The sequence below is a fragment of the Tenacibaculum sp. HL-MS23 genome, assembly GCF_032463465.1.
Lineage (GTDB): Bacteria > Bacteroidota > Bacteroidia > Flavobacteriales > Flavobacteriaceae > Polaribacter > Polaribacter bernardetii.
The window spans coordinates 1,800,073-2,030,758 of record NZ_CP135989.1 but is presented as its reverse complement, the minus strand read 5'-3'; the positions used below and the strand labels follow the sequence as shown (position 1 = coordinate 2,030,758).

200 protein-coding genes, 1 tRNA gene and 6 pseudogenes (2 of these 207 running past the window's edge) are annotated in these 230,686 nt (G+C 30.8%); 109 read left to right on the top strand and 98 right to left on the bottom strand.

Features of this window, described 5'->3' with window-relative positions; genetic code table 11:
• From RRF68_RS09460 to aspS, 4 genes are all read right to left on the bottom strand, one after another.
• Window positions 1-167, bottom strand: the 5' end (the start) of a protein-coding gene (locus RRF68_RS09460; RefSeq protein ID WP_315944195.1) for a DUF2339 domain-containing protein. The gene continues 2,308 nt to the left of window position 1, outside the view; the window shows 167 of its 2,475 coding nt (coding positions 1-167); it begins with the start codon at window positions 165-167; its stop codon lies off the left edge, out of view.
• Window positions 168-306: 139 nt separating this feature from the next.
• A complete protein-coding gene (locus RRF68_RS09455) occupies window positions 307-1,128 on the bottom strand; it encodes a tetratricopeptide repeat protein (RefSeq protein WP_315944194.1) in 822 nt (273 codons plus the stop codon).
• Window positions 1,100-1,654, bottom strand: coding sequence for a hypothetical protein (locus tag RRF68_RS09450; protein ID WP_218771881.1), 555 nt, complete (start codon window positions 1,652-1,654; stop codon window positions 1,100-1,102). The genes RRF68_RS09455 and RRF68_RS09450 overlap by 29 nt, the downstream gene beginning before the upstream one ends.
• A gap of 135 nt (window positions 1,655-1,789) precedes the next feature.
• Complete coding sequence (gene aspS, locus RRF68_RS09445; RefSeq protein WP_315944193.1) at window positions 1,790-3,544, bottom strand: aspartate--tRNA ligase; 1,755 nt, start codon at window positions 3,542-3,544, stop codon at window positions 1,790-1,792.
• 156 nt (window positions 3,545-3,700) lie between these two features.
• Between aspS and RRF68_RS09440 the strand changes: the two genes are divergently transcribed.
• The 3 genes from RRF68_RS09440 to RRF68_RS09430 all read left to right on the top strand — a co-directional run bounded on the left by RRF68_RS09440 (window position 3,701) and on the right by RRF68_RS09430 (window position 6,981).
• Window positions 3,701-5,452, top strand: a complete 1,752-nt coding sequence (locus RRF68_RS09440; protein WP_315944192.1) for a M28 family peptidase — start codon at window positions 3,701-3,703, stop codon at window positions 5,450-5,452.
• A gap of 4 nt (window positions 5,453-5,456) precedes the next feature.
• Window positions 5,457-5,804, top strand: coding sequence for a HopJ type III effector protein (locus RRF68_RS09435; protein WP_218771878.1), 348 nt, complete (start codon window positions 5,457-5,459; stop codon window positions 5,802-5,804).
• 244 nt (window positions 5,805-6,048) lie between these two features.
• Window positions 6,049-6,981, top strand: coding sequence for an ABC transporter ATP-binding protein (locus RRF68_RS09430; protein WP_315944191.1), 933 nt, complete (start codon window positions 6,049-6,051; stop codon window positions 6,979-6,981).
• A 185-nt stretch (window positions 6,982-7,166) separates the two neighbouring features.
• Here RRF68_RS09430 and RRF68_RS09425 read toward each other — a convergent pair whose 3' ends face one another.
• The 9 genes and pseudogenes from RRF68_RS09425 to RRF68_RS09385 form a co-directional block, all read right to left on the bottom strand.
• Complete coding sequence (locus RRF68_RS09425) at window positions 7,167-7,616, bottom strand: 3-oxoacyl-ACP synthase (protein ID WP_315944190.1); 450 nt, start codon at window positions 7,614-7,616, stop codon at window positions 7,167-7,169.
• Window positions 7,606-8,178 (bottom strand): 4'-phosphopantetheinyl transferase superfamily protein, encoded by a 573-nt coding sequence (locus RRF68_RS09420; protein WP_315944189.1) that lies wholly within the window; start codon window positions 8,176-8,178, stop codon window positions 7,606-7,608. Before RRF68_RS09420 ends, RRF68_RS09425 begins: the two co-directional genes overlap by 11 nt.
• Window positions 8,171-8,422, bottom strand: coding sequence for an acyl carrier protein (locus RRF68_RS09415; RefSeq protein ID WP_218771874.1), 252 nt, complete (start codon window positions 8,420-8,422; stop codon window positions 8,171-8,173). Before RRF68_RS09415 ends, RRF68_RS09420 begins: the two co-directional genes overlap by 8 nt.
• 1 nt (window position 8,423) lies before the next feature.
• Window positions 8,424-9,697, bottom strand: a pseudogene (locus RRF68_RS09410) (beta-ketoacyl-[acyl-carrier-protein] synthase family protein).
• Between the two features lies 1 nt (window position 9,698).
• The gene (locus RRF68_RS09405; protein WP_315944188.1) at window positions 9,699-10,142 is read right to left on the bottom strand and encodes a hydroxymyristoyl-ACP dehydratase; all 444 of its coding nucleotides are present in this window, start codon (window positions 10,140-10,142) and stop codon (window positions 9,699-9,701) included.
• A 10-nt stretch (window positions 10,143-10,152) separates the two neighbouring features.
• Window positions 10,153-11,204 (bottom strand): annotated as a pseudogene (locus RRF68_RS09400) (type III polyketide synthase).
• Window positions 11,205-11,915 carry a methyltransferase domain-containing protein gene (locus RRF68_RS09395; RefSeq protein WP_315944187.1) on the bottom strand — a complete coding sequence of 237 codons (711 nt, stop codon included), beginning with the start codon at window positions 11,913-11,915 and terminating at the stop codon, window positions 11,205-11,207.
• Window positions 11,912-13,078 (bottom strand): NAD(P)/FAD-dependent oxidoreductase, encoded by a 1,167-nt coding sequence (locus tag RRF68_RS09390; protein ID WP_315944186.1) that lies wholly within the window; start codon window positions 13,076-13,078, stop codon window positions 11,912-11,914. The genes RRF68_RS09395 and RRF68_RS09390 overlap by 4 nt, the downstream gene beginning before the upstream one ends.
• Window positions 13,079-14,188, bottom strand: a complete 1,110-nt coding sequence (locus RRF68_RS09385) for an NAD(P)/FAD-dependent oxidoreductase (RefSeq protein WP_218773519.1) — start codon at window positions 14,186-14,188, stop codon at window positions 13,079-13,081.
• 130 nt (window positions 14,189-14,318) lie between these two features.
• Between RRF68_RS09385 and RRF68_RS09380 the strand changes: the two genes are divergently transcribed.
• The 4 genes from RRF68_RS09380 (at window position 14,319) to RRF68_RS09365 (ending at window position 17,768) form a co-directional block, all read left to right on the top strand.
• A complete protein-coding gene (locus tag RRF68_RS09380) occupies window positions 14,319-14,750 on the top strand; it encodes a hypothetical protein (protein ID WP_315944185.1) in 432 nt (143 codons plus the stop codon).
• An 83-nt stretch (window positions 14,751-14,833) separates the two neighbouring features.
• Window positions 14,834-15,739 (top strand): hypothetical protein, encoded by a 906-nt coding sequence (locus tag RRF68_RS09375; protein ID WP_275315932.1) that lies wholly within the window; start codon window positions 14,834-14,836, stop codon window positions 15,737-15,739.
• A gap of 130 nt (window positions 15,740-15,869) precedes the next feature.
• On the top strand, window positions 15,870-16,625 hold the full coding sequence (locus RRF68_RS09370) for an SDR family NAD(P)-dependent oxidoreductase (RefSeq protein ID WP_218771866.1): 756 nt from the start codon (window positions 15,870-15,872) through the stop codon (window positions 16,623-16,625).
• 3 nt (window positions 16,626-16,628) lie between these two features.
• Entirely contained in the window at window positions 16,629-17,768 is a 1,140-nt protein-coding gene (locus RRF68_RS09365) for an ATP-binding protein (protein ID WP_218771865.1), read from the top strand.
• Here the strand turns inward: RRF68_RS09365 and RRF68_RS09360 are convergent.
• The 3 genes from RRF68_RS09360 to RRF68_RS09350 all read right to left on the bottom strand — a co-directional run bounded on the left by RRF68_RS09360 (window position 17,765) and on the right by RRF68_RS09350 (window position 21,784).
• Window positions 17,765-18,994, bottom strand: coding sequence for a type II toxin-antitoxin system HipA family toxin (locus RRF68_RS09360; protein WP_315944184.1), 1,230 nt, complete (start codon window positions 18,992-18,994; stop codon window positions 17,765-17,767). The genes RRF68_RS09365 and RRF68_RS09360 overlap by 4 nt on opposite strands.
• A gap of 2 nt (window positions 18,995-18,996) precedes the next feature.
• Window positions 18,997-19,272: a helix-turn-helix transcriptional regulator gene (locus RRF68_RS09355; protein WP_315944183.1), complete on the bottom strand. Its 276-nt coding sequence runs from the start codon at window positions 19,270-19,272 to the stop codon at window positions 18,997-18,999.
• Between the two features lie 193 nt (window positions 19,273-19,465).
• Window positions 19,466-21,784 carry a GH92 family glycosyl hydrolase gene (locus RRF68_RS09350; protein WP_315944182.1) on the bottom strand — a complete coding sequence of 773 codons (2,319 nt, stop codon included), beginning with the start codon at window positions 21,782-21,784 and terminating at the stop codon, window positions 19,466-19,468.
• 180 nt (window positions 21,785-21,964) lie between these two features.
• Here RRF68_RS09350 and RRF68_RS09345 point away from each other — a divergent pair, with 180 nt between their 5' ends.
• Window positions 21,965-23,824, top strand: coding sequence for a B12-binding domain-containing radical SAM protein (locus tag RRF68_RS09345; protein ID WP_315944181.1), 1,860 nt, complete (start codon window positions 21,965-21,967; stop codon window positions 23,822-23,824).
• Window positions 23,825-23,988: 164 nt separating this feature from the next.
• Window positions 23,989-24,372, top strand: a complete 384-nt coding sequence (locus tag RRF68_RS09340; protein ID WP_315944180.1) for an ankyrin repeat domain-containing protein — start codon at window positions 23,989-23,991, stop codon at window positions 24,370-24,372.
• A 77-nt stretch (window positions 24,373-24,449) separates the two neighbouring features.
• Here the strand turns inward: RRF68_RS09340 and RRF68_RS09335 are convergent, their stop codons facing one another.
• Window positions 24,450-25,991, bottom strand: coding sequence for an aldehyde dehydrogenase family protein (locus RRF68_RS09335; protein WP_218771860.1), 1,542 nt, complete (start codon window positions 25,989-25,991; stop codon window positions 24,450-24,452).
• A gap of 182 nt (window positions 25,992-26,173) precedes the next feature.
• Between RRF68_RS09335 and RRF68_RS09330 the strand changes: the two genes are divergently transcribed.
• The 4 genes from RRF68_RS09330 to RRF68_RS09315 all read left to right on the top strand — a co-directional run bounded on the left by RRF68_RS09330 (window position 26,174) and on the right by RRF68_RS09315 (window position 30,029).
• Window positions 26,174-27,148, top strand: a complete 975-nt coding sequence (locus RRF68_RS09330; RefSeq protein WP_315944179.1) for an acyl transferase — start codon at window positions 26,174-26,176, stop codon at window positions 27,146-27,148.
• 91 nt (window positions 27,149-27,239) lie between these two features.
• Window positions 27,240-27,686 (top strand): YHS domain-containing (seleno)protein, encoded by a 447-nt coding sequence (locus RRF68_RS09325; RefSeq protein WP_315944178.1) that lies wholly within the window; start codon window positions 27,240-27,242, stop codon window positions 27,684-27,686.
• A gap of 109 nt (window positions 27,687-27,795) precedes the next feature.
• Window positions 27,796-29,442: a glycerol-3-phosphate dehydrogenase/oxidase gene (locus RRF68_RS09320; RefSeq protein WP_315944177.1), complete on the top strand. Its 1,647-nt coding sequence runs from the start codon at window positions 27,796-27,798 to the stop codon at window positions 29,440-29,442.
• An 80-nt stretch (window positions 29,443-29,522) separates the two neighbouring features.
• Window positions 29,523-30,029 (top strand): hypothetical protein, encoded by a 507-nt coding sequence (locus RRF68_RS09315; RefSeq protein ID WP_315944176.1) that lies wholly within the window; start codon window positions 29,523-29,525, stop codon window positions 30,027-30,029.
• Here the strand turns inward: RRF68_RS09315 and RRF68_RS09310 are convergent, their stop codons facing one another.
• Complete coding sequence (locus RRF68_RS09310) at window positions 30,030-30,734, bottom strand: TIGR04283 family arsenosugar biosynthesis glycosyltransferase (RefSeq protein WP_315944175.1); 705 nt, start codon at window positions 30,732-30,734, stop codon at window positions 30,030-30,032.
• Between the two features lie 20 nt (window positions 30,735-30,754).
• On the opposite strand from RRF68_RS09310, the gene RRF68_RS09305 reads away from it, so the two are divergent.
• Window positions 30,755-31,525 carry a DUF547 domain-containing protein gene (locus RRF68_RS09305; protein WP_315944174.1) on the top strand — a complete coding sequence of 257 codons (771 nt, stop codon included), beginning with the start codon at window positions 30,755-30,757 and terminating at the stop codon, window positions 31,523-31,525.
• On the opposite strand, the gene RRF68_RS09300 is transcribed toward RRF68_RS09305, so the two are convergent.
• The 3 genes from RRF68_RS09300 to RRF68_RS09290 form a co-directional block, all read right to left on the bottom strand.
• A complete protein-coding gene (locus RRF68_RS09300; RefSeq protein ID WP_275315913.1) occupies window positions 31,522-32,790 on the bottom strand; it encodes an MFS transporter in 1,269 nt (422 codons plus the stop codon). The genes RRF68_RS09305 and RRF68_RS09300 overlap by 4 nt on opposite strands.
• Window positions 32,791-32,794: 4 nt before the next feature.
• Entirely contained in the window at window positions 32,795-33,454 is a 660-nt protein-coding gene (locus tag RRF68_RS09295) for a hypothetical protein (protein WP_218771852.1), read from the bottom strand.
• Window positions 33,455-33,664: 210 nt separating this feature from the next.
• On the bottom strand, window positions 33,665-34,660 hold the full coding sequence (locus RRF68_RS09290) for an NAD(P)H-dependent glycerol-3-phosphate dehydrogenase (RefSeq protein ID WP_315944173.1): 996 nt from the start codon (window positions 34,658-34,660) through the stop codon (window positions 33,665-33,667).
• A 93-nt stretch (window positions 34,661-34,753) separates the two neighbouring features.
• Here RRF68_RS09290 and dut point away from each other — a divergent pair, with 93 nt between their 5' ends.
• Complete coding sequence (dut, locus tag RRF68_RS09285; protein ID WP_315944172.1) at window positions 34,754-35,185, top strand: dUTP diphosphatase; 432 nt, start codon at window positions 34,754-34,756, stop codon at window positions 35,183-35,185.
• Here the strand turns inward: dut and RRF68_RS09280 are convergent.
• Both RRF68_RS09280 and recA read right to left on the bottom strand, forming a co-directional pair.
• Window positions 35,182-35,721 (bottom strand): GNAT family N-acetyltransferase, encoded by a 540-nt coding sequence (locus RRF68_RS09280; RefSeq protein ID WP_315944171.1) that lies wholly within the window; start codon window positions 35,719-35,721, stop codon window positions 35,182-35,184. The two genes, dut and RRF68_RS09280, sit on opposite strands and share 4 nt — an antisense overlap.
• Window positions 35,722-35,857: 136 nt before the next feature.
• Window positions 35,858-36,865: a recombinase RecA gene (gene recA / locus RRF68_RS09275; RefSeq protein ID WP_218771846.1), complete on the bottom strand. Its 1,008-nt coding sequence runs from the start codon at window positions 36,863-36,865 to the stop codon at window positions 35,858-35,860.
• 116 nt (window positions 36,866-36,981) lie between these two features.
• On the opposite strand from recA, the gene RRF68_RS09270 reads away from it, so the two are divergent.
• The 3 genes from RRF68_RS09270 to RRF68_RS09260 are packed head-to-tail and all read left to right on the top strand — an operon-like array spanning window position 36,982 to window position 38,344.
• Window positions 36,982-37,275, top strand: a complete 294-nt coding sequence (locus tag RRF68_RS09270) for a hypothetical protein (protein ID WP_315944170.1) — start codon at window positions 36,982-36,984, stop codon at window positions 37,273-37,275.
• 53 nt (window positions 37,276-37,328) lie between these two features.
• Complete coding sequence (locus RRF68_RS09265; RefSeq protein WP_315944169.1) at window positions 37,329-37,772, top strand: hypothetical protein; 444 nt, start codon at window positions 37,329-37,331, stop codon at window positions 37,770-37,772.
• Between the two features lie 2 nt (window positions 37,773-37,774).
• Window positions 37,775-38,344 carry a pseudouridine synthase gene (locus RRF68_RS09260; protein WP_218771844.1) on the top strand — a complete coding sequence of 190 codons (570 nt, stop codon included), beginning with the start codon at window positions 37,775-37,777 and terminating at the stop codon, window positions 38,342-38,344.
• 8 nt (window positions 38,345-38,352) lie between these two features.
• On the opposite strand, the gene RRF68_RS09255 is transcribed toward RRF68_RS09260, so the two are convergent.
• The 4 genes from RRF68_RS09255 to RRF68_RS09240 all read right to left on the bottom strand — a co-directional run bounded on the left by RRF68_RS09255 (window position 38,353) and on the right by RRF68_RS09240 (window position 41,042).
• A complete protein-coding gene (locus RRF68_RS09255) occupies window positions 38,353-38,793 on the bottom strand; it encodes a GNAT family N-acetyltransferase (protein WP_218771843.1) in 441 nt (146 codons plus the stop codon).
• Window positions 38,793-39,227 (bottom strand): ribose 5-phosphate isomerase B, encoded by a 435-nt coding sequence (gene rpiB, locus RRF68_RS09250; protein ID WP_275315141.1) that lies wholly within the window; start codon window positions 39,225-39,227, stop codon window positions 38,793-38,795. Before rpiB ends, RRF68_RS09255 begins: the two co-directional genes overlap by 1 nt.
• Window positions 39,228-39,888: 661 nt before the next feature.
• Window positions 39,889-40,056: a hypothetical protein gene (locus RRF68_RS09245; RefSeq protein WP_218771841.1), complete on the bottom strand. Its 168-nt coding sequence runs from the start codon at window positions 40,054-40,056 to the stop codon at window positions 39,889-39,891.
• 74 nt (window positions 40,057-40,130) lie between these two features.
• A complete protein-coding gene (locus RRF68_RS09240; RefSeq protein WP_218771840.1) occupies window positions 40,131-41,042 on the bottom strand; it encodes a diacylglycerol/lipid kinase family protein in 912 nt (303 codons plus the stop codon).
• A 112-nt stretch (window positions 41,043-41,154) separates the two neighbouring features.
• Between RRF68_RS09240 and rnr the strand changes: the two genes are divergently transcribed.
• The 4 genes from rnr to tatA all read left to right on the top strand — a co-directional run bounded on the left by rnr (window position 41,155) and on the right by tatA (window position 44,985).
• Window positions 41,155-43,371, top strand: a complete 2,217-nt coding sequence (gene rnr, locus RRF68_RS09235; protein WP_315944168.1) for a ribonuclease R — start codon at window positions 41,155-41,157, stop codon at window positions 43,369-43,371.
• An 8-nt stretch (window positions 43,372-43,379) separates the two neighbouring features.
• The gene (locus tag RRF68_RS09230; protein ID WP_315944167.1) at window positions 43,380-44,000 is read left to right on the top strand and encodes a hypothetical protein; all 621 of its coding nucleotides are present in this window, start codon (window positions 43,380-43,382) and stop codon (window positions 43,998-44,000) included.
• A gap of 81 nt (window positions 44,001-44,081) precedes the next feature.
• Window positions 44,082-44,759, top strand: coding sequence for a head GIN domain-containing protein (locus tag RRF68_RS09225; protein ID WP_218771838.1), 678 nt, complete (start codon window positions 44,082-44,084; stop codon window positions 44,757-44,759).
• Between the two features lie 34 nt (window positions 44,760-44,793).
• A complete protein-coding gene (gene tatA / locus RRF68_RS09220) occupies window positions 44,794-44,985 on the top strand; it encodes a twin-arginine translocase TatA/TatE family subunit (protein ID WP_275315136.1) in 192 nt (63 codons plus the stop codon).
• Window positions 44,986-45,051: 66 nt separating this feature from the next.
• Here the strand turns inward: tatA and RRF68_RS09215 are convergent, their stop codons facing one another.
• Complete coding sequence (locus RRF68_RS09215) at window positions 45,052-45,975, bottom strand: SPFH domain-containing protein (protein WP_275315135.1); 924 nt, start codon at window positions 45,973-45,975, stop codon at window positions 45,052-45,054.
• Between the two features lie 128 nt (window positions 45,976-46,103).
• Here RRF68_RS09215 and RRF68_RS09210 point away from each other — a divergent pair, with 128 nt between their 5' ends.
• Together RRF68_RS09210 and RRF68_RS09205 are read left to right on the top strand one after the other, a co-directional pair.
• Window positions 46,104-46,502: a DoxX family protein gene (locus RRF68_RS09210; protein WP_275315134.1), complete on the top strand. Its 399-nt coding sequence runs from the start codon at window positions 46,104-46,106 to the stop codon at window positions 46,500-46,502.
• Between the two features lie 99 nt (window positions 46,503-46,601).
• Window positions 46,602-47,192 (top strand): porin family protein, encoded by a 591-nt coding sequence (locus RRF68_RS09205; protein WP_275315133.1) that lies wholly within the window; start codon window positions 46,602-46,604, stop codon window positions 47,190-47,192.
• 148 nt (window positions 47,193-47,340) lie between these two features.
• Here RRF68_RS09205 and RRF68_RS09200 read toward each other — a convergent pair whose 3' ends face one another.
• The 4 genes from RRF68_RS09200 to RRF68_RS09185 form a co-directional block, all read right to left on the bottom strand.
• Entirely contained in the window at window positions 47,341-48,225 is an 885-nt protein-coding gene (locus tag RRF68_RS09200) for a class I SAM-dependent methyltransferase (RefSeq protein WP_315944166.1), read from the bottom strand.
• Between the two features lie 92 nt (window positions 48,226-48,317).
• Window positions 48,318-50,195 carry a tRNA uridine-5-carboxymethylaminomethyl(34) synthesis enzyme MnmG gene (gene mnmG / locus RRF68_RS09195; RefSeq protein WP_315944165.1) on the bottom strand — a complete coding sequence of 626 codons (1,878 nt, stop codon included), beginning with the start codon at window positions 50,193-50,195 and terminating at the stop codon, window positions 48,318-48,320.
• Window positions 50,196-50,223: 28 nt separating this feature from the next.
• Window positions 50,224-50,640, bottom strand: a complete 417-nt coding sequence (gene ybeY, locus RRF68_RS09190; RefSeq protein WP_315944164.1) for an rRNA maturation RNase YbeY — start codon at window positions 50,638-50,640, stop codon at window positions 50,224-50,226.
• Window positions 50,641-50,678: 38 nt separating this feature from the next.
• Window positions 50,679-53,981: a DUF4175 family protein gene (locus RRF68_RS09185; protein WP_315944163.1), complete on the bottom strand. Its 3,303-nt coding sequence runs from the start codon at window positions 53,979-53,981 to the stop codon at window positions 50,679-50,681.
• Window positions 53,982-54,106: 125 nt separating this feature from the next.
• Here RRF68_RS09185 and RRF68_RS09180 point away from each other — a divergent pair, with 125 nt between their 5' ends.
• Together RRF68_RS09180 and gltX are read left to right on the top strand one after the other, a co-directional pair.
• Entirely contained in the window at window positions 54,107-54,913 is an 807-nt protein-coding gene (locus tag RRF68_RS09180) for a hypothetical protein (protein WP_315944162.1), read from the top strand.
• A 121-nt stretch (window positions 54,914-55,034) separates the two neighbouring features.
• Window positions 55,035-56,552 carry a glutamate--tRNA ligase gene (gene gltX / locus RRF68_RS09175; protein WP_315944161.1) on the top strand — a complete coding sequence of 506 codons (1,518 nt, stop codon included), beginning with the start codon at window positions 55,035-55,037 and terminating at the stop codon, window positions 56,550-56,552.
• Window positions 56,553-56,606: 54 nt separating this feature from the next.
• Here the strand turns inward: gltX and RRF68_RS09170 are convergent, their stop codons facing one another.
• Together RRF68_RS09170 and RRF68_RS09165 are read right to left on the bottom strand one after the other, a co-directional pair.
• Window positions 56,607-57,197 (bottom strand): hypothetical protein, encoded by a 591-nt coding sequence (locus RRF68_RS09170; protein ID WP_315944160.1) that lies wholly within the window; start codon window positions 57,195-57,197, stop codon window positions 56,607-56,609.
• A 54-nt stretch (window positions 57,198-57,251) separates the two neighbouring features.
• Window positions 57,252-57,686 carry a TerB family tellurite resistance protein gene (locus RRF68_RS09165; protein ID WP_218771827.1) on the bottom strand — a complete coding sequence of 145 codons (435 nt, stop codon included), beginning with the start codon at window positions 57,684-57,686 and terminating at the stop codon, window positions 57,252-57,254.
• A 457-nt stretch (window positions 57,687-58,143) separates the two neighbouring features.
• On the opposite strand from RRF68_RS09165, the gene sbcD reads away from it, so the two are divergent.
• The 6 genes and pseudogenes from sbcD to RRF68_RS09135 all read left to right on the top strand — a co-directional run bounded on the left by sbcD (window position 58,144) and on the right by RRF68_RS09135 (window position 70,183).
• Complete coding sequence (sbcD, locus tag RRF68_RS09160; protein WP_315944159.1) at window positions 58,144-59,346, top strand: exonuclease subunit SbcD; 1,203 nt, start codon at window positions 58,144-58,146, stop codon at window positions 59,344-59,346.
• Between the two features lie 12 nt (window positions 59,347-59,358).
• Entirely contained in the window at window positions 59,359-63,012 is a 3,654-nt protein-coding gene (locus tag RRF68_RS09155; protein ID WP_315944158.1) for an AAA family ATPase, read from the top strand.
• 75 nt (window positions 63,013-63,087) lie between these two features.
• Window positions 63,088-66,469: pseudogene (gene mfd / locus RRF68_RS09150) on the top strand (transcription-repair coupling factor).
• Window positions 66,470-66,648: 179 nt separating this feature from the next.
• The gene (locus RRF68_RS09145) at window positions 66,649-67,185 is read left to right on the top strand and encodes a metal-dependent hydrolase (protein ID WP_315944157.1); all 537 of its coding nucleotides are present in this window, start codon (window positions 66,649-66,651) and stop codon (window positions 67,183-67,185) included.
• A 3-nt stretch (window positions 67,186-67,188) separates the two neighbouring features.
• On the top strand, window positions 67,189-68,046 hold the full coding sequence (locus tag RRF68_RS09140) for a DMT family transporter (RefSeq protein WP_315944156.1): 858 nt from the start codon (window positions 67,189-67,191) through the stop codon (window positions 68,044-68,046).
• A gap of 31 nt (window positions 68,047-68,077) precedes the next feature.
• Complete coding sequence (locus RRF68_RS09135; RefSeq protein WP_315944155.1) at window positions 68,078-70,183, top strand: penicillin acylase family protein; 2,106 nt, start codon at window positions 68,078-68,080, stop codon at window positions 70,181-70,183.
• A gap of 7 nt (window positions 70,184-70,190) precedes the next feature.
• Here RRF68_RS09135 and RRF68_RS09130 read toward each other — a convergent pair whose 3' ends face one another.
• Together RRF68_RS09130 and dprA are read right to left on the bottom strand one after the other, a co-directional pair.
• Window positions 70,191-71,276, bottom strand: coding sequence for a hypothetical protein (locus RRF68_RS09130; RefSeq protein ID WP_315944154.1), 1,086 nt, complete (start codon window positions 71,274-71,276; stop codon window positions 70,191-70,193).
• Window positions 71,277-71,288: 12 nt separating this feature from the next.
• Window positions 71,289-72,392 carry a DNA-processing protein DprA gene (gene dprA / locus RRF68_RS09125; RefSeq protein WP_315944153.1) on the bottom strand — a complete coding sequence of 368 codons (1,104 nt, stop codon included), beginning with the start codon at window positions 72,390-72,392 and terminating at the stop codon, window positions 71,289-71,291.
• A gap of 95 nt (window positions 72,393-72,487) precedes the next feature.
• Between dprA and RRF68_RS09120 the strand changes: the two genes are divergently transcribed.
• Together RRF68_RS09120 and RRF68_RS09115 are read left to right on the top strand one after the other, a co-directional pair.
• Window positions 72,488-73,384 carry an SPOR domain-containing protein gene (locus RRF68_RS09120; protein WP_315944152.1) on the top strand — a complete coding sequence of 299 codons (897 nt, stop codon included), beginning with the start codon at window positions 72,488-72,490 and terminating at the stop codon, window positions 73,382-73,384.
• 59 nt (window positions 73,385-73,443) lie between these two features.
• Window positions 73,444-73,956 carry an acyl-CoA thioesterase gene (locus RRF68_RS09115; RefSeq protein WP_218771817.1) on the top strand — a complete coding sequence of 171 codons (513 nt, stop codon included), beginning with the start codon at window positions 73,444-73,446 and terminating at the stop codon, window positions 73,954-73,956.
• Between the two features lie 7 nt (window positions 73,957-73,963).
• Here the strand turns inward: RRF68_RS09115 and RRF68_RS09110 are convergent, their stop codons facing one another.
• The 7 genes from RRF68_RS09110 to RRF68_RS09080 all read right to left on the bottom strand — a co-directional run bounded on the left by RRF68_RS09110 (window position 73,964) and on the right by RRF68_RS09080 (window position 80,698).
• Window positions 73,964-74,998: an AI-2E family transporter gene (locus RRF68_RS09110; protein ID WP_218771816.1), complete on the bottom strand. Its 1,035-nt coding sequence runs from the start codon at window positions 74,996-74,998 to the stop codon at window positions 73,964-73,966.
• Between the two features lie 9 nt (window positions 74,999-75,007).
• Complete coding sequence (locus tag RRF68_RS09105) at window positions 75,008-75,424, bottom strand: murein hydrolase activator EnvC family protein (RefSeq protein ID WP_315944151.1); 417 nt, start codon at window positions 75,422-75,424, stop codon at window positions 75,008-75,010.
• A gap of 128 nt (window positions 75,425-75,552) precedes the next feature.
• Window positions 75,553-76,221, bottom strand: coding sequence for a hypothetical protein (locus RRF68_RS09100; protein WP_315944150.1), 669 nt, complete (start codon window positions 76,219-76,221; stop codon window positions 75,553-75,555).
• A complete protein-coding gene (locus RRF68_RS09095; protein ID WP_315944149.1) occupies window positions 76,221-76,991 on the bottom strand; it encodes a DUF4292 domain-containing protein in 771 nt (256 codons plus the stop codon). The genes RRF68_RS09100 and RRF68_RS09095 overlap by 1 nt, the downstream gene beginning before the upstream one ends.
• 23 nt (window positions 76,992-77,014) lie before the next feature.
• Complete coding sequence (locus RRF68_RS09090) at window positions 77,015-77,914, bottom strand: hypothetical protein (protein WP_315944148.1); 900 nt, start codon at window positions 77,912-77,914, stop codon at window positions 77,015-77,017.
• Window positions 77,915-77,963: 49 nt separating this feature from the next.
• A complete protein-coding gene (locus RRF68_RS09085; RefSeq protein WP_315944147.1) occupies window positions 77,964-78,980 on the bottom strand; it encodes a sugar phosphate nucleotidyltransferase in 1,017 nt (338 codons plus the stop codon).
• A 56-nt stretch (window positions 78,981-79,036) separates the two neighbouring features.
• A complete protein-coding gene (locus RRF68_RS09080) occupies window positions 79,037-80,698 on the bottom strand; it encodes an ABC transporter ATP-binding protein (RefSeq protein ID WP_315944146.1) in 1,662 nt (553 codons plus the stop codon).
• A 294-nt stretch (window positions 80,699-80,992) separates the two neighbouring features.
• On the opposite strand from RRF68_RS09080, the gene RRF68_RS09075 reads away from it, so the two are divergent.
• The 4 genes from RRF68_RS09075 (at window position 80,993) to RRF68_RS09060 (ending at window position 93,341) form a co-directional block, all read left to right on the top strand.
• Complete coding sequence (locus tag RRF68_RS09075; protein WP_315944145.1) at window positions 80,993-83,419, top strand: GEVED domain-containing protein; 2,427 nt, start codon at window positions 80,993-80,995, stop codon at window positions 83,417-83,419.
• An 80-nt stretch (window positions 83,420-83,499) separates the two neighbouring features.
• Window positions 83,500-87,753, top strand: coding sequence for a GEVED domain-containing protein (locus tag RRF68_RS09070; RefSeq protein WP_315944144.1), 4,254 nt, complete (start codon window positions 83,500-83,502; stop codon window positions 87,751-87,753).
• Window positions 87,754-87,972: 219 nt separating this feature from the next.
• Window positions 87,973-91,356, top strand: coding sequence for a GEVED domain-containing protein (locus RRF68_RS09065; RefSeq protein ID WP_315944143.1), 3,384 nt, complete (start codon window positions 87,973-87,975; stop codon window positions 91,354-91,356).
• Between the two features lie 122 nt (window positions 91,357-91,478).
• The gene (locus RRF68_RS09060) at window positions 91,479-93,341 is read left to right on the top strand and encodes an ABC-F family ATP-binding cassette domain-containing protein (protein ID WP_315944142.1); all 1,863 of its coding nucleotides are present in this window, start codon (window positions 91,479-91,481) and stop codon (window positions 93,339-93,341) included.
• A 275-nt stretch (window positions 93,342-93,616) separates the two neighbouring features.
• On the opposite strand, the gene RRF68_RS09055 is transcribed toward RRF68_RS09060, so the two are convergent.
• Window positions 93,617-94,333 (bottom strand): 3'-5' exonuclease, encoded by a 717-nt coding sequence (locus RRF68_RS09055; protein ID WP_315944141.1) that lies wholly within the window; start codon window positions 94,331-94,333, stop codon window positions 93,617-93,619.
• A gap of 179 nt (window positions 94,334-94,512) precedes the next feature.
• Between RRF68_RS09055 and RRF68_RS09050 the strand changes: the two genes are divergently transcribed.
• Entirely contained in the window at window positions 94,513-95,208 is a 696-nt protein-coding gene (locus RRF68_RS09050) for a response regulator transcription factor (RefSeq protein ID WP_218771806.1), read from the top strand.
• A gap of 54 nt (window positions 95,209-95,262) precedes the next feature.
• Entirely contained in the window at window positions 95,263-96,306 is a 1,044-nt protein-coding gene (locus RRF68_RS09045; RefSeq protein WP_315944140.1) for a sensor histidine kinase, read from the top strand.
• A 235-nt stretch (window positions 96,307-96,541) separates the two neighbouring features.
• Here RRF68_RS09045 and purD read toward each other — a convergent pair whose 3' ends face one another.
• The 4 genes from purD to rnpA all read right to left on the bottom strand — a co-directional run bounded on the left by purD (window position 96,542) and on the right by rnpA (window position 101,688).
• Complete coding sequence (gene purD, locus RRF68_RS09040; protein WP_315944139.1) at window positions 96,542-97,816, bottom strand: phosphoribosylamine--glycine ligase; 1,275 nt, start codon at window positions 97,814-97,816, stop codon at window positions 96,542-96,544.
• Between the two features lie 151 nt (window positions 97,817-97,967).
• Window positions 97,968-99,647 (bottom strand): DUF6909 family protein, encoded by a 1,680-nt coding sequence (locus RRF68_RS09035; protein WP_315944138.1) that lies wholly within the window; start codon window positions 99,645-99,647, stop codon window positions 97,968-97,970.
• A 42-nt stretch (window positions 99,648-99,689) separates the two neighbouring features.
• Window positions 99,690-101,315: a S41 family peptidase gene (locus RRF68_RS09030; protein WP_315944137.1), complete on the bottom strand. Its 1,626-nt coding sequence runs from the start codon at window positions 101,313-101,315 to the stop codon at window positions 99,690-99,692.
• Window positions 101,305-101,688, bottom strand: a complete 384-nt coding sequence (rnpA, locus tag RRF68_RS09025; RefSeq protein ID WP_275315107.1) for a ribonuclease P protein component — start codon at window positions 101,686-101,688, stop codon at window positions 101,305-101,307. The genes RRF68_RS09030 and rnpA overlap by 11 nt, the downstream gene beginning before the upstream one ends.
• A 141-nt stretch (window positions 101,689-101,829) precedes the next feature.
• On the opposite strand from rnpA, the gene RRF68_RS09020 reads away from it, so the two are divergent.
• The gene (locus RRF68_RS09020; RefSeq protein ID WP_315944136.1) at window positions 101,830-103,008 is read left to right on the top strand and encodes an acyl-CoA dehydrogenase family protein; all 1,179 of its coding nucleotides are present in this window, start codon (window positions 101,830-101,832) and stop codon (window positions 103,006-103,008) included.
• Between the two features lie 471 nt (window positions 103,009-103,479).
• On the opposite strand, the gene RRF68_RS09015 is transcribed toward RRF68_RS09020, so the two are convergent.
• The 8 genes from RRF68_RS09015 to RRF68_RS08980 all read right to left on the bottom strand — a co-directional run bounded on the left by RRF68_RS09015 (window position 103,480) and on the right by RRF68_RS08980 (window position 112,554).
• Entirely contained in the window at window positions 103,480-104,490 is a 1,011-nt protein-coding gene (locus tag RRF68_RS09015) for an endonuclease/exonuclease/phosphatase family protein (RefSeq protein ID WP_315944135.1), read from the bottom strand.
• Between the two features lie 116 nt (window positions 104,491-104,606).
• Window positions 104,607-105,149 (bottom strand): pyridoxamine 5'-phosphate oxidase family protein, encoded by a 543-nt coding sequence (locus tag RRF68_RS09010; RefSeq protein WP_275315104.1) that lies wholly within the window; start codon window positions 105,147-105,149, stop codon window positions 104,607-104,609.
• 9 nt (window positions 105,150-105,158) lie between these two features.
• Window positions 105,159-106,640, bottom strand: a complete 1,482-nt coding sequence (glpK, locus tag RRF68_RS09005) for a glycerol kinase GlpK (protein ID WP_315944134.1) — start codon at window positions 106,638-106,640, stop codon at window positions 105,159-105,161.
• Between the two features lie 696 nt (window positions 106,641-107,336).
• On the bottom strand, window positions 107,337-108,014 hold the full coding sequence (locus RRF68_RS09000; protein WP_315944133.1) for a response regulator transcription factor: 678 nt from the start codon (window positions 108,012-108,014) through the stop codon (window positions 107,337-107,339).
• Complete coding sequence (locus RRF68_RS08995) at window positions 107,983-109,950, bottom strand: ATP-binding protein (protein WP_315944132.1); 1,968 nt, start codon at window positions 109,948-109,950, stop codon at window positions 107,983-107,985. Before RRF68_RS08995 ends, RRF68_RS09000 begins: the two co-directional genes overlap by 32 nt.
• A 51-nt stretch (window positions 109,951-110,001) precedes the next feature.
• Complete coding sequence (locus RRF68_RS08990) at window positions 110,002-110,160, bottom strand: hypothetical protein (protein WP_315944131.1); 159 nt, start codon at window positions 110,158-110,160, stop codon at window positions 110,002-110,004.
• A 1,252-nt stretch (window positions 110,161-111,412) separates the two neighbouring features.
• A complete protein-coding gene (locus RRF68_RS08985; RefSeq protein ID WP_315944130.1) occupies window positions 111,413-111,709 on the bottom strand; it encodes a GIY-YIG nuclease family protein in 297 nt (98 codons plus the stop codon).
• A gap of 314 nt (window positions 111,710-112,023) precedes the next feature.
• A complete protein-coding gene (locus RRF68_RS08980; protein ID WP_315944129.1) occupies window positions 112,024-112,554 on the bottom strand; it encodes an RNA methyltransferase in 531 nt (176 codons plus the stop codon).
• A gap of 64 nt (window positions 112,555-112,618) precedes the next feature.
• Between RRF68_RS08980 and mutS the strand changes: the two are divergent.
• Window positions 112,619-115,227, top strand: a pseudogene (gene mutS, locus RRF68_RS08975) (DNA mismatch repair protein MutS).
• Between the two features lie 134 nt (window positions 115,228-115,361).
• Here mutS and RRF68_RS08970 read toward each other — a convergent pair.
• Complete coding sequence (locus tag RRF68_RS08970; protein WP_315944128.1) at window positions 115,362-116,156, bottom strand: universal stress protein; 795 nt, start codon at window positions 116,154-116,156, stop codon at window positions 115,362-115,364.
• A 130-nt stretch (window positions 116,157-116,286) separates the two neighbouring features.
• Between RRF68_RS08970 and RRF68_RS08965 the strand changes: the two genes are divergently transcribed.
• From RRF68_RS08965 to RRF68_RS08950, 4 genes are all read left to right on the top strand, one after another.
• Complete coding sequence (locus RRF68_RS08965) at window positions 116,287-117,621, top strand: MATE family efflux transporter (protein WP_315944127.1); 1,335 nt, start codon at window positions 116,287-116,289, stop codon at window positions 117,619-117,621.
• A 23-nt stretch (window positions 117,622-117,644) separates the two neighbouring features.
• Window positions 117,645-118,412, top strand: a complete 768-nt coding sequence (locus RRF68_RS08960) for an enoyl-CoA hydratase/isomerase family protein (RefSeq protein ID WP_315944126.1) — start codon at window positions 117,645-117,647, stop codon at window positions 118,410-118,412.
• Between the two features lie 21 nt (window positions 118,413-118,433).
• Window positions 118,434-118,589, top strand: a complete 156-nt coding sequence (locus tag RRF68_RS08955) for a hypothetical protein (RefSeq protein ID WP_218771788.1) — start codon at window positions 118,434-118,436, stop codon at window positions 118,587-118,589.
• 107 nt (window positions 118,590-118,696) lie between these two features.
• Window positions 118,697-119,146 carry a 6-carboxytetrahydropterin synthase gene (locus RRF68_RS08950; protein ID WP_315944125.1) on the top strand — a complete coding sequence of 150 codons (450 nt, stop codon included), beginning with the start codon at window positions 118,697-118,699 and terminating at the stop codon, window positions 119,144-119,146.
• A 71-nt stretch (window positions 119,147-119,217) separates the two neighbouring features.
• On the opposite strand, the gene pth is transcribed toward RRF68_RS08950, so the two are convergent.
• From pth to RRF68_RS08935, 3 genes are all read right to left on the bottom strand, one after another.
• Window positions 119,218-119,784, bottom strand: coding sequence for an aminoacyl-tRNA hydrolase (gene pth / locus RRF68_RS08945; RefSeq protein ID WP_315944124.1), 567 nt, complete (start codon window positions 119,782-119,784; stop codon window positions 119,218-119,220).
• A 132-nt stretch (window positions 119,785-119,916) separates the two neighbouring features.
• Window positions 119,917-120,513 carry a 50S ribosomal protein L25/general stress protein Ctc gene (locus tag RRF68_RS08940; RefSeq protein ID WP_218771785.1) on the bottom strand — a complete coding sequence of 199 codons (597 nt, stop codon included), beginning with the start codon at window positions 120,511-120,513 and terminating at the stop codon, window positions 119,917-119,919.
• A gap of 24 nt (window positions 120,514-120,537) precedes the next feature.
• Entirely contained in the window at window positions 120,538-121,479 is a 942-nt protein-coding gene (locus tag RRF68_RS08935; protein WP_218771784.1) for a ribose-phosphate pyrophosphokinase, read from the bottom strand.
• A 122-nt stretch (window positions 121,480-121,601) separates the two neighbouring features.
• Between RRF68_RS08935 and RRF68_RS08930 the strand changes: the two genes are divergently transcribed.
• Window positions 121,602-121,683, top strand: a tRNA-Leu gene (locus tag RRF68_RS08930).
• Window positions 121,684-121,783: 100 nt separating this feature from the next.
• Here the strand turns inward: RRF68_RS08930 and RRF68_RS08925 are convergent.
• The 4 genes from RRF68_RS08925 to RRF68_RS08910 form a co-directional block, all read right to left on the bottom strand.
• Window positions 121,784-122,032, bottom strand: a complete 249-nt coding sequence (locus RRF68_RS08925) for a hypothetical protein (protein WP_315944123.1) — start codon at window positions 122,030-122,032, stop codon at window positions 121,784-121,786.
• The gene (locus RRF68_RS08920; RefSeq protein WP_315944122.1) at window positions 122,022-122,396 is read right to left on the bottom strand and encodes a hypothetical protein; all 375 of its coding nucleotides are present in this window, start codon (window positions 122,394-122,396) and stop codon (window positions 122,022-122,024) included. Before RRF68_RS08920 ends, RRF68_RS08925 begins: the two co-directional genes overlap by 11 nt.
• Window positions 122,397-122,414: 18 nt before the next feature.
• Entirely contained in the window at window positions 122,415-122,744 is a 330-nt protein-coding gene (locus RRF68_RS08915) for a hypothetical protein (RefSeq protein ID WP_218771781.1), read from the bottom strand.
• Between the two features lie 348 nt (window positions 122,745-123,092).
• On the bottom strand, window positions 123,093-123,923 hold the full coding sequence (locus RRF68_RS08910) for a universal stress protein (protein WP_218771780.1): 831 nt from the start codon (window positions 123,921-123,923) through the stop codon (window positions 123,093-123,095).
• A 265-nt stretch (window positions 123,924-124,188) separates the two neighbouring features.
• Between RRF68_RS08910 and RRF68_RS08905 the strand changes: the two genes are divergently transcribed.
• From RRF68_RS08905 to rimK, 3 genes are all read left to right on the top strand, one after another.
• Window positions 124,189-124,527, top strand: a complete 339-nt coding sequence (locus RRF68_RS08905) for a mechanosensitive ion channel domain-containing protein (RefSeq protein ID WP_255554368.1) — start codon at window positions 124,189-124,191, stop codon at window positions 124,525-124,527.
• 93 nt (window positions 124,528-124,620) lie between these two features.
• Complete coding sequence (locus tag RRF68_RS08900; RefSeq protein WP_218771778.1) at window positions 124,621-125,034, top strand: VOC family protein; 414 nt, start codon at window positions 124,621-124,623, stop codon at window positions 125,032-125,034.
• Between the two features lie 56 nt (window positions 125,035-125,090).
• Window positions 125,091-126,461 (top strand): 30S ribosomal protein S6--L-glutamate ligase, encoded by a 1,371-nt coding sequence (gene rimK, locus RRF68_RS08895; protein WP_218771777.1) that lies wholly within the window; start codon window positions 125,091-125,093, stop codon window positions 126,459-126,461.
• A gap of 49 nt (window positions 126,462-126,510) precedes the next feature.
• Here rimK and RRF68_RS08890 read toward each other — a convergent pair whose 3' ends face one another.
• From RRF68_RS08890 to RRF68_RS08870, 5 genes are all read right to left on the bottom strand, one after another.
• The gene (locus RRF68_RS08890) at window positions 126,511-126,987 is read right to left on the bottom strand and encodes a hypothetical protein (RefSeq protein ID WP_218771776.1); all 477 of its coding nucleotides are present in this window, start codon (window positions 126,985-126,987) and stop codon (window positions 126,511-126,513) included.
• Window positions 126,980-128,095 carry an NTP transferase domain-containing protein gene (locus RRF68_RS08885; protein ID WP_218771775.1) on the bottom strand — a complete coding sequence of 372 codons (1,116 nt, stop codon included), beginning with the start codon at window positions 128,093-128,095 and terminating at the stop codon, window positions 126,980-126,982. Before RRF68_RS08885 ends, RRF68_RS08890 begins: the two co-directional genes overlap by 8 nt.
• Complete coding sequence (gene moaC / locus RRF68_RS08880) at window positions 128,088-128,564, bottom strand: cyclic pyranopterin monophosphate synthase MoaC (RefSeq protein ID WP_218771774.1); 477 nt, start codon at window positions 128,562-128,564, stop codon at window positions 128,088-128,090. Before moaC ends, RRF68_RS08885 begins: the two co-directional genes overlap by 8 nt.
• A gap of 170 nt (window positions 128,565-128,734) precedes the next feature.
• On the bottom strand, window positions 128,735-129,025 hold the full coding sequence (locus RRF68_RS08875; RefSeq protein WP_218771773.1) for a GIY-YIG nuclease family protein: 291 nt from the start codon (window positions 129,023-129,025) through the stop codon (window positions 128,735-128,737).
• Between the two features lie 512 nt (window positions 129,026-129,537).
• Window positions 129,538-130,776, bottom strand: coding sequence for a molybdopterin molybdotransferase MoeA (locus RRF68_RS08870; RefSeq protein ID WP_218771772.1), 1,239 nt, complete (start codon window positions 130,774-130,776; stop codon window positions 129,538-129,540).
• Window positions 130,777-131,077: 301 nt separating this feature from the next.
• Between RRF68_RS08870 and RRF68_RS08865 the strand changes: the two genes are divergently transcribed.
• Window positions 131,078-131,557 carry a hypothetical protein gene (locus RRF68_RS08865; RefSeq protein WP_218771771.1) on the top strand — a complete coding sequence of 160 codons (480 nt, stop codon included), beginning with the start codon at window positions 131,078-131,080 and terminating at the stop codon, window positions 131,555-131,557.
• Between the two features lie 128 nt (window positions 131,558-131,685).
• Here RRF68_RS08865 and moaA read toward each other — a convergent pair whose 3' ends face one another.
• Window positions 131,686-132,678 carry a GTP 3',8-cyclase MoaA gene (gene moaA / locus RRF68_RS08860; RefSeq protein WP_315944121.1) on the bottom strand — a complete coding sequence of 331 codons (993 nt, stop codon included), beginning with the start codon at window positions 132,676-132,678 and terminating at the stop codon, window positions 131,686-131,688.
• A 12-nt stretch (window positions 132,679-132,690) separates the two neighbouring features.
• Window positions 132,691-134,460: a MutS-related protein gene (locus RRF68_RS08855; RefSeq protein WP_315944120.1), complete on the bottom strand. Its 1,770-nt coding sequence runs from the start codon at window positions 134,458-134,460 to the stop codon at window positions 132,691-132,693.
• 75 nt (window positions 134,461-134,535) lie between these two features.
• On the opposite strand from RRF68_RS08855, the gene uvrC reads away from it, so the two are divergent.
• Together uvrC and RRF68_RS08845 are read left to right on the top strand one after the other, a co-directional pair.
• Window positions 134,536-136,332, top strand: coding sequence for an excinuclease ABC subunit UvrC (uvrC, locus tag RRF68_RS08850; RefSeq protein WP_315944119.1), 1,797 nt, complete (start codon window positions 134,536-134,538; stop codon window positions 136,330-136,332).
• On the top strand, window positions 136,329-138,518 hold the full coding sequence (locus tag RRF68_RS08845) for a patatin-like phospholipase family protein (protein ID WP_315944118.1): 2,190 nt from the start codon (window positions 136,329-136,331) through the stop codon (window positions 138,516-138,518). The genes uvrC and RRF68_RS08845 overlap by 4 nt, the downstream gene beginning before the upstream one ends.
• A gap of 40 nt (window positions 138,519-138,558) precedes the next feature.
• Here RRF68_RS08845 and RRF68_RS08840 read toward each other — a convergent pair whose 3' ends face one another.
• Together RRF68_RS08840 and RRF68_RS08835 are read right to left on the bottom strand one after the other, a co-directional pair.
• Complete coding sequence (locus RRF68_RS08840; RefSeq protein ID WP_315944117.1) at window positions 138,559-140,115, bottom strand: ribonuclease E/G; 1,557 nt, start codon at window positions 140,113-140,115, stop codon at window positions 138,559-138,561.
• Between the two features lie 297 nt (window positions 140,116-140,412).
• Window positions 140,413-140,706: an HU family DNA-binding protein gene (locus RRF68_RS08835; RefSeq protein WP_218771765.1), complete on the bottom strand. Its 294-nt coding sequence runs from the start codon at window positions 140,704-140,706 to the stop codon at window positions 140,413-140,415.
• A 129-nt stretch (window positions 140,707-140,835) separates the two neighbouring features.
• Between RRF68_RS08835 and mutY the strand changes: the two genes are divergently transcribed.
• The 4 genes from mutY to gldD are packed head-to-tail and all read left to right on the top strand — an operon-like array spanning window position 140,836 to window position 144,209.
• On the top strand, window positions 140,836-141,879 hold the full coding sequence (mutY, locus tag RRF68_RS08830) for an A/G-specific adenine glycosylase (protein WP_315944116.1): 1,044 nt from the start codon (window positions 140,836-140,838) through the stop codon (window positions 141,877-141,879).
• A gap of 34 nt (window positions 141,880-141,913) precedes the next feature.
• Window positions 141,914-142,312, top strand: coding sequence for a single-stranded DNA-binding protein (locus RRF68_RS08825; RefSeq protein WP_315944115.1), 399 nt, complete (start codon window positions 141,914-141,916; stop codon window positions 142,310-142,312).
• Window positions 142,313-142,363: 51 nt separating this feature from the next.
• On the top strand, window positions 142,364-143,665 hold the full coding sequence (gldE, locus tag RRF68_RS08820; protein WP_315944114.1) for a gliding motility-associated protein GldE: 1,302 nt from the start codon (window positions 142,364-142,366) through the stop codon (window positions 143,663-143,665).
• Window positions 143,658-144,209: a gliding motility lipoprotein GldD gene (gene gldD, locus RRF68_RS08815; RefSeq protein WP_275315082.1), complete on the top strand. Its 552-nt coding sequence runs from the start codon at window positions 143,658-143,660 to the stop codon at window positions 144,207-144,209. Before gldE ends, gldD begins: the two co-directional genes overlap by 8 nt.
• A gap of 106 nt (window positions 144,210-144,315) precedes the next feature.
• Here gldD and RRF68_RS08810 read toward each other — a convergent pair whose 3' ends face one another.
• Both RRF68_RS08810 and RRF68_RS08805 read right to left on the bottom strand, forming a co-directional pair.
• Window positions 144,316-145,356, bottom strand: a complete 1,041-nt coding sequence (locus tag RRF68_RS08810) for a COX15/CtaA family protein (RefSeq protein WP_275315081.1) — start codon at window positions 145,354-145,356, stop codon at window positions 144,316-144,318.
• Between the two features lie 87 nt (window positions 145,357-145,443).
• Complete coding sequence (locus RRF68_RS08805) at window positions 145,444-145,920, bottom strand: cation transporter (RefSeq protein WP_315944113.1); 477 nt, start codon at window positions 145,918-145,920, stop codon at window positions 145,444-145,446.
• Window positions 145,921-146,009: 89 nt separating this feature from the next.
• Between RRF68_RS08805 and RRF68_RS08800 the strand changes: the two genes are divergently transcribed.
• Entirely contained in the window at window positions 146,010-146,882 is an 873-nt protein-coding gene (locus tag RRF68_RS08800; RefSeq protein WP_315944112.1) for a DMT family transporter, read from the top strand.
• A 54-nt stretch (window positions 146,883-146,936) separates the two neighbouring features.
• Here the strand turns inward: RRF68_RS08800 and RRF68_RS08795 are convergent, their stop codons facing one another.
• Both RRF68_RS08795 and RRF68_RS08790 read right to left on the bottom strand, forming a co-directional pair.
• Entirely contained in the window at window positions 146,937-148,988 is a 2,052-nt protein-coding gene (locus RRF68_RS08795; RefSeq protein WP_315944111.1) for a pitrilysin family protein, read from the bottom strand.
• 21 nt (window positions 148,989-149,009) lie between these two features.
• The gene (locus tag RRF68_RS08790; protein WP_218771757.1) at window positions 149,010-150,323 is read right to left on the bottom strand and encodes a M16 family metallopeptidase; all 1,314 of its coding nucleotides are present in this window, start codon (window positions 150,321-150,323) and stop codon (window positions 149,010-149,012) included.
• 205 nt (window positions 150,324-150,528) lie between these two features.
• Between RRF68_RS08790 and rplU the strand changes: the two genes are divergently transcribed.
• The 4 genes from rplU to RRF68_RS08770 all read left to right on the top strand — a co-directional run bounded on the left by rplU (window position 150,529) and on the right by RRF68_RS08770 (window position 154,307).
• The gene (gene rplU, locus RRF68_RS08785; RefSeq protein ID WP_218771756.1) at window positions 150,529-151,014 is read left to right on the top strand and encodes a 50S ribosomal protein L21; all 486 of its coding nucleotides are present in this window, start codon (window positions 150,529-150,531) and stop codon (window positions 151,012-151,014) included.
• A gap of 22 nt (window positions 151,015-151,036) precedes the next feature.
• On the top strand, window positions 151,037-151,297 hold the full coding sequence (rpmA, locus tag RRF68_RS08780; RefSeq protein ID WP_218771755.1) for a 50S ribosomal protein L27: 261 nt from the start codon (window positions 151,037-151,039) through the stop codon (window positions 151,295-151,297).
• Window positions 151,298-151,656: 359 nt separating this feature from the next.
• On the top strand, window positions 151,657-152,391 hold the full coding sequence (locus RRF68_RS08775) for a LytR/AlgR family response regulator transcription factor (protein ID WP_218771754.1): 735 nt from the start codon (window positions 151,657-151,659) through the stop codon (window positions 152,389-152,391).
• Between the two features lie 2 nt (window positions 152,392-152,393).
• Window positions 152,394-154,307 (top strand): tetratricopeptide repeat protein, encoded by a 1,914-nt coding sequence (locus RRF68_RS08770; protein WP_315944110.1) that lies wholly within the window; start codon window positions 152,394-152,396, stop codon window positions 154,305-154,307.
• On the opposite strand, the gene dinB is transcribed toward RRF68_RS08770, so the two are convergent.
• Window positions 154,304-155,386 carry a DNA polymerase IV gene (gene dinB / locus RRF68_RS08765; protein WP_218771752.1) on the bottom strand — a complete coding sequence of 361 codons (1,083 nt, stop codon included), beginning with the start codon at window positions 155,384-155,386 and terminating at the stop codon, window positions 154,304-154,306. The genes RRF68_RS08770 and dinB overlap by 4 nt on opposite strands.
• Before the next feature lie 77 nt (window positions 155,387-155,463).
• On the bottom strand, window positions 155,464-156,495 hold the full coding sequence (locus RRF68_RS08760; protein WP_315944109.1) for a rhodanese-related sulfurtransferase: 1,032 nt from the start codon (window positions 156,493-156,495) through the stop codon (window positions 155,464-155,466).
• A gap of 217 nt (window positions 156,496-156,712) precedes the next feature.
• On the opposite strand from RRF68_RS08760, the gene RRF68_RS08755 reads away from it, so the two are divergent.
• Both RRF68_RS08755 and RRF68_RS08750 read left to right on the top strand, forming a co-directional pair.
• The gene (locus RRF68_RS08755; RefSeq protein WP_315944108.1) at window positions 156,713-157,720 is read left to right on the top strand and encodes an aspartate-semialdehyde dehydrogenase; all 1,008 of its coding nucleotides are present in this window, start codon (window positions 156,713-156,715) and stop codon (window positions 157,718-157,720) included.
• A 61-nt stretch (window positions 157,721-157,781) separates the two neighbouring features.
• Entirely contained in the window at window positions 157,782-158,438 is a 657-nt protein-coding gene (locus RRF68_RS08750; protein ID WP_315944107.1) for an HD domain-containing protein, read from the top strand.
• Between the two features lie 338 nt (window positions 158,439-158,776).
• Here RRF68_RS08750 and RRF68_RS08745 read toward each other — a convergent pair whose 3' ends face one another.
• The 6 genes from RRF68_RS08745 to RRF68_RS08720 form a co-directional block, all read right to left on the bottom strand.
• Window positions 158,777-159,166 carry a hypothetical protein gene (locus RRF68_RS08745; protein WP_315944106.1) on the bottom strand — a complete coding sequence of 130 codons (390 nt, stop codon included), beginning with the start codon at window positions 159,164-159,166 and terminating at the stop codon, window positions 158,777-158,779.
• Window positions 159,167-159,393: 227 nt separating this feature from the next.
• Window positions 159,394-161,112: a helix-turn-helix domain-containing protein gene (locus tag RRF68_RS08740; RefSeq protein ID WP_315944105.1), complete on the bottom strand. Its 1,719-nt coding sequence runs from the start codon at window positions 161,110-161,112 to the stop codon at window positions 159,394-159,396.
• A gap of 6 nt (window positions 161,113-161,118) precedes the next feature.
• On the bottom strand, window positions 161,119-161,898 hold the full coding sequence (locus RRF68_RS08735; protein ID WP_218771746.1) for an enoyl-CoA hydratase/isomerase family protein: 780 nt from the start codon (window positions 161,896-161,898) through the stop codon (window positions 161,119-161,121).
• A gap of 48 nt (window positions 161,899-161,946) precedes the next feature.
• Window positions 161,947-163,359: a sensor histidine kinase gene (locus RRF68_RS08730; protein ID WP_315944104.1), complete on the bottom strand. Its 1,413-nt coding sequence runs from the start codon at window positions 163,357-163,359 to the stop codon at window positions 161,947-161,949.
• A gap of 53 nt (window positions 163,360-163,412) precedes the next feature.
• Complete coding sequence (locus RRF68_RS08725; RefSeq protein ID WP_315944103.1) at window positions 163,413-163,874, bottom strand: hypothetical protein; 462 nt, start codon at window positions 163,872-163,874, stop codon at window positions 163,413-163,415.
• Window positions 163,875-163,876: 2 nt separating this feature from the next.
• Window positions 163,877-165,028 carry a DNA polymerase III subunit delta' gene (locus tag RRF68_RS08720; RefSeq protein ID WP_315944102.1) on the bottom strand — a complete coding sequence of 384 codons (1,152 nt, stop codon included), beginning with the start codon at window positions 165,026-165,028 and terminating at the stop codon, window positions 163,877-163,879.
• 123 nt (window positions 165,029-165,151) lie between these two features.
• On the opposite strand from RRF68_RS08720, the gene RRF68_RS08715 reads away from it, so the two are divergent.
• The 3 genes from RRF68_RS08715 to RRF68_RS08700 all read left to right on the top strand — a co-directional run bounded on the left by RRF68_RS08715 (window position 165,152) and on the right by RRF68_RS08700 (window position 168,211).
• The gene (locus RRF68_RS08715; protein ID WP_218771742.1) at window positions 165,152-165,376 is read left to right on the top strand and encodes a ferrous iron transport protein A; all 225 of its coding nucleotides are present in this window, start codon (window positions 165,152-165,154) and stop codon (window positions 165,374-165,376) included.
• Between the two features lie 3 nt (window positions 165,377-165,379).
• Window positions 165,380-167,485, top strand: a complete 2,106-nt coding sequence (gene feoB / locus RRF68_RS08710) for a ferrous iron transport protein B (protein ID WP_275315069.1) — start codon at window positions 165,380-165,382, stop codon at window positions 167,483-167,485.
• 222 nt (window positions 167,486-167,707) lie between these two features.
• Window positions 167,708-168,211, top strand: a complete 504-nt coding sequence (locus tag RRF68_RS08700) for a DUF3575 domain-containing protein (protein ID WP_315944101.1) — start codon at window positions 167,708-167,710, stop codon at window positions 168,209-168,211.
• A gap of 35 nt (window positions 168,212-168,246) precedes the next feature.
• Here RRF68_RS08700 and brnQ read toward each other — a convergent pair whose 3' ends face one another.
• Entirely contained in the window at window positions 168,247-169,524 is a 1,278-nt protein-coding gene (gene brnQ, locus RRF68_RS08695; protein WP_218771739.1) for a branched-chain amino acid transport system II carrier protein, read from the bottom strand.
• Window positions 169,517-170,005, bottom strand: a complete 489-nt coding sequence (locus RRF68_RS08690) for a hypothetical protein (RefSeq protein WP_315944100.1) — start codon at window positions 170,003-170,005, stop codon at window positions 169,517-169,519. Before RRF68_RS08690 ends, brnQ begins: the two co-directional genes overlap by 8 nt.
• 111 nt (window positions 170,006-170,116) lie before the next feature.
• Between RRF68_RS08690 and RRF68_RS08685 the strand changes: the two genes are divergently transcribed.
• Complete coding sequence (locus tag RRF68_RS08685) at window positions 170,117-170,896, top strand: alpha/beta hydrolase (protein ID WP_315944099.1); 780 nt, start codon at window positions 170,117-170,119, stop codon at window positions 170,894-170,896.
• Between the two features lie 37 nt (window positions 170,897-170,933).
• The gene (gene upp, locus RRF68_RS08680) at window positions 170,934-171,587 is read left to right on the top strand and encodes a uracil phosphoribosyltransferase (RefSeq protein ID WP_315944098.1); all 654 of its coding nucleotides are present in this window, start codon (window positions 170,934-170,936) and stop codon (window positions 171,585-171,587) included.
• Window positions 171,588-171,589: 2 nt separating this feature from the next.
• Here the strand turns inward: upp and RRF68_RS08675 are convergent, their stop codons facing one another.
• Window positions 171,590-172,492 carry a hypothetical protein gene (locus RRF68_RS08675; protein WP_315944097.1) on the bottom strand — a complete coding sequence of 301 codons (903 nt, stop codon included), beginning with the start codon at window positions 172,490-172,492 and terminating at the stop codon, window positions 171,590-171,592.
• Between the two features lie 42 nt (window positions 172,493-172,534).
• On the opposite strand from RRF68_RS08675, the gene RRF68_RS08670 reads away from it, so the two are divergent.
• The 20 genes and pseudogenes from RRF68_RS08670 to RRF68_RS08575 all read left to right on the top strand — a co-directional run bounded on the left by RRF68_RS08670 (window position 172,535) and on the right by RRF68_RS08575 (window position 191,880).
• Window positions 172,535-172,753: a DUF6341 family protein gene (locus tag RRF68_RS08670; RefSeq protein WP_218771734.1), complete on the top strand. Its 219-nt coding sequence runs from the start codon at window positions 172,535-172,537 to the stop codon at window positions 172,751-172,753.
• A 12-nt stretch (window positions 172,754-172,765) separates the two neighbouring features.
• Window positions 172,766-173,437, top strand: coding sequence for a tRNA (guanosine(46)-N7)-methyltransferase TrmB (gene trmB / locus RRF68_RS08665; RefSeq protein ID WP_315944096.1), 672 nt, complete (start codon window positions 172,766-172,768; stop codon window positions 173,435-173,437).
• 9 nt (window positions 173,438-173,446) lie between these two features.
• Window positions 173,447-173,791, top strand: a complete 345-nt coding sequence (locus tag RRF68_RS08660) for an MGMT family protein (RefSeq protein ID WP_315944095.1) — start codon at window positions 173,447-173,449, stop codon at window positions 173,789-173,791.
• Between the two features lie 160 nt (window positions 173,792-173,951).
• The gene (locus RRF68_RS08655) at window positions 173,952-175,082 is read left to right on the top strand and encodes an Mrp/NBP35 family ATP-binding protein (protein WP_218771731.1); all 1,131 of its coding nucleotides are present in this window, start codon (window positions 173,952-173,954) and stop codon (window positions 175,080-175,082) included.
• A gap of 10 nt (window positions 175,083-175,092) precedes the next feature.
• Window positions 175,093-175,329, top strand: a complete 237-nt coding sequence (locus RRF68_RS08650) for a NifU family protein (protein WP_218771730.1) — start codon at window positions 175,093-175,095, stop codon at window positions 175,327-175,329.
• A gap of 202 nt (window positions 175,330-175,531) precedes the next feature.
• The gene (locus tag RRF68_RS08645) at window positions 175,532-176,587 is read left to right on the top strand and encodes an NAD(P)/FAD-dependent oxidoreductase (protein WP_315944094.1); all 1,056 of its coding nucleotides are present in this window, start codon (window positions 175,532-175,534) and stop codon (window positions 176,585-176,587) included.
• A gap of 40 nt (window positions 176,588-176,627) precedes the next feature.
• Entirely contained in the window at window positions 176,628-177,524 is an 897-nt protein-coding gene (locus tag RRF68_RS08640) for a sterol desaturase family protein (RefSeq protein WP_275315060.1), read from the top strand.
• A 1-nt stretch (window position 177,525) separates the two neighbouring features.
• Window positions 177,526-177,858 (top strand): 2Fe-2S iron-sulfur cluster-binding protein, encoded by a 333-nt coding sequence (locus RRF68_RS08635; RefSeq protein WP_218771728.1) that lies wholly within the window; start codon window positions 177,526-177,528, stop codon window positions 177,856-177,858.
• Window positions 177,859-178,056: 198 nt separating this feature from the next.
• The gene (locus RRF68_RS08630; RefSeq protein WP_315944093.1) at window positions 178,057-179,214 is read left to right on the top strand and encodes a homogentisate 1,2-dioxygenase; all 1,158 of its coding nucleotides are present in this window, start codon (window positions 178,057-178,059) and stop codon (window positions 179,212-179,214) included.
• Window positions 179,215-179,250: 36 nt separating this feature from the next.
• Window positions 179,251-179,610 (top strand): annotated as a pseudogene (locus RRF68_RS08625) (four helix bundle protein).
• A gap of 47 nt (window positions 179,611-179,657) precedes the next feature.
• A complete protein-coding gene (hppD, locus tag RRF68_RS08620; RefSeq protein ID WP_218771726.1) occupies window positions 179,658-180,821 on the top strand; it encodes a 4-hydroxyphenylpyruvate dioxygenase in 1,164 nt (387 codons plus the stop codon).
• An 87-nt stretch (window positions 180,822-180,908) separates the two neighbouring features.
• The gene (locus RRF68_RS08615; protein ID WP_315944092.1) at window positions 180,909-181,829 is read left to right on the top strand and encodes a tryptophan 2,3-dioxygenase family protein; all 921 of its coding nucleotides are present in this window, start codon (window positions 180,909-180,911) and stop codon (window positions 181,827-181,829) included.
• Window positions 181,830-181,931: 102 nt separating this feature from the next.
• Entirely contained in the window at window positions 181,932-182,708 is a 777-nt protein-coding gene (locus RRF68_RS08610) for a DUF3108 domain-containing protein (RefSeq protein WP_315944091.1), read from the top strand.
• A 95-nt stretch (window positions 182,709-182,803) separates the two neighbouring features.
• Window positions 182,804-184,087, top strand: a complete 1,284-nt coding sequence (locus RRF68_RS08605) for a M23 family metallopeptidase (RefSeq protein ID WP_315944090.1) — start codon at window positions 182,804-182,806, stop codon at window positions 184,085-184,087.
• 3 nt (window positions 184,088-184,090) lie between these two features.
• Window positions 184,091-185,659, top strand: a complete 1,569-nt coding sequence (gene pgi / locus RRF68_RS08600) for a glucose-6-phosphate isomerase (protein WP_315944089.1) — start codon at window positions 184,091-184,093, stop codon at window positions 185,657-185,659.
• A 134-nt stretch (window positions 185,660-185,793) separates the two neighbouring features.
• Window positions 185,794-188,358: a TonB-dependent receptor gene (locus RRF68_RS08595; RefSeq protein ID WP_218771721.1), complete on the top strand. Its 2,565-nt coding sequence runs from the start codon at window positions 185,794-185,796 to the stop codon at window positions 188,356-188,358.
• 18 nt (window positions 188,359-188,376) lie between these two features.
• Window positions 188,377-189,570: a hypothetical protein gene (locus RRF68_RS08590; RefSeq protein WP_315944088.1), complete on the top strand. Its 1,194-nt coding sequence runs from the start codon at window positions 188,377-188,379 to the stop codon at window positions 189,568-189,570.
• 107 nt (window positions 189,571-189,677) lie between these two features.
• Window positions 189,678-190,084 (top strand): annotated as a pseudogene (locus tag RRF68_RS08585) (hypothetical protein).
• 63 nt (window positions 190,085-190,147) lie between these two features.
• Window positions 190,148-190,876 (top strand): lysophospholipid acyltransferase family protein, encoded by a 729-nt coding sequence (locus RRF68_RS08580; protein WP_218771719.1) that lies wholly within the window; start codon window positions 190,148-190,150, stop codon window positions 190,874-190,876.
• 23 nt (window positions 190,877-190,899) lie between these two features.
• Window positions 190,900-191,880, top strand: a complete 981-nt coding sequence (locus RRF68_RS08575) for an acyl-ACP desaturase (RefSeq protein WP_218771718.1) — start codon at window positions 190,900-190,902, stop codon at window positions 191,878-191,880.
• 67 nt (window positions 191,881-191,947) lie between these two features.
• Here RRF68_RS08575 and RRF68_RS08570 read toward each other — a convergent pair whose 3' ends face one another.
• Window positions 191,948-192,751 carry a nitrilase family protein gene (locus RRF68_RS08570; protein WP_315944087.1) on the bottom strand — a complete coding sequence of 268 codons (804 nt, stop codon included), beginning with the start codon at window positions 192,749-192,751 and terminating at the stop codon, window positions 191,948-191,950.
• Between the two features lie 75 nt (window positions 192,752-192,826).
• On the opposite strand from RRF68_RS08570, the gene RRF68_RS08565 reads away from it, so the two are divergent.
• Window positions 192,827-195,583, top strand: coding sequence for a PD-(D/E)XK nuclease family protein (locus RRF68_RS08565; RefSeq protein ID WP_315944086.1), 2,757 nt, complete (start codon window positions 192,827-192,829; stop codon window positions 195,581-195,583).
• Window positions 195,584-195,747: 164 nt separating this feature from the next.
• On the opposite strand, the gene RRF68_RS08560 is transcribed toward RRF68_RS08565, so the two are convergent.
• The gene (locus tag RRF68_RS08560) at window positions 195,748-196,170 is read right to left on the bottom strand and encodes a molybdenum cofactor biosynthesis protein MoaE (RefSeq protein ID WP_218771715.1); all 423 of its coding nucleotides are present in this window, start codon (window positions 196,168-196,170) and stop codon (window positions 195,748-195,750) included.
• Between the two features lie 118 nt (window positions 196,171-196,288).
• On the opposite strand from RRF68_RS08560, the gene RRF68_RS08555 reads away from it, so the two are divergent.
• The gene (locus RRF68_RS08555; protein ID WP_275315049.1) at window positions 196,289-197,476 is read left to right on the top strand and encodes a phosphoglycerate kinase; all 1,188 of its coding nucleotides are present in this window, start codon (window positions 196,289-196,291) and stop codon (window positions 197,474-197,476) included.
• A 50-nt stretch (window positions 197,477-197,526) separates the two neighbouring features.
• The gene (locus RRF68_RS08550; protein ID WP_218771713.1) at window positions 197,527-198,567 is read left to right on the top strand and encodes an NADP(H)-dependent aldo-keto reductase; all 1,041 of its coding nucleotides are present in this window, start codon (window positions 197,527-197,529) and stop codon (window positions 198,565-198,567) included.
• A gap of 84 nt (window positions 198,568-198,651) precedes the next feature.
• Here the strand turns inward: RRF68_RS08550 and RRF68_RS08545 are convergent, their stop codons facing one another.
• Together RRF68_RS08545 and trpS are read right to left on the bottom strand one after the other, a co-directional pair.
• Window positions 198,652-198,954 carry a DUF6370 family protein gene (locus tag RRF68_RS08545; protein ID WP_218771712.1) on the bottom strand — a complete coding sequence of 101 codons (303 nt, stop codon included), beginning with the start codon at window positions 198,952-198,954 and terminating at the stop codon, window positions 198,652-198,654.
• Between the two features lie 20 nt (window positions 198,955-198,974).
• Entirely contained in the window at window positions 198,975-199,943 is a 969-nt protein-coding gene (trpS, locus tag RRF68_RS08540) for a tryptophan--tRNA ligase (protein WP_275315048.1), read from the bottom strand.
• 181 nt (window positions 199,944-200,124) lie between these two features.
• On the opposite strand from trpS, the gene RRF68_RS08535 reads away from it, so the two are divergent.
• Window positions 200,125-200,838, top strand: coding sequence for a lysophospholipid acyltransferase family protein (locus RRF68_RS08535; protein ID WP_218771710.1), 714 nt, complete (start codon window positions 200,125-200,127; stop codon window positions 200,836-200,838).
• Window positions 200,810-201,451 (top strand): PAQR family membrane homeostasis protein TrhA, encoded by a 642-nt coding sequence (gene trhA / locus RRF68_RS08530; RefSeq protein WP_315944085.1) that lies wholly within the window; start codon window positions 200,810-200,812, stop codon window positions 201,449-201,451. Before RRF68_RS08535 ends, trhA begins: the two co-directional genes overlap by 29 nt.
• 3 nt (window positions 201,452-201,454) lie before the next feature.
• Here the strand turns inward: trhA and RRF68_RS08525 are convergent, their stop codons facing one another.
• Window positions 201,455-201,925 carry a CYTH domain-containing protein gene (locus RRF68_RS08525; protein ID WP_315944084.1) on the bottom strand — a complete coding sequence of 157 codons (471 nt, stop codon included), beginning with the start codon at window positions 201,923-201,925 and terminating at the stop codon, window positions 201,455-201,457.
• A gap of 91 nt (window positions 201,926-202,016) precedes the next feature.
• Between RRF68_RS08525 and recO the strand changes: the two genes are divergently transcribed.
• The 7 genes from recO to RRF68_RS08490 all read left to right on the top strand — a co-directional run bounded on the left by recO (window position 202,017) and on the right by RRF68_RS08490 (window position 210,404).
• Window positions 202,017-202,739, top strand: coding sequence for a DNA repair protein RecO (gene recO / locus RRF68_RS08520; RefSeq protein WP_315944083.1), 723 nt, complete (start codon window positions 202,017-202,019; stop codon window positions 202,737-202,739).
• Between the two features lie 3 nt (window positions 202,740-202,742).
• Window positions 202,743-205,208, top strand: a complete 2,466-nt coding sequence (locus RRF68_RS08515) for a TonB-dependent receptor domain-containing protein (protein WP_275315046.1) — start codon at window positions 202,743-202,745, stop codon at window positions 205,206-205,208.
• Window positions 205,209-205,217: 9 nt separating this feature from the next.
• Window positions 205,218-205,496: a DUF3817 domain-containing protein gene (locus RRF68_RS08510; RefSeq protein ID WP_275315045.1), complete on the top strand. Its 279-nt coding sequence runs from the start codon at window positions 205,218-205,220 to the stop codon at window positions 205,494-205,496.
• A gap of 510 nt (window positions 205,497-206,006) precedes the next feature.
• Window positions 206,007-206,201 (top strand): hypothetical protein, encoded by a 195-nt coding sequence (locus RRF68_RS08505; protein WP_315944082.1) that lies wholly within the window; start codon window positions 206,007-206,009, stop codon window positions 206,199-206,201.
• 62 nt (window positions 206,202-206,263) lie between these two features.
• Window positions 206,264-206,974, top strand: a complete 711-nt coding sequence (locus RRF68_RS08500; RefSeq protein ID WP_275315043.1) for a GLPGLI family protein — start codon at window positions 206,264-206,266, stop codon at window positions 206,972-206,974.
• A 24-nt stretch (window positions 206,975-206,998) separates the two neighbouring features.
• Entirely contained in the window at window positions 206,999-207,724 is a 726-nt protein-coding gene (locus tag RRF68_RS08495; protein WP_275315042.1) for a GLPGLI family protein, read from the top strand.
• A gap of 10 nt (window positions 207,725-207,734) precedes the next feature.
• Window positions 207,735-210,404: a carboxypeptidase-like regulatory domain-containing protein gene (locus RRF68_RS08490; RefSeq protein WP_315944081.1), complete on the top strand. Its 2,670-nt coding sequence runs from the start codon at window positions 207,735-207,737 to the stop codon at window positions 210,402-210,404.
• 519 nt (window positions 210,405-210,923) lie between these two features.
• Here RRF68_RS08490 and moaD read toward each other — a convergent pair.
• The 4 genes from moaD to RRF68_RS08470 all read right to left on the bottom strand — a co-directional run bounded on the left by moaD (window position 210,924) and on the right by RRF68_RS08470 (window position 217,119).
• Entirely contained in the window at window positions 210,924-211,166 is a 243-nt protein-coding gene (moaD, locus tag RRF68_RS08485) for a molybdopterin converting factor subunit 1 (protein ID WP_315944080.1), read from the bottom strand.
• A gap of 9 nt (window positions 211,167-211,175) precedes the next feature.
• Window positions 211,176-213,641, bottom strand: a complete 2,466-nt coding sequence (locus RRF68_RS08480) for a DUF5686 and carboxypeptidase regulatory-like domain-containing protein (RefSeq protein ID WP_315944079.1) — start codon at window positions 213,639-213,641, stop codon at window positions 211,176-211,178.
• Between the two features lie 133 nt (window positions 213,642-213,774).
• Window positions 213,775-216,342, bottom strand: coding sequence for an AsmA-like C-terminal region-containing protein (locus tag RRF68_RS08475; RefSeq protein ID WP_315944078.1), 2,568 nt, complete (start codon window positions 216,340-216,342; stop codon window positions 213,775-213,777).
• A gap of 156 nt (window positions 216,343-216,498) precedes the next feature.
• A complete protein-coding gene (locus tag RRF68_RS08470; protein WP_275315037.1) occupies window positions 216,499-217,119 on the bottom strand; it encodes a PAS domain-containing protein in 621 nt (206 codons plus the stop codon).
• A 135-nt stretch (window positions 217,120-217,254) separates the two neighbouring features.
• Between RRF68_RS08470 and RRF68_RS08465 the strand changes: the two genes are divergently transcribed.
• The 8 genes from RRF68_RS08465 (at window position 217,255) to RRF68_RS08430 (ending at window position 230,305) form a co-directional block, all read left to right on the top strand.
• On the top strand, window positions 217,255-219,537 hold the full coding sequence (locus RRF68_RS08465) for an NADP-dependent malic enzyme (protein WP_315944077.1): 2,283 nt from the start codon (window positions 217,255-217,257) through the stop codon (window positions 219,535-219,537).
• Window positions 219,538-219,590: 53 nt separating this feature from the next.
• Complete coding sequence (gene ruvA / locus RRF68_RS08460) at window positions 219,591-220,172, top strand: Holliday junction branch migration protein RuvA (RefSeq protein ID WP_275315036.1); 582 nt, start codon at window positions 219,591-219,593, stop codon at window positions 220,170-220,172.
• Between the two features lie 6 nt (window positions 220,173-220,178).
• Window positions 220,179-227,294, top strand: coding sequence for a cell surface protein SprA (gene sprA, locus RRF68_RS08455; protein WP_315944076.1), 7,116 nt, complete (start codon window positions 220,179-220,181; stop codon window positions 227,292-227,294).
• A gap of 24 nt (window positions 227,295-227,318) precedes the next feature.
• Window positions 227,319-227,699 carry a glycine cleavage system protein GcvH gene (gene gcvH, locus RRF68_RS08450; RefSeq protein ID WP_315944075.1) on the top strand — a complete coding sequence of 127 codons (381 nt, stop codon included), beginning with the start codon at window positions 227,319-227,321 and terminating at the stop codon, window positions 227,697-227,699.
• The gene (locus RRF68_RS08445; protein ID WP_315944074.1) at window positions 227,665-228,033 is read left to right on the top strand and encodes a VanZ family protein; all 369 of its coding nucleotides are present in this window, start codon (window positions 227,665-227,667) and stop codon (window positions 228,031-228,033) included. Before gcvH ends, RRF68_RS08445 begins: the two co-directional genes overlap by 35 nt.
• Before the next feature lie 72 nt (window positions 228,034-228,105).
• Window positions 228,106-228,828, top strand: coding sequence for an energy transducer TonB (locus RRF68_RS08440; RefSeq protein ID WP_218771691.1), 723 nt, complete (start codon window positions 228,106-228,108; stop codon window positions 228,826-228,828).
• A 105-nt stretch (window positions 228,829-228,933) separates the two neighbouring features.
• Window positions 228,934-229,677 (top strand): energy transducer TonB, encoded by a 744-nt coding sequence (locus RRF68_RS08435; protein ID WP_315944073.1) that lies wholly within the window; start codon window positions 228,934-228,936, stop codon window positions 229,675-229,677.
• A 46-nt stretch (window positions 229,678-229,723) separates the two neighbouring features.
• The gene (locus RRF68_RS08430; protein WP_275315032.1) at window positions 229,724-230,305 is read left to right on the top strand and encodes an acyltransferase; all 582 of its coding nucleotides are present in this window, start codon (window positions 229,724-229,726) and stop codon (window positions 230,303-230,305) included.
• Window positions 230,306-230,433: 128 nt separating this feature from the next.
• Here the strand turns inward: RRF68_RS08430 and RRF68_RS08425 are convergent, their stop codons facing one another.
• On the bottom strand, window positions 230,434-230,686 hold the end of the coding sequence (locus RRF68_RS08425; protein ID WP_315944072.1) for a mannosyltransferase. 1,133 nt of this gene lie beyond the right edge of the window; the window shows 253 of its 1,386 coding nt (coding positions 1,134-1,386); the start codon falls outside the window, past its right edge; it ends in the stop codon at window positions 230,434-230,436.

Below are 230,686 nucleotides of genomic sequence, written 5' to 3'. Positions count from 1 at the left end.
TCTTTTGTTTCGGAAGCTGTTCTTTTTGAAAGAATTTCATTTTGAAGAAAACGAAGTCGGTTTTTTAAATCTTCAATAGTTAGGTTTTGTTCTTTAAACTTGTTGTTTATATTTCTGTTAAGAAAATAGAAACATAAAATGAGTGTTATAAATAAAAAACCTTCCATAGAATCTCTTTTTGAATTTCAATATCAAATGTAAACTTTTAAAATGATAACGATTGTTGTAATAATTAAAATGAAAAAGTAACTTTAATATATAGAGCTTCTATTGGAAACTAATCACTAAAAATATTCAGTTTATAGTTTATTTGTTAGGTAGTAATTTTTGCAACTCTTCATAATCGCCTAAATATAATTGACGTAAAGTTTCTACATAGGGTCTTTGATTATAGTAGCCGTCATTAAAATCTTTTATAGCAGCATCTAGCAGCTTAGTCGCTTTTTCAATTTCACCTTGTTCTTTAAATATAAAGGCTTTGTAGTATTTTGCATCAGCGCTAAAACCGTACGAGTTTTTAATAACACGATCAAAGCAAAGTTGTGCTTCTGCATAGTTTTCTAACTCGAGATATGCGATACCTTTGTATAAAAAGGCAGTAACATCTACAGAGCTTTCACTAAAATCTTCAATTTCTTTATCGATATATTTATCAAAATAAAAAATAGCTTTTTTATAATCGTTTAGGCCTAAATAAGCAATTCCTCGCCAACAATCTACACTTAAACCTTGCGGAGCATCAATAAAATTAGGTGTTAAAATATCGCTCTTATCAAAATCTGCAATTGCTTTTTTGTAGTCTCTATAAAACCATAAATACAAGTATCCACGCCAAGGAATTCGGTTTACAGAATCTAGTTTTAAAGCCTTGTCGTATTGCGGTTTCCATTTATTTGGCATTCCTCTTTTTAAATGCGCAACTGATAACTCATAGATACCTTGTTCGTATGTAGGATCTATTTTTAAGGCTTCTACAATTCCGTTTTGAAAAGGTGTTGAACCTTGTGTAAAAAACACGGCTTTTTTATATCTTTTTTCGGCTAAAGTTCTTTTACTTTCTTCATTTTTACAAGACAGAAAACTAATAATAAATATAAGGCTAAGGGATAATTTGAGTAACTTTTCCATTTTCTATTCTATAAGATATATACATGTAATAATTTTGCGGTGTGTTATCATAAGAAATAACATTCCAATTTGCTGGTTTTGAGGTAAAGGTCAATAACTCATCTACCATTTTAGGATTTAGAGATTTTTCTTTTAAATCTAAATCCATTTCAATAATTTCAAACCAACCAGCATTTCCTTCACAGTTTACTAAAAACCGATAATTCAAATAACCAGATTCTGTATAGTTATTTGTGTTAAACTGCGTGTTTACTGCATCTCTAAATTGCTTTTTAGAGCCTTTGTAAGCTTTTAAACTTGCACTACTATAGGTGTGATAAATACCACCATCATTACATAGTTGGTGTTTATCGTTTAAAAGTGCTTTACTTTGGTCGATATAGCCAACATAATGTTTAAAAGGTTTGTTTTCGGTATCGTATGCTTGGTTAATATAAAAGTAGCCGAAGAGAAGTAGCGAACCAATAAGAACTAAAATAGTAGTAATAACTATTAAAACAATTTTTAGAATTTTCTTTTTTTTCATGATTTAAAAGTAATAAAAAAATCCCGTTCTAAATTTAGAACGGGATTTTATATGTTTTCTGTTATTTCGAATGATAATGAAGCAATCTCTTAATTTATAAACAGATTACTCCGCCAGTTTTCCTCGTAATAACGTTTATTCTTTTAAATCTAATTTTATACTTAATTCTGATAATTGCGCATCGTTTAAAGCAGCCGGAGCATCAATCATTACATCACGACCAGAGTTGTTTTTAGGGAATGCAATAAAGTCACGAATTGTTTCTTGTCCGCCTAAAATAGCAACCAATCTATCTAATCCGAAAGCTAAACCACCGTGTGGTGGCGCACCATATTCAAAAGCATCCATTAAGAAACCAAATTGTTCTTTAGCTTCAGCTTCTGTAAAACCTAAATGCTTAAACATAATAGCTTGTGTTTCTTTATCATGAATTCTGATAGAACCTCCACCGATTTCATTTCCGTTCAACACTAAATCGTAAGCATTTGCTTTTACATCGCCAGGATTGGTATCTAATAATTCTAACTGACCTGGTTTTGGTGACGTAAACGGGTGGTGCATTGCGTGGTAATTGCCAGTTTCTTCGTCTAATTCTAATAAAGGGAAATCAATTACCCATAACGGAGCAAATACCTTCGGATCTCTTAAACCTAAACGTTCTGCCATTTCCATACGTAAAGCAGATAATTGTGCACGTACTTTTGTAGTGTTTCCTGATAAAATACAGATTAAATCACCAACTTTTGCGCCAGTTTTTTCTGCCCATTTTGCTAAATCTTCTTGGCCGTAAAATTTATCTACAGATGATTTAAAAGTACCATCTTCGTTACATTTAACATACACCATTCCTAAAGCACCAACTTGTGGACGACGTACCCAATCTATTAATTTATCTATTTCTTTTCTTGTATATTTTGCTCCCCCAGGAACTGCAATTCCTACAACTAGCTCAGCATCGTTAAATACTTTAAATTCTTTTTGTTGTGCAACATCGTTTAATTCTCCAAACTCCATTCCGAAACGGATATCTGGTTTGTCATTTCCATATAAACGCATGGCGTCATCAAACAACATTCTAGGGAACTTATCTACTTCAACATTGTTAATTTCCTTCAGTAAGTGACGTGTTAGGCCTTCAAAAATATTTAAAATATCTTCTTGATCTACAAAAGCCATTTCACAATCAATTTGTGTGAATTCTGGCTGACGATCGGCACGTAAATCTTCATCTCTAAAACACTTTACAATCTGAAAGTATTTATCCATTCCACCAACCATTAATAGTTGTTTGAATGTTTGAGGCGATTGTGGTAATGCGTAAAACTGACCTGCATTCATTCTTGAAGGCACTAAGAAATCACGTGCTCCTTCTGGAGTTGACTTGATTAAATAAGGCGTTTCTACTTCTATAAACTCTTGGTCAGATAAATATTTACGTACTTCCATTGATACTTTCGATCTAAAGATCAAACTATCTTTTACAGGATTACGACGAATATCTAAATAACGATATTTCATTCTGATATCTTCACCACCATCCGTTTTATCTTCAATAGTAAAAGGCGGAGTCTTAGCTTCGTTTAATATTTCTAAACTAGTTACTAATAATTCAACCTCACCAGTAGGAATATTTTTATTTTTCGATTCTCGTTCGATAACAGTACCGGTAACTTGAACAACAAATTCACGTCCTAAAGTTTTGGCTTTTTCCATTAAATCTTTAGAGGTACGCGCTTCGTCAAAAATTAACTGTGTAATTCCGTAACGATCACGTAAATCTACCCAAATCATAAAACCTTTATCACGAGATTTTTGTACCCAACCAGATAAGGTAACTTCAGTATTTATGTGTGAGGCTCTTAATTCGCCACAAGTTTGCGTTCTGTACATTTCTTGAATTTTAAAAGTGCAAAATTACGTAAATAAAAAGGAGGATTAAAAGTAGTTAGAATAAAAATAAACACTAAATGACTAGCTTTATAACTTTATAGTTAAATATGTTTCTCAACATAAAAAAATAGTACTTTTAAACTTCAAATAATCGCCATGTTTAAAAATATACTTTTAGTAACAGTACTTGTTGTAACTTTTGTTAGTTGTAAGAAGGAAAATGAGATTCAAGTTTTAAATTCTTCAAATTATTTTGATGTTCTTAATAAAGAATTTACAGGAGATTTAGCTTTCGAAACAACTTCGTTTGTTGAAAAATATTGGAGAGTTGTGGGTAATACAGGTTTTAATAAAAGCGTGTACAGAATTGCAGATGAGCTTGAGAAATCAGGGTTTGTAAAAGAAGATGTTGCTACGAGTACGGATTTTTTAACTTACAGAATTGAAAAAAGACCGCTTGAAAAACCAACATGGGAATCTGTTAATGCTGAGGTGAAAATAGTTGGTGAAGAAACTCCTTTGTTACAACATAGTACCAATAGAAACATGATTGCTTTAAATTCGTACAGTACGCCCAAGGAAGGTGTTACTACCGAAGTAGTTTATGTGAAAGATATACAGAAACTGAAAACTTTAAATATTAAAGGTAAAATTGTTTTTGCAGAAACAAGCCCTAGCAGAATATTTAAGCAAGCTATTGTAGAAGGCGGAGCGGCAGGATTGATTACTTATAGCAATCCGAAATATTTACAGCCTAAAAAAAATAAAACATCAATTCAGTTTAGAGCTATTCCTTTAAATGAAGATATAAAAGCATGGGCAATTGCAATGTCTTATGAAGCTAAAGAGAAATTGAAAGCGAAGTTATTAAAAGGGAAAGTTGTTTTAAATGTGAATATAGAAACGAACATTTATCCGTCAGAAGAATTAACAATTATTGCGGATGTAAAAGGAGCTAAATTACCTAAAGAGCGTTTGGTTTTTAGTGCTCACATACAAGAACCTGGTGCAAATGATAATGCAACAGGAGTAGGAGTGGCTTTAGAAATGGCAACTCTTACTGCGAAATTTATAAAAGAGAAGCGATTTTCACCAAACAGAACATTAACTTTTTTATGGGGAGATGAAATTATTTCTACAAACCGATATGTTAAAGAAGATAGCATTAGAGCTAAAGATATAAAGTGGGGAATTTCATTAGACATGGTTGGTGAAGACACCGAAAAAACGGGAGGTACTTTTTTAATTGAAAAAATGCCAGATCCAAGTGCTATTTGGACACGCGGAAAAGACAAGCATACAGAATGGGGAGGTAGAAAAATGAAATTAAGTGAAATGAAACCTCATTATTTAAATGATTTTTTAATTGATAAATTTAAAGAGCAAGGTAAACGCGCAAATTGGGTAGTTAGTACAAATCCTTTTGAAGGAGGAAGTGATCATGTTCCGTTTTTAAAGGCAGATATTCCGAGTGTTTTATTTTGGCATTTTACAGATCAGTTTTACCATACTGATAATGATAGAATAGATAAAGTATCTAAAACTACTTTAAAAAATGTAGGTGTTACTTCGTTAACATCCGCTTTTACATTATTAAATGCTGATAAAAAAACCGCTAAATCAATTTTAATGAATATAGAAAAAGCGGCACTCTCTAGACTTAAAGAAGAACAACATCAAAGTGAAATGTCTTTAGCAAAAGGAGATTCTTTAAAAACTCAAATAGCAATAATTTCTGCATGGAATAATTGGTATGCTAAAACGGCATTAACGACAATAGATATTGTAAAAGATAGTACAACTTTTAAAAAGGAAATTAAAAAATCTCAAAAATTAATTGATTCAATGTCTTTAAAGGTTATAAAAGAGCTAGGTAAAAAGGACTCACTTAAAACGTTAGAAAATTAGAACAATGACTATAAATAATTTTAAAAATAAATTAAGAAATACTCCAAAAGATATTAATTTTTCAGAAACTATTAGCGTTATTGAAGAGAACTATGTTTTTACCCCATCTGCATTTAAAAATGGAGATTTACAAAACAGTAGCGCAGAAAATTTAGGTTCGTGTAAAGTGTTTTCTTTTGCTTTAAAACAACAGTTAACCAAAGAAGAAACACTAGCTTCTTTTGCACAATATTACTTTATTGATGTTCTAGAGAATCCGAATGGTAGTGATCATCAAAATATTAGAAACTTTATGAATACTGGTTTTGAGGGATTGATTTTTGATAATGAAACCTTAGTGGAGAAAATTTAATTCATTAAATAAGCATAGCTCTAATTGTAATATTTGCTTGAGCTCTCTGGCTTTTTTATGAGAGAAGCGAGTGTTAAAACCTTGGCTATTCTGATTTCCTTACATAAAATTATAACAAGAAGTTGGGCGTTACCATAAATGGTCGCGCTTTTACTACTCGCTTTTTTTTCATTCTTCAAAAAAGAGCTCAAACAAACCGTTCAATCGCTAACGCAACAAATCATAAAAACATATTTTTGCAAGTATGCTACAAGTAAACAATATTTCGTTTTCTTATACTAAAGAAAAAACAACCCTTACAAACATTAATTTCTCTTTGCAAAAAGGAGAACATGTATGTATAATGGGAAAAAGTGGTTGCGGAAAATCAACTTTATTAAAAGTCATTTACGGCTTGTTAGATCTTGACAAAGGAGACATCTATTGGAATGATTTTCAAATCTTAGGACCTGCACATTATTTAGTTCCCGGTATCGATATTTTTAAATACGTTGCGCAAGATTTCGATTTAATGCCATATACTTCCGTAAGTGAAAACATTAAAAAATTTCTATCTCGTTTTTATCCCGAAGAAGCAAAGCAAAGAACAAATGAGTTATTAGAGGTAATAGAAATGACAGAGTTTGCCAATATAAAGATTAAAAACTTAAGCGGAGGGCAACAACAACGCGTGGCAATTGCTCGTGCCTTAGCTAAAGAACCTGAATTATTGTTACTAGATGAGCCTTTCGGACAAATAGATAATTTTAAAAAGAATTCGCTTAGTAGAAACTTATTTACCTACCTAAAGGACAAAAATATTGCTTGTATTATAGCCACTCACGATGGCAATGACGCGCTTTCGTTTGCTGATAAAATGATTGTTATTAAAGACCATCAAATAATTGCGAATGATATACCAGTGAACTTATATAAAAACCCTAAGTTAAAATATGTAGCCACTTTATTTGATGATGTAAATGAAGTTCTCGTCAATAATAAAAAAGTATTATTATATCCACATCAAATAAAAATTGTTGAAAAATCGGAATTTAAAGCTATAGTTCTGAAGACTTATTTTAAAGGTTATTGTTGGCTTATTGAAGCTGAATATAACCTGCAAACTATTTTTTTAAACCATTCAAAATCTATTGAAATAAAAAAAGCAGTTTCATTAGAATTTAATGAAACTGCTTAAACCAATAATAACTATCTCTTAATTAATTATTACTCAACTATTTTAATATGTTTTTAATTTGGCTAAAAAATACACTCTTATCTAAAAAAAGATAAAAGTGTATTGTAATACTTCTTTTTCTATGAAGGGATAGCAACCTTTCCTATATTAAAAACAAGTAAGTTTTATTTTACCCTACTTTATTTCTAAAAAATTTCTTTTATTTTTTGTTCAACCTTGTTAAATATAAAAATATCTCCTACTTTTTTACCTAGTAACATGGATCCTATTGGTGAAGAAACCGAAATAGCAAAATAAGTTTTACCCTTAATTATAAGTTGTCCAGCGCTAATACTTATAAAAAAAAATGCTTTATTTGTTTTAACTACACTACCTAAATGTGCAGTTTCAGAAATTTTTCCAATATTAATTTTAGAAAGAATTTCTCTCATTTTTATGATTCCGCTAAGCTGTTGGCCCGCTTTTTCCATCTCTAACTGCAACATTGCTCTACCTGTTTCATGTTTATCTCCTGCCGAACTTTTGGTTTCTGATTGTAATGCGTTTTGGTTCGACGAAATTATTTCTTCTACCGTTTGTAAGCGTTTGTTTACAAACGCTTCACATTGTATAAAAAGTTGGTGTTTAATATTCATTTTTTAAGGTAAATGCATATGCTTCGTAATTTCCATGATGAGAAATTGAACATGAATTAGTAAGTAATTTTTCTTTGTAAAAATACAAAGGAGCACCAACAACTGTTTTTCTTTTTTCTATCTCTTTAAATAAATATGATGTTTTCTTTTCAAGTGTTTTTCTGATCACTTTATTTACTGTGTTTGGTAAACAAATAGCTGATGTAATTTTACCTCCATTCTTTACTTCATCAGCAATTGTATGAATATAAAAAGTGTTTAAAAAAATAGTTATATAATATTTTATGCCTTCAAAAACAACAACACCTTCTTCTTTTGAAGTTAGTGTACATTGAAATTTTTTGGGAGCAAAAAAACGTTTTTTAACCTTTTGTGTATAACATTTATAGGCGGCTTCTTTCATGCTCCAAAACACCCAAACTTTTAAAAACGGATTTTCAGAGGCTAAAATTTCACCTTGCTCTTTTTGGGTAAATTGCTTCTCTAAAAAACCTTTTCGTTGCCAGTTACTTTGAATTTTAGCTAAGCCTAAATCAACAATATCATTGCCAATATTATGCATTCATTTTTGTTTGAATAATTACAACGGTTTCTTTTACAGAAAGCATTTTTTCCATAGAATCGTTATCTATTTCAATATTAAACTCATCTTCTACATCTAAAATAATATCTACCAAATTTGCCGAATTTATTTCTAAATCCTTAATAAAATCGGTGTTTTCATTAATATTCTTAAAGCCTTTTTCATTTTGAACATAAGGCTTTACAATCGTTGTTAACTTTACTATAATTTCTTCTTTTTTCATTTTATTTTGAATATTTTTTAAAGATAGCACAAGCGTTTACATCACCAAAACCAAAACTTGCTTTTGCGAGTATATTTATATCTTTATATATAATTTTTGTTGGTATTTTTTCTTTAGAAATAAGTGTTGAAATTTCTGGATGTACATCTTCGCAATTAATATTAGGAAACACAAATTGTTCCTTAATTTGCAAAACAGCTGCTACAATTTCTATTGCACCAGAAGCTGCCAAACAATGACCAACCATCGACTTTAAAGAATTTATGTAAGGAAACTCAGTTCCTTTTCTTTGTAAAGCTTTGCTCCAGTTTTCTATTTCTAAACTATCTTTTGATGTTGCTGTTAAATGGCCGTTTATAACATCAATTTTATCAGATGCTATATTCGATTCTAACAAAGCATCCGTAATACATTTCTGAACGGCTTCGGCATTTGGGGCTGTTAAAGTTCCTCCATTTCGTTGTCCGCCAGAATTTATATTTCCGCCTAAAACTTCTGCATAAATGGTTGCATTTCTCGCTAAAGCACTTTCTAAAGATTCTAAAACTAAGGCTCCTGCTCCACTTCCTGGCACAAAACCTGCTGCAGTTTCACTCATTGGTCTCGAACCTTTTTCTGGCGTTTCATTATGCTTGTAAGACATTACTCGCATTGCATCAAATCCGCCCCAAGTATACAAACTACTATCACTTGAACTACCAACCAACATTCGTTTTGCTTTTCCGTTTTTAATGCGCTCAAAACCCAATAACAAAGCCTCTGTGCCTGTTGTACACGCAGACGAATTTGTAGTAACCTGATTTCCTAAACCAAGAATTCCGCCTAAATATGCAGAAATTCCACTTGCCATTGTTTGTACCACAGAAGTACTTCCTAATCGTCTTACTTTCTGATCATCAATTTTATTGATTGCTTCTCTAAATTTTTCAATTCCCGATGTTCCTGTTCCGAAAATTAAACCCGAATCATAATCTAAATTTGAGTTTTCATCCACAGAAAAACCCGCATCTTTCCAAGCATCAATTCCTGCCATACATCCATATAAAATAGAAGTACTATTAAAGCCGCGTAATTGCAAAGCTGTTAAATATGTTGCTTTTTTTCTTCAGAAACTGTAGGAATTCCACCAATACAACAAGAAAAACCTTTGTCTTTTAAATGTTGATGAAATGTAATTCCAGATTTTCCCTTTTTTATTGCGCTCGAGAATTCTTGCAAACCAACTCCATTGGGTGCAACAACTCCTAAACCTGTAATTACAACTCTGTTTTTCATGTTATTCTGCGATTATCATTCCCGAAATAGTTCCTCTACAAACCAATTCATTTTTCTCATTTATCATTTTTACAGCACATTTTAGTTTGTTGAATCTAAAATATTGTTTCTCGGAAATTACGGTTACTTTTTCGTTTGGTAACACTGGTAAATAAAAATCGACTTGATTAGAAGTTAATGCTATTTGTGGGTTTTTATCTGTTGTTAAAATTTCATTTTTCAATAAATAAATACCCAAACAAACAACACCAATTTGAGCCATTGTTTCTGTTAAAATAACACCTGGTGTTATTGGGTTACCCTTAAAATGACCTTCGTAAAAAAACGCATCTTCTTTAAACCTATAATTTCCAGTAACTCCGTTTTCTGAAACCTCTGTAAGTAAATCAACAAACAAAAAGGGTTCTTGGTATGGTAGGTTTTTTATGATTTCTGTTTGATTCATTTTATACGTTTTACCATTCTAACAATATTCTTTGTGCAGAAAAACCCGGACCAAAACTTAGCATTAAGCCTCTTTCTCCTTTTGCTGGGTTTCTATCCATAAAACGCTCCAAAACATACAAAACTGTTGCGCTCGACATGTTACCATACAAACGTAAAACCTCTTTAGTATCGTCTATATTTTTACCTAAAACACCAAATAAATCTTCTACTGTTTGTACGATTTTTTTCCTCCAGGATGAAAAATCAAATGATTTACATCTTCAATTGTTAAATTATTTCTTTCTAAAAACGGATGAATTATTGCAGGAAAATGATCTGAAATTTTCTTTGGAACCTCCTTGTCTAAAATCATTTGTAAGCCTGTATTTACCAAATTAAAACCCATCATTTGGGTAGCGTCATAAAAATGATACATCGCTTCGTCTACAATTTTTGGACCTTTATCTTCATCATAAGAAGACAAAATAACTGCCGAAGCTCCATCACCAAAAATAGCCGCACTTACAATATTCGTCATCGAATAATCGTCTAACTGAAAAGTTGCTGTAGGTGCTTCAACAGCAATTACAACAGCTCTTTTATTAGGGTTTGCCTTTAAAAAATTCTTAGCATATATAATTCCAGATACTCCTGCTGCACAACCCATTTCTGTAACTGGCAAACGCACAATATCTTGTTTCATTTGCAAAGAATTAATCAAATATGCATCCATAGACGGAATCATAATTCCTGTACAACTTACCGTAATTATGTAATCGATATCTGTTGGTTTTAAATTTGCTTTTTGCAATGATTTTGTAAGTGATTGCTCGGCTAGTTTTACTACTTCTCTTGCGTAAATAGCATTTTTTTCTTCGAAAGAAGTTGCTATAAAAACCTCTTCGGGGTTCATGATTGAATACCGTTTATCTACTGCTGCTCCTTCGAAAAGTTTAATTACTTTTCGCTGAAAACGTGTATCCTGATCTTGCATCCACGTTTTTACAAACGGAATAATATCTTTTGTTTCTCTATAATATTGTGGCAATTGTTTTGCTACAGATGTTATTTTTACTGCCATTTATTTTTGTATTATCCATTGAAAACGGAATGCCCATTTCCAAGAAATTTGTGGTTTTACATTTATTTTTTCTGAGATTCTAATCAAATCTTTTCGTTTGAACCCCCTTAAAACAGAAATTAATCCATCGTTGATTATCATTTTATTTTTGATAAAAATTGATAATAATAAAAACAAATAATACGCCAATTTATGACGATGTAAATCGTTTACAATTATTGCTTTTTTAGTATGTTTTAAAGTGTCTGATAAGAAAGAAATCAATTGCGGTTCTTTAAAATGATGCAAAAACAACGTTGCCAAAACAATATCGAATTCTCTGTTTTTAAAATCATCAGAAAAAATATCTTCAGTTTTAAAAACCAACTCTGGATATTCTGTTGACAATTCATTCGCATATGCTATTGCGGTAGCATTTGCATCTACACCAATCAGTTTCATTTTATAGCCATTTTTTCTTCCGAATTTGGCTACATCACGTAAAATATCTCCATGTCCACAACCAATATCGGCGATAACGATTTCTATATTTTTAGGATGCTTTTTTAATACTTTTTTTAATGCATTAACCGTTACCAAGTTTCCGCCTAGCCAACGATTTATATTTTCTAATTTATCTAAAACATCACGCAATAAATCGCCACCAATAGAAAAATCATCCATCATCTCTTCTTGATCTGTTCTGTATTTTGTACTGATAAAAAAACTCATTCTATTTTTATTGGTTTACCATGTGTTTGCTTAATTATAATAGGTAATAAAAAAGGTAATTTCTTTAACGTTTTAAGTAAAATTTCTGCAATCTTATCTTTTCTAAATAACCATGCAATAAAATGACCCGTTTTTAAGCGCATTTTAAAGTTTTTATTCCATTCTCTAATGTATTGTTTTTCAAGATCATTTCTTGACGAAAGTTTACCATTTAAGTAATTTAGAGTGAGTTTAGATGCAATTTGTGCACTCTGAATTGCCATACTCATACCATTACCGCATAAAGGGTGAATCATTCCCGCAGAATCGCCACACATAATAAGGTGATTTTCTATTGGTTTTTTGGTTTCAAATGAAACCTGACTAATCGTTAATGGTTTTTCAAAAATTGATGTTGTTGCTTTAAAGATCTCTTTTAAATATTGATTTTTAAAAACAACTTGTTCTTGAAAATCTTCTATACTTTTATATTTTTTAAAAGATGAAAAACTAGTGATATAACACAAATTAATTATATCATTTTCTACTTTAGAAACGCCACAGTAACCACCTTTAAAATTATGAAGCGCTACTAAATTTTCTTCACAGTTTCCTTTTACGTGAATTTTAACGCCTAAATAAGGTGATTTTTTCTGAATAAAATCACGTTCCATTTTTACATCTAATAAAGAACGTTTTCCGAAAGCACCAATAGCAATTTTTGAGGTAAGCGTTTTATTTTCTTTTGTTGCTACATGAAAAATATCTTCAGAAAAATTGACATTTAATACTTGATCTTGTAAAATTATAACACCGTTTTCTTTGGTTTTTTCTGATAAAATAAAATCGAATTGATAACGTGAAATTCCGAATCCTCCTAAAGGTAATTTCGCCGAAATAACTTTATTATTTGTAGTTGATAGCTTAAAATCTGTAATATTAACAGCACCAAAATCAAACGGATTTATACCTAAAAACTCTAAATACGGCAAAACTTCGTTAGATATATATTCGCCACAAACTTTATGTTTTGGATACTTATTTTTTTCAATCAATAAAACTTTTTTACCAAATTTAGATAAATGTATTGCGTTGCATAAACCCGCTAAACCTCCGCCAATAATAATTACATCTGCAGTTATATTACTTTTTTTGTGATTAAAATGGTTGTTGGTTTTTTTCATTTATTCTATTAATTCTGCTAATTCTTTTCCTACCAAACTACCAATAGCAATTCCCATACCGCCTAAACGAACTCCGCAAAAAACATTATTTGATAGCTGTTTTACAATTGCTTTTTTCTGATTTCCAACGCCCATAATTCCGCTCCATCGATGTTCAATTTCGAAATTAGTATTAGGTAAGATGGTTGTTTTTAAAATTTCTTCTAATTTATTCTGAATAAGAGCTGTTTCTCCAAATTCAGCAGTTTCTTCCGTTTTAAAATCGAGATTTCTTCCACCACCAAACAAAATTCTATCATCAATATTTCTGAAATAGTAATACCCTTTATCTAAATGAAAAGTTCCTTTAATATGTAGGTTTTTTATAGGTTTTGTAATTAAAACTTGTGCTCTTGCAGGTTGTACATTTTCATTGAATAATTGATTTGCAAATCCGTTTGTGGCAATCAATAACTTATTGGTGGAAAAGCTAATTTGATTGGTTTGTATAGCTACTTTATTCCCATTTTCCTCAAAACTTTTAACGGTAATATTATTTAAAATTTTTATATCACTTTGCTGAATTACTTGAAGTAACTGCGCTACCATTTTACCGGTATCAATTTGCCCTTCAAACTGATTGGTTATATAATTTTCATGAACATTCTTAAACTCAAAAAAATTGTTATCAACCTTAAAAACATCCGAAGAAAAAAGTGGTTTTAATAATTGGTTAATTTTATTTTTTTCAGCCAAGCACTCTTCATAAAAATCGGAATCATTAAATAACTCATAACCTTTATTTTGCTGAAAATCGATCGCGGCATCACCCAAAGTTTTTCGTAATAATTGTAAACCTTTCCATCGTTTTTTTACCAAATTAAAAACCTCTTCTTCACTGTGTGTTTTTAAATCATCAATCAATTCCGATAAACTACCAAAACACGCAAAACCGGCATTTTTAGTACTTGCTCCTTGTGGCAACATGCCTTTTTCTAAAATTATTATTTTAGCATTCGGATGTGCTTTTTTTAATGTCAATGCACAATTTAAACCTACAATTCCGCTACCAACAATGGTAAAATCTACATTTGTAAACCATTCTTTTAACTCCCAATAACTGTAATTCAACATCTTAATATCTATATATATTTGTACCTTGGCACACTACTTGAATATTTAAATTTAAACAATAAAAAGTAATATTATGAAGTTATTCGGAATCTTAATTTTGGCACTAAGCTTTACACAGTGTGCAAGCATGAAACTAGAATCAAATCCTCCTTTTATGGTTAACACCGCATCTTACGCTCATATTACTGGTGGTTTACCAGGCAACAACACGCTTAATTTAATGATTGAGTTTACAGCAAGTAAAACTATCGATTTTCAAAAAGTATACTTTCAAGATAGAATTGTAAGTGCTGTAATTGAACAAAAACAAGATAAAAATTACATTGCTGCTCGTTATAAAACCTCAACAGGTGAAGATAAAAAAGACTTAGTTTTAAATGTTGATCCTGAAAAAGAATATGGAAACACTGCAAAAACAAAAGAGGAATTTCCTTTTAAACTAAAAGAAAATGAAGCCGTAGTTAGCTACAAAATCGGTGATAAAATTCATTATTATAAAATCGAAAATATTAAAAAAGAGAAAAGGGTTTTTATGCCCTCTGCAAAACCTCAAAACTAACAAAAAACACCTCAAATGAGGTGTTTTTTATTTTTGGCACGTAATTTGAAAACTACATAAGTATAACATTAAAACATACGCTTATGAAACGTCTAAAATTACTCTTCCTATTTATTGCCACAGGTGTAACGTTAACATCTTGTACAGTACAGGATACTGATTTTTCGTTAAACGAATATGTATCTAGTTACGATTTATGGTATATCGATTATCATAGAACAACTGGTACAGGCGATGTTCCTTTTTTATCAAAAGCCTTTACAGTTTCTTTTTTAAACGGAACTATGTATGCAAATAATAATATTGCTGACATTGGTAAAACCGGAAATGGGCTTGGAATTGCTGTTGGAAATTATGGCACTTACAGAACCATTTTAGAAACCGATCACGATCTTGATGGACGTTATAATTTTGATGTCGTTCAACTTTCAGAAGATGAAATTAGAATTGATGATTTATCGCAAAACGTAAGTTATTATTTAATTGGTTATCAAAGAAATAATTTTAATTACGATAAGTTGTTTTATGAAAACATAGAATACTTTTTGCAAGAATATGTAGCATGGGAAAGAACTGCTTCTTCTGGTGGTGTATCAAATACATTTGATGATGAACATTTCTTACAATTTACGCCAGAAAACGACGTAACTTTCTACGCATCTCACGATTCATTTGGCACGAATATTGATTATATAAAATGGGACTATGTAGGTGGTTATAAAGTAGCCAATATAGCAGGTTATAGCGACTTAAAACTTTTAACACTTAATTATGATGGTGGCGATACTGAAAGGTTTGAATTAAGCGTTATAAATGATGAAAGGATACAATTATTTCACCTAAGTTCTAAAACAACGTACACTTTTTCTGGTAGAGGATTTGTACAGTATTTAAAAAATGAAAAAACAATAAAACCAACTGTAAGGAATAGCGGTAGAAAACGTACTAAAGTACAACGTGAAACAGTTGATAGAAAATATTTAAAATAAAGTTTGGTTAGTTGATTTTTGGTTGGGGTAGTAGCCAACTAAAAGAAACCGCTCTAGAGGTAGAGCGGTTTTTCTTTGTTTAAAATATTCGTTTTACCTAAAATATTTTACCTTTATAAAAAACAAAAACATGCAACAAACCGCTTTAATTACAGGAGCAACTTCTGGTATTGGTAAAGCAACCGCTATACTATTTGCTAAAAACAACATAAACCTTATTATTTGTGGAAGACGCGCTGAGAAACTTAAAGAACTTCAACACCAATTATCAACCTTCACAAAAGTACATACGCTACAATTTGATGTTCGTTATAAAGACGAAGTACAAAAAGCCATTGGTAGTTTACCTGATGAATTTAAACATATTGATGTTTTAATTAACAATGCAGGTAATGCACACGGGTTAAGTAGTATTCAGGAAGGAAGTATTGATGATTGGGATGCCATGATTGATGGAAACGTAAAAGGTTTATTATATGTTTCGAAAGCTATAATTCCGCAAATGGTGGATAGAAATAATGGTTTTATTCTTAATATCGGTTCTATTGCTAGTAAAGAAGTATATCCGAACGGAAATGTGTATTGTGCCTCAAAGTTTGCCGTAGATGCTTTAAATAAAGGAATGCGTATTGATTTAAACAAGCACAATATTCGTGTTTCGGCAATTCATCCTGGTTTGGTAGAAACTGAATTTTCAGACGTGCGTTTTAAAGGAGATCTCGATAGAGCAAAAACGGTATATCAAGGCTATAAAGCTTTACAGCCCGAAGATATTGCCGATATTATTTACTTTGTTATTAGTAGACCTTACCATGTAAATATTGAAGATTTAGTGGTATATCCTACCGCACAAGCAACCGCATCAATTATAAATAAAAATGTATAAGCTGTGATTAACAAACGTCTTTTAATTAAAAACTTACTTTCTCATAACGACGAGAATAGTTTTTTTGATAAAAAGCAAAAATTATCGCTACATCATAAAGAAGGTAAAGCTAAGTTTATAAAACATATTTGTGCGCTTTCAAACTCTAACCCTAATAATAATTCTTATATAGTTATTGGGGTTGAAGATGAAGAAAATAAAATTTTGGGAGTCGATTTTTACGATGATAGTAAAATTCAGAATTTAATAAACGCTTACTTAAACAATCCTCCAAAAATAGAATATGAAAATGTTCCTTTTCCACGTTTGCCACGTCATAAAGTAATAGGTTTAGTAACTATTTATCCTAATAATAAAATTACATCACTTTTAAAAAATATCTGGAAATACCGTAGAAACACTATTTTTTTTCGCAGAGGAAGTAACTCAATGCCTTCTGAAGGTAATTTTACCTTAAATGATGCAAATGCTACTATTGTTGCAGCTATCGAAAAAAATGCAAGCAATAATATAAAACTAACGCTCGATGGAGTTTTCGATTTTATTAACAATCATAAACCTACATACAATCCGCAATACAAAGTATTTAACGAACAATTTGTGGTGTGTTGGGCTGGTAAAAAAAAGGTGATTAATAATGAAGAATTTTATACTCGGGTTGATATTGAATTAATAAACGAGCAGGTTCGTTTATTTTTTTCTGCCCTAGATGATGTTCAAATTAGCCATAACGAAAAATCGTTTATTATTACCGAATATATTGTTTTAGGTATTGATAAAAGGAAAAAACATTATCCGTTAGAAAAAACAATTATTCATTTTAAAGAGAACGGAAAGCATGATATTGCCACCCAATTTTTATTTGAAGCTCCTCAATACGATAAAACTATTTTACATGATATTTATAACAATAACAATGCTATTGTTACCAAAATTGAGAGTAATAAACAACTTTCGATAACTGAATCTGAAAACGTTTACAAACTACCTACCTCCTATTTAATATGCTATTTAAACGGATTTTTAGACGCACCTCAACAGCTAAAAAAAATAAAAAATTATATAAAAAACTTAGAAGATAAAACTACTTATATAAAATACAAAGAAGCAATGCGGGTATTACGAAAAGTACGCTATAATTAAAACCTTGTACGAATAGTTTTTAAACTAGTTTCAATGGTTTTTGTTGAAACTTCTGAAACTCCATACATCGTAGCATATCGTTTCCATTGATTGGTAATCTCTTTAATTTCATCTATAATTGTCTTTGCTTTTTTTATTGACAATGCACTTGCCAACTCTAATAATTCTTTCTTTCCTGGGTCTACATAATTTCTAGCACATGAGGTACTATGATATCCTTGTGATGAAGATGAAAAAGTTAAATCGTAAGCTGGCGCTAATGACCATTCTCCTTCAGGATTCATTAAAAAAGCAAAATTTTTAGAATGATCGTCTCGGTTATGTACTAAAATATTAAAAACAGCCCTACGGAACATTTGTTCAGCAACTTGTGCGTTATTTGTTAGCTTCTTTGCTTGGTAAATTAAATTTCCATAATCAAGGGTACTGTGCTCGTAATCATCATGAAAAAGTCCTGCAGCTGATAACATATGCAGCTTATCATTCCCTACACGGTCAAATCGTTTGGTTCCGAAATAACTATTTCCTGTATCACTATTAAACACTCTACATTCAGACATTTCAATTCCTGAAGCTAAAGCCATCTTATAATAAGCTAGCTCTATATTGGCAATATCTTTCGAATCTACATCCGCAGCAAATTTAATAATCCAATGCTCATATTCTTCCGGAAGATTGGCGACACCACTAATTAGTGAATCTGTCTTCGGATTATATCCTGCATAAATTTTTGGTCGTGCTCCACCAGGGCTACCTCCTCTTCCGAACATATCATCAATTACAGTGCTACTCTCTCCACTGAGGACTTCAGAAATATTATTATTTAGTTTATCTAGATTAATTTCTATAGCCTCGTGCTCTAATGCTACACTCGGTCTATATTGTAGTGCACCCATACTGTTCTTCCCTGCAAATGTTAAATGATCTAACATATTAAGAGATTCAATAGCAATTCGATCAGTGCTAAGGCGTTTCTTTATTAACAAATATCCCCAAGCGTCTGGTAAAGAATCAGCAAACACGCCAAAAAGACCATTAAATGGTTTTTCTTTGGTTGTTTGAGGAATATCATCAAACGTTAATTGATTTGGAGACAGGTTTGTTCCTGTTTCTAAATAAGTATCGCTATATTTAAATAATATATCTCTACCATCTAAAACAAGCTGACCTATAAGTTCTTCTTCTTTAGAAAACTGTATATATACATCGAGTTTAGTTGTTGCCATAATTAATAATTAAACAACTCTTTTTTCCGTTTCATATCACTTGACAGTAATATTGATTCAAAATCTGTTAAACGTTTAAGAGCTTCACAAATTTTTAAAAGTGATTCTAGAGAAATGACACCTGTTGATTCAAATTTTCGAACACTAGCGTAAGATACTCCTGATCTTTCTGATAATTCCTTCTGAGACATTTTTTCTTGTTTCCTTAAAACTCTGGTTCTTTTTGATAAAAGAATCATTATTTCCTTAGGCGATTTTTCATCTCCATATCCCCACATATCGTACTCTTAGTTTAGAATACGAATATAATAATTATATTTTAAAAATTGCTACTATAATACCTTTTTTTTATGGTAAATGGCTAAAATTGCTACCATAATAGCAAATTAATTTAATTTTTGATGTAAAAAAAAACACCTTTTGAGTGTTGTTTTTTTATAACCGTTTGTGCAAAATAATTTCGCTTTATTACTATTTACTCATTTCAAAAATTAGTTCTCCTCCGTTTATAATATCAGCATGAGAAAGTACATTGTCTGTTATTTTCTTACCGTTTATTGTTATACTTTTTACAAATATGTTTTCTTTACTTTGATTTTGAGCCGTAATTTTTAAGGTTTTTCCATTTTCTAAATAAATAGTAGCTGCTTTAATATTCGGACTTCCTAGTGCATAATTTGGCGATCCTGGCGTTACAGGATAAAACCCTAAACTACTAAATATATACCAAGCACTCATTTGACCTGCATCGTCATTACCACACAAACCATCAACAGTATCTCCGTACATGGTATCCATAATCATACGGACTCTTTGTTGTGTTTTTTTAGGGTGTCCGGTCCAATTATATAAATACGGAATGTGATGTCCAGGCTCGTTACCATGCACATAATTTCCTATAATTCCGTCGCGAGTAATATCTTCATGGTTTGCTATGTATTTATCAGCTATTTCTGTGGTAAATAATTCATCTAGTTGCTTACTAAATTTTTCTTTACCTCCCATCATTTCAATCATTTCATCAATGTTCTGAGGAACATATAATCCATAATTCCATGCATTTCCTTCAATAAAACCTTGCCCGTGCGTATCCATTGGGTCAAAGTTTTTTCTAAAAGTACCATCAGATAATTTAGGACGCATAAATCCAATTGTTGGATCATAAACGTTTTTATAATAGGTTGATCTTGTTAAATACTCTTTTTCTACATCAGCTTTTCCAACTTTTTTTGCAATTTGGGCAATACACCAATCGTTGTAAGCATATTCTAATGTTTTTGATACTGATGAATGGCTTTTATCTTCTGGAACATATTTATAATCAATATAATCTCCAATACCATCAAAATAACGAACAGTGGCTGTGTTTGTTGATGCTTTAAGTGCGTGATTCACATCAAAATCTCCCACATTTTTTGCTAACGCATCTGCAATAACTGAAGTAGCGTGATACCCAATCATACACCAATTTTCATTAGCATAATGACTCCAAATTGGTAACATATTATGTACACTTTGATCGTGATGTGCTAACATCGATTTTATCATGTCGTTGTTTCGCTTTGGTTGTGTTATGTTGTATAATGGGTGTAATGCACGATAAGTATCCCAAAGAGAAAATATGGTGTAATTGGTAAAACCATCAGAAGTATGTATATTTTGATCTAGTCCTCGGTATTTCCCATCAACATCTTCATACAAAATAGGTGATAAATTAGTGTGATATAAAGCGGTATAAAAAGTAGTTTTCTCTTTTTCAGAAATTGTTTCTACATCAATTTTTCCCAATTCTTTATTCCATTTATCTTTAGTTTCTTGTTTTGTTTTATCAAAATTCCAATGCGGAATTTCTTGTTTTAAATTATTTAAAGCTCCGTTAGTACTTACTGGTGATAAGGCAAATTTTACATTTATTTTTTCACCTTCTTCTGTATCAAAATTAAAATAAGCTCTTATATCTTTTCCTGCCATTTCAGGAAAATTTTCATTTTGTTTAAAACGTCTGTAAAATCCATCATACGTTTCTTTATTGTATTTTTTATGACCATAACTTTTAAATGTTTTAGAAAATTTCATCGCAAAAAACACTTTTTTTGTTCTTGCCCACCCTTTTGTTTGTCTATAACCTGTTATTAAACTATCATTTTCAACACGAATAAATGTCCATACATTTTTATTATCATGATGATAGATATTGTACACTAAATCTAAAATAATATGTGCATCGTTAGATTTTGGAAATGTGTATTGATGAAAACCTACACGCTCACTAGCTGTTAATTCGGCTTTTATATTGTAACTATCTAAGTTTACTTTGTAATAACCAGGAGACGCTTTTTCGGTATCATGTGAAAACGTTGAATAAAATCCTTTAGTACCTTCTTTTGTTTTTAACGGATCTAATGTTAGTTTTCCTGTAGTTGGCATTACTAAAAAATCCCCTAAATCAGCATGCCCTGTTCCGCTAAAATTAGTGTGAGCAAAACCTATAATTGTTGAATCTTTATGTTGATAACCCGCACAATATTCATATGTTGTACTGTTGTAGCTACCATTTTCATTAAACATAACCTCAAAATTAGTTTGAGGACTTAACTGTACCATTCCAAAAGGAGCAGTTGCTCCAGGAAAAACATGTCCCATTTTACTAGTTCCAATTAAAGGATTTACATTTTTTGTAAAATCTTTTTTATGCCTTTGATCTACGACACTTTCTTTTAACTCTTGTTTACAGTTTACCACAAATAAACACAAACTAAAGATCACTAAAAATGATAAATATTTTTTCATATTATTAACTAAAACAGGTTTAAAGTGCTAATAAAGCAAAATGAAAACAATTTAACTAAAAGTGTTTAAATTTAAACACGTTGTTTAAAAAGATCCTTTTATAAACGTTAAAACTGTTTTAATAAATCAGCTAAAAAGTACTGTCTTAAAAAGTATATTTGTACTTTATTTATATTTTTTATGGCTATAAGCACGCTTTTAATAACACCACCTTTTACACAATTAAATACTGCGTATCCTGCAACCGCATACATTAAAGGTTTTTTAGAATCTAAAGATGTAAAAGCAACGCAAATGGATTTAAGTATCGAGCTATTTACTGCGGTGTTTACCAAAGAGTTTATAGATGCTATTTTTAAGCAAGCAGAAATGCTTGGTAATAGTGATTTTCCTTTAGTTGATAAACAAAAAGAAGAATATATAAATAAAGTAGATTCTGTTATGGATTATTTGCGCGTACAAGAAGTTACAGCAGCGTATCAGATGGTACATAAAGATTTTTTGCCACACGGACATAGGCGTGTTAAACTAAATAAAGATTTAACTACCGAATTCGGAAAACTAGGAATTTTAGACAAAGCCAAACACATTGCAACACTCTTTGTAGAAGAATTAGGCGATTATATAAACGCCAATGTCGATGAGTTTTTCTCTTTTACACGCTATGCAGAACAACTAGGAAGATCTGCCTCTAGTTTCGATACTATTAACGAGTTTTTACAATATGAAACTACCTTAATAGAAGATGAAATGTTGTATTTATTAGAAGAAAAACTACAACAAGACAACTATGATTTAGTTTGTTTTACGGTGCCTTTTCCTGGTAATTTATTTTCTGCTTTACGTTGTGCACAATTTATAAAACAAAAATATCCTACCATTAAAATAGGTATGGGTGGCGGTTATTGTAACACTGAGTTAAGACGCTTATCTGACCCAAGAATTTTTGATTTTATAGATTTTATTACTTTGGATGATGGTGAAGGTCCGTTATTAAAAATTACAGAGTTTTTAGATGGTAAAATAAAAGAAGATGGTTTAGAAAGAACTTTTATCTGTAAAAATAACGAAGTTATTTACGCTGATAAAATACCAAACACCATATTTCATCATAAAAATTTACCTGCGCCTAGTTATCTAGGCCTTCCAACAAATAAGTATTTATCGTTTTTAGATGTTATGAATCCGATGCACAGAATGTGGTCTGATGGTAAGTGGAATAAACTAACCATTTCTCACGGATGTTATTGGAAACAGTGTTCTTTTTGTGATGTTACGTTAGATTATATAGGAAATTATCAAAATACAACCGCTGATGATTTAGTGAATAAAATTGAAAAAATAATCTCTGAAACAGGTATTACAGGTTTTCATTTTGTTGATGAAGCTGCGCCGCCAAAAATGCTAAGAGCATTGGCAAATAAACTGCTAGAAAAAAAAGTTTATATTACTTGGTGGACCAACATTCGATTCGAAAAAACATTTACGCCAGAATTGTGTGCTTTACTTTCTAAATCGGGATGTATTGCCGTTACCGGTGGTTTAGAAGTTGCTTCGGATAGGTTATTAGCTAAAATGAAAAAAGGGGTAGATATTGGACAAGTTGCTAGAGTAACCAAAGCTTTTTCTGATGAAAATATTATGGTGCATGCTTATTTAATGTTCGGTTTTCCTACAGAAACAGCACAAGAAACCATTGATTCTTTAGAAGTTGTGCGTCAGTTATTTCAAAACAATTGTATTCAATCTGCTTTTTGGCACATGTTTGCTTGTACAAGTCATAGCCCCGTTGGTAAAAATCCGGATGAATTTGAAATTAACATTACTGGGCCAGAATTTAAAGGTTTTGCTGAAAATGATTTGTATCACGAAGATCCAACAGGAGCAGAACATCACTTATATAGCCAAGGCTTAAATACTGCGCTAAATAATTACTTAAACTACAAGGGTTTTGATATTCCTTTACATAAATACTTCGATTTTAAAATACCTAAAACAACCCAAGAAACTAATTTAATAGCAGGTTTTTTAACTACCTAAATTTAATACTAACTACTTTACACATCCTTAAACAACTGATTATTAATTTAATAAAACTTTAAGAAGTAATCATAAATATTTGTTAAGTCTTTCTTTTTACTGAAACGTTTTTTTTTGATCGTCGTCTTTTTAGATATAAACCGAATCTTAAAAAACATAATATCATGAAAAAATTTGTATTTACAGTATTAGCAATCGCATTATCTTTTGGAACTGTTTCAGCTTCAGAAATAAACAAAACAACCGTAAAAACTACTACCGAATATTATAAAGTTAATACTTTTTGTAAGTTAATTACAGCTGGTAATTACGAGGCTGTTAAAGCAATGATTGAAAATGGAACAAATATTAACAGAAAATCTACTGGGTTAACTCCGTTAATGTTTGCTGCTAGATATAACAAAGTAGCAATCGTTAAATTATTAATTAAAAAAGGCGCTAAACTAAAATCAAAATCGGATAAAGGAAATTTTACAGCCTTAGATTATGCAAAAATGTCTAAAGCACATGCAGCTTATAAAGTAATTGCTACTGCCTTAGAAAAATAAAGTACCCCGAATTTTAAATAAAAAAGGCTTCACAATTTGTGAAGCCTTTTCAATATAATTAAATGTCGATTATCGACTTATAAATCAAACTTAATTCCTTGCGCTAAAGGCAATTCATCAGAATAATTTACAGTATTTGTTTGTCTTCTCATGTATACTTTCCAAGCATCAGATCCAGACTCACGTCCACCACCAGTTTCTTTTTCACCACCAAAAGCACCACCAATTTCAGCACCAGATGTTCCGATGTTTACATTTGCAATACCACAATCAGACCCTGCATATGATAAGAACTTTTCAGCTTCTTTCATTTCATTCGTCATAATTGCTGATGATAATCCTTGCGCAACACCGTTTTGTTTTGCAATCGCATTTTCTACTTCTCCTGAGTATTTCATTAAATATAAAATCGGAGCAAAAGTTTCGTGCTGAACAATTTCGAAATGATTTTCTGCTTCAATAATAGCTGGTTTTACGTAGCATCCGCTTTCGTAACCTTCACCTTCTAAAACTCCTCCTTCAACTAATACGTTACCACCTTCAGCTTTTGCCTTTTCAATTGCAGCTAAATATGTGTTTACAGAATCGTGGTCGATTAACGGCCCAATATGATTTTTTTCATCTAAAGGATTTCCAATAGTTAACTGCCCGTAAGCACCAACAATTGCATCTCTTACTTTATCGTAAACCGATTCGTGAATAATTAATCTTCTTGTTGAAGTACAACGTTGACCACAAGTTCCAACTGCACCAAATACTGCACCAGGAACTACCACTTTTAAATCGGCAGTAGGTGTAATAATAATTGCGTTGTTTCCTCCTAACTCTAATAAAGATTTTCCGAAACGCTGCGCAACAGTTGCACCAACGATTCTTCCCATTCTTGTAGATCCTGTAGCAGAAACTAAAGGAATACGAGTATCGGTAGTCATCATTTCACCAACTTTGTAATCTCCGTTAATGATAGAAGAAATACCTTCTGGTAAGTTATTTTGTTTTAAAACATCTGCAATAATGTTTTGACATGCGATAGAACATAAAGGTGCTTTTTCAGAACCTTTCCATACACATACATCACCACAAATCCATGCTAAAGCTGTATTCCAAGCCCAAACTGCAACAGGAAAGTTAAATGCAGAGATAATACCAACAACACCAATTGGGTGCCATTGTTCTCTCATTACGTGTCCTGGACGTTCAGACGGAATTGTTTGTCCGTTTAACTGACGTGATAAACCAACAGCAAAATCACAGATATCAATCATTTCCTGAACTTCACCGTAACCCTCTTGTAAAGATTTACCCATTTCGTAAGAAACTAACTTACCTAATGGCTCTTTTAATTCTCTTAATTTATTACCAAACTGACGAACAATTTCTCCCCTTTGTGGAGCAGGCATATTTCTAAAAGACAAAAATGCCTCTGTAGCCGTTTCCATTACTTTATCATAATCTTCTCTTGTCGTAGATTTTACTTTACCGATTAGTTTCCCATCAACTGGTGAGTAACTTTCAATAATTTCTCCGTTAGAAAAGTTATTAGAACCTGTAGAGGTTCCTTCATTAATATCTTTTACTCCTAATTGAGCTAAAGCTTCTTTGATACCAAAATCTGCCATTATATATTGTAATTTTAGTTATTGTTTTATAAAAAACAAAACTACAAATAATTTCACACTTTTATAAATTAAACAATTTTATGTGTTTTGTTTAAAATCAAACAAAACATGTTGTTTTAAAAATATATTATAGGTAAATTTAAAAAGTAATACCATTTATAATACTATTTTTGTAGCCCTTTATGAAAGAACAAGTTTTTAACATACAATCTGAAGAAGAGTTTATTAAAGTAGCTTTACAAGTTTTTAAACATCAGTTTACAAACAATAAAGTTTACCGTTCTTTTTGTGATTTATTATATGTTCATCCAAGTGATGTTACTTCTATAGAACAGATTCCTTTTTTACCAATTGAGTTTTTTAAAACTAAAAAAATACTTTCATCTACTGATAAAGTTCAAGAAACGTTTTCAAGTTCTGGTACCACAGGTAGTATAACAAGTAAGCATTTAGTTACAGATTTATCGTGGTATGAAGAAAGTTACTTAAATGGTTTTAAGCATTTTTACGGCAATATAGAAGAGTACGTAGTTTTAGCTTTATTACCTAATTATTTAGAACGTAAAGGATCTTCATTAGTATATATGGCTAATGATTTGATAAAAAAATCAAAACAAGCAGAAAGTGGATTTTATCTTGATAATTTAGATGAATTAACCAAAAAACTGATAGATTTAGATAGAAAAGGTCAAAAAATATTACTTATTGGCGTTTCTTTTGCATTGTTAGATTTAATTGAAAAGCATACTTTTAATCTTAAAAACACCATTATTATGGAAACTGGTGGCATGAAAGGACGAAGAAAAGAACTCGTTCGTCACGAGCTACATGCTATACTCTCTAAGGGATTTGGTGTAAAAAAAATACATTCTGAATATGGTATGACTGAGTTGTTAAGTCAAGGATATTCTAAAGGAAATGGTATTTTTAATTGTCCGCCTTGGATGCGTTTTTTAACTCGAGATACTGAAGATTCATTAACAATTTTACCAAAAGAAAAATCGGGCGGAATTAACGTTATCGATTTAGCAAATTATAATTCTTGTTCCTTTATTGCTACACAAGATTTAGGTAAAATACATACCGATAATAGTTTTGAAATTATTGGTAGGTTTGATAATTCTGATATTCGTGGATGTAACCTAATGGTTCTATAAATTATTAAAAATAACTAAGCACTATTTATATTTTTATTAAAAATTGTAAGTTAAATAAATACTTGTCGACTGTAACTTTAAATTAAATTTTTTGAAACATTTTATAGCTCTTATTTTTCTGATGACAACTACTATTTTAGTAGGTCAAAAAACAGATTATAATACATCTAAAGGATATGTTGCTGAAGGTTATGATGTTGTTTCTTACTTAACAAATAAATACCCCTTAGAAGGTAAAAATAAACTTACTACGACCTTTAATGGTGTTAAATTTAAATTTTCATCAGAAAAAAATTTCAACTTATTTAAAGAAAACCCTAAAAAATACATTCCTCAATATGGTGGTTATTGTGCCTATGCAATGGGAAAAAAGGGTGAAAAAGTAGCTATTGATCCTGAAAATTTTGAAATACGAGGCGGTAAACTCTACTTATTTTACAATTCGTGGATAAACAACACCTTAAAATCTTGGCAACAAGAAGGCGCAGAAAAATTAAAAAAACAAGCAGATATAAATTGGTTAAGAGTAAATCAGTAATTGATTTATTCGTTGCGGGGGCAACTATAAAGGGCTGAATTTATTCAGCCTTTTTTTTTGTATTTTTTACTTTATTTTATTCTTACTTTTGTTAAATAAAAAGCTAGCTATGAACCACTTTTCTTTTTTCAATCGAAAAAACATTCAACAAGAATTACAAGAAACCGAATTTGATATTTTAATTATTGGTGGAGGAATTACCGGCGCAGGGATAGCTTTAGATGCTGCATCTAGAGGAATGAAAGTTGCTTTAATTGAAAAAAATGATTTTGCTTCTGGTACTTCAAGTAAATCAACAAAACTAATTCACGGTGGTTTGCGTTACTTAAAACAATTCGATTTTTGGCTAGTAAAAGAAGTGGGGACCGAACGAGCAATTGTTCATAAAATAGCACCTCATTTAGTAATTCCCGAAAAAATGATTCTTCCTTTAATAGACGGAGGAACTTATGGATCTTGGTTAACCTCTATCGGATTAAAAGTGTACGATGTTTTGGCCTCTGTAGAAGGTGATGATAAACGTAAAATGCTCGATAAAAAGGAAGCTCTTGATAAAGAACCTCTTTTACCTAAAAATATATTAAGAGGTGCTGGTTATTATGCAGAGTATCGTACAGATGATGCACGTTTAACAATAGAAGTACTAAAAACAGCTAGCCAATACAACGCACAAATACTTAATTATACCAAAGCCAATGAGTTTATTTATGAAAATAAACGTGTAGTTGGCGCAAAGGTTTCTGATATTTTTTCTAACCAAGAATACGAAATTAAAGCAAAATATGTAGTTAATGCTGCAGGACCATGGGTAGATGAATTACGACAAATTAACAACTCTAAAATTGGCAAAAGACTTCATTTAACAAAAGGAGTTCATTTAGTTGTTGCTCATGAAAAATTACCCGTAAAACAATCGGTATATTTTGATGTTCCAGATGGTAGAATGATGTTTGCAATACCGCGTGGTAAAGTAACTTATTTCGGTACCACAGATACTAATTTTCAAGAAGATAAAAACACCGTAGAAACCAATATTATTGATGCTACCTATTTAATTGAAGCCGTGAATAATATGTTTACTGGTATCGAATTAACTTTAGATGATATTCAATCTTCATGGGCAGGTTTACGACCATTAATTCATGAGGAAGGTAAATCTGCATCAGAATTATCTCGTAAAGATGAAATTTTTGTTTCTGATACTAAGCTAATTTCTATTGCCGGGGGTAAATTAACCGGTTATCGTAAAATGGCTGAGCGTATTGTTGATTTAGTTGCTAAGAAAATGGTTAGACGTTTTAATGCTGAATTTGATGCCATACAAACTGAAGATATTGTTTTAGCGGGTGGTCCTTTTCAAAACTACAAATCGGTAGACTTATACATAAATCAAGTATATAAAAATTTAAAAATTAAAGGTTTTATAAAAACTGACGCTGCTTATTTGGTACACAATTACGGAAAACAAACAGACATAATTATAGATAAATTTGATGAAATCAAAGAAGAAAATATAGAACTTCGTTTATTAAAAGCTGAAATTTGGTTTACCATTCAACATGAAATGACTTGTACTCCCACCGATTTTTTTATGCGTAGAACTGGCCGCTTATTTTTTGATAAACCTAGTGTAGATAGTTATAAAAATGATGTTTTAAATGAATTTACTACATATTTTAATTGGTCTGAATTAGAAAAAAGTAAACATCAAGAAGAATTAGAAAGTAAAATAAAATTAGCCGTAAATTTTAACTAGTCATTTTACACACTGTAATTGCTCACAACAAAAAGTGTTATATCTTTGGCGTGCTTAAAATTTTTATATTCCCCTAAAAAATGAAAAAAAAATTATTTGTATTTATATTTCTAATCAGTAGTTTTATTGCTAAAAGTCAAACAACTAATATTGTAAAATCTTCAGAATTTGAAGGTATTAAAATAAACAATACCACATTAAACGACCTTAAAAAAACTAAAGGAAAACAAGCTGCTGTAGAAAACTTATTAGGTGCAGTAACTTCTTATAATGTTGATGAAAATGAAAACTATTATTATTTTGTTTTTAAAGGACTTAAAGTAGATTTCTCTACTTTAGGAAGAAGTAAACCTTATATAGAATCTTTTGAAATTAATAGCAGTGAATCGTCTTTAAATATAAAAAATATTACGGTTACTGTTGGAGATAATATTAGTAAACTAGGTACTGTTGTTTTTAGTGTCGGACGAAATGGTTCTAAGAGTATTTTATATTCAGTTTGTGAAGATTGTGATAGTTTTGTATATATAGAATTCGATCAAGCAACTAATATTATTACTAAGATTAGTTATATGGATATGGGGTAACTACACCGTTTCCCTTAATAAATTCTGATATTTTTTTCTTAGTATTAATGGTTTCACGCCAAATTTATATAACATAAAAACATATCCATTTATTAAATTTACCTTTAACCACGAATTATTATCGTACTTTCTAGCGCTTACCGTTGCTTTAGATTGAATAACGGTATATTTAATATTCTTATCTCTTATTCTATCTATCATTTCAAAATCTTCCATAATACAGTAATCTTCATTAAATCCATTTAGCTCGTTAAAAGTTGTTTTTAAAAAGAACTGACATTGATCGCCACCGCCAGCAAGTAGACTATCTTTTTTTGTGAAATAACTATTTATATTTAACAAAAAAGACGATCTATCAAAATTATAAGAAAAAAATCCGGCCTTATAATTATTATTAATTGCTTGTGTTATTTCTTCATAAAAATTAGTTGGTAACTGAACATCAGCATGTAAAAAAACAACAATTTCACCCGTTGCTTTAGCTGCACCATAATTCATTTGTGCAGCCCTACCCTTTTTAGGACTGTTATAAAATAATACATTCTCGAATTTTTTGCATATATTAATCGTACAATCTGTAGTTTCGGGCGAATTTGAAATAATGATTTCAATAGGTTTCTGGTAAGCTATTTCACTTAAAAACGACAATCTTTTTAACAAATTTATTTCTTCATTATAAACAGGAATAATAATGCTTATTAGCATAAATACATTAATTTAAAATTATGAAAAACTATTTCTTTAGTATTTTTTTGTTTCTTACTTATGCACTTACAGCTCAGAATAACGTAGACTATATAAAAACATCACAAGACTTGTTAACTCGCATCGTAAATGGTGAATCGTATGAGGAAGAAATTTCTATACTCGAAAAAAGTACGTTAACCAATTTGCTAACTCAACTGCCTAAAGATAAGCATAAAAAAGCTTTTTGGATTAACATATATAACGCTTTTATTCAAATACATTTAAATAAAAACCCTAGTTTATTTGATGATAAAGGATCTTTTTTTAAAACTAAAAGAATTAAAATTGCTGGTGAAATATTATCTTTTGATGATGTAGAGCACGGTATTCTTAGAAAATCGAGATGTAAAATTAGTTTAGGTTATTTAAGAAAACCTTTTAGAGCTAAATGGGAAAGAAAATTAAGGGTTGATGATATTGATTGGAGGATTCACTTTGTATTAAACTGTGGTGCCAAAAGTTGTCCGCCAGTTGCTATTTTTTCTTTAGATAACTTAAATAATGAACTAGATTATATGGTTACCAATTATTTAAAACAACATACTACTTTTAATAAAGAAAATGAAACCGCTAGTTCTTCGGCATTAATTTCTTGGTTTAGAGGTGATTTTGGTGGTAAATCTGGCGCTCGTGAAATTTTAAAAAACTACGGAATAACGCCAACCAAACCAAAAAAACTTAAGTTTAATGATTATGATTGGACGTTGTATTTAAATAATTTTAAAGAACTACCTAAAAATCTTAATTAATTAGATTTTTCGTGCGCTTCTAAATCTTTCGTTAAATCTAACTTTCGCAATGTTGGGTTTATAATACCTGTGGTTACAACCGTAATTAATGTCATTGTTCCACCAAAAACAACAGCAGTTACAGTTCCCATTAATTTTGCCGTTACGCCGCTTTCAAAAGCTCCTAATTCATTTGATGAACCTACGAACATAGAATTTACAGATGCTACTCTACCTCGCATATGATCGGGAGTTTTTAATTGTAAAATTGTTTGACGAATAACCATTGAAACTCCGTCGGTAACACCACTAAAAAATAACGCTACCATTGATATCCAAAAAACGGAAGATAATCCGAATACTATAATACAAACTCCAAAGCCAAAAATAGCCGCTAACAACTTCATTCCGGCATTTTTACTAATAGGTATGTAAGCTGTTATTAACATTGTTAAAAAAGCACCTATTGCCGGTGCAGCACGTAAAGCACCAAACCCTTCTGGCCCTACTTTTAAAATATCTTGTGCATAAATAGGTAATAAAGCAATAGCACCACCAAAAAGTACTGAAATCATATCTAAAGTAATGGCTCCTAAAATAGCCTTGGTTTTAAATACAAAATTGATTCCTTCTTTTAAACTCTTTAATACTGGCTCCCCAATTTTCGGATTCATAATTGGTTTTTTCTTTACAAAAAACACCATCAAAAATGAAAATAGTACCAAGCCAAAAACAATACAAAGTGACCAATGAACTCCTAACCAAGAAATAGTAAACCCTGCAAAGGCAGGACCTAATACTGAAGCCATTTGCCAAGTAGAGCTACTCCAAGTTGCTGCATTGGGATATAATTTTTTAGGCACTATTAAAGCTATCAAAGAAAATATTGTGGGTCCGAAGAACGAACGTAAAAGTCCGCCAAAAAATACCAATCCATAAATTGCATATAATACCGTGTTTGTTTCCCAACCTTTAATAAAACTTGGTAAGGTTAAAAAAAACAAGCCTAAACTTATTAATGAAAAAGCACCTATACAAAGTGCTAATAAATTTCTTTTTTCTTTTTGATCAACAATATGTCCTGCAAATAAAGCCATAGATACTGCCGGAATTACTTCCATCAAACCAATAATACCGAGTGATAACGGATTTTTTGTAATACTGTATACTTGCCATTCTATAATAATAAATTGCATAGACCAAGCAAATACTAAGGCAAAACGCACTAAAAGAAATAAATTAAATTCTTTAATTCTTAAAGAAGCATACGGATCTTTCTTTTCCATTTTATTAATTCAATTTTAAATCCATTAAAAGAGCAAAAGTTTCATTTACATCTTCTTCTTTTACAACAATTGTCATTTCATTTGTTGTAGATATTACTTCTTGTACAGCAATATTTGCCCAAGCAAATTGCTTTAAAATAAAATAATATATTCCCGATTGCTCTAAATTACCCTTTGGAAGTTTAATTGTTATTGAAGCCAAATCGTTTACATTATTTATTAATGTTTCGAGTTTAAAAATTTCTTCAACATAAGGTCTCAAATTTTTACTCGTAACAATATTAGTTTCAAAAATTCCTTGAGAAACTGTTAAAAAGTAATCATTACTATCGGCAGATTTACTTAAAACTTTAGCAATTTCTTTTAATAAAGAAGTAGTGTTTTTAAAGGTAAAGTCACATAAATCAGATCGTACAATTACATCTCCTAAGTTAAGTGCTAATTTTTTAATGTTTTTACGTACTCTAATTTCATTTGCTGGTGAAAGTCTATTAATAGCCATCATAACTGCACCTACTTTTACTTCTTTTTTAAGTAACTTACTTACTTCTGGTAAGATAACTCTAGCTAAAGATGATACATTAATTAACTTTTCATTTAAAGCCTCTTCAATAAAAGGTGTTTTTCTTATTGTAATTTCTACAGCTTCCTGAATTGTTTTCATTTTGTTTAATTTTAAACAAAAATACTTAAAACTAAACTATATGTAAGATAATTTATACTATTAATTAGTACTTTTTTTATGAAAAAGTTTGTGAATCAGATTTTTAAATTAAATTTGTTTCGATTTCATTTTTATTGAATGTAATCTTAGAAGCGATTGGTGGGTTGACTTCTTTTTATTAAGAAGGATTATTTGTGCAAATGCAAACAACTAATCTAATCTATTTGTTAACTTTAAAAACTCATCTTTCGCTTCTTTTTTATCGTATAACACATTATAAACAGCATCGATAATAGGCGTTTTTGCACCATTTTTTTGATTAATTTCATAAGCACTTTTTGCAGCATAATATCCTTCAGCAACCATACTCATTTCCATTTGTGCAGATTTTACAGTATAACCTTTACCAATCATGTTACCAAACATTCTATTTCTACTAAAAACAGAGTATCCTGTAACTAATAAATCACCTAAATAAGCCGAATTATTAATATTACGTTTCATTTTATGCACCTTTTTAATGAAGCGTTTCATTTCACGAATACCGTTACTCATTAACACTGCCTGAAAATTATCTCCATATCCTAATCCGTGAGAAATTCCAGCTGCAATCGCATAAATATTTTTTAACATCGCTGCATATTCTGTACCAATAATATCATCAGATATTTTTGTTTTTATATAACGACCAGCAATATATTTACTTAAATCTTTGGCTTTTTCAGCATCCTGACAAGCTAATGTTAAATATGATAAACGTTCCATCGCTACTTCTTCAGCATGACATGGACCAGTAAGTACACCAATATTTTCCATCGGAATATTAAATTTCTGATGAAAGTGTTCCCCAATAATTAAACCTGTTTCTGGTACAATTCCTTTAATTGCCGAAAAAATGATTTTACCTTCTAATGAAGTTGTTAACTTTTCTAATTCCGTATTTATAAAAGCTGAAGGAATAGCAAAAATAAGCACATCATAATTATCAACAATATAATTCATATCGTCAGACAAATCTAACTGCTTTGGGTGTAACTCTGCAGAACTTAAATAACTAGGATTATGTTTGTTACGTTTTATATGTTCGATAGCATATACACTTCGCATATACCAACCAATGTTTTCAAGATTTTCAGATAACATTTTTACAATGGCAGTAGCCCAACTTCCTCCACCTAAAACCGCTATTTTAGTTTGCTTACTCATATCGTTGTTTGTTTAGTATGCTAAATTAATAAATCTATAGGCTTCTTCTAAAAGTTAAGGGTATTATATTTGAATTTTGAAAAACCAAACATCATGAACGTACAAATAATAAACAAATCGAAACACCAAACTCCTGCATATGAAACCGAAGGTTCTGCCGGAATGGATTTACGTGCTAATTTAAATGAACCTGTAGTTTTAAAACCTTTAGAAAGAGCAATTATAAAAACTGGATTATTTATTGCTTTACCTAATGGTTTTGAAGCACAAGTTCGTCCGCGAAGCGGATTGGCAGCTAAAAAAGGAATTACTGTATTAAATTCTCCTGGAACTGTTGATGCTGATTATCGTGGTGAAATTGGGGTTATTTTAGTAAACCTGTCTAACGAAGATTTTATTGTAAATGATGGTGAGCGTATTGCACAATTAGTAATTGCAAAACACGAACGTGTAAACTGGCAAGAAGTTACTATTTTAAATGAAACGGAACGTGGTGCTGGTGGTTTTGGTAGTACTGGAGTTTAAGTTATTTTTTTATAAAGTTGACTCATTTTACGAACCTCGTCGTACAATAATTCAAAGTCTAAAAAACAATGTGAATGATATTTGTATTCGAGTTTTTTATAAAATTCGAAAGCTTGTGGTTGCGCATCCATAGCATCTAACCAAATAAGATCATATTGTTTTTTAATGACTTGAGTTTCTAACCAATTCAATAATTTTTTACCTATTCCGTTTCCCTGTGTTTTTGGATGTAAATAAATGCGGTGTAATTTTACACTTTTTTGATCAACAAAACCTGCTAATTGTTCATTCCAAACAATTCTGAAATTACCTATTATTTCATTTTTAAATAATACCAAGTAATTCTGAGAATTTATGTTTAAAAGTTCAGTACTTAATTTTTCTTTAGAATATTGCGTATTCACATACCAATCTCCACCATCTTTCCAAAAATGACTATAAGCCGGCGGATAAATTTCTTTCATTAATGTAAAAAGAGCTTCTAAATCAGTATTTAAAATTTCTTTTAGCTGTATGTTTTCAGAGATGTTTATCATTTTTATTATAAAAATACTTACGAGTATACCTTCTTTTTAATTAGTGAAATATTTAGATTTAAACGTATTATAATCTCAAAAAAAAGCTGTTGATTTCTCAACAGCTTTTAATTATATAAACCTTTTAATTTAAAACTTATTCTTGATTTTCAATAGCATCTTTTATTTTACCTTCAAGTTCGTCCATTAATTCAGGATTATCTTTAATTAGGCCTTTAACAGCATCTCTACCCTGGCCTAATTTTGTATCTCCATAGCTAAACCATGAACCACTTTTCTTTATAATTCCGTATTCTACACCAATATCTAAAACCTCACCAACTTTAGAGATTCCTTTACCATACATAATATCAAATTCTGCAATTTGAAATGGTGGTGCTACTTTATTCTTTACTACTTTTACTTTGGTACTGTTACCAATAACTCTATCGCCATCTTTAATTTGTGTTCTACGACGAATATCTAAACGAACAGATGCATAAAATTTTAATGCATTACCACCCGTTGTAGTTTCTGGGTTACCGAACATTACACCAATTTTTTCACGTAACTGGTTAATAAATATAACAGTACATTTTGTTTTACTAATAGTACCTGTTAATTTACGCAATGCTTGCGACATTAAACGGGCATGTAATCCCATTTTAGAATCTCCCATTTCACCTTCAATCTCAGATTTTGGTGTTAATGCTGCAACTGAATCAATTACTACAATATCAATAGCTCCTGAGCGAATTAAATTATCGGCAATTTCTAATGCTTGCTCACCATGATCTGGTTGAGAAATAATTAAATTATCTGTATCTATTCCTAAGCTTTCTGCATAAAAACGATCAAAAGCGTGTTCTGCATCAATAAAAGCTGCAATACCACCTGCTTTTTGCGCTTCTGCAATTGCATGTAATGTTAAGGTTGTTTTACCTGACGATTCTGGTCCGTAAATTTCTATAACTCTTCCACGAGGATATCCACCTACACCTAAAGCTAAATCTAATCCTAAAGATCCTGATGAAATTGCCTCAATATCTTCAACTTGGCTATCTCCTAATTTCATTACAGACCCTTTTCCGTATGTTTTATCTAACTTATCAAGGGTAAGTTGCAATGCTTTTAATTTCGCTTCTTTTTCTTTATCTGCTGCCATAAATCGTTCTAATTATATTAAAAATAAGAGTGGCTAAGTTATGAAAAACTCCCTTTATTTTACCATCTTTTTTAGGCTACATTTTGTAATATTGTTTTTTATTAATTTTTACCCAAATGAGTACAACTATTCTTTTAAAAAATGCAAATTGTAACGTTACTATAAGTAAAGGTGAAGTTATTAGTTTTATTGTTGATAAAGAAGAAATTATGCATTGTAAAGATGCACCTGGTTGGAATGCTACGGACATTGAAATGTTTCCTGTAATTGGACCTACAAAAATTAATAATTATAGTATTGAAACACCAAAAGGTATTGCTAAGCAAGATCAACATGGGTTATTAAGAGAACTTGATTATCATCTTATTTCTTCGGATGCTACTACAGCTATTTTTGAAAAAAATATGTAAAAAATACACTGATAAATAATTCAAAATATCCAAATAAATCTACGCAAGAAAAGTTGTTTTGGCCTTATGATTTTACTTTTAGAAAAATAATTTCAGTATCAAAAAACGCTTTAAAAATAAATTTTGAAATTACTTCAGAAAAAGGAATGCCTTATATGTTAGGGTATCATCCTAGTTTTAAACTAACTGGTTTTGATACTGAAATTATAAAAACGGCAGACAAAGAAATTACTTTAAAAGATATTTTAAATGTAGGATCAGCTGCTTATAAGGTTTTAAATACTGATGAAATCATTTTGATAAAAAATGAATTACCTAACGTAAAAATAACTACCAAAAACTTTAATAATTTTATGTTGTGGACAGAAGTTAACAACATGGTTTGTATAGAACCTATAACTCAATATCCGTTGCTTGAAACTCAAGAATATTCAGAAAAAAATATGAGAATTAGTAATGGTAAAGAGTATTTTTATGTAACTATTAGTACTTTATAAATATGGAACACCGACATTTTATAATTCATAAACCGTATGGTTTTCTTTCGCAGTTTATTAACAATCAAACAAGAAGAAAGAAAAAATTATTAGGAGCGTTAAATTTTAGTTTTCCTGAAGAAACAATGGCAATTGGTCGTTTAGATGTTGCCTCTGAAGGCTTGTTATTTTTAACTACCAATGGTAAAGTAAGTGCACAAGTACGCAGTAAAAAAGTAGAAAAAGAATATTATGTTCAAGTAGATGGTCTTATTACGCAAGAAGCTATAGATAAATTAAAAGAAGGTGTAGAAATTGGTTTTGATGGTAAAAAATATATGACTTTACCCGGAAAAGCTTTTTTAATAGATACTCCTAATTTTGATAATAGATCACAAAAAATTCGTGATGAACGTCATGGACCAACAAGTTGGGTATCAATTATAATAACAGAAGGTAAATTTAGGCAAGTTCGTAAAATGACAGCTGCCGTTGGTTTTCCTACATTACGTTTAGTTAGAGTGCGTATTGGTGATATTTTATTAAATAATATGAAACCTGGTGCTGTAATTGAAGTTACTGAATTGCTATAACTACGCTATTAAGCTCTCACCATTTTAATATGCGGAATTCCGTCTTCTAAATACCCTTCACCTATTTGTTTAAAACCGTGAGATTCGTAAAATTTCTGTAAATAAGTTTGTGCCGAAATCGTAATTATTCTTTCTTCGTAGTTATTAACAATAGCTTGTATTGATGCTTTTATTAAATCGTGTCCATAGCCAAATTTACGTTCGGTATCTTTTACAATTACTCTACCAATACTAGGAGTATCAAAATATTGCTTACTATCAAACAAACGAGTGTACGCTATTATTTTATCATCTTTTAAACCTAAAACATGCAATGCTTTTTGATCTTTAAAATCAATATCTTGATATACACAATCTTGTTCTACCACAAAAACTTCAGAACGTAATTGAAGTATTTCATACAGTTCTGAAGTTGTTAATTCTTTAAAATTTTTTACTTTAAAATCCATTAACAATTATTAGCTATTTTATTAACTCTATCTGCATGACGTCCTCCTTCAAATTCTGTACTTAAAAATAACTTTACAAAACCCAATGCTTGTTGTAATGATATAAAACGAGCCGGAATTGTTAAAATATTAGCATTGTTGTGTTGACGTGTTAATATTACCAATTCATTATTCCAACATAAAGCAGCACGAACACCTTGGTGTTTATTAGCTGTCATTTGAGCACCATTACCACTACCACATAAAATAATACCCATTTCAGCTTGTTCAGTTTCTACAGCTTCTGCTGTTGGATGAATAGCATCAGGATAATCCATACTATTAGTATCATTAGTCCCAAAATTAATAACCTTATGTCCTAATTCTTCTAAAAGAGTAATAATTTCGAATTTATACTCGGTACCTGCATGGTCATTTCCGATGGCAATTGTCATAATTTGTTGATTTTAATTTAGTTGTGTGTTACAAAAATACAGATATTCAGGGTTATCAACAGTAATTAACAATGCTTTTTTAAATATTCTTAATAAGTGATTAGTTTTTAAGTACTTGAGTAATGTTAGTTAATTGTTAAGAAGTAGTGGTAGATTTTAAAAAGTTTATTTGATTTATTACATTTTTTTTACAATACAAGAACTACTATTACATACACAACTTTTTTTATGAGTTTCTAATAAACATTTATCAACATAAAATTAACCTGTTGTTTACAATGTAAATAAAATTAAGTATTCATAATTAACAGTTAATAGTTGTTTATAAGTTTTGTTAATAACTATGTTTTCTAATTGATTTTAAACATTTTATTAAGCTAATAACATGTTTATTTTATTTAATAACTGATACTCACAAAAATTTAATCATTTATTTATGCCACATATTAACACACTATAATAACAATCATTTCTTTTTTTAAATTTTAAAAATTCTTTATATATAATATTATATATGTTAATAACCTTAAATTTAAAAAAATGGAAGTTTTGAAATTCTTTAAAATTAAGGATGTGTTTATTTAAAAGAATAAATTTCTTTTAAAATAATATATAAAACTAGTGATGTTGATAAATAAGAATAAAATAGAAAAAGTACTTATTATACTGTTCTACTCCCTTTTTTAATAAGGTAGATAGTGTCTTTAGCTTTAACTAAATTTGTAGTAGGTTTTTCATTTAAAGTAGTATTAATACTTATTACGGTAACTATAATACCTGTAACAAATATGAATATAAATAAACCTATTATTTTACGTAAGTTTTTCATTATTAGTAACTTCTTATTATAAAGACGTAATAATTTGTGAAATGTTACAATTTTATTAAGATTTTTTTAACTTTTTAAGAAATTATAAATTGTATAGCTTTTGGTAATATAGTTGCAGTTACTTTTCCGGTACCTATTAATTCCCCATCAGCCTGAATAAACATAGGGTTTTTAAGAGAAGACGGAGTTATTAACAATGTATTAGATAAGTGTGTTTCTACCTTCTTATGATTTACAATTAAGCCGTTATATAATTTTTTAATATTTACAATTAAATCTAAAAGAGATAAATTTTTAGCAATGGTTATATCAAATAGCCCATCTGTAATATCCTTATATTTAGTTAATTGCATTCCTCCTGCTGAATATTTACAAATTCCGAATAAAGTCATTAAGCATTTTGTTTCAATTACTTTATTATTAACTTCAATAGTAAAAGAAGTTTTTTTGTAGAATAATAAACCAGCAATACCACTTAAAAGATAGGCTAAAGGACCGAATCTTTTAAGTGTATTCAACTTATTAACAACATAACCATCATAACCAATTCCTGCAACATTATTAAAGAAAGCAGTAGTATTTGTTAGTTCTAAATAGCCAATATCTTGTAAAATTGTTTTTTGTTGGTAAATTAAATCTATGGCTAATTTTATGTTATTTGGTATGCTATAAGTCTTAATCCAATCGTTTCCTGTACCTAAAGGAATCACTGCCACTGTAATATCGGAAGTTTTTACATATCTTTGCGTCATAATTCCGTTTACTACATGATGTAGTGTACCATCTCCACCAACGGAAATTATATTTCTATAACCTTGTTGAATAGCAGTGTGTACCAATTCAATTTCGTGTTTAGAATACGCTGTAAAAGCATAAGAAAAATCGATATTTCTTTCGTTTAACAATTGCTCAATCTCTTTCCAATTTTTAGAAAGTTTTTTATTTCCTGAAAAAGGATTTGCAATAACAAACCAAGAATTTATCATAAATAATAAAATATAATTAAGCCAAAATACAAAATAGATTGGTAACACTTTTTTAATAAACAAAACCTAAATTTATTTGTACTTTGGTAACAATAAAACAAGCAGAAGATTAATGACTAGAAAGAAAAAAATATACAAGAAAAAAGGTAGAGTAATAAAAGACTTGACCAGAAATATATTTAAAATTTTAAACGAAGACAATTCAAAAACATATAACCATAAGCAGATATCTGCTAAAATGGGAATTTCTGATACCGATGGTAAATCGCAAGTACTTAAAAAATTAGCAGAACTTACCGGAAATAAGAAAATTAAAGAAATAGATAGAGGTAAATATAAAATTAATGAAGATCGTAAATACCATATTGGTACGTTAGATTTAACATCTAATGGAAATGGATATTTTATGTCGGATGATTTTGAGAATGATATATTTATTCCATCAATAAATTTAGGAAAAGGATTACATCAAGATACGGTTAAAGCCTATGTTTATCAAAAACGTAGATCTAATAAATACGAAGCTGAAGTAGTAGAAATTATCGAACGTAAAAAAACTGAGTTTGTTGGTGTTTTACAGATGAATAAAAATTTTGGATTTGTAATACCAGATAGCCAAAAAATGTCTGCGGATTTATTTATTGCTCAAAACAAAATAAATGGCGCAAAAGATGGCGATAAAGTGGTTGTGCAAATGATCGATTGGCCAGAAAATTCTAAAAATCCGTTTGGTAAAATAACGCAAGTTTTAGGAAAACCTGGTGAGCATGAAACCGAAATACATTCTATTTTACTAGAATATGGTTTACCATACGAATTTGATGAAGCAGTAGAAAAAGAAGCAGAGAATTTACCAATAGAAATCACGGAGCAAGAAATTGCCAAACGTCGTGATATGCGTAAAGATTTAACCTTTACAATAGATCCGAAGGATGCAAAAGATTTTGATGATGCATTGTCATTTACAAAATTAGAAAATGGGAATTACGAAATAGGAATTCACATTGCCGATGTTTCTCATTATTTACAACCAAAAACTATTTTAGATGATGAAGCATATGATCGCGCAACATCTGTTTATTTAGTAGACAGAGTAGTACCAATGTTACCTGAAATGTTAAGTAACGGAGTTTGTTCTTTACGACCAAATGAAGAGAAATTAACTTTTTCTGCTGTTTTTGAAATCAACGAAAAAACGCAAATTGTAAATCAATGGTTTGGTAGAACTGTTACCTATTCAGATCAACGTTTTGCCTATGAAGAAGCACAATCAATCATAGAAAATTGTACACTTTCTGATACTGTTGAGCCGTATACAATGCCACTTGATATTTCTATTATAGATAAAGAATATGAAGTAACACCAGAAATTGTAGAAGCTACTTTAAAACTAGATCAATTGGCTAAAAAATTGCGTAAAAAGCGTATGAAAGCTGGTGCAATATCTTTTGATAGAGTTGAAGTGAAGTTTGATTTAGATGAAAAGGCAAATCCTGTAGGAGTTTTCTTTAAAGAATCTAAAGATGCTAATAAACTTATTGAAGAGTTTATGTTACTAGCAAACCGAAAAGTAGCTGAATTTATTGGTTTTTCTAAAGGAAAAGAAACAAAAAATACATTTATTTACCGTACACACGATGAACCAAATATTGATAAATTAGCTTCTTTACAGAACATTATTAATAAATTTGGTTATAAAATTGATACAGAAACTAAAGAAAAAACATCGCAATCTTTAAATAAGTTATTAGCTGATGTTCAAGGAAAAGGAGAAGCCAATATGGTAGAAACTTTAGCAATCCGTTCTATGAGTAAAGCAGCTTATACCACTCAAAATATTGGGCATTATGGTTTAGCTTTCGATTATTATTCTCACTTTACTTCACCAATTCGTCGTTATCCAGATGTAATGACACACCGTTTATTACAGCATTATTTAGATGGCGGAAAGTCTCCAAAAGCAGAAGAATATGAAGTAAAATGTAAACATTCTTCACAAATGGAAGAAATGGCTGCAAAAGCAGAGCGATCTAGCATAAAATATATGCAGATTAAATATATGAAAGACCATCAAGACGAAGAATTTGAAGGTGTAATTTCTGGTGTAACCGAATGGGGAATTTACGTAGAAATTTCTGCCAACAAATGTGAAGGAATGGTTAGAATTAGAGATATAAAAGATGATTACTATATTTTTGATGAAAAGCAATATGCTATTGTTGGTCAATCTTCAAAAAATATAATTCAATTAGGAGATAAAGTTGTTGTTAAAGTTAAAAACACCGATTTAGAACGTAAACATTTAGATTTTCATTTAATTTCGCATTAAAAAAAAATATGAAAACTTGGATTATTAGCGAAAACGAAACTGATAATTATTATTTAATAGCTAAAGAGAATTCTATTTGGTTAACAGAACAACCGAAAATAGCTGATTTAAGTGAACTAGTTGATCAAAAAAAACTATCGAATGTTTCAATACATAGATATTCTAATATTAAAGAATTTATATTCAACGATTCAGATTTTACATTAGAAGTTGAATTTATAGATGATGATACTGAAGATTTAGAACTAAAATTTAAAGCATCGCTAGTTTATGAAAATGTGAAATCTTTTTTAATTGAAAATTTAAAAGAAATTGTAGTTAAAAATTATTCACTTATCAAACAATTAAAACCAACATCTATAGCTATTTTAGTAATAAGTTCTTTAACCTTTTTTTTGTATAAAATTGCTATTAGTTTACAGAGCGGAGAGGAAATTAGAGCTACTGGAAGAAAAGGATTTATCAAAAAAATACTTGTTGCTATTGCCGATTTTTTAGGACCAATAGGTACTTTAACAACTGGAGGAATATTATTATCTCTTTTATTGTTTGGTTTTATCAATACTATACGCAAGCCAAAGCAAGGAAAAGTTATTAAAATAAATAAGAATACAGAATTAATATTTTAATTTGTCACAATAAATTTTGATATTCGTCTTTATAGTATTGGTATTATTTTTGATTATACCTTTTAATTAATAAAATTAAAAATGAAAAAATTAGTGTTTATATGTTTGTTTTTGATGCCTATTGTAGCATCTGCTCAAACAACCTTAACAAAACAATTAGGAGAATTCTCTACAGTTAAAGTATACAATGGTATCGATTTAGAATTGGTTAAATCAGACGAAAATAAAATTATTGTTACTGGCGAAAAAACAGATAAAGTAAGCATTAAAAATAAAAACAATACTTTAAAAATAGCTTTAAATTTCCCTGAAACTACAGCAGATGGTAAAGTGAAAATTACGCTTTATTATGCATCGTTATTAGAAACTATTGATGCTAATGAAGGTGCTACTATAACTGGTAAAAAAATTGAACAATCACAAATTGAAATTAAAGCCCAAGAAGGCGCCTTTATCAATATAGTTGTAGATGTTAAGCATCTTATGGTAAAAAGTGTATCAGGTGCTGTTATTAAGCTTTCAGGTACAACAAAGAATCAAACTGTAGAAGCCAATTTAGGAGGAATTTATCACGGGTACAATTTAATTGTAAGTGATTTAAATTATGTACGTGCAGGCTCAGGATCTAAAGTAGAAGTACAAGCTGGTGAAACATTAGATGCTAAAGTTTCTTTTGGTGGTTCTATTTTTTACAAAGGAACTCCAGAAGTTTTTAAAGATAAAAAAGTAATTGGTGGAGTAATTGAACAGAGAAGTTAATTTAGTATCTTTGTAGCATTAAAAATTAGAACAAATGAATTCATTAAATATTTTTTTAGCAATACCAGGTGGTGCTTCTATAGCATTGATTGTTGTAGTTGTATTATTATTATTTGGAGGTCGTAAAATACCTGAATTAATGAGAGGTTTAGGAACAGGTATTAAAGAGTTTAAATCTGCTACTAAAGAAGATGAAGAAGAAAATAAAGTAGAAGAAAAGAAATAATCTATTACTTTTTATAATATAAAAATAAAAGCTCGATTTGTATAAAACAAATCGAGCTTTTATTATCTAATTAAGTTTTTTGGGCTTCGGATTCTTCATTGCTTCACCTATTTGGTTACTTGCTGTAAAACTAGCTACCATATCGTTTAACATTTGACTTCCTGCTTGTGGCGAATTTGGTAATAAAATTAAATTACTGTTTGTTTCCTGTCCAATTGATTGTAATGTATCGTAATGCTGAGTTACGACGATTAAAGCAGATGCCTCTTGGCTATTTATACCTACTTTATTTAGTACTTCTACAGATTCTTCTAAACCACGGGCAATCTCTCTACGTTGATCTGCAATTCCTTGTCCTTGTAAACGTTTACTTTCAGCTTCTGCCTTTGCTCGTTCTACAATTAAAATACGTTGTGCATCCCCTTCATACTGTGCAGCAGTTTTTTCTCTATCGGCAGCATTAATTCTATTCATTGCTTCTTTTACTTGCGCATCCGGATCAATATCGGTAACTAAGGTTTTAATAATATCATAACCATACGTCATCATTGCTTCATTTAATTCAGATTTTACAGCAATAGCAATATCATCTTTCTTTAAAAACACATCATCTAATATCATCTTAGGCACTTCTGCACGAACAACATCAAATACATAAGAGGTAATCTGATCATGCGGGTAATCTAATTTATAAAAAGCATCTTCTACTTTTTCTTTTATAACTTTATATTGAACAGAAACTTTTAGTTTAACAAATACATTATCTAATGTTTTTGTTTCAATAATTACATCTAATTGCTGAATTTTTAAACTTAATTTTCCAGCAATTCTGTCTACTAAAGGAATCTTTAGATGTAAGCCAGACTGACGAATACTGTGAAATTTACCAAAACGCTCAATAATTGCAGCAGTTTGTTGCTTTACCGTAAAAAATGAAGCAAATAATAATATAAGACCAAAAAAGATAATTGGATAATAATAAATAGGCATAGTTTTTTAATTTTTATAGTTAGTTTGTTGTTAAAGATACAATAATATCTACTTTGTTTATTTGACTCTATTTTTATAAAATGTTACAATTTTTGTTTTTAAAGTTATATTTGCTAAAAATCAATTATATGGAACTTATTCAACAAAATGCAACAGAAATTTTAATTCTACTTTTCTTAATAGTTACTTTCTTACAATCGGGTATTGATAAAGTAACAGATTGGAATGGTAATGTAAATTTTATTAAAGATCATTTTAAAAACTCTCCTTTAAAAAATCTAGTACCACTTTTATTAGTTATTATTTTAGTGATGGAGTTAATTGCAGGTGCTTTTATGTTTATCGGAGTATTTAATTTAATAACTACTGGGGATACAGCATTATCTTTATTAGGAGTTCAAATTGCAGCATTATCATTAATCTTTTTACTAATAGGTCAACGCTTAGCGAAAGATTATGCAGGTGCTATGACATTAGCTGTTTACTTTCTGATTACCATTGCTGGTATGTACCTTTTAAACAGCTAGTAATTCTTACAAATTATATGAGCTAAGATTCAGATGGTATCAGTTAAATGTATTTTATCAATCAATATATATTTGTATTGAATTTAAAAATAAACTTATATGAAGATTAAAATAATGTTACTAGTATTAGTGATTACAGCTACTACACAGGCTCAAAATTTTGGAATTAAAGGTGGTTTAAACTTATCTAACCTAACAAATTTTGATAAATCATTTGAAGATGAAGTAGAATCAGAAAGTATTAGAACATCTTTTCATATTGGTATTTATAATGAAATTAAGGTTACAGATCGTTTTAGCATACAACCAGAGGTTGTGTATTCATCACAAGGTGTAAACAATGAAGCTAACGGAATTGATGGTAAAGTTCAGTTAGATTATATTAATATACCAGTGATGCTAAAATTTTATTTAGCAGATTCATTCTATCTAGAAGCTGGTCCACAAATTGGATTTTTAGTAAATGATGAAATAGAAGTTGGTGCTATAAATTTTTCTGATAATGAAGATGTTTTTAATAAAGTAGATTATTCTTTAGATCTAGGTTTAGGTTTTAAAATATCAGAAAATGTTTCTTTAAATGCTAGATATGGTTTTGGACTTAACGGTGTTTTTGATAGCTCAGATAACTACGAAGATAACAATCCTAAAAATAGTGTATTTGCTGCTTCAATAGCATTTGGACTTTAATAAATTTTAATTATTGTATTATATTTTAATATAATTTTTATTGATAAAAAACCTCTTAAAATATTCATTTTAAGAGGTTTTTTTTATTTTGTAATGTAATCGTGTGTTTTTTAGTTTTAAATCTATTAAAATGATGTTAAAAATCGTTTTAGTTCTTTTTTATGATATAAATCAAGGAAGAATATTCACCATTTCCTTTTGCTTTTAAATTTGATCTTAAACCAGTAAGAAAAGCATGAATTGGTCTTGAATTTTTTGATTTGTATTTTTCTGATAAAAGCGAAACATAAAAAGCATCAAACTTCATTGGAAGTATTTTTTCTACGTTCATTTCAATATCAGAAAATAATTTTTTTATAGACGTTTTAGAAAAATGCCACAAGTGTCTTGGTACATCATAAGCTGCCCAAAATTCTTTATAACGGTTTGCATCGTAACTTTTAAAATTTGGAACTGCAATTATTAAAACACCATTTGGTTTTAGTAATTTTTTTAATTGATGCGTATATTCTATTAAATTGGGTACATGTTCTAGAACATGCCAAAGTGTAATTACATCAAATTGTTTTCCTTCATAGTCAGAAATATCATTTTTAAGATTGATGTTTTTTTCTTCAGCAAATTTTCTTGCTTTATCAGAAGGTTCTATTCCATTAACTTGCCAATTATTATTTTTACATACTTTTAAAAAATCACCTGTCCCCGCTCCTACATCCAAAATGGTTTTATCTTTTATATTAAAAGAATTTATCAATTTCAGTTTTTGATTTAAGGTATGGTTTTTTACTAATTGATATACGCGGTCAAAAAGTGTTTTCTTACTATCGGTATGAGATATGTATGAATCGCTCGCATAATAACTTTCTAAATTAACCGGCACAGGTGAAGTAACAAGCATATCATATTCCTTATTATGCATTACTTCATAACTCTCATCAGAAACAGTATAATCTATACAGTTTAATAACGGAGTTAGATTTTTGTAAAGTGCTTTTTCTGTATTCAATTTCTTTTTCTTTTTATGATGTTCCATGTGGAACATGCTATAATGTTATTGCAAAATTACGTAAAAAAGAAAAACGTTCCACATGGAACGTTTTTCTTTTTATTATTAAGTTGATATTGTTATCTACCCATATAAACTAAAAGCACAGAAATATCACTAGGTGAAACTCCACTTATTCTACTTGCTTGAGATATTGAAGTAGGTTGAATACTTACTAATTTTTCTCTTGCTTCAATCGATAATGAATGTACTTTATCATAATCGAAATTTGCAGGTATTACAACTTTCTCTAATCTATTTAGTTTATCAGCATTGTTCTTTTCTTTATCTATATATCCCGAATATTTTAAATGAATTTCTGTCTGTTCTATTACATCAGCATTCATTTCGTTTTCTTTAATATAGTTATGTAATTTTTCAATGCTATTAAAATCATTTAAACTTAATTGAGGACGAGTAGCTATTTTTATTAATTTCATTGTTTGATTAACAACCGATAATCCTTTAGCTTCTAAAATCGGATTTATATCTTCTTTCTTTACACTTAAGTTTGTAATAAAGTGAATCAATTTATCTGTCTTCTCTTTCTTCTCTATTACTCTCTCTAATCTTTCATCAGAAGCTAATCCTAATTTATGACCGATTGGGGTTAATCTTAAATCGGCATTATCTTGTCTTAATAAAGTTCTGTATTCAGCACGAGAAGTAAACATTCTATATGGTTCTTCTGTTCCTTTGGTAATTAAGTCATCAATTAAAACACCAATATAAGCTTCACTCCTTTTTAATATAAAAGGTTCTTTATTCTGCGTTTTTAACGCTGCATTTACACCAGCCATTAAACCTTGTGCAGCTGCTTCTTCATAACCTGTTGTTCCGTTAATTTGACCAGCGAAGAATAAATTCTCGATTAACTTAGTTTCTAAACTATGTTTTAATTGTGTTGGCTGAAAGAAATCATATTCAATTGCATATCCAAAACGTAAGAATTTTACATTTTCAAATCCAGGAATATGACGAATTGCTTCGTCTTGTATATCTTCTGGCATAGAAGTAGAAAATCCGTTTACATAAATTTCAACGGTATTCCATCCTTCTGGTTCAACAAAAACTTGATGACGATCTTTGTCTGCAAAACGATCAATCTTATCTTCTACTGACGGACAATAACGTGGTCCGGTAGATTTAATTCTACCATTAAACATTGGTGAACGATCAAAACCGGCACGTAGAACATCGTGTACTTTTTGATTTGTATGAGTTAAATAACAAGAACGTTGTTCTACAAGTTTTTCGGTAATAGGTAAATAAGAAAACTTTTCTGGGTTTTCATCACCAGGTTGTTCAGTCATCTTTGAAAAATCTAAAGAACGAGCATCAACTCTTGGAGGAGTTCCTGTTTTCATTCTTCCAGATTCAAATCCTTTAGCAACTAAATCTTCTGTTATTCCTGTTGAAGCTCCTTCACCTGCTCTACCACCACCAAATGTTTTTTCACCTATGTGAATCAATCCATTTAAAAAAGTACCTGCTGTAATAATAACAGTCTTAGCTTTTATTTCTAATCCTAAAGCTGTTTTTACACCAACGATTTTATTGTCATCAAAAATTAATCCGTTAACAGAGTCCTGATAAAAATCTAAATTATCAGTTTTCTCTAACATATTTCTCCAGCACTCTGCAAACTGCATTCTGTCTGACTGTGCTCTCGGACTCCACATTGCAGGTCCTTTAGATTTATTAAGCATCTTAAACTGAATAGCAGTCTTGTCGGTTACAATAGCACTGTAACCACCTAATGCATCAATTTCACGAACTATTTGTCCCTTAGCAATACCACCCATTGCCGGATTACAACTCATTTGAGCTATATTCTGAAGGTTCATTGTTATTAATAATGTATGTGCACCCATGTTGGCACTTGCTGCTGCAGCTTCACTACCAGCGTGTCCACCACCTACTACAATTACATCGTATGTTGTATTAAATAAACTCATTTTTTATGCTGTTCCACGTGGAACGATTTTAGTTTTCGTTTAAAATTTTTAAAGAATCGTTTTCTTTAGTACGCATTATTTGTTTCTCTTCATCAGTTTTATCCTTGTATTTCATGTAATGTAAAACACCATGAATAATAACTCGATGCAGTTCGTTTTCAAATAAAACATTAAACTCTTTTGCATTTTCTTTTACTCGTTCGATAGAAATAAAGATGTCTCCTCCTACTAACTTACCTAACGTATAATCAAAACTAATGATGTCTGTTAAGGTGTCGTGTTGTAAAAATTCAACATTCATTTTATGTAAATAAGTGTCATCACAAAATACATAGTTGATTTCTCCTAATTCAAATTCTTCTTTCTCTATACAGTTCTGAATCCACTTAGAAGTTTTATCTTCATTTTCTAATTGAAATTCGGTTTCGTAATTAAATACAATCATTCTTTAATTTATGTTGTAATAAAAATAATTTAAATCTATTACTTGTTGTTTTTAGGAAGGTTAAAATACTCTTGAACCTTCTTTTTATAATCAGGGCGCAAAGGTAATGATTGTCTGTTTAATATCTCTGTTTGGTTATAGAACAACTTCTTAAACTTTAATTCCTTAGCCCTTTTTTTATTATACTCTTGTAAATTGGTATTTGATTTACGTTTTTTATCACGATTTTGTTCGAATGTAGCCTTCTCTAATTTTAGTAATTGATAGTTTAATTGTTGCATGCGGTTAATGCTTTGCTGAGTAAAACCTTTTTCTAGAATATCATTCTCTAACTGTTCCATTTCCTTAAGCGCTTTTTTGGCTTTACCATTACCACTTTTGCCTTGACCAATGGCATCTTCTAATTGCTGTCTTAATTCCGATTGTTGTTTATATATTTCATACAACTCACCATTTAAACCTTCTCCTTGCTCACCGCTCTCACCTTCTTTTTTTCCTTTCTCCCCACCTTTTTTACCGTCTTTTCCATCTTTAGGTTTACCGCCTTCTTTCTTCTGTATACCCTCTTGCATCTTCTTCATTAAATCACTTTGCTTTTTAATAATGTCTGGCAAGCTAAAAGATTTCCCTTTTCCTTTCCCTTTTCCGCTACCAGGTTTTGGGTTTTGCATAGCATCTAGCGTATTGCTTAACATATCTGCTAAAGTGTTTGCAGATGTCATTATATAACGCTGATTTGTTATTCCGTTTTGAAATTTATTATCGGCAAAATTCTCTAAAGATTCACTTAAATTGTAATGTGCTAACGAAAGTAGATCTTGTACTTTAGATGATATTTTAGGGTTTTTCATTGATAAAACAAATAAGCTATCGTCTATATGTTCAAAATAACTCTTAAGTAAATATTGCTTTTGTAGGTTTTTACCAAAGTTTGGATGTGAAGAATTGGTTGATGAAAACACATTCATTAATGCTTCTTGATCAAAAGAAAATGTAATTAAGTTTTCTAAAACCTGGCGCAAACCTTCCATGTTTTCTTCCTCCATATCAGCATTCATTTCTTGCATGGAGTCTTGCATCTTCTGACTCATCTCTTGCATTTTTTTCGCTGCTTTTTTTTGATTTTCTTTTGATTCAGATTGCTTTTTGTTTGCTATATTTTCTTCTGCTTTGTTAAGTTCTTTTTGAGTTTCATCAGATAACTTTTCCATAGAAGGCATTTCCATCGGAGATTTTAATTTTTTATTATCTTTTTTTAACTCATTAAGTTCTTCTTTTGCTTTCTTAAATTCTTTATTTATTGCCTTTTGTTCGTCGTTTGTTGCCTCTTTTTTTGATAATTCATCTTGTTTTTTTGACAACTCATTTAAATCATCCGCTACTTTTTGCATTTTCTGCTCAACATAAAAACGCTTAGTCATTTCTAATATACGTTCTAAACTTCTTTCTTGTTGTTTGTTTTGTTCAGCTAGTTCTTTTGTCTTTTTTATTAAATCTTCCCTGTTAAGCTTTTCAGCTAATTTTTTTAGTTCATCTAATATTTTCTGTTGCTTATCTAGCTTTTTAAGTTCTTCTATTCGTTGCTTTAATGCTTCTTTTTTCTCTTGCAAGCTTTCGTTTTTTTCTTTCTTCTCAGTAAAATTGTTTTGCAAATTTTCGGTTTGACGTTGCATCATTTGCTTATACTGATCTTGTCTTTTAATTAAATTCTTAATTTTTTTCTGATCATTCCAATTAACATTTTTCTTGTTTTGTAGCTCAAATTGAATTTTCTCCAATTCTTTTTTACTTCGTTCTTGTTTATGTAATGAGTTTTCTAAGTTATCAATATAGTTACGTTGTTCTTGTAAAAGCTCCTGCTCTATCTCATTGGTTGTTTTCTGTCGATAAGAAAATTTCTGACTCTTTGTTTTTTTATTTCCGTTTACCGCATCGTTATCAAATACCTGAAAATATAGTTCATAATCAACTCCTTTTTTAAGATCTAAATCCCCAGGAAACTCAAAGAAAAAAGTTTGAATATTATTCTTATTTATAGCAATCTTTTTTGAATCTAAAGCAGCACCAGTATTTTTATCGTAGTAAACTAACTCTAATTTATTAAAACCATAATCATCCGAAATCTGTCCAACAAACTGTGCATTTCCTCTTGCAATACTATCTATATTAGAATTTACATTTATTAAAGGATGTTCATCCGTAATAACGTCTATAGAAAATTGTAGCTGTTCGTAATCTTTTAAACTATTGTTAGAAGTGGTAATTTGATAATTAATAGTTTTTTTAACCTGCTTTTTAAATTGAAACTCATCAGTTTTAGTATTGATAAAATTGTAACGTTTTTCATTTAATACTAAGTTAACATTATCTGTTTCAGTTGTTTTAACTTGCCATTCTACAATTGTTCCTTGTGGAACATTTAGGTTTCCTGTATTATTTATAGTCTCGTTTTTCTTTTTAGTATAACTAGGATACTTTAAATTCAATGAAATATTTTGAATAGAAGGTGTTTTTATAACAGCTAAATTAAAGGCTATAGATTCTATACCGTTTGCACTAGCGTAAAAATTAATAGGTTCTTGTACTTCAATAAATGTATATGAAAACAAACCATTGCCTTCATTTTTTAAAAAATATTGTTGTTTATTAAAATGAATTTTTGCACTTTCGGGAATAATTTCTCCCGTTGTTTGCATATAAATTGTAATATCTTTTCCTTTAATAACGGTTAAATCGGTGGTTGTTAAATTAAAATAAAACGGTGCAGGAGCTTTATAAGCAACCGTATGATTTACTACACGATTAAAACTATCGGATAGCTTTTGTGTTGTTCCTGTTACAAATGATAATAACCAAATAAAAACCGGAATCACAGCGTATTTTAAGTATTTAATATTGCTGTTAAAATTAACTGCTTTGTTAAATGAGATTGGCTGAATCTCATTCGATTTTTGTTCTATACTAGCTAATAATAAATCAGATTGATTACTATTTTGCTTTAATTGTAATATGTTTAAAAGCTTATCCTTTACCTCTGGAAAATGATTTCCAATAATTTTAGAAGACTCTTCAAAAGAAATTCCTCGTTGTAAGCCTATAATTTTAAAAACAGGAAAGCATATAAAACGGAAAAATAAAAACAATTCAACAACCAAAAACAACCAAAATAATAAAGTTCGGGCAGTAGGTTTAAGCCATAAAAAATATTCTATAAATAAGGTAAAAAACAAGTATAAAACACCTAATGAAATAAATAAAATAACACCTTTTATCAATTCATTTGTGTAGTATTTTTTACTAAACAGTTGTAACTTTTTTTCTATTTTGCTAAAATTCTCCATATCAGTCTATAAAAATACTATATTTAAAAGTAAGTTTAAGTTAAAGGTTTCTGTAAGATTTATTTATTTTTAACTACTAAACAGTTAAAATTTCATTTTAAACTTTACTAATAACTATTTATCGGATGAAAAAACTAACTACTTTACTACTATTATTTATTTCTATTAACCTTTTTTCTCAAAGTCCGTGGACTAAAAAGAAGAACGAAACCTATGTACAATTATCATATACATCTATTTCTAATTATGATAAACTATTTGGAAGTCCAGAAATAAATTTAAGTCAAAAAATTTCAGATAACACACTACAATTATATACCGAATACGGTATATCAGACAAAACAACTTTAGTTTTAAATTTTCCGTTTAAACTAACATCATCAAATGCAACATCAGCACCAAGTAATAATTCATTAGGTAACGTTCAATTCGGAATAAAACATAACTTTAGTAATAAAAAATGGTTGTTAACAGGGCAATTAAATGTTGAGGCCAATACAGGTAATTATGATGCGGTAACAGGTTTACGAACAGGTTATGATGCTTGGAGTTTTACACCATTATTTATTGCTGGTAGAGGTTTTAATAATTGGTACGTACAAGCTTTTACAGGTTTTGATATTCGCACAAACGATTATAGTAGCAATTATAAATTAGGTGGTGAGATTGGTTACAAAACATTAAACTGGCTTTGGATTGCTGGTTTTTTAGATGGTGTAGCATCTTTAGATAATGGAGATATTGTATTACCATCAGAAAATTTAAACACAGGTTTGTATGTTAATAACCAAAGTTATGCAGCCTTCGGATTAAAATTAATAGGAGAAGTTAATGCTAATTTTGGAGCAAACGTTGCTTTTGGTGGAGCTTTTGCAGGTAGAAATGTTGCACAAGCACCAGCAATTAGTTTTGGTTTATATCACAGGTTTTAAACTATCATATACTATATTCAATTACAAAGAGAAGCTTTTATAAAAGCTTCTCTTTTTTCTTTTATCTAATTTCTATTCTCTTTTTATTAAAACTATCTTTGCGCTTTCAAATTAATAAAAAATGACTGACAACGTAAGAGTACGCTTTGCTCCTAGCCCAACAGGACCTTTACATATTGGTGGTGTAAGAACTGCTTTATTCAATTACTTATTTGCTAAAAAATATAACGGAACTTTTGTGTTACGTATAGAAGATACCGACCAAACTCGTTATGTAGCAAATGCTGAAAAATATATAATTGATGCTTTAAAATGGTGTAATATTCCTTTTGATGAAGGACCAGGAAATAATGAGAAGTTCGGACCATACCGTCAGTCAGAACGTAAAGAATTGTATAAAAAATATGCAATTGAATTAATTGAAAAAGGCTGGGCTTATTATGCTTTTGATACAGCAGATGCATTAGATGCACAAAGAAAGAATGATGAAGAAAACGGAAAAACGTTTATTTATAATTGGCACAATCGTGCTACGTTAGATAATTCATTGAATCTTTCTGATGACGAAATAAAAAATAAATTAGCATCAGGTACAAAATATGTTGTACGTTTTAAAACCCCGCAAGATGAAACCTTGTTATTACAAGACGAAATCCGTGGAACGATTAAAATTGATACTAATACGTTAGATGATAAAGTATTATTTAAGTCAGACGGAATGCCAACGTATCATTTAGCAAATATTGTTGATGATCATTTAATGGAAATAAGCCATGTTATTCGTGGTGAAGAATGGTTACCTTCTCTCCCACTTCACACTTTATTATATCGTGCATTTGATTGGGAAGCTCCAAAATTTGCGCACTTACCATTAATTTTAAAACCAGTAGGTAAAGGAAAATTAAGTAAACGTGATGGCGATAAATTAGGATTTCCTGTATTTCCTTTAGAATATACAAACGAGCAAACAGGTGATGTTTCTCGAGGTTATAAAGAAGATGGTTATTTTAACGATGCATTTATAAACATGTTAGCTTTATTAGGATGGAATCCTGGTACGGAACAAGAAATATTCTCTTTAGAAGGTTTGGTTGAAGCTTTCGATTTAAGTAGAGTTAGTAAATCTGGCGCTAAGTTTAGTCCAGATAAAACAAACTGGTTTAATCAACAATACTTACAACAGAAATCAAATAAAGAATTAACGGAATTATATACTGTTATTCTAAATGAAAAAGGAATCAATACAGATGCAGTTTTTACTGAAAAAGTAGTTTCATTAATAAAAGAGAGAGCTACGTTTGTTGCTGATTTTTGGGATTTATCAAGTTTTTTCTTTGTGAATCCTTCAGAATATGACGAAAAAGCATCAAAAAAGCAATGGAAAGATACTACTGGCGAGTTAATGCAAGAATTAACCACAGTTATCGATAAGATTGAAGATTTTACGATAGAAAATGCTCAAACTGATATTAAAGGTTGGATAACGGCTAAAGAAATTGGTTTTGGTAAAGTAATGCAACCATTACGTTTAAGTCTTGTAGGTAAATTAGCAGGACCTGATTTGTTTGATATTATGACAATGATTGGTAAAGAGAATACACTACAACGAATTAACAACGCGATTGCGAAATTATCATAAAAACAAAAATCCCGCTTTATTAAAGCGGGATTTTTGTTTTATATACTATTATTTTTAAAACTGATTATAATAACAAGAAGAAGAGTTTCCTCCACGATTAACACTTCCGGCATTATTCCAATTTAATTTAAAAACCAACCCTAAAGTTCCTTGAATATGTGAACGCATACTTTCGTAACTTTCAAGAGAATGTTTATAATATATTTGTGGGTTTATCCCTATTTTATCAGTTAACCAATAAATACCCCCAGCACCTATATTAGCAGTAGGCGTCATTTTGCGTTCAGAATCAACAATACTAGCACCTACAAATACATACGGACTAAATTTATTTAACACTGCATTAAAGTTATAACGCAACGAACCATCCATAGAAAAATAGTTAACAGAATTACTAATCACACCAATGTCATTAATTGTACTAAAAGACATTGCTCCGTCAATAGATAAACGTTCACCAATTGGCATTGTTATACTAATAACAGGTGTTTGAAAAAGATACTGATCTCCAATAAACGCAACATCACTCTCATTAAACTTAGTAACTCCCATTCCAATTCCTATTTGCCAAGAATCATTTAAATTTTGTGAAAATAAATTTATCGAGCAAAAAAGGATTGTAATTAGTAAAATTTTATTTTTCATAAGTGGGAGCGTTTATAATAATAACTTGATTAACTGCAATTTAGTATAAATGTTTTAAATAGCATTTACTTTTTTAATTGCAATTGTAAATGTATCCAAATCATTGTCGTTCATAACTAGGTGAACAGCTTCATCACAAACTTTCTCTACATTATCTGAAGAAAAATTTAAGGCAATGGCAGTTTTTTGCATTAATTTTATTTGTGCCATATCTATATGTTCATCAGCAAAAACCATTTTAGTTAAACGGTATAAACGCTCAATACGTTCGTCGTAACTTGCAGGTGGATTAACTGGAAACTTTTCTGGATTTTTTAAAATGATTGCATATTCCGTTTCATCAATATGTAATCTTTTTGCAGCCCTATCTAATAACTTTTGTTCACCTTCAGCAATAATACCATCTGACTTAGCAATTTTTACAACGCTGGCAAATTGCCCAATTTCTTGTTTGTGTTTTCCACTTGAATATAAATCTGATATTGACATTTTTTATGTTTTAATAATTAAAAATAACCTTTACTCTTTTATAGGGCAAAGATGAAAAAAAAGTTACGATAAACCTTTTACGAAAGTTAAGAAATAAAGATAAAACTTACTATTATTTTTTTTTATAATTTTAAGTGTTTATATAATTAATATCAATTAAAAACAGCGTCAGATAAACGATTTTAATACATTAAAAAAAACAACCTTACGGATTGCTTGGATGAGGTATGAAGAGCTATTAAAACATGATTTAAACATGTAATTTTAACATGAAGTTAATAAATATGGAAATTCATAAAACAATAAAATTATTTTTTAATTTATGTGTAGTTTTAGAAATGAAAAACTGAAAAAGTAATGGTTTACTATTCCTAGTCTTTATTTTTACAAATTATAAATGATAATTTTTTTACCTTCTTAATTTATAAGTTGCTTTTAAGTTTTAAAAACATATTAAATGAAAATACTTCATACTGCCGATTGGCATTTAGGTCATAGATTACATGAACAATCACAATTAGAAGAACAAACCTTATTTTTAAATTGGATTGAAAACTATATTATCGATCAAAAAATTGATGTATTATTAATTTCAGGAGATATATTTGATACCGGTTCACCATCTAACCAAAGTTTAGAGATGTATTACAGCTTTTTGGTAAAATTAAAAGTAACCAGTTGTAAATCTATTATTATTACTGGCGGTAATCACGATTCGCCAGGAACTTTAAATGCACCAAAACATATATTAGATGCATTGTCTATAAAAGTTGTTGGTAAAGCAACAGAAAATATTGAAGATGAAGTTTTTGAAATTCAAATAAACGACGAAAAAATTATTGTTGGTGCAGTTCCTTATTTGCGTGATGGAGATATTAGAAGAGCCGTAGCAGGAGAATCTTTTAATGAGCTTACAGATAAGTATAAAACAGCTTTAATTAACCATTATCAGTTAGTTGCAGCACAATGCGAATTAATAAATACAAGCAATGCACCCGTTATTGCAATGGGACATTTATTTGCAACAGGTGGTTCGGTTTCTGATAGTGAACAAAATATTTATGTTGGTACTTTAGGGCATATTGGTGCAGCAGATTTCCCTACATATTTTAATTACATCGCTTTGGGGCATTTACATAGACCACAAATAATTGGTGGAAATGACAAAGTAAGATACTCTGGTTCTCCAAATATTTTAAGTTTTAGTGAAATTAACTACGATAAAAAAGTACTGGTTTTAACTACCAAAAACAATGAAATAAATGCTATTGAAGATGTTGGGGTTCCACGTTTTAGAGAGTTTTATAAATTAACAGGAACCATGACCGAATGTATTGATGAGTTTTTGAATATTACTTCTAATTCATACAAATTAACACCTTGGGTAGAAATTGTTTTAAATGAAAATAACACCATAAATACAGAAGAGCTAAAAACAGCTGCTGAAAAACATTCCTTCGAAATATTAAAAACCTCTTTAAAAAAACAACGAAAAACACAAGGAATTGAAGAATTGCTAGAAAACACAAAATCGATTAAAGAATTATTACCAACCGAAGTTTTTAGGTTAAAATGCGAAGAAATGGATTTTGATTTAAAGGAAAATCCGGAAGTTTGGGATGCCTTTAATGAAGTATTACAAGTTGTTAAAAATCAATAATTATATATTGATATGAAAATATTAAAAATAGAATTACAAAATATAAATTCTTTAAAATCGGATACCCCTATTGTAATCGATTTTGAAAATGAGCAATTTAAAGATGTTGGTTTATTTGCCATTACGGGTTCTACTGGTGCAGGAAAAACGACTATTTTAGACGCTATAACGATTGCATTATATCATAATGTTCCACGTTTTAGTGGCACAAAAGGTTCGTTGATAGATGTGGTAAGTCACAGTGCAAATGATGCTTTTTCTAGAGTTACTTTCGAAAACAATAATTTTATTTATGAAGCTTTTTGGGGAATTAGAATTGCTGATAAATCAGGAAAAAAATATAAGAATGCCAAAGAAGAAGTAAGTTTAAAAAACTTAACGAACGATGTTATTATTGCCACTCAAAAACGAGCTTTAATTATAGAAGTTAATAAGGTAACTCAGTTAGATTATAATCAGTTTTTACGATCTGTAATGCTTGCTCAAGGTGATTTCGCTTCGTTTTTATCGGCCAAAGGGCCAGATAAAGGTAAGTTATTAGAGCAAATTACGGGTGAAGAAATTTATAAAAAAATTGGCCAAGGTGTTTTAGATAGAAAATCGAAAGAAGAAAAAAAATTAAAAGATATTCAAGCTAAAATTAATGCCGATGATGTTTTATCAACAGAAGAAAAAACAGCGCTAAAACAAAAAGATACGGCACTTACTTCGGATATTAATACGATCGAAAAAGAGTTAAAAGCTACGCAAGTTATAGCAGATTGGTATGTTCAGTTTGATAAATTAACTAAAGAGGCCAAAGAGTATGAAGAAGCTGTTAAAAGCATTGATCTTTATATAAAAAAGCATCAAACAGACTTAGATGCTTTGGCTTTAAATAAAAAAGCATCACCGTTTAAAGAACTTATTCAGGATTTAAATAGAACAGAAAAAGAACAACTTAAAAAAATAGCAACATTAAAAAATATTGATAACCAATTAGCACAACTAAAACCAACAATTGATGGTTTAGAAAAATTGGTTTTCACAGAAAAATTGCTGTTTGAAAAAGCAAATAAAGAATTTTCGGAATGGCTGCCAAAGTTCGAATTCATAACAAAACTAGACGGACAATTAAAAAATGAAGTAGCTCAAAAAGAAAAAAATACGCAACAACTTAAAGGATTAACCGAACAAGTAGAGCGTTTAAAAGAAGAAGAAAAAAGCATACTAAAAGAAATTACAGTAACGACGGTTAAAGTAGAAGAAATAGCTTTGTTTTTAAATGAAAACAAGTTTTTAAAAGAGGTTGCTGATAAAATTTCTAATTGGACACAAGAATTAACAACCTTAAAAGCTAGTAAACAATCTTTAAAGGAAGATGTAGACTTTGTAACGTTTAAAAAGAAAGAAGTTCTAAAAAACACGCATCTTTTAACTAGTCATGTTGAATTATTGGCTAAAAAATCAGCAGAAATTGCAACGGTAGAAAAAGAATATGTTCGCATTTCAGATGAATTAGCGAAAAAAGATTTTCAGCAACTTTTAAAGAATAAAGAAGAGTTACTGATACAAAAAGACAATTGGGAACAGTTTAAAAATATTTCTGAACAAACCCTTAAAACCAAAGCTGCACAAACGGAAATAGAAGCCGAGCAACACAAATTAGTAAACGCTTCGAAATTAATAGAAGAAGAGTTGAAGTTGGTGAAAATAGCTTTTGAAAATCAAGAAAAAGCAGTTAGTGATGCTTCAAAAATTTTAGATTTAGAAAAAAGCATTGCAAATTACGAAAGTGATCGCTTGCGATTAAAAGCAGGAGAACCTTGTGGTTTATGCGGATCTAAAGAACATCCGTTTGTAGATAATTCCAAAATAAATGAGGTTTCTAAAGCCGAATTAGAATTTAATTCAAGAACAACAAAACTACAGGAACTTTCAAGCTCTAAGAGTAGTTTAGAGGTGAAAAAAGCACAAACAATAACTGCAATTGACGGATTAAGTAAACAAAGAAAAGCGATTGTTTTATCGCTTGAAGATTTTAAATTATCAGCAAGTAAAATTAATATTCAGGGTGAATTAACCGATGTTGATAAAATAAAATCAACGTTAAAATCAACTTCAGAAGCGTTGATAGTTTTAAACAAAAACATAGAAATTGCTCAAAAATTACAAACAGCAAAAAATGAAGCTTCAGAGAAAATAAATATTTTAAAAGAAGGTTTAGGTACGTTAACAACATCGGTTGCTACCCAAAAAGAGCATATTAAAAACAGCACTACCGAGATTGAAACTAAAGAGCAAGCAATAGCGCGTTTAAATACAACTTGTAGTAATATAGAAAATGATTTAAGAATAAAACTGGCAAAATATAAGTATGTATTACCATCTGTTGAAACGATAGATGTTTTTATTCAAAATATAGAAGCATCTATTAGTAATTACAATAAAGAAGTTCAAGTTTTAAATACACTAACATCAGCACTTACTGTTTTAAATAATAATTTAAAAAACAATAAAAACCTGCAAGTAAAAGATGGTAAAACTTACCAAGAATACTATAAAAATAAAGAGGGAAATGATGTTAAAATAAAAGATTTTACTACAAAAAGAATCGCTATTTTACCATTAAATGTTACGGTTACTGATAAAAGAGAGCATTTGCAGTTGGTTGTTAATCAACTTACAGAAAAATTAGAAAATCATAAAAAAGATTTACAAAAGCATCTGGACATAAAAACTGAAACGGTAGCTTTAAAAACAAATACAGTTAAAGAACAAACGGAGCTAATTAAAGTTTTAACCAGCTTAACATCAAATTTAACGAGTGATTTAAAACTAAGTGATTTCACTACTAAAGAGGAAATTGAAAAAGCACTATTACCTAAAGAAGATATAGAAAAATACACGCAAAATAAAGAGCGTATTAAAGAAAATAAGATTACTCTTAAAACCAAAAAAGAAAGTAATTTGAAAGCTTTTGAAAACTTAAATAAACAACGAGATTTTGAAATTTCAGTAATAGAAAACAACGCTGTTTTAGAAGATTTATCAATAAAAAATAAAGGATTTTTAACCGAAAAAGGTAAAATAGTTGAAGCTTTTAGAAAAGATCAAGAAATAAGAAATCGAAATAAAGAAGTATCTAAAAAGATAGATGCACAAGCAAAAATTTGCGGTGTTTGGGCTGCATTATTTAAAGTTATAGGAAACTCTAAAGATGCGTTTAATGTGTACGTACAGCGTTTAACCTTAAAACATTTGTTAGATCTTGCCAATGTGCATTTGTATAAGTTGAATAAGCGCTATTCATTAAAAATGGAAGAAGCGTACAAACCTAAAGAAGAACTTAATTTTAATTTAATTGATCATTACCAAACAGATCAAGCAAGGTTGGTAGATACCTCTAGTGGTGGCGAAAAGTTTATTATCAGTTTAGCGCTGGCCTTAGGATTATCTGACTTGGCAAGTAAAAATGTAAAAATAGACTCCTTATTTATTGATGAAGGTTTTGGTACTTTAGATAGCAATACCTTAGAAACGGTAATTTCTACCTTAGAAACTTTACAAGCGCAAGGCAAAATGATCGGAATTATATCGCATGTAGAAAATTTAAAAGAACGTATTCCTACTCAAATTAAAATCACCAAAAAAAGCAACGGAATAAGTGTTGTTGATATCGTATAATAGCATTCAGATAAAGAATAAAACGCACTAAATACAAAGAAATAATACTCGTATATTTGCGTAAATTTTTTAAGGTTGAGCAAGCAAACTATTGTAAATCATTACCAACAATCAGGCAACGTAAAGCAGGTTGTAAATGCACTTCAACAAGAACAACACCATTTTCAAATAGCGAATTTGGTTGGTTCTTCGTTGTCTTTTGTTATTTCTGAAAGTTTTAAAAAAGCTGATAAACCCTATTTGTTAATTTTTAACGATAAGGAAGAAGCGGCCTATTATTTAAACGATTTAGAACAATTATTAGGCGATAAAAACGTGTTATTTTATCCGGGATCTTACCGAAGACCATATCAGATAGAAGAAACCGATAATGCCAATGTATTGTTGCGTTCTGAGGTTTTAAATCGAATTAATTCGCGCAAAAAACCTGCAATAATTGTAACCTACCCTGCCGCTTTATTCGAAAAAGTAGTTACTAAAAAAGACCTCGAAAAAAACACCTTAAAAATTACGGTTGGCGAAAATGTATCTCCCGATTTTGTAAACGAAGTATTGTTCGAATACAATTTTAATCGTGTAGATTTTGTTACCGAACCTGGTGAATTTTCCGTGCGTGGGGGAATAATCGATGTGTTTTCATTTTCTAATGATGAGCCTTATCGAATGGAGTTTTTTGGTGATGAGGTAGATAGTATTCGAACTTTTGATGTAGAAACTCAACTTTCTAAAGAAAAACTCAAGAAAGTTTCTATAATGCCGAATGTAGAAAACAAAACACTACAAGAAAGTAGAGAGAGCTTCTTAAAATACATCGCTTCTAAAACAGCGATTTTTGTAAAAAACAGCGATATTCTTACCGAAAATTTAGATAAGTTCTATAAAAAAGCAGAGTTATCGTTTAATGAACTATCTACAGATATAAAACACTCAAAACCATCAGAATTATTTTGTGATGGTGTATTAATTAGTAATCAGTTACAAGAATTTACAACCGTAAATTTTGGAAAGGTACGTCACGCTGAACTTGATTCAGCGTCGCATAAAGATGAGGTTCCGAAACAAGTTCGGAATGACGAAACGATTCGATTTAACACCCATCCTCAGCCATCTTTTAATAAAAAATTCGATTTGTTAATTCAGAATTTCAATGAATTTTCAGCAAAAGGATTTACCAATTACATATTCTGTTCTAACGATAAACAAGCACAACGATTCCACGATATTTTTGATGATAATGAAGCTGAGGTTTCTTATGAAACTATTGTGTTTCCGTTATATCAAGGATTTGTTGATTTAGAAAACAAAATTGTTTGTTATACCGATCATCAAATATTTGAGCGTTATTATAAATTCCGCTTAAAAAACGGTTACGAGAAAAAACAATCTATCACTTTACAAGAACTTACTAAGTTAGAAATTGGCGATTATGTAACGCATATCGATCATGGAATAGGAAAGTTTGCAGGATTACAAAAAATTGATGTTGAAGATAGAAAACAAGAAGCCATTAAACTTATTTATGGCGATCGTGACATTTTATATGTTAGCATTCATTCACTTCATAAAATATCGAAGTTTAATGGTAAAGACGGAAAACCACCTAAAATATATAAATTAGGTTCAGATGCTTGGAAAAAAGTTAAACAAAAAACCAAGGCAAGAGTAAAACACATTGCCTTTAATTTAATTCAGTTATACGCAAAGCGTAAATTACAAAAAAGGCTATGCTTTTGGTCCGGATACGCATATGCAACACGAGTTAGAAGCAAGTTTTATTTATGAAGATACGCCTGATCAGTTTACATCAACACAAGATGTAAAAGCAGATATGGAAAAAGCACAACCGATGGATCGTTTGGTGTGTGGTGATGTTGGTTTTGGTAAAACAGAAGTTGCTATTAGAGCTGCTTTTAAAGCAGTAGATAACGGAAAGCAAGTGGCTGTTTTAGTTCCAACTACTATCTTGGCTTTTCAGCACTTTAAAACCTTCACAGAGCGCTTAAAAGACTTTCCGGTTACCATAGATTATCTAAACCGTTTTAGAACCACAAAACAGCGTAATACAGTTTTAGAAGGTGTTACTAACGGAAGTGTAGATATTGTGATAGGAACACATCAATTAACTAACAAAAAAGTCAATTTTAAAGACTTAGGATTGTTAATTATTGATGAAGAGCAAAAATTTGGTGTTGCTGTAAAAGATAAGTTAAAAACGATTAAAGAAAATGTAGATACGTTAACCTTAACTGCTACCCCTATTCCACGTACGTTACAGTTTAGTTTAATGGCAGCACGTGATTTATCGGTAATAAAAACGCCACCTCCAAATCGTCATCCTATCGAAACTAGTGTAATCCGCTTTAGCGAAGAAACAATTCGTGATGCCATTTCTTATGAAATTTCTCGAGGTGGACAGGTATTTTTTATCCACAATAGAATCGAAAATATTAAAGAAGTTGCAGGTTTATTACAACGTTTGGTACCGAATGCTAAAATCGGCATTGGGCACGGACAAATGGAAGGTAAAAAACTAGAGGAATTAATGCTTGGTTTTATGAACAACGAGTTTGATGTATTGGTGTCTACTACTATTATCGAAAGCGGATTAGATGTACCAAATGCCAACACTATTTTTATAAATAATGCCAACAACTTCGGATTATCAGACCTGCATCAAATGCGAGGTCGTGTTGGGCGATCGAACAAAAAAGCATTCTGTAATTTTATTACGCCACCATTTCATATGATGACGGATGATGCACGTAAACGTATTGAAGCATTGGTGTTATTTTCTGATTTAGGAAGCGGATTAAATATTGCCATGAAGGATTTAGAAATTCGTGGTGCTGGTGATTTATTAGGTGGTGAACAAAGCGGATTTATAAATGATATTGGTTTTGATACGTATCAGAAAATATTACAAGAAGCTATTGTTGAGTTGAAAGAAAATGAATTTAAAGATTTATATCCGGTAGACGAAAATGTACCGAAAGAATATGTAAAAGAAGTTCAGATTGATACCGATTTTGAAATTCTTTTTCCTGATGATTATGTAAATTCTGTAACCGAAAGATTAAGTTTATACAACAAATTAGGAACCTTAACCGAAGAAAAAGAATTGGTAGAATTTGAAAGTCAAATTACCGATCGTTTTGGAGAATATCCAACACAAGTACAAGATTTATTAGACAGTGTTCGTATAAAATGGTTGGCCAAAGAACTTGGTTTAGAGAAAGTTATTTTAAAACAAAAACGTATGATTGGTTATTTTGTTTCTGATCAACAAAGCGGATTTTATCAAACACCAGCATTTACTAAAATGTTACAGTATGTTCAAAAGAACTCGAAAAGTTGTGTTATGAAAGAGAAGAAAACCAAAAACGGATTGCGATTATTAATCACTTTTATTAGAATTGATTCGGTAAATACAGCTTTAAAAATATTACAAAAAGTATAAAACGAACGTCATTGCGAGGCACGAAGCAATCTCTATAAGAAATACACAGATTACTTCACTTTGTTCGTAATGACGTGAACTAGAATATAAAAAGTGTCATTGTGAGGAACTAAGCAACCTATATCTAAATAAAAGATTATTTCATCATTTTACTATTCGTAATAAAGAAAAAATATAAAATGGCTTCAATATTTGGTCACGCATTAGCATCGTTTGCTATCGGAAAAGGATTTTCGAAATCGATTGTAAATTGGAAATTCCTTTTATTAGGCATTTGTTGTGCAATAGTACCAGATGCTGATGTAATAGGCTTTAGTTTCGGAGTTAAATACAGCAGTTTTTGGGGACACCGCGGCTTTTCGCATTCACTTTTATTTGCGTTCATTTTAGGGATTTTAATCACCTTAATATTTTACAGAAAAGAAATATTCACCAAAAAAGGTGCAGTTCTCATTTTATTTTTTACAATATGTACCGCTTCACATGCTATTTTAGATGCTTTAACAACTGGTGGTTTAGGAGTTGCATTTTTTTCTCCTTTCGATACGAGTCGGTATTTTTTTCCGTGGCGACCAATTAAAGTATCGCCTATTGGAATTGAACGTTTCTTTAGTGAAAGAGGTGTTAAAGTGCTTATGAGTGAGTTTATTTGGATTGGAATTTCGAGTATAATTTATATGTTAATTACAAGCTATTTTAAAAGAAGCAAAAAATAACCAATGCAAAATAATCATCTAAAAAATATATCAGGTTTACTTTTAGCAACACTTTTTATAAGTACATCGGGTGTTTTAGGTAAATATATAGCCATGCCATCAGAAGTAATTGTATGGTTTCGCTCTGCTTTTGCCATGGTATTTTTATATGGTTTTTGTCGATTTAAAAAAATAGATACTCAGCTAAAATCAACCAAACATGTGGTTCCGTTTATTATTAGCGGAATTTTCATGGCACTTCATTGGATTACCTATTTCTATGCCCTAAAACGATCGAATGTAGCTATCGGAATGTTGTCTTTATATACTTTTCCGGTAATGATTGCTTTTTTAGAACCCTTGTTTTTAAAAATAAAATTCAACCCTATATATCTTCTTTTAGGTTGCATGGTTTTATTAGGGATTTACACATTAGCGCCAGATTTTAATTTAGGAAGTAAGAATGTTCAAGGAATATTATTCGGACTCCTCTCTGCCCTATGCTACTCGATTAGAATCTTAATTTTAAAACAATATGTATTGCAATACAACGGTGTATTATTAATGTTTTATCAAACCTTAATAATTACAATATGTTTAGTACCTGTGTTGTTTTTTATGGATGTTTCTGGGTTTGAAAGCCAATATCCGTATGTATTATTGTTAGCATTGTTAACCACAGCAATTGGCCATAGTTTAATGGTACATTCACTACAGTTTTTTTCAGTATCCACTGCAAGTATTATCAGTAGTGTACAACCTATATTCGGAATCATTTTAGCTTTTATCTTTTTAAATGAAATTCCTACGTGGAACACTTTTATGGGCGGAAGCTTAATTTTAGCAACGGTTATTGTAGAAAGTATCCGAAGTAAAAAATAACATTGTTTATATTTACAAAAAAACAACTAACATGCGTACTCTTTTCTATTTCTTCTTTTTAACACTTTTAATTAGCTGCTCTTCAACACCCGAAGGAAAAGAATTATCAAACATTAAAATAGCGAGAGATGTATACGGAGTGCCACATATTATGGCAAAAACTGATGTTGAGGTTGCCTACGGATTAGCGTGGACACAATGTGAAGATGATTTTGTAACGCTACAAGAATTAATGGCAGCTTGTAAAGGAATGTTGGGGGAAATAAAAGGAAAAGATGGCTTGGTGGCAGATTTCGGAATTAAATTCATGGGATTAAAAGAAATTGCCGAAAAAAAATACGATACTGATGTTACTGGCGATTTTAAAAAATATTTAGAAAGTTTTGTTGATGGTGTAAACGCGTATGCAACGTTGCATCCAGAAAAAGTATTATTAGACGATTTATTTCCGCTTACAGGCGCTGATATTATTACTGGCTACCTATTGGGTAATTTAGAAGTTTCGCACGCAGGAGACGATCTAAAAAAGATTTTAGGTGGTACTATTATTAAAGATTTAAAAAGTGATGTTCCTAAAGGATCTAATGCTTTTGCCTTTTCTAAAAATAAAACTACGGACGGTAAAACGTATTTAGCCGTAAACTCTCATCAACCATTAGAGGGTTGGTATTCTTGGTACGAAGCGCACTTAATTTCTGAAGAGGGAATGAATATTTTAGGTGGAACATTTGCTGGCGGGATTTGTATTTTTCATGGAGCAAATGAGAATTTAGGTTGGGCACATACCGTAAATCATGCCGATTTTTCTGATGTTTATCAACTAGAAATGCATCCAGAAAAAGATGATTTTTATAAGTTTGATGAGGAGTGGATTGGGTTAAAAGAAAAAACATATTGGTCTTGGTTAAAATTTGGTCCTATAAAAGTGCCAATTTCAAAAACTATTTACGAAAGTAAATACGGCCCAACTTTTAAAACAGATGATGGTGTTTTTGCATGGAGATTTGTAGTTGGGAAATCGATAAAAATGGCAGAGCAATGGTTTAAAATGAACAAAGCTAGCAACTTTAAAGAGTTTAAAGAGGCTTTAGAAATGCGTGGAATTGCTGCCTTAAATATTGTGTATGCAGATAAAGAAGACAATATTTATTATGTAAGTAACGGTAGTTTTCCGGTAAGAGACCCTGCCTATGATTGGAGTAAAGTATTGCCAGGAAACACATCAAAAACATTGTGGGATAATACGTTGGTTCCGTTTGATAGTTTGCCGCAAGTTTTAAATCCTTCGAGTGGTTGGGTTTTTAATACCAATAACACGCCTTTTTCAGCAACCGATTCTATTAATAATTTTAAAGAAACCCCGTTGAATAAACAAATGGGCTATCAAATTACGGGAATGGAAAATAATAGAAGTTCTCGTTTTTTAGAGCTGATGCAAGAATACGATTCCATTTCATATGATGATTTTAAAACTATTAAGTATGATAATCAATATCCTAACAAAATGATGACCAGAACTGCGTTAAATTTAGAGGATTTAATGAATTTAAATCCGTCTGACTATCCAGATATAGCTGATGCAATTTTATTATTAAATACTTGGGATAGAAAAACGGATAAAACCAATAAAACAGCAGCTTTGTATATTTTAACTTGGATGCACTTAAATGAAAAAAGAAAACAAGAAGGGCGTGATGTTAGAAGAGGTTCTGTTACGTTAGAAGATTGTGTTTTCGGAATTACAAAAGCAAAAGAAGAGTTGTTAAAAAACTACGGTTCTTTACAAATAGAATTAGGCGAATTGCAAAGACATACAAGAGGAGATGTAAATTTACCAATAGGTGGAGCGCCAGATATTTTAGCAGCAATCTATTCTAAAAAAGTAAATGAAACCGACAAAACATATAGAGCTTTTGCAGGTGAATCTCATATAGAGTTAATTCGTTTTAGTGATAAAGGTACAGAAATAGAAACCATAAATTCATATGGGTCTAACGCAAATATTGGCGATAAACATGCAACTTCTCAAATGGAAGATTTTACCAATTATAAGCTAAAGAAAATGACATTAAATAAAGCTGAGGTTTTAAAAAATGCGGTAAAAATTTACTCTCCAATGCAAGTTTTTGAAGAGTAAATTTATATTAATATAATTTTTGCTGTTGCTGTATAATACTTTTCATAGTTACATCTTCGTAATTTCTACGAATAAAGGTTAAGGCATTGTCTAGTAATTCACCCATACCGTCACTATCTCTAAAATTTATATCGCCAGTAAGTTCAAAAATTTCAGATTTTAATTTTTCGATATTTTTAGGAATCGAAATGTTATCTGATTTCATTGCGGCAAGTAATCTATTTAAGCGAGAACGAGTAGCTAAAATTCTTTTTGCAACAATAGATCTTTCTTCTAATTGATATTGCTCTACCGATTCAGAATCTAATTTTTTAGTAACCAATTGCACCATCTTTAAGTTCTCTTTAAAAAACTGCGGATAATATACTTTAAACTTGCCTTCATAACATTGCTGATCAAAATCTATTGGACGTATTTTGTACACCACATTTTCAAAATCGTGCGTTGGCACTACTACATAATTATATGAACGCATATCGCCTAATAAACGAATCATACAACGTTCGTTAAACTTTACAAACTCTTTAGCTATTTGAGTTTTTTCTATTTCTAAACAATCATCAAGATAATCTTTTATAAAAACATCGCCAGGAATACCAGAAATATGCTCTTCAATTAAAGTGTCTTTATATACTAAGAAGTTTAAGTTGTATGGCGATAAAATATCTTCAATTTCTAAACCGTACACACGAGAAGCATCGGTTTTTTTAACGTAAAAATAGGTGTAGTTATCGTTTAAAATATTACGAACTTTTACTCTAAATGGCTGAGAGTTACCAAAGGTGCAAAAATCAACAGCATCAATATTTAAGTGTTTAATACCTGCATCTGAACCGTTAGAGTGTAAGATATTATATATTTTTTTTAAACTTAAATCTATTTCTTCTCGTTCAAATTCATTGTAATACACACGAACCCACAAAGTGTCATTATCATCTTTATCGTATACAGATATTGCTCCTTGAAAACGCAACAAATCATCATAAAAAATAGGAATTTGAATTGTTCTATTATGCCTTTTTAAATAAAGAGCAAGCTTTTTATTAATAGGATATGCAGGTTTTCTTTGGGATATTAATTTTTCTTCAGACATGCGTCAAAGGTACTAAATGGCAAACAATTTACCGGGCAAAGGTTTAATAATACCTTTAAGTTCCATTTCAAGTAACAAAGAAGATAATTTATAAACAGGAATATCACACTCTAAAGCAATTACATCTAACAGTTGTTTTCCTCTTAGTTGTAAAAAATCATATACTTTTTGCTCTTGCTCATTTAAATTAACAAATAATTGCTGTTGCACAGGATTGGTTGTTTTTGATTGCTGAATATCCCAGTTTAACATTTTTACAACATCATTTGCTGAGGTTAATAAATGCGCTTGGTTATTTTTAATAAGATTGTTACAGCCTTTGCTGTACAAATCGGTTGTTCTGCCAGGCAATGAAAAAACATCACGATTATAAGAATTTGCGATGTCTGAAGTTACTAAAGAACCTCCTTTTTCTGCAGATTCTAATATAATTGTAGCTTTAGAAATACCCGCAACAATACGATTTCGTTTTAGAAAATTTTCACGTAGTGGTTGTTCTTCATGCCAAAACTCAGTTATAAATCCGCCGTTTTTATGAACCTCGCTCATATATTTTTTATGTGTTTTCGGATAAATTTGTTCAAATCCGTGCGCTAGAACACCAATAGTTTGGAGGTTGTTTTTAATAGCTGCCTTATGGGCACAAATATCTACACCGTATGCAAATCCGCTAACAATTATCGGATTGTATGCTGATAAATCATCTATCAATTGCTTGCAGAAATCACGACCATAAGAAGTTATTTTTCGTGTACCTACAATCGAAATAATTTTTTTACTATTAAGATTTATATTCCCATCATGAAAAAATAAAATAGGTCCGTCGATACATTGTTTTAGGTTCTGAGGATAATCATCATCTAAAAAATAAGAATATTTAATGTTGTTTTTTTGAATATACTGCAGCTCCTCCTCTGCCCTTTTTAAGTTAGTAATATCAAATAATTGATTGGTAACATGAGATCCTATTCCGTTTATTTTTTGCAAAGAAGTTGCGGTTTCTTTAAACACCTGTTCTACATTACCAGTTGCAGAAATTAACTTTTTAGCTAAAATATCACCCACGTTTTTAGTGGCTTGTAATCTAAGAATAGCTAAGATTTTAGTTGATTTCATGAAGCAATAATTTGATTATCAATATACAAAAAAACTGTTGATAAAAATTATGTATAAATTACAAACTACTCAGCAAAAAAACTATATTTGTTATTATGACATTAGCCAACTACATAAACGATTTATTATACAGATACGATTGCGTAATTGTTCCTGAATTTGGAGGTTTTGTAACCAACAAAATAGGTGCTAAAATGAACGATGCTACGCACACATTTTATCCGCCTAAAAAGCAAATTACCTTTAATGCGTACTTGCAACATAATGATGGTTTATTGGCAAATCATATTGCTTCTAGTAAAAATATTTCTTTTGAAGAAGCGACAACTTTCATTGCAAATGCAGTTGTTGAGTGGAAAAAAGAAATAGCAACTAGTACAATTACAGTTGCTTCTGTAGGAACATTATCTTTAAACGAAGCAAAACAGGTTGTTTTTGAACCAAATGCTACACATAACTTTTTAGTAGCATCTTTTGGGTTATCAGAAGTTGAAGGTAATTCAGTAACAAGGTTTAAACAAGAAGTTAAACCATTGCCTATTGTTGAAGAAAAGGAAAATAAAATTCCAGTATTTTTAAAATATGCAGCAACAGCCGTAATTTTATTAGGAGTTAGTTATGCTGGTTGGAATGGTATTCAGTATCAATCTGAAAATGAATTATTAGCAGATCAGCAAAAATTAGCGACCAAGAAAATACAGTCGGCAACTTTTGTAATCGACAACCCATTACCGGCTATTAATTTAAATGTATCAAAATCTAAAGAAAATAATTTTCATATTATTGCTGGTGCTTTTCAGGAAGTTAAAAATGCCGAAAATAAATTAGCAGAATTACAACAACTTGGTTATGATGCTAAAATAATAGGGCTAAATAAATTTGGATTAACTCAGGTTACATTTACAAGTTTTAACTCTAAAGAGGAAGCTCGTAAAGAGTTAGCGTTGATTCAGCAAACTGTAAGCGCCGATGCTTGGTTATTGATTAAATAATCGGCTTTTAAATAACTTGTTTTTAGCTTTATTTATATCTTTGCATCAAAATTTAACTGATGACAGCTAAAACACCACAACAATCACTAACAGTACTTACCGACCTTGTTTTACCAGGAGAAACTAATTATTTAGACAATCTTTTTGGTGGAGAATTATTAGCTCGTATGGATAGAGCTTGTAGTATTGCTGCACGTCGTCATTCTAGAAGAATTGTGGTTACCGCTTCTGTAAATCATGTTGCTTTTACCAAATCGGTTCCTGTAGGAAGTGTTGTTACGGTTGAAGCAAAGGTTTCGAGAGCTTTTAAATCATCAATGGAGATATATGTTGATGTTTGGATTGAAGATCGTCAATCTGGTGAAAAAACCAAGGTAAATGAAGGGATTTACACGTTTGTTGCTGTAGATGAAACAGGTAAGCCTGTACCGGTTGCTCAAATTAATCCAGAAACTGAATTAGAGCAAAAACGTTACGATGGCGCTTTACGTAGAAAGCAATTAAGTTTGGTCTTAGCGGGTAAATTAGACCCTAAAGATGCTACTGAGCTTAAGGCGTTGTTTTTAGGATAAAAACAGCTTAAATCTCATCTATTTCGCCGTTTTCGGATAAGAAAATGGCGACTGCTTTTGTTTTTTCGAATTGAGAAAAGATAATAATCATAATTACGGTAATTGGTACACTTAAAATCATACCTGTAACGCCCCATATTTTTCCCCAAACAGCTAAAGATAATATTGTTACTAGCGGACTTAAGTTTAGTGATTTTCCAAATAATTTTGGTTCTATAATATTACCAACCACTACTTGTACAGAACCTACAGCAATTAATACAATTAAGAATGGTGTAAATTCACCAAACTGAATTAAACTAAAAGTTGCCGGAAAAATAGTAGCTACCAACGAGCCTATTGTTGGTATATAATTTAGTAAAAAGATTAAAAATGCCCAAAACGGCGCACTATCTACACCAACAATTAGCAAAACAGTATAACTTAAAAAACCAGTAAGTAAGCTTACATATGTTTTTAAGCGAAGGTAATTAGAAATAGAAAACTCAATTTTATCTAGCATAAATTTCATGTTAGTGTACTTATCGTCTTTATCTTTAAAAACTTTTACAAGCTTCTTTTTAAAACTACTTTCTTCTAAAAAGATAAATAAAGCGTAAATTATTATCATAAAAGTATCTCCTAATAAACTACTAATTCCGTTTGCAATATCCCCTAAAAAAGAGCCGTAATTAAAATCACCTATTACAGATTTTACCGATTTAATAATATCAATATGAAAATAGGCATCTAAACTATTAATAATAGCATCAATATTGGGCTCGTATTTAGAGTAAGATGTTGTTAAATCAGATATACTATTTGTAATAATTCCCGATACAAAACCAAAGCTTAAAACAATAAAAGTAAATACTAATATATTACTTAACCAAATAGGTATATACTTTTTAGCAAGTGGTATTTTGTATATAGTTTTACGTATTTCACGTGTTAAAAACCAAAAAAGTAAAGCAAAAACAAATGGAATTAAAATTCCTTTACCAATAACCAATGCGGCTATAATTACAACAATAACTATGATGAAATTTGCAGGGTTTTTCATTGATTTATATTAGTTAGTACGTATCCATTTTGCAGGATTTAAACGATTAATATTTTTTGATAAAATAAAAAGTAATGTAGTTTTACCAGAAATCTTATCAGTAAAAACTTTACCTACTTTATCTCCGGTTTTTATAATATCTCCTTTTTTTACATAAACACTTTCGAGGTTATTATAAGATGATATATAACTACCGTGTTGAATTAAGACTGATTTCTTCCCTCCAGAATGAGATTGAAGTGCTAATATCTTGCCATTAAATATGCTTTTAGCGTCTGTTTTTGCTTTCGTTACTATATGTAATCCTGGGCTATTTATTTTTATTCCTGAAAAAGTTGGATGCGGTTGTATACCATATTTTCTGGTAATAATTCCGCTTACAGGCCAAGGTAAACTTCCTTTGTTTTGTTCGAAATTTGCTAACAATTTCTTTTCAGCAGCATCTAAAACAAATCCTGAACCTCCTTTTTTAGATGTTTTTTTACCTTTATTTGCTTTTGCAATAGCAGCCTTAATTAATTTATCAATACGAGCTGTTATACGTTGTTCTTCTTTTAATTTTTGTTGTAAATCTCGTTTGTATTTTTTTCTTCCTTTTTAACTTTAGAAATTAATTTTTCTTGATTTTTTTTATCAGATTCTATTTCTTCTTTTTGAGATTTTTCATCAAAAATTAATTTTTCTTTAGCTTTTCTTTTCTCGATTAAAGAGTTATTAAATGCTTTAATTTCTGTTGTTTTTACAACGATATCTTCTCCTTGCTTTTTTCGATACTCATTGTATTGCTGCATGTATTTTAATCGCTTATAAGCTTGATAAAAGCTTTCAGAAGACAACAAAAACATTGTTTTACTTTGTTGAGATTTACTTTTGTGGGTTTTTACAACCATATCAGAATACTCTTCTTTTAATTTTTTTAACTGATCGTTATAGGTTGCTAGTTGTTTTTCATTTAAAGCTATTTCATCAGATAGCTTTTTAGATTCTAATTCAATCACTTCAATTAAACGCTCTCTTGCACCAATTTTTTGACTCAAATCTTTTAAGTCGTCTAAAGCATTTCCTCTGTCTTTTTTAGCTTTAAACAACAAACTATTAATCTGCTTAATTTCATTTTTAATTGCCTTGTGTTTTTTTTCCAGCGTTTTTCGCTCTTGACTAAACGAAGAAAAGCTTATTAAAAAAAGACATAAAAATGAGAGATAAAGAACAGTTTTTTTCATTATAATTTAATTTCTTTATAACCGTTAGGCATTCTAAAATCAATATTCAATTTTGTATCAAACTCTACCGAGCGTGTTGTAATATCAATAACAGTAAACTTATTGTTTTGTTTTGCATTAATATTAATTTTTTCAGGAAATAAAACTCCTTTTTTATTCAAATATGTAGGATATGATATATCTAAACGCTGATTTTTTGTTGAGTTTACAACCGATTGTTTGTTTAGTTTATAATGAAGCGGATTTATATTAAAAAACAAATCAAATAAAATAGCTTGCTTTTTAGGTGATAGTTGATATGATTTTTCAATAATTTCTACCTCGTGACGTTCAGATTTTACGTTAAATAAAGACTGACCCAACAACATATTTTGTAATTGCTGAAAGTTAATATCTGTTCCTAATAAATCCTTTAACATCGAAAAATCTCCATCGAAATAATTTTTATAAAAAGAAGAATAAAATTGCACCTTTGTAGGAGTAATCTTAGCTTTAAAAACAGTAATAATCTTGGTTCCTTTTAGCCAAATAACTTCATCTTTTTTGATTTTCATTCGTACAGAAAAACCTACATCATCTTTAGCGTTTTTATAATTAACCTTTAAACGGGCATCAATTGTTTTTTTATCAAAATTAGCCGAAATATGTTTTTTTGCCACTTTTCTGGCAGACATTTCTTTAATTTCAACCAAATTATTAGTAGCTATTCTAGTTGATTTACACGACGTAAATCCTAAAAATAAGACAATAAGTACTGTAAAGTATTTCATATAATTTATAAGTGGAAAGACAATTATTTTAGAATTTGCTTGGCTTTGCTTTTAAATAAATTCGCCTTTTTAGGGTTATTTAATTTTTGATAAGCTCTTGCCATTTCTGTATAAAATTTTGCCTCAATTTCGTTATTATCAATTACAAAATCAATGCCGTTTTGCAAACTTTGTAATGCTTTTTTATATTTTTTAGTATTGTTAAGCGCTTTACCGTTCATTAAATAAACAAATGGTTGGGCTGGAAACAACGTTAAACCTTGCTCACTGTATTTTAATAAATCAACATGATTGCTTGTTGTTAGCTCGTTTAATAAAAGCTGTAAGCTACGATATGTTTTTTCTTTTTCGAAAGTTGCACGTAAATCCGTACTTACGGTTTTCTTTTTTACTTCTTTAACTTCAGTATCGTTAAGTTTTTCTTCAATTCTTCGAAGTCTTGCGTTTAATAGCTTATCCTCTTTTAATTCTGATAAAACTATTTTTGCAGCAGGAACATCTCTATTCTGTAAATGTAAAAAAACTAATAATTGTTTTTTTTTCGGATGTTTTTCTGCAATTTTTTCTTGCGTAACTATCGCATCATCAAAATTAGCAACCCTTCTTAAAATAGTTACTTTATGCTCTAGCATCCATAAATTATTAGGCTCTTTAAGTAAGGCTAAATGTATATATTCTAAAGACTCATTACTTCTACCAAGTTTTAGGTAGTTTTTAGAAAGCTCAAATAATACGGCTTTATTATTTGGCACTAGTTCATTACAGTTTTCTAAATACTCAATGGCTTTTTTGTAGTTATAAACTGCTTTTTGAGAGAGTGCTTTAAAAAAGTTATCTTGAAACTGGATGTCATTTTTTTCAATAACACCTACGGCAGCAGGAATGCTGTCTTGAGAGTAGATAAAGAGAGAATAAAGAATCAAGAAAAAAGATAAAAACACCTTAATTCTTGATTCTTGATTGCTTCTTTTATTATGTAAGATCTGTATAATCACCTATACTTACTGATGTATAATTAGCATTATATTTGGCATGATTACCAATCATTGCATTGTCTAATTTTGCATTAGAAATATGAACATTTGTTTGAATTAATGAATTTACGATTGTTGAATTTTCAACAACACTATTTTCACCGATAGAAACAAAAGGTCCGATTTTAGTGTTTTTTAAAACCACATTCTTACCCACAAAACAAGGTTGAATAATTTCTGAATTTTCTAACACAACATCGTTAGCAACTAAATTGTTGCCATCAGCTTGTTCGAAACCTAGAACCTGTTTGTTAGTATCAACAGTTGGATCTTTTTTACCACAATCCATCCAAGCATCTACTTTACCAGGAATAAATTTAGCACCTTGTTGCTTTAAAGATTCTAACACTTCTGTTAGTTGAAACTCTCCGGAAGGACGAATATCATTATCAATTAAATGCTTTATTTCTTCACGAACTTTATCACCATCTTTAAAATAGTAAATTCCAATAATTGCTAAATCAGAAACAAATTCTTTTGGCTTTTCAACAAAATCAGTAATAATTCCGTCTTTTAATTTTACAACACCAAAAGCACTTGGGTCAGCTACTTGTTTTACCCAAATAGCACCATCAGCATTTGCATCTAATGTAAAATCAGCTTTAAATAAAGTATCAGCAAAAGCAACAACACAAGAACCAGTTAATGATTCTTTTGCACAATAAATTGCATGAGCAGTTCCTAACGCTTCTTCTTGAACATATACAGAACCTTTGGCACCTAAACTCTCTGCAATTGCAATTAACTTATCTTTAGTATCTGCGGGAAACCCCTTTGCGGCAGTACCAATTATAAATGCTATTTCTTCTATTGGTTGGTTTACAACCGAAGTAATATCCTCAACTAAACGTTGTACAATTGGCTTACCAGCTATAACTGTTAATGGCTTTGGAGTTGTTAATGTATGAGGTCTTAAACGAGACCCAATCCCTGCCATTGGAACTATAATTTTCATATTTTTCTTTTCGTTTTTAACGCTGCAATATACTATTAATAAAGCATCAAAAAAAGTTAGAGTCCTATAGGTACAGCTGCTATTAATGTTTTGGTATAATTGGTTTTCGGATTGTTGTAAATTTCATCAGCATCAGCAACTTCCTCTATCCTACCATTATTCATAACCACCAATTGATCGGCCATATATTTTACAACAGATAAATCGTGGGAAATAAAAATATAAGTAAAATTAAATTCAGCTTTTAATTGATTTAGTAAGTTTAAAACTTGCGCTTGTACCGATACATCTAAAGCCGAAACAGATTCATCGCAAATAATTAATTTTGGTTGTAAAGCAATAGTACGCGCAATACCAATTCGTTGGCGTTGTCCGCCAGAAAACTCATGTGGATACCTGTAAAAATGAGCCTTTTTTAGGCCAACTTTCTCCAATAAATTATACACATATTCTTTTCTTTCTTTTGATGAGCTTAAAATATTGTGAACTTTCATGGGTTCGAGAATCGCATTACCAACAGTAATTCTCGGGTTTAAAGATGAAAAAGGATCCTGAAATATAATTTGAATTTCTTTACGTAATTTTTTGAATGCTGATTTTGATAGCTTCGTAATATCTACTCCGTTATAAATAATTTCTCCTGAAGAAGCATTTTCTAATTGTAAAATAGTTCTACTTAATGTGGTTTTTCCACAACCGCTCTCTCCTACCAAACCTAAAGTTTCACCTTCATAAATTTTAAAAGACACATTATTTACCGCTTTTACAACAGTAGGTTTGGAAAACCAAGAAGCATTAGAAATAAAATTTTTATGAAGATTTTTAATTTCTAATAATGGCGGTTGGTTATATATTTTTTGATGAAACTCATCACGTTCTTCATTACTATATAAAGAAGTATTTACAGTGTCGTTAATAAAATCAGTAACAGTTGGTAATATTTTAAAACGTTTTTTAGTATTCGGTTTAGAGTTTATAAGCGCTTTGGTATAATTTTCTTTTGGATGGATAAATAAATCAACAGCTTTACCTTGCTCGATAATTTTACCTTTATGCATAACAATAACATTATCTGCAATTTCAGAAACCAAGGCTAAGTCATGAGAAATAAAAATAATTCCCATTTTATATTCTTCTTGCAATTCTTTTAAAAGTAAAATTATTTCTTTCTGAACCGTAACATCTAAAGCAGTTGTTGGTTCGTCAGCAATTAAAATTTTTGGTTTACAAGCAATTGCCATTGCAATAACTACACGTTGTTTTTGACCACCACTAATTTGATGTGGATAGGAATTAAAAATACTTTCAGGCCTTGGTAGTTTTACTTTTTTAAATAAAGAAATTACCTCTTCTTTTATTTCATCTTTTGATAAACTTGTGTGTTGTTGTAAAGCTTCAGAAACTTGAAAACCACAAGATAAAGTCGGATTTAAAGAACTCATCGGTTCTTGAAAAATCATTCCTATTTTACTACCTCTAATTTTTTGAAATTCTTTATTGGTGTAAGTCAATAAATTTTGATCATTAAATAACACCTCACCTTTAATAGCAGCAAAATTAGGTAATAAACCTAAAATAGCTAACGAAGTTACCGATTTCCCACTTCCACTTTCTCCTACAATACTTAGTATTTCAGTTTGTTGTAAACTAAAAGTAATATTTTGAATAACAGGAGGTGCGTTTTTAAAACTTATTTCTAAATTTTTAACTTGAAGCATTTTTGTAAATTTTTAATAAAAATACAATTAATTTTTGCTAAATATAATAATTATGAGCTATTAAGTGTTTTTGAATATTAAATATATAAAACATTAAAAACCTACAGCATCACTGGGTTTATGTGATTTTTATATTTGTTTAATTTATATAATATATACAAAAACCACTATAAAAGTAGGATTATTTGTGTTTTTTTATATATTTGCCTTTCATTTATTTAAAAAAATGGATTTTTATTGTGAATGTATCATTTCTATTTAAATCTATTTTAACTAACTTAATAACCCTTCAATATGAAAAAAATTACTTTGGCACTTATGTGCGTATTTTTTGTAACAGCATCTTTTGCACAGGAAAAAAGAACCTGTCATGCGATGGAAGACTTAGAGGAAAGGATGGCTCAAGATCCAGGTCTTGAAAAAAGAATGGCACAGATAGAAGAATTTACTCAAAAAAGAGTAAAAGAAATGGAAAGCCGTCACAGCAAAGTGTCAGGTAACATTATAACCCTTCCTGTAGTTGTTCATATTTTATACACAAACTCATCTAACAATATTAGTACAGCTCAAATTCAATCTCAATTAGATGTATTAAATAAAGATTTCAGAAGAACTAATTCTGATAGAAATAACAAATGGTCTCAAGCTGCCGATTCACAAATTGAATTCAAATTAGCAACTGTTGATCCAAATGGAAATGCAACATCTGGTATTACCAGAACGCAGGTTGGAACTTCTACTTGGCTTACAGGAGAAAATAAAATGAAAAGAGCATCTCAAGGAGGTGTTAACCCATGGAATACTGCAGAGTATTTAAATATGTGGATTGTTGATAACATTACAAGACCAACAGGAGGTACTATTTTAGGATATGCACAATTTCCTGGAGGAGCTGCTTCTACAGACGGAGTTGTAATGGCAGATCAATATTTTGGTACAACAGGTACAGCTCAAGCTCCGTTTGATGGTGGTAGAACAACTACTCATGAGGTAGGTCACTATTTAAACTTACGTCACATTTGGGGTGACGGTGGTTGTGGAGTTGATGATTTCGTATCTGATACACCAGAATCGGACGCAGCAAACTACGGTTGTGCATCAACACATTCTTCTTGTGGTTCTTTGGATATGGTAGAGAACTATATGGATTACTCAGATGATTCATGTATGAATTTATTTACAACAGGACAAAAAAATAGAATGCGTGCAGTATTATTGGCAGGTGGTTCTAGAAGAGCTTTAGCTTTATCAGATAAATTTGGAGGAGGAACAACGCCACCAACAGGAACAAACTATTGTACATCGAAAGGAGCAAGTGTAAATGATGAATATATTCAGAAAGTTGCTTTAGGAACAATAAGTAATACTTCAACAGGAGGAAACGGATATTCAGACTTCACATCAATCTCAACTACTTTAGCAAAAGGATCGTCTAATACGATTACTATTACTCCAAGGTGGACAGGAACTACATACGATGAAGGATATGGAGTGTTTATAGATTATAACCAAGATGGCGATTTTTCTGATGCAGGAGAAACAGTGTATACAAAAGCCCCTTCAAAAACTACACCAGTAGTTGGATCTTTTACCGTACCAACATCAGCAACAACAGGAGAAACAAGAATGCGTGTAGTATTAAAGTACAATGCAACACCAACAGCATGTGAGGCTTCTTTTGAATATGGAGAAGTAGAAGATTACACGGTTGTAATTGGAGGGGCACAAGCAGATACTACTGCACCAAGTGCACCGGCGAGTTTGTCAGCATCAAGTATAGCTCAAACAAGTTTAACATTAAACTGGTCAGCATCTACAGATAACGTAGCGCTAACAGGTTATGATGTATACCAAGGAGCAGCTAAATTAGGTTCTTCTACAGGAACATCTACAAATATTACGGGCTTAACAGCAGCAACAGCATATACTTTTTCTGTAAGAGCAAAAGATGCTGCAGGAAATGTATCATCGTCTAGTAATGTTGTAAATGTAACAACTTTATCAAATCAAGTTTCTTATTGTGCATCAAAAGGAAACAGATCTACTTATGAGTGGATTGATAATGTAGAATTAGGAGGAATGACTAACGCAACTGCAGGAAATGGAGGTTACGGAGATTTTACCTCTAAAGTAGCAACATTAGGTCAAGGAAGTTCAAACTCAATGATTGTAAGTGCAGGTTTTTCAGGAACAGCATATACAGAGCACTGGGCAGTATGGATTGACTTTAACCAAGACGGAACATTTGCAGATAGCGAGAAAGTGGTTTCAGGATCATCATCAAGCGCAAATAACTTAACAGCAACAGTTGCTGTACCATCTAATGCAACCTTAGGTCAAACAAGAATGCGTGTTTCAATGAAGTATAATGCAGCACAAACGGCTTGTGAAACTTTTGCAGACGGTGAAGTAGAAGACTATACTGTAAATATTGTATCTAGTGCTAGAGAAGAAAACCCAGTAAGTGGTGAAAGATTAGGAAACGATGATAACATCAACCTAATGGTATACCCTAATCCTGCAGTAAATAGTGTACAAGTTAAGTTAGCATCTAAAGCTGATAACATTACTTATAAAATTGTAAATGTAATTGGTAGAGTTGTGCAAAAAGGTCGTTTAGATTCTTCTAACATAAACGTATCTAACTTAAACACAGGAATGTATATTTTAGAAGTAAATGATGGTCAGAAATCATTAACAACTAAATTAATGAAAAAATAATTTTAAAAATTTACATAATAAAAACCTGAGCAAATCCTGCTCAGGTTTTTTCTATTTTAATTCAAATAAAACCTTTCAGAATGAACAAAAAGCTAAAATTATTAGTTGGAAGTTTGTCTGTAGCCCTTGTTGCGACAATAGGTTACAAGCAATTTTCTACAGAAAACAATGCTTTATCTCTTGAAAAAGAGAGAAAAACGTATTCAGAATTTTTAAAGAATAGTCCTTATCAGGAAACTTTAAAATGGGATAAAAAAAAGAGAAAACATTTTGGTTTACCTCCAAATAGGTATTTCGAGCAAATGTGGGAATTAACGATAAATCCATCAACAGGTAAATTAGAACAAGATGGATTAAATAAATTAAGAAACGAATTAGTACAAAAAAGACAGGCTCAAAGATCTCCAGGAGATAGCGGAAACTCATGGGTAGAAAGAGGCCCAAATAATGTAGGAGGTAGAACTAGAGTTATTATGTTTGATCCTAATGATACTTCAAACAACAAAGTATATGCCGGTGGTGTAAGTGGAGGGTTATGGGTTAATAATAATATTAGTAGCGCAAATTCACAATGGCAAAGAGTAGAAAATGTGCCAGGTAATTTATCAGTAACTTCTATAACAGTAGACCCTAGAAACTCTAATATTTGGTATGTAGGTACAGGAGAACAATATACAGGAGGTGATGTTGTTGGTAATGGTGTATATAGAACTATTAACGGAGGTACTACATGGACAGCATTAAATATTCCTGCAGCAGGAGGAGGAGATATTAATTTTAATGCTTCAAATTTATTTGTATCAGGAATTCATTATGTAAATGATGTTTTAGCTTGGGATAATGGAAGTTCTACAGAATTATTTGTAGCAGTAGGTGCTTTTCGTTACGGAGCAGCTGCTAGTCCATCAAATTGGTTAGGACTGCAATCAGCAGGTTTATATCGTTCTACTGATAATGGAGGAACATGGAATAGAATTGAATCTGCCAACATGCGTTCAGAAAGAGACGGTGTTTCATATTATCATATACCAAATGATTTAGAAGTAGGAGCAGATAATAGATTATGGATGGGTACTATAAATTCTGCCTTAGGTGAAGGTGGTGGTAAAGTTTATGGTTCTACTAATGGTGCTACTTGGACAGAAACTGCAGCTTCTCCTTTAGCAAATGCAAACAGAGTTGAAATAGAGCCATCTGCAACAAACGGGAACAAAATTTATGTCTTAGCACAAGGTTCAACGGCAGCAGCACCAGTTCTTATATATAAAACAACAAACGGGTTTAATTCTGTTGTAGCAACATCTTTACCAAACGATGCCGATACTGGTATTGCTGCTAATGATTTTACAAGAGGACAAGCTTTTTATGATTTAGTAATTGAAGCAGACCCTAATAATGATAACATTGTTTATGTTGGTGGAATTGATTTGTTTAAGACAAGTAATGGAGGTAATTCTTGGTCTCAATTATCTCACTGGTATGGTGGCTTTGGTCAACCAAACAATGTACATGCGGATCAACATTCAATTGCTTTTGGAAACAATTCTTCATCTAGAATGTTATTTGGTAACGATGGAGGAGTTTATTATTCAGGAAATGCAGGAGGAACAATTGGTGCACGTAATAAAGGTTACAATGTAACTCAGTTTGTGAAAGCAGGAATTGGACCTGATGGACCTGGAAGTTCTAACTTAATATTAACAGCAGGAGCACAAGATAACGGTACACAAGCATTTAAAAATGCATCTCCAGGAGTAAATAGCTCTACAGAGTTAAGTGATGGTGATGGTTTTTACACATTTGTTGATAAAGATGGTCAGTATATGATCGCAACTTATGTTAATAATGTGATATATAAGTTTAATTTACCATGGAATGGTTTAGGAAGAAGACAAGGAGGTTCTTCAGGAACGTTAGCAAGTGATCAAGCAACAGGAGATTTTGTAAATCAAATGGGGTATGATAGTAATGCTAATAGATTATTATCAAATAAATCTACAGCTTCTGCAAATGCTATTATGAGTATTAATGTAGCGGCAAATAATAATGGTACTTTAACAAATGCTTTATTAGATGCAAAACCAACAGCATTTTTACCGTCATCTTTTACGAATAACAGATGGTTTGTAGGTTTAGCAAATGGTAAATTAGTAAAATTATCTAATGTTAATAATTCAAGTGCAACTTGGGCGGCTATAAATACACCTTTTGTCGGTGCTATTTCATCAGTTAGATTAGGAGCAACAGAAAACGATATTTTCGTTACAATTCATAATTACGGTGTAACAAGTGTTTGGGCAACCTCAAACGGAGGTAATGACTGGATAAGTAAAGAAGGGAATTTGCCAAATATACCAGTTAGAGACATTTTACAAAATCCATTAGACAGAAACGAAGCTATTTTAGCAACACAATTGGGGGTATGGTCTACATCTAATTTTAACGATGCGAATCCTGTTTGGTCTCAGGCATATAATGGTATGAGTGATGTAAGTGTTACTTCATTCGATTACTATAATGTTAGTGGAGATAATACAGAGAACAAAATTATAGCTTCAACTTATGGTAGAGGAGTTTTTACAGGTTCATTTACTGCAAATGCAGTTGCTGATACTGAAGCTCCAACAATACCATCGAACTTAGCAGCATCAAACGTAACTGATGCTAGTTTAACTTTAAACTGGACAGTTTCAACAGATAATGTTGGTGTTGTAGGATATGATGTTTATAGAGGGACTACCAAAATAGGAACAGCAACCAGTAATACATATAATGTTACAGGGTTAAATGCAACAACTGCATATTCTTTTACTGTTAAAGCTATAGATGCGGCAGGAAATGAATCAGCTGCAAGTCCAGTCTTAAACATTACAACTCCAGAAGTTACAATTTCTTATTGTACATCGAAAGGAGCAAGTGTAAATGATGAATATATTCAGAAAGTTGCTTTAGGAACAATAAGTAATACTTCAACAGGAGGAAACGGATATTCAGACTTCACATCAATCTCAACTACTTTAGCAAAAGGATCGTCTAATACGATTACTATTACTCCAAGGTGGACAGGAACTACATACAATGAAGGATATGGAGTGTTTATAGATTATAACCAAGATGGCGATTTTTCTGATGCAGGAGAAACAGTGTATACAAAAGCACCTTCAAAAACTACACCAGTAGTTGGATCTTTTACCGTACCAACATCAGCAACAACAGGAGAAACAAGAATGCGTGTGGTATTAAAGTATAACGCAATACCAACAGCATGTGAAGCTTCTTTTGAATATGGAGAAGTAGAAGATTACACGGTTGTAATTGGAGGGGCACAAGCAGATACTACTGCACCAAGTGCACCAGCTAGTTTAGCAGCATCAAGTGTAACACAAACTACTTTAACATTAAACTGGTCGGCATCTACAGATAATGTAGCGGTAACAGGTTATGATGTTTACCAAGGAGCAACTTTATTAACTTCTACAGCAGGAACATCTACAAATATTACAGGCTTAACAGCTGCAACAGCATATACTTTCTCTGTAAGAGCAAAAGATGCTGCAGATAATGTATCAGCATCAAGTAATGTTGTAAGCGTAACAACTTTATCAAACCAAGTTTCTTATTGTGCATCAAAAGGAAACAGATCTTCTTATGAGTGGATTGATAATGTAGAATTAGGAGGAATGACTAACGCAACTGCAGGAAATGGTGGTTACGGAGATTTTACCTCTAAAGTAGCAACATTAGGTCAAGGAAGTTCAAACTCAATGATTGTAAGTGCAGGTTTTTCAGGAACAGCATATACAGAGCACTGGGCAGTATGGATTGACTTTAACCAAGACGGAACATTTGCAGATAGCGAGAAAGTGGTTTCAGGATCATCATCAAGCGCAAATAACTTAACAGCAACAGTTGCTGTACCATCTAATGCAACATTAGGTCAAACAAGAATGCGTGTTTCAATGAAATACAATGCAGCACAAACGGCTTGTGAAACATTCGCAGACGGTGAAGTAGAAGACTATACTGTAAATATTGTGGGTTCAACTCCTAACTCAGGAGCAATTGATTCAGGTATAAGTGGTGAAGCATTAGGAAATGAAAAATCATTAAACTTAATGGCGTATCCTAATCCAGCAATAAACAATATTCAAGTTAAGTTAGCATCTAAGAGTGATAACATTACTTACAAGATTGTAAATGTAATTGGTAGAGTTGTACAAAGAGGTCGTTTAGATTCTTCTAATATAAACGTATCTACTTTAAATACAGGAATGTATATTTTAGAAGTAAATGATGGTCAGAAATCATTAACAACTAAATTAATGAAAAAATAGAAGTATAAAACACTAATTATTTTTTTAAAACCATTAAAGCCAGTAATATACTGGGTTTAATGGTTTTTTCATTCCCTTTGTTTGTTAATATCTTTATTTTTTTATCATTTAATTACGAATATTTCATTTTTTTACTATATTTGAGGTGTTAATGATTAAATATTAAGAATTTTTTAATAATAAAGTCATTTACGAATAACTAACTTAAACCCTTCAAAAATGAATCACAAGTACCTTAAAGGCCTTGTATTGGCTGGTGTTGTCTTTGGATTAAATTTTCAGGCACAAGCTCAAGACAAAAGTGAAGTAGAACAAATTCGTAGTAAATACAATTTGACAAAACTTCAAACAATGAAAGGAAACTTTCAAAAGATTGCAAAAACAGAAAAAGAACAAGCAAAACAAATTGCAAAACAAAAAGGTTGGAAAACTAAATTTACTACTAAAGATGGTAGTTTAGTTGAATTACAAAGAGTTGTAAATGGTAAACCAATATATTACACCACTTCTAATGCAGCTGCAGCAAAATCTACAAGAGCAAACCATTTAAATGCTGGAGGATCCCTAGGACTTAACTTAATGGGGCAGGGAATGACTGCTTATGTATGGGATGGAGGTCTTGCAAGAGCATCTCACCAAGAGTATGATGGTGCAGGAGGGACAAATCGTTTTTCTATTTTTGATGGTAGTTCTACATTAAACTTTCACGCTGCTCACGTAACAGGAACTATTATGGCATCTGGTGTAAGAGCAGAAGCTAAAGGAATGGCACCACATTCAAAAGTAAGAGGAAGTGACTGGAACAATGATAAGTCAGAAGCAATTTCTGCAGCATCTAACGGAATGTTAATTTCTAATCACTCATACGGTTACGCAACTAGAAACCAACAAGGACAAGTTCAATTACCACAAAATTACTTTGGAGGATATATTGACGAATCTAGAGGATGGGATGAAATTATGTTTAACGCACCTAACTACTTAATGGTTGTAGCTGCGGGTAACGACGGTAACGACAATACAGCAAACACGAATCCAACAGGAGGTTCTGGTTTCGATAAATTAACCGGGCACTCAACATCTAAAAATAACTTAGTTGTAGCAAATGCACAAGATGCAAATATTGATTCAAACGGAAATTTAGTTTCTGTTTCTATCAATAGCTCTAGTAGTGAAGGACCAACTGATGATTTTAGAATTAAGCCAGATATTACTGGAAACGGAACAAATGTTTACTCAACTTATGAGAGTAGTAACACCGCTTATAATTCTATTACAGGTACGTCTATGGCTTCGCCTAACGTAACAGGTTCATTGTTATTATTACAACAGCACCACAAAAACTTAAATAATGGAACTTTTATGAGAGCAGCTACCTTAAAAGGTTTAGCGCTACATACTGCAGATGATGCAGGAGTTTCTGGACCAGATGCAGTTTTTGGATGGGGATTATTACATACTAAAAAAGCAGCAGAGGCAATTTCAAATAAAGGGAATACATCTAAGATTGAAGAATTAACATTAACATCAGGCCAAACATATACAATTACTGTAAATGCTGATGGAGTTAATCCATTATTAGCATCTATTTCTTGGACGGATAGACCAGGGGTTGCAACTTCAAGTGTAAATTCAACTACACCTGTATTAGTAAACGATTTAGATTTAAGAGTTACTAAAGGAGGAACATCATATTTACCATATGAATTAACAGGAGCAACAAGCAGTGCAAAAAGAGACAACAATGTTGATCCTTTTGAAAGAGTAGATGTTTCTGGAGCTTCAGGAACATATACAATTACTGTTACAAATAAAGGTTCTTTAACCGGAGGTAGCCAAGATTATACATTAATAGTAACAGGTATTACTGGTACACCAGTTGTATGTAATGCAACTGTACCAACAGGAGTTTCTATAAGCGGAGTTTCTTCAGCAGATGCAACAGTAAACTGGGCAGCTGTAACAGGTGCAACATATGATGTAAGATATAAAGCAACAACATCTTCTACTTGGTCAACAAGTGCAGTTTCTACAGCTACAAAAGCATTAAGTGGTTTAGCAGCTTCTACACAATACCAAGTACAAGTACGCAGTAAGTGTTCTTCAGGGAATTCAGCTTACAGTGCGTCTGTAAACTTTACAACTCCAGCAATTACAATTTCTTATTGTACATCGAAAGGAGCAAGTGTAAATGATGAATATATTCAGAAAGTTGCTTTAGGAACAATAAGTAATACTTCAACAGGAGGAAACGGATATTCAGACTTCACATCAATCTCAACTACTTTAGCAAAAGGATCGTCTAATACGATTACTATTACTCCAAGGTGGACAGGAACTACATACAATGAAGGATATGGAGTGTTTATAGATTATAACCAAGATGGCGATTTTTCTGATGCAGGAGAAACAGTGTATACAAAAGCACCTTCAAAAACTACACCAGTAGTTGGATCTTTTACCGTACCAACATCAGCAACAACAGGAGAAACAAGAATGCGTGTGGTATTAAAGTATAACGCAATACCAACAGCATGTGAAGCTTCTTTTGAATATGGAGAAGTAGAAGATTACACGGTTGTAATTGGAGGGGCACAAGCAGATACTACTGCACCAAGTGCACCAGCTAGTTTAGCAGCATCAAGTGTAACACAAACTACTTTAACATTAAACTGGTCGGCATCTACAGATAATGTAGCGGTAACAGGTTATGATGTTTACCAAGGAGCAACTTTATTAACTTCTACAGCAGGAACATCTACAAATATTACAGGCTTAACAGCTGCAACAGCATATACTTTCTCTGTAAGAGCAAAAGATGCTGCAGATAATGTATCAGCATCAAGTAATGTTGTAAGCGTAACAACTTTATCAAACCAAGTTTCTTATTGTGCATCAAAAGGAAACAGATCTTCTTATGAGTGGATTGATAATGTAGAATTAGGAGGAATGACTAACGCAACTGCAGGAAATGGTGGTTACGGAGATTTTACCTCTAAAGTAGCAACATTAGGTCAAGGAAGTTCAAACTCAATGATTGTAAGTGCAGGTTTTTCAGGAACAGCATATACAGAGCACTGGGCAGTATGGATTGACTTTAACCAAGACGGAACATTTGCAGATAGCGAGAAAGTGGTTTCAGGATCATCATCAAGCGCAAATAACTTAACAGCAACAGTTGCTGTACCATCTAATGCAACATTAGGTCAAACAAGAATGCGTGTTTCAATGAAATACAATGCAGCACAAACGGCTTGTGAAACATTCGCAGACGGTGAAGTAGAAGACTATACTGTAAATATTACGGCATCAGCATCTAACTTTAACACCACCTTTACAGATGTAAAAGGAGATGCTTTAGGAAACGAGGCAAGCTTAAGTTTAATGGCATATCCTAATCCAGCTACAAATTTTGTACAAGTTAAATTAGCTTCTAAAGCTGATAATATGACATACAAAATTGTAAATGTAATTGGTAGAGTTGTACAGAAAGGTCGTTTAGATTCTTCTAATATAAACGTATCTACTTTAAATACAGGAATGTATATTTTAGAAGTAAATGATGGTCAGAAATCATTAACAACTAAATTAATGAAGAAATAATAAACACTTTTATTTCGAGGAAATTTTTAAGGAATATAAACCTTAGCTATCGCCTTGCGATTAAATAAATAAAACCCGAGCATTTGCTCGGGTTTTTTGTTTCTTTGCATAAAATATAGAATATGAATTACCTATCGGTTGAAGGCATTGCAAAAGCTTACGGAGAAAAAGTATTATTTGAAGATATTTCTTTCGGAATCAATAAAGATCAAAAAATAGCTTTTGTTGCTAAAAACGGTAGTGGTAAAACCTCTATTTTAAATATTATAGCAGGAGTTGATGAATCTGATTCGGGGCAAGTGGTTAGTCGAAAAGACATTGATATAGCTTATTTATCGCAAGCGGATAACTTAAATCCAAACTTAACGATAGAAGAAACTATTTTTTCTACGGATAACAAAGTTTTATCAGTAATAAAGCAATACGAAAAAGCAGTAGAAAACCCTGATAATGCAGATGCATTTCAAGAAGCTTTCGAGTTAATGGAGCAATATAATGCGTGGGATTTTGAAACGCAATACACACAAATATTATCGAAGTTAAAGTTAGATAACTTACAGTTAAAAGTAGGGAAACTTTCTGGTGGGCAAAAAAAGCGTTTAGCCTTAGCTATCGTACTAATTAAAAAACCAGATCTATTAATTTTAGATGAACCTACTAACCATTTAGATTTAGAAATGATTGAATGGTTAGAAGTCTTTTTTGCCAAAGAAAAAATAACCTTATTTATGGTTACGCACGACCGTTATTTCTTAGAACGTGTGTGTAATGAGATTATCGAATTAGATGAAGGTAAATTATATAAATACAAAGGTAATTACTCATATTACCTTCAAAATAAAGAAGAACGTTTAGCACTGGAAGCTACCAATTTAGGAAAAGCTAAAAGTTTATTTAAAAAAGAATTAGATTGGATGCGTCGCCAACCAAAGGCACGTACAACAAAATCTAAATCTCGTATTGAAGATTTTAATCAAATTAAAGATAAAGCACACCAGCGACGTAACGAGCATGAAGTACAGTTAGAAATTAACATGGAGCGTTTAGGGAGCAAAATTTTGGAGCTTCATAAAATGAAAAAATCGTTTGATGATAAAGTAATTTTAGATGGCTTTGATTATGTTTTTAAACGTGGCGAACGTATTGGTATTATAGGTAAAAACGGTACAGGTAAATCTTCTTTTTTAAATATGTTAACTGGAGCTATCGAATTAGATGGCGGAAAAGTAACTGTAGGAGAAACTGTAAAGTTTGGATATTACACCCAAAACGGAATTGAAATAAAACCAGGGCAAAAAGTAATTGAAGTAGTTAAAGAATTCGGAGAATACATTCCGTTATCAAAAGGACGAAAAATATCTGCAAGTCAATTATTAGAGCGCTTTCTTTTTGATAAAAAAAAGCAATACGATTTTGTAGAAAAATTAAGTGGAGGAGAACAAAAACGTTTGTACTTATGTGCGGTTTTAATTCAGAATCCGAACTTTTTAATTTTAGATGAGCCTACCAACGATTTAGATGTTGTAACGCTAAATGTATTAGAGAATTTCTTATTAGATTATCCTGGTAACTTAATGGTGGTTTCTCACGACCGTTATTTTATGGATAAAATTGTAGATAACTTATTTGTATTTAGAGGAGAAGGAAAAATTGAAAATTTCCCTGGCAATTACTCTGATTTTAGAGCTTATGAAGACTCTAAGGTAACAGAAGCAAGAGAAGTAAAAAAAGAAGTTGTAAAGCCTGTTAAAACAGCTAAGAAAGTAGCTTTAAGTTTTGATGAGAAACGCGAATGGGGTTTACTCGAAAAAGATATCGAAAGGTTGCAAAAGAAGAAAGAAGTTATTGAAGGTAAATTTAATAACGCTGAATTTTTACCCGAGGAAATTAATGATAAATCAATAGAGCTTCAGCAAATATCAGATGATTTAGAAACTAAAGAAGAACGTTGGTTAGAGCTTTCTATGAAAATAGAAGGGGAATAGTATTGTTTTTTATAAGGTTGATTATAAAAACTAGATGTAATTTTAAACCTTAATAACAGCTGTTTCAGGGAGCATTGGTTTATTTTAATAGCACAATAAAAATTGTACATAACAATCTAGGTTTTTAGAATGTCAGTTCGAGTGATTTTTTGGCAAAAAATCGTATCGAGAATTCGTTATGTAGCTAAAGTCCTATTCTCGATACAAACTTTACTCATTTCAATCTTAAAATTCACTCGAATTGACAGCGTTTTATCAAAATAGATAATAAGAACTTAAACCTTAACAACAGCTTTTTCTGTGAGCATTGGTTTATTTAAAAATCGTAAAACTAATTGCGCTACAGCAACGGTATCACGTTCACAATACTGAATAATACGCGGTAAGTTTTTTTCTTTGTAATACACATTGGCTACTTCGCTACCATCAATATCTTGTTTTGGTGAAGGAATTCCTAAAATAGAGGTTAATAATTTTAAAGAAGTGTAGTGTTTGTAATCACCAAATTTCCATAATTCTAAAGTGTCTAAATGCGGAACCTCCCAAGGTTTTTTACCAAATAAATTTAGTTTTTTAGGCAAGTTAATTCGGTTGATAATCATTCGGCGTGCGATGTACGGAAAATCGAATTCCTTACCATTATGTGCGCATAATAAATGTTTATTTTGATTAAAATGTTTATCAAGCAATTCTTTAAAATCATTTAAAATAACGCCTTCATCATCCGAAGAAAAAGAAGTAATCCTAAATTGTTCTGTTCCATTATTTTCAACGAAATAACCGACAGAAATACAAATTATTTTTCCAAATTCAGCCCATATACCCGCACGATAATAAAAATCTTCAACATTAATTTCATCCTTCCGTTGATATTGTGTTTTTAAAGCATATAATTTTTGTTTTTCATCCGATAAATCAGAGAATAATTCTACTTCAGGAACCGTTTCAATATCTAAAAACAAGATATCCTGTAAGTTAATTTTATCTAGCATTTTTTATTTCTTTTTTTAAAGATACAAAACCTCCTTATAAAAGAAAAACTTGTAGTTGTTAGTTACATTAGTATTTAAGCAAAGGTTTATGAATGATTAAATGAATGTTAAGTTAAGTAGTAGTGTACAAGATTTATAATATTATAGTTACTTTTGGGTAACACAATATAAAATGACCTATGAATACGAATGATGTTAAAATTTTACTTGTTGATGATGAGCCTGATATTTTAGAAATAGTAGGATATAACTTAAAATCAGAAGGGTATCAAGTTTTTACAGCCAACAACGGTGCAGAAGGAGTTAAATTGGCAAAAAAAGTAAGTCCGCATTTAATTTTATTAGATATAATGATGCCTCAGATGGATGGTATTGAAGCGTGTCAAAAAATAAGAAGTATTAAATCTTTAGAGAATGTAATTATTTCTTTTTTAACAGCTCGTGGAGAAGATTACTCACAAATGGCAGGTTTTGATGCTGGCGCTGACGATTATATTACAAAACCTGTAAAACCAAAAATATTAGTAAGTAAAGTAAAATCTCTTTTAAGACGTTTAAAAACAGCAGATGAAAAAGATGCTACAACGAAAGTTGGCAACATTGTTATAAACAGAGATGAATATGTAGTTTTTCAAGGTGATAAAAAGATAGCTTTACCACGAAAAGAATTCGAATTATTATCATTATTAACATCAAAGCCAGGCAAAGTATTTAAAAGAGAAGTAATTTTAGATAGTGTTTGGGGAAATGAAGTTGTGGTAGGAGGAAGAACTATAGATGTTCACATTCGTAAACTTCGAGAAAAAATAGGAGATGATTTCTTTAAAACTGTTAAAGGAGTTGGGTATAAGTTTGTTTTAGAGGAAGAAAAATAATTAATAAACCAAAAAATTATATAGATTGCTTATCAAGCAATCTATTTTTTTATAATGAAGAAAATTAAAAAAACATACCGATATGCGCTCTGGTCAGCACTATATTCTACTTCAATTTCAGTAGTAATAGCATTATTATCTTACTTTCTTCTAATTAATTTATTAGGTATTGGAGCCGTTATTGTATTCGGAATTGTAATGTTTGTTATTTCATTTTTTATAATTCAGTACAGAGCCGAATATTTTATATATCAAAGAGTAAAAAAATTATATGAAAATATATCTATTCTTGATGTTAACGATTTAGAAAGAAAAAATGTAACAACAGATGTTGAAGCACTAACTAACAGTGTACAAAAATACGTTGAGGAAAGAAGTGAAGAAATAGCTGTATTAACCCAAAGAGATAGTTTTAGAAGAGATTTTTTAGGAAATGTAGCTCACGAGTTAAAAACACCACTTTTTACAGTACAAGGTTATATTTTAACGTTGATTGAGGGCGCAGCTGAAGATGAAGAAATACGTACAAAATATTTAAATAGAGCTAATAAAGGAGTAGAGCGATTAACCTCAATTATTAAAGATTTAGATATGATTGCTAAGTTAGAAACAGAGGGGATGAAAATGAATATAGAAGCCTTTAATATTTTAGAGCTTATTCAGAATGTTTTTGATCTTTTTGAAATGAAGGCAAAGAAGAGAAATATTACTTTAATGTTTGATAAACTATATGATTTTCCTCATTTTGTTAAAGGAGATGTAGAGCGTATAGAGCAGGTTTTAATTAATTTAGTAGTAAACTCTATAAAATATGGTAAAGTAGGTGGTGTTACAAAAATAAGTATTGAAAGCTATAACCCTAATAAATTTATCATTAAAATAATTGATGATGGAGAGGGAATTAAACAAGAGCATATTTCTCGTTTATTCGAACGTTTTTATAGAGTAGATCAAAGTCGTTCTCGTGAACAAGGTGGTTCAGGATTAGGTTTATCTATCGTAAAACATATTATCGAAGCACATCACGAAACTATTTTGCTAAAAAGTGATTACGGTAGAGGTTCTGAGTTTTCTTTTACTTTAGAAAAAGCAATATAAAAGAATTTTCACCTAATTATTAGTAGCTCTTTTAACCAAACAAATAGTAGTTTCTGTCAGGGACACAATATTTTAAGCAATCTGTACAAATGTTATGTATATAACTAGTTTTTCTGCTGATATTTGCAGTGTAACACACAAAGAAATTCATATTGATAATTGGGGGATTAATCAATAAATATAAAAAAAGCGTCACTTTTAAAGTGACGCTTTTTTAGATATATATGTTTTATTTTTACATTAAATCGAACCCGATATCTTTTCGGTAATTCATACCTTCAAAAGAAATTTTATCAATACTCTTATAAGACTTTTCTAACGCTTCTTTAATAGAATCTCCAAAAGAAGTAATTGCCATAACTCTTCCTCCGTTAGAAACTACTTTTCCAACTTTTTGGGTAGTTCCGGCATGAAAAACGATAGAATCATTTACCGATTCGAAACCAGTAATTTCTTTCCCTTTTTCATAAGCCTCAGGATAACCGCCAGCAACTAACATTACCGTTGTAGCTGTTTGAGAAGTAACTTCGTATGATTTTTCATGCAAAGTTTGATTTGCAACACCTTCAAATAAATCTAGCAAGTCAGATTTAATTCTAGGTAAAACAACCTCTGTTTCAGGATCTCCCATACGCACATTGTATTCTACTACAGATGGATTTCCGTTGTCGTTCATCAATCCTATAAAAATAAATCCGCGATAATCAATTCCGTCTTTTTGTAAGCCGTTTATAGTTGGTTTTACAACGAGTTCTTCTACTTTTTGTAAGAAATCATCTGTAGCAAATGGAACGGGAGAAATAGCGCCCATTCCGCCTGTATTTAAGCCAGTATCACCTTCACCAATACGTTTGTAGTCTTTTGCAGAGGGTAAAATTTTATAATTTTTTCCGTCAGTTAAAACAAAAACAGAGAGTTCTATTCCGTTTAAAAACTCCTCGATAACTACTGTAGACGAAGCTTCTCCAAATTTTTGATTCGAAAGCATTTCTTCTAATTCAGATTTTGCTTCTGCTAAATCAGTTAAAATTAAAACTCCCTTCCCTGCTGCCAATCCATCAGCTTTTAAAACGTATGGAGGTGCTAAAGTTTCTAAGAATTTTTTTCCTTGAGCTAAAGTTTCGGCTGTAAACGATTCGTACTTTGCAGTAGGAATGTTGTGTTTTATCATAAACTGCTTCGAAAAATCTTTACTTCCTTCTAATAAAGCCCCGTCTTTTTTAGGGCCAATTACAGGAATGTTTTTCAAGTCGTTATCTGCTAAGAAAAAATCGTGAATACCCGCAACTAAAGGAGCTTCAGGGCCTACAACTACCATCGTAATATTGTGTTTTAAAACAACTTCTTTTACTTTGTTAAAATCAGTAGGATTAATAGTAATATTTGTAGCTACTTTACTTGTACCTGCATTACCAGGTGCTACAAAAAGTTTTTTTGTTTTGTTACTTTCTGAAAGGCTTTTAGCAAATGCATGCTCTCTACCTCCAGATCCTAAAATTAAGATATTCATTGTTGTTGTGTTGTTGTGTTGTAATTGCAAATATAAAGTAAGAAAAAAGGCTATAGGCAAAACAACTCTCAAAAATCAGCTAAAAAACAAAAAAAGCCTTCTTTTTACTTAAAAGAAGGCTTTTTTTGTTTTTTAGCTGATTGTACTGTTACTAAAATATTTGCTCTAATATTTTTTGAGTAATCGCATAGGTTGGTGTTACTCCGCTCATTCCTAACCCTCCAGAAGCAAGTGTTGCACCTGTTTCTAAGGGGTTATCTGAAGCATAATATGCGTATCTTACTTTAATATCTTCTCGTACGTTTCCTCTAATTTTAGAAGCAGATTGAATTGCTTTTTGATAATGTGCGCCTTCCATTTCTAAACCAATAACATTCCAGGTAGAATCGTGGAAGAATTTAAGTAGGTCTTTATTTTGTAAAGAAGTTCCTAGTACACTCACCATTGCTCCGTCAAAAACCTGTACACCAAAGTCTTCTAAATCTTCTTTTGCTAATTCGTTTTTAAACGGATAATTATCAGCAGTACCTTCAAAAATATGTGAAGAAGGAATCATAATATCTCCTTTACCACCTTCTAAAATACCAGCTTTACCCATAATAGAAACCGAAAGAACATCTAAGTGAGTAGATGTGTTTCCTGATTTATATGGCTTCAATAATTCATCCATTGTTTCAAATGCTTGTTCTCCGAAAGCATAATCCATTACAATAATTACTGGTTTTTCGCCGACAGAATTTACTTTGTCGTATGAAGTTGTATCGAAATCGATTTTATCAGTATCAATAATCTGAACGTTGATATTGGTTCCTGAAGTATCTTTTAAATAGATTAATCCGTTTTCTGATGCGTAATTTTTAACAGCCTTTTGTAAAGGTTGGCTATTCGCATTACTTAATACTTCAAAAAGCTCAAAGCCTTTATGCTTTTTCGTTTCTTTTGGTAAGGCGTTTTGTGCGTAAATACTATTCATAACACTGTGCATATTGGCACTAATAATATGAATAGGACGTTCTAGTAAATTATTATCTAAAAGATTCTTTTTAATGTTGTTTGCCCAGATTTCACCATAAAAATGATGTCCGATTTCTTCAATTAAAACAGAACTAAATTTTACAGAGCGTTTTTGTTCTAAAAGCGCTTCGTTAATAGCTAGTTTACCTAACCAATAAATAAGGTGGAAAAAACGATTCGGATTTTCTTCAGTAGCAAACGTATTATAAGCATCGTAAACCTCGTCGTACGTTCTTCCTAAGATATTACCAAGGTGCACAACAATTACATCTTTTTCTTCGTCAGTAAGTGTTTTATTATACAAAACAACCTCTTCTAAATGCACCCATTCTCTAATAAAACCTTCGCCATTATCAATAACAACGCGATCTTTAATTTTATGAGATTCTATAAATAAGAAAGTAAGGTGTGTAAGAATATCGTAAATTTCAGAACGACCACGTGTAATTTCAATATTCATTTGATCTTTATCGATACGGTAACAATTTCTTCTTCTTTTAGGAGGAACAATTGTTTTAAATTTAGAGTTTCTATAACCTTCATCAGCTGTAAGGTAAATGAACTGGCACTCTTCAATTCCTTCTGGTAATCGCTCTATAATATACACTAAACCGTTTAATTCGGTTTTGTCTTCAGCAATCGATCCGTAAATTTCAGGTCTTAATTGTAATAATGATTTACGTAATGTTTCTCCAGAAATACCCATTGGTTTATAAAAACCACGACTAAATAAATGACGCATAGAAATATATAATTTTTCTATGGCATTGGTAGATTCTTGGGCTCTGGTACGTTCTTTATGATTGGGTTTTGACATATTTGTTTTTAAAGCACAAATATACAAAATATGTTGTGGATACTATTTGGTTAAAATAGTATTATATTTTTTTTGATTTTTAAGTAAATCTAATGCTTTACTTATCGTTTCATCATTTTTAAGTTGATGTTTAAAAACGCCTTCTTTGTAAGTATATCGCTCTATAATTTCGTTTTGTATCTCTTTTGATAAAACATCTTCGTTTAACGCTATTTTACTAACTTTTTCTTCTTTTAATTTTTGAGAAATAGCATTATATTCTGGTAAAATAGTAACGTTATTTTTTACTGAAAGATATGCTGTTTTAAATAATTGCTCTTCTTTAGTAACGAAAACGGTGTCTTTGTTTAATAAATACTCTTTAAAGTTATTGAAATCGGTAGTTTTAAAAAGATAATTTTCAGTATTTAAATTGGGATTTTCATTTGTAAAATCGGTAGCAAAATTAAAAATAGCTCTCGATTTTAATAATTTTTTTGTTGCTGTATTTTTTTTAGAAAAGTCCATTTTAATATCGGGAGTAACACCGCCACCTTCATAAACAGTTCTCCCATTTCTTGTGGTAAATAAATTTACTGCTCCGTCAGAAAACTTCGGTACTTTACCTGTTTTAGCATCGCGATTAGCATAATCTAATTCCTGAATGCAACGACCACTTGGTGTATAATATTTAGAAATAGTAGCCTTCATTTGCGTTCCGTAATTTAGCTTAAAATAACGTTGTACTAAGCCTTTACCAAAAGAACGTTCACCCATAATTACAGCGCGATCGTAATCTTGTAAAGCGCCAGAAACAATTTCTGAAGCAGATGCAGAACGCCCATTTATTAAAACAACGATAGGAATTTCAGTATCTAAAGGTTCTTGATTTGTTTTATAAGTTCTACTATTTTTTTTAATTTTTCCTCGAGTATCAACTACTTTTAATCCTTTTGGGATAAATAAATTAGTAATATTTACAGCATCGAATAAAGAGCCACCTGGGTTACTACGTAAATCGAAAACTAATTTTTTCATTCCCTTTTCTTTTAATTCGCTAAAAGCTTTAGAAACCTGTTGTGTTGCTTTCTGGCTTGTAAATCGTGTTAAAATAATGTATCCGGTTTCGGCATCAATCATATCGTAAAAAGGCACCGGATTTACAATAACTTTATCTAGCTTTAAGCTGATTTTTTTAACAATATTGTTTCTAAGAATAATTAAAGAAAGTTCTTTATTAGGGGTTCCTTTTATCATTTGAGAATATTGACTTTTCTCTAACTCAACCAATTTTTGATCATTTACAGTGGTAATAATATCACCGGCTTTTAAACCTGCTTTATCCGCAGAAAAACCTTTGTAAACCTCGGCAATAACAATTCCTTTTTTTGTATAAAAAGTAGTAATTCCGATGCCACCATATTCCCCTTCACGGCGAATTCGTGCATCTTCCACTTCTTGTTCGTCGTAAAAATTAGTGTAAGGATCTAAACTTTTTAAAGTATTTTTTATGGCTTTATTAGTCAACTCACCAGGGTTAATTTCATCAATATAATTAATGTTTAACTCCTTAAATAAGTTGTTGTAAATCTCTATTTGCTTCGCTATTTCAAAAAAACGAGATTGAAATGAGAATAACAATGAAATGATAATAAGAGCGCTAAAAAAAAGTACTTTTCTATTTTTCATCCTTGGTAGTTTCTGCAACAAAAAGTGTTAATAATTTCTGCATTTTACGTTCTATATCAGCATACGTCCATTCATCTCTTGCAATATAAGAAATCATAAATACATGAGGTTGATTTACAGCGTCATAAATAGTATGTTTTTCTTTTCGGTAGGTTTCTCGCAATAATCGTTTTATGCGGTTTCGATCCACAGCACTTTTAAAATTTCTTTTAGGAACAGAAACCCCTACCTGAACAGGAAATTTAGAAGTATGTTCAGTTTGTATATATACCATTCGTAGTGGAAAAACCTTTATAGACTTCCCTTCTTCATATAGCTTTTCTATTAGCTTTTTGCTCTTTAATCGTTCTTGTTGTCCTAGCGTAAATCTCATCTATTACAAACATACATAAATCGATACTAAAAACCATTTTTTTGAGTATTTTTGAATCAATACTTTTAAATAAAACTACTGTAATTAATTTTCGATCCATCGATATTTACTCGCATTAGTAATTAACTTTAACACAAACCTATGAAAGCCGATTTATTTCAAGCACCAGATTATTATCAAACTGATGATTTGTTAACCGATGAACACAAACTTGTTAGAGATACTGCTCGTGAATGGGTAAAGAAAAATTTATCTCCAATAATAGAGGATGCAGCGCAAGAAGCAAAGTTTCCAATACAATTATTAGAAGGTTTAGCTGAAGTTGGTGCTTTTGGGTCTTACATTCCAACGGAATATGGTGGCGCAGGATTAGATCAAATTTCTTACGGATTAATAATGCAAGAGTTAGAGCGCGGCGATAGTGGTATTCGTTCAACAGCGTCGGTACAATCGTCGTTAGTAATGGGTCCAATTTATAATTACGGAAACGAAGCACAGCGAAAAAAATATCTACCAAAATTAGCTTCTGGTGAATGGATGGGTAGTTTTGGTTTAACAGAGCCAAACCATGGAAGTAATCCGGCAGCAATGGAAACTAAGTTTAAAGACATGGGAGATCATTATTTACTTAATGGTGCAAAAATGTGGATTTCTAACGCGCCAATTTGTGATGTTGCCGTGGTTTGGGCAAAGAATGAAGAAGGACGCATTCATGGTTTACTTGTTGAAAGAGGTATGGAAGGTTTTTCTACACCCGAAACACACAATAAATGGTCATTAAGAGCTTCAATTACAGGAGAACTTATTTTTGATAATGTAAAAATTCCTAAAGAAAACCTACTACCTAATAAATCTGGATTAGGAGCACCTTTGTTGTGTTTAGATGCTGCTCGTTATGGAATTGCTTGGGGAGCAATAGGTGCCGCAATGGATTGTTATGATACTGCTTTGCGTTATGCAAAAGAACGCACACAATTTGGTAAGCCTATTGGGCAATTTCAGTTGCAACAGAAGAAATTAGCAGAAATGATTACCGAAATTACAAAGGCACAACTTTTAACTTGGCGATTAGGTGTTTTAAAAAATGAAGGACGCGCAACGTCGGCTCAAATATCTATGGCAAAACGTAATAATGTTGATATGGCTATAAAGATAGCAAGAGAAGCAAGACAAATTTTAGGAGCTATGGGAATATCAGGAGAGTATTCTATTATGAGGCATTCTATGAATTTAGAAAGCGTAATTACCTATGAAGGAACACATGATGTTCATTTATTAATTACTGGCTTAGATATTACAGGTTTAAATGCGTTTAAATAAAAAAAGAAATGTTCTAATTACTAATTCTCCCCAGAATATAACCAGAACACCTCTCTTTAAATTAACTATTATAAAATAAGAAGAAGTACCCTAAAAGTTTAACCACCAACATATAAATAGAGCACTCCTTCTAATAATTAACTATTATAATTATTGCTACAAAAAATTATTCTTTTTTCTTACCACTGCTTATAAGTATTAAAAGAGTTATAACTAAACCTAGGCAAACAAGACCAAAAATGGCAATCATAAAGGTGCCGTTTGTCCAAGAAACTAAAGGGGTATTAACTAATTGTATCATAGTTATTTATATTTATTTCAAAAATAAAGATAAGATTAACTGTAAAATATGATTTTTATCAGGTTTTAGAAATAGTTGATTAGAAAATAGTTTTATTTCTAATGATGATTTATGAAGTTTTAAAGAAAAAAATGTAATTATATTGTTTCTAATTTAATCAGTCAAAAATATTATTTAGATCGGTTGTTGCTATTTTCTTTTTTACCATTATAAATTAGCTCAGCAGTTTCTTTATCTTCTTCTTTTGTAGTTGTTTCAATTATATTGTTAATGACAGAAGAACTGATGTTAAAAACACAACAAATAGGAAAGTGATCAGAACCTATATACCCTAAAAGGCGTAATTCTTTTATAATAATAGAAGTGCTGTGAAAAACTAAATCTAAAGGAGCTCTAAAAAACCAATATTTAGCATGATAAGAAGCAAGAATACCTCTACCATTTCTACCATCAATTAAGCCACTATTTTTACGAAACAAATCGGCAATTCTAGACCAAGAAACAGTATTAAAATCACCAACAACAAGCGTTGGTTTTTTAATTTCTTTAACTCGTTTTGCAATACACATTAAATCGCCATCACGTTCTTTAGAAGTTTCTTCTTCGGTTGGACTCGGCGGCGGTGGATGCACACAAAAAACAACAAAACCTTCTCCATTTTTTGTTTTAAAATGAGCCTCAATACTCGGAATGTCATTTGCAATAAAATAGTGTGTCTTTATTTCTTGAAAAGGAATTTTTGCATAAAAATGCATTCCGTAGGTGTTTTCTAGCGTTATTTTTTCGGTATAAGGATAATCGCTTTCTAGGCTACGCATTTCAAGTTCCCAATCTTTATTACTTTCGATGGTAACAAAAAAATCAGGTTTTTCAATTCGGATAAATTCTTTAAACTTTTTAAACTGAGTATTAAACTGATAAATATTAGCAGAAATTACTTTAAAGCTTTGTGAATCAGTCATGATTTTCTTTTCGCGTTTATAAAACTTAGTAAAACGAGCTAAAAGATAGATGTTGTAAATAATTAAAATAATTTGAAATATTAAAATTAACCAAAACCAATTGTTTCTATCAGAAAAAATAAAAAGACCAATACTTACAATTATTTGAAGAATTAATAGTTGTATTTTAATAAATTCAGTAACACGAAAAACCCAATGCTGATTTTTTACAAACGGCAATAGGTTTAAAAAAATAAGAACTAGTGATAAGATTAGAAAAAACACATCCATTTCTAAAAATTTATGCAAAGTTACCATAAACATGGGCCAATACAATAGTTAAATCATAATTAGGATTATTCTTTAAATTTAGTATCTAATCCGTCAATACTAGTTTGGTTTTTATCTTCCCAGTATTGCTCAATACCACTTTCTCCTATGTCATCTGCCCAATCTAACAGTTCGTTGCGTTCTTCTTTGTATTCGTAAAAAGGGATTGACATGCCGCATGAATTTTGTGCACTTTCAATAGTTACATCAAATATTTGTCGAGTTCCTGATAGTTTAGGAAATTGACTAATTAATTCATTCCAGTCACTATCATTTGGCAATACTTCTTTTGCTTTTCCATACAAACGTAAAATGTTTGGAGCGCCTTCAAAAGCACAAAACATAATAGTAATTCTTCCGTTCTCTAATAAATGAGCTGAGGTTTCATTTCCGCTTCCCGTAACACTTAGCCAAGCAACGCGATTTTCGTTTAATACCCGAAAAGAATCCATTCCTTTAGGAGAGAGGTTTATGCGTCCGTCTTTAGCAGCAGTTGCTACAAAAAAAACTTTTTGTGCTTCAATAAATTTTTGAATTCTAGAAGTAATTTTATTGTAAAATTTAGCCATAATTTTTTATTATTCTTCCCAGTCTTTAGTACGTTCAACAGCTTTTTGCCATTTTGCATATAATTTTTCTCTTTTTTCTGAAGGAAAAGTAGGAGCGAAGGTGTTGTTAATTTTTCGCCTATTTAAAATATCCTCTTGTTTCCATAAACCAACAGAAATACCAGCTAAATAAGCGGCTCCCATAATGGTGGTTTCAATAATTGCTGGTCGTTCAACTTTTGTGTTTAAAATATCTGCTTGAAACTGCATTAAGTAATCATTAGCGCAAGCACCGCCATCAACTTTTAAAGAAGTTAATTCAACTTCACTATCTTTTTGCATTACCTCTAAAATATCTTTAGTTTGGTAGGCAAGAGATTCTAAAGTAGCTTTTACTAAATGGTTTTTACCTGTGTCTCTGGTTAATCCGAAGATAGCACCACGTGCATACATATCCCAATATGGGGCACCTAAACCAGCAAAAGCAGGAACGACATATACAGGGTTTTCTCCTTTAATCTCTTTGGCTAAAGCTTCACTTTCTTCGGCATTGCTAATAATTTGTAATCCGTCACGTAACCACTGAATTGCTGAGCCTGCAACAAACACACTTCCTTCAAGAGCATAGTATATTTTATTATCAATTCCCCAAGCAATGGTTGTTAACAATCCGTTTTTAGAATATTCAAGGTTTTCACCAGTATTCATCAACATAAAACAGCCGGTACCGTAAGTGTTTTTAGCTTCACCTTTACTAAAACATGCTTGTCCGAAAAGTGCAGCTTGTTGGTCACCAGCAATTCCTGCAATCGGAATTTGATATCCATCTAATTCATAGTTTCCAAAATGATGTGAAGAGGGTTTTACTTCAGGTAACATTTTGATAGGAATATTGAGTTTTTTTAATAATTTTTCATCCCAACATAAATTTTTAATATCATACAGCATGGTGCGAGAAGCATTACTGTAATCTGTAGCATGAACTTTACCGTTGGTTAAATTCCAAAGTAACCAAGTATCAATAGTTCCGAATAATAAATTTCCTTTATCGCCTTCTAATTTAGCATCTTTAACGTTATTTAAAATCCAATTTATTTTAGTGGCAGAAAAATAACTATCTATTACTAAGCCCGTAGTTTTACGTACATAGTTTTCTAAGTCTTTTTTCTTTAATTGCTCGCAAATATTAGCAGTTCGTTTGTCTTGCCAAACAATAGCATTGTATATAGGTTTACCTGTTTTTTTGTTCCAAACAACAGTCGTTTCTCTTTGGTTGGTTATACCAATACCTACAATTTCAGAAGGAAGAATTTTAGCTTGTTTAATCGCTTTTTTAAATGTTGATAATTGAGTTTCTAAAATCTCTTCAGCATTGTGTTCTACCCAGCCAGAATGTGGGAAAATTTGTTTAAATTCTTGCTGATTCATTGCAATTATTTCTCCAGACTCGTTAATAATTACCGAACGAGAGCTCGTTGTACCTTGATCTAACGCAACAATGTATTTTGCCATTTAAATTGTAATGAGTAGTTAAAGGAAGCAATTTACAATTTAAAATTTGGCAAATAAAAAACCTTCTTGATAATTTTATCAAGAAGGTTTTTATCCCATTTTTAATTGCTACTAATGTTTTAAAGCATACCCAGCACCTTTACCTAGTTCAGATAAAGTTGATAAAAAGTCGTTTAAAATCACTGTAGTTTTTTTAAGTAAAAAAATCCCCATTTTTTTAAGTTATTAATTAATACCCCTTAAGTTTTGTTCAAAAGAACATTACAAATGTATAGTGGCTATTTTATTTTAGAAAGGGATTACCGTAAGAAAAAATGTGGTTTTCCGAATAAGTAGTTGTTTTTTAGTTGTTTATGAAAAAAACCTTCTAGAGTTTTCTAGAAGGTTTAGTTTATCCCTTAAATACCATCTTTCGTTATATCCCCATATTCACGAAATCTGATATGACAAATATATAGTGCTTTTTTTATTCTATAAAAGGGATTACCGCAATAAAAAATGTGTATTACCGCAATGCTATTTTTGTTACTTATTAAAAATAAAAACACCTATCAATAGCAGTGATAGGTGTTTTTTACAAATTGTTTCTTTTTCAGAATCTTCCCATAGAATATTAAATTCTACAGCAAATATATATTGCTTATTTTGCTTTGTGTAGGGGATTACCGCAGTAAAAAGTGTAAATTACCGCAAAAATTAATCTACAATACCTAATTCCTTAGCTTTTAGTACTAAGTCGGTATTGTTATGTGCTTGTAAATCGGTTCGAAGTTTTGCTAGTTTACTTTCTATAGAGCGAACTTTAACTAAAGAACCGTCAATTTTTTTTACAACACCCTCTAAATTTGCAATTTTAGCATGGTTTGGCAGTTCTTTTAAAATTTGAATAGCAACATCATCCATTTGAATTTCAACTAATGCTCTTTTTAAAAGTTTTTGATGTATTTCATGTGTATAATATATTTCATCCTTTAACATTTTTTGAATAGCAAAGGTTAATTCATCTGTACTGCAATTTCCTTTTAAAATATAAGCAGACGGATTTAAATTATGAATAACATTAAAAACACGATTGGTTTCTGAATGACCAGTAATTACTCCAGTTTTTATATTGATTCCTTCGTTTTTAATAGCTTTTATTAAAGCCTCACCTCCATCTAAAATAACATTTCCGTTATTGTTATCGAAACTTAAATCAGTAAAAACAATATGAAATGGATTGCTATGAAGTGTTGTTTTTATTCTAGAAAAGGCTTCATCACAAGAATTTGCGGTTTCTATTTCTAAATTATCGATATCTTTTAGATAAGAAATAATTCCTTCGATAATTAATTGATGGTCATCAACTAAAAGTATTTTTGTTTGTCCAGACATTTATGGGGATTTGTATGCTAGTTTTGGTTCCGTTACCTTTTTCGCTTTCAATGTTTAGAGTTCCATTTAACTCTTCAACACGTTCTTGTAAATTTTGTAAACCAATTCCTTTTTTACTAATAGCGGTATCAAAACCAATACCATTATCAGTAATAGTCAAATGTACATATTTTTTATGTACTGTAAAATCGATACTTATTTTACTTGCTTGTGCGTATTTTTTACTGTTTTGAATACTTTCTCGAGTGCTTAAATATAGTAAGCGTTTAATAGCATCGTTTATGGTATGCCATTGGTTTTCCTGTAAACCTGCAACAGTTATTCTAAAATCTAGTTCGAAATAATCGCTTACTAAGTTAATTATTTGGTCTTTAAAAGAAACTTTACCAAAACTAATACTACTTAATTGGTGCGATAAATTACGTACGTTTTCTTTAACAGTATCAAGTTTTTTTGCTTCTTCTAATAAATTAGATTTTTCTAATTTTTGATGTAATAAACGCAAATCTCCAGCCACCTCATCGTGCAATGATTTTGCAATTTGCTGTCGCTCGTGTTCCCTAGCTCGTACTCTTTCTAACTGCGCCAAGTATAATAGTTTTCTTTTTCTAAAGAAGAAAAATAAGATGCTCACACCAAATAATAACAAGCCACTTGCAGCCGCCAACCAGCCAATAGTTTTTTGTTGTTTGTGGTACACAATTTCTACTTCCTTCTTCTCATTATCAGATTTTAAAACAGTGTTTTCTTTTTCTTTTTTATCAGTTTCGTACCTAATTTTAGCAAACTGATTTTTTAGTTGACGCTCTTTAGTAAACAAGCTATCATTAAGTTTAATGTATTGTTGTAAGTAGTTTATTGATTGCTTACCTGTTGTTAAGTTTGAAAGATTCTTTAAAGCTTCTAGCCATTTTTCATTGTTATGGGTAAGTTCGGCATATTTTAATGCTTTATTTGAATGAAAGAGTGCCTTTTTATTTTGATTAATATCTTTGTAATAGTTAGATATATTTATAAGTGTAATACTAGCATTACTAAGATTATTATTGTTTTCTCTAATATTTAATACTTCTTTGTATTGATTTAAAGTATTTTTTTTATTTCCTAATTGATAACTACTATAGGCTAAATTCTCTAATAGTAAAGCGTATTGTATTGGGTGTTTTTCTTTAATACTATCAAAGGCTAATCCTTTTTTAAAATAGGGTATAGCTTTTTGGTGGTTGTTTTGATTTTGATAAAGAAGACCTAAGTTATTTATAATATATAAAAACCCAATATTGTTATTGTTTATTTTATTATAAATTAATGCTTTATTATAATAAAATAAAGCTTCTTTTTTTTGATTTAGTTTTTCAGAAACAATACCTAAGTAATTGTAAATTCTTTCTAAATATTTATTCGATTTTATAGGTTCTATATATTGTAAGGCTTCTATAGCACTTATTTCACCACCTAAATAATCTCTTGCTTGGCTTTGCAAATAAGAAAGGCTTAGTAAACGACTTCCTACAGCTAAAGAGTCTTTTAAATTTTTTGAGATATTTTTAGATTGCTGATAATAAAAAAAAGCACTATCAATGTTTAATAAAATTTTTTGTTCTAAAGCTTTAAAATGTAGGTGTTTTGCTAGTAAAGTAGAATCTTTGGTTTTTAAAAAAAGTTTATTAATGTTTTTATTAGCAAAAAGAAGATCTTCAGTTGATTTACTAAAATAAGAATTAATACCTAATAGAAAATTAGTTTTTTTTATTAAAGAATCAATACCAGATCCACTAGCAAAAAAAATTGCTTTTTTAAGCAAAGGAATGTTTTTTGGGCCATAAACATTATTTACCTTTTTTAAATAGAAATTAACAGAATCTACCTCTCTATTTTGTGAAAAAGAAAATTGAATAAAGAAAACAAAAGAAAACAAAAGAAAATATTTAGTCATAAAATAAAATAAAATAACACCTTGTTTTAAACAAGGTGTTATAATATAAGTTTATTTACCATCACCACCTTGACCACCAGTACCACCACCACCGGTGCCTCCTGTTCCTCCACTGCCAATGCCACCAGTATCGTTTCCTCCACCTGTTTTTGGGTTATCTGTATCTGGGCTTAAAGTCATTGCCACTTCTTCTAAATTTTTGTTTTCCATAGTAATAGTTTTTAATTTAAAATTTTAGTGGGGGACTAATTAAGGCAACTAAATTAAGATGTTTAAAATAAAAACACAAAGAATTAACTGCTTTTTATGATGTTGTCTTCTGTGTGTCATTGCGTTTTTAACCTTTCGTCATTGCGAGGCACGAAGCAATCTATAACTTTTGAGTTCTGAATGAAGAGATTACTTCATTCGTTCCTCTCTCGTAATGACGTGCTGTTTTGTGTTTTCGTCATTGCGATTTAAACCTTTTGTCATTGCGAGGCACGAAGCAATCTATAACTTTTGAGTTCTGAATGAAGAGATTACTTCATTCGTTCCTCTCTCGTAATGACGTGCTGTTTTGTGTTTTCGTCATTGCGATTTAAACCTTTTGTCATTGCGAGGCACGAAGCAATCTGTAACTTTTGCGTTCTGAATGAAGAGATTACTTCGTCATTCTTCCTGGTAGTGACGTGCTGTGTTTTGTGTTTTTGTCATTGTTTTTTAACCTTTTACGTCATTGCGAAGCACGAAGCAATTTGTAGCTTTTGCGTTCTGAATGTTGAGATTACTTCGTTCGTACCTCTCTCGTAATGACGTGCTTTTTTGTATTTTCGTCATTGCGATTTAAACCTTTTACGTCATTGCGAGGCACGAAGCAATCTGTAGCTTTTGCGTTCTGAATGAAGAGATTACTTCGTTCCTCCTCGTAATGACGTGCTGTGTTTTGTGTTTTCGTCATTGTTTTTTAACCTTTCGTCATTCTTCCTCGTAATGACGTGTTATTTTGTATTTCCGTCATTTCGAATTTAATTTTCCTCGTCATTGCGAGGCACGAAGCAATCTGTAACTTTTGCGTTCTGAATGTTGAGATTACTTCGTCATTCTTCCTCGTAATGACGTGTTATTTTGTATTTCCGTCATTTCGAATTTAATTTTCCTCGTCATTGCGAGGCACGAAGCAATCTGTAACTTTTGCGTTCTGAATGTTGAGATTACTTCGTCATTCTTCCTCGTAATGACGTGTTATTTTGTATTTCCGTCATTTCGAATTTAATTTTCCTCGTCATTGCGACACACGAAGCAATTTGTTAGTTATGTTTTCTGAATGAAGAGATTACTTCGTTCCTCCTCGTAATGACGTGCTGTGTTTTGTGTTTTCGTCATTGCTTTTTAACCTTTCGTCATTGCGAGGCACGGAGCAATCTTTAACTTTTGAGTTCTAAACGGAGAGATTACTTCGTCGTTCCTCTTCGTAATGACGTTAGAAATTAAACAGCCAATCCTCGGATAAATCTAACCAATTAGGGTTTTCCTCATTAATTAGATCTTCTTTGCTTTTCCTGTTCCCTGATTTTAATTGTTTTTCTCTAGTAATAGCATCGTTTATAGAAGTAAATTCTTCGAAATAGACTAATTTGTTACAGTTATATTTGAATGAAAACCCTTTATGCTTTCCTGTTTTATGCTCTTGAATTCTTTTTATTAAGTTTGATGTTACTCCGATATAAATAACGGTATTGTTTTTATTGGTTAGAAAATAAACATACGGGTTTTTCATGCTTTACAATTTACATTATTGTAAAGTATAAAGCAATTTTTAGTTTGTGTATTCTAAATTGTGAGATTACTTCGTCATTCCTCCTCGTAATAACGTGCTATGATTTTGTATTACCGTCATTGTGAGGCACGAAGTAATCTTAGGCTTTTGAGTTCTGAATGTTGAGATTACTTCGTTCATACCTCTTTCGTAATGACGTGCTGTATTTTTGTCATTGCGATTTAAACCTTTTACGTCATTGCGAGGCACGAAGTAATCTTTAACTTTTGAGTTCTAGTTACAGAGTTTACTTCGTTCCTCTTCGTAATGACATACTATGAAGTCATCTTATTAAATAAATCCCAAAGTACAACGCCGCAACTAACAGAGATGTTTAAAGAATGTTTAGTACCTAATTGCGGAATTTCAATACAAAAATCAGCAGCAGAAACAACTTCTTGTTGTACTCCTTTTACTTCATTACCCATTACTACAGCGTATTTCTGGTTAGCATCGGGAGTGAATCTATTTAGCTTCGTACTATTCTCAGCTTGCTCGATGGCTAATACTTTAACGTTATCTTGTTTAAGTTTTTTAACCAACTCAATCGTGTTTTCAACATATTCCCAAGCAACAGATTCAGTAGCTCCTAACGCTGTTTTATGAATTTCTTTATTCGGCGGAGTTGCGGTAATTCCACAGAGATATATTTTTTCAATCAAAAAAGCATCCGAAGTTCTAAAAACCGATCCTACATTATTTAAACTACGGATGTTATCTAACACGACAATGATGGGTGTTTTTTCGGTTTGTTTAAACTCATCAACCGTAATTCTACCTAACTCACTATTTTTTAGTTTTCTCATAAATAATGTTAACTTTAAAATCGAATATTTATCTTCGCAAAACTAATTGAAAAAATCTAAAAAGTTGGCAAAAACAAAGGCAAAAAAGGTGACTCCACTAATGCAACAATACAACGGAATTAAAGTTAAATATCCGGATGCAATGTTACTGTTTAGAGTGGGAGATTTCTACGAAACCTTTGGTGAAGACGCTGTAAAAGCATCTAATATTTTAGGAATTATTTTAACAAAAAGAGGTGCTGGTAGTGAAAGCGAAACTGCTTTGGCTGGTTTTCCGCATCATTCGTTAAATACCTATTTGCCTAAATTAGTAAAATCGGGTTTACGTGTTGCTATTTGCGATCAGCTAGAAGATCCTAAAATGACAAAAACGATTGTAAAACGTGGTGTTACCGAATTGGTTACTCCTGGTGTTGCTTTAAATGATGAGGTATTACAATCGAAGTCAAATAATTTTTTAGCTGCAATACATTTTGGTAAAAAGAAATTAGGTGTTTCATTTTTAGATGTTTCTACAGGAGAGTTTTTAATTGCGCAAGGAAGCGAAGAGTATATCGATAAACTGCTGCAAAACTTTACGCCAAGTGAAGTTTTGGTTGAGAAAAAAATAAACAGCGATTTTTAGAATTGTTCACCAATCGTTTTCATACTTTTTATTTAGAAGATTGGGTTTTTCAAAAGGAATACGGAAACGAATTATTAAGCAATCATTTTAAGGTTAAAAACTTAAAAGGATTTGGAGTTGAAGAATTAGAACAAGGTATTGTTGCGGGTGGGGCGGCGATGCATTATTTATCAGAAACACAACACAATAAAATAGAGCATATTCAATCGATAAGCAGAATTGCTGAAGATAATTATGTGTGGATGGACCGTTTTACCGTTAAAAACTTAGAGTTGTACGGCGGAAACGATGTAAATGCTGTTTCGTTATTAAACGTAATTGATAAAACAATTTCTCCTATGGGAGGGCGTTTGTTAAAACGTTGGTTAGCATTACCGTTAAAAGATTTAGAGCAGATTAAAAAACGCCATGAGTTGGTAAAGTTTTTAATAGATAATGATGCTTTTTTCGAAACCGTTGCGTATCAATTAAATCAGGTTTCAGATATCGAAAGGTTGATTTCGAAAGTAGCCACGGGTAAGGTTTCTCCGAGAGAGGTTATCTTATTAAAAAACTCGTTAAAAGCTATTCTACCGATAAAAACATCCGCAGAAAAAACGAATAACAAAACAGTACAAGAAATAGGAAAGCAATTACACGATTGTAAACTATTAATTGATAAAATAACAACTTCAGTTTTAGAGGAAGCGCCTGTAAATATTAGTAAAGGAAACGCTATTGCAAACGGTGTTTCTGCCGAGTTAGATGAACTACGAAGTATTTCTAATTCAGGTAAAGAATATTTAGATGAAATGTTGGCTCGTGAAATAGAACGAACGGGTATTACGAGTTTAAAAATAGCTTTTAACAACGTTTTTGGTTATTATATTGAGGTTCGAAATAGGTATAAAGATCAAGTTCCTGAAGAGTGGATTCGTAAGCAAACTTTGGTAAATGCTGAGCGTTATATTACCGAAGAGTTAAAGGAATACGAAACAAAAATATTAGGAGCCGAAGAAAAAATTCAGCAATTAGAAGCAGATATTTTTACGAAACTAGTGCAGTTTATTATTGGTTTTGTAAAGCCAGTACAGCAAAATGCTCAAAATATTGCAAAGATAGACGTGTTATTGTCGTTTGCTAAATTGGCGATAGATAACAACTATGTGCGTCCGATGATGGATGACAGCACAGATATCGAAATTAAAAATGGACGACACCCAGTAATAGAAAAACAATTGCCAATTGGCGAAGAATATATTGCAAACGATGTGGTGTTAAATCGTAATCACCAACAAATAATCATGATTACGGGTCCCAATATGTCGGGTAAATCGGCAATATTACGCCAAACAGCTTTGATTGTTTTATTAGCACAAATGGGAAGTTATATTCCGGCTCAGAATGCCCGAATTGGTATTGTTGATAAAATTTTTACCAGAGTAGGAGCGAGTGATAATATTTCGATGGGAGAATCTACCTTTATGGTTGAAATGAACGAAACAGCATCAATCTTAAATAATATCTCTGAACGTAGTTTAGTATTGTTAGATGAAATTGGTAGAGGAACTTCTACTTACGACGGAATTTCAATTGCTTGGGCTATTGCCGAATATTTACACGAGCATCCATCAAAAGGGAAAACGTTATTTGCTACGCATTATCACGAGTTAAATGAAATGACAAGTACATTTAAGCGAATTAAAAACTTTAATGTATCAGTAAAAGAATTAAAAGATAGTATTATTTTCTTACGTAAATTGGTTGCGGGTGGTAGTAATCATAGTTTTGGTATTCATGTTGCGAAGCTTGCAGGAATGCCTAATTTGGTAATTAGTAGAGCGCAAAAAATTCTTAAAAAATTAGAAGAAAATAACGCTCATAAAGAAGTGAAAGAGGTTTTAAAAGATAGCCAACACGAAGATATGCAAATGAGTTTCTTTCAGTTAGATGATCCTTTGTTAGAAGATATTCGTGACGAAATCTTAGCGACAAATATTGATACTCTTACGCCAATAGAAGCTTTAATGAAGCTGAATGAAATTAAGCGAATGTTGGTGAAAAAATAAAACTGTTTAGAAAGATAAATTTCCGTCAACCTGAATTTATTTCAGGTTCTCACACAAATTGGTTATCGGTATGATTTAATTCTGAAACAAGTTCAGAATGACGTTTTAGAAACTCTCTAAACAGTTTGTTAATATTATAACTTCCCCCTTAAAACTAAAACAGGAACATTACAGTTAAACTCCTTTTTTTGAATCGAGTTTTTTTCCCATAATTTTTGAAAAAACCCTCGTTTTCTTCTAAAAACACATAATAAATCAGGATTATGAGATTGAAAATGCTCTAAAACTCCTAGAAAAGTAGTTGCGTTTTCTGTAACTGTTAAATTATTTTGGCCTCTTTTTAATTCGCTATCTAAAACTAAATCTTCTTCGGTATAATCAGGTGTTTTTACCAACAATAAATTAGATGAAGCAACAAAAGTTTCTAAAATTTTATGCAACGGATCTAATACATTTTTTTTATTCATAACCCCCGATTTAAAAGCTGTTAAAACAGATTTTATAGGAGAGAATTTATATCCTTCAGGAATAACTAACATAGGAATGTCAGTTTGTTTTAAAATACTACCAGAGGTACTTCCTAAAAACATTTCTTCTTTAATAGAATTACTTTTAGGTCCCATAATAATTAAATCGATATTTAATTCTCTGTTTATAGAAGTAATACTTTCTAACACATTTCCTTTAGCAGAAATCATTTTTATAGTTACATTTTTTCTATCAACAGCATTAATCATTGTGCGTAAATATAAATTGGTTTCTCGCTGCATGGTGTCATCCGCATTTACAAACGTACCCGCTTTAGATAATACTTTATAAGCGCGCATTACAAATACTTTTGCATTCACAGCTTCAGCAAAATCTATGGCATATTGCAAGGTGTTTATTGAGTTGTCTGTTGAGCCAATAGGAACTAATAGATGTTTCATAAAATGTTTTTAGTAGTTTTAAAGTGTTGATATGGTTAGTAATATACAAAGATATTTAAAATACGTTAATTTAAGTAATTTGCTTCTTTATGTACTATAATAGCTGTTCTTTTGCTGATAATAAAAAAGTATGAGTTACGATATAGGTTTTAAAAGAATAAATAAACTAGCTTTTCCGGCTTTAATAGCAGGAGTTGCTGAGCCTTTATTATCTACGACAGATTTGGCAATTGTAGGAAATATTGATTTCAATGCTACAGAAAGTATTGCTGCAATCGGAATTGTAGGTGCTTTTTTATCGATGCTTATTTGGGTTTTCGGGCAAGCTCGTAGCGGAATTTCGTCTATCATTTCACAATATGTTGGGGCAAATAAATTAGAGGAGGTTAAAAATTTACCAGCACAAGCTATTGTTATAATATTAATTACTAGTTTAATTATTTTAGGAATCAGTTATCCGTTTACGAAAGAAATATTCCAGTTTTACAATGCTTCAGGTACTATTTTAGAATATGCGATTGAATATTACAAAATACGTGTTTTTGGTTTTCCGTTTACGCTATTTGTAATTGCTGTTTTTGGTACTTTTAGAGGTTTACAAAACACCTATTACCCGATGTTAATTGCCATTATTGGTACTGGTGTAAATATAATATTTGATGTTGTTTTGGTATACGGTATTGATGGTTATATCCCCGCAATGAATATTACAGGAGCTGCCTATGCAAGTGTAATTGCACAAGTTGTTATGGCACTTATTTCTGGATATTTATTATTAACAAAAACCGAAATTTCACTAAAACTAAAATTGCCTTTTAACAAAGAAATTCCGAGGTTTATAAACATGATTTTAAACCTATTTGTGCGTACGATCGCTTTAAATACAGCATTGTATTTTGCGACTTCTTATGCTGCTTCTTACGGAAAAGAATATATCGCCGCTTATACAATCGGACTTAATTTATGGTTAATGGGCGCCTTTATGATTGATGGTTATTCATCCGCAGGAAATATATTATCAGGAAAATTATTAGGCGCAAAGGATTTTACGAATTTGGTTAAACTAGGTAATAAGCTTATTATTTATGGTTTTGCATTTGGTAGTTTTTTGGCACTTGTAGGATTCGGTTTTTATAATTTTATAGGAAATATTTTTACGCAAGAACAAGAGGTGTTAACAGAGTTTTATAATACGTTTTGGATTATTTTAGTAATGCAGCCAATTTGTTCGATAGCCTTTATTTACGACGGAATGTTTAAGGGAATGGGAGAAATGAAATATTTAAGAAATGTATTATTACTTTCAACAGGATTAGTTTTTATTCCGGTTTTATTATTTTTTGATTCGGTAGACTATAAATTGCATGCTATTTGGATAGCTTTTTTTGCTTGGATAATTGCTCGTGGAGTACCCTTAATTTTTAAATTTAGAAATACGTTTTTATCACGATCACAAAAATTGTAATTTTGAAATTAAAATAATTAAGTATGACCACAACAAGAGAAAACGGAAGTTTGTATACTCATATAGAAAATAAAATAGCGACTATTGAATTCGGGCATCCGGCAAGTAATTCGTTTCCGAGTGAGTTATTAGCACGTTTAGCAAACGAGTTCGATAAATTATCAGTTAATGAAGCCGTGGCGATTGTGGTGTTAAAATCTGAAGGAGATCGTGCTTTTTGTGCGGGTGCTTCTTTTGATGAGCTAGTTGCAATTGACAATTTGGAAGATGGAAAACAGTTCTTTTCAGGTTTTGCAAACGTGCTAAATGCAATGCGCCGTTGTTCTAAATTAATTGTAGGGCGTGTGCAAGGAAAAACTGTTGGCGGCGGAGTTGGTTTAGCAGCAGCTTGTGATTACGTATTGGCAACAGAGCATGCTTCTATTAAACTATCTGAGTTTACAATAGGTATTGGTCCGTTTGTAATTGCGCCTGCCGTAGAGCGTAAAATTAGCGTGAGTGGTTTGGCGGAATTAACATTAGATGCTTCTAATTGGAAAAATGCTTATTGGGCAAAAGAGAAAGGCTTATATGCTCGTGTTTTTGATTCAATTAACGATTTAGATAATGAGTTAGTAATTTTCACTGAAAAATTGGCTTCTTATAATCCAGATGCATTATCAGAAATGAAAAGTGCATTGTGGAAAGGAACTGAACACTGGCAAGAATTATTAATAGAAAGAGCCGAAACGTCGGGTAAGTTAGTATTATCTGACTTCACTAAAAAAGCATTGGCAAAGTTCAAAAAATAAAAATCTTTTTTAAGTAAACAGATGGAAGAAACAGAAAGTTATAAAATAGGATATGAATTAGGTGGATGGATTTATCATAATCCGATATTATCAATAGCCGTAGGAGTAGTTATTTCTATAGGTTTCGTATGGTTATTAACAAAAATTGCAAAACAAATTCGTACTTTTGGCGAATAAAAAACGTAAATTATGGGTGGAGATTATTTATTTGCCATTTTAGCAGCAGGAGTAGCAATTGTATATTTTTACAATAAATACAGAGGTAATAAAAAACACAAAAGATAGTGAGTAATATTAGAATCACAAAGCAATTTAGTTTCGAAACAGGCCATGCTTTATATGGTTATGATGGTAAATGTAAAAATGTTCACGGTCATAGTTATAAGCTTTCTGTAACTGTAATGGGGCAACCTATTACTGATAACTCGAATGTGAAATACGGAATGGTAATTGATTTTACAGATTTAAAGAAAATTGTAAAAGAAGAGATTGTTGATGTTTTTGATCATGCTACCGTATTTAATAAAAACACACCTCATATTGAGTTGGCTAAAGAATTAAAGGATAGAGATCATCATGTTATTTTGGTAGATTATCAACCAACAAGTGAAATGATGGTGATTGATTTTGCTGCAAAAATTAAAAACAGACTTCCAGAAAACATTAAGCTCCATGCTATAAAACTACAAGAAACTGATACAAGTTTTGCAGAGTGGTTTGCAAGTGATAATTAGTATTTGAAAAGAATAAAATAAAAAAACTCAGCGTTAAATTAATGCTGAGCCTTTTATGTTTTTATAAAGAATTACTTTCCGTTAAACTCATTCATTGTATTTGCCATTCCGGCTGTAATAAAAGAAGTAATAGCGTTAACAGAAGTTGGTATGCGTTCAATCATTTCGCTTTCTTCATCTTTGTTCCATTCGCCTAATACATAATCTACTTGACGACCTCTGCCATAATCAGCACCAACACCAAAACGAAAACGAGGATACGCACCGGTGTTAAATTTATCTTGAATATCTTTTAATCCGTTATGTCCGCCAGAACTACCTTTTGGTTTTATACGTAGTTTTCCGAAATCAATATTTAAATCATCGGTAATTACCAATAAGTTTTCAACCTGAATATTTTCTTGTTGCATCCAATACATTACCGCTTTACCACTTAAATTCATATAAGTATTAGGTTTTAAAACGATTACTGTTTTTCCTTTGATCTTTAACTTGGCAATATCACCTAGTTTTTCAGTTTCAAAACTAGCATCATGCTCTTTTACAAAGGCATCCACTATTTTAAAACCTATATTATGACGTGTATTATCATATTTATCACCAATATTACCTAAACCTACAATTAAAAATTTTTTCATTGAATGTTGCGCTGTGTCTGTTGAGTGTATTTTAATTATTTTTAAAAAAAAAGGTATTAAAACCTAATATTACAAAAATAAAAAAAAGCGTTACACAAAGGTAACGCTTTTATAAAAATGCAGTATAATTTCTTATGCTTCTGCAGTAGCTTCAGCATCGTCTCCTTCTGCTGCTGCTTTCGCTGCGTTACGAGACATACGTACTTGAGCAACTACTGTGTTGTCTGGGTGTAATAAAGCGTAGTTATCATTTCTTAACTCAGTAACATATAATTTATTACCAATTTCTAATCTAGTAATATTAGCTTCAATAAAGTCAGGTAAGTTAGCTGGTAAAGCTTTTACTCTTAACTTACGTAAGTTGTGACGTAAAGCCCCACCTAACATAATACCTTTTGCAGTACCTACTAAATGTACAGGGATTTCCATAGTAACCTCTTTGTCTTCAAAGATTTGGTAGAAATCTACATGTAAAATTCTGTCTGTTACCGGGTGAAATTGGATGTCTTGTAAAACAGCACTGTATTTTGTTCCGTTTAATTCAATCGTAGCAGTAAATACATCTGGAGTAAATACTAAAGGCTTGAATGATTTTTCTTCTGCTGAGAAGTGTACTGCCTCTTTTCCTCCGTATAATACGCAAGGAACCTTTCCAGCATTACGTAAGGCTTTAGTTGCTTTTTTACCTACGCTTTCTCTTTGTGATCCGTTGATTGTAATTGATTTCATTACTTCTTTATTTATTAAATTTATTTACATTAAAAATTGTCCGCTAATAGATGTATTGTCATGAACTTTATGCATCACATCAGCGAATAAAGTGGCGCAAGTTACCACTTTTATTTTAGATACACTCTTTTTTAAAGGAATTGTATCTGAAACGATTAACTCTGTTAATTGAGAATTCTGAATTCTCTCATAGGCATCTCCAGAAAGGATGGGGTGTGTACAAATTGCACGAACGCTTAACGCGCCTCTTTCTATCATTAAGTTAGCAGCTTTAGTAAGTGTTCCTCCTGTATCAATCATGTCATCAACAAGAATTACGTTTTTACCTTCTACATCACCAATTAACTCCATATGAGAAATTAGATTGGCCTTTTCACGTTGCTTATAACAAATTACTACATCGCTTTCTAAATATTTAGAGTATGCGTATGCTCTTTTAGAGCCTCCCATGTCAGGAGAAGCAATTGTTATGTTTTCTAGGTTTAAGCTTTTTATGTATGGCAGAAAAATAGTAGAAGCAAATAAATGATCTACAGGTTTTTCAAAGAAACCTTGTATTTGATCAGCATGTAAATCCATGGTCATAATTCTTGTGGCACCTGCGGTTTCTAATAACTTAGCTACTAATTTAGCACCAATAGCCACACGAGGTTTGTCTTTTCTGTCTTGCCGAGCCCATCCAAAATAAGGCATAACAGCTGTAATATGTCTTGCTGAAGCACGCTTAGCAGCGTCGCACATTAATAACATTTCCATTAAATTATCTGCTGAAGGAAATGTTGATCCGATAAGAAAAACTCTTCGACCTCTTACTGATTCTTCAAAAGCTGGCTGAAACTCACCATCACTAAAATGTGTTGTTTCTATATTACCAAGTGCTACTCCGTATTCTTTGGCAATTTTTTCAGCAAGGTCAGTACTTTGAGAACAAGCAAAAATTTTTGGTATTAATTGATTTTCAGGCATTTAAAAAAATGTATTTATAGTTAGTGTTGTTGTTACAGCAAAAGTAAAACTATTTTAAGAGTTTAAAACTTATTTTTAAACGAATTAATTAAAATATTTTATAGATTTGCACACTACTTAATGCTCGAGTGGCGGAATTGGTAGACGCGCTGGATTCAAAATCCAGTTCTTTCGAGAGTGCGGGTTCGATTCCCGCCTCGAGTACACAAAGGAAAACCTCAACTTTATAGTTGAGGTTTTTTAATAACTTAAAAACTGGATTTATAAATTTGAATAAAAAAAGCGAGAATTTTTTCTTGCTTTTTTAGCCATCTACAGTTTTTTTATTTCCAAATCTTATAACATCTAAAACGTTGTCATATTTTGGAGAAAAAAAGAAATCTTCAAGTATTGCTTTAATATCTCTTTTCTCTGAAGTATTATTTTGCACTTCTAGGGGGGCAGGTGCATTTTGTAGAACTTTGGTTTTATAAGTTTCTTGATAAGAGTTTATAAAATCAATAAATGTGTTCTCAAAATTATAATTAGTTAAACTAATTTCATTATAGTTCATTATTTAAATCTTGTTTATACTTATTTAAAAGTGTTCTAGTAAGCGCTAAATTCGCTTTTTTAGAATCAACAGCTAAATAAACAAAATAGTCACCGCTAGGAGAGATATTAATGATATGTATTTGAGTTTCTAAATTGAAGTGAATGTCAGTTAATTCTTCGTTTAAACCAAGGGCTTTCATTGCCTTACGTTTTGCATTAATGATTTCTACATTATATGCACATGCTAAAGCAGGATCAAAACCGCTTAAAGCAGAATCTGATATAAGTGATTCACCAGATGCCATTTCAGCAACGCTGATTCCTATATATCCTGAGATATTTTCTTTTACATTAGTTACCAATTTGTCTAAAATTTCTTGCATTTTTTGTTTGTTTTATAGTTAGTAGTTAAATTCTTTTTTCAAAATAAGTTCAAGCAATCCTATGTTTATGTTTTTATCAGATAAGAAACATAATATATATTCATTATGTTTAATAATTAGAATGTTTTCATTGTCAGATTTAAGTATAATCTCTTTCAGGTTCGTTTTAAAATAATTACTAAAAAAGTGATTACTCATATTAAATATAGTGGCTTTAAACACTGTTATTTTGTCTTGTAAATCACCCAAATTATTTTCTTTAGGGTAAAAATCAATAGTTTCTCCGTTATCTTTTAAAAGGAAAATTGCTTTTGACTTTGTTTCTTCTAATAGTTTTTCTAGCTCCAATTTTTTTCTCTATTTATTGAGAGAAATCAAAGTTATGGCATAGTTAATAATGATATATTGAACAATAATATTAAATCATAGCACAATATTGTTTTATACCTATTTTTCTTTAAGGAAAATGCAATTGCATAATTGTTATTGAAGATGAGTATTTTAGCTTTTTTTAGGGTTTTAGCCGTTTAAAGCCATTTTTTGTAAAAAATATTAACATATGATTATATATGCTTTTTTTTTAAATTTTAATTAAGATGCAATAAAAATAAAAAAACGCTACAAGTTTTTTTTTACTCATTAATATTGTTGATTAGTGGAGGAAAAAGCAGGAAGTTTTTTTAATGATTAAGTCATTTATAGCTCTGGCAAAATTAATAAAGGAATTTTACTGTGAAAAGCAGATTTTTTAATCACATTTTCTTCTAATAGGCGATTAAAAAAATTATGTTTATGATTTATTAAAACTAATAATTCGCTATCAGTTTCTTTTATATAATTTTCTAAAGTTGTAGTTTCAGAATCATCCCAATCTATTTTTTTATATTCTACGCCTAAGTCTTTAAAAATTTCTCTTAACTGTACTTTGTGTGCTTTTTGTTTACTATTTAAGGTGTATTCTTCAGAAAGGTTTATAACTTCAATCGGGCAATCTTTTAAAATACTTAATTGAAGTAACGATTTTAATTCTTTATTATTAAAAGGTCTTTTATAATTTGTTGAAAATACTATTTGATGTAATAATTTGTATTTGTAGTCGGTTGGGACCATTAATATTGGGCAGTTATTAATAGTGTTAATAATTTTCATAGTATTTGTGCCAATAAAAGTTTCTTTTAAACTTTTGGCTCCTTTTGTACCAGAGATTATCAAATCTATTTTTTTTTCAGAAACAACCTCTTTAATTGCTTTTATTAACGAAGTTGAGTTAATTATAAATTGATATTCGAAATTTTCCGTTTCTTTATTAAGAATGTCAATTAAGTACTTTGATTCTTCTTCAATCTCATTGTCCATTTCATTAAACCATTCTTCACTTTTTTCAGAACTTAATAAATGCGGCTTTTCAGCGATATAAACATCTAATAAGTAAATACAAATATCTAAGCCTTTAAAAAGTTTTTTAGTATAGTTTAAAGCATTAATAGCTTCTTCAGAAAAATTATATGGAATTAATATATTCTTCATAACAAGTTGATTAGAGTTGGTTTATCAAATGTAATTTTTTTAAAATAAAATCAATTATAAAAAAAAATAAAAACATAATTTTGCAATTAAAACAATAATGAGTAATTTTTTATTGAACAAATACATTCTGCTATTAATATTACTAATAATGCTTTCTGTGTTAGTTATTTTTACTAAAAAAATAACTAAAAGTTATGTAATTAAAAATGCTATAGAGCCGCATAGAAGAAAAATAATACTTAACCTTTTTTACTTAATTTATTATGTGTTTGCATTTTTTTTAGTTCTTATAATTTTAGGAATAGAATTTAAGCAAATAGGTGTTTTTGCATCTTCTATTTTAGCAGTGTTAGGTGTTGGTTTTTTTGCACAATGGTCTATCTTATCTAACTTAACAGCTAGTGTAATTTTGTTTTTTTACCATCCAATGCGTATCGGTGATACTATAAAAATTATAGACAAAGAATATGATTTAACAGGTGAAGTAAAAAACATTACTGGTTTTTATGTGATGTTATATATCCCTGAGGGAAATAGAAAAATAACAATACCAAATACAGTAATACTTTATAAAAGTATTGAGTTAATACAAAATCAAAAATAATTTGTATTTTTCGAAATAAGTCTACTTCTTAGTAAATAGCTAAAATAGTATATTTATAAAACAGAAAGAGTATCCAAAAAAAAGCTTAAAATTATGGCATCTATATTCCACTTATCGCTTCCTTGTTTAAACATTAAGGAAACTAAAAAATTTTATACCGAAGATTTAGGTTTAAACTGTGGTAGGGAAACCAGTGATTGGTTAGATATAAATTTATTTAACAACCAATTGACATATGTTTTAGTAGAAAAATTTAATTTCGAATCACCTAATTATACTTTTGATAAAGATGTTTTACCATCTTTTCACTTCGGGGTTGTTTTAGATGCTGAGGAATGGGAAAAAATGCATGACAGAATTAACCATTGGTCGTCAGAAACTATTATCACAAAAACATTCTTAAAAGATAAAAACGGTGAACATGTTTCTTTTTTTGTGAAAGACCCTAACGGTTATACAATAGAGTTTAAAAGTTTTATTGAAGAGAATGAAATGTTTATGCTATAAATCGGTTAGCTTGCAGAAGAATAAATTTAACCTTTACATTAAATAAAAATATAATATTGAATAATTTAAAAATAATAGGAAGTGAAGAATGGTGTTCGTTTAAATCTTTCAGTATACCAGCCATAAAAGCTAGAGTAGATTCTGGTGCAAAAACATCATCAATACAAGCTAATAATATCACTAGGTTTTTAAAAGATACTGAAGAGTGGGTGCGTTTTGATGTTAATCCATTGCAAGAAAATAGAAGTATTAGTATAACATGCGAATCTAAAATTCATTCAAAACGTTCAATAAAAAGTTCAACAGGTATTTCAGAACCACGTATTGTAATAAAAACACCTATAACTATAGGTGCAGAAACTTTTGAGATTGAATTAACGCTTGCTAACAGAGATTCTATGGAGTTTAGAATGTTGTTGGGGCGTGAAGCACTGTCAAACGGTTACTTAGTAAATGCTTCAGAAACGTATTTATCAGGAACTTTTAGTGAAGAAGATTTAGATGAAAAATATGCGACTTTTAAGAAAGAAAAAACAGGTTTAAAAATAGCTTTATTAGCAAGTAATCCAAATCTTTTTAGCAATAAGCGTATCATGGAAGCTGGTCGTTTAAGAGGTCATGAAATGGTATTTCTTAATGTGCAACAAGCATACATGAAATTTGATGCTAAAGAGCCTCAAATACGTTACCGTGGTGGAAATATTATAGATGAGTTTGATGCTATTATACCTCGTATTAAGCCTTCTGTTACTTTTTATGCCTGTGCTTTAATAAGGCAGTTTGATGCTATGGGAACTTATTGTTTAAATTCTGCAGATGCAATTAATCAATCAAGAGATAAACTGTTGGCTACACAGCTGTTTGCTAAAAACGATATACAAGTTCCTATTACAGGTTTTGCGAACTCTCCTTTAGATACAAAAGATCTTATTAAAATGGTAAACGGAGCGCCATTAATAATTAAGTTATTAGAAAGTACCCAAGGTAAAGGTGTAGTTTTAGCAGAAACAACTAAGGCAGCAGAAAGTGTAATTAATGCTTTTAAAAGTGTTAAAACAAACATTCTTGTTCAAGAATTTATTAAGGAAGCTAACGGACAAGATATACGTTGTTTTGTGGTAAATGGTAAAGTAGTGGCGTCAATGCAAAGGCAAGCTGAAAAAGGTGAGTTTAGGGCAAACATACACCAAGGAGGTTCTGCATCTAAAATAAAAATAACTTCTGATGAACGAAAGTTAGCAATTAAAGCGGCTAAAATTTTAGACCTGCCAGTTGCTGGTGTAGATATTATTCGCTCTAATAAAGGCCCGTTATTATTAGAGGTAAATTCTTCTCCTGGCTTAGAAGGTATTGAAGGAGCAACAGGTTTAGATATTGCAAATATTATGATTGAAGCCATCGAAAAGAAGCTTAAAGCTAAAAAATAATTACTTCATGTAAATCGCTCATTTTACATAAAATGAGCGATTTATAATATTATGCATTCCTAGTATAATAGTCGATACTTAACTTATCTGCTACATATTTTGCAGTTTCAATGGCATTATTCTCTTCGTTATGAAATGAAATTTTAAAACGGTCATTACTTTCATCCCAAATAATTACCTCGTAAACATCATTATTATTTAAATAAATTGATGTGTAAGTGAGTTTACTTATAGTTTGCCATTTTCCATAACCAAAAGGACCAACAGAGTAATATTTACGATATATACTTTCTTTAAGATTAAAGTGATGATTATTAACAACAGAAGCTAATAGTGCAAGTGTTATAATATAAATTTCCATTTCTAGAATATGTAAAAAGGAAATGGTATAATTTTCGACAGTTGATACTGAGGTGTTGATAAAAAACTTCACTATGATAAAAACAGCAAAAGCATAAAGAATAGCAGCCATAAACCTAAAGATAAAATGTTTTTGGCCACCTTTTATTATTATGAGTTTATTCATACTTACTAATCTCCTTTTTAGCAGTTTCAAACTCTTCTGGTGTATTGATGTTTCTAATCAAATGGTCATCTATTTCAATAATTTCAACATCAGAATTAATTAGCACTTTACGAGGACATGAATATCCTTGTGCTAAATATTGTAGTAATTTAGTATACGCCTTTGGTTCGTAAATGGTAATTAAAGGCTCAGGAAATTCTTTGCTTTTCCCTTTAATTGCTGTTGCTATTTTACTCGGATTTCGTTTTTGTAATAATAACTGAATTAACTCATCATTTACAAAAGGAAGATCTGTAGCGACTACCAGCCAAGCTGAATTAGGATCTTTTTGAAAGGCAGAACAAATTCCGCCAAAAGGACCAAGATTTAAAAAAGTGTCGTGAATTTCAGCTGGTTTTTTAGAAGGTAATTGTACAGAATAAAATGTTTCTAAAGCATTGTTTTCTAGGAGTTCTTTTGTGTATTCTTTTTGAGGTTTTCCATAATAATCTAATTCAGATTTATCTGTTCCCATTCGGGTACTTTTTCCACCAGTTAATACCAACCCTTTAACAGGAGCAATATTTTCTTTGATTAAATTATGAATGTGATTTGTAATTTTATCAACATCATGAATCGTGTAACAAGTTGTATTTTCTATCAGTGGAAATTTTTCGATTAAACAATCAAAAATCTTAGTATCCGAATTTAGTTTTACAATAAATTGGATGTTTGTAATTTGATCTAATCTCTTTTCTATAGAAGCTTCTTTTTCATCATCTAGAATCAGAATTTGTTTAGCACCTTCGTAATGATTCCCGTTTATAAGCACAAAATCATGATTAATAAACTGTAAACGTTGCTCAAACTTATTAACGCTTGAGGTTGTGTTTACTTGTAAATTACCTTCATGGTGAAAGGTATATTCGGTTACGATGTTTTTATCAAGGTCTTTTGCGTGAGAAGCATCGAAATACCCTAAGTTATAGTTTGATAATTTAGTTGAAACCTTTGTAACTAAATCAGCAATAACTCCACATTTAGTTCCCAAAATAGCAACTTCATTGGTAGCAAAATTATCGTTGAATTTTTTAGTGATATTTGCGTGTTTTTGATGTTTTTTACCCATTTTTAATATCTGATTTACCGCCAGTTTTTTCTACTAATTTTACTTCTTTAATCACCATTTTTTGATTGATGGCTTTGCACATATCATAAATAGTTAAACAAGTTGCAGAAGCGCCCGTTAAAGCTTCCATTTCAACACCTGTTTTTCCTTCGATAGTTACTTTACAAAAAACCTCTAATTGTTCATCGTCAACAATATTTATATCAATATCTACACCGTTAATTAATAACGGATGACACATAGGAATAATATCAGATGTTTTTTTTACAGCTTGAATGCCAGCAATAATTGCGGTTTGAAAAACGGGTCCTTTTTTAGTAATTAAGTCCTCATTTTTAAAATGAGAAATAATTTCAGCTCCTAAAAACATCGTAGCTTTTGCAACCGCAGTTCGCTTGGTAATTTTCTTATCAGAAACATTCACCATTTTAGGTTGATTCTGCTCGTTTATGTGCGTGAATTTGTTCATTTTTTATATTTAATTACAGGAAAAGTACTTCCTGATTTAAATTCAATTTGTGTTGTTTTCGGAACTTCAATAAAACCAATCGAACTGACATGTTGAATTGTTATTTCATTTTAATATGATAGTGTCACTTCGAGTAATTTTCGATTTTATGAGAAAATTGTATCGAGAAGTTATTTAAACTTCTTCTTTGCTAAATTAGGAAGATTTTCAAAAGCACCATTTATTAAAGCCTCTTTTTTAATTTTTGACCAATTTTTTAGTTGTTTTTCTTTTGCAATCGCTAATGCTACATTTGTAAACTCACAATAAAAAACTAATTTTAAAGGTCTTCTTTTAAACGTATAACTACCTATGTGTTTTCCTTCTTTATGTTCCATTAATCTTTCTTCAAGGTTAGAAGTAAAACCAGTATAATATGATTTGTCAGAACATTTTAAGATGTAAACATAATAGATTTTCATATTGATTGTATAATAGTTCTCGATACACTTTTATTTCCATTGTCATTTCAATAAAACTACTCGAACAGACAATTTATATTGTCACATCGAGTGAATTTGATGTCCGATAGGAAAAACAAATTTGTATCGAAATGTTGATTATATAATAGTTCTCGATACACTTTTATTTCCATTATCATTTCAATAAAACTACTCGAACTGACAATTTATATTGTCACATCGAGTGAATTTGATGTCCGATAGGAAAAACAAATTTGTATCGAGATGTTGATTGTATAATAGTTCTCGATACACTTTTATTTCCATTATCACTTCAATAAAACCACTCGAACTGACAATTTCCATTATTATTTATGTTGATTGTATAATAGTTCTCGATACACTTTTATTTCCATTGTCACTTTAATAAAACCACTCGAAAAGACAGGTTGAATTTAATAAAATAAACGAATAGTATTGTCATATCGAGTGAGTTTGATGTCCGATAGTAAAAACAAATTAGTATCGAGATTTTATTTTTTATATCTAATTACAGGAAAAGTACTTCCTGATTTAAATTCAATTTGTGTTGTTTTCGGAATTTCAATAAAACCATCAGCAGCAACTAAACTTGCTAAATCTCCAGAACCATTTCCTTTTATAGGAGTTGCAATTAAATGCCCAAAACGATAACTTAATTTTACTTGTAAAAAATAAGTTAAATTAGGTTTAAATTCAATATCATGAGCTAAGATAGCTGTTTTTTCATTTGCTTTTATACCTGCTGATTTATAATACCAAGGATAAAAATAAACTAAACAGTTTACAAAAGTAGAAACCGGATTTCCAGGAAAAGCAAAGACAACTGTTTTGTTTTTTTCATTCACGGAAACATGTTGCTCATTAATACCTAAAGCATCTGTGAGGCCGAACCAGAAAGGTTTCCCTGGGCGTTGAGTTACTTTATGAAACAACTTGTTTACTCCTAATTCAGTTAACACCTCGGGTAAAAAATCGAATTTACCTTTACTCACCGCTCCGCTAAATAAAAGCACGTCATATTCTTGCAGGTAGCCAGCAATCTTTTCTTTTAAGATAGTTTTATTATCAGTAATATGTGCTGTTTTAGAAGGAATGTTCAGTTCATTTAATAACGAAACCAACGTATATACATTAGATTTTCTTATTTGATAATTTAAAGGAGTTTCATGCACATCAACTAATTCATCACCAGTAGAAATAATCATTACTTTCGGTTGTTTGGCTACTTTAATAGTCGATTTACCTACAGTAGCAATCACACCGATTTCAGCAGGAGAAATAATAGTGTTTTTGTTAATTAAAACAATTCCTTGTGCTTTGTCTTTTCCCTTTGGATGGATGTTTTGATGTTTGTTTATAACATCAACAGTAATTCTTGCAATTCCGTTTTCTATTTCAATATCTTCATAACGAATTACGGTATCACAGTTATTAGGTAATACGGCGCCAGTCATTACTTCTATACAATTCTCTGAATTTTGCATAGATAATTGCTTGCTGCCGGCTGGCTGAATTGCTTCTGCTTTAAAACTTCGTTGCCCGTTTTTAAAATAAGAATGATTTATTGCAATTCCGTCCATAGCAACGCGATTAAAAGGCGGGAAATCTCTATCGGCAATAATATCTTCTTTTAAAATTCTACCTACAGATTCTATAAACGGAATTTCTTCTGTACCGAAATCTTGAGTGCTTTGTGAAATTAGATGTTTAGCTTCTTTTACAGAAATCATATTTTAAGTTATCAGAGGTCTAATAATGATGTCTCTTTTGTTAAAAATCAAAGTTATGAATTTATTTAGTCAGAAAATATGAGGTTTACATTTTTGTATATTTTATATGTGTTTAGTCGTTGTTTTATTAAATATAATGATGTTTAATTATCAGTAGGTTTTAATAATACTTTTTTAAATGAGTTAATTTTATTCTTATTTGAGCAATACTTATGCTTTTTATCTGTTTAGTTTTGTACCAGCATAAGGATTAAAGCCGAACATCCTTAAAATAGTAGGCATCAACTTTAAAAACAAAAAAATGAAATTAATTAAATTAACAGCTATAACATTAGTTTTATCATTAGTATTAGTGTCTTGTGATAACAATAAAACCAAAAAAGAGCAAATAACTGAAGATACTAAAGAATTAGTAGAAGATGTTAAAGAAAGCATGGAAAATGTTGCAGATGAGATTGAAGAGGGTTTTGATAATTTAGGTGATTATACATACGCTAAGAAATCTGATTTAGAAACAGAGGTTAATAAAAGTATGAAAAAACTAGATGCTGAAATTGAAAGTTTAGAGAATAACTTTAACGAAGCTAAAGCTGAAACTAAAGAGAAAAATAATGAGATGTTGGCTGAATTAAAAGCTAAAAGAGCTGCATTAGGAGAAAGTTTTGATAAGTTAGGTAACAGTACAGAGGATAACTGGCAAGATGTAAAAGATGGCTTTGAAAAAGCATATAAAGATGTAGAGAATAGCTTTGAGAAGTTAGCTGATGATTTAGAGAAATAATATTCTTTATTTTATGAATAAAAATTAAGAGTAGTTTTTTAACTTGCTTTTAATAAAAAAGAGATTGGTAGTTTTAAACTATCAATCTCTTTTTATTTTTGTGAATATATCAGCTTTTTAATATATTATTACCCACCAATTGTGCTCATACTTTCAGTAACAATTCCTTTTTTACGATTTGCTTCTGCTATAAATCCGTTTTCGGGCTTTTCTTTTATCAGAGATAAAAAAAGTTCTTTTAAATCGTCGTTACTTGCACCGTTACGAATAAAATCACGCAAGTTAAAAACACCATCATCAAATAAACAGTTTTTAAAAGTACCGGTTGAGGTAATTCTTATTCGATTACAATCGTTACAAATAGTACGTGTAAATGCAGGAATAATCCCTACTGTTCCTTGATGATTTTCGATAGAGAAATTACGTGATGTAGATGATTTTTCTGAAACAATAGGCGCAACAGTATACTCAGATTTTATTTCTTCTATAATTTTATTATAATTCCAGCTTTCTTTCATTTCTCGTTGCCCTTTTCCGTTAAACGGCATTTCTTCAATAAAACGAACTGCAATATTTTTATCTTTTGTTAAGGCTACAAAATCGTTTATTTCATCAGTGTTAAAACCAGATTGCACCACTACATTCAACTTTAAGTTTAACGAGCTATTTTCTAATAATTCGAAAGTTTTATACACTTCAGGAAACACATCGCGACGTGTAATTTTCGCAAATTTATGAGTGTCTAAACTATCAATACTTAAATTGATGTTTTTTATTTTCTCTAACTTTTCTAAAGTTTGTATGTGGTTAGCAACTAATGCTCCGTTTGTAGTAATATTAATTTCATCTAACAAATCGTTATAAGATAACATATCTAAAAACGACATAAAATCTTTACGAGCAAAAGGCTCACCACCTGTTAAACGAACTTTGTTAACACCTAATTCGGTAAGTACACGAATAAGGCGATACATTTCTTTATAAGTTAATAGCTCTTTTCGAGGCACAATATCAATACCATGAGCAGGCATACAATATTGGCAACGAAGGTTGCAACGATCGGTTACTGCCAATCGAACATAGCTAATTTGTCTGCCGAAATTATCAATAAGTTTGCTCATATTGTAAAGGTATTAAACAATTTCCATCTTCTTTAATAAAAAGGAAGCGTTCATGTTTTTACACACGCCGTTTTTCATTTTATAATCAAAATGCAACTCGTTATTTATAATCTCAGCATCAAAATAATAGTTTTTAATGGTCGTATATTCTGATGATAATTCACATAAACTAACATCGTGTGTGGCGATTATTCCGGTAGAGTTTGATTTGTTTAGTTTTTCAATGAATTTTTTAGAACCAATTGCTTTATCCATGCTATTTGTTCCTTTTAAAATTTCATCTAAAATGATAAAATAATTTTCTGTTTTAATTTCGTTTACGATAAATTTTAAACGTTTTAGTTCGGCATAAAAGTAAGATTCATCATCGCTTAAAGAATCTGAAGTACGCATACTTGTAATTAATTTAACCGGATTGTATTTTACCTTTTCAGCACATATTGGTAAACCAGTATTAGACATTACAATTGCTAAAGAAACAGCTCTTAAAAAAGTACTTTTTCCTGCCATATTTGCGCCAGTAACAATAAAAAATGCTTCATTATCTATTACAAAATCATTGTCTATCCTTTTTGTCGTATTCAATAAAGGATGTCCTAAATTTACTGCGTTTAAAACTGATTTTTCGTTATTTATAGTAGGAAATATATACTGGGGTTTATTAAAAACAAAATTTGCTAACGAATTTTGTGCATCAAAAAAAGAAACAACATTAAACCATTCTTCAACAGTGCTTTTGTAGGTAGTAATCCATTTTTCTATTTTAATAGTGTTGCGAATATCCCAAAGAAAAAGTCCGTTACCAACAACAGCAATAATAATATTATTACGTTGATCGAAAGCATCCAATTTTCTAGAAAACTCTTTAAATATGGTAGATGCCTTTTTGTTTTCTTGTTGAATTTTAGCTTGTTGTTTTTTTAATGTTGAATTGGTGAATTTCTCATTTTCTATTTGTGCTAATAACTGATGGTATTGATTAAACGTTTCTTTTGCTTTGGTGGTTTCAGTCGCTAATTCTTGAATATTTTTAAAAAAGAAAGCAGTCGTTACTAAACCAATAACAAACCATATTAAAAGTATAGAAAACGGAATAATAGCAAAACTTAATAAGCCAATTAAAACAATTGAAATAGCAGAAAAAACATACGAAAAAAGTGCTAAGAAAGATGGTAGCTTCTGCTCATAAGAATGCACCCATTTTACAATAACAGGTATTGCCGTTTTTGTGCTTATTAAACTAGCAACAGCCGTAAAGTGTTGACGCCATTTTACTTTTGACGCAAGTTCTTGTGTTATTTTTTGTTTTTCTTCAATACTGTTAATATCGTTGCTTGTTAAAATAGTAGCTAATAGTTTTTTTCCTTCATTGGTTGCTGTTCTGTTTATGTATTGAAAGAAAGAACCAACACCAAATAAATCGATATCATTGCTAAAATAATGCTCGGGATTTGTAAATTCTTTTCCACTCTCTAAATCAGAAAATGTACCATTTAAAACAGCTATTTCTGTTTTATTAATAGTCAGTTTTGCTTCCAAAAGATTTTTTGTTTGTTTTAAACGTAAGTGTTTTGTTACTAAATAAACAAAAGCAATTAAAGCGATAACACTTGCAATAAAAAATAAGTTGTTTTTTGTAATAGCTATATAGGCTGAAAAAGAAATGGTTAAGAAAGCCAAAAGACGTAAAACACGAGTTATTAGTAATCGTTTTTTTAACGCAATTAAAAGGGTATTTAAACTATTGATTTCTTCTTTATAAAAAGGAATTGGTTGTTGCATTGTGTAGTAAATAAATATTAGTGTAAATGTACATATAGCAACTTACATATCTTTATAAAATTGTATTTTCGTTGTATGCCAACTTCATTAGAACTTCAGCTAAAAACACTACCTTCTTCACCAGGAGTTTATCAATATTTTGATAAAGATGAGGTGATTATATATGTAGGAAAGGCTAAAAACTTAAAAAAACGTGTTTCTTCTTATTTTACGAAGACTCATGAGAATGGTAAAACGCGAATTTTAGTCAAAAAAATTGTTCGGATAGAGCATGTTGTTGTCGACACAGAAACGGATGCATTATTGCTAGAAAATAACTTAATTAAAAAGTATAAACCGCGTTACAATGTTTTATTAAAAGATGATAAATCTTATCCGTGGCTTTGTATAAAAAAAGAACGTTTTCCGAGAGTTTTTTCTACTCGAAGAGTTGTTAAAGATGGTTCTGAATATTTTGGACCTTACACCAACATGAAAATGGTGCAATCACTCTTAAGTTTAATTAAAGAGTTGTATCCGCTGCGAACTTGTACATACGATTTAAGTCAAGAAAAAATAGATTCTTACAGGTATAAAGTTTGTTTAGAATACCATTTAGGTAATTGTAAAGGGCCTTGTGAAGGGCATCAGCATGAAGATAATTATTTAGAAGAAATTAAGGCAATTAGAAATATTCTTAAAGGAAATTTTAAAGAAATTTTAGAGCGATTACAACAAATAATGCTCGATTTTGCTTCGGATATGAAATTTGAAGAAGCTCAAAAAATTAAAGATAAATTAGATTCTTTAAAAAATTATCAAGCGAAATCTACTATTGTAAATCCGTCTATTAATAATGTAGATGTTTTTTCTATTATTTCTGATGAAACTCACGGTTACGCAAATTTTTTTAAAGTGATGAATGGCGCAATCGTGCAATCATACACCACAGAAATAAAAAAGAAACTAGAAGAAACTGATAAGCAATTATTAGAGTTGTTTATCATAGAAACTCGCAACCGATTTAACTCGTTGTCAAGAGAAGTTTATGTGCCTTTTAAAGTCAATTTAGGAGAGCAAATAAAAGTGACCGTACCTAAATTAGGAGACAAAAAACGGATTGTAGATTTATCAGAAAGAAATGCGAAGTATTATCGCATGGAGCAGTTTAAGCAAATAAAAATTGTAGATCCAGATCGTCATGTAAAACGAATCATGAGTCAAATGCAAAAAGATTTACGTTTGCATGTAGAGCCACGCCATATAGAGTGTTTTGATAATTCGAATATTCAAGGAACACACCCTGTTGCTGCTTGTGTGGTTTTTAAAGACGGTAAACCAAGTAAAAAAGAATATCGTCATTATAACATTAAAACAGTTGAAGGGCCTGATGATTTTGCATCGATGGAAGAAGTAGTTTTTCGTCGTTATAGGCGCTTATTAGAAGAAAAGCAACCGTTACCTCAGTTAATTGTTATTGATGGAGGAAAAGGACAATTATCATCAGCCTTAAAAAGTTTAGACGCTTTAGGTTTAAGAGGAAAAATAGCTATTATCGGAATTGCAAAACGATTAGAAGAAATTTATTATCCAGGAGATTCTGTGCCTTTATATTTAGATAAAAAATCAGAAAGTTTAAAAATAATTCAGTTTTTAAGAAACGAAGCCCATCGATTCGGAATTACGTTGCACAGAAATAAGCGAAGTAAAAGTGCTATCCAATCAGAATTAGAACAAATTCCTGATATTGGTAAACAAACCATTACTAATTTATTACGTAAATTTAAATCAGCAAAAAGAGTAAAAGAAGCTACGTTAGAAGAATTAAAAGAAATTGTTGGGTTCTCAAGAGCTCAAAAAGTATATCAATTTTATCAAAAAGAAAAAGAATGAAAAAACTATTAATTATATTGTTTTTACCTGCAATTATGCTGGCACAAAACCAACCTAAAGTAGGATTAGTTTTAAGTGGAGGTGGGGCTAAAGGTTTTGCTCATATTGGCGTTTTAAAAGAATTAGAAAAGGCAGGAGTGCAAATAGGTTATATTGGCGGTACAAGTATGGGAGCCATTGTTGGTGGTTTATATGCTGCTGGATATTCTGCAGATAAAATTGAAGAGATTATTTTAAACACCGATTTCGAAACAATTATAAGAGATAAAATTTCTCGTAGAGAAAAACCTCTTTTTAATAAAGAATATGGCGAAAAATACGCAATTAGTTTGCCAATAAAAGAAGGAAAAATAGGACTTCCTTTGGGTTTATCGAGAGGACAAAACATCTTAAACTTCTTAACAGAATTATTAGCTCCTGTAGATGATATTCGTGATTTTTCTCAACTACCAATACCATTTTATTGCATTGCAACAAATGTTGAAACAGGCGCAGAGGTTATTTTAGATGAAGGTTCCTTGCCTTTAGCATTAAGAGCAAGTGGTTCTTTTCCGTCTTTATTAAATCCTGTTGAAATTGATGGAAAATTATTAATTGATGGTGGCGTTGTAAATAACTTTCCGGTTGATATTATGAAGAAAAAAAATATGGACATAATAATCGGAGTTAGTGTTCAGGGCGAGTTATTAAAAAGAGATGAATTATCATCTGTGGCTTCTTTGTTAATGCAAATTGTAAATTTTAAAATGTATGAAAAATCAGATAATCAAGTTCAGTTGTTAAACTTTTATATTAAACCAAATGTTGAAGAGTATAATGTGATTTCTTTTGATAAAAAAGAAGAAATTATTGAGGAAGGAAAAAAAACAGCAAAAACTTTTAAAATTGTTTTTGATAGTATAGCTAAACTTCAATATAATAAAAAGCTGCCCAAAAAATTAAAAGTTAAAAAAGAAAAGTTTTTAGTAGATAGAATCATTATCAAGGGAAATAAAAATTACACGAATAATTATATTTTAGGTAAACTGCAGTTAAATCAAGGAGATAGTATTTCGTACAGCGATATTTCACACAAAATAAATACGCTAACAGCTTCCAAAAATTTTAAAAGAATTGATTATCATTTTAAAAAATCCTTTAAAGGAAAAAAACTAGAATTAGTAGTGCAAGAAGATGATGTTAACTCTTACTTAAGGTTTGGTTTGCATTATGATTTGTTATATAAATCAGCTGTGTTATTAAATTATAACCATAAAAAATTACTAACTCAAAATGATGAATTATCTTTAGATGTAGGAATTGGAGATAAAATTAGATACGATTTTCAGTACTTTGTAGATAATGGCTTATTACCAAGCTATGGTGTAAAATCTAGATACAATACATTTAACAACGATTTTTTGTATGATGCTGATTTAATAAATGTGAGGTATGCCGATTTTACAAACTCGTTTTTTTTGCAAACAACAATGGATAAAAAGTTTGCAATAGGCGTAGGTGTTGAACAAAAGAAGATAGAAATAAAATCTAGTAATGTATTAAGTAACGGTCAGGAAACATTTTTTGATGATAGTAATTATATAAATACATATGCCTTTTTAAAGTTAGATACTTATAATAAAGAGATGTTTCCTACAAAAGGTTTTTATGCAGACGTTGGTTTAAAGTGGTTTGTTTGGTCAGATAGAAATGATAAATTATCAAGATTAGTACCAGATAGCGAACCTTTTCAGCAATTTTCTCAAGCTGGTGGAACATTAGGTTTCGCAACCACTTTTTACAATAAACTTACATTTCAATATACATCACAAGCAGGTTATACTTTGGGAGATAAAACATCTTTAATGTTTAATTATCGTTTGGGAGGTTATAACCAAAACTATATTAATAATTTTAAACCCTTTTATGGATACGAAACGGGTGTTTTAAGTGATCAGTCTTTTTTAAAATCAGAGTTTAATTTCAGGTATCAGCTTATAGAGAAGCATTATGCTTCTTTTATTGCCAATTACGCTAGAGTAGATGAAGATGTTTTTTCTGACCCAAATCTGTTTAAAAACACCAAATCGGGCTATGCTTTAGGGTATAGTGTTGAAACTTTTTTAGGTCCAGTAGAATTAAAATACACATGGTCGCCAGATCATAAAGAAAAATACTGGTTATTTAATTTAGGTTTTTGGTTTTAGCGCATAAAAAAACCCGTTTCGAAAGAAACGGGTTTTTATTTCATAATAAGATTGCCTTACTTACTTCCTTTTTTTTCAAAAAGAATTTATATTGTAAGTATTGGTATGCATCTCTAGGTAATATTTTAATCCACTTTTTGTGTTGAACATACCATTTAAAACGAATAGAGTTTACGCCTTTTGTTAAATAAGCAGCTATAAAAGGGTGCGTATTTAAGGTAATTTCCTTGTAGTCTTTACCGCTATTTAATATGCGTTCTAATTCAACTTCTATTTTGTCTATTAAAACAATAGGAGCTTCAACTTCTCCGTTTTTATTCGGGTTTGGTTCACGTGTTTTTATTTCTAATTCAGGTCGTACACGTTGTCTTGTAATCTGTACTAAACCAAATTTACTCGGAGGTAAAATTTTGTGTTTTGTACGATCTAATGACATTGCATCTTTTAAATGCTGATATAATTTCTGTCTGTTTTCAGTACTCTTCATATCAATAAAGTCAACCACTATAATTCCACCCATATCACGCAGTTGTAACTGTCGTGCTATTTCTGTAGCAGAAATTAAGTTAACTTCTAAAGCAGTTTCTTCTTGGCTTAAAGCTTTGTTTGAGCGATTACCACTATTTACATCAATAACATGTAAAGCTTCGGTGTGTTCAATAACTAAATACGCACCTTTGCTCATAGAAACTGTTTTACCAAACGATGTTTTTATCTGACGTTCAATACCGAATTTTTCGAAAATTGGAGTGTCAGATTTATGAAGTTTTACAATACTTTCCTTTTCAGGAGATATTTCTTGTAAATACTCTTTAATCTCAACCATTAAATCTTTATCGTTGGTTACAATACTTGTAAAAGAATCATTCATTACATCTCTTAAAATAGAAGATGCTCTGTTTAACTCACTTAATATTTTTGTTGGCGTGTTTTTGTTAGCGATGCTATTACACATTTTCTCCCAACGTTCAAGTGAATTTTGTAAATCTTTATCTAGTTCTGCTACCTTTTTATTCTGGGCAACAGTACGTAAAATAAGCCCAAACCCTTTTGGTTTGATGCTTTTTGCTAATTTTTTTAAACGTTCTTTTTCTTTTGGATCTGCTATTTTCTGAGATACAGATACTCTGTTAGAAAAAGGAACTAAAACTAAAAACCTACCAGCTATTGATAGTTCCGAGCTAATACGCGGACCTTTGGTAGATATTGGTTCTTTTACAATTTGTACTAATAAATTTTGACCTGATTTTAGTACATCATTAATACTCCCGTCTTTATTGATATCATTCTCAGAGCGAAAGTTTTTTAAAGTGAATTCTTTATAATTACCTGTGCTTACCTTCTTAATGAATTTGTTTAAAGATTGTACTTGTGGCCCTAAATCATGATAGTGTAAAAAACCATCTTTAGGGTAACCAACATTTACAAAAGCGGCGTTTAAACCAGTCATCACTTTTCCTATTTTTGCTAGAAAAACATCTCCGACTGAAAATTTATTATCGCTTGTTTCTTTGTTTAATTCAATAAGTCTACCATCTCTTAGTAAGGCGAAATCAATATCAGAAGAATTTGAACGAATTATTAATTCTGTTTTCATTCTGAATATAGTTTTGTGCCAACGTAATAATTTTTACGAAGACGGATTAAAATTTGTAAACAGGTATAATTTTTATACCATTTTAAGGTGTTTAAACCTTAATGTCAATGAACTTAATAAGCTTATAAAAGCAACGAAAAAGTAAGCGTTAGCTTACTTTTTCTTGTGACGATTTGCTCTTGCTCTTTTCTTTCTTTTGTGTGTAGAGATCTTAGCTCTTTTTCTTTTTTTACCGCTTGGCATAATTTTAAATGTTTTATAAAGTCTTTAGAAGTTAAAGACCTCTGATTAATAATTTTATTCTTTTACAGAAACTTTAGTTTTCACACCTTCTGTAAACACTTTTGATGGTTTAAAAGCAGGTATGTTGTGTGCAGGAATCTTAATAGTCGTATTTTTTGAAATATTTCTACCAGTTTTTTCTGCCCTAGTTTTGATGATAAAACTACCAAAACCTCTTAAATATACATTATCTCCGCTCTCTAATGCATCCTTTACTTCGTCCATAAATGCCTCAACAGTTGCTAAAACATCTGCTTTTTCAATTCCACTCTTATCTGAAATTTTAGATACGATATCTGCTTTTGTCATTCTATATATATTTTGAATTTATTTTTAAAAATGAGGGTGCAAATATATGATAATTAATCTATTCCGAAAATAATAAGAATAAAAAAATGTAAATAAAATAGAGTACTTTCGCTGGCTCAATTTACATAAATGATATTTGCTAACCAACTTATTTACTGGTATTTAAAAAACAAAAGAGATTTGCCTTGGCGTAAAACTAAAGACCCTTACTTGGTTTGGTTAAGTGAAATTATGTTACAACAAACACGAGTAGCACAAGGATTGCCATATTTTATGACCTTTACAACAGAGTTTGAAACAGTGTTTGACTTGGCAAAGGCTGATGAAAGCAAGGTGCTTAAATTGTGGCAAGGTTTAGGGTATTATTCAAGGGCAAGAAACCTACATTTTACCGCAAAATACATAGCTAATGAACTTAATGGAGTTTTTCCAAAAAACTATAAAGAGCTTTTAAGATTAAAGGGAATTGGAGATTATACAGCCTCTGCAATAGCCTCTGTTTGTTATGATGAACCTGTGGCAGTTGTTGATGGAAATGTGTACCGAGTTTTGGCGCGTTATTACGGAATCAGCACGCCAATAAACTCATCAAAAGGAATAAAGGAGTTTAAAGAATTAGCACAAACATTAATTGATGTTTCTCAGCCAGGAACTTATAATCAGGCTATAATGGATTTCGGAGCAACGCAGTGCAAACCACAAAATCCGCTATGTGATTCTTGTCCGTTATCTGAAAGCTGTATTGCGTTGGCTAAAAAGCAAATTAAAGAACTTCCAGTAAAAGAGAAGAAAATCAAAATAAAAAAGCGTTATTTTAATTTCTTGGTAGTTGTTACAGATGATAAAAAAACAATTATCGAGCAAAGAATAGGTAAAGGTATTTGGCAAGGAATGTATCAATTTCCGTTAATTGAAACAAAAGAACCAATATCTGAAAAGGCATTAGTTGCTAGTGAGCAATTTTTAACTCTTTTCCCTCAAGAAACGTTGTTGTCTTTATTTAATAAAGAAGATATTGTTCATAAATTATCACATCAGCATTTATTTACAAAATTTTGGATTGTTAAAATTTCAAATTCCGAAGAGAAAACTATTTTATGGCAAGACATTAAGCAATATCCGGTGCCTGTTTTGATTGATAAGTTTTTAAACGAATTTTCAGAGAACAAATAGTAAATTTTGTATATTTGATTTTATACAGTAAATTATGGCAGGTACAATTAATAAAGTTATTTTAATAGGTCATTTAGGTGATGCCGTAAAAATGCATTATTTTGAAGGCGGTAATGCTATTGGTCGTTTTCCTTTGGCAACAAACGAAACGTATACAAATCGCCAAACAGGCGAGAAAGTCACCAATGTAGAATGGCATAATATTGTTGTACGTAATAAACTAGCAGAAATTTGTGAAAAATATTTAACAAAAGGAGATAAAGTGTATTGCGAAGGACGAATTAAAACGCGTCAGTATGAAGCAGACGGGCAAAAACGTTATGCTACAGAAATTCAGGTACAAGAAATGACCTTTCTGTCAACAAAAAAAGACCTAACTAACGGAGGTTCTAATACAGAAATAGTAAAAAAAATAATGCTGCACCTAATGTAGCACCAACAGATAATGATGATTTACCATTCTAGTTTACTTAAATTATAAAAATTGGATACAGAACCCAACTCCTTGTTTTTACTTTTATCAACCATTAATTGGTTAACCACAATAAACTGTTTTGCATTACTTTTTTTATTAGTTTGCTCAGCTTTGGTTTCAGGAACCGAAGTGGCTTTTTTTTCAATATCACAAACTCAAATAGACGAACTTTCATCCTCATCAAAAGGACAAAGTACCGTTGTGTCGCTTCTAGAGGATCCGAAGAAATTATTAGGAACAATCTTAATAACAAACAATTTTATAAATATTCTTATTGTACTAATATTTGCCTCCTTAGGTGAGGTTTTTTTTAGCGGACTTTCTGGTGGAATAAAGTTTTTAATAGAAGTTGTTTTAGTAACCTTTTTAATTCTATTGTTTGGGGAAGTTTTGCCAAAAGTATATGCGACCAGAAAATCGATGCAATTTGCTAGTTTTATGGCGAAGCCTATTCAGGTTTTAAATATTCTTTTAACGCCTTTAAGTACGCCTCTTATAAAGCTAACCAGTATTGTAGAAAATAAGCTTGGAAACAAGAATAATAACCTTTCTGTAGAGCGTTTATCACAAGCTTTAGAATTAACATCAAGCGGAGCTACAACAAAGGAAGAACAAAAAATATTAGAAGGAATTGTAAGTTTTGGTAATACAGAAACAGTACAAATTATGAAACCAAGAACCGATGTTTGTGCAATTGCAGACGATACTTCGTATGAAGAGGTTTTAAAGATGATTTTAAAAAATGGGTATTCAAGAATTCCTGTTTATCACGAAAATATAGACAATATTAAAGGTGTTTTATATGCAAAAGATCTATTAGCATATTTAAATAAGAAGAGTTTTCAGTGGCAAAAACTATTACGCGAAGCTTTTTTTATACCAGAAAACAAAAAATTAGATGATTTGTTAAGCGAGTTTCAAGAAATGAAAAAACACTTAGCAATTGTTGTAGATGAATATGGTGGAACAAGCGGAATTGTAACCTTAGAAGATGTTATAGAAGAAATTGTAGGAGATATAAATGACGAATTTGATGATGAAGATTTGTCATATTCGAAAATAGATGAAAATAATTATATTTTTGAAGGTAAAACAACCATCAAAGATTTTTGTCGCGTATTAGAAGATGATGATGAAGAGAAGTTTGAAGAACTAAAAGGAGAAAGTGAAACCATAGCAGGTTTTATTTTAGAAGTGTCTGGTAAGTTTCCTAAAAAGGGTGAGAAAATAATCTTTAACATTTATACGTTTACTATAGAGGCGTTAGATAAGAAACGTATAAAACAAGTAAAAGCAACACGAAATGCATAAATTTTTATTGTTGATATCAGCAATGTTATTATTAAGTTGTGGTGAAGAAAGTTTACCAAAACCTAAAGGTTATTTAAGTCTTGAATATCCAGAAAAAGGATATAACAAGTTGAATAAAACAAGACCTTACCGTTTTGATATTGCTAAAAATGCGACTGTTAAAACTTTGCCGCAAAATTGGTTAAAAATTCAATATCCTAAATTAAAGGCTTCGGTAGATATTACGTACCGACCTGTAAATGATAATTTAAAAGAATTGTTGGTTGAAGCTGAAAAATTAGTGCTAGAACATACCGTAAAAGCCGATCATATTTCATGGAGAGATTATGCAGATACCGATAAAAAAATATATGGTAAAATGTGTGAAATCTCAGGAAATGCGGCCTCACAAATTCAATTTCATGTTACTGACAGTACAAGTCATTTTTTAAAAGGATCGCTGTTTTTTTATACAAAACCTAATTACGATTCTATTTTACCAGCAGTTGAATATATCAAAAAAGATATGATTCATATGTTGGAAACCTTAGAGTGGGAGGATTAATTTTTGTTAAAGCTATTTCCCGCTTTCCGCACTCGCTCTCTGCGAGGAGCTCAAACAAATGCTACAATCGGGGCTAGAAATTTTATGAAGTTTTGTTACCATAAACTTATTCTTTTACACTTCTATTTTGTAGTAATAAGTAAAATTGTAATCCGAATAAAATAGCTCCAGAAAGTAAATGTATTGCTTGCGTTCCGATAGGGAAATCAGCATAATACATTAAAATACCTGTCATGGTTTCTAGAAAAATCAAAAACACAATCCAGTTTACCAATTTGTACCCTAAGTTTTTAATTTGATTTAAGTAAAATATCCCCATGTTTACTAATACAATCGCAATTGTAAATGAACGGTGAAAGTAAAATTTAAAACTAGGGTTTAGCAAACTATATTGCTTGTTGTCGAATCCGAATAATTTGACTTGCTCATCAATAAACTGACGAACTTGAGTTCCTAGTGCAATTTGAACTAAAGAAAATACTACTGAAATGATTAACAATTTATTAAAAAGCGAATTGTATGCAGTAGGTTTACTATTTTGAGTAGCATCTAACGGCTTTTTAGAAACTATAAATAGTAACCATAATAGCAAGCCAACAATAACTAAACCACCAACCATGTGAATGGTAATAATAGTAGGTTTTAAGTTAGAATCTACCACAGTTTTACCTAGCCAGGCTTCAAAAAGCATTAAAAAGAAAGCTCCGAATGATAAAAGGGTAATAATTTTCTTTTCTCTCCAGAATTTGGTGGAAACGAAAATTAAAAACAAAAACGGAATTCCAGCCAAAGCAGAAGCTAATCGGTTAATGTACTCTGTCCAAGTATGAAATTTATTGAATTTTGCGTAGCTGTGTTTGGTATATTTTACCCAGTTATTATTGTTAAACTCTGTTGTTGTTTTTAAATCATTCTCAGCAACGAATAAAACCTCGTTTTTAACGATTATCATTCCCTCTTCATATGTAGTATTGGGTTGCCAAGTAATTTGCTCTTCAGAAGTTGGCGGAATGTAATATCCGAAACATTTTGGCCAATCTGGGCAGCCCATTCCGGATCCTGTCATACGAACTACAGATCCTGCTAAAAAAATAAGGTATACAGCAATTAACGAAATTTTTACTATGAGCGGAAAATGTTTTTTCATCAGAAGAAATGTTTTTACAAAGATAATATAAACGCATAAAAAAAGCCCCTCAAAAGAGAAGCTTGATTTTTATTTTTAAGATAAAATTTATGCTTTTTTCTCAGCATCACCTTTTGTACAGCATTCTTTTTTACAGTCAGCATCACAGGTTTTCTTTTCTGTGTCTTTTTTAGCGCAACAAGTCATAGTGCAACCTTCTTTGCATTCTTTTTTACTTGTTTCTGAAGCCTTGTACATATCACCACTACCAATCCCTTCAACAAAAGCAATTAAATCGGCTTTATTAGTAATGTTTGCATTATATTTTACATTGGCAATACTATCGTTAAATACTACGTTAGCTTCTAATACACCTTCTTTTTTAGATAAATCAGATGCTATTTTTTTAGCACATCCTATTTCGCAAGTCATTCCTGAAATACTTAAAGAAAGCTCTTTTGTATTTGCAGTAACTTCAGTTTTTTCTTCTTTAGTAGCGTCATCTTTCTTTGCTTCGTTTTTGCATCCAACGGCTAAAAAACTAACAAGAGTTAAAGCGAATATTATTTTTTGAATTTTCATCATTTTAATTTATTGAGTTATTTAGCAAAGTTATTAATAAAATCAAATTTATAGATATTAATAAACGAATTTTGTGCTTAAATGAATTGGTAATGAATAATCAACAACGAAAATGGTTCTATTTAGTAGTTCTTTCACTAGTCTGGGGAAGTTCTTTTATTTTAATGAAAAAAGCATTAATAAGTATATCGCCTATACATGTGGCTGCTTTACGAACTTTTTTTGCTGCTATTTTTGTGATTATAGTTGGTTTTAAAAGTTTACGAAAAATAAAAAAGAGACATTGGAAATATGTCTTCATAAGTACTTTAGTCGGTACCTTTTTTCCGGCATTTTTGTTTGCCTACGCAATTAAAGGAATCGATAGTTCAATAGCATCAATATTAAATTCACTAACACCATTTAATACTTTTATTATTGGTGCTTTAGTGTTTGGTTTTGCCTTTAAGAAAAGGCAGTTTATAGGAATTTTTATAGGCTTGGTTGGAACGATAATTTTAATTTTAAAAGGAGCAGACTTAAATCCAAATCAGAATTATTGGTATGCTTTGTTGCCAATTATTTCTTCAGTAGGTTATGCGTTTAATGTAAATATTATAAAGAAATACTTACATGATTTAGACGGGCTTACTATTACTACAGGGCACTTTTTAATAGTGATAATTCCTGTGTTAATAATATTAGGTTGTACAGGTTTTTTTACTGAATTTGAATTAAACTCTGAAACTAAGCCAGCGTTATTATATATAATTGTTTTATCAATTTTAGGAACAGCAATTGCAAAGGTGATATTTAATGATTTAGTGCATATTTCTTCGCCAATTTTTGCTTCGTCTGTAACTTATTTAATTCCGATTATAGCAGTAATGTGGGGAATTATAGATGGTGAGCAATTAAGTGTAATTCAATTGCTTGCTGGTGGAGTTATCTTATTTGGAGTTTGGATTACAAATAGATCAAAATAAAAAAGAGCCAAAACTTTCGCTTTGGCTCTCTTACTTGTTTTAACGTTTTTCTATTTACTGAAAATCAGCATCAGAAACACCTTCGTTAATTTTTATTTCTTTTACTACGAAGTTTAAATTCATTGGTCCTGATTTTAATCCAATTGAATGTGGAAATTTAATTCCGTTTACTTCTTTATAGTCAGAAAACACAGTTGGTACTTTAGTTTCTTTACCATCTGGAGTTTTTACTGTTTTAACTTCTTTTACTTTTAATCCAGAAGTCATATCATAATAAACCTCAGTGTCATTATATTTTAAAACAATAGCATTTTTACCTTCTATTGGTTCTACTCTTAATAATTTACCTGCAGTGTATTTTAAATCACTAAAAAGAGCATTACTATTTTTTGCTTTTTCAACTTGCTCTGGCGTCATAGCTGTTTTCTGACCTCTAGCTTCAGAATATCCTTTAGTTCCGTCAAAAACAGATTTCTGCATTACATTACCCATCACAGAAATTGACTGAGACGTTTTGTTTGGTGCAGCAGCTTTAACAGTCATCGCTAACGGAGTTCCTTGAATTGTTGCGTTAGAAACTATAGTTACTGTTTTAACAGCCTTAACTTTGTCTTTCCCTCCAATTGCAGTAAAATATTTATTTACAACATTTGCAGAAGTCATTCCTGCAGGAATAGGTAGAGTCATTGCTGGCTTAGTAGTAGGGTTTCCTTCAGTATCGAAATAGTTGATTTTATAATCAGAATTTTTTTCTAAATTCTTTAAAACTTCAATTCCTTTACCAGTAATTATAATACGCGCTTTATCACCTCTAAAATATTTAATTGCTGCATTTTGAACATCGTCTAAAGTTACAGCGTTAATATTTTTTAAGTAGTTTTCATAAAAATCTGCAGGCAAGTTATAAAGTGCAATGTTTAAAGCATAACGAGCAGCAGTTGCAGGCTTTTGAACCTCCATTACAAAATTACCAACATATTTAGCTTTTGCATTTTTTAATTCTTCAGCAGATACTTTTTGATAACGAATTTTGTTGATTTCTTTTTGTATTTCTACAACAGAGCTATCTGTTACGGCATTACGAACACTTGCTGTTGCTCTAAATGTTGCAGCATCTCTACTTTGTCTAACACTAGAATAAGAACCATAAGTATACCCTTTATCTTCACGTAAATTCATGAATAAACGAGCAGTTCCGCCACCACCTAAAATACTGTTTGCTAATAAAGCAGCATAATAATCTTTATCACCTAATTTTAAATCGATGTTATTTGCAACTACAATTTCTGATTGTACTGCATTAGACATGTTGATAAAGTTAATTTCGGTAGTATTTACGTTTTCTGGCTTAGAAAAAGCAACCGCAGGTACATTTCCTTTTTTCCAGTCACCAAATAGTTTTGTTACCATTTTTTTAGTTTCTGAAGGATCTATATCTCCAACAATTACTAAATAAGCATTATTTGGTTTATAATAGGTGTCAAAATTATTCTGAACATCTGTAAGTGTAATATTACTGATAGATTCTTTGGTTGTAAATTCACCAAAAGGGTGGTTTTTACCATAGATTAAAGCACCTTCAGCTCTTCTTGCGATTGCTGTTACACTTTTTTCATTTGATTTTAATCCGTCTAAAGTAACTTTAACCTCTTTGTCGAATTCTTCTTGGGTAAACTGAGAGTTCTTAACACCGTCTGCCATTAACCCTAATACTTCAGGAAAGTATTTTTTTAATGATGCAGCAGCAGCTCCAGAACTAAAAAAGTTAACACGAGCACCAAGATAATCTACCTTTTCGTTAAATTCATCTTTTGTAATATTTGTAGTTCCGCGGCCTAATAAGCTTCCCATCATACCAGATAAACCTGCTTTGTTTCCTTCAACAACAGCTTTGTTATCAATAGTTAAACTTGCAGAAGCTCTTGGTAATTTATGGTTTTCAACCATTATAACCTGTAGCCCGTTTGGCAATGTAAATTTATCAACTTTACCTAACTGTACTTTTGGTGCTGGTCCTGGCTTGGGTTGTACGCTTCTATCTATCTGTGCAGTTGTAGCAAAAGACATTGCTAAAATTGCGATAAGTGATACTATTTTTGTCTTCATAATATATTATTGTCTTTTGATTTATTTCTTTTTTGGTAAATATTCTAAAACTAATCGTTGATTAGGATTTAAATATTTTTTAGCAACTTCTTTAATTTCTTCACGGGTAATTGAACGGTAAATGTCAATTTCTGTGTTAATTAAATTAGTATCACCATATAAAACATTGTAGCGAGCTAATGAATTCGCAATTCCTTCAACACTAGCGTTCGCATTCACAAAATTGTTTTCGAATTTGTTTTGTAATTTTTGATATGCCTTTTCAGAAATTAAATTCGTTTGAATCTTTGCAATCTCTTCATCAATTTCTTTAGTTAAATCAGTTAAAGATGTTTTTCCTAAAGGAAGACCATAAACAATATAGGTTCCGTAATCTTCTTGGTTAGAACTGAAAGCTCCAACTTGTAATGCCATTTTTTTAGTATCTACTAATTTTTTATATAAAACAGAGCTTTTACCATCGCTTAAATAAGTAGAAATCATATCTAAAACTCTAGCATCTCTTGTTTTCATAGATGGAGTTCTGTAGGCATTAACTATAGCAGGTATTTGAATGTTAGCATCGTATGCCTTTGCGTTTATTTGCTTAGTAATAGGATCTTCTTTTAAGAAGGTTCTGGTTATTTCTGCACCTTTAGGAATTGGGCCAAAATAATCTTGTACCATTCTCTTGGTTGTTTTAATATCAATATCACCAGCAACAACTAAAGTTGCATTATTAGGAACGTAGAATTTTTTATTGAACGCTAAGAATTCAGCTAAAGTAGCGTCATCTAAATGTTTCATTTTTCCAATAGTAGTTCCTTTATAAGGGTGTTTTTTAAAGATGTTCTTTTTAACGTTCTCTAAAAAGCTACCGTAAGGCTGATTATCTACACGTAATCTTTTTTCTTCTTTTACAACTTCATTCTGAGTATCAACACCACCTTGGTTAATAACCGGGTGTAATAAACGTTCAGATTCCATCCATAAACCTAACTCTAAATTATTAGAAGGAAAGACTTCGTAGTAATATGTTCTATCATCGGTTGTATTTGCATTGTTTTTACCTCCGTTAGAAGAAACAATTTTAAACCAATCTCCTTTTTTAATGTTTTTAGTTCCTTCAAATAATAAGTGTTCGAAAAAATGAGCCATACCTGTTCTATCTGGCTGTTCATCTTTTGCTCCAACATGATACATTACAGCTGTTGTTACTACAGGTGCAGATTTATCTTGATGTAAAATCACATGCATTCCATTACTTAAATCGTACTCTTCAAAGGCTACTTTTTGTGCATTAGCAGCAAAGCCAATAAACAAAGCAGCACTAAGAGTTATAATACTTTTTTTCATTGATAAAATTTTAGTTTTAACTGATTTTATTATATGTGACGTGAAATTAGGATATTCGTTACATTAAAAAAGGTAGAATAAATTATTTTTTTACAAACTGAATATTAATTTACTGAATTAAAGCTTGTTTGTTGTAAAAAATGTATATTTGCATCCGCATTTTCACTAAGAAAGTGTAAAATAAGTATAACGCAAAACAAAAAGTATGTACGCAATCGTAGAGATAGCAGGGCAGCAATTTAAAGTAGCAAAAGACCAAAAGGTATTCGTACACCGTTTACAAGACGCAGAAGGATCAGAAGTAATTTTTGATAATGTAATGCTAATTGAAGACAAAGGGAACGTAACTATTGGCGCCCCAGCTATAACAGGTGCAGGAGTAACTGCAAAGGTATTACGTCACTTAAAAGGTGATAAAGTAATCGTTTTCAAGAAGAAAAGAAGAAAAGGTTACAAGAAGAAAAACGGACACAGACAGTATTTAACTGAGATTCAAATCGAAGGAATTGCTGCATCTGGTGCTAAAAAAACAGTAACTAAAAAAGAAACTCCTAAGGTTGAGGCAAAAGCTGAATCTAAGGACTTAAGTTCAATGACTGTTGCTGAATTAAAAGCTTTAGCTAAAGAAAAAGGTATCTCAGGATATACTTCTTTAAAGAAAGCAGAATTAATTGAAGCGTTAAGCAAATAATTAACTTTAAAAACTTAGAGAGATGGCTCATAAAAAAGGTGTCGGTAGTTCGAAGAACGGTAGAGAATCAGAATCGAAACGACTAGGAGTAAAGATTTTTGGAGGACAAGCTGCAATTGCAGGAAACATTATTGTTCGTCAAAGAGGAACAACTCACAACCCAGGTGAAAATGTTTATATGGGAAAAGATCATACTTTACATGCTAGAGTTGATGGTGTAGTTGAATTCAGAAAGAAAAGAGACAACAGGTCATACGTTTCTATAGTTCCTTTCGAGGCTTAAGAAATTTTTGATTTAATAAATTAAAGCTCAAACACTTGTTGTTTGAGCTTTTTTATGTTTTAAAACGAAATTAAATTTAATGCAAAAAAAAACACTACTATAAAGTAATGCTTGTTTTTTTAATTTCTTATTGATGAATCCCCCAATTTATCAATACGATTCCCTTGTGTATTATATAACAAATATATGGCGTAAATATATTTTAAAAAGTTGCTAATGTGTAAATGGTCTTAATTTGTGTGTAGATGGTTTTTGTATTGTTTTTTTAGGTAATTTTTTATGTTCTTTAGATCGTTTCTTCATTTTTAACGTTTTATTATTACATTAATATCAGTTACATTTGATAGAAATACTACTATATGTTAAAAGCTGTAATTGTTGATGACGAGCCTAAAGCTATACAGGGACTTACTTGGGAATTGTCTAATTTTGACACTGATTTAGAGGTTATAGAAACCTTTACGGAGGCAGAAGAGGCTATTAAATATATTAATAGTAATGCCATCGATTGTCTTTTTTTAGATATTGAAATGCCAACAATGGATGGTTTTCAATTACTTGATAGATTAGATAAAAAAGATTTTGCAATTGTAATTACAACAGCTTATAATGAGTATGCAATAAAGGCTTTAAAAAATGAAGCGATCGATTATTTGCTTAAACCTGTAGATTCTGATGATTTAGAGGAAACATTAAACAGAGTTAAAAGTCATCATGTTAAAAATAATAACCACGAAAAATTCGAGCAAATACTAACAAACTTTAATAAAAAATTCAAAAAAAGAAAAATAACAATAAATACCGATGGTAAATTAATTTTTTTAGAAGAATCGGAAATTTTATTTGTTGAATCTGACGGTAATTATTGTTCTATTCATACAGTCAACAATAAAAAAATTGTAATAACAAAAAAGTTAAAAGAGATTAATTTATTACTCCCAGAAGAACATTTTTTTAGAATACATAATTCATTTATTATCAACTTAAACAAGATTAAAGAATTTTTAAGGTCGGATGGTTATGTGGTTTTAGAGGACAATCATAAAATACCAGTTTCACGTCAGAGAAAATCTGATTTTCTAGAAAAATTTTAAAAATGAAATTCTTCCTTGTAACAATCTTACTCTTTTTAACTACTATCACCTGTCTATCACAAAATAACGTTGACAGTTTAATCACTGGCGCTTTATTGAAAAAAGAAACTAGTTACTTTAAACTCCAACAGCATTTTAAAAGAGCTAGGTTTACTGATAATCAGATAAAAAATCTTTTAGAGGAAAGCAAAAAGAGTAATTATGTAATAGGAGAAATATTTGCAAAAAAAGTAGAAGGGCGTTTATTTAGAAATATTACAGAGTATGATAAGGCAGTAGAAAGCTATAACGAGGCGCTAAGACTCGCTAAAGAAATAGAAAGTAAAGAGGCTGAAATCGTAATATTAAATCAGTTAGGGGTTGTTTACAGGCGTCAAGATAAAATTAGATCTGCATTAAACAACCATCAAGCAGCTTTAGAGATTGTTACTCAAATAGAAAGTCCAAATGAAGATATTAAAAAGAGTAATAGTATTACTATAAATAGTATTGGGAATATTTATTTGGCTTTAAAACAATATGGAAGAGCTTTAGAAAAGTTTAACCAATCTATTCTTATTCAGGATAGCTTAGATGATAAAAGAGGTTTAGCAATTAATCATCAAAATATTGGATACGCTTATAAAAATATTGGCGATTTAGATTTAGCTTTAGAAAATTACCAAAAGTCTTTAAGATATAACACCTTAAATAATGATAAATTAGGAAAAGTAATTTGCCATAATAGTATCGCTGATGTTTTAATTCAAAAAGGAAAATATAATGAAGCATACCAATACATTGCAGAGGTTGTTGCTTCTGCAGAAGAAATAAGTAATAGATATTACTTGTCTGAAGTTTACAATACATATGGTTGGGTTTCAATAAAATTAAATAAAGATGAGGATGCTGAAGACTATTTAGAAAGGGCACTTAAAATAGGCTTAGAAAATAATATTCTTTCTAGCTTAACTTTATCATATGCACACTTATCTGAGTTAAATCAAAAAAAAGAGAATTATAAAAAAGCCTTAGAATACTATCATAAATCTATAGATGTAGAAAGAAGAACTTACAACAATAAAAATGTTAGGTATGTAAATAGTCTTATAGATAGGTATGATAGCGAAGTAAATACTAATAAAATAAAAGACTTAGCAAAAGAAAATGAAATTACTAAATTAAAACTGCTAAGAAATCGTAATATTTTAATTATCGCGCTGGTATCGATTGCTTTATTTGGAGTTTTATTGTACTCGATATACAGACAACGTTTGTTAAAAAATGATAAACAAATATTACTTTTAGAGCAAGATGCTTTAAGAATACAAATGAATCCTCATTTTGTGTTTAATGCGTTGAATTCTATTAAACTATATATTATAAATAACGAACAAAAAAATGCAGTTCGATATTTAAATAAATTCTCAAAGTTAATTAGAAGTATTCTGGAATCTAGTACGGTAAAAGAAGTTAACCTTGCAGAAGAACTTAAAACAATGACTTTATATATGAGTATTGAAAATATTCGTTTTTCAAATGCAATAGTATATGAAGAAAAAATAAGCTCAATTGTTAACTTAGAAGTTATTAAAATACCGCCATTAATTTTACAGCCATTTTTAGAAAACGCTATTTGGCATGGACTTTCTTCAAAAAAGGGAGATAAAAAAGTTGTATTATCTGTTGAGAAAATATCTGATGAATTTGTTCAAATAGATATAGTTGATAATGGAATTGGTCGTAAAGAAGCTTTTAGAATTAAAAGTAACAAAACGTTAAATAGAAAATCAATAGGCATTGATTTAACGAAAGAAAGATTAATGAATTTCTCTTCTCAGTTTCAAAACGATTATTCATTAGTTTATGTCGATTTACTTGATGAAAGTGGTAATATTAAAGGAACAAAAGTATCTTTAAAACTACCTTTAATTTAAAAATTAAACTTTAATTGTACCCATATTGCTTCTTTTATTTCGGTATTTAGGTTGCTAAAAGAAATACCAAGTAACCGAACAGAGTTTTTTAAAGATTCTTGATATAATAGTTTTTTTATAATAGGATAAAAATCTTGTTTATCCTGAATATAATTATCAGTAGTTTTACTTCTAGTTTGTTGTGTAAAATCACTGTACTTTATCTTTAAAGTAATCGTTTTTCCTTTTGTATTCGATTTTTTCATTCTTCGTTCTAACTCATCTGCTATTTTTTCGAGAGGTTGTAGCATAAAAATTTCCGAAGATAAATTTTCATTAAAAGTAGTTTCTGCTGCAACTGATTTTCGAATCCTATTTGGCTTTACCTCACTATTATGAATTCCTCTTACAATATTATAATAATGTAGTCCAGATTTGCCAAATAAAAGAGTAAGTTCTTCTAGTGTTTTTTTCTTTAAATCTAGCCCTTTAAAAATACCTAAATTATGCATTTTAGCAGCGGTAACTTTACCTACGCCGTAAAATTTATTGACAGACAGCTGTTCTAAAAAGGGAATAACATCATCAGGATTAATAGTTTTCTGACCATTAGGTTTGTTAATGTCAGAAGCAATTTTAGCTACAAATTTATTAATTGATATTCCTGCGGATGCTCTTAACTCGAGTTCGTTCCAAATACGTTCACGAATTTCTTCGGCAATTAAACTAGCCGATAAATTACTTTTTTTATTTTCGGTAACATCTAAATAAGCTTCATCTAAAGAAAGAGGTTCAACCAAATCGGTATAATCATAAAAAATTGCTCTAATCTTAGAAGATATTTCCTTGTAACGATCAAACCTAGGGGGAACAAATATTAAATGAGGGCATTTTTTTTTAGCGAGAAAACCACTCATAGCAGATCTAACGCCAAATTTTCGAGCTTCGTAGCTAGCAGCTGAAACCACACCGCGTATTTCATTACCACCAACAGCAAGAGGTTTATTTCTTAAGTCAGGATTATCTAATTGCTCAACCGAAGCATAAAAGGCATCCATGTCTACATGAATAATTTTACGATATGGTGGTTGAAGAGACATTTTTAGGATGCTAAATTAGAATATAAAATTACTCATTTAAAAAGAAAAAGCACTCGAAAGAGTGCTTTTAAATTGATTTACTTTTTAAATCTAAGAACTTCAGATCGCCCTTTTTTAAATATTTTATTACTGGCATGTGTGCCTTTTCGTAATTCTTTTTGTTCTTCGTATGATAGTTGAATAATTTCTTGACAATCAGAAGAACATGTGTTTTCTGTTCTTTCTGCACATTCATCACACTGAATAAATAATAAATGACAACCTTCGTTTGCGCAGTTAGTATGTTCATCGCAAGCTTTACCACATTGATGACAATTAGAAACTACATCGTCTGTAATTCGCTCCGCTCTTCGGTGATCGAAAACGAAGTTTTTACCAATAAATTTATTCTCAATACCTTCATCTTTTACCTGACGCGTATATTCTATAATTCCACCTTCTAACTGAAAAACGTTTTTAAAACCTTTGTGTTTGTAATAAGCAGAAGCTTTTTCACAACGAATTCCGCCAGTACAATACATCAATAAATTTTTATCTTCTTTATTGTTTTTTAAATCTTCTTCAATAATATCTAAAGAATCTCGAAAAGTATCTACATCAGGTGTAATTGCGCCATTAAAATGCCCAATTTCACTTTCGTAATGATTACGCATATCAACACAAACAGTGTTTGGGTTGGCTAACATTTCATTAAACTCTTTCGCATTTAAATGCACACCTTTATCGGTAACATCAAAAGTATCATCATTTAAACCATCGGCTACAATCTTGTTACGAACCTTTACTTTTAATTTTAAAAATGATTTGTTATCGTGTTCAACTGCAACATTTAATCTAATATCTTTTAAAAAAGAAATAGCATCTAATTGTTCTTTAAGTTGTAAGAAATTATCAGCGGGAACAGACATTTGGGCGTTAATTCCTTCGTAAGAAACGTATGTTCTACCAAGAACCTCTAAATCATTCCATTCTAGGAATAATTTATCTCTAAATAATTGTGGATTTTCTATCTTAAAATATTGATAGAAAGAAATTGTTAAACGATCCTTACCGGCTTCGTCAATTAATGCAGCGCGTTCTTTTGCGCTTAACTTATTGTACAGTTGCATGCTATACTTTTTTTAGTTAGTCAAAATATTTGTTGATTTTTATAAAATCTTTGCAAATGTACTTCTTTTTTGATTTTTTTTGTTTAAAACCACACTTTTTACTTTAATTTGATGTTTTTTGAACTTTAACTAAAAATATCAATAAAAACAGATACAACTAATTCAATTTTTTTAAACCTTTGTATCATTATAGATTAACAGAACTAAATAATAAAAAATGAGAGTAGCAGTTGTTGGTGCCACCGGAATGGTAGGTAATGTAATGTTACAAATATTAGCAGAACGTAACTTTGGCGTAACAGAATTAATTCCTGTTGCTTCTGAACGTTCAGTTGGTAATAAAATTGATTTTAAAGGAACTGAATATACTGTTGTTGGTTTAGAAACAGCCGTTAAAATGAAGCCAGATTTGGCATTGTTTTCTGCAGGAGGCGAAACTTCTTTAATTTGGGCACCAAAGTTTGCAGAAATTGGTACCACGGTAATTGATAACTCTTCTACTTGGAGAATGGATTCAACCAAAAAATTAGTGGTTCCAGAAATTAACGGAGATGTGCTAACGTCCGAAGATAAAATTATTGCAAACCCTAACTGTTCCACGATTCAGCTAGTAATGGCATTAGCGCCTTTGCATAAAAAATACAAGATGAAGCGTGTGGTAATTTCTACCTATCAATCTGTTTCAGGAACAGGTATAAAAGCTGTTCAGCAATTAAATAATGAAGAGGCTGGTATTGACGGTGAAATGGCGTATCCTCATAAAATAGGAAGAAATGCTTTACCGCATTGCGACGTTTTTTTAGAAAACGGATACACCAAAGAAGAAATGAAATTGGTAAAAGAGCCAAAGAAAATTTTACGAGATGATTCTTTTTCTGTTACAGCAACTGCGGTTAGAATTCCTACTGCAGGAGGGCATTCTGAAGCTGTAAACGTACAGTTTAAAAATGATTTCGATTTAAAAGAAGTTCGTGAAATTTTAAATAATACGGCAGGAATTATAGTGCAAGATGATGTGGCGAATAATTTATATCCAATGCCAATTACAGCACACAATAAAGATGAAGTTTTTGTAGGTAGAATTCGTAGAGATGAATCTCAAGACAACACCTTAAATCTTTGGGTTGTTTCTGATAATCTTCGTAAAGGAGCCGCAACTAATACGGTACAAATAGCTGAATATTTAGTTGCTAATAATTTGATTAAAAAATCGATTACAGTTTAAAATATAATTTTATACTTATACAATCCTGTGCTAATTAGTACAGGATTTTTATTTTTGAAGAATGAATAAAGAACTAATAACTACAAATACCATAGTATTTGTAAAAGAAACGTTAAAGGGAGCAGAAGGAGGACATGATTGGTTTCATATAGAGCGGGTGTATAAAAATGCTTTATTAATAGCCGCTGATGAAGATGTTGATGAGTTTATAGTATCGTTAGGTGCTTTATTGCATGATATTGCCGATGCTAAGTTTTATGACGGAGATGAAACTGTTGGGCCAAAGTTGGCACGAGATTTTTTAGAAAGCGAGCAAGTTACTGAAGAGATTATTATACATATAGAAAATATTATTAATTATATCTCTTTTAAAACAAGTTTGACGAACGGAGAAAAATTTAGCTCACCAGAACTAAGTGTTATTCAGGATGCAGATAGGTTAGATGCGATTGGAGCGATTGGAATTGCACGTTGTTTTAATTATGGAGGATTTAAAAATAGAGCTTTATATGATCCAGAAATAGCTCCGAATTTAAATATGACAAAAGAAGAGTATAAAAAATCTACAGCACCAACAATTAATCATTTTTATGAAAAGTTATTACTTTTAAAAGATAAGATGAATACGGAAACTGGTAAAAAAATTGCCAACGAAAGACATTTTTATATGAAAGGTTTTTTACAACAGTTTTACGATGAGTTTAATGGTGTTAAATAGTAGTTTATTTAAGAATAGTTTATTTATTTTTTATTTTAAATAAAAAAACCGCAATATAAGTTGTGAATGTTTAAAAATAATATATATTTGTTTTAAGAGTTAGTAATTCCCCTTTATTAACTATAACAATCCCCTAAATTGTTAAAAAAGCATCTAGATTTCTAGATGCTTTTTTATTGTTTAGGTTTTAAGGTTTTTAATATTAAATGAATATGAAAAAATTATATCTAAGCTTTGTAAATAATGAGATATTTTATTAAAATATTACAGCTAAGAAAGTAACAATTATAATTATACTCTTTATGACTATTTTTGTTATTATTGATATCATAATATTTTTATTGAATTATACCATCCTTAATAACTTCAGTTTCAGTTTTTTGTCCGTTTACGAATTCTAGTTCTAATAAATCAATATTCTCATAACCTTTAATCTTTGATTTTAATAGGTTTTGAATTTTTTCCGTTTCTTTTTTTATTGATTCAAACTTACAGTCAATTAGTTGATATTCTCCTTTTTCAGTACTTAATCCGTTTTTACCAACCTGAATTCCTTTTGCATATATAATTTGGTTTACTTCCTTACAATCGCAATTGTCTTTTAATACCTCTATAATATCACTTGATTTATCTATGCTTTTTATTGTAGTTGTAACTGTATAACCAAATAACCCGCCAAGACATAAAAATAAAGTTGCTCTTACTATTGTTTTCGTTAATTTTTCCATGCTTCTGATTTATTTATTAGGATTAATTTCCTGAAACAAATATTATACATAATATACCTTTATAAAAGAAAAGTAAACCTAGTTTTAGAAAATTAGGGTGTTAAAAAAAATATTTTAACTCTTTGTTAACAAGGCTTTTGGTTGTTTTTTGCCTTTAATGAATTGTTATATATATGAAGCCCTAAATTTATAAATTTAGGGCTTCATATATATATTAGTAAAATTATTTAGTTAATAGAGTTCAATTTTTTAATATAAACAGAAGGTAGCAGCCCTGTTCTTTTTCTAAAATATTTGGTAAATGAGTCTGTGCTTTTATAACCTATTTCTTCAGAGATAGATTGAACAGCATAGGCTCTAAATTTAGAATCTTTCTTTAGTTTTAATAGCACATAGTTTATCCTGAGATCATTTATATAAGTATTAAAATTCTTCTGATAATGTGTGTTTATAACTTTAGATAAATAAGAGGTATTTGTTTTTATTTTTCGTGCAATGTTATATGAATTACATTCTTGTTTTAAATAATAGTGTTGTTCTTCTATTTTATGTAATCCGGCTAAAATTTCATTAAATGTTTCCTTATTAATATCTATAGATAATTTTTCCTCTATAATTTTATCTTTTGTATCTATTATTTTTTGTTGTTGCTCTAGTGAGTTTATCTTGTTTATTAATTTAATAAAACGATCAGAATCTTTTTTCTTTCTGCTAGATAAACGAAGTAAGTATAAAACAAGTAACAAAATAATACTACTACTTGTAATCATTAAATATTTAGTTGTTTTTTTTTGATTTTCTTTTTCAGATTCTAAACTAGATAACTCTTTATTATGAAAAGAATTTATAATGTTTTTTTTATTTTTTTCTAATGCTGTTTGGTTCAAAACATATTTCTCGAAATATTCATTTGATTTTTTAGTATTGCCAGATTTCTTGTAAGTCTTTGCAAGAGTTTTATAATCATCAACTAAATAAAATTCTTTAGTTTTTGTTAATCCAATTTCAATCCCTTTTTCCATAACAGCAATAGCTGAGTCGTATTTTTTTAATCCAGTATAAGCTGCTGTTAATTCTTTGTAATAATAATAGTTTCCAGAATTAGGGTCATGTTTGTGGCTTAAAATACTTAGTTGCTTAATTTTATTTAAAGCCTCAGAATATTTTTTTTCTTCAATTAAAATTTTAGCATTTTGACTATAAAAACCTATCCGAATAAAATTATTAAGTGTATCTAATCCTTGTTTGATAGCTTTTTTTAATACTAATTTTGCAGAATCTATATTTTTAAGTTTTATGTAGGTATCGCTAATACTTGTTATGGTTATTGCACTATTAAAATTTCTGTTTCGTTCATCAATTTCCGTTGTAGTTTGTAATCTATTTAATCCTTTTTTATAGTTTAATAAAGCTTTCTTGTAATCTCCTGCAGAATAATTCATAGCCCCAATAAGCACAGGAATAACAGCTTTGTAAAACTGTAAATTTTCTTGACTAGCAATAAGTTCACTTTTAGAATAAAAAGCTAAAGCCGTTTTCGTTTCACCAACAGCAGCATAACTATTACCTAGCTGAACTATTATTTCGATAGGTGTAATTTTTAAAGAATCTATAATCTCTTTTTCTTGTTTACTTAAATTATAAGCGTTAAATAATACTAATTCTTTTTCAAAAGATTTTATTGAAACATGATATTCGTTAAGGAATTGAGACTTCCGTCCCATTTGATGTAGTAATCTAATTGTCTGAAAAGTATCTTTATTCTTTTTAGACAGGTTTAGCATTTTTTGAATTATAACAACCTGATTTCTTGCTTCACTTTCAGTTTCTAAGATATTCGAAAGACTAAGTATTTTTTCTTTATAAGTATCTTTATTAATCTCTTGTGCAGAAAGATTAATAGTTAATAAAAAAAGAAAAAAAAGAAGAGTTTTTTTAGGTGCCATAAATTATTATCCAGGAAAATTTGGTTTTCTTTTTTCTAAAAAAGCGGTTGTTCCTTCTTTAAAATCTTCTGTTCCAAAAGAATCACCAAACTCAGCTATTTCGGTTTCATAACCATTTACACCGTCTTTAAAGTTGTCATTTACGGCTCTAATTGCTGCGCTAATTGCTACAGAAGAATTGCGCATTATTTTACCAGCTAGTTTTTCTGCTAAAGGTATTAATTCTTCTAAAGAAACAACATGATTTACTAATCCCCATTGTTTAGCATCTTCGGCAGATATCATTCCTGCTGTCATAATTAATTCCATTGCTTTTCCTTTACCAACTAATTGAGGTAAACGTTGTGTACCACCATAACCAGGAATTACACCTAAAGATACTTCAGGTAGGCCCATTTTAGCACTGTCTGATGCTACTCTAAAATGACAAGCCATTGCTAATTCTAATCCGCCACCAAGAGCAAAACCATTTACAGCTGCAATTACAGGAGTTGATAAGTTTTCTACGAGATTAAATAACGACTCTTGTCCTAATCTAGCTAATCTACCACCTTCTTCTACAGAGAAGTTTGCAAATTCAGAAATATCTGCCCCAGCTACAAATGCCTTTTCACCACTTCCAGTAATAATAATTGTTTTTACATTTGCATCATCTTCTAAGTCTTCAAAAGCTGTACTTAACTCTTCAATTGTAGCGCTATTTAAAGCATTTAACTTTTTTGGTCTGTTAATAGTAATTGTTGCTAATTGGTTAGTGATAGACACTAAGATGTTTTCGAAATTCATTTGATTGAGTTTTTTAAGGCCTGGCGAAAATTCTCTAGGCGTAAATTTTTAATTTTTAGGTAAAATAACTGTAAAAACGGTTCCTATGTTTTCTGTTGAGGTGAAACTGATAGAGCCGTCATATGCTTCAATTATATTTTTTATCATGGCTAAACCTAAGCCCATTCCGCTTGTTTTGGTGGTAAACTTAGGCTCGAAAATTAATTCTTTATTTTGTTCTATGATTCCTTTTCCGTTATCGGAAACAGTAATTTTAACATTATTCCCTTCAGAAGTTACCTTTACTTCAATTCTAGGAGTAGCTGTATTTTCTGTAATTGCCTGCGTTGCATTTTTTATTAAATTAGTTAAAATTCTAATTAATTGAGTCTTATCTAAATTAGCAAATAGTTCGATTTCTTGCGGAATGTAATGTATGTAATCTTCAGAGAAAATATCTAAAGAATGTTTAACAATATCAACTACATCTAATCTTTCGCGACGTTGTGTAGGCATTTTTGCAAAGTCTGAAAAAGCAGAAGCAATAGAGCTCATTACATCAATTTGTTGAATTAATGTTTCACTGTATTCAGATAATTTTTCTTTTATGGTCGGATCTTCTGGGTTAAACTTTCTTTCGAAGCTTTGAACTGAAAGACGCATTGGTGTAAGCGGATTTTTTATTTCATGTGCTACTTGTTTGGCCATTTCTCTCCAAGCTTGTTCACGTTCACTTTTAGCAAGTTTTACAGCACTTTCTTCTAACTGATCAATCATATTATTGTAAGAATCAATTAAAGAGTTTATTTCTGAACTGGCAGAATTCAATGTAATTTTTTCATTCCGCTGATTTAAACGGGTTTCTTTAATTTTTTCAGAAATTGCTTGGATAGAACGCGTAATATAACTCGATAAAAAATATGCTAATGAAATAGCGGTAATAAACATTAAGAGGTAAACTAGTGAGAGACGTGATATAAATTCACGTAACTCTTTTTCTTGCTCTTCATTGTCTTGTGCTATTTGTAGTTTTAAAATACCAATTCGTTTAAACCTAGTATCAGTTATATAAGTGTACGATGATTGATAGGTAATTCCTTTTTCATCTCGATCTTTTATAACTTTATGGTCAGAATTGTTAGCAAGTTCTTTTATAATATCTATAGATAAATTGGTGCCTTCTTTTTTATCAAAATTATAAGGAATAGATGATTTTAAAAGACCTCCATCCATATCATACATAGATACGGTAAGTTTATGAACATATGCAATATCATAAATACGATCTTGAAATATTTTAGCTAAATTACTAGTTGTTATAGGGTATGTTGTTTTGCGCTTTAACTCGATTTCTATATCGTGTTTTGTGGCATTTTCTTTTCTACTGAAGCGTAAAATATTATAATCATCTGTTTGTTCACCGTATTGAACTATGGTAACTATTAAAATTAAAATAGAGGCCAACAATACTAAAAGTATCATTGATAAAAAGATTCTAATTCGTAGTGATATATTTTTAATATTTAGCAAATTTATTATTTTATTCTTTTAGTATTCATAATTAAGGTGTCGTCGGCTTGACCATCATTATCCCAATCGTATATTGATGTTCCTTTAAAACCATTTTCTATTTGTTGTATTTTATACCAAGCCTGTACTTGTTTACCCATATAAAAATAATCAATAAATAAACTATCTTTTTTCATCTTCCATTTACCATTAGTCTGGTCTAATTTTTCTCCGTTTGGTTGTTTAAACCATGCAGAAAATGTTCCGTCTTTTTTGTAAGATGATTGCGTCTTACCTGAATTGGGTTTGTTAAAATCATCTTCAAAAACAGAAGTACTATCAGTTTTGTTTACGGTAATCATTTTAATTTTTAAATAAGTGGTTTCCCAATTACCAACTAGGTAATTACTTAAAGTAGTTTTTTTATGTTGATTACAACTTACAAAAAGTATTCCAAAGCTTATAATAGCTGCTAGTTTTATTTTCATAATCAAGATTTAATTTTTTCTTCTTTAGTATGTAAAAGGCGTGTTAATTTAATAGATAAATCTAATAAGATTATTTTAGCATTCCCGTTTCTTTCAATGTGATATTGAGCATCACTTACCTCCTTTTCAATAACTAAAATATTTGCACTGTGTATAAAAGGTGCAAATTTTTCTAATTGAAAATTAGCAGATTTTGTTTCTAGGAAAACTAAGTCTGGTGTTCCGTAATTTAATAGCAAGGCTTGCCTAAAAAACTGCAAACAATATTGTAAAAATTGTTTTTGTGTTTCTCTACCCGATTTAGCAATAGCTTCAGACCATTTTATTAAATCCTGAATTACAGCAGCATTTCCTTTGGCTTTAAAGGCAGCACGAATCCATGTAATAAACCATTCTTCAAAAATTAAATCATTAGAGTTGTTGTTTAATATACGTAATGCTTTGTTGTAATTCCCTTCAGATTGATGCGCTATTTTTATAGCTTCATTCTCTAAAACATTTTCGTTTTTAACTAAAGTATTTGCGATATCTGCATCACTTAAAGAAGGGAAATTTAATGCTTGACAGCGAGATTTTATGGTGTTTATAATTTGCTCTTCATCTTCAGTAATTAATAAGAAAATGGTTTTGTTTGGCGGTTCTTCAATCAATTTTAATAATTTATTAGAAGCTGCAATGTTCATTTTTTCAGCCATCCAAATAATCATCACTTTAAAACCACCTTCGTAAGATTTTAATTGTAGCTTTTTAACAATATCTAAGGCTTCATCAACACCTATTTGACCTTGTTTATTTTCTACACCAATATGTTTAGACCAGTCGAAAATGCTTCCGTAAGGTTGCGTTTCTATAAAACTTCTCCAATCATTTAAAAACAAATTGCTAACAGGGTGTTTTTTTACAGCATCGTTTGTGGTTACAGGAAAGGCAAAATGTAAATCAGGGTGTTGTAATTTATTACATTTTATATTACAAGCTTCTTCGTTGTTTGATGATTTACATAATAAAAATTGAGCATAAGCAATTGCCATTGGCAAAGTACCAGAACCTTCTTTACCAACAAAAAGTTGCGCATGCGGAATTCGGTTATTCTCAGCAGATTGCTGTAAATGCTTTTTAATATGTTCCTGTCCTATAATTTTATCGAAAGTCATGCAACAAATATAAGATTTCAAATATAGAGAACAACCAATAAAAAGAAAGAACAGATTGTTTGAGGCTAATTGTTTAGAACGGTTCTATTTTAGTATATTTGTGACCCAATTTATACGTCTCATTTGAATTCAATCGCAAATTTACAGCTAGGAGAAAGAGGTATTATATCTGAACAATGTTTAGATGTTATTCCTTTAAAATTATTAGAAATGGGTTGCTTACCAGGAACAGAAGTAGAGTTGTTGCAGATAGCTCCTTTTAAAGATCCGTTATACATTTGTGTAAACGGCAGTCACTTGGCAATACGAAAAGAAACGGCAAGCAAAATTGTAATTACCAAAATATAATTGATGGATAAGCGTATTAAAGTAGCTTTGGTTGGAAATCCAAACACGGGAAAAACATCATTATTTAACCAATTAACAGGTTTAAACCAAAAAGTTGGTAATTATCCTGGTGTAACGGTCGATAAAAAACAAGGAACTTGTAAGTTATCAGGTAAAAATACCGCAATTATTACCGATTTACCAGGAACATACAGCATTAATCCAACCTCTATTGATGAAAGTATTGTTTTAAAAACCCTTTTAAGTTCTCAGGAAGATGAAAAGCCAGATGTAATTGTAGTGGTTGCAGATGTAGAGAATTTAAAGCGAAATTTATTACTCTTTTCTCAAATTCAAGATTTAGAAATACCCACGATTTTAGCCTTAAATATGGCAGATCAAATGCTGCGTAAAGGTATTTTAATAGATATTGAGAGTTTAGAAAAAGAACTACACACAAAAGTAGTTTTAATATCTGCTAGAAAAAACGAAGGAATAAACGACGTAAAAAAAGAAATTGAGAATTATAGCGTATTAAAACCACACTCTAATTTTAATGAGATTTCTACTAAAATAGATGCAGCTTATTTTAGTGAGCTAGAAAAAATAAGTCCAAATTTTTCATCATATGAATTATGGATGATGCTTACAAAGCAGCATATTTCTTTGCTTTCTGATAAAGAAAAAGAGCAGTTACTATTTTTTAACGACGCAGGTGTTAAGCAAAAAAAATATCAGCATAAAGAAACAATTTATCGTTATCAGAAAATAAATTCGATTTTAAATAAAACATATAAAGTTGATGCCTCTAAGGCAACAGATTTACGTGCAAAGTTAGATCGTGTTTTTACACACAAAATATTTGGTTATATTATTTTCTTTGGGTTATTATTGTTGATTTTTCAATCAGTTTTCGATTGGGCATCAACACCAATGGATTTAATAGACGGCTTATTTGCAAATATTGCTGATTTAACTAAAACAAACTTACCAGCCGGTATGTTTACCGATTTATTAACGGAGGGAATTATTCCGGGAATAGGTGGTGTTGTTATTTTTATTCCGCAAATAGCCATTCTGTTTTTATTTATTGCCATTCTAGAAGAAACAGGTTACATGAGCAGAGTTGTTTTTTTGATGGATAAAATTATGCGTCGTTTTGGAATGAGCGGTAAAAGTGTAATTCCGTTAATTTCTGGTACTGCATGTGCAATACCCGCAATAATGGCAACACGAACTATTTCTAGTTGGAAAGAGCGCTTAATAACCATTTTAGTAACGCCTTTTACAACCTGTTCGGCACGTTTACCTGTATATGCTATTTTAATAGCCCTGATTATTCCAGACACCAAAATATTCGGAATATTAAGTTTACAAGGATTAACATTATTAGGGTTATATTTTATAGGGTTTGCAGCAGCAATAATAGGTGCTTACATTTTACATAAAACATTAAAAATAAACAACACTTCGTTTTTCGTAGTAGAAATGCCTAATTACAAGCTGCCTTCAGCAAAAAATGTATTTTTTGATGTGTTAGAAAAAACGAAAGCCTTTGTTTTCGGAGCCGGAAAAATAATTTTAGCCATCTCAATTGTATTATGGTTTTTAGCTTCGAACGGGCCATCAGCCTTTGAGAACGCAGAGAAAAATGTAATAGAGAATGTTGCAAATCAACAATTATCAGCAGCTGAATTATCGCAAAAAATAGCATCCGCTAAATTAGAAAATTCTTATATAGGTATTGCTGGTAAAGCAATAGAACCTGCCGTGAAACCATTAGGTTACGATTGGAAAATAGGAATTGGTTTAATAGCTTCATTTGCTGCAAGAGAAGTCTTTATAGGTACGTTAGCAACAATTTATAGTGTTGAAAACGATGATGAAAATATTTCGACAATTAAACAAAAGATGGCGGCTGAAATAAACCGTGAAACAGGTGAAAAACGATACAATTTTGCTACCGGAATATCTTTGTTGTTGTTTTATGCATTTGCAATGCAATGTATGGCAACTTTAGCCATCGTAAAGAGAGAAACGAAAAGTTGGAAATGGCCAATAATACAACTTATAGGTATGGGAGCATTGGCATATTTAACGGCATTTATAGCATATCAAACTTTAAGTTAATGCAAGAAATTATTACGTATATCGCAGTAGGTTTAGCAGTGTTTTTTTTAGTGAAAAAGTTTTTTATTAAAAAAAATAACAAAGGTTGTAATACGGATTGCAATTGTTCTTAATCAATAAATAATATATTTTTTATTTGTAACACTTTAGGCAATTAATGTATGTTTGTGGTATTGTAATTGATGATGTAACCTACATCTATAATTGATTTAAAATATAAATATGAAAAAAGCATTTTTAATAGCTGTTATCTTTATCAGCTCATTTGCACAAGCACAACAAGAGGTAAAAGTAGATATATTAGATGCTCTGGCATTAAAAACAGTAGAGGTTTCTTACGAATATTATACTAGTGAGCAATCATCTATAGGTATTTCTGCCTTGTTTAATTTTGAGAAAAAATCATCGGATTTTAGATACAATGAAGAGCTAATGATTACACCTTATTTTCGTCATTATTTTACAAATAATACTAATTGGAATTATTTTGGTGAAGTTTTTATGGGGATTAATACAGGCGAAAAAGAAATTGAAGTAGAAGGTAGCACAATAAAACAGTATAAAGAATATACAGACGGAGCTTTAGGTATTGCTTTTGGTTCTAAATATGTGTCATCAGGAGGTTTTGTTATTGATGTTCATGCAGGTTTAGGAAGAAATATGTTTTCTTCAGAATCGCGCTCTGTAGTGCCAAGAGTTGGTATTAATTTAGGATATAGATTTTAGTGTAAAACTGAAATAAAATGATTAAAAAGCTTGCGTTATGCAAGCTTTTTTGTTTGTATAACATTAGCTAAAATAAAACTTATACAGGCTGGTATAACCCAACCTAAACTATAATTAGCTAAAGGAATATAGTTTTTAATAGTTGTTAAGTATGCGCCCGGAATAATGAATCCTAAAAAATCAGGGATACTGAATAGAAATGTAACGACCACAACGACTTTAAAAACGATACTTGATGTGTATCTACTTGAAATTACATTTAAAATAATTAAAATAATTGTTATTGGGTAGATAAACATCAATGCAGGTAGCGCAATGTTTATAATATAAGTTACATCAAACTGACCAACTAAAACGCCAAGAATACATCCAATTACCGCGGTAATTGTAAACACTTTTTGAGAGTTGTTACTAATTCCTTTAAAATAATCAGCAGTACCAGTAATAATTCCTACAGCAGTAGTAAAGCAAGCTAAGGCAACTAAAACACTTAAGAAAATACTACCTATATTACCTAAAGTTTGGTTGCTTAATGATTTTAAAATTTCTGTTCTATTAGCTTCTTCAGGAAAAGTTGAGCTAAACAAAACTCCATTATAAATAAGGCCTGCATAAATAATTAAGAGTCCTAAACCAGCAATAAAACCAGCTTTAGTTATCAGTTCTTTTTTGTAGTTAAAAGTTGCTTCTTTGTTAAAATTCATAGAGATAACCAAAACACCACCTACTACTATCGAAGCAATGGCATCGAAAGTTTGATAGCCTTCTAACAATCCATCAACAAAAGGTGTTTTAAGAGTACTTGTGTTTATGGCATCTGGAGCAGTAAAAATTCCAATAAAAATAATAGAAAGTAGCATGCATATTATAAGCGGAGTTAAGAACTTACCTATAAGGTTTAGTATTTTAGATCGGTTCATGGCAAACAAAAAAACAAATCCGAAGTAAATACTACTGGTAATTAAAGAACTAACATTATTAAAATAAGGAGCAATAGCCATTTCATGAGTAACCGAAGCAGTTCTTGGCGCTGGTAACGCAATGCAAATTGTATAGATAACAAAACAATATATAAGGCTAAAGGTAGGGGAAACTTTTTTACCAAAGTCATACATAGTACCTTGTAATTTGGCGTGTGCTAAAATTCCTAATATAGGAATGAATACTGCGGTAATAAAAAAACCAATTGTAACCCAGCTCCATAAATCGCCTGAATTTTTACCTAAAAAAGGAGGTAAAATTAAGTTTCCTGCTCCAAAAAACATAGAAAACAAGGCGAAACCGGTGATGTATATATCTTTAGTTTTATTCATTCTTATTTGTATTTGTAATTATATAGATGATAAAATTTATAAATAAGTATAAAAGAGCAACAATAATTAGTGTAAATTTTATAGTAGCAAAGTAGTAAGCCATTAAAGCTAAATTTTTATCAGTACTACCTAATAATATATGTATTAATCCTATATTTTCAATAGCATCAAAAAAGGCGGTAAAAAATTGAGAAAACAATAAGACAAGTCCAACTAAATAAAATGGTTTTCCGTGCCAAAGTATTTTATTGAGTTTGTGAATTAACAACGCTATTAAGGCTGGATAAATAGTTAAGAATAAAAAATCGAGACCTAAACTTATACCTGCATTAATTTTTGCATTTGCATCCCAAGAATTTAGAATAGCTTGAGATATGCGAATATCTTTGGCTAACTCAAAAGATATAATTCCGTTTTCACAAATATCATTAATTAAAAAATAATCAATGCTTAGCATAGCATATCCAATGAAAATAGTCATAATAGCCAAAAAAAAGGTGACTCTTTTTTCGGTTTTACTATCTAATAAATAAAATGGGGAGGTTAACATAATTTTATAAAAATACAAGCGAAAGATACATATTTTTGCAGGATGCAGAACTTTATCAGTTACAAAAATAGTAAAATAGCATATTTAGATGTTGGAAAAGGAACTACGATAGTTTTGCTTCATGGTTTTTTAGAAAATGCTACCATGTGGAATGGCGTGGTAAAAGAACTGTCTAAAACAAATAGGGTAATATGTATTGATCTTTTAGGTCATGGAAAATCAGACTGTATTGGTTATGTTCATACGATGAACGATATGGCAGAAGCAGTAAAAGAAATTTTAAATTTTTTACGCCTCAGAAAATTTTATATAATTGGTCATTCAATGGGAGGGTATGTTTCCCTAGCATTTGCAGAAAAATATTTAAAAAACATAAAGGGATTGTGTTTGTTAAATTCATCTGCACAAGCAGATTCTGAAGAGCGAAAAGAGTTGCGTACTAGAGTAGGTGAAATGGCCAAAAAGAATTATAGTAATTTGGTAAGAATGTCTATCTCAAATTTATTTTTAACTGAAACTAAAGCGATTTTTACTTCAGAAATAGCACAGATAAAAAAAGAAGCATTACAAACTTCTGTACAAGGGTATATTGCCGCAACAAAAGGAATGCAACTAAGAGAAAATAAAGAAGCTGTTTTACAAACTATTCCTAAAAGGCTTATAATTGCTGGTGAAAATGACCCTGTAACACATTTTAATTCGATTCTTAAAGAGGCTAAGCGAACAAAAACATCTTTAATAAAATTATCTGGAGGTCATATGAGTCACATAGAAGATAAGGATGAATTAATAGCTTCTTTAAAGAAATTTATTAAAGGCTAAATATTTTCTGTTACTTTGCAATGTAAAAAAGATACTTATGAAAATTCATCACCTAGCCACAGAGAAATCTATTTTAAATAAATTTTTAGCAGAAATAAGAAATGTAGATGTTCAGAAAGATTCTCTGCGTTTTCGTAGAAATATTGAGCGAATTGGCGAGATTTTGGGATATGAATTAAGTAAAGAATTATCTTTTGAAAACAAAGAGATTAAAACACCTTTAGGTGCAATGTCTATAGAAACTCCAGTTAACGATGTAGTTTTGTGCTCAATTCTTCGAGCGGGATTGACTTTACATAATGGATTGCTAAACTATTTTGATGATGCAGAAAATGCTTTTATTTCAGCTTACCGCCATCACCCGAATAATGATGAAGAGTTTGAGATTATTGTAGAATATTTCGCCTCTCCATCAATAGATGGTAAAACATTATTGTTAGTAGACCCTATGTTAGCTACAGGTAGATCGATTGTAGCGGTTTATGAAGCAATTAAAAAACACGGAACACCAAAAAAAATTGAGATAGTATCGGTAATTGGTTCAGCAGAAGGTGTAGCGTATATTGAGGAATTTTTTCCTGAAGACACCAATTTATGGATTGCAGATATCGATGCTGAATTAAATGACAAAGGATATATTGTTCCTGGTTTAGGAGATGCAGGTGATTTGGCTTTTGGCGCTAAAATGTAACCTTATATAAAGTTTGTGATAATCGATATAGCTAAAAACAACAACAATAATACATTGGCAATCCATTTATGTTGATATAATTCTAGTCCGTTTGCTAATATTACCGCTACAGGAAAAAACACGAATAATAATTCACTACTCGCTTTGTTGCTCATTAAAAGGATAATTAGTAGAGAAATTATTAGGTGAATAATAGTTAAAATCCAGTTTTTCCTAAAAGTATTAAGTATTGCTAATGCCTTAGGGCTTTTTAAAACAATCGCAGTAATAACCAAAGAAGTAATAAATGTATTCTGAAATAAATACTTGGTACTTAAGTATAAGTTAAAGTCGTAGTGAATACTCCAATCGAAAAGAAGGTAGAAGTCATTCAACTTATCATACCAAAAACAATAGGTGAAAAATAAAAACACCACGCTTCCAAAACCTATTAAAGGCGTTAAAAGTGTTTGGTAAGTATATTGTTGATGCAGATATATAGATATGTATAGAAGTACGGCAAATAAAGCCGTGTAAGGCTCTATTAAAAAAGAAACACCTAGCCATAAACCCCCATCAAATAATTTATGCAGAATGTTTTTTTGTGATTTTAAACTATACACCTTACGTAAAAACAGCAAAACAGTTAAGCATGCGTAAAACGTACTATTAATAATTATTACATCAGGAAAAAATCCGATAAGTGTTACGAAAAATAAAAAAGCAAAAGAATTATCGAATGTTAATTGATTTTTAGCAAGAATAAAGTTGAAAATAGAAAAAACAACAATAAACCCAAGCAATTCTTTAAAGAGATTAAGAGATAATTCTTTAGAAAATAAACTGAAAGAAAAGTAAATTAAAAACAGCGCAAACAGCACTATGAAATTTACAGGTTTTGATTTACCGAAAAAATTGGCTAACATGGTTTCTTTTTATACTTTTGCAAACGTAAAGATAATCAAGTTATGTTAGGATTAAATATTTTTAGATTAATTGGAGATTTATTTCAATACATTTTAATTCCATTCAAATGGTTGCGACTAGAAGTTGCTAAAGGAGATTATGGATGGTGGACATCAAATGCTGTAAACTGGCTATTTGTATTGGTGTTAATCGTTTTATTTGGATACTGGATGTGGCAATCGGCAACTTTCTTAAAAGAAGGAACTGAAGATAAAGCTTAATTTAGATACACATTGGGAAGCAAAAATAAATTAAAACGTTTCAAAGAAAATGAAACGTTTGCTAACGTACTTCAGCCTACAAGAGAAGAGGTAGTTGGTGATTTTTCTTTAAAAGGAAAATGGCATACTTTTTTTAAAAACACCAATCCAATTGTTTTAGAGTTGGGATGTGGTAAAGGGGAGTATACTATTGCTTTGGCAGAGAAAAACCCAGATAAAAATTTTATTGGTATTGATATTAAAGGAGCTCGTTTTTGGCGTGGTGCAAAAACCGCAATAGAAAACGACATGCAAAATGTTGCCTTTATTAGAACACAAATAGAGTTGGTAGATTACATTTTTGCTAAAAATGAAGTTGATGAAATTTGGATAACATTCCCAGATCCACAAATAAAATATCAACGTACAAAGCATAGAATGACTAATACAGCATTCTTAAAAAGATATCACCATATTTTAAAAGAAGACGGAATCATGAACCTAAAAACCGATAGCGAATTTATGCACGGTTATACTTTAGGTTTGTTGCATGGTGAAGGTCATGAGATTATACACGCAAATCATAATGTGTATAAAAACGAAGGCGCACCAGAAGAGGTAACTTCTACCCAAACTTTCTACGAAAAACAATATTTAGAAGTAGGGAAGCCAATTACTTATATCCGATTTAAATTAAATTACTAATTTTACTCGGTGAGTAAAAATCAAAATTTTTTCGAAAGAGTTTACAAGGTAGCAAAGTTAATTCCACACGGAAGAGTAACTAGTTACGGTGCAATCGCAACCTATTTAGGTGCTGCAAGATCTGCAAGAATGGTTGGTTGGGCAATGAATAATTCTCATTCTAAAAACATACCAGCTCATAGAGTAGTAAACCGAATAGGCCTACTTACAGGGAAGCAACATTTCGATGGTACAAACTTAATGCAACAGCTTTTAGAAAATGAAGGTATTGTTGTGTTTGAAAATCAGATACAAGATTTTAAAACTGTTTTTTGGAATCCGATAAACGAACTGCTACCTGAAGAAGACCTTTAGCTTCTAAATAAAGGCGTTTATCTTCGTTTTTTTGGATTAAAAATATGCCATAAAATAGAATTATCACTTCATAAATAATCACAATCTAACTCCCTTTATTTTCTGACGTCTAAAACGTATCTTTGCAGTTAGGTATTAATTAATTTAATTAAACACTCTAATGAGTTTTAAAAAACAAGATATATACAAAGCGTTAGAAACTATAACCGCACCAGGAGAAGGTAAGAGTTTAGTTGAAAACGAAAACATAAAAAACATCGTTACTTTTGGTAACGAAGTTATTGTTGATGTAACAATTTCAAACCCATCTTTACAGGCTAAAAAGAAGGCAGAAGTAGAAATTACGAAAGCAATTCACGAGCACGTTGATAAAGCAATCGATGTAAAGGTGAATGTAAAAGTTGAGGTAAAGGAGAAAGAAAATCCGAATGAAATAAAAGGAAAATCAATTCCTAATATTCAAAATATTATTGCAATAGCGTCTGGTAAAGGAGGTGTAGGTAAATCTACAATTACCTCTAACATGGCAGTGTCTTTAGCTAAAATGGGCTTTAAAGTTGGTGTTTTAGATGCTGATGTTTACGGGCCATCTCAACATTTAATGTTTGATGTAGAGAAAGAAAAACCATTAGCAGTAAAAGTTGACGGACGTTCTAAAATGAAACCTGTTGAAAATTACGGCGTAAAATTATTATCTCTAGGTTTCTTTACAGACCCTAACCAAGCAGTAATTTGGCGTGGGCCAATGGCTTCAAAAGCGTTAAATCAATTAATTTTTGATGCAGATTGGGGAGAATTAGATTTCTTATTGATCGACTTACCTCCAGGAACAGGAGATGTGCATTTATCAATCGTACAAGCAGTACCAATTAACGGAGCTGTAGTGGTAAGTACACCGCAAAACATTGCTTTAGCTGATGCTAAAAAAGGCGTTGCAATGTTTAAGCAAGAAAGTATTAATGTACCAGTATTAGGTATCGTAGAAAACATGGCGTATTTTACACCAGAAGAATTACCAGAAAATAAATATTACATTTTTGGTAAAGGTGGTGCTAAGAATTTAGCGGAAGATATCGAAACTAGCTTCTTAGGTGAAATACCATTAGTGCAAAGTATTCGTGAAGCAGGTGATGTAGGTCATCCAGTGGCATTACAAGAAAACAGCCCTTTACAAAAAGCATTTACAGATGTAACCAAAGAAATGGTTTCTCAATTATTAAAAAGAAATGCTAATTTGCCAGCTACCGAAGTAGTTCGTATTACTACAATGAGCGGTTGTAGTACTAAATAGTTAAAAGATTATGACAGCAACAGAAATAAAAGATAACGTAGAAAAAGCTTTAGAAGAAATTCGTCCTTTTTTAATAAGTGACGGTGGAAACATTAAGTTATTATCTATCGAAAATAATAAAGTAAAAGTTCAGTTAGAAGGAGCTTGTAGTGGCTGTACAGTAAATCAAATGACGTTAAAAAACGGCGTTGAGGCAACTATAAAAAAATATGTTCCATCAATAGAAGAAGTAATTAATGTAGCTTAAAACTTGATTTTTATCAGGTTTTAATAACTACAAACTTATTATTTTTGGGCGTTCGAGCGCGCTTTCGCTACTCGCTTTTTTAAAAATAGAAAAATATTTTTAAAAAGAGCTCAAACAAGCCGCTCAATCACTAACGCATATATTCCTGTCTTCAAAAAAAGACAGGAATATCAGTATAAAAAAGAAAATTCTTGTCATTAAAATGATACAAACAGATATACTAATTATAGGAGCAGGTCCAACAGGATTGTTCACCGTATTTGAAGCAGGATTATTAAAATTACGTTGTCACTTAATTGATGCATTGCCACAACAAGGAGGGCAATGTTCAGAAATTTACCCTAAAAAACCTATTTACGATATACCAGCGTATCCAGAGATTTTGGCAGGCGATTTAACCGATAAATTAATGGAACAAATTAAACAATTTGAACCAGGATTTACCTTAGGAGAACGCGCTGAGACAATAGAAAAACAAGAAGATGGTAATTTTATAGTAACCACTAATAAAGGTACAAAACACCAAGCACCTGTAGTAGCAATTGCAGGTGGTTTAGGAAGTTTTGAGCCACGTAAGCCTCCAATTCCTGGTATTGCAGATTATGAAGATAAGGGAGTTGAGTACATGATTAAAGAGCCAGAGCTTTACCGAGATAAAGATGTGGTTATTGCAGGAGGTGGAGATTCTGCTTTAGATTGGTCTATTTTCTTAACAGATATAGCTAAATCGGTAACTTTAGTGCACCGTAGAAATGAATTCCGCGGAGCGTTAGATTCTGTTGATAAAGTACAGGAATTAAAAGATGCTGGTAAAATTAATTTAGTTACACCAGCTGAGGTTAAAGGAATCGTTGGTGAAAATAGTGTTGAAGGTGTTTTAATCGAACAAAAAGATAAAGAGCAATACACGTTAAAATGTGATCATTTTATTCCGCTTTTTGGATTATCACCAAAACTAGGACCTATTGCAAATTGGGGGTTAGAAATTGAAAAAAATGCCATTAAAGTAAATAATGCATTAGATTATCAAACGAATATTCCTGGTATTTATGCGATTGGCGATGTAAACACATATCCAGGTAAATTAAAGTTGATTCTTTGTGGTTTTCACGAAGCAACGTTAATGTGTCAAAGTGCTTTTCAGCGTATTTTTCCGGATAAAAAATACGTAATGAAATATACTACAGTTGGTGGGATAGATGGTTTTGATGGTACACGTAAAGAAGCTCCGAAAGCAGTAGTTAAAAAAATAGAGTAGTATTTTAACTAACTTTAGCCGGCTTATAAATAGATAAAATTTGACGTTAATAGATTACATAGAACAATTATCACAAGATAAACTCTTGTATTTTGCATTGCCAATATTTTTAATTTCGATGTTGGTAGAGTATAAAATATCAAAAGAAAAATACAATGCAAAAGACACAGGGATATCAATCTTAATGATGGTTTTCTCTGCAATTGTAGAGTTTTTTCCTAAGATAATAGCTTTTGTTGTTTTCTTCTATTTACATGAGTTAAGTCCGTTAAAAGACATTGTACAACGACAATGGTGGGTGTGGATATTGCTGTTTTTTGCAGATGATTTTGCCTATTACTGGTTTCATCGCTTAAACCATGAAGTCCGTTTGTTTTGGGCAGGTCACGTGCCGCATCATTCATCAATACACATGAATTTAGGTACAGCTCTGCGTCAAGGAGTTGGTGAGCGTATTCATAAATTTTTCTTTTGGATATGGATTCCTTTATTAGGTATCGATCCATTAATGATTTTTGTAATGATGTCTGTAAGTTTAATTTATCAATTTTTTGTTCATACCGAATTGGTAGATAAACTACCAAAACCGATTGAATTTATTTTTAACACACCTTCGCATCATAGAGTACATCATGCATCTAACATTCGTTATTTAGATTGTAATCATGCTGGAGTTTTAATTATTTGGGATCGTATTTTTGGTACTTTTTCTGAAGAATTAAAAGATATAGAACATCCCGTTTACGGTTTAACAGTAAATATTGAAACGTATAATCCAATAAAAGTTGCAACACACGAATATTCGGCAATTTTAAAAGATGTAAAAAGAGCTCGTAAATTTTCTGACAAGTTAAATTATATTTTCAACTCACCAGGTTGGACGCATGATGGAGAGGATAAACGAGCAAAAACATTACGTAAAAAAATGAATTTGTAATATGGAACAAGATATCACCCTAAAAATAACTGATAGAGAAGGTGTTTTACACGAAATTCAAGCGCCAACAGATATGGCAATGAATTTAATGGAGGTTGTACGTTCGTACGAATTAGCGCCAGAAGGAACAATTGGAATTTGTGGTGGAATGGCAATGTGTGCTTCTTGTCAATGTTATATAAAATCAGCACATGAATTGCCAGAAATGGGCGATGATGAAGATGCAATGTTAGCAGAAGCTTTTTATGTAGAAGATAATAGCCGTTTAGGCTGTCAACTAGCAATAACTCCAGCACTTGATGGTTTAGAGGTTGAACTAGCACCTGAAAGTTAAATAATAACTGAAACTTTCTGTATATTTGTGGAGTAAGCAACTTAAAAAGGCTAAAAAATGTATTTAGACTTACTATCACATTTAAAATTTTTGATAAAACGCAATCCCGAATAATTAATGGAATAATCTATCAATGTTAAAATGTAGCAATACTTAATTGTTACATTGTTATATTAATTTATTAAACTATTAAGCAATATGCCTTTTTATCATAAGTTAGGAAATATTCCACCAAAAAGACACACACAGTTTCGTAAAGCAGACGGAAGTTTGTATTACGAACAATTGTTTGGTACGATTGGTTTCGACGGAATGTCTACCAATTCATATCACGAACACAGACCTACAATGGTCAAAGAAATTCGCAAGCAATACTCTGTTGCACCCAAAATAGCGAAAGCAAATAATATTCAATCGTATCGTTTTCGTGGATTTCAAGTAAAGCCAGAAAACGATTATTTAGAAAGCAGAAAGGTTGTTTTAACGAATTCAGATTGTAATATAATTTTATCGGCGCCAAAAAAATCTACAACCGATTATTTTTATAAAAACACCGATGCTGATGAGGTAATTTTCATCCATAAAGGAACCGGTAAACTAAGAACACACCTTGGAAATATCGATTTTAAATACGGAGATTATTTAGTAATTCCACGTGGGATTATCTATAAATTAGATTTTGATGATGAAAATAACCGACTTTTCATAGTAGAATCTTACAGTCCGGTTTACACTCCAAAACGTTACAGAAACTACTTTGGGCAACTTTTAGAACATTCACCATTTTGTGAACGCGATTTAAGAAGACCAGAAGAATTAGAAACTTATAACGAGTTAGGCGATTTCTTAATCAAAGTAAAAAAGCAAGGAGAAATTATAGAAATGGTCTATGCTTCACATCCTTTTGATGTGGTTGGTTACGACGGCTATAATTTTCCGTATGCTTTTTCAATTCACGATTTCGAGCCAATAACAGGTCGTATTCATCAACCGCCACCAGTGCACCAAACATTCGAAACAAACGCATTTGTAATTTGTAGTTTTGTACCTCGCTTGTACGATTACCATCCAGATTCAATTCCTGCTCCATACAACCACAGTAATATCGATTCAGATGAAGTTTTGTATTATGTAGATGGTGATTTTATGAGCAGAAATGATATCGATCAAGGTCATATTTCACTGCACCCGGCAGGTATACCTCATGGTCCGCACCCAGGAGCAACCGAGCGTAGTATCGGGCATACAAAAACCGAAGAATTAGCTGTAATGGTAGATACATTTAAGCCGTTACAAGTAACCGAAGAAGCAATGAAAATTGCCGATGAAGACTATTATAAATCTTGGTTGGAATAAAAAAGATAAAATAAATTAGAAAAAAGAATAGAGAAATTGAGCGATAGAAAAAGACATAACTACAAGAATTTAAAGATTTGGAAAATCGGAATTGATATTGTAGATGATGTTTTTAAAATCACTAATTCTTTTCCAGAGGAAGAAAAATTTGGATTAGTATCATAAATTAATAGATGTTCTATTTCTATTCCAAGTAATATTCCAGAAGGTTCATCAAGAACAGATAAATCTTTTTCACATTTTATTGATATTTCTCCTGGTTCTTCTTTCGAATTTGAAACACAATTAATAATAGCGTGCAATAGAAATTATATAAATAAAGAACAATTAACAAAGATTGAAGTAAAAATTCAAGAATTTCAAAAGATGACAATGGGCTTTCAAAATAAGCTGTAAAAGTCTTTTTTCTTGCATCTCTTCTCTCTTTTCTATAAAACACAAACATGAGCAAAAAAGATATAAAATCAGTAGAATACGGTTTAGAAAAAATATTTGAAGGAGCACAAGATTTCCTTCCATTACTAGGCACCGATTACGTTGAGTTTTACGTGGGTAATGCGAAACAAGCAGCACATTTTTATAAAACAGCATTCGGATTCCAATCACACGCATATCGCGGATTAGAAACAGGGTCAACAGATTCTGTGAGTTATGTGTTAACACAAGACAAAATTAAGTTGATGCTAACAACTCCGTTAAATAGTAAATCGCCAATAAACGACCATATTGTAAAACATGGTGATGGTGTAAAAATTGTAGCTCTTTGGGTAGAAGATGCAAGAAAAGCATACGAGGAAACAACATCAAGAGGCGCAAAATCCTATATGGAACCTACTGTAGAAACAGATGAACATGGTGAAGTTGTAAGGGCAGGAATTTATACGTACGGTGAAACGGTGCACATGTTTGTAGAGCGTAAAAACTACAACGGTGCATTCTTACCAGGTTTTCAAAAATGGGAATCAGACTACAATCCGCCAAGTGCAGGTTTAAAATTTATCGATCATATGGTTGGTAATGTTGGTTGGAACCAAATGGATGTTTGGGTAAAATGGTATGAAGATGTTATGGGGTTTGAAAACTTTTTATCTTTTGATGATAAGCAAATTCACACAGAATATTCGGCATTAATGAGTAAAGTAATGTCTAACGGAAATGGCCGTATTAAATTTCCAATAAATGAACCAGCAAAGGCAGCTAAGCGTTCTCAGATAGAAGAATATTTAGATTTTTATGAAGGTGCAGGTGTGCAGCATATTGCAGTTGCAACAGATGATATTATTAAAACAGTATCTCAATTAAAAGCAAACGGAGTAGAGTTTTTATCAACGCCACCAGAAGAATATTACAGGTCAGTTCCTGGAAGATTAGAAGAATTTAGCCATGAATTAAGAGAAGATATCGAAAAATTAAAAGGTTTGGGTATCATGATTGATGCTGATGAAGAAGGGTATTTATTACAAATTTTTACAAAACCAATTGAAGACAGACCAACGTTATTTTTTGAAATCATTCAAAGAATGGGAGCTCGTGGATTTGGAGCAGGTAACTTTAAAGCATTGTTCGAATCTATTGAGAGAGAACAAGAAAAAAGAGGAACGTTGTAGAAATATAGAAACAAGAGGTTAGAGTCAAGAGTTAAGAGAGGTTTGTCTTTTTTCTTGACTCTTTTTTCTCTCTTCTAAAAAAGAAAAATGAATAAAGACGAATTGCTAAAAGCAATAGAAAATAAGTACGAAAAGTTAGGTGTTCCGTTAGAAACAATGTTAGAAGGTTTGTTGCATAGCACACCAATAACTTATTGGGATTATATTCAAACCGATGCACTATTAGGGTTGCAAATACCAAGAACAACAGAGCCTGATGAAATGGTTTTTATTATGTATCATCAAGTAAATGAGCTGTTGTTTAAAATGGTGTTATGGGAAATTGATCAAATTTCACTTTCTGAAGAAGCAATTACTGCAGATAAATTCTCAAAACACTTAATGCGTATCAGTAGGTATTTTGATATGTTGTGTAATTCGTTTACCGTTATGCAAGACGGAATGGATGTAGAGCAGTATTTAAAGTTTAGAAATACGTTGGCACCTGCAAGCGGATTTCAAAGTGCGCAATATCGAAAAATTGAATTTGCATCAACAGAACTAATTAATTTAATTGATGCTCGTTATAGAGATACGATTGATAGGAACTCGTCTTTTAAAAATGCTTTCGACCATTTGTATTGGCAAGCAGCTGGTAAAAATCATCAAACAGGTAATAAATCAATCTTAATTAAACTTTTCGAGAAAAAGTATATGGGGGATTTTATCGATTTTATGGAAGATTATAATGACTGTAACTTATCTACAAAATTTAAACAGCTTCCAGAAGATGTTCAAAAAAACGAAGAATTAGTTAAAGCGATGCGTCATTACGATTACACGGTAAATGTAAAATGGGTAATGGCACATTATAACGCTGCGGGGAAATATTTAGGTGGCGGAGATAAAGATTTAGAAGCTACAGGTGGAAGTAATTGGCGTAAATATATGCACCCAAAATACCAACGCAGAATATTTTTTCCGTATTTGTGGAGTGAAGAAGAACTAAAAAATTGGGGAACATTTTAATCCTGATTAACAATAGTAAAAAAGCTGCTTGATTTTAAAATCAAGCAGCTTTTTTTAGTTTGGAACAGTAATTGTCTTACTTTTTTCATAAGTTTGAATACTATGAAGAAACAACTATTTTTTATTTCCGTACTATTTTTTACCATAATTACTTTTGGTCAACAAAAACCAGTAGCTTTTAAAGATGGCGAATGGCTTAAGTTTAAAATGAGTTACAGCGGTTTTTTAAAAGCCGGTGAAGCTACATTATCAGTAACAGAAGAAGTTTTAAATGGTAAAAAAATATTACATGCAACAGGAAAAGGAAAAACCACAGGAATGATTAAGTGGTTTTTTAAGGTAAATGATAATTACCAATCATACTTTGATATTCAAACCGGTAAACCATATTTGTTTAAAAGAAAAATTAACGAAGGCGGTTACAAGAAAAATAAACAAATAACATTTAATCAAGAAGATAATACTGCATATGTAGAAGATTTTAGAAAAAAAACAGATACACTTATTTCAGTAAACGAACCTCAGGATATGATTTCGACTTTCTACTTTTTAAGAAGTTATGATACTAAAGGAATGAAAAAGGGAGAGGAAATAAGTATAGATATGTTTTTTGATAATAAAAGTTATCCTTTTAAATTACGCTTTTTAGGTAATGAAACTCTAAAAACAAAGTTCGGTAAAGTTAAAACGCAAAAGTTTAGACCAATCGTTCAGTCAGGTAGAGTATTTAAAGCAGAGGAAAGTGTAACAGTATGGATTACTGCAGATGATAATAAAATACCAATAAAAATAAATGCTTCATTATCTGTAGGTTCTCTTCGAGCGGAGTTAGATGCGTATAAAGGATTAGCAAATCCTTTTGAAATAGTTTTTGATTAAAAAATAATATAGATAGTTTACTTATCGTTAAAGTGTCATAAACAATATTTTTTATTTGTATTTTTGCAGATAAACACAAATTTAAACCACTTTTTTTGAAAAAATTTATTTTCCCACTTCTTCTTTTTTGTTTTTTTTTATCTTGTAAAGAAGAAAAGAAAGATCCTATAAAAATTCCGATTAAAATAGAAAAGCCAAAACCTGTTTTTGCCTTTGGTTTTAATTTAGATAACTACAATTTGATAAACGATACCATAAAAAGTGGAGAAAGTTTTGGGGTTATTTTAGACAGGCATCATGTTATGTATCCTAAAATAAACGAAATAGCAACAGTAATTAAAGATACTTTTGATGTTAGACGAGTTCGTTCAGGTAAAGCATATACGATACTTACCTCTAAAGATTCTCTTGAAAAAGCACAAGTTTTTATATATAAACACAACAAAGTTGACGCTACAGTAATCAATTTTAAAGATTCTGTTATATCGGCATATAGAGTTAAGAAAAAAATTAAAATTCTAGAAAAAGAAATTGCAGGAGAAATTTTTTCTAGCTTATCAGTTACTATGGATAGTTTAGGTTTAAAACCAACCTTAACAAATACTGTTGCTGATATTTATGCGTGGACTTTAGATTTTTATGGTTTGCAAAAAGGAGATCGTTTTAAGTTAATTTATGAAGAAAAATTCATCAACGATTCTGTTTTTGTAGGATATGGTGAAGTAAAAGCAGCGGTTTTTAATCATAAAGGAGATGATTTACATGCCTATAAGTTTGTTGGAGACACAATAAATAAGATTCCTGAATTTTATGATGAAAAAGGAAATATGTTGCGAAGAGCATTTTTAAAATCACCAATTAAGTTTCAATATCGTATTTCATCACGTTATAATTTAAGGAGAAAAATAGCACTTTATGGTAGGGTGCGTGCACATAGAGGAACCGATTTTGCAGCAAGATACGGAACTCCAATTATGACAACAGCTAGCGGAACCGTAGTGAAATCAGCAAGACGTGGTGGTAACGGAAATTATGTAAAAGTAAAGCACAACAGCACTTATAGTACTCAGTATTTACATATGAAACGCAGAAATGTTAAAGTAGGAGATTATGTTAAGCAAGGAGATATTATAGGGTATGTAGGTATGACGGGAAATACAAGTGGGCCACATGTTTGTTATCGTTTTTGGAAATACGGAAGAGAAGTAGATCCGTTTAGAGAAAAATTGCCTTCAGCAGAGCCTTTAGATCCGAACATGAAACCAGCGTATTTTGAATTTATAAAGCCGCTTAAAGAGCAGTTAGATAAAATTGAATTGACTAAAAAGGATACAATTTCTAAGCCTTTAATTGAGAAAGAACTATTACTGACACATTAAACTATGCCTTTAGAAAATATAAATCCAATTCAAACCGAAGCGTGGAAAAAATTAGTCGACCACTTTAGTGAAGCACAAAAATATGAGTTGAAAGAATTGTTTCGCAAAGATAAAAACAGAAAAGAACAATTTTCTATTTCTTTAGGTGATTTTAAAGTTGATTATTCTAAAAACCACATAACTCAAGAAACAATTGATTTATTAGTTTCATTAGCAGAAGAAACTAAGTTAAAAGACGCTATTGATAAATATTTTACGGGCGATAAAATTAATGTTACAGAAAATAGAGCTGTTTTGCATACAGCTTTAAGGAGTAACTCAAATAGTCCTCTTTTAGTTGACGGAAAAGATATAAGGCCCAAAATACAAACGGCCCTTAGAAAGATGAAAAGCTTTAGTAATAAAGTTATTTCAGGAAAATGGAAAGGTTTTACAGGTAAACCAATTACGGATGTTGTAAATATTGGAGTAGGAGGTTCTGACTTAGGTCCGCGTATGGTTGTGGAGGCATTGCAGTTTTATAAAAACAAATTAACCACACATTTTGTTTCTAATATAGATGGAGATCATGTATTTGAAATTTTAAGTAAGCTTAATCCTGAAACCACGTTATTTGTAATTGTATCAAAATCATTTACTACAGATGAAACTATAACGAATGCAAATATCATTAGAAATTGGTTTTTAAAATCGGCCATTGTTTTTGATGTAGCTAAACATTTTGTTGCTGTGTCTTCTAATATTGAAGAAGCAGTTAATTTCGGGATAGACAAAAAGAATATTTTTCCAATGTGGAATTGGGTTGGAGGACGATTTTCATTATGGTCAGCCGTAGGGCTGTCTATTAGTTTGTCTATAGGTTATGATAATTTCAAAGAATTATTAAACGGAGCAGAAGAAGCTGATGAACATTATAAAGATGCTGACTTTAAAGAAAACATTCCTGTAATATTAGCTTTGTTAAGTGTTTGGATGAATAATTTCTTTAAATGCGAGACAGAAGCAGTTTTACCATATAGCTATCACTTGTCAAAGTTTCCTTCTTACTTGCAGCAATCTGTTATGGAAAGTAATGGGAAAAGTGTTGATAGAAATGGTAAACCAGTAAACTATCAAACAGGAAATATTATTTGGGGAGCAGCGGGTACAGATATGCAACATGCTTTTATGCAATTAGTACATCAAGGAACAAAACTAATTCCGGCGGATTTTGTTGGTTTTGAAGAGTCATTATATGGTTTGGTAGATTCACATAAAAAATTAATGGCTAATTATTATGCTCAAATGGATGCCTTAGCTTATGGTAAAACAAAAGAAGAAATACATTTAGAGTTAAAAATTGAAAATAAATTAGATCAAATAAATTTACTACTGCCTTATAAGACATTTAAAGGAAATCGACCAACTAATTCGCTGCTCTTAAAAAAACTTACACCAAAATCTTTAGGAATGTTAATCGCTACTTATGAGCATAAAATATTTACACAAGGTGTTATATGGAATATTTATTCTTTTGATCAGTTTGGAGTGGAGTTAGGTAAGGAACTGGCTAAAAAAATGTTAAATAATTAAGAAATCTTTTTTTTAATGTGGTTTTATTGAACTTACCTTGTTAAGGTAATGTTAAAAAGCTTAACATTAAATTAATATTAGCAACTTATAAAAGCAAGACCTTTGCGCCGCATTTAATAACAATTAGATTAAAAATGAAAAATTTTAAAAATGTTTTACTAGTAGCACTGTTCATTGTAACAGCTACTGTTTTAGGGCAAACTAAACTAACAGGTACAGTTGTTGACGAAATGGGAGAGCCATTACCAGGAGCTGGAGTTGTAGTTAAAGGAACATCAAACGGAACGGCAACAGATTTTGACGGTAAGTTTATGTTAAACGCTAAATCTACTTCAGGTACTGTTGTATTATCTTTTATAGGGTACAACAATAAAGAAGTAGCTTATTCAGCTTCAAAAATAAATTTAGGCTCTATTGAGTTAGAACCTTCAAATGTTTTAAGTGAAATAGTAGTAACAGCAACATCTTTTGCTGTTGATAGAAAAACTCCAGTAGCAGTATCTACAATTAAAGCATCAGAAATTGAAGCGAAATTAGGAACTCAGGAATTTCCTGAGATTTTAAAATCAACTCCAGGTGTATACGCAACTAAACAAGGTGGGGGATACGGAGATTCAAGAATTAACTTACGTGGGTTTAGATCTCAGAACGTTGCCGTAATGATTAATGGGGTTCCTGTTAATGATATGGAGAACGGAAACGTATATTGGTCTAACTGGGCTGGTTTATCAGATGTTACATCTGCAATGCAAGTTCAAAGAGGTTTAGGTGCTTCTAAAGTAGCTGTTCCTTCTGTTGGGGGTACAATTAACATTCTTTCAAAATCTACTGACGCTGAAAAAGGAGGTATGGTAAGAGCTTCAACAGCTAATGACGGTTATCAAAAATACGGAATGACATTATCAACAGGTTTAATGGAGAACGGATTGGCTATTACAGCATCTGCAGCTACTATTAAAGGTGATGGTTATGTAGATGGTTTATGGTTTGATGGGTTTAATTATTTCTTAAACGTAGCTAAAAAATTTAATGATAATCACAAGCTTTCTTTTACAGTTTTTGGAGCGCAACAAGAGCACGGACAAAGATTTAATAGAACTACTGTGGCTGTAAACAGAGCTACTGAAAGAGGTGGGAAAAGATTTAATCCAGATTGGGGTTACAGAAATGGACAAATTGAAAATAGTTCTTTTAATTATTATCATAAACCACAGATTTCTTTAAATTATGATTGGGTTATTTCTGATAAAACATTTTTAACTACAGTATTATATACATCATTTGGTAAAGGTGGTGGTAGAAGATCAAATCCAGGTTCATCTAAGTTTGCTTTTGGTGTTGGTCAAGATGAATACAGGCTAGGAGGTTTTGATAGCCCAATTGATTATGATAAAATTGTTGATGAAAATAAAACAAGAGGTACACAAGGTTCTTCAGATGTTTTCTTAAACTCAGTAAATAACCATAACTGGTACGGAGTATTGTCTACTTTTAAAACTGATTTAACAGACGAGTTAACTTTTTCAGGAGGTTTAGATGGTAGATATTATGAAGGTATTCATTATTATGAAGTTGCTGATTTATTAGGAGGAGATTTTTATATTAACGAATACAACAACACTAATAATTTTGGTGAAGCCTTAGAAGTAGGTGATCGTTTAAGATACGATTACGTAGGTAGAGTTTTAAGATATGGTTATTTTGCACAGTTAGAGTATTCTAAAAATGACTTGTCGTTATTCTTAGCGTCATCTATGTCTAACACAGAATATAACAAAACTAACAACTTAAATGATGCTTTAAATCCAAATGGTAGAGATTCTGATGATGTTAGCTTTTTAGGATATAGTATTAAAGGAGGGGCAAATTATAACATCGATGCAAATCATAATGTTTTTGCTAATGTAGGATATTTCTCTAGAGCACCTTTTTTAGCAGCAAGTGTTTTTTCAAGAAGAGAGTCAGGTAGTATAAATGAAGATGCTGTAAACGAAAAAGTATTTTCAGCAGAAGTTGGATACGGGTTTAGAAGTGAAAAGTTATCAGCAAATTTAAATGTGTATAGAACTTCTTGGTTAGATAGATCAAGAGTTGTTTCTGGACAACCAGATCCTATTTCAGGACAGATTCCTGTAGCTAACGTAACAGGATTAGATGCATTACACCAAGGTGTTGAATTAGATTTTATTTATAAAATGACTGATAATTTAAAACTTACAGGTATGGTTTCTTTAGGAGACTGGAACTGGACAAGTGATGCATCAGGTGATCTTTTTGATGGAGCGGGAAATTTCGTGAGCCAAACTAATATTTATGCAGACGGTTTAAAAGTGTCAGATGCTGCACAAACAACTTGGGCTTTAGGTTTAAACTATAAAGCAGCACAAAGAACTTCTTTCTTTGTAGATTATAACTATGCAGGTGATAACTATGCTACTATGGATGTAGTTAGAAGAACAAACCCTAGTGATAGAGAAGATACTTGGCAGTTACCTAACTTTCATTTATTTGACTTAGGATTCTCTCACGGTTTTACTATAGGAGATTTTGATTCTACCTTATCAGGAAAATTAAACAACATCTTCAATACAGAATATATTTCTGATGCAAGAGACGGTAGTTCTCACACTGTAGATGATTCTTTAGTGTACTATGGTGCAGGTAGAACATTTAGTTTAGGTTTAAAAGTTAAATTTTAATTATAAAACAATTTAGAGATGAAAAAAATTATATATTTTTTCGCAATATTTACACTTGTTTTATCTTCTTGTAACCCATTAGAAGATATTAATGAACAAATTGATGCTCAAGAAACTTCAATTGTTGATAACATAGTTTATACACTAACAGAGGATGATTATACAGAAGATGTTGAAGATGGTGGATTAGGTTTCCGCTTTCCTAACTTCAACTCTGTAGATGATGTAAAGGCTGAAGTACCAGCTTTTTTAACAAATAAATATTCAATATTAGGTAATGGTTCTACTGCATTAATTACCTATAAGCTATATGCTCCAAAGCGTACTGAAAGAAGTTTAATAGTTTATGAGGTAACAAGAGCTGATTATGATGCACAAGGTTTAAGGTTTCCTAATTTCTCTAATGATAGTGAAATATTTGATTTCTTAGAGGCTAAATATCCTACGCCTGATGATAGAGTGTTAGTTTCTTTAACTTACGACTTTTTTAATGGAAGTGTAAACGAACTTAATGATGGATTCTTCTTTACAGAGGGTGAATGGGTTAAGGTAACAGGTTTAACTGATGATCAATATGCAGCAGCCGGAGAAAGATTTCCTAATTTTTCAGATGAGGAAGAAGCATTGTCAGTATTACCAATATTCTTAAAAGAAAACTTTAAATTTAGTCCAAAAGTTAAAGGTGATATTGAGCCATTTATGTATAAATTATTTGTTACAGATGAAGATGATGTAGATGGTGATGGAAGAACTGACGATAGAACTACTTATAGCTATGTTACTTATTTTGTGTATGATGGTGCAGATTGGTTACCATATGATAACACAGTAGAGGAATCTATACAGTTTGGTCATGATGGTGTTACTTGGGTACCAGACAATACAATAGCTTATACATTAACTACAGAAGATTACGATTTAATAGCAAATAGCGAATTAAAAGATGTGACAGGTTATGAATCAGCTATATCTAACTTAGCTCGATTTGGTAATATCAATAGAACTGGTAGTGCAGAAGGTGATGAGCCATCAGGAGCTAGTAGTTGGAATGACCTTATGGTTTACAGAGCTTTGGCAATTGTTTTAAATAATTTAGATCCATCTGCAGATGAAGATCAAAAGTATTTAGTTTCAATTAGCGTATTTAACGGTTCTAGTGCTACAGAAAGTTTTGGACTTATTAAAAAGTCAGGTGAGTGGGTTAAGCAATAGTATTTGCTAAAAACACAAATAATATTTTTAAAGCCACCTCAATTGAGGTGGCTTTTTTATGCGTAAAAATTAGTACATTTACCATTATTAAAAACAATGATATTATGATGAAAACATTACACTCTTATTGGGCATATATTGTATTGGCTGTATTAATTTTTACAGTAATAAACGCAATTATAGGTTTAGTACAAAAAAAGAATTTACCCATAAAGAATTCCGTTTGGGGTTGTTTAGTTTAATAACAACACATATTCAGTTGTTGTTAGGGTTTTTGGTGTATTTCATAGGAGGTTTTCAAAAAGGACTGGGAGATATGAAAGATGCTCCTGTAAGACTTTTAGCTTTAGAGCATCCATTAATGATGATCTTAGCGATTGTTTTAATAACCATCGGATGGTCTAAACATAAGAAACAAGTGAAAAGTGAGGCTAAATTTAAAACCTTTGCAATTTTTTACGGAATAGCATTGCTACTAATATTATCAAGAATTCCTTGGAGTAATTGGTTTTAATTATAAAATATAGTCCCGCTCTCGCGGGATTTTTTATTTTTGTAAGCTATTAAATATTTTAAAATGAAATTCATAAGTTATATCGTTTCATCAATATTCGCATTGGTGTTTTTTTTACTATTAATCATATTTCAACCATTGCAATGGTTAGGGTTAAAATTGTTCGGTCAAAATGGTCATCAGAATGTAGTAAATATTATGAATTGGGTATTAATAAAATCACTTTTGATTTTAGGAGTTCGTGTTCAGGTAGAAAATGAACAAGATTTACCAGAAAACACCACTTTAATATTCGTTTCAAACCATCAAAGTACTTTTGATATTCCACCAATTATTTGGCATTTTAGAAAACACTTTCCGAAATTTGTATCTAAAAAAGAACTAGCAAAAGGAATACCAAGTATCTCTTTTAATTTAAGACACGGTGGCGCTGCTTTAATCGATCGTAAAGATGCAAGACAAGCATTAACTGAGTTGGCAAGTTTTTCAAAAAATATAAATAAAAACAAATGGTCTGCGGTTATTTTTCCTGAAGGAACAAGAAGTAGAACAGGTAAACCAAAGTCATTCTCAATAAATGGCTTAAAAATGATTACAAAGTACAACCCTGAAGCTTATATTGTGCCACTAACCATAAATAATTCATGGAAAGTATTCAAGTATGGTAAATTTCCTTTAGGTTTGGGAAGTCCAATAAAAATTAAGACACACGCGCCAATAAAGGTAAACAGTTTACCGTTTAATGAATTGGTGGCAACAGTAGAAAATACGATTAAAGAATCAATTTTATAATCACTTATAAATTATAAAAAATTATGTCAGTACAAAATATCCGAAAGGAAGTAATGAAAACGCTCGAGAAGAATATCGATAGTTTCGTAGAAAAATTTTTAATACCCGCGGAAAAAATTTGGCAACCAACAGATTTTTTACCAAACTCACAAAAAGATACTTTTATTTCTGAAGTTGAAGAAATTAGAGAATTATCTAAAGAATTAGATGATGACTTTTGGGTAGTATTGGTAGGAGATACAATTACAGAAGAAGCACTACCAACTTACGAGTCTTGGTTGTTGGATTTAGATGGAATAACACAACACCCAGATAACGGTTGGGCAAAATGGATTCGTGCTTGGACGGCGGAAGAAAATCGTCATGGAGATACTTTAAACAAGTATTTATATCTTTCAGGACGTGTAAATATGCGTGAGGTAGAAATTACCACGCAACATTTAATTACTGATGGTTTTGATATTGGTACTGCAAGCGATCCATATAAAAACTTTATATACACGAGTTTTCAGGAATTAGCAACGTATGTTTCTCACTTAAACGTAGCTAAAATTGCAAAGAAAAAAGGACACAAAGCGTTGGCAAAAATGTCTCGAATTATTGCAGGAGATGAAATGCGTCATCACCAAGCATATACAGAATTTGTGAAGCAGATATTTAAAATTGATCCTAGCGAAATGATGTTAGCATTTCAATACATGATGAAATACAAAATAGTAATGCCTGCAATGCACTTAAGAGAGTCTTTTGGAGCAAAAGGAACTTTATTTGATGATTTCTCTACAGTAGCGCAAAGAGTTGGGGTATACACAGGTTTTGACTATGTTGATATTATTAAAAAACTAAATACAACTTGGGAGATAGATAAGATTACAGGTTTAACTCCAGAGGCTGAGAAAGCACGTGATTACTTAATGAAATTACCAGATAGAATGTATCGTATTACAGAACGTATTGTGGTTCCTGATACCAAATTCAATTTTAAATGGATGATTCCATCTTAGAAAGATAATTAAAGAACGTCATTACGATAAAGAGAAGTAATCTTCTATTATTGCAATGACGTTTTTTTTATTGAAAAGTAAATACGTCTTTATCTTCTAAAAACCGAAACTTATCGCGAGTTTTACACTGTATTTCTTTGTCTAACTCAATAATTAAAGAGACTTCTTTTGTTGTATTTTTAGTTAAACACTTTCCTAACATATCATATGCAGCAGAGTCACCGCTGTATTCATAACCGTTAGCATCAGTACCAATTCTATTTACACCAATTGTATAACTCATGTTTTCTATAGCACGCGCTTTTAAGAGTGCATTCCAGGCTTCAATTCTTGGTGTAGGCCAATTAGCTACATACAATAGTAAATCGTAATTATGAGTGTTTCTGGCCCAAACAGGAAAGCGTAAATCATAACAAATTAGCGAACAAATCTTCCAATCTTTATAATGGATTAAAACAATGTCTTTTCCTGCAGAAAACACCTTGTGTTCTCTCGCCAATGTAAATAAATGTTTCTTGTCGTAAAAATCAATTTTACCTGAAGGATGTACAAAAAGTAATCGATTGTAATAATTGTAATCTTTATCAGCATCTAAACACGGTTCTTTAATAATAATACTTCCAACAATTGCTGCTTGCTTTTTGTTAGCTACATCTTGCATCCAAATAATAGTATCACCAGTCATCGTTTCTGCTAAATGCTGTGCGTTCATAGTAAAACCAGTGCTAAACATTTCGGGTAAAATTATTAAGTCGATACCTAAAGGAAGCTTGTTTATTTTTTCTTTAAAATGATTTCTATTTTCAGCTGGTTTTTCCCAAATTAAATCAGCCTGAATAAGTGCAGTTTTAAGTTTGTTTGTTGTAATCATTAGCAAAGAAATGAAGTTAATTATCCTCTCAAAAATAAGATAAATATTGTACTTTGGGTTGATTAAAAAACCGCTATGAACTCTTTTATTTCAGAAACTTTAGATACTATTTTACAAACCACCAAATCGTTTGAAAATGTTGTATTTGTCTTGCCGTCACAAAGGGCAGGAGTGTTTGTAAAGCAAACATTTAAAAATAAAATTTTAGCAGGTTTTTTACCTCAAATTTTAAATATTGGCGATTTTGTTGAAGAAATTTCTGAAATTAATAAAGCTGATTCAGTACAACTGCTATTTCATTTTTATACTATTTATAAAGATATTGAAGAAAATCCAGATACGTTTGATGTTTTCTCTACATGGGCTTTTACTGTTTTACAAGATTTTAACGAAATTGACCAACACCTAATAAAACCGAAGGATATTTTTGTGTATTTACGAGATATTCATCGTTTACAAAAATGGTCGGTAAAAGGAGAGTTTAAAGAAACGGAGCTAATGAAAGATCATTTCTCTTTTATGGAGAAATTAGAGGATTTTTATGCTGTTTTTTATCAATTTTTGATTTCAAATAAAATTGGATATCAAGGTGTTTTATATCGTGAAGCAACTAAGAATGTTGAAAATTTTATTAGTAAAAATCAACATAAAAAATATTGTTTCATCGGATTTAATGCTCTAAATACAGCGGAAGAATTTTTATTTCAAGAGTTTTTATCTGCAGGAAATAGTGAGGTTTATTGGGATATTGATAAAACTTTTTATGAAGGAAATCATCAAGCGGGTAGTTTTCTTAGAAAGTATAAAAAGCAGTGGAAATATTATGAAAAAAACCCAATTCAAACGATTAAAAATTATTTCTCTGAATCTAAGAATATTCAGGTTATAGGAGCATCAAAAAATATTACACAAATAAAACATGCGGGAGAAATTTTATCAAAATTACCAAATCATAATAATACAGCCTTGGTATTGGCCGATGAAACATTGTTGCCAATAACCTTAAATTCATTACCTAAAAGCGTAGAGGCAATAAACATTACCATGGGATATCCGTTAAAAGATATTCCTACAACGAGTTTAATTTTTGCTATTTTTCAGTTATTTAACAATCAAGAAAAACTGCAAAAACAAAAAGATAAACAATTTTATCATAAAGATGTTGTTCGGTTTGTAAAAGATGCATCAATTTATAAATTATTACAAATTGATGCTGAAACAAATGTTGCAGATATTATTTCGGCAACGATTGTTAAAGAGAATACTACTTTTATCAATCAAACAAAAATTACTGAGTTTCTTGCTCCTTTAGACGAGGAAATTAAAGAAGTTGTTTGTCTTATTTTTAATCCGTTTTCTACAATAGCAGAATTTTTATCAAGAATACTAAAGTTAATTAATGTTTTAAAAGACACAGCCAACGATTTAGAAAAAGAATATTTATTCCGTTTTTACACGGCATTTACACAATTACAAAATTTACATATTGAGTTTAACTACGTGCAAAATCTAAAAACATTGCACCAGTTTTTTAGGCAATTAATTCAGTCTGAAAGTTTGTCTTTTAAAGGAGAACCGTTGCAAGGTTTACAATTAATGGGTGTTTTAGAAACACGAATGTTAGATTTTGAAAACGTAATTATCACATCGGTAAATGAGGGTGTTTTACCCGCAAGTAGCCAACAAAATACTTTTATTCCTTTTGATGTAAAAATTGAATTCGGATTGCCCACATATAAAGAAAAAGATGCACTTTTTTCATATCATTTTTTTAGGTTATTGCAAAGAGCAAAAAATATTTTTATCTTATATAATACAGAGCATGATGTTTTTGGAAGTGGAGAAAAAAGCCGTTTTGTTACGCAATTAGAAATGATGCGAGACGACATTACTGAGAAGATAATTAGTCCGAAAGTAGTAACGTCGGCTACAAAATTAAAGGAGATTCAAAAAGATGAGAAAGTTTTAGAACGCTTACAAGAGTTGGCTAAAAAAGGAATATCACCATCAGCATTAACCAATTACTTATACAACCCGATTGCTTTTTACAAACAGAAAGTTTTAAAAATTAATGAGTTCGAAAATGTAGAAGAAACCGTTGCCGCAAATACTATGGGAACAGTGGTTCATGATACTTTAGAGGCGTTATATAAACCGTTTATAGGTAAGTTTTTATCTGTTGATGATATTATTAACATGCAACAGAAAACAAAAGAACTGGTTACTTTTTATTTCTCAGAACATTTTAAAAACGGAGATATTGCTACTGGGAAAAATAGGCTAGTTTTTGAAGTTGCGAATCGATTTGTAGAAAATTTTTTAGCAAATGAAAAACAGTTGTTAAAAGATGAAAATAATCAATTAAAAATAATTGGAACAGAACAAAATTTAGCCGCTGAAATTACAGTTGAAGGTATCGATTTCCCTATAAAAATTCACGGACAAGTTGATAGAATTGATGAGTTAAATGGTGTTGTTAGAATTATAGATTATAAAACCGGAATGGTAGATGCCAATAAACTAAAAGTGGTAGATTTTGAAAATATTAGAGATTTAAAACACCATAAAGCAATTCAGGTTATGCTGTATGCTTTTTTGTATACTCAAAACAATAAATTTGATTTTTCTAATAATTTAGAAGCGGGTATTATTTCGTTTAAAAATTTAAAAAGCGGGTTCTTAAAAATGAATTTTTCATCTAATTATCGTACTCCAGATAATGAAGTAACAGAAGAAAAACTGAATGATTTTATGGATGAAATAAAAGTGTTTTTAAAAGAGGTATATAATTCTAAAATTGATTTTATCGAACCAGCAGATTTACCTTATTAGCATATAGTGTGGTTTTTATAAAAAAGAAAGGATAAAAATTTAATTTTTATCCTTTTGCACCTTTATTTGTAAATCATCAATATGTTCCCCCCCCAGAAACATATTGACATTTCGAAGATATAAATTTATAGAAGCATAAAACTGTAAATAATCGTAATGATTTTTTATGGGTGCGCATTTACCCAAACCTCACCATCTTCAAAATATTCTTTTTTCCAGATAGGAACAGTTTCTTTTAAAGTATCTATTGCAAATTGGCAAGCATCAAAAGCCGCTTTTCGGTGCGGAGAAGAAACTGTAATAATTACAGGAACATCTTTTATTTGCAGTAAACCTTCAGCGTGATGAATCGCTATTTTTTTTATAGGAAATTTTTCTAAAGCCAATTCAGCAATTTTTTGCATTTCTTTAATGGCCATTGGTTTGTAAGTAGAAAAATCTAAATGAGTAACACTTTTATTTTGAGTAGCATCTCTTACGGTGCCAACAAAAACAGAGATTCCGCCACAAGAAGTATCTACTACAAAATCATAGCATTCTTGCAAGTTTAGTTTTTCTGAAGTTACCTTTATCGAAGTTATTTTCATTTTAAATAATAAACTTTAACAAAGATATAAGTTTGAAAATGTAAATAGTATAAACGAATCAGATTTAAATATTTATTTTTGTAAGCAACATAAAAGAAGATACTTTTTAACAAAAAATATGAAAACACTTAACGATTTTAATTTCGAAAATAAAAAAGCATTAATACGAGTAGATTTTAATGTGCCTTTAAACGACAGTTTAGAGGTGACTGATGTTACACGAATTAAGGCAGCAAAGTCAACAATAATCAAAGTATTAGAAGATGGCGGTAGTTGTGTGTTAATGTCGCATTTAGGTCGTCCGAAAGGAAAAGAAGATCAATTTTCATTGCGTCATATTATAGCTAAAGTTATAGAAGTTATAGGGGTTCAGGTTAAGTTTGTTGAAGATTGTATTGGAGATAAAGTTACCGAAGCGATTGCAAATTTAAAAAGCGGAGAGATTTTATTATTAGAAAACCTACGCTTTTATCCAGAAGAAAAAGCAGGAGATGTAGTTTTTGCTGAAAAATTGTCAAAATTAGGTGATGTTTATGTGAATGATGCTTTTGGTACTGCACACAGAGCGCATGCTTCTACAGCAGTTATTGCACAATTTTTTGCTGAAAATAAATGTTTCGGAAATTTATTGGCAACCGAAATTGAAAGTATCAACAAGGTTTTAAATGATTCTGAAAAACCAGTAACTGCAATTTTAGGAGGCGCAAAAGTATCGTCTAAAATTGGAGTGATAGAAAATATTATTGAAAAAGTAGATCATATTATTGTTGGTGGAGGAATGACCTTCACTTTTATTAAAGCTTTAGGCGGAAACATTGGTAATTCGTTAGTAGAAGATGATAAATTAGAATTGGCATTGTCAATTTTAAAATTAGCAAAAGAAAAAAACACTGAAATACATTTACCAGTAGATGCTATTATTGCTGATGCTTTTTCAAATGATGCAAATACGCAAATAGTTGATACAACTAAAATTCCTGATGGATGGATGGGACTTGATTGCGGGCCAAAAACATCTGAGAAATTTGCAGCAGTAATTGCAAAATCTAAAACTATTTTATGGAACGGACCTTTAGGAGTTTTTGAACTGGAAAAGTTTGCAACAGGAACCATAGAATTAGGAAATGCTATTACTAAAGCAACTGAAAGCGGAGCATTTTCTTTAGTAGGAGGCGGAGATTCTGTAGCAGCAGTAAAGCAATTTGGTTTTGGAGATAAAGTAAGTTATGTTTCTACAGGTGGTGGAGCAATGTTAGAAATGTTAGAAGGAAAAACATTACCAGGAATTGAAGCGGTTTTAAAATAAAATGTCATTTCGAGCGCAGTTGAGAAATAGTTGTTAATTAAATTGATAAAATGAAGTACACTAAACTACCAAATACCGATATAAAAGTTTCTAAAATTTGTTTAGGAACCATGACATGGGGAAATCAGAATACTGAAGTGGATGGACACGAGCAAATGGACTATGCGTTGGAGCAAGGCGTAAATTTTTGGGATACAGCCGAATTATATTCAGTACCAGCAACGCCAGAAACTTATGGTGCAACTGAGAAAATAATTGGTTCTTGGTTTAAAAAAACTGGAAATCGTGATAAAGTAGTATTGGCGAGTAAAATTGCTGGTGGTGGCGACTATACAAAACACATTCGAACTGGTGGCTTTACAAAACAAAATATTATTGATGCGGTTGAAGGTAGTTTAAAACGTCTACAAACCGATTATATCGATTTATATCAGTTTCATTGGCCTTCTCGTGGTGTAAATTGTTTTGGTGTTCGTGATTATCCGTATAAAACAGCAACCAAAGAAGCTGAAAATCATTTAGAGATTTTAGAAACAATGAATGCTTTAGTAAAACAAGGAAAGATAAAACATATTGGTTTATCAAATGAAACGCCTTGGGGAACCATGAAGTATTTGCAAACTGCCGAGCAACATAATTTGCCAAGAATGAGTACTATTCAAAACTCATATTCTTTAATTCACAGAGGTTATGAAGTAGGTATGAGTGAAGTTTCTATGAGAGAAAACATTGGTTTGTTAGCATATTCGCCTTTAGCACAAGGAGTTTTATCAGGTAAATATTTAGATGGTAAAACGCCTGAAGGAGCAAGAGGAACTTTGTTTCCGAGGTTTATAGCTCGTTATATGAGCGAAGATTCTTTAAAAGCAGTTAGAGAATATTTGAAAATAGCCGAAAAACACGGACTAACATTGGCTGAATTGTCATTAGCATACATAAATCAGTTGCCCTTTGTAACTAGTAATATTATTGGAGCTACAAAAATGAGTCAGTTAAAAGAAAATATCAACTCTATTAATATTGATTTATCAGAAGAAATTTTGGCAGAAATAGAATCGGTTCATAGTTTAATTCCGAATCCTGCACCATAAATTTTAAGGCTTGACATATCAAAATAAAAAAAATCCGAAGTACTATTTACTTCGGATTTTTTTGCAATTATTTATCTACGAAAACTACTCAACTATTTTAAGAGCGGTAGCTTTAAATCTATCATTTTCTAATTTACCAGTTACCTCTACTTTTCTAACAACGTTGCAAAAGCCAATTTTCTTGTCATGCGCATCACCAAAATCATCAATATGAGCGCCGTCTACAAAATACGCTTTATCATCAATTTTAATAGCTAAATCACATCCGTTTTGACTTTCTAAGCCAAATTTACATTGACCGCAAGAAGCATCGGCTATAAACGTTTTTTCTTTTGGTTGTGAACAAGCTATTATTCCGAATAAAAATATAAAAAGTAAATTTTTCATCTGATTTTTAAATTTTGAGATTAGTATCCTATTTTTTTACGAACTCTTTGTAAAACATCTGTAGCAACTGTACGCGCTTTCTCTGCACCAACAGCAAGAGCTTCGTCAATTTCAGTACGGTTTTCCATATAATGATTGTACTTTGTACGAACGTCAACAAATTTATCGATAATCAACTCGTATAAAGCTTGTTTAGCATGACCGTAACCATAGTTTCCACCTTCGTAATTTGCACGCATTTCAGTAATTTGAGCATCCGAAGCTAGTAATTTATACAAAGCAAAAACATTATCTGTATCCGGGTTTTTAGGATCTTCAAGTGCTTTACTATCGGTTTGAATTCCCATAATTTGCTTGCGTAGTTTTTTGTCAGGCAAGAAAATATTGATGAAATTATTTCTAGATTTACTCATTTTTTCACCATCAGTTCCAGGAACTAATTTCGTGTTTTCGCTAATCTTAGCTTGTGGTAAAATTAAAGTATCACCCACAACATTATTTAATCTACTAGCTACATCACGAGCCATTTCTAGGTGTTGTAACTGGTCTTTTCCAACCGGTACAATTTCTGCGTCGTATAATAAAATATCGGCAGCCATTAACATCGGGTATGTAAATAACCCACTGTTAACATCAGCCAAACGATCGGCTTTATCTTTAAAACCGTGCGCTAATGTTAAACGTTGGTACGGAAAATAACAACTTAAGTACCAAGACAATTCTGCAACTTGAGGAATATCACTTTGGCGATAAAAAACAGTTTTGTTAATGTCAATTCCACATGCAAGCCAAGTAGCAGCAACACTATAGGTGTTTTCTCTTAATTCGTTACCATCTTTAATTTGTGTTAAAGAATGCATATCTGCAATAAAGATAAAAGCTTCGTTTTTAGAGTCGTTAGCCATTTCAATGGCTGGTAAAATAGCTCCCAATAAGTTACCTAAATGCGGAGTTCCTGTACTCTGTACTCCTGTTAAAATTCTTGACATATTCTGTTTTGAAAAATTATATAAGCAGCGCTTACGACTGCTTGATGATAGCAAAAATAAGCTTAAAATTGTTCAAACAAAAGAAATTACTACATTCGCAGTTATGAAATACCTATTTTCCCCGCTTCGCTTAATTTGGCGCATTTGGTTTTACCTATTAATGATTACTTCGATACTAGTTATGTCTCCGTTTATATTGGTGCTGCTGTCTGATGAAAAATACTATGGCCCTTTTTGGAAACTAATGAGGGGGTGGTCGTATTTTTTAATTTACGGAATGGGTTTCATATTAAAAATCGATAGAGAACAAGAGCTTGATCGTGAAAAAAGTTATGTATTCATTGCAAACCACGCTTCTTTATTAGATCCATGGATTATGATTGCATCTAGTAAAAATCCGATTTTGTTTGTAGGGAAAAAGGAATTGGTAAAATTACCAGTTTTCGGGTTCTTTTATAAAAAAGCTGTTGTTATGGTAGATAGAAAAGACCCAGAGAGTAGAAAAAAAGTGTATGCCCGTATAAAAAAGCGATTAGATAAAGGATTAAGTATTGCAATCTTCCCTGAAGGATTAGTACCAACAGAAGACGTAGTTTTAGCACCTTTTAATAACGGGGCCTTTAGTTTAGCTATACAATATCAAATGCCAATTGTACCACAATTATATTTTGATGCAAAGCGTTTTTTTTCTTGGGATTTCTTTAAAGGACGTCCAGGTGTTTTTAGAGCAAAACAATTAAAATTTTTAGAGACAAAGGGTTTAACAATGGAAGATAAAGATGCTTTAAAAAAACAATCTTTTGATTTGTTATATAATGAATTAGCGAATGATAAATCATATATGAAAGACACAAACCGACCAAACAATGAGCGAGAATTTAAATCACCGTTATAGTAATACTGAGGAAAAATTAAATGTGTTAACACATGGTTTTGGGCTATTACTATCTATCATCGTTTTACCTTTTTTAGTTTTAAAATCACTAGAATACCAAGGGTTTTGGCAAACAATTAGTTTTGTTATTTACGGATTGAGTTTAATTATTTTATATGCAGCATCTACTTTTTACCACGCTGCTAAAAAACCTAAACTTCGTCGCAAACTTAATATTTTTGACCATGCTGCTATTTATGTTTTAATAGCCGGAAGTTATACGCCTTTTTGTTTAGTAGTTTTACCAGGACAAACAGGTTGGTATATGTTTATTTTTGTTTGGTTATTCGCACTTACGGGTGTTATATTGAAGTTGTTTTTTACTGGTAGGTTCGATAAACTATCAACGGCATTATATTTAATAATGGGATGGCAAGTTGTTTTTTTAATAAAACCGTTAATGAATAATTTGTCGTACGACGGATTATTTTATTTAATAGCTGGCGGTGTTTTTTACACAATTGGGGCAATCTTATATTCAATTAAAAAAGTGCCATACAACCACGCTATTTTTCATGTTTTTGTACTTTTGGGAAGTTTTAGTCATTTTTGGGCAATCTATAAATACATATAGTTTTTACCATTTAGAAAAAGGAATTTTACTTAAGTTTGAATTGTAATATTTAACAGTTCCGGTTACTTCTTTGCCTAACCAATTTGGCTTAGAAAATTGTTCGGTTTCATTTTCTAATTCTATCTCGGCAACAACCAAGCCTTTATTTTCACCTAAAAAATCATCAACTTCATAAGTATGGTTGTTTTCCTTTACTAAATAGCGGTATTTTTCAATAATTCCTTCCTCGCATAAATTAAATAAATCTTGAGCTTCCTTTAAATCTATTTCTTTTTCCCATTCAAATCGGGTAGTTCCGCTTTTATTAGAAGCACCTTTAATGGTTAAAAAACCGGTATCATCTTTTATACGAACTCTTACTACGCGTTCTTTTTTAGAGTTTAAGAAACCTTGCTTGATGTAACTTTTTTTATAAGCTACTTGTTTGTACTGATCAGAAATTACCAAGAATTTTCGTTCTATTTCAAAAGTCATAAGAAGTTGAATCAAATTTGTACGAATGTATCATTTTTGTAGTTATTATTAAATATCTTTGATACTATTAATTATTTAAAACTTTAATTTAATGGCGTTAATTACAACAAAAGCAATTGTTATTAGTGCTATTAAGTACAGCGATACAAGTTTAATTGTTAAGTGTTTTACCTTAGAAGATGGTATTCGATCTTACATGATAAGAGGTGTATTAAAATCGAGAAAAGGAAAGTTGAAAAAAGCCTATTTTCAACCATTAACACAATTAATAATTGAGGCTAACCATAATAATAGAAACTCTTTAAACTCAATAAGGGAAGCTCAGGTTATTCATCCTTATGAAAGTATTTATACTTCGGTGATAAAGCAGTCAATCGTATTATTTTTATCAGAAATACTTTCTACTATTATTAAAGAGGAAGAAAAAAATGAAGTACTATATGAATTTATCGAAACTAGCTTAATTTGGTTAGATACTCACGATGCTGTTGCTAATTTTCATTTACTGTTTTTGTTGAATTTATCGCGGTTTTTAGGATTTTATCCAGACGTTTCAGAATCAAACAAAATGACTTTTAATTTATTAGACGGAAGATTTACAGATGCGTCCTATGAAAAACTTGTTATTACAGGTAGTGAATTAATTCTTTTTAAAAGGCTGTTGGGCATAAATTTTGATAGTATAAATACAATTTCGTACAATAAAAACGAAAGGCAAATAATTCTCAGAATTATAGTTCGATATTTTGAATTACATTTGGAGGGTTTTAAAGAGCCAAGATCATTAAATATTTTAGAAACCGTGTTTAGTTAACAGATGAAGCAAGTTATTACCCTATTTTTTTTACTGACAATTACCGCTATTTTTTCGCAAAACCTTACTATAATTGACGCCGAAACTGGCAAGAGAATTGATGAAGTTGCGGTTTTTAATAAAAACAAAACAATATCATCAATTAGTACTATTGATGGTGTTGTAGATATTACGAAGTTTAATGATAACGAAATTCTTATTTTTTCACATGTATCTTATGCGAAATTTCAAGAAAAAAAAGCTGTTTTAAAACAAAATAATTACCAAGTTTTCTTATCAAAACAATCAGAGCAATTAGATGAGATAGTTGTTTCTGTATTTAAGAATAAAGAAAAAGCAAACCGTATTGCAGAGCAAATAGCAGTGGTTTCTTTAAAAGATATTCAAAAAGTATCGCCGCAAACATCAGCAGATTTATTAGCTACAATTCCCGGAATTAAAGTGCAGAAATCACAATTTGGTGGTGGAAGTCCTGTTTTAAGAGGAATGGAAAGTAACCGTGTTTTATTGGTTGTTGATGGAGTTAGAATGAACAATGCAATTTACAGAAAAGGACATTTACAAAGCTCTATAACTGTAAACCCTACTTTGTTAGATAGAACAGAAGTTGTTTTTGGGCCGTCGTCTGTTATTTATGGTTCTGATGCACTTGGTGGTGTAATTCATTATTACACAAAAACGCCAAAATTATCTGAAGAAAATAAAATTAAAGGAAGTAGTTTTTTACGTTACAGTTCGGTAAATAATGAAGTTACCAATTCGGTATCGGCAGAATTACAGTTTAAAAATTGGGCATCGCTTACCAGTGTAACACATAGTAATTTTGGTGATTTAAAAATGGGTAAAAATCGTTCTCATGGTTTTGATGATTGGGGAAAAACGTTTTTTTATTCTGATAATTTAAATGGTAATTATGCTGAGAACCCAATAGCAAACGAAGATGTTAATTTGCAAAAAAATACAGGTTTTAGTCAGACTGATTTTTTGCAGAAATTTTTTATTCCGTTATCAAAAAAAACCGACTTAAAAGTAAATATCCAATACTCAACATCATCAGATGTGCCAAGGTTTGATAAATTAAGTGAGCTTAAAGGTAGTGGTGATTTAAAGTTTGCAGAATGGCAATACGGTCCTCAAAACAGGTTGTTAGTTTCATCTCAATTAGAAATCAATCCAAATAAAAAATGGTTAAATAAAGGTACAATTACAACTGCTTATCAGAATATTGAAGAAAGTCGTATTCAAAGAAAATTCGGAAGTTTAGAAAGGTCTTACAGAGAAGAAAATGTAAATGTTTTTAGTGTAAATGGAGATTTTACAGTTCCGTTAGCTAAAAAACGTAATTTAGGGTATGGTTTTGAAGCAGCTTACAACGATGTTAAATCTAATTCTTACGGTAAAACGTTAAGAATTAATAATAACGAAATTGATGGTTTTGATGCAGATTTTGCAGTACAATCTCGTTATCCTGATGGAGGAAGTAGTTATTTTAGTTCGGCAATGTATTTAGATTATCGCCAAGATATTACGCCTAAATCAACCTTAAATACAGGTATTCGATTAACAAATACATTGCTAGATGCAAAGTGGATTGATGAAACATTTATACAATTACCAAGTAATGATATAAGCTTAAACAATACAGCGCTTACTGCTACTATTGGTTATGTGTTTAAACCTGTTAAAACATTGCAGTTGAATGCAGTATTATCATCAGGTTTTCGATCGCCAAATATTGATGACGTAGGTAAAGTAAGAGAAAAAAACGGAGATGTAACTGTGCCAAATATCACTTTAAAACCAGAACATGCTTACAATGCCGAAGTAGGTTTTCAAAAATATTTTAATAATCGAAAATTCAGAGTTGGTGCCAATGTATATTATACGTTGTTAAATAATTATATTTATCGTGAAAACTTTCAGTTAAACGGTAGTAATACTGTTTCTTACGATGGTGAAGACGGTAATATTGTAGCAAATGTAAATAAAGGTACTGCTTATATTACAGGTGCAACAGTTAGTTATCAAGGTAAAATATTTAATAATTGGAGTACTTCGGGGTTTTTAACCTATACAAAAGGTAAGGCCTATGATACCAATTTACCAATGTCTTCAATTCCGCCATTATTTGGTCGTTTTGAATTAAATTATTCAAATAATAAGTTTGAAGGAGGCGCTAATTTTGTTTTTAACGCCAAAAAAGATATCGCTGATTATAATTTAGACGAAGGAATAGATAATCAACAACAAACACCAATTGTTAACTCGGCTGCTACCCAAGATATTAATAAGTATTATGGTACACCAAGTTGGATGACCGTTGGCTTATTTGCAAAGTATACAGTAAACGCTAACATAACAATACAAACACAGCTTACGAATTTGTTTGACGAACATTATAAAGAATTTGCAAGTGGTGTTTCTGCGCCGGGGCGCAATGTTTCAGTATCGTTACTAACCAATTTTTAAAATATACAAATGATAAATCTATTTAAGATTGTAAGTTTATTAGAAGGAGTTTCTTATTTACTATTAATGTTTTTAGGCATGCCTTATAAGTATTTAGAGGCTTTAGGGAACGATCCTTATTTTGTAAAACTTTTCGGAATGCCGCACGGTATTCTATTTGTTGCCTATATAATCATAGCAATTATGCTAAAATTCGAATTGAACTGGAGCGGTAAAACATTCGGAATCGTTTGCTTATTATCTATTTTACCTTTCGGAACCTTCTTTGTAGGCAAGTATTTAAAGTAACCAATAATAATTACATAAAATAACACAAAGAAACCTGCAATTTTAATTGCAGGTTTCTTTGTGTTATTTTATGTCTAATAGTTTAAAAACAAACAAAAAAATAAAATATGTTTAATTTTTTATTTTATTTAAAAAGAGTATTTTTTTTTTTTTTGAGTTTTCCTTTAAAAATATAAATCATTAATAACGAGTAGTTAAGGTTGTTTTATTTAACATTTTTTTAACAAAAAATTAGGGTTAACCCTAATTCCAAATAGGGTTAACCCTTAAAACGTTAACATTTTTTAAATTACAAAGATTTAGTTTTGAGATGTAATAAAATAGTTGATCACTTTTTATTATTTGCTAGCTAGTAAAAAGAAGAACGATGTTTATAAATTGCGCGCATTTTTCTTTTTAATTTTTTAACGTTAAAACTGTTTTATTTGTAAAAAAATAAGATAACAGGTAAGCTTCTTTTATATTAAAGAAGCCGTAAAAATTAATTAACAAATTTAAAATTTTTAAAAAATGAAAAAAGTAATTTTAATGGTAGCAATGGTATTTGCTACAAGTGGTTTAGTGAATGCGAATACTAATAATTATTCGGAGTTACCACCATCTAAATTTGACGAATGTGATGGTTTCGCAACTTTTGCAGGTGATTATCTTGAATTGAGTTATGAAGAGGAGCATGAATGGTTTACTTGGTGTATGGAAAACTAATTTAATATAAAACAATAACAAGTTTATCTATTATAGATAAACTTGTTTTAAATATCATAACAATGAAAAAAATAATAACAATGATTTTATGTGTGATTATTTACCAATCTTCTTTTTCACAAGTACATAGAATTATTTATGCTGCTGAGTATAGTTTTCCGGATATGGAAAAAACATCAAAAGAAGTGTCTAGTAGATTTAAAGAGAAAATAAAATTGTTAAAAAAAAATAATGATAATTTATCTTGTTTTTTAGATTTTGACAAGAATATGTCAGTTTTTTATGTTGATAATAAAATGAATTCCGAAGGAAGAAAAAAAAGGAATATAACAGAGATAAAAGTTGGTAAAGGAACGTTTTTTACAGATAATATAAAATCAGAAATAATAAACCATAAGAATTCTTTTGGAAGTGATTTTGAAGTTGTTTATCCACAGAGTATATGGAGTATAGCTCAACAAACAAAAAAGATAGGAAAGTTTATTTGTTATAAAGCAACAACAGAGGTAGTGCAAAAAGGGAGATGGGGTGAAAAAACGATACCTGTAATTGCTTGGTTTACTACAGATTTACCATATAGGTTTGGGCCAAAACAATATTCAGGTTTACCTGGAGTAATTCTTGAGTTAACAGAAGGGAGTTTAACTTTCTATGCTCAAAAAATAAAACTGAATCAAATTTCTTTGAAATTAAAAGAAAGAGAAGGTGGGGGTCAAAGGGTAACTAAAAAAGAATTTGATGATATTAGCAAAAAAGTTTTTGAAAACAGGTAGCGTTATTTACTGAAATAGCAAACTATGAAAAAACACCTCTTATTATTTTTATGTATTGTATTCACAACCATACTTTCAGCACAAAGTGGGTTGCAAGGTAAAGTGTTTTATACCGTTTCATTAAAAGCATATAATGAACAATATGTCGATTCTATTTTTAAAAAAGAAAAAACAACAAAATTCGCAGAACAATATCTTATAAAAATGTTTAAGAATACTAAAGATGTTACCAGCGTTTTAAGATTTTCTAAAAATGAATCGTTGTATGACGTTGAAAGCAAATTAAAGAATGAAGCTAATAAAAATTTCAACATGACTGCTACAATCGCTGGAGGTAATACGATATACTATACAAACAGTGGTAAAAAAGATTATTATAAACAGTTTAATCGTGAAGAACCTTTACGTGTAGATATACTGCCAATTAAATGGGCAATAACTCAAGAAACAAAAAAGATTGGAGATTACCTATGTTTTAAGGCGGTTGCAGTTAAAAAAGTAAGAGATAATAAACCACTTATAAAAATAGCAGCATGGTTTACACCAACTATACCAGTAAGCTTTGGCCCTATTGATTATTTTGGTTTGCCAGGGTTAATTTTAGAGGTTTCTTACAATAGAATAAATATAAAAGCAACAAAAATTGTTTTAAATCCTAAAGAGAAAATTGTTATAAAAAAACCAACCAAAGGAAAACGAATGACAAATGCAGCGTATGTAGAAATGAGTAAAAATTTCTTTAAAATATAAGAAAATAAAAATGCTAAAAAGAATTATATTTTCGTTACTAGTTTTTATTGCTAGTAGTTTTTGTAGTGCGCAAACTGTAGTGTTTAAAGGTACTGTAAAAGATAGTTTGCAAAATCCGTTATCGTATACCAATATTATAGCCAAGCCTAAAGATGTGAGCAAAAACATGAGTTTTGCCATTACAGACGAGCAAGGTCGTTACCGATTAGAGCTTACTAAAAATAAAACATACACCATAAGTATAAGTTATTTGGGCTATGAAAAAGTTGAGCTTGAAATAGCACCAATAACAAACACTACAAAAGATTTTGTGCTAAAAGAAGCCAAAAATCAGTTAGATGAAGTGGTTATTGAACTCCCCGTAACGGTAAAGCAAGACACGATTATTTACAATACGGATAAGTTTGTAAATGGTAGTGAGCGCAAGCTTAAAAATGTACTTAAAAAACTACCAGGTGTTGAGGTTGATAAAAACGGGGGTGTAACGGTACAAGGTAAAAAAGTAACCAAGTTGTTGGTAGATGGTAAAAAGTTTTTTGGCGGTGGTACTAAGTTAGGTGTTGAAAATATTCCTGCAGATGCGGTTGATAAAGTTGAGGTAATAGACAATTACAATGAAGTTTCATTTTTAAAAGGTCTTTCAGATTCTGATGAAATGGCAATGAATATTAAATTAAAAGAAGACAAAAAACGTTTTCTTTTTGGTGATGTTGAAGCAGGTTCAAACGTTGGTTATGATTCTTTTTACAAAACCAATGCAAACTTGTTTTACTACTCACCCAAAACCAATGTAAATTTTATTAGTAACTTAAATAATATTGGCGAAAAAACCTTTACGTTTAAAGATTATATGAATTTTCAGGGTGGCGTTAATGCTGTTTTTAACGGTAATTTTAATTGGCGAGGCGGTGATTTTTCTCAGTTTTTAGAAAACAAGGATGTACTACAGAGTGTTCAGCGTTTTGGTGCTTTAAATATTACGAAAACCGTAGCTAGTAAGTTAGATGTTTCTGGTTATGCTATTTTTTCTCATAACAATACCCAAAGTTTTAACGAAGCAATCAACCAATACACTACTTTTTTAGAAGAAAAGGAAAGTAAAACTAACTCAAAAAACATATTAGCCATTGGTAAGTTTAATATTGAGTATGCACCTAATAACAAAGAGCAATGGTATGTTAGAACACAGGTTAAAAAATCGGCTGTAGAAAGAGATAACTTAACCACTACTGCTATAAATAATCAACTAGATAATATTAATACAAATAAAGAAAATGATATTTGGTATGTAAATCAGAATATAGAATGGCACAAAGATCAGTCTGAAAAACATACGTTTTCAGCTACGGCAAATTACACGTTCGATAAAAATAATCCAACTACTTTCTGGAATGCTTCACAATCGTTTTTAGACAGAATTAAACCAATTATTCAGCCTTTAAATACCAATCAAGGTTCTTTAAGAATTAATCAGTTGAATGAAAATGAAAAGCATCATTTGCACACCGTTTTTAAAGATTTTTGGGTGTTAAATAATGACAATCATATTTATACAACGATAGGAAATACACATCAACAAGAAAAATTTATCAGTAATGATTTTCAATTGTTAGATGATGATACCGAAAACGATTTTTCATCAAACGGATTTAACAATACTACGGTTTTAAAACACAATGATTTTTTTGCAGGTGTTCATTATAAATTCAGAACCGGAATATTTACTTTTAAACAAGGTGCGTATGCGCATAATTATAATTGGCGCGTAAATCAATCAACTTCAATTAAAAAAGATAAATGGGTAGTCTTACCAGATTTTCTACTAAAAATTGAATTTAATAAATCAAAGAAAATTCAACTGAATTATAATTTAAAAACTAATTTTTCTAACGCTTCTAAATTGGCAAGCCGCTTTTATTTGCAATCCTATAACTCAGTTTTTAAAGGAAATCCTAATTTAGAGAATGAGTTGTATCATTCAGCACGTATTCGTTATAGTCGTTTTAGTTTGTATCGCGGTTTAATGTTGTTTGCAAACGCAAATTACACGAAAAAAGTAAAAGGATTTAGAAGTGCCGTAAATTTTGACGGTGTAAACCGTTTTTTAACCATTGATATGTTAGATAACCCGAATGAAAGTTGGAGCGTTAGAAGTTCGTTACGTAAGAAAATTAAAAAAATAAGATATAACATAGAAGGTAATTATAAGGCTTCTAATTTTAAGCAAAGTATTAATAATAATTTTGTAACCAACAAAAGCAACGATTACGGTTTTGATGTTGGTATAGAAACCTTGTTTGATAAATTCCCAACTATAGAAACCGGTTTTAGAAGAAATATTGGTAAATACACTTCTAGCAATTCAACGTCTAAATTTACAACCCACGAGCCGTATGTAAATATCGATTACGACTTTTTAGACGGATTTGTTTTTAATTTTGATTACACACATTATAATTATCAAAATAAAGCACAAAATATAGACACGGAATACAACGTTGCCAATGCGGTGTTATCCTATCAAAAAGAAGATAGTCCTTGGATGTATAAATTAACTACTCAGAATTTATTTGATACTAGTTTTAAACAAAGTAATAGCTTTTCAGATTATTTAATTTCTGATACTAAAACCTATGTAATGCCAAGAGTACTATTGTTTAGTATTGGTTATAAGTTATAAGGGTTTACATTTGTCATTACGAGAAAAATTCCTGTTGTTAAAGTTACAGATTGCTTCACTCCACTGCGTTTCGTTCGCAATGACAATTATTACGTCATTACGAGGAAGAATGACGAAGTAATCTTTAAGTTAAGAACTACCATTTTACAGATTACTTCACTCCACTGCGTTTCGTTCGCAATGACAATTATTAAGTCATTACGAGGAGGCACGACGAAGTAATCTCTTTGTTAAGAATTGCTATTTTGTAGATTACTTCACTCCACTGCGTTTCGTTCGCAATGACAATTATTAAGTCATTACGAGGAGGCACGACGAAGTAATCTCTTTGTTAAGAATTGCTATTTTGTAGATTACTTCACTCCACTGCGTTTCGTTCGCAATGACAATTATTACGTCATTACGAGGAGGCACGACGAAGTAATCTCTTGCTATTTTATGGATTGCTTCACCCCACTGCGTTTCGTTCGCAATGACAATTATTACGTCATTACGAGAAGGCACGACGAAGTAATCTCTTTACCCACCACTAACAGGCGGTATAATAGCAATAATATCGTTTTCTTTAATAATTGTTTCATCAGTTGCATAACTTTCGTTAATGGCAATGGCATATGAGCTCATTTGTTTTAACTCTGGATATTGTTTTGTAAGTAACTCTTTAAAAGAAGTAACATTACAGCTAATAGGAAGTTCTATTGTTAAAGAAGAACTTCCTATTAAATCTGTAGCAATACCAAAAAGTAATACGTTTATCTTCATAAAGTAAAATTACAATTTAAATCCGAATAGCACTCTGTTTTCATTCTTTCCGTTAAAGTTAGATCGAGCAAAATCTACACGTAAAAAACGCCATTTTCCAACACCAACATTATCTAATCCAACTGAATATTCAGAGTAAGGTTTGTTGCCTGCTGTAAACAATGCTTTAGCACCGGTTACCAAGTGAAAATTTAATTTATTTATTAACGGAACTTTACTAAGCAAAGCGCCTTTAAAATTATATTCTCCATGCAACTCACCGTATTTATCATTCGTGCTTAACTGATAATAAGGCAACATGTAAAAGTTGTTTAAATAATTGTCATTAGGAGCAATTAACAAGCGATTTCCGTTAAAATGGGCATAGTCTATAAACTCAATATCTTTTTTCTCTAAAAAAATGCCTCCTTTGGCCTTGTATTTAAAATTCCCCCAATTACCTAAAGATATATTTTGAGTTATTTGTGAGTATACTACATCAGAATTCCATTCGGCATTATCAGCGCCAAATTTTTTATTATAACCGATAAATAAAGACGGATACTTATTACTACTTACATTGTATTTTCCATCAGGATAAGACACGTATTTTTGATCAAAATTAATAGTAGTTCCTAAAGCAAACGACCATATTTTATTAGGTGTAAAAGACGTGTTAAAATTAGCGGGTTCTTGCGGGTTATTTGACGTATAATCAACATCGCTTTTCGGAAACATTACATAATCTGTAGTGTTAAATAATGGTTTTCTATCTGCGTATTCTAAAGATGAAGACATGCGAATACCATTAATTACCTCTCTTGAAAAAGATACTTTAGCAAATGATTTCTCATATATTTTTAAGTAATTTCTTTCAAATAAAACAGAGCTAATGGTATTCCATAATTTTGAAATAGGTTGTTTTGCATTAAATTGAGCGGTTGTAACACCTCCTGAAAGTGTTAAAATTGGTTTGGTTGTATTATTCCATTTGTAAGAAAAGTAACCAGTTGGTCTCAGTTTTTTGTCTGAGAGTCCGTAGTTTAATTTACCACCAATATTAAACCTCTCTCCTTTTTCATTTATAGATTTATAATAATTTAATCCAACTGAAGAGTTCCAGCCTTGTACGGTATTAAAGTTTAAGTCGAAAATAGGAGATGACAAACTTAGCCCCCACTTATTATAAGTGTCGTTATAAGAATAGCCGGTTATAACATCTAAAAGGTTAAATTTATTTTGTTTGGTATCTATAGAATCTAAATATTTTTTAGACTTTCGTATCGTTTTAATACTGTCTTTTAATTTGTAGTCAGAAACTTCTTCAGTGGTTAAAGCAACAGGACGAATTTTGGTCCAATACAAACTGTCTTTTTCAGTTGCATTTTCAGCAAAAGACAAAATTTCGTTACCAAATGATTTTTTGGTGTAGTTAGGTGTAAAATTATAATTTGAATACGCTGCCGAAAAGCGACCATTAAAATTAAAACCAAACATACCAGCCTTAAAATCTATTGTTTGCGTAACTGGTACCCAGGCGTTGTTTTTAAGTGAGTAATTAAAGTTTTGTTTAATCTTTAAAGAATCTATCATTGGCATGCTTATTTGCGCACCTGTAGCTACAACATCGGTACCGTAAATAGCCCAATCATCTTCTACAATATAAATAAAACCGCTAAAAACACGATCGTTTTTTCTCTTTGGTAGTAGTTTTATTTTACTAATTAATTTATTATTTTTATCATAAAGCGTTCCTACTAATTTATAGTTGTAATAACCAAAAGCACCGTTAGAAACAGGTGAAATCATTTCTGCATCGGCTAATTTAAAAGAGTTTTCATAAAAATTGAAATTTACTTCTTTAGCTTGGTTAAAGCTAATTCCGTTATCGCTACCCGAAACTTTTGAAGCAACGATACGCTCTTTAAAATTGGCTGGTTTTTTTTGAAAAGAAATTTTAGAAATTGTTTCAGAAAGATATACAATTCCACTTCTTGTAGAATCTAAACCGCCGCCCATATCGCCAATTTCTTGCCCCAAAAATTTTTTAGGTAAATCCTTTACTTTAAATAATCCCCGAGAGTAAAAATCGGCTTTATATTCAGAAAATTTATCGGTGTTTTTATTTTTATTAGCAATTACATTTCTAATAATTTTATCAGCAGGGTTTTCATTCGAAGAAATTAAAATTTCATCTAACGCAACTTCTTCTTCAGAAAGAACAATGTTTAAAACAAAAGGAAAAGAAGAAACAGTAATTTTTTTCTTCACTGTTTTAAATCCTAAAATTTGATAAATAAGCGTGTGTTCTCCTTTTTTTGTTATGGCTAATTCATAATCTCCATTATCGTTTGTAGTAGTTCCTGTAATAGAGTTTTCTAAATATACGCTAACAAAAGATAAGGGTTTGTTGTTTGTGTCGGTTACGCTCCCTTTAACTTGAGAAAAAGAAATTGAGGTAATAAATAGAAGAAATAGTGTGTAGTTTTTTTTCATAGTTGGTTTTGTTGAAATAAAAAAACAAACATAGCCGAAGTAATTTTTCGACTATGTTTAAAAGCTGTTAAATAATTTACAATGAATTCTTAAAATATAAGACTTGTAAATTCACTAAAAGGTTGCCTGAGAATTAATTCCCTCCTTTTTTCTTCTTGCCAAATAAACCACCTAAAACATCTTTTACTTTCTTTTTGGTGTCTTCAGTTTTAGTTGAATCTTTCTTTTTATCACCCAATAATTTACCAAGTGTATTTTTTACTAGTTTGTCTTTTTGCTGTTCTATTAATTTTTGACTCAACTTTGTAACAGAAGAAGATAAATCCGTTTTTACAGATGGATTAGACATACTACCTGTAATATTTGCGGTAATGGGTACGGTAACATTTTGATCTTTTTCGTTTAATTTAGATAATAATCCTTCTACTTTACTACCCAAGTATTTTGCAGGCACATCTAAAGTTAAATTATAGTTCATGTTTTGATTGAAACTATGATTACCACCAATGTTAATACCAATGTCTTTATATTTTAGTTTAAATGGTTTTACTGATACTTGACCGTTATCGAAAGATAAGTTTGCTTTTATATTAGATAAATCTAATTTATCTAAATCAATAAATGATAGTTTTTCACTTAATAAGCTTAAAGCTTTGGTCTTTTTAGGATTTATTTTCGTGGTTAATAATTCCGCTAGTGCTTTACCAGTTAAAGAGGTTAAATTTGGTGTAAAATCGTTGTTTAAATTACCAGATAAATTAATGTCAGAATTTAATTTTCCGCTCATTGCAGCAGCAATCGGACTGATTGATTTTAGTAAGTCTAAGCCATTAAAAGATTCAGAAATATCAAACGATTTTATACCTAAATCCATATTAAAAGAAGGCGTTTTTTGTTGTGTATTTACTTCACCGTTTAAAGCAATAGTACCTTTAAATATGTTAACATTTACATTTTGTAAAGTAGCTTTTTCGTCCTTAATCAATAATGTACCTTTTACGTTTTTTAAAGCTAAATTATCGTAATAAACAGTTTTTGCATCCGCTATAATTTTACAATCTAAAAAAGCAGGAATCTTTAAAGATTCTGTAGGTTTTTCTGTTTTATTAGTCTCTTTTTTATCTGTAGTAGTGGTTTCTTGCATGAAATCACTCATGTATAAAGAGTTTGAATTTACATTAAAAGTTCCCTGTAATTTTTTACGCGAAAGCAAAAACCCTAATAAGTTTTTAATTTCTCCTGTTGCATTTAAATCACTTTTACCTGTAGTAGCATCAAACTCGCTTAAGGTAATTGTTGTTGGTTTAAAGTTTATTTTGGTGCTTTTTATTTTAAGCGGATTGGCAATGTCATCCGAAGAAAAAACAAAGTTGTTTACTGTTATTTCACCATTATTTTTAATACGACTTAAGGTACCGTTTTTAATTGCGTTTAAATCGAAATCAGTAGTTAAGTTGGCTTTTAAAATACCACTTAACTCACTTTTTAAATCAACCGGATAGGCTTTGTTTATGTTGGCTAAATTTAAGGTTCCTTTTAATTTTGCGCTTATGGTTGGGTTGTTAACAATATTAGTAACACTTCCGCTACCAGAAAAAGTATCTTCATCAATTTTAAAAGATAAGCCGTTAATAACTACAAAAGTTTTATCTAGGTAACCTGTGGTGTTTTTTAATTGAGTATCGATATTAATATTACGAACACTTTTTGGTAAATCAGGGTATTTAAAAGAAGCGTTTTTAGATTTTAGATTGATATCTAATAGCGGAATTGTGTTGTTAGTAACTAAACCTTTAACGGTTCCTGAAAGGCTAAATTCACCAGATGTTTGTACGTTTTCAATACTTTTGGTATAAGCTTCGGGTATTAAACCTAAAAAGTTTTTAAAGTCTGATGACGGAGTTTTAAAGCTAATGTCAACATCTTGGTTATTTTCGTTTATTTGAACATATCCATTAAAAATTAAAGGTAAATTATTAAGTTTTGCTTCGTTTTTTAGAAACGAAAACTTCATGTTTACTAAATCCATTCCTAAGATGGCATCTAATTCGATTTTCTGATTTTTTACATAAGAAGCACTATCCATTTCAAAAGAAACCAATGTAGCTGTTTTGGTATTTAATTCAGAATTAGTTTGAGAGAAATCTCCGCTACCACTATGATTAAAGTCAGACAAAGTAAGGTTCATTTTACCTTTTTTATCAATATACTTTATTGTAGCGTTATTTATTTCATAAGAATTTATAGAAAGGCCAAAGTCCGATACTGGTACACTTGTGCTATCAACTTTTACATCAGACGGTTTTGTAATGTCGTAATTGGCAATGCCAATTTCGTTAACTAAAACATTTACTTTAGAGTCATTAATAGAAAAAGATTGAATGTTTAATTGTTCTGATGCGTTCTTAAGTAATTCAGTAAGTCTTAATTCTAAATTAATTTCTTTAGAAAACAATAAAGTATCGCCTTTAAAAGGTTTACCATTAATAATAGAAACATTAGAAAGTTGCAAAGAGGCATTCGGAAAATCTCTTAATAAACTTAGGTTAGCATCTGTAAAATCTAACTGAGCCGTAATGTTATTATTTACAGTTTTCTTTACCAGATTAATAATTTTTCCTTGAAATAAAAACGGAGCTAAAATTAGCAAGGCGAATAATGTTATTATTATGGTTAAGAGTATTTTATATATTTTTTTCATAACTAAAAATTAACTTTAAAATGTAATTAACAAATTTCTGTAAATATTTAGAATAATAAGAAGATTAAAATATAAAGTTTTAGTTAAAAATCACATTAGGATTCATAACAACTTAAAAAAGGCAAATACTTTTAAGAATTTGCCTTTTTTAAGTTGTTATTTAGGATCTGTGTCGCCAAAGAAAAACCAGTTAAGGCCTTTTTTTATTTTACTCTTTTCTTTAACTTCGGTTTGTGTTTCGGAAACTTTCAAAGATTCTTCTTTAAATAAATCAACTACATATTCGTTATAACTTTTACCAACCTCTTCCTTTAAAAAACCTTCAAAGTATAATTCGCTAATTTTTTCTCCTTTTAATTTTTCAATATCTAAAAGAGTTTTATAAAGTGGTTCAATTTTATCAATAACACTTTTAGGTATAGCTTTTCTTCGTCCAGTGTAACCGATAGGCTCCCCTTTTTCATTTTTATCAATTGTAAAATCAGTAATTACCCAATAGTATTTACCAGTTTTAGTTAGGTTTTTTACAATAGCGTGGTAATTTTCCCCTTTTTTTAAAGCTTCCCATAAGGCTTTAAAAGCAACCTTTGGCATATCTGGGTGTCTAATAATATTATGAGGCTCTCCCATTAATTCTATAGCAGTGTATTCGCTGGCTAAAACAAAGGCTTTGTTAGCGTAAAGAATTGTGCCAAATAAATCTGTTTTGCTAACAATTGTTTGAGATTTGTCCCATTTTATTTCTTCATTAATTATTTGAATAGGTGGTGTTTTCATGATTTGATTTAAAATTAAAATGTACGCAAATTTATACGGTCTGCTGATTATAAAACATGACTAAAATCATGTTTTAGGTTTTTCACTAAGTAACAAAAACGTATATTTGTAAGTTCAAACAAATAAAACTAATCTATGAGTGATTCTAGAAAAAGGCGAGAAGCTTTGTTATACCATGCAAAGCCAAAACCAGGAAAAATAGCAGTAGTACCAACTAAAAAATATGCTACACAGCACGATTTGTCGTTAGCATACTCTCCTGGAGTTGCAGAGCCTTGTTTAGAAATTGCTAAAGATAAAGACAATGTTTATAAATATACCGCTAAAGGTAATTTAGTAGCTGTTATTACTAACGGAACTGCTGTTTTAGGTCTAGGAGATATAGGTCCTGAAGCATCAAAACCAGTAATGGAAGGGAAAGGTTTGTTGTTTAAAATTTTTGCTGATATTGATGTTTTTGATATTGAAGTAGATGCTACAGATGTTGATAAATTTGTAGAAACAGTAAAGGCCATTGCTCCAACTTTTGGTGGAATAAACCTAGAAGATATAAAAGCTCCTGAAGCTTTTGAGATAGAAAGAAGATTAAAGGAGGAATTAGATATTCCTGTAATGCACGACGATCAGCACGGAACAGCAATTATTTCTGCAGCAGCCTTAAAAAATGCGATAGAAATTATTGATAAAAAAATATCGGAGATTAAAATCGTAGTAAACGGAGCTGGAGCGGCTGCAATTTCATGTACAAGGTTGTACTTAGCACTTGGTGCTAAAAGAGAAAATGTAGTAATGTGCGATAGTAAAGGCGTTATTAGAAGAGATAGAGGTAATTTAACGTCACAAAAAGAAGAATTTGCAACTGATAAAGACATTAATACTTTAGAGGAGGCAATGCATAATGCAGATGTTTTTATAGGATTATCAAAAGGAAATGTAGTAACGCCAGAGATGTTATTATCGATGGCAAAAGACCCTGTTGTTTTTGCAATGGCAAATCCAGATCCTGAGATAGAATACCAATTAGCGGTAGATACTCGTGATGATATTATTATGGCAACGGGTAGATCGGATAATCCTAATCAAGTTAATAATGTACTTGGATTTCCATTTATTTTTAGAGGGGCTTTAGATGTTAGGGCAACTAAAATTAATGAAGAAATGAAAATGGCAGCTGTACATGCTTTGGCAAATTTAGCCAAGAAATCTGTTCCAGAACAAGTAAATATAGTGTACGACGAGGTAAGTCTTTCATTCGGAAAAGAATACATTATCCCTAAACCTTTCGATCCTAGATTAATATACGAAATTCCACCAGCTATTGCAAAAGCAGCAATGGAGTCGGGTGTAGCGCAACAACCAATTACAGATTGGGATGCATACCGTGAAGAATTAATGGATAGATCTGGAACGGGAAGTAAAGAGATAAGATTATTACACAACAGAGCAAAAAAAGCCCCTAAACGAGTAGTTTTTGCAGAGGCAGATCATCTAGATGTGTTAAAAGCAGCACAGCGTGTTTATGATGAGAAAATAGCGATACCTATTTTATTAGGTAGAAAGGATATTATTCTTGAATTAAAAGAAGAATTAGGATTCGACGCAGATGTTGTTATTATTGATCCTAAAACGGATGAAGAAACAGATCGAAGAAACAGATATGCAGAAGCTTTTTGGAAAACAAGACAGCGTAAAGGTATTTCTTTTTTAGAGGCTCAAAAATGGATGCGTGAGCGTAATTATTTTGCAGCAATGATGGTGAATACTGGTGAAGCAGATGCTTTAATTACAGGATATTCAAGGTCATATCCATCGGTTGTAAAACCAATGTTAGAGTTAATAGAGAAAGAAAAAGGTGTTACTAGAGTGGCAGCAACAAATATGATGCTGACCAAACAAGGACCAATGTTTTTAGCGGATACAACGATTAACATTAATCCAACAGCTAAAGAACTAGCAAAAATTAGTCAATTAACATCTGGCTTAGCAAAAATGTTTGGAATGAAGCCACATATTGCCATGCTAGGTTTTTCTAACTTTGGGTCATCAAAAGCCGAAAGTTCAGTAAAAATAAGAGAAGCAGTATCGTATATACATCGTTACCATCCTAATGTAATTGTTGATGGTGAGTTACAAGCAGATTTTGCCTTAAACCCTGAGTTGTTAGCAAAAGAATTTCCTTTTTCTAAATTAAATGGTAAAAGAGCAAATATTTTAATATTCCCAAATTTAGAGTCGGCAAACATAACGTATAAATTAATGAAACAGGTTGATGGAGTTGAATCTATCGGACCTATTTTATTAGGTATGAGTAAGCCAGTTCACATCTTGCAATTAGGTGCAAGTGTTGATGAAATGGTGAATATGGCTGCAGTAGCTGTTGTAGATGCACAAAACAAAGAGTTAAAAAATAAAAGCTAAGACTTTTAAAACTAAATAATTTGCCTATTTTAGGCAAATCGAAATTCAACTGAATGATAACACAAATTAAGGGGAAACTTGTGGAGAAAAATCCTACGTATGCAGTAATAGACTGTAATGGAGTAGGCTACTTATTGCATATTTCTTTAAACACTTATTCGTCGTTACCTAATGATGAAAATGTGTTGTTGTATACACATTTATCTATTCGTGAAGACGCACATACATTGTATGGGTTTTTTAATAAAGTTGAAAGAGAAATTTTTAGATTACTCACGTCAGTTTCAGGTGTAGGTCCGAGTATTGCAAGAACAATGTTGTCGTCAATGACGTCTGAAGAAATACAACAAGCTATTGCTTCAGAAAATGTAAAAACAATACAGTCTGTTAAGGGTATTGGAGTAAAAACAGCACAGCGTGTTATTGTAGATCTGAAAGATAAAATTCTAAAAATCTTTGATTTAGATGAAGTTTCAATTGCTCAAAACAATACAAATAAAGAAGAAGCGTTATCTGCACTAGAAGTTCTTGGTTTTGTAAGAAAGCAAGCAGATAAAGTTATAGGGAATATATTAAAAGAAACACCTGATGCTAGTGTTGAGGCATTGATAAAACAGGCGTTAAAAAATTTATAAAACAGGTTGAAAAAAGCAATTATTAATAGATTACTAACAACACTTACTATACTGGTAAGTGTTGTTTCGTTTTCACAAAACACTCAGAGTAATAAAGGTAATACTATAAAAAAAGACACTGTTATTCCGCTAAAATATAATTTTAGTAATAACCAAAACGGAACTCTTTTTTTAAGCAACCCAACAGAGATAACCATAACCTTTGATAAGACTTTAAATAAGTTTATGTTGGTGGAGAAAATAGGCGATTACTATATTGGAACACCTGTTTTTATGACTCCCGATGAGTATGACAAGTATCGATTAAAAAATGATGTAAAAGATTATTTTAAAGAAAAGGTTGATGCAACAAACTCAAGAAAAAAAGGAAATAGTAAAGCAAGAAAAAACTTGTTACCTAAATATTATGTAAATTCTAAGTTTTTCGAGTCTATTTTTGGAGGTAATAGTGTTGAGGTAAATCCAACAGGTCAGGTAAATATAAAGCTCGGAGGAATTTATCAAAACAATGAGAATCCGCAAATATCAATAGAAAACCAGAGTAGTTTTACGTTTGATTTTGATCAACAAATAAGTACAAGTTTACAAGCAAAAGTTGGTAAACGATTAACGGTAACGGCAAATTACGATACACAATCTACATTCGATTTTCAAAACATCATTAAGTTAGAATATACGCCTACTGAAGACGATATTATACGAAATATAGAAGCAGGTAATATTAGTATGCCAATTAAAAACTCGTTAATAAACGGGGCACAAGCATTATTTGGTGTAAAAACAGAATTGCAGTTTGGTAAAACCTATATAACCGCAGCGTTTTCACAGCAAAATTCACAATCTAAAACAGTTATTGCAGAAGGAGGAGCAACTATTGAGGAGTTTGAGTTAAGAGCTTCTGACTATGATAATGATCGTCACTTTTTTTTATCACAATATTTTAGAGAGAGTTATACAGATGCCTTAAGTAACTACCCTTTGGTAAGTAGTCCAGTAAACATTACAAGAGTTGAAGTTTGGATAACGAATAGAACTCAAAATGTTACTGATTATCGAAGTATTGTAGGTCTTGCCGATTTAGGAGAATCTAATAATGCAAACAAAGTAAATCCAAATGAAGTAAATACTGTTCCTAGCCCTATCTCAGCGAACTCTAAAGTGTTACCATATAACGGAGTTAACAACTTAAGTCCATTATTAGCAACAACTACAGGTGGTATTAGAGATGTAGCTACAGTAGATGCGGCGATTAACAATATTATGCCAGCACGTCAAGGGTTTAACTATTCGTACCTTCAAAATGCAAGAAAATTACAAGCAAATGAATTTAGAGTACATCCGCAATTAGGTTTTATATCTTTAAACAGAAGATTAAATGATGGAGAGGTTTTAGCAGTTGCTTATGAATATACTGCGGTTGGAGCATCGGGTGGAGAAACTGTTTTTAAAGTAGGAGAATTTTCTAACGACGGTGTAGTTGCCCCAGATAATTTAGTGGTAAAGCTATTGCGTAGTGAAATTTTAAATACCACAAGGAAAAATGCGGTAACGAATGAAGATGAAGGTTTTCCTACATGGCGATTAATGATGAAAAACGTGTATGCTTTAGGTGCTTTTCCTTTGCAACGTGAAGGGTTTCGTTTTGAACTTTTATATCGTGATGATGAAACAGGAACTTTACAAAATACGTTACAAAAAGCCCTAACACCTGGAATTACAGATAAACCATTATTGCGTATTTTAAACTTAGATAAGTTAGATCAAAGTGAGTATGCCGTGCCAAACGGAGATGGTTTTTTTGATTATGTAGACGGAATAACTGTGAATTCAGAAAGAGGATATGTATTGTTTCCTGAACCAGAACCTTTTGGTGAAGATTTAAGAGATGAGCTTACCAACACTTCAGATCAGGATAAATATCTTTTTGAAGAACTGTATTTAACAACAAAAATTCAAGCAAAAAACGAGTATCAGAATAAAGACAAATTCTTTTTAAAAGGGTACTTTAAATCAGAAACAAGTAGAGGTATTTCTTTAGGAGGGTTTAATATTCCTAGAGGTTCGGTACGTGTAACTGCCGGAGGACGACAGTTAGTTGAAGGTATAGATTATGTGGTAGATTATCAATTAGGTCGCGTACAAATTTTAGATCCAGGTTTAGAAGCATCAGGAATTCCTATTAATGCAACGACTGAAAGTAATACCTTATTTAGTCAGCAACGAAAAACATTTATAGGTATTGATGTAGAGCATCGTTTTTCGGATAAATTTACCATAGGAGGAACTTACTTAAATGTAAGTGAAAAACCAATTACACCTAAAGTAAATTTTGGAGGAGAGCCTATAGATAATGTAATGTTAGGTTTTAATTTAGATTATTCTGCTGAAGTTCCTTACTTAACAAAATTAGCAAACAGGTTACCGTTTGTAGAAACCGAAGTCCCTTCGAATGTATCTGTAAGAGCAGATATGGCTTATTTATTGCCAGGTTCGCCAAGCGGAATTAATGTAGACGGAACAGCAACTTCGTATTTAGATGATTTTGAGGCTTCGCAAATACCTATTAATTTAAGTTCTCCACAACAATGGTTTTTAGCAAGTACACCAGAATCGCAAGGTTTTGATGGTGGCGCAAGCGATTTATCTTACAATTACAAAAGAGGTAAAATTGCATGGTATAATATTGATCAATTATTTTATGGTAGTGGAAACAGACCTAACAATATTGATGAAAATGAATTGTCTAGAAACGAAATTCGTCAGATACGTTACAACGAATTATTTCCGAACACCGATTTAGATATTACGCAGCAAAATTTAGTTAGAACATTAGATTTGGCTTATTATCCCTCAGAAAGAGGTCCTTATAATTACAACGAAAATGCAAGTACAGTAACTTCAGAAGAACGTTGGGGAGGAATTATGCGACCATTAACAACTAATAATTTTGAACAAGCCAATGTAGAATATATTCAGTTTTGGTTAATGGATCCTTATGAAAATTACTCTATCACACAAGCAGAAGGATTATCGGCAGGAATAAACCCGCAAGATCCAGGAAATCAAGTAGGAAAATTATTTATAAATTTAGGAAACGTTTCTGAAGATATTTTAAAGGATGGTAGAAAACAATATGAAAATGGTTTACCTGCGGATGGAAATAAAGTAGACGGCACAAATGTAAATGCAACCAACTGGGGAAATACACCAATAAATCCATCAATATTATATGCTTTTGATTCTAGCAACGAAGCTCGTGCAAATCAAGATATTGGTTTAGACGGTTTAACGGATGAAGATGAAAGAATAAAGTTCCCAGCATTCGCATCCTTAGATGATCCGGCAGGAGATAACTTTCAATATTTTAGAGGAGGTGCTATAGAAAACACAAATGCATCGGTTTTAACACGTTATAAAAACTTTAACGGTACGCAGGGAAATTCACCAACAGCTAGTCAGTCAAACGAATCTTTTCCTACTTCATCAACAGCATATCCTGATGTTGAAGATATTAATAAAGATCAAACAATGAACCCGGTAAATAGTTATTTTGAGTATGAGGTTTCATTAAATAGAAGCGATTTACAATTAGGACAAAATAATATTATAGATGTAAAAAATGAGCCAATTACTTTGGCAAACGGATCTACAAGAAGTACTACTTGGTATCAATTTAGAATTCCGGTTAGAAATGTAACAGATGCTCAGCGAATAAACGGAATTACCGATTTTAATAGTATTCGTTTTATTAGAATGTTTCTTTCGCAATTTAAAATGCCAGTTGTTTTACGATTCGGAGAGTTAGAATTAGTAAGAGGAGATTGGCGTAGGTATACAAAAACATTACCGAATACAGGTGTGCCGGTAAATTTAGATAATACAGAACTTAATAATTTTGAGGTAGGTGTTGTAAGTATAGAGCAAAATTCGGAAAGATATAAATTACCTCCAGGAATTCAGCGAGAAGAATTACAAGGAACAAACAGAATTCAACGTCAAAATGAGCAGTCGGTAACTTTAAAAGTAACAGATTTAGCAGCCGATGACGTAAGAACTATCTATAAAAACATAAGTATAGATATGCGTAGGTATAAAAAACTACGAATGTTTTTACACGCAGAGAAACCAACAACAGAAGCTACTCAAGATGGAGATATGGTTGCTGTAATTCGTTTAGGAACCGATTTAAATGATAACTATTACGAAATTGAAAAACCATTAACATTATCAACCTCTAGAGCAACCTCTTTAGATGTTTGGCCTGAGGCAAATAATTTAGAAGTGCCTTTAGAAGAATTAGCAAATTTAAAAATAGAAAGGCCAACAGGTGTTGGAACAAGTATAACAGATATATTCTCAGCAACAAGTTCTAATGGTTTAAAAATATCAGTAAAAGGAAACCCAACATTGGCGCAAGTAAGAACTGTAATGCTGGGTGTTAAAAACGTATCTAATTCAGATAAAACAGTAGAGGTTTGGTTTAATGAATTACGTGCGGTAGGTTTTGATAATAAAGGTGGTTGGGCAGCTGTTGTAAATGCAGATGCAAATCTTGCCGATGTAATGGACTTGTCTTTAGCAGGAAGAATGTCTACCATTGGTTTTGGTAATGTTGAAGATAGAGTTCAGCAAAGAAGTATAGAGGAAATTAAACAATATAGTGTTGCAACCAATATTCAGTTAGGTAAAATGATGCCGCAAGATTGGAATATGCAAATACCTATGAGTTATAGCTATGGTGAAGAATTTAGGGACCCTAAATACGATCCTCAGTTTCAGGATGTGGAATTAGAAGATGCTTTAGATAAAAATCCTAACAGTGAAAATGCACAAGACTATACACGAAGAAAAAGCATTAGTTTTATCAATGTAAAAAAGAATAAAAATCCGAAGAGCAAAAAAACACCAAAGTTTTATGATGTAGAAAATTTTTCTGCTTCATATGCTCATAATGAAGAGTTTCATAAGGATTATAATATCGAAAAATTCGAAAATAAAAATGTAATGGCGGGAGCAAGTTATAATTTTAGCTTTAAGCCTTTTGTTATAGAACCCTTTAAAAAATCAAAAAAATTTAATAATAAATACTTGCGATTTATAAAAGATCTTAATTTTAATCCAGTACCTAAAACGATAGCACTTAATTCGAGAATTAATAGAAATTATAATTCGCAACAATCTAGAAATTTAATTGAAGGACTAACAGCACAACCAGAATTAGTGCAACGTAGGTTTTTATTTAATTGGGATTATACGATTGGATTTGATTTAACAAAATCGCTTCAGCTAAACTTTAATGCAACTAACAATTATATTTACGATAGTTTTGGAGATGATGAAGAGTTAGAGATTTATGATCAATTTTTTACTGTTGGTAGGCCTGATAACTATCATCAAAAATTAAATGCAACGTACAAATTGCCACTTAGTAAGTTATCATATTTAAATTTTTTAAGTGCAGATTATAGTTATACAGCAGATTTTGATTGGAAAGCGAGTTCACAAAGTAATTTAGATTTACCAAACGGAGATAATGTAAGTTATGTAGATGTGGTTGGTAATATGATTCAGAATGCAAACACCCATAATTTAAATACAAATATAGATTTTGGTCGTTTTTATAAAACCTTAAAGTTAGATAAGCTATTACTAAAAGGAACCAAAAAGAAACCTGTTAAAAAAGGAACAGCAACTTTAGGGGTTGATAAAACATCTAAAGGAAGAGCCAAATTAAAGAAGAACGCTTCTTTTGGTCATAAAGTAATGAAGGGAATGTATGATGTATTAACATCGGTAAAGAGAGCAAAAATTAGTTATACTCAAAACAACGGAACTTTATTACAAGGATACAAACCATCGGTAGGGTTTTTAGGTAGAAATAGTTATGACGGTAGTACAGCACCTTCATTAGGATTTGTATTTGGTAGTCAAACAGATATTTTAAATACAGCTATCGAAAACGGATGGTTGGTTACAAGAACAAGTCAGACTGACGAAAATCAACCTTATTATAACAAGAATTATGGTAAAACAAGATTCAAAAAATTAGATTATAATGTTTCTGTAAAACCTTTTAAAAATTTAACGATAGATTTAATTGGAACTAGGATTCAAACAAGTAATTTAAATCAGCAATTAGATATCATTTCTGATGGGAATGGAGGATTTGAGCAAGACCCGAACATTAAAGCTTTTGAAACAGGTAATTATAGCATTAGTCACTTTATGTTGGGTACTGTTTTTACAGATAGCGAGGTGTTATATCAAAATTTCTTATCAAACAGGAGTACAATTGCTAATAGGTTAGCAACTACAGATCAACCCGTAAGCGGATTTAAAGAAAACGGTCAGCAAGCAATGTTGCCAGCCTTTATTGCAGCATATTCAGGTAACGATGTGAACTCGGTAAGTACAGGTATCTTTAAAAATATACCAATTCCGAATTGGACAATGCGTTTTAATGGTTTTATGAAGTATAAGTGGTTTAAAAAGACTTTTTCTTCTTTTACACTATCACATGGGTACAAATCGTCTTATACAATTGGTAACTACACCAACAATTTACAGTACGATTCAACAAATTTAGCAACAAATACAAATACTTCTGGTAATTATCAACCAGAACTATTACTTTCGTCGGCAACTTTAATAGATGAGTTTTCACCATTAATGAAAGTTGATTTTAGAATGAAAAATTCATTTTCATTTAAAGGGGAAATAAGAAGAGATAGAAGTTTAACATTAAACTTTAATAACAATACTTTAACCGATATTAGAGGAACAGAATATGTTGTAGGTTTTGGTTATAAAATTAGGGATGTTAAATTTGTAACGCGATTTACAGGAAAAAAAGAAACATTAAAAGGAGATATTAATCTAAGAGCTGACGTATCTTTGAGGGATAATTTAACCTTAATACGTAGCGTTGATGAAGAAAATAGTCAAATAACAGGAGGAGAAAAATTATTCGGATTAAAATTTATAGCCGATTATAATTTAAGTAGCAGTTTAACAGCATCATTTTATTACAACCATCAAACGTTTCAATATGCTGTTTCAACTACGTTTCCAAGACAATCTATCAATGCAGGGATAAATATTATTTACAATTTAGGAAATTAAAACAAACACAATAAAAATAGTACAATGAACATTCCATCAGAATTAAAATACACGAAAGACCACGAATGGGTTAAGATAGAAGAAGGTGTAGCTACAATTGGTATTACCTCTTTTGCGCAAGGAGAATTAGGTGATATTGTATATGTAGACGTTGATACTTTAGATGAATCTTTAGATATTGAAGAAGTTTTTGGTTCAGTAGAAGCTGTTAAAACAGTATCTGATCTTTTTATGCCTTTATCAGGAGAAGTAATTGAGTTTAACGAAGCATTAGAAGACGAACCTGAATTAGTAAATTCTGATCCTTATGGTGATGGATGGATGATAAAAGTTAAATTATCGGATGATTCACAAATAGCAAATTTATTAAGTGCTGAAGCGTATCAAGAAATTATTAAAGGATAATTTAGTAGGAATAGCAATATTAATAGCTATTAGTATTGCTATTCTTAGCTTAATAAACATTGGAAAGCAACCAATTCAAATAAATAATTTAGATAAATACGAGCATGCACTTGCTTATTTTGTTTTAACATTTATTTGTTTAGTAGCTTTTAAAAAAACAAAAATCAATGAATATAGTATTGTTTTTTGTTGCTTTATTTACGGCATAATTATTGAAGCTCTTCAAGTTACAGTAACAACATACCGATCAGGTGATGTTTTAGATATTGTAGCAAATACGACGGGTATTTTAATAGCTTATATGGTTTACTTTCTTTTTTTAAGAAAAATATAGCTATTTAAAGAATTAGCTTGTAAAAGTTAAAATAATTTAATTAAATTAGCGAACTATTAAAAAATATTTACGATGGAAATTAAGAAAAATCCAAAGTCAAACTTAGAGAATTATAGTAAACTGTTTATGCAGTTAGGTTTGGTTTTAGCATTATTTATAACATATGTTGCAATTGAAAACAAAACATATGATAAGCAATACGGAGATTTAGGAATGGCTAATATGGCTTCTGAAATTGAAGAAGAAACAATAGAGCTTATTGTAGAGCCACCAAAGCCAAAGCCAAATACACCACCACCACCAGCACCAGAAAAAATTGAAATCGTAGAAGACGAGAAGGAAGTTGAAGAAACTATTATCGAATCTACTGAAACAGATGAATCTGAAGAAATTGTAGTTGAAGACATTGAAGAGGCAGTTGAAGAAGAAGTTTTCGTAGAGGATGTACCTTTTTCTATTATTGAAGAAGTGCCAATTTACCCAGGATGTACTGGTTCAAAAGCAGAAAAGAAAGCTTGTTTAAACAAACAATTAAGAAAGCACGTTCAGCGTTATTTTGATGCAGAATTAGCAAATGAGTTAGGTTTAGCACCAGGTAAAAAAAGAATTTATGTTCAATTTAAAATTGATAAAGATGGTTCTATTACTAGTGTAAACGCAAGAGCTCCTCACCCAAGGTTAAAAAAGGAAGCTATTCGTATAGCGAATAAAATTCCTAAAATGAAACCAGGTAGACAAAGAGGTAGACCAGTAAGAGTAGGGTATACATTACCTATTACTTTTAATGTAGAGTAAGTTAACTTACATAATAAAATAAAAAAAGCAACCCAAATTGGGTTGCTTTTTTTATTGGCACACTTCTTGGTTTTAACATAGTATTAACTTAAAAAATTAAGAACTATGAAAGAAGAAAAAAAGAACCCAAGAAAACAATTAGAAAAATTCTCATCAATTTTTACGCAATTAGGTTTAGTACTTACATTATTTGTAGTTTTTGTTTCATTAGAACATGAAACAGAGAAAGATTTAAATGTAGCAATCTTTACAAATCATGATACATTAGAAACCGTATTTACATTTTCGCGACCTGTTGTTATTAAAAAAATCGAAAAGAAGGTAAAGAAAGTGGTAGAGAAACAAGTTATTAAAACAATTGCTCCACCCAAAATTGTAAAAAACACTGAGAAGCTTGTTGAAACATTAATAAAAATACCAGTTGATGATAAACCAAAAATAGCTGCAGTTCCTGAAAAAACAGCTCCAACAGTAATTCCTTCAGTTGAAAATACGATGTCTATAAATAACGTTCAAAACAGACCCGTTTTTAAAGGTTGTGAAGGTTTATCCGAAGAAGAAAATAAAAAATGTTTTGAGAAGAAAATTCAACAACATGTTCAGCGTTATTTTAATGTAGAATTAGCACAAGATGTAGGGTTAAGGTCGGGGAAATATAAAATATTTACGCAGTTTATAATTGATAAATCTGGTGTTATATCTGATGTAAAAATTAGAGCTCCACATAAAAGATTAGAAAAAGAAACAAATAAAGTGGTGCGTAAAATTCCAAAATTTACACCAGGAAAGCAAAATAATACTCCTGTTAAAGTAAAATATACTTTACCTATTACTTTTAATGTAGAATAAAGTTAAAAACTCAACTATTTAGGTTGAGTTTTTTATTTTTGTTAGTATGAATACAACAAAAAACTTTTTTGCGCACGAAACAGCGGTAATAGATGATAACTGTAGTATAGGTTCAGAAACCAAAATTTGGCATTTTAGCCATATCATGTCAAATTGTAAAATTGGGAATAAGTGTAATATAGGTCAAAATGTGGTAGTTTCACCAAAGGTAGTCTTAGGAAACAATGTAAAGGTTCAAAACAATGTATCTATTTACACAGGTGTTATTTGCGAAAATGATGTTTTTTTAGGTCCATCGATGGTTTTTACAAATGTTATTAACCCTAGAAGTGCTATTAAAAGGCAAGATCAGTATTTAAAAACTACGGTTAAAAAAGGCGCTAGTATTGGCGCTAACGCAACTATAGTTTGTGGTAATGATATTGGTGAATATGCATTCGTTGGTGCAGGAGCTGTGGTTACAAAGCAAGTGTTACCATATGCGTTGGTTGTTGGTAATCCATCAAAGCAAATAGGTTGGGTTAGTGAATACGGGCATCGATTAGAATTTAATGATAATGGAGATGCGCTATGTATAGAAAGTAAACAACAATATAAATTAAAAAATAATAAAGTAATAAGAGTGTAACTTAAATGTAAATTAAAGGTTAATTTTTATTAAAAAGTATTTGTTTAAAAGAAACTAGTTATCTATATTTGATTAGTGGCTTTAAAACCACTACTTTTTCTTTTTCATAGCAATTTTTCCCACTCAATTTATTGAGTGGGTTTTTTTATGTATAATTCCCAGTACAAAAAACCGTATACAACTATATATTCTAAAGCAACAAACCAAAGGTTTTCTTTCCAAGGTTGATTAGCGTATGCTTGATAACTAAAAATAATTACGATACTCCAAATTACAGGGAATCGATATTTTGTAAATAGTGATAAAATTAAAAGTGTAGCAATATACCAAGGATGCATTGTTGTTGCGGTAAAGTAATAGAACGACAAGCCAAATAACATG

Bases quoted from the DNA above. Each gene is read 5' to 3' on its own strand.
- moaA (WP_315944121.1), bottom strand. From the start codon at position 132,678: ATGAGCAAACTTATTGATAATTTCGGCAGACAAATTAGCTATGTTCGA.
- RRF68_RS08855 (WP_315944120.1), bottom strand. From the start codon at position 134,460: ATGCAACAACCAATTCCTTTTTATAAAGAAGAAATCAATAGTTTAAAT.
- RRF68_RS08940 (WP_218771785.1), bottom strand. From the start codon at position 120,513: ATGAAATCAATTACAATCAACGGATCACAAAGAGAAAGCGTAGGTAAA.
- trpS (WP_275315048.1), bottom strand. From the start codon at position 199,943: ATGTCAAGAATTTTAACAGGAGTACAGAGTACAGGAACTCCGCATTTA.
- RRF68_RS08560 (WP_218771715.1), bottom strand. From the start codon at position 196,170: ATGAAAATAACTTCGATAAAGGTAACTTCAGAAAAACTAAACTTGCAA.
- RRF68_RS09375 (WP_275315932.1), top strand. From the start codon at position 14,834: ATGAAACGTCTAAAATTACTCTTCCTATTTATTGCCACAGGTGTAACG.
- RRF68_RS08970 (WP_315944128.1), bottom strand. From the start codon at position 116,156: ATGAAACATCTATTAGTTCCTATTGGCTCAACAGACAACTCAATAAAC.
- RRF68_RS08550 (WP_218771713.1), top strand. From the start codon at position 197,527: ATGAAGTACACTAAACTACCAAATACCGATATAAAAGTTTCTAAAATT.
- rnpA (WP_275315107.1), bottom strand. From the start codon at position 101,688: ATGAGATTTACGCTAGGACAACAAGAACGATTAAAGAGCAAAAAGCTA.
- RRF68_RS08570 (WP_315944087.1), bottom strand. From the start codon at position 192,751: ATGATTACAACAAACAAACTTAAAACTGCACTTATTCAGGCTGATTTA.
- RRF68_RS09170 (WP_315944160.1), bottom strand. From the start codon at position 57,197: ATGAAAAATAAAATTTTACTAATTACAATCCTTTTTTGCTCGATAAAT.
- RRF68_RS08865 (WP_218771771.1), top strand. From the start codon at position 131,078: ATGAAATTAATTAAATTAACAGCTATAACATTAGTTTTATCATTAGTA.
- RRF68_RS09380 (WP_315944185.1), top strand. From the start codon at position 14,319: ATGAAACTAGAATCAAATCCTCCTTTTATGGTTAACACCGCATCTTAC.
- RRF68_RS09360 (WP_315944184.1), bottom strand. From the start codon at position 18,994: ATGGCAACAACTAAACTCGATGTATATATACAGTTTTCTAAAGAAGAA.
- RRF68_RS08685 (WP_315944099.1), top strand. From the start codon at position 170,117: ATGCAGAACTTTATCAGTTACAAAAATAGTAAAATAGCATATTTAGAT.
- RRF68_RS09110 (WP_218771816.1), bottom strand. From the start codon at position 74,998: ATGAAAAACCCTGCAAATTTCATCATAGTTATTGTTGTAATTATAGCC.
- RRF68_RS08740 (WP_315944105.1), bottom strand. From the start codon at position 161,112: ATGGCACCTAAAAAAACTCTTCTTTTTTTTCTTTTTTTATTAACTATT.
- RRF68_RS08805 (WP_315944113.1), bottom strand. From the start codon at position 145,920: ATGATGAAAATTCAAAAAATAATATTCGCTTTAACTCTTGTTAGTTTT.
- RRF68_RS09240 (WP_218771840.1), bottom strand. From the start codon at position 41,042: ATGATAAATTCTTGGTTTGTTATTGCAAATCCTTTTTCAGGAAATAAA.
- RRF68_RS09335 (WP_218771860.1), bottom strand. From the start codon at position 25,991: ATGGCAGATTTTGGTATCAAAGAAGCTTTAGCTCAATTAGGAGTAAAA.
- moaC (WP_218771774.1), bottom strand. From the start codon at position 128,564: ATGAACAAATTCACGCACATAAACGAGCAGAATCAACCTAAAATGGTG.
- RRF68_RS08700 (WP_315944101.1), top strand. From the start codon at position 167,708: ATGAAAAAAGCATTTTTAATAGCTGTTATCTTTATCAGCTCATTTGCA.
- RRF68_RS08750 (WP_315944107.1), top strand. From the start codon at position 157,782: ATGAATAAAGAACTAATAACTACAAATACCATAGTATTTGTAAAAGAA.
- RRF68_RS09135 (WP_315944155.1), top strand. From the start codon at position 68,078: ATGCGTACTCTTTTCTATTTCTTCTTTTTAACACTTTTAATTAGCTGC.
- RRF68_RS09290 (WP_315944173.1), bottom strand. From the start codon at position 34,660: ATGAGTAAGCAAACTAAAATAGCGGTTTTAGGTGGAGGAAGTTGGGCT.
- RRF68_RS09140 (WP_315944156.1), top strand. From the start codon at position 67,189: ATGCAAAATAATCATCTAAAAAATATATCAGGTTTACTTTTAGCAACA.
- dut (WP_315944172.1), top strand. From the start codon at position 34,754: ATGAACGTACAAATAATAAACAAATCGAAACACCAAACTCCTGCATAT.
- RRF68_RS09300 (WP_275315913.1), bottom strand. From the start codon at position 32,790: ATGGAAAAGAAAGATCCGTATGCTTCTTTAAGAATTAAAGAATTTAAT.
- tatA (WP_275315136.1), top strand. From the start codon at position 44,794: ATGAATTCATTAAATATTTTTTTAGCAATACCAGGTGGTGCTTCTATA.
- RRF68_RS08555 (WP_275315049.1), top strand. From the start codon at position 196,289: ATGAAAACACTTAACGATTTTAATTTCGAAAATAAAAAAGCATTAATA.
- RRF68_RS08465 (WP_315944077.1), top strand. From the start codon at position 217,255: ATGAGTGATTCTAGAAAAAGGCGAGAAGCTTTGTTATACCATGCAAAG.
- RRF68_RS08870 (WP_218771772.1), bottom strand. From the start codon at position 130,776: ATGATTTCTGTAAAAGAAGCTAAACATCTAATTTCACAAAGCACTCAA.
- RRF68_RS08655 (WP_218771731.1), top strand. From the start codon at position 173,952: ATGAGTTTTAAAAAACAAGATATATACAAAGCGTTAGAAACTATAACC.
- RRF68_RS09030 (WP_315944137.1), bottom strand. From the start codon at position 101,315: ATGAAAAATAGAAAAGTACTTTTTTTTAGCGCTCTTATTATCATTTCA.
- RRF68_RS09245 (WP_218771841.1), bottom strand. From the start codon at position 40,056: ATGAAAAACTTACGTAAAATAATAGGTTTATTTATATTCATATTTGTT.
- RRF68_RS09370 (WP_218771866.1), top strand. From the start codon at position 15,870: ATGCAACAAACCGCTTTAATTACAGGAGCAACTTCTGGTATTGGTAAA.
- RRF68_RS08675 (WP_315944097.1), bottom strand. From the start codon at position 172,492: ATGTTAGCCAATTTTTTCGGTAAATCAAAACCTGTAAATTTCATAGTG.
- RRF68_RS09115 (WP_218771817.1), top strand. From the start codon at position 73,444: ATGACAGCTAAAACACCACAACAATCACTAACAGTACTTACCGACCTT.
- RRF68_RS08845 (WP_315944118.1), top strand. From the start codon at position 136,329: ATGAAAAAACTATTAATTATATTGTTTTTACCTGCAATTATGCTGGCA.
- RRF68_RS09390 (WP_315944186.1), bottom strand. From the start codon at position 13,078: ATGAAAAAAACCAACAACCATTTTAATCACAAAAAAAGTAATATAACT.
- RRF68_RS09145 (WP_315944157.1), top strand. From the start codon at position 66,649: ATGGCTTCAATATTTGGTCACGCATTAGCATCGTTTGCTATCGGAAAA.
- RRF68_RS09050 (WP_218771806.1), top strand. From the start codon at position 94,513: ATGAATACGAATGATGTTAAAATTTTACTTGTTGATGATGAGCCTGAT.
- moaD (WP_315944080.1), bottom strand. From the start codon at position 211,166: ATGAAGATAAACGTATTACTTTTTGGTATTGCTACAGATTTAATAGGA.
- RRF68_RS08480 (WP_315944079.1), bottom strand. From the start codon at position 213,641: ATGAAAAAAAACTACACACTATTTCTTCTATTTATTACCTCAATTTCT.
- RRF68_RS09405 (WP_315944188.1), bottom strand. From the start codon at position 10,142: ATGAATCAAACAGAAATCATAAAAAACCTACCATACCAAGAACCCTTT.
- RRF68_RS09280 (WP_315944171.1), bottom strand. From the start codon at position 35,721: ATGATAAACATCTCTGAAAACATACAGCTAAAAGAAATTTTAAATACT.
- brnQ (WP_218771739.1), bottom strand. From the start codon at position 169,524: ATGAATAAAACTAAAGATATATACATCACCGGTTTCGCCTTGTTTTCT.
- glpK (WP_315944134.1), bottom strand. From the start codon at position 106,640: ATGGCAAAATACATTGTTGCGTTAGATCAAGGTACAACGAGCTCTCGT.
- RRF68_RS08935 (WP_218771784.1), bottom strand. From the start codon at position 121,479: ATGCCTGAAAATCAATTAATACCAAAAATTTTTGCTTGTTCTCAAAGT.
- RRF68_RS09395 (WP_315944187.1), bottom strand. From the start codon at position 11,915: ATGAGTTTTTTTATCAGTACAAAATACAGAACAGATCAAGAAGAGATG.
- RRF68_RS09450 (WP_218771881.1), bottom strand. From the start codon at position 1,654: ATGAAAAAAAAGAAAATTCTAAAAATTGTTTTAATAGTTATTACTACT.
- RRF68_RS08575 (WP_218771718.1), top strand. From the start codon at position 190,900: ATGTCAGTACAAAATATCCGAAAGGAAGTAATGAAAACGCTCGAGAAG.
- RRF68_RS09075 (WP_315944145.1), top strand. From the start codon at position 80,993: ATGAAAAAAATTACTTTGGCACTTATGTGCGTATTTTTTGTAACAGCA.
- dinB (WP_218771752.1), bottom strand. From the start codon at position 155,386: ATGTCTCTTCAACCACCATATCGTAAAATTATTCATGTAGACATGGAT.
- RRF68_RS08670 (WP_218771734.1), top strand. From the start codon at position 172,535: ATGTTAGGATTAAATATTTTTAGATTAATTGGAGATTTATTTCAATAC.
- ruvA (WP_275315036.1), top strand. From the start codon at position 219,591: ATGATAACACAAATTAAGGGGAAACTTGTGGAGAAAAATCCTACGTAT.
- RRF68_RS09455 (WP_315944194.1), bottom strand. From the start codon at position 1,128: ATGGAAAAGTTACTCAAATTATCCCTTAGCCTTATATTTATTATTAGT.
- RRF68_RS09185 (WP_315944163.1), bottom strand. From the start codon at position 53,981: ATGGAGAATTTTAGCAAAATAGAAAAAAAGTTACAACTGTTTAGTAAA.
- recO (WP_315944083.1), top strand. From the start codon at position 202,017: ATGGCGTTAATTACAACAAAAGCAATTGTTATTAGTGCTATTAAGTAC.
- RRF68_RS09315 (WP_315944176.1), top strand. From the start codon at position 29,523: ATGAAAAAAAAATTATTTGTATTTATATTTCTAATCAGTAGTTTTATT.
- RRF68_RS08630 (WP_315944093.1), top strand. From the start codon at position 178,057: ATGCCTTTTTATCATAAGTTAGGAAATATTCCACCAAAAAGACACACA.
- RRF68_RS09020 (WP_315944136.1), top strand. From the start codon at position 101,830: ATGAAAGCCGATTTATTTCAAGCACCAGATTATTATCAAACTGATGAT.
- RRF68_RS09130 (WP_315944154.1), bottom strand. From the start codon at position 71,276: ATGTCTGAAGAAAAATTAATATCCCAAAGAAAACCTGCATATCCTATT.
- RRF68_RS09320 (WP_315944177.1), top strand. From the start codon at position 27,796: ATGAACCACTTTTCTTTTTTCAATCGAAAAAACATTCAACAAGAATTA.
- rpmA (WP_218771755.1), top strand. From the start codon at position 151,037: ATGGCTCATAAAAAAGGTGTCGGTAGTTCGAAGAACGGTAGAGAATCA.
- gcvH (WP_315944075.1), top strand. From the start codon at position 227,319: ATGAACATTCCATCAGAATTAAAATACACGAAAGACCACGAATGGGTT.
- RRF68_RS09430 (WP_315944191.1), top strand. From the start codon at position 6,049: ATGCTACAAGTAAACAATATTTCGTTTTCTTATACTAAAGAAAAAACA.
- RRF68_RS08610 (WP_315944091.1), top strand. From the start codon at position 181,932: ATGAAGAAACAACTATTTTTTATTTCCGTACTATTTTTTACCATAATT.
- feoB (WP_275315069.1), top strand. From the start codon at position 165,380: ATGGATAAGCGTATTAAAGTAGCTTTGGTTGGAAATCCAAACACGGGA.
- gldD (WP_275315082.1), top strand. From the start codon at position 143,658: ATGCATAAATTTTTATTGTTGATATCAGCAATGTTATTATTAAGTTGT.
- RRF68_RS09000 (WP_315944133.1), bottom strand. From the start codon at position 108,014: ATGTCTGGACAAACAAAAATACTTTTAGTTGATGACCATCAATTAATT.
- trhA (WP_315944085.1), top strand. From the start codon at position 200,810: ATGAGCGAGAATTTAAATCACCGTTATAGTAATACTGAGGAAAAATTA.
- RRF68_RS09085 (WP_315944147.1), bottom strand. From the start codon at position 78,980: ATGAAAATTATAGTTCCAATGGCAGGGATTGGGTCTCGTTTAAGACCT.
- RRF68_RS09330 (WP_315944179.1), top strand. From the start codon at position 26,174: ATGAAAGAACAAGTTTTTAACATACAATCTGAAGAAGAGTTTATTAAA.
- RRF68_RS08475 (WP_315944078.1), bottom strand. From the start codon at position 216,342: ATGAAAAAAATATATAAAATACTCTTAACCATAATAATAACATTATTC.
- RRF68_RS09070 (WP_315944144.1), top strand. From the start codon at position 83,500: ATGAACAAAAAGCTAAAATTATTAGTTGGAAGTTTGTCTGTAGCCCTT.
- RRF68_RS08900 (WP_218771778.1), top strand. From the start codon at position 124,621: ATGGCATCTATATTCCACTTATCGCTTCCTTGTTTAAACATTAAGGAA.
- RRF68_RS08510 (WP_275315045.1), top strand. From the start codon at position 205,218: ATGATAAATCTATTTAAGATTGTAAGTTTATTAGAAGGAGTTTCTTAT.
- RRF68_RS08770 (WP_315944110.1), top strand. From the start codon at position 152,394: ATGAAATTCTTCCTTGTAACAATCTTACTCTTTTTAACTACTATCACC.
- RRF68_RS09055 (WP_315944141.1), bottom strand. From the start codon at position 94,333: ATGCTAGATAAAATTAACTTACAGGATATCTTGTTTTTAGATATTGAA.
- RRF68_RS08615 (WP_315944092.1), top strand. From the start codon at position 180,909: ATGAATAAAGACGAATTGCTAAAAGCAATAGAAAATAAGTACGAAAAG.
- rpiB (WP_275315141.1), bottom strand. From the start codon at position 39,227: ATGACAATTGCCATCGGAAATGACCATGCAGGTACCGAGTATAAATTC.
- RRF68_RS08505 (WP_315944082.1), top strand. From the start codon at position 206,007: ATGAAAAAAGTAATTTTAATGGTAGCAATGGTATTTGCTACAAGTGGT.
- RRF68_RS08790 (WP_218771757.1), bottom strand. From the start codon at position 150,323: ATGAAAAAAAGTATTATAACTCTTAGTGCTGCTTTGTTTATTGGCTTT.
- uvrC (WP_315944119.1), top strand. From the start codon at position 134,536: ATGCCAACTTCATTAGAACTTCAGCTAAAAACACTACCTTCTTCACCA.
- recA (WP_218771846.1), bottom strand. From the start codon at position 36,865: ATGGCAGCAGATAAAGAAAAAGAAGCGAAATTAAAAGCATTGCAACTT.
- upp (WP_315944098.1), top strand. From the start codon at position 170,934: ATGAAAATTCATCACCTAGCCACAGAGAAATCTATTTTAAATAAATTT.
- RRF68_RS09095 (WP_315944149.1), bottom strand. From the start codon at position 76,991: ATGAAATACTTTACAGTACTTATTGTCTTATTTTTAGGATTTACGTCG.
- RRF68_RS09080 (WP_315944146.1), bottom strand. From the start codon at position 80,698: ATGCTTCAAGTTAAAAATTTAGAAATAAGTTTTAAAAACGCACCTCCT.
- RRF68_RS08580 (WP_218771719.1), top strand. From the start codon at position 190,148: ATGAAATTCATAAGTTATATCGTTTCATCAATATTCGCATTGGTGTTT.
- RRF68_RS08795 (WP_315944111.1), bottom strand. From the start codon at position 148,988: ATGAAGACAAAAATAGTATCACTTATCGCAATTTTAGCAATGTCTTTT.
- RRF68_RS09155 (WP_315944158.1), top strand. From the start codon at position 59,359: ATGAAAATATTAAAAATAGAATTACAAAATATAAATTCTTTAAAATCG.
- RRF68_RS09355 (WP_315944183.1), bottom strand. From the start codon at position 19,272: ATGTGGGGATATGGAGATGAAAAATCGCCTAAGGAAATAATGATTCTT.
- RRF68_RS08775 (WP_218771754.1), top strand. From the start codon at position 151,657: ATGTTAAAAGCTGTAATTGTTGATGACGAGCCTAAAGCTATACAGGGA.
- RRF68_RS08525 (WP_315944084.1), bottom strand. From the start codon at position 201,925: ATGACTTTTGAAATAGAACGAAAATTCTTGGTAATTTCTGATCAGTAC.
- RRF68_RS09045 (WP_315944140.1), top strand. From the start codon at position 95,263: ATGAAGAAAATTAAAAAAACATACCGATATGCGCTCTGGTCAGCACTA.
- RRF68_RS08595 (WP_218771721.1), top strand. From the start codon at position 185,794: ATGAAAAATTTTAAAAATGTTTTACTAGTAGCACTGTTCATTGTAACA.
- RRF68_RS09215 (WP_275315135.1), bottom strand. From the start codon at position 45,975: ATGCCTATTTATTATTATCCAATTATCTTTTTTGGTCTTATATTATTA.
- RRF68_RS08535 (WP_218771710.1), top strand. From the start codon at position 200,125: ATGTCTCCGTTTATATTGGTGCTGCTGTCTGATGAAAAATACTATGGC.
- RRF68_RS09295 (WP_218771852.1), bottom strand. From the start codon at position 33,454: ATGAAAACAATTCAGGAAGCTGTAGAAATTACAATAAGAAAAACACCT.
- RRF68_RS08755 (WP_315944108.1), top strand. From the start codon at position 156,713: ATGAGAGTAGCAGTTGTTGGTGCCACCGGAATGGTAGGTAATGTAATG.
- RRF68_RS09230 (WP_315944167.1), top strand. From the start codon at position 43,380: ATGAAAACTTGGATTATTAGCGAAAACGAAACTGATAATTATTATTTA.
- RRF68_RS08500 (WP_275315043.1), top strand. From the start codon at position 206,264: ATGAAAAAAATAATAACAATGATTTTATGTGTGATTATTTACCAATCT.
- RRF68_RS08990 (WP_315944131.1), bottom strand. From the start codon at position 110,160: ATGGAAAACAAAAATTTAGAAGAAGTGGCAATGACTTTAAGCCCAGAT.
- aspS (WP_315944193.1), bottom strand. From the start codon at position 3,544: ATGTACAGAACGCAAACTTGTGGCGAATTAAGAGCCTCACACATAAAT.
- rnr (WP_315944168.1), top strand. From the start codon at position 41,155: ATGACTAGAAAGAAAAAAATATACAAGAAAAAAGGTAGAGTAATAAAA.
- pth (WP_315944124.1), bottom strand. From the start codon at position 119,784: ATGAAAAAATTTTTAATTGTAGGTTTAGGTAATATTGGTGATAAATAT.
- RRF68_RS08440 (WP_218771691.1), top strand. From the start codon at position 228,106: ATGGAAATTAAGAAAAATCCAAAGTCAAACTTAGAGAATTATAGTAAA.
- RRF68_RS09060 (WP_315944142.1), top strand. From the start codon at position 91,479: ATGAATTACCTATCGGTTGAAGGCATTGCAAAAGCTTACGGAGAAAAA.
- RRF68_RS09350 (WP_315944182.1), bottom strand. From the start codon at position 21,784: ATGAAAAAATATTTATCATTTTTAGTGATCTTTAGTTTGTGTTTATTT.
- RRF68_RS08920 (WP_315944122.1), bottom strand. From the start codon at position 122,396: ATGCAAGAAATTTTAGACAAATTGGTAACTAATGTAAAAGAAAATATC.
- RRF68_RS08645 (WP_315944094.1), top strand. From the start codon at position 175,532: ATGATACAAACAGATATACTAATTATAGGAGCAGGTCCAACAGGATTG.
- RRF68_RS08985 (WP_315944130.1), bottom strand. From the start codon at position 111,709: ATGAAAAACCCGTATGTTTATTTTCTAACCAATAAAAACAATACCGTT.
- RRF68_RS08875 (WP_218771773.1), bottom strand. From the start codon at position 129,025: ATGAAAATCTATTATGTTTACATCTTAAAATGTTCTGACAAATCATAT.
- RRF68_RS08650 (WP_218771730.1), top strand. From the start codon at position 175,093: ATGACAGCAACAGAAATAAAAGATAACGTAGAAAAAGCTTTAGAAGAA.
- RRF68_RS08980 (WP_315944129.1), bottom strand. From the start codon at position 112,554: ATGAGAAAACTAAAAAATAGTGAGTTAGGTAGAATTACGGTTGATGAG.
- RRF68_RS08430 (WP_275315032.1), top strand. From the start codon at position 229,724: ATGAATACAACAAAAAACTTTTTTGCGCACGAAACAGCGGTAATAGAT.
- RRF68_RS08890 (WP_218771776.1), bottom strand. From the start codon at position 126,987: ATGAATAAACTCATAATAATAAAAGGTGGCCAAAAACATTTTATCTTT.
- RRF68_RS09010 (WP_275315104.1), bottom strand. From the start codon at position 105,149: ATGGCTAAATTTTACAATAAAATTACTTCTAGAATTCAAAAATTTATT.
- RRF68_RS08885 (WP_218771775.1), bottom strand. From the start codon at position 128,095: ATGGGTAAAAAACATCAAAAACACGCAAATATCACTAAAAAATTCAAC.
- RRF68_RS08720 (WP_315944102.1), bottom strand. From the start codon at position 165,028: ATGACTTTCGATAAAATTATAGGACAGGAACATATTAAAAAGCATTTA.
- RRF68_RS09205 (WP_275315133.1), top strand. From the start codon at position 46,602: ATGAAGATTAAAATAATGTTACTAGTATTAGTGATTACAGCTACTACA.
- RRF68_RS08760 (WP_315944109.1), bottom strand. From the start codon at position 156,495: ATGCAACTGTACAATAAGTTAAGCGCAAAAGAACGCGCTGCATTAATT.
- RRF68_RS08515 (WP_275315046.1), top strand. From the start codon at position 202,743: ATGAAGCAAGTTATTACCCTATTTTTTTTACTGACAATTACCGCTATT.
- RRF68_RS08635 (WP_218771728.1), top strand. From the start codon at position 177,526: ATGGAACAAGATATCACCCTAAAAATAACTGATAGAGAAGGTGTTTTA.
- mnmG (WP_315944165.1), bottom strand. From the start codon at position 50,195: ATGAGTTTATTTAATACAACATACGATGTAATTGTAGTAGGTGGTGGA.
- RRF68_RS08690 (WP_315944100.1), bottom strand. From the start codon at position 170,005: ATGACTATTTTCATTGGATATGCTATGCTAAGCATTGATTATTTTTTA.
- RRF68_RS08910 (WP_218771780.1), bottom strand. From the start codon at position 123,923: ATGAAGAATATATTAATTCCATATAATTTTTCTGAAGAAGCTATTAAT.
- RRF68_RS09420 (WP_315944189.1), bottom strand. From the start codon at position 8,178: ATGCATAATATTGGCAATGATATTGTTGATTTAGGCTTAGCTAAAATT.
- RRF68_RS08960 (WP_315944126.1), top strand. From the start codon at position 117,645: ATGACCACAACAAGAGAAAACGGAAGTTTGTATACTCATATAGAAAAT.
- RRF68_RS08435 (WP_315944073.1), top strand. From the start codon at position 228,934: ATGAAAGAAGAAAAAAAGAACCCAAGAAAACAATTAGAAAAATTCTCA.
- RRF68_RS09165 (WP_218771827.1), bottom strand. From the start codon at position 57,686: ATGTCAATATCAGATTTATATTCAAGTGGAAAACACAAACAAGAAATT.
- RRF68_RS09210 (WP_275315134.1), top strand. From the start codon at position 46,104: ATGGAACTTATTCAACAAAATGCAACAGAAATTTTAATTCTACTTTTC.
- RRF68_RS08565 (WP_315944086.1), top strand. From the start codon at position 192,827: ATGAACTCTTTTATTTCAGAAACTTTAGATACTATTTTACAAACCACC.
- sbcD (WP_315944159.1), top strand. From the start codon at position 58,144: ATGAAAATACTTCATACTGCCGATTGGCATTTAGGTCATAGATTACAT.
- ybeY (WP_315944164.1), bottom strand. From the start codon at position 50,640: ATGATTGTATTTAATTACGAAACCGAATTTCAATTAGAAAATGAAGAT.
- RRF68_RS08745 (WP_315944106.1), bottom strand. From the start codon at position 159,166: ATGGAAAAATTAACGAAAACAATAGTAAGAGCAACTTTATTTTTATGT.
- RRF68_RS08925 (WP_315944123.1), bottom strand. From the start codon at position 122,032: ATGAACTATAATGAAATTAGTTTAACTAATTATAATTTTGAGAACACA.
- RRF68_RS09310 (WP_315944175.1), bottom strand. From the start codon at position 30,734: ATGCTAATAAGCATTATTATTCCTGTTTATAATGAAGAAATAAATTTG.
- RRF68_RS08965 (WP_315944127.1), top strand. From the start codon at position 116,287: ATGAGTTACGATATAGGTTTTAAAAGAATAAATAAACTAGCTTTTCCG.
- purD (WP_315944139.1), bottom strand. From the start codon at position 97,816: ATGAATATCTTAATTTTAGGATCTGGAGGTAGAGAGCATGCATTTGCT.
- RRF68_RS09035 (WP_315944138.1), bottom strand. From the start codon at position 99,647: ATGTCAAAACCCAATCATAAAGAACGTACCAGAGCCCAAGAATCTACC.
- RRF68_RS08840 (WP_315944117.1), bottom strand. From the start codon at position 140,115: ATGAAAACAGAATTAATAATTCGTTCAAATTCTTCTGATATTGATTTC.
- RRF68_RS09345 (WP_315944181.1), top strand. From the start codon at position 21,965: ATGGCTATAAGCACGCTTTTAATAACACCACCTTTTACACAATTAAAT.
- RRF68_RS09065 (WP_315944143.1), top strand. From the start codon at position 87,973: ATGAATCACAAGTACCTTAAAGGCCTTGTATTGGCTGGTGTTGTCTTT.
- RRF68_RS08825 (WP_315944115.1), top strand. From the start codon at position 141,914: ATGGCAGGTACAATTAATAAAGTTATTTTAATAGGTCATTTAGGTGAT.
- RRF68_RS08955 (WP_218771788.1), top strand. From the start codon at position 118,434: ATGGAAGAAACAGAAAGTTATAAAATAGGATATGAATTAGGTGGATGG.
- RRF68_RS08735 (WP_218771746.1), bottom strand. From the start codon at position 161,898: ATGAATTTCGAAAACATCTTAGTGTCTATCACTAACCAATTAGCAACA.
- mutY (WP_315944116.1), top strand. From the start codon at position 140,836: ATGATATTTGCTAACCAACTTATTTACTGGTATTTAAAAAACAAAAGA.
- RRF68_RS08545 (WP_218771712.1), bottom strand. From the start codon at position 198,954: ATGAAAAATTTACTTTTTATATTTTTATTCGGAATAATAGCTTGTTCA.
- RRF68_RS08470 (WP_275315037.1), bottom strand. From the start codon at position 217,119: ATGAAAACACCACCTATTCAAATAATTAATGAAGAAATAAAATGGGAC.
- RRF68_RS09120 (WP_315944152.1), top strand. From the start codon at position 72,488: ATGACATTAGCCAACTACATAAACGATTTATTATACAGATACGATTGC.
- RRF68_RS08800 (WP_315944112.1), top strand. From the start codon at position 146,010: ATGAATAATCAACAACGAAAATGGTTCTATTTAGTAGTTCTTTCACTA.
- RRF68_RS09255 (WP_218771843.1), bottom strand. From the start codon at position 38,793: ATGGATTTTAAAGTAAAAAATTTTAAAGAATTAACAACTTCAGAACTG.
- RRF68_RS08495 (WP_275315042.1), top strand. From the start codon at position 206,999: ATGAAAAAACACCTCTTATTATTTTTATGTATTGTATTCACAACCATA.
- RRF68_RS09200 (WP_315944166.1), bottom strand. From the start codon at position 48,225: ATGGAACATCATAAAAAGAAAAAGAAATTGAATACAGAAAAAGCACTT.
- RRF68_RS08810 (WP_275315081.1), bottom strand. From the start codon at position 145,356: ATGAAAAAACATTTTCCGCTCATAGTAAAAATTTCGTTAATTGCTGTA.
- RRF68_RS09180 (WP_315944162.1), top strand. From the start codon at position 54,107: ATGAAAAAACTAACTACTTTACTACTATTATTTATTTCTATTAACCTT.
- RRF68_RS08490 (WP_315944081.1), top strand. From the start codon at position 207,735: ATGCTAAAAAGAATTATATTTTCGTTACTAGTTTTTATTGCTAGTAGT.
- RRF68_RS08995 (WP_315944132.1), bottom strand. From the start codon at position 109,950: ATGACTAAATATTTTCTTTTGTTTTCTTTTGTTTTCTTTATTCAATTT.
- RRF68_RS09425 (WP_315944190.1), bottom strand. From the start codon at position 7,616: ATGAATATTAAACACCAACTTTTTATACAATGTGAAGCGTTTGTAAAC.
- RRF68_RS09270 (WP_315944170.1), top strand. From the start codon at position 36,982: ATGAGTACAACTATTCTTTTAAAAAATGCAAATTGTAACGTTACTATA.
- RRF68_RS08725 (WP_315944103.1), bottom strand. From the start codon at position 163,874: ATGAAAATAAAACTAGCAGCTATTATAAGCTTTGGAATACTTTTTGTA.
- hppD (WP_218771726.1), top strand. From the start codon at position 179,658: ATGAGCAAAAAAGATATAAAATCAGTAGAATACGGTTTAGAAAAAATA.
- RRF68_RS09225 (WP_218771838.1), top strand. From the start codon at position 44,082: ATGAAAAAATTAGTGTTTATATGTTTGTTTTTGATGCCTATTGTAGCA.
- pgi (WP_315944089.1), top strand. From the start codon at position 184,091: ATGCCTTTAGAAAATATAAATCCAATTCAAACCGAAGCGTGGAAAAAA.
- rplU (WP_218771756.1), top strand. From the start codon at position 150,529: ATGTACGCAATCGTAGAGATAGCAGGGCAGCAATTTAAAGTAGCAAAA.
- RRF68_RS09415 (WP_218771874.1), bottom strand. From the start codon at position 8,422: ATGAAAAAAGAAGAAATTATAGTAAAGTTAACAACGATTGTAAAGCCT.
- RRF68_RS08590 (WP_315944088.1), top strand. From the start codon at position 188,377: ATGAAAAAAATTATATATTTTTTCGCAATATTTACACTTGTTTTATCT.
- gltX (WP_315944161.1), top strand. From the start codon at position 55,035: ATGACTGACAACGTAAGAGTACGCTTTGCTCCTAGCCCAACAGGACCT.
- RRF68_RS09440 (WP_315944192.1), top strand. From the start codon at position 3,701: ATGTTTAAAAATATACTTTTAGTAACAGTACTTGTTGTAACTTTTGTT.
- RRF68_RS09260 (WP_218771844.1), top strand. From the start codon at position 37,775: ATGGAACACCGACATTTTATAATTCATAAACCGTATGGTTTTCTTTCG.
- RRF68_RS09340 (WP_315944180.1), top strand. From the start codon at position 23,989: ATGAAAAAATTTGTATTTACAGTATTAGCAATCGCATTATCTTTTGGA.
- dprA (WP_315944153.1), bottom strand. From the start codon at position 72,392: ATGAAATCAACTAAAATCTTAGCTATTCTTAGATTACAAGCCACTAAA.
- RRF68_RS09305 (WP_315944174.1), top strand. From the start codon at position 30,755: ATGAAAAACTATTTCTTTAGTATTTTTTTGTTTCTTACTTATGCACTT.
- RRF68_RS08835 (WP_218771765.1), bottom strand. From the start codon at position 140,706: ATGACAAAAGCAGATATCGTATCTAAAATTTCAGATAAGAGTGGAATT.
- RRF68_RS08730 (WP_315944104.1), bottom strand. From the start codon at position 163,359: ATGATACTTTTAGTATTGTTGGCCTCTATTTTAATTTTAATAGTTACC.
- RRF68_RS09435 (WP_218771878.1), top strand. From the start codon at position 5,457: ATGACTATAAATAATTTTAAAAATAAATTAAGAAATACTCCAAAAGAT.
- RRF68_RS09100 (WP_315944150.1), bottom strand. From the start codon at position 76,221: ATGAAAAAAACTGTTCTTTATCTCTCATTTTTATGTCTTTTTTTAATA.